Origin of the sequence: Sphingobacterium sp. UBA7038 (assembly GCF_002494055.1) — a bacterium.
In the GTDB taxonomy this organism is placed as follows: Bacteria; Bacteroidota; Bacteroidia; order Sphingobacteriales; family Sphingobacteriaceae; genus Sphingobacterium; species Sphingobacterium multivorum.
In genome coordinates, this window is record NZ_DLAV01000016.1 from 173015 (window position 1) to 338036 (window position 165022).

Annotated in this window: 165 protein-coding genes, 4 tRNA genes and 2 pseudogenes (1 of these 171 only partly in view); 94 read left to right on the top strand and 77 right to left on the bottom strand. The window is 40.0% G+C overall.

Going from position 1 to position 165022, the window contains the following annotated elements:
- The 9 genes from B3H30_RS11355 to B3H30_RS11395 all read left to right on the top strand — a co-directional run.
- Positions 1-1211 carry the 3' portion of an aldehyde dehydrogenase family protein gene (locus tag B3H30_RS11355; RefSeq protein WP_236560200.1) on the top strand. 169 nt of this gene lie to the left of the window's left edge, so 1211 of the gene's 1380 nt are visible here — the last part of the coding sequence; the start codon falls outside the window, past its left edge; it ends in the stop codon at positions 1209-1211.
- Between the two features lie 267 nt (positions 1212-1478).
- On the top strand, positions 1479-1784 hold the full coding sequence (locus B3H30_RS11360) for an NUDIX domain-containing protein (protein ID WP_286834089.1): 306 nt from the start codon (positions 1479-1481) through the stop codon (positions 1782-1784).
- Positions 1785-1993: 209 nt separating this feature from the next.
- On the top strand, positions 1994-2695 hold the full coding sequence (locus B3H30_RS11365) for an HAD family hydrolase (protein ID WP_115048702.1): 702 nt from the start codon (positions 1994-1996) through the stop codon (positions 2693-2695).
- Between the two features lie 112 nt (positions 2696-2807).
- Positions 2808-4535, top strand: a complete 1728-nt coding sequence (locus B3H30_RS11370) for an amidohydrolase (protein ID WP_070564095.1) — start codon at positions 2808-2810, stop codon at positions 4533-4535.
- Positions 4536-4933: 398 nt separating this feature from the next.
- Positions 4934-5656, top strand: coding sequence for a hypothetical protein (locus tag B3H30_RS11375; RefSeq protein ID WP_286751899.1), 723 nt, complete (start codon positions 4934-4936; stop codon positions 5654-5656).
- A gap of 9 nt (positions 5657-5665) precedes the next feature.
- Complete coding sequence (locus tag B3H30_RS11380) at positions 5666-6397, top strand: hypothetical protein (RefSeq protein ID WP_254667679.1); 732 nt, start codon at positions 5666-5668, stop codon at positions 6395-6397.
- 162 nt (positions 6398-6559) lie between these two features.
- Complete coding sequence (locus tag B3H30_RS11385) at positions 6560-7762, top strand: S41 family peptidase (RefSeq protein WP_070564540.1); 1203 nt, start codon at positions 6560-6562, stop codon at positions 7760-7762.
- 80 nt (positions 7763-7842) lie between these two features.
- Positions 7843-8838: a hypothetical protein gene (locus B3H30_RS11390; RefSeq protein WP_070564098.1), complete on the top strand. Its 996-nt coding sequence runs from the start codon at positions 7843-7845 to the stop codon at positions 8836-8838.
- Between the two features lie 177 nt (positions 8839-9015).
- Positions 9016-9483 carry a GNAT family N-acetyltransferase gene (locus B3H30_RS11395; protein ID WP_070564101.1) on the top strand — a complete coding sequence of 156 codons (468 nt, stop codon included), beginning with the start codon at positions 9016-9018 and terminating at the stop codon, positions 9481-9483.
- A gap of 113 nt (positions 9484-9596) precedes the next feature.
- Here the strand turns inward: B3H30_RS11395 and B3H30_RS11400 are convergent, their stop codons facing one another.
- Both B3H30_RS11400 and B3H30_RS11405 read right to left on the bottom strand, forming a co-directional pair.
- Positions 9597-10007: a hypothetical protein gene (locus B3H30_RS11400; RefSeq protein ID WP_286710291.1), complete on the bottom strand. Its 411-nt coding sequence runs from the start codon at positions 10005-10007 to the stop codon at positions 9597-9599.
- A 30-nt stretch (positions 10008-10037) separates the two neighbouring features.
- Complete coding sequence (locus B3H30_RS11405; protein ID WP_070564107.1) at positions 10038-10322, bottom strand: hypothetical protein; 285 nt, start codon at positions 10320-10322, stop codon at positions 10038-10040.
- 242 nt (positions 10323-10564) lie between these two features.
- On the opposite strand from B3H30_RS11405, the gene B3H30_RS11410 reads away from it, so the two are divergent.
- Positions 10565-11722: a TlpA disulfide reductase family protein gene (locus B3H30_RS11410; protein WP_070564110.1), complete on the top strand. Its 1158-nt coding sequence runs from the start codon at positions 10565-10567 to the stop codon at positions 11720-11722.
- A 110-nt stretch (positions 11723-11832) separates the two neighbouring features.
- Here the strand turns inward: B3H30_RS11410 and B3H30_RS11415 are convergent, their stop codons facing one another.
- Positions 11833-12330 carry a GNAT family N-acetyltransferase gene (locus B3H30_RS11415; RefSeq protein ID WP_070564113.1) on the bottom strand — a complete coding sequence of 166 codons (498 nt, stop codon included), beginning with the start codon at positions 12328-12330 and terminating at the stop codon, positions 11833-11835.
- A 77-nt stretch (positions 12331-12407) separates the two neighbouring features.
- Here B3H30_RS11415 and B3H30_RS11420 point away from each other — a divergent pair, with 77 nt between their 5' ends.
- On the top strand, positions 12408-12551 hold the full coding sequence (locus tag B3H30_RS11420) for a hypothetical protein (protein WP_159332943.1): 144 nt from the start codon (positions 12408-12410) through the stop codon (positions 12549-12551).
- A gap of 229 nt (positions 12552-12780) precedes the next feature.
- On the opposite strand, the gene B3H30_RS11425 is transcribed toward B3H30_RS11420, so the two are convergent.
- The 3 genes from B3H30_RS11425 to B3H30_RS11435 all read right to left on the bottom strand — a co-directional run bounded on the left by B3H30_RS11425 (position 12781) and on the right by B3H30_RS11435 (position 14115).
- Positions 12781-13326: a hypothetical protein gene (locus tag B3H30_RS11425; RefSeq protein ID WP_070564115.1), complete on the bottom strand. Its 546-nt coding sequence runs from the start codon at positions 13324-13326 to the stop codon at positions 12781-12783.
- A gap of 2 nt (positions 13327-13328) precedes the next feature.
- The gene (locus B3H30_RS11430; protein WP_070564118.1) at positions 13329-13541 is read right to left on the bottom strand and encodes a hypothetical protein; all 213 of its coding nucleotides are present in this window, start codon (positions 13539-13541) and stop codon (positions 13329-13331) included.
- Positions 13542-14027: 486 nt separating this feature from the next.
- A tRNA-Ser gene (locus B3H30_RS11435) sits at positions 14028-14115 on the bottom strand.
- Between the two features lie 114 nt (positions 14116-14229).
- On the opposite strand from B3H30_RS11435, the gene B3H30_RS11440 reads away from it, so the two are divergent.
- Both B3H30_RS11440 and B3H30_RS11445 read left to right on the top strand, forming a co-directional pair.
- Positions 14230-14730 (top strand): 3-oxoacyl-ACP synthase, encoded by a 501-nt coding sequence (locus B3H30_RS11440; RefSeq protein WP_286710290.1) that lies wholly within the window; start codon positions 14230-14232, stop codon positions 14728-14730.
- Between the two features lie 74 nt (positions 14731-14804).
- Positions 14805-15317: a BON domain-containing protein gene (locus B3H30_RS11445; protein WP_175441969.1), complete on the top strand. Its 513-nt coding sequence runs from the start codon at positions 14805-14807 to the stop codon at positions 15315-15317.
- Between the two features lie 76 nt (positions 15318-15393).
- Here B3H30_RS11445 and B3H30_RS11450 read toward each other — a convergent pair whose 3' ends face one another.
- The 6 genes from B3H30_RS11450 to B3H30_RS11475 form a co-directional block, all read right to left on the bottom strand.
- On the bottom strand, positions 15394-16119 hold the full coding sequence (locus B3H30_RS11450; RefSeq protein WP_112374130.1) for a tRNA threonylcarbamoyladenosine dehydratase: 726 nt from the start codon (positions 16117-16119) through the stop codon (positions 15394-15396).
- A 78-nt stretch (positions 16120-16197) separates the two neighbouring features.
- Complete coding sequence (locus B3H30_RS11455; RefSeq protein ID WP_070564127.1) at positions 16198-16863, bottom strand: TatD family hydrolase; 666 nt, start codon at positions 16861-16863, stop codon at positions 16198-16200.
- 61 nt (positions 16864-16924) lie between these two features.
- Complete coding sequence (locus B3H30_RS11460) at positions 16925-18211, bottom strand: anthranilate synthase component I family protein (protein WP_070564130.1); 1287 nt, start codon at positions 18209-18211, stop codon at positions 16925-16927.
- Positions 18212-18214: 3 nt separating this feature from the next.
- Positions 18215-19492 (bottom strand): adenylosuccinate synthase, encoded by a 1278-nt coding sequence (locus B3H30_RS11465; RefSeq protein ID WP_070564133.1) that lies wholly within the window; start codon positions 19490-19492, stop codon positions 18215-18217.
- A 127-nt stretch (positions 19493-19619) separates the two neighbouring features.
- Entirely contained in the window at positions 19620-20111 is a 492-nt protein-coding gene (locus B3H30_RS11470; protein ID WP_046673375.1) for a Fur family transcriptional regulator, read from the bottom strand.
- A gap of 110 nt (positions 20112-20221) precedes the next feature.
- The gene (locus B3H30_RS11475) at positions 20222-22441 is read right to left on the bottom strand and encodes a RelA/SpoT family protein (protein WP_070564136.1); all 2220 of its coding nucleotides are present in this window, start codon (positions 22439-22441) and stop codon (positions 20222-20224) included.
- A 151-nt stretch (positions 22442-22592) separates the two neighbouring features.
- Here B3H30_RS11475 and B3H30_RS11480 point away from each other — a divergent pair, with 151 nt between their 5' ends.
- The 3 genes from B3H30_RS11480 (at position 22593) to bshB1 (ending at position 24635) form a co-directional block, all read left to right on the top strand.
- A complete protein-coding gene (locus tag B3H30_RS11480; protein ID WP_070564139.1) occupies positions 22593-23225 on the top strand; it encodes a DUF4294 domain-containing protein in 633 nt (210 codons plus the stop codon).
- 19 nt (positions 23226-23244) lie between these two features.
- Positions 23245-23736, top strand: a complete 492-nt coding sequence (locus tag B3H30_RS11485) for a glutathione peroxidase (protein ID WP_070564142.1) — start codon at positions 23245-23247, stop codon at positions 23734-23736.
- 167 nt (positions 23737-23903) lie between these two features.
- Positions 23904-24635 (top strand): bacillithiol biosynthesis deacetylase BshB1, encoded by a 732-nt coding sequence (bshB1, locus tag B3H30_RS11490; RefSeq protein ID WP_046673378.1) that lies wholly within the window; start codon positions 23904-23906, stop codon positions 24633-24635.
- Positions 24636-24921: 286 nt separating this feature from the next.
- Here the strand turns inward: bshB1 and B3H30_RS11495 are convergent, their stop codons facing one another.
- From B3H30_RS11495 to B3H30_RS11510, 4 genes are read right to left on the bottom strand one after another with little or no spacing between them, the layout of a single operon-like run.
- Entirely contained in the window at positions 24922-25731 is an 810-nt protein-coding gene (locus B3H30_RS11495) for a phosphate ABC transporter ATP-binding protein (protein ID WP_046673379.1), read from the bottom strand.
- Positions 25689-26540, bottom strand: a complete 852-nt coding sequence (locus B3H30_RS11500) for a PstA family ABC transporter permease (RefSeq protein WP_046673380.1) — start codon at positions 26538-26540, stop codon at positions 25689-25691. The genes B3H30_RS11495 and B3H30_RS11500 overlap by 43 nt, the downstream gene beginning before the upstream one ends.
- On the bottom strand, positions 26533-27429 hold the full coding sequence (gene pstC, locus B3H30_RS11505; protein WP_070564149.1) for a phosphate ABC transporter permease subunit PstC: 897 nt from the start codon (positions 27427-27429) through the stop codon (positions 26533-26535). Before pstC ends, B3H30_RS11500 begins: the two co-directional genes overlap by 8 nt.
- A 1-nt stretch (position 27430) precedes the next feature.
- Positions 27431-28348 (bottom strand): PstS family phosphate ABC transporter substrate-binding protein, encoded by a 918-nt coding sequence (locus B3H30_RS11510; RefSeq protein ID WP_236560197.1) that lies wholly within the window; start codon positions 28346-28348, stop codon positions 27431-27433.
- 198 nt (positions 28349-28546) lie between these two features.
- Here B3H30_RS11510 and B3H30_RS11515 point away from each other — a divergent pair, with 198 nt between their 5' ends.
- The 9 genes from B3H30_RS11515 (at position 28547) to B3H30_RS11555 (ending at position 37463) form a co-directional block, all read left to right on the top strand.
- Positions 28547-30652, top strand: a complete 2106-nt coding sequence (locus B3H30_RS11515; protein WP_070564155.1) for a HEPN domain-containing protein — start codon at positions 28547-28549, stop codon at positions 30650-30652.
- Between the two features lie 12 nt (positions 30653-30664).
- Entirely contained in the window at positions 30665-31423 is a 759-nt protein-coding gene (gene cobA, locus B3H30_RS11520) for a uroporphyrinogen-III C-methyltransferase (RefSeq protein ID WP_070564158.1), read from the top strand.
- A 2-nt stretch (positions 31424-31425) separates the two neighbouring features.
- On the top strand, positions 31426-32004 hold the full coding sequence (locus B3H30_RS11525; protein ID WP_070564161.1) for a precorrin-2 dehydrogenase/sirohydrochlorin ferrochelatase family protein: 579 nt from the start codon (positions 31426-31428) through the stop codon (positions 32002-32004).
- Positions 31994-32695, top strand: a complete 702-nt coding sequence (locus B3H30_RS11530) for a phosphoadenylyl-sulfate reductase (protein ID WP_070564164.1) — start codon at positions 31994-31996, stop codon at positions 32693-32695. Before B3H30_RS11525 ends, B3H30_RS11530 begins: the two co-directional genes overlap by 11 nt.
- A gap of 54 nt (positions 32696-32749) precedes the next feature.
- Complete coding sequence (gene cysD / locus B3H30_RS11535; RefSeq protein WP_070564167.1) at positions 32750-33640, top strand: sulfate adenylyltransferase subunit CysD; 891 nt, start codon at positions 32750-32752, stop codon at positions 33638-33640.
- 29 nt (positions 33641-33669) lie between these two features.
- Complete coding sequence (locus B3H30_RS11540; RefSeq protein WP_070564170.1) at positions 33670-34914, top strand: sulfate adenylyltransferase subunit 1; 1245 nt, start codon at positions 33670-33672, stop codon at positions 34912-34914.
- A 526-nt stretch (positions 34915-35440) separates the two neighbouring features.
- Positions 35441-36772: an NADP-specific glutamate dehydrogenase gene (gdhA, locus tag B3H30_RS11545; protein WP_070564173.1), complete on the top strand. Its 1332-nt coding sequence runs from the start codon at positions 35441-35443 to the stop codon at positions 36770-36772.
- Positions 36773-36874: 102 nt separating this feature from the next.
- Complete coding sequence (locus B3H30_RS11550; RefSeq protein WP_070564176.1) at positions 36875-37120, top strand: hypothetical protein; 246 nt, start codon at positions 36875-36877, stop codon at positions 37118-37120.
- Positions 37121-37127: 7 nt separating this feature from the next.
- Positions 37128-37463, top strand: a complete 336-nt coding sequence (locus tag B3H30_RS11555; RefSeq protein ID WP_254667680.1) for a hypothetical protein — start codon at positions 37128-37130, stop codon at positions 37461-37463.
- Positions 37464-37491: 28 nt separating this feature from the next.
- Here B3H30_RS11555 and B3H30_RS11560 read toward each other — a convergent pair whose 3' ends face one another.
- The 3 genes from B3H30_RS11560 to B3H30_RS11570 all read right to left on the bottom strand — a co-directional run bounded on the left by B3H30_RS11560 (position 37492) and on the right by B3H30_RS11570 (position 41373).
- On the bottom strand, positions 37492-38148 hold the full coding sequence (locus tag B3H30_RS11560; protein ID WP_070564179.1) for an MgtC/SapB family protein: 657 nt from the start codon (positions 38146-38148) through the stop codon (positions 37492-37494).
- Between the two features lie 63 nt (positions 38149-38211).
- A complete protein-coding gene (locus B3H30_RS11565; protein WP_070564182.1) occupies positions 38212-40581 on the bottom strand; it encodes an endonuclease MutS2 in 2370 nt (789 codons plus the stop codon).
- Positions 40582-40602: 21 nt separating this feature from the next.
- Positions 40603-41373: a DUF4296 domain-containing protein gene (locus B3H30_RS11570; RefSeq protein WP_070564184.1), complete on the bottom strand. Its 771-nt coding sequence runs from the start codon at positions 41371-41373 to the stop codon at positions 40603-40605.
- Between the two features lie 73 nt (positions 41374-41446).
- On the opposite strand from B3H30_RS11570, the gene B3H30_RS11575 reads away from it, so the two are divergent.
- The 10 genes from B3H30_RS11575 to B3H30_RS11620 all read left to right on the top strand — a co-directional run bounded on the left by B3H30_RS11575 (position 41447) and on the right by B3H30_RS11620 (position 49383).
- Positions 41447-42139 carry a YggS family pyridoxal phosphate-dependent enzyme gene (locus B3H30_RS11575; protein WP_070564188.1) on the top strand — a complete coding sequence of 231 codons (693 nt, stop codon included), beginning with the start codon at positions 41447-41449 and terminating at the stop codon, positions 42137-42139.
- Positions 42132-42584, top strand: coding sequence for a GNAT family N-acetyltransferase (locus B3H30_RS11580; protein ID WP_070564191.1), 453 nt, complete (start codon positions 42132-42134; stop codon positions 42582-42584). The genes B3H30_RS11575 and B3H30_RS11580 overlap by 8 nt, the downstream gene beginning before the upstream one ends.
- Before the next feature lie 21 nt (positions 42585-42605).
- Positions 42606-43397 carry a DUF3298 and DUF4163 domain-containing protein gene (locus B3H30_RS11585; RefSeq protein WP_070564193.1) on the top strand — a complete coding sequence of 264 codons (792 nt, stop codon included), beginning with the start codon at positions 42606-42608 and terminating at the stop codon, positions 43395-43397.
- A 23-nt stretch (positions 43398-43420) separates the two neighbouring features.
- Positions 43421-44683, top strand: a complete 1263-nt coding sequence (locus tag B3H30_RS11590) for an aspartate kinase (protein WP_286834098.1) — start codon at positions 43421-43423, stop codon at positions 44681-44683.
- Positions 44684-45871, top strand: a complete 1188-nt coding sequence (locus tag B3H30_RS11595) for a THUMP-like domain-containing protein (protein ID WP_070564197.1) — start codon at positions 44684-44686, stop codon at positions 45869-45871. It abuts the gene before it with no gap.
- A 46-nt stretch (positions 45872-45917) separates the two neighbouring features.
- Positions 45918-46907 carry an LLM class flavin-dependent oxidoreductase gene (locus tag B3H30_RS11600; RefSeq protein WP_286710288.1) on the top strand — a complete coding sequence of 330 codons (990 nt, stop codon included), beginning with the start codon at positions 45918-45920 and terminating at the stop codon, positions 46905-46907.
- Between the two features lie 58 nt (positions 46908-46965).
- A complete protein-coding gene (locus B3H30_RS11605; protein ID WP_286834102.1) occupies positions 46966-47778 on the top strand; it encodes a hypothetical protein in 813 nt (270 codons plus the stop codon).
- A gap of 10 nt (positions 47779-47788) precedes the next feature.
- Entirely contained in the window at positions 47789-48445 is a 657-nt protein-coding gene (locus B3H30_RS11610) for a DUF1345 domain-containing protein (protein ID WP_070564549.1), read from the top strand.
- Between the two features lie 43 nt (positions 48446-48488).
- Entirely contained in the window at positions 48489-48872 is a 384-nt protein-coding gene (locus tag B3H30_RS11615) for a hypothetical protein (RefSeq protein ID WP_070564207.1), read from the top strand.
- A gap of 91 nt (positions 48873-48963) precedes the next feature.
- Positions 48964-49383 carry a c-type cytochrome gene (locus tag B3H30_RS11620; RefSeq protein WP_070564210.1) on the top strand — a complete coding sequence of 140 codons (420 nt, stop codon included), beginning with the start codon at positions 48964-48966 and terminating at the stop codon, positions 49381-49383.
- Positions 49384-49588: 205 nt separating this feature from the next.
- On the opposite strand, the gene B3H30_RS11625 is transcribed toward B3H30_RS11620, so the two are convergent.
- Positions 49589-49668 (bottom strand) — tRNA-Leu (locus B3H30_RS11625).
- A gap of 182 nt (positions 49669-49850) precedes the next feature.
- Here B3H30_RS11625 and B3H30_RS11630 point away from each other — a divergent pair.
- On the top strand, positions 49851-50804 hold the full coding sequence (locus B3H30_RS11630; RefSeq protein ID WP_070564213.1) for an aldo/keto reductase: 954 nt from the start codon (positions 49851-49853) through the stop codon (positions 50802-50804).
- A gap of 192 nt (positions 50805-50996) precedes the next feature.
- Here the strand turns inward: B3H30_RS11630 and coaD are convergent, their stop codons facing one another.
- Genes coaD through B3H30_RS11645 form a run of 3 tightly spaced genes read right to left on the bottom strand, consistent with a single transcriptional unit; the run spans position 50997 to position 52802 of the window.
- Positions 50997-51473, bottom strand: a complete 477-nt coding sequence (gene coaD, locus B3H30_RS11635) for a pantetheine-phosphate adenylyltransferase (RefSeq protein WP_070564216.1) — start codon at positions 51471-51473, stop codon at positions 50997-50999.
- A gap of 1 nt (position 51474) precedes the next feature.
- Complete coding sequence (gene rsmD / locus B3H30_RS11640; protein ID WP_070564219.1) at positions 51475-52014, bottom strand: 16S rRNA (guanine(966)-N(2))-methyltransferase RsmD; 540 nt, start codon at positions 52012-52014, stop codon at positions 51475-51477.
- Positions 52005-52802: a DUF3822 family protein gene (locus tag B3H30_RS11645; RefSeq protein ID WP_070564222.1), complete on the bottom strand. Its 798-nt coding sequence runs from the start codon at positions 52800-52802 to the stop codon at positions 52005-52007. Before B3H30_RS11645 ends, rsmD begins: the two co-directional genes overlap by 10 nt.
- 85 nt (positions 52803-52887) lie before the next feature.
- Between B3H30_RS11645 and B3H30_RS11650 the strand changes: the two genes are divergently transcribed.
- The 3 genes from B3H30_RS11650 (at position 52888) to B3H30_RS11660 (ending at position 57436) form a co-directional block, all read left to right on the top strand.
- Entirely contained in the window at positions 52888-54312 is a 1425-nt protein-coding gene (locus B3H30_RS11650; protein ID WP_070564226.1) for an ATP-dependent DNA helicase, read from the top strand.
- Between the two features lie 87 nt (positions 54313-54399).
- Positions 54400-56886 carry a S9 family peptidase gene (locus tag B3H30_RS11655; RefSeq protein ID WP_070564229.1) on the top strand — a complete coding sequence of 829 codons (2487 nt, stop codon included), beginning with the start codon at positions 54400-54402 and terminating at the stop codon, positions 56884-56886.
- A gap of 7 nt (positions 56887-56893) precedes the next feature.
- Positions 56894-57436 (top strand): hypothetical protein, encoded by a 543-nt coding sequence (locus B3H30_RS11660; protein WP_070564232.1) that lies wholly within the window; start codon positions 56894-56896, stop codon positions 57434-57436.
- 20 nt (positions 57437-57456) lie between these two features.
- On the opposite strand, the gene ruvB is transcribed toward B3H30_RS11660, so the two are convergent.
- The 5 genes from ruvB to pdxH all read right to left on the bottom strand — a co-directional run bounded on the left by ruvB (position 57457) and on the right by pdxH (position 61940).
- Entirely contained in the window at positions 57457-58479 is a 1023-nt protein-coding gene (gene ruvB, locus B3H30_RS11665) for a Holliday junction branch migration DNA helicase RuvB (RefSeq protein ID WP_070564235.1), read from the bottom strand.
- A 12-nt stretch (positions 58480-58491) separates the two neighbouring features.
- Entirely contained in the window at positions 58492-59229 is a 738-nt protein-coding gene (locus tag B3H30_RS11670) for a polyprenol monophosphomannose synthase (RefSeq protein WP_070564553.1), read from the bottom strand.
- A 364-nt stretch (positions 59230-59593) separates the two neighbouring features.
- Positions 59594-60790, bottom strand: coding sequence for an NADH-quinone oxidoreductase subunit D (locus tag B3H30_RS11675; RefSeq protein WP_070564238.1), 1197 nt, complete (start codon positions 60788-60790; stop codon positions 59594-59596).
- 5 nt (positions 60791-60795) lie between these two features.
- Positions 60796-61284: an NADH-quinone oxidoreductase subunit C gene (locus B3H30_RS11680; protein ID WP_070564240.1), complete on the bottom strand. Its 489-nt coding sequence runs from the start codon at positions 61282-61284 to the stop codon at positions 60796-60798.
- 2 nt (positions 61285-61286) lie between these two features.
- Positions 61287-61940 carry a pyridoxamine 5'-phosphate oxidase gene (gene pdxH, locus B3H30_RS11685; protein WP_070564556.1) on the bottom strand — a complete coding sequence of 218 codons (654 nt, stop codon included), beginning with the start codon at positions 61938-61940 and terminating at the stop codon, positions 61287-61289.
- Between the two features lie 152 nt (positions 61941-62092).
- On the opposite strand from pdxH, the gene B3H30_RS11690 reads away from it, so the two are divergent.
- From B3H30_RS11690 to B3H30_RS11700, 3 genes are all read left to right on the top strand, one after another.
- Positions 62093-62656 carry a YqgE/AlgH family protein gene (locus B3H30_RS11690; RefSeq protein ID WP_070564243.1) on the top strand — a complete coding sequence of 188 codons (564 nt, stop codon included), beginning with the start codon at positions 62093-62095 and terminating at the stop codon, positions 62654-62656.
- 168 nt (positions 62657-62824) lie between these two features.
- A complete protein-coding gene (gene htpG / locus B3H30_RS11695; protein WP_070564247.1) occupies positions 62825-64714 on the top strand; it encodes a molecular chaperone HtpG in 1890 nt (629 codons plus the stop codon).
- A 247-nt stretch (positions 64715-64961) separates the two neighbouring features.
- Positions 64962-65035: transfer RNA gene (locus B3H30_RS11700), tRNA-His, on the top strand.
- Positions 65036-65155: 120 nt separating this feature from the next.
- Here B3H30_RS11700 and B3H30_RS11705 read toward each other — a convergent pair.
- Positions 65156-66313 carry a glycoside hydrolase family 130 protein gene (locus B3H30_RS11705; RefSeq protein ID WP_070564250.1) on the bottom strand — a complete coding sequence of 386 codons (1158 nt, stop codon included), beginning with the start codon at positions 66311-66313 and terminating at the stop codon, positions 65156-65158.
- A gap of 302 nt (positions 66314-66615) precedes the next feature.
- Between B3H30_RS11705 and B3H30_RS11710 the strand changes: the two genes are divergently transcribed.
- The 3 genes from B3H30_RS11710 to B3H30_RS11720 all read left to right on the top strand — a co-directional run bounded on the left by B3H30_RS11710 (position 66616) and on the right by B3H30_RS11720 (position 69202).
- A complete protein-coding gene (locus tag B3H30_RS11710; RefSeq protein WP_083295861.1) occupies positions 66616-67368 on the top strand; it encodes a DeoR/GlpR family DNA-binding transcription regulator in 753 nt (250 codons plus the stop codon).
- Positions 67369-67379: 11 nt separating this feature from the next.
- A complete protein-coding gene (gene rpiA, locus B3H30_RS11715; RefSeq protein WP_070564256.1) occupies positions 67380-68111 on the top strand; it encodes a ribose 5-phosphate isomerase A in 732 nt (243 codons plus the stop codon).
- 62 nt (positions 68112-68173) lie between these two features.
- Positions 68174-69202, top strand: coding sequence for a Gfo/Idh/MocA family protein (locus B3H30_RS11720; RefSeq protein WP_070564259.1), 1029 nt, complete (start codon positions 68174-68176; stop codon positions 69200-69202).
- A 57-nt stretch (positions 69203-69259) separates the two neighbouring features.
- Here B3H30_RS11720 and B3H30_RS11725 read toward each other — a convergent pair whose 3' ends face one another.
- Complete coding sequence (locus B3H30_RS11725; RefSeq protein ID WP_070564262.1) at positions 69260-70153, bottom strand: cation diffusion facilitator family transporter; 894 nt, start codon at positions 70151-70153, stop codon at positions 69260-69262.
- A 93-nt stretch (positions 70154-70246) separates the two neighbouring features.
- Positions 70247-70816 (bottom strand): TlpA family protein disulfide reductase, encoded by a 570-nt coding sequence (locus tag B3H30_RS11730; RefSeq protein WP_139144947.1) that lies wholly within the window; start codon positions 70814-70816, stop codon positions 70247-70249.
- Between the two features lie 279 nt (positions 70817-71095).
- Here B3H30_RS11730 and B3H30_RS11735 point away from each other — a divergent pair, with 279 nt between their 5' ends.
- On the top strand, positions 71096-72379 hold the full coding sequence (locus B3H30_RS11735) for a retropepsin-like aspartic protease (RefSeq protein ID WP_070564268.1): 1284 nt from the start codon (positions 71096-71098) through the stop codon (positions 72377-72379).
- A gap of 110 nt (positions 72380-72489) precedes the next feature.
- Here the strand turns inward: B3H30_RS11735 and B3H30_RS11740 are convergent, their stop codons facing one another.
- The 3 genes from B3H30_RS11740 to B3H30_RS11750 form a co-directional block, all read right to left on the bottom strand.
- The gene (locus B3H30_RS11740) at positions 72490-72711 is read right to left on the bottom strand and encodes a cation transporter (protein WP_070564271.1); all 222 of its coding nucleotides are present in this window, start codon (positions 72709-72711) and stop codon (positions 72490-72492) included.
- Positions 72712-72853: 142 nt separating this feature from the next.
- Positions 72854-75271: a heavy metal translocating P-type ATPase gene (locus B3H30_RS11745; RefSeq protein ID WP_286710287.1), complete on the bottom strand. Its 2418-nt coding sequence runs from the start codon at positions 75269-75271 to the stop codon at positions 72854-72856.
- Between the two features lie 146 nt (positions 75272-75417).
- A complete protein-coding gene (locus tag B3H30_RS11750) occupies positions 75418-75678 on the bottom strand; it encodes a hypothetical protein (RefSeq protein WP_139144941.1) in 261 nt (86 codons plus the stop codon).
- A 455-nt stretch (positions 75679-76133) separates the two neighbouring features.
- Between B3H30_RS11750 and B3H30_RS11755 the strand changes: the two genes are divergently transcribed.
- From B3H30_RS11755 to B3H30_RS11765, 3 genes and pseudogenes are all read left to right on the top strand, one after another.
- Complete coding sequence (locus B3H30_RS11755) at positions 76134-76277, top strand: hypothetical protein (RefSeq protein WP_159332940.1); 144 nt, start codon at positions 76134-76136, stop codon at positions 76275-76277.
- Positions 76278-76364: 87 nt separating this feature from the next.
- Positions 76365-76733: a hypothetical protein gene (locus B3H30_RS11760; protein ID WP_070564280.1), complete on the top strand. Its 369-nt coding sequence runs from the start codon at positions 76365-76367 to the stop codon at positions 76731-76733.
- Between the two features lie 12 nt (positions 76734-76745).
- Positions 76746-79877, top strand: a pseudogene (locus B3H30_RS11765) (lantibiotic dehydratase).
- Here the strand turns inward: B3H30_RS11765 and B3H30_RS11770 are convergent.
- Entirely contained in the window at positions 79833-80537 is a 705-nt protein-coding gene (locus B3H30_RS11770) for a LytR/AlgR family response regulator transcription factor (RefSeq protein WP_070564289.1), read from the bottom strand. The pseudogene B3H30_RS11765 and the gene B3H30_RS11770 sit on opposite strands and share 45 nt — an antisense overlap.
- A gap of 28 nt (positions 80538-80565) precedes the next feature.
- Positions 80566-81675, bottom strand: a complete 1110-nt coding sequence (locus B3H30_RS11775) for a sensor histidine kinase (RefSeq protein ID WP_070564291.1) — start codon at positions 81673-81675, stop codon at positions 80566-80568.
- A gap of 328 nt (positions 81676-82003) precedes the next feature.
- Here B3H30_RS11775 and B3H30_RS11780 point away from each other — a divergent pair, with 328 nt between their 5' ends.
- From B3H30_RS11780 to B3H30_RS11790, 3 genes are all read left to right on the top strand, one after another.
- Positions 82004-82456 carry a DinB family protein gene (locus B3H30_RS11780; protein ID WP_070564295.1) on the top strand — a complete coding sequence of 151 codons (453 nt, stop codon included), beginning with the start codon at positions 82004-82006 and terminating at the stop codon, positions 82454-82456.
- Between the two features lie 106 nt (positions 82457-82562).
- Positions 82563-83033 (top strand): OsmC family protein, encoded by a 471-nt coding sequence (locus tag B3H30_RS11785; protein WP_070564298.1) that lies wholly within the window; start codon positions 82563-82565, stop codon positions 83031-83033.
- A gap of 135 nt (positions 83034-83168) precedes the next feature.
- Positions 83169-84404: a TCR/Tet family MFS transporter gene (locus tag B3H30_RS11790; protein ID WP_349676170.1), complete on the top strand. Its 1236-nt coding sequence runs from the start codon at positions 83169-83171 to the stop codon at positions 84402-84404.
- Positions 84405-84480: 76 nt separating this feature from the next.
- On the opposite strand, the gene B3H30_RS11795 is transcribed toward B3H30_RS11790, so the two are convergent.
- The 4 genes from B3H30_RS11795 to B3H30_RS11810 all read right to left on the bottom strand — a co-directional run bounded on the left by B3H30_RS11795 (position 84481) and on the right by B3H30_RS11810 (position 88239).
- Positions 84481-85050 carry a Crp/Fnr family transcriptional regulator gene (locus tag B3H30_RS11795; RefSeq protein WP_070564302.1) on the bottom strand — a complete coding sequence of 190 codons (570 nt, stop codon included), beginning with the start codon at positions 85048-85050 and terminating at the stop codon, positions 84481-84483.
- A 70-nt stretch (positions 85051-85120) separates the two neighbouring features.
- The gene (locus B3H30_RS11800; protein ID WP_070564305.1) at positions 85121-85879 is read right to left on the bottom strand and encodes a siderophore-interacting protein; all 759 of its coding nucleotides are present in this window, start codon (positions 85877-85879) and stop codon (positions 85121-85123) included.
- A complete protein-coding gene (gene ribB, locus B3H30_RS11805) occupies positions 85860-86444 on the bottom strand; it encodes a 3,4-dihydroxy-2-butanone-4-phosphate synthase (protein ID WP_083295864.1) in 585 nt (194 codons plus the stop codon). Before ribB ends, B3H30_RS11800 begins: the two co-directional genes overlap by 20 nt.
- A 205-nt stretch (positions 86445-86649) precedes the next feature.
- Positions 86650-88239, bottom strand: a complete 1590-nt coding sequence (locus B3H30_RS11810; protein WP_070564308.1) for a Na+/H+ antiporter — start codon at positions 88237-88239, stop codon at positions 86650-86652.
- Positions 88240-88459: 220 nt separating this feature from the next.
- On the opposite strand from B3H30_RS11810, the gene B3H30_RS11815 reads away from it, so the two are divergent.
- Entirely contained in the window at positions 88460-89494 is a 1035-nt protein-coding gene (locus B3H30_RS11815) for an MFS transporter (protein WP_254667681.1), read from the top strand.
- Positions 89495-89529: 35 nt separating this feature from the next.
- Positions 89530-89691 carry a hypothetical protein gene (locus tag B3H30_RS11820; protein WP_236560192.1) on the top strand — a complete coding sequence of 54 codons (162 nt, stop codon included), beginning with the start codon at positions 89530-89532 and terminating at the stop codon, positions 89689-89691.
- 105 nt (positions 89692-89796) lie between these two features.
- Here B3H30_RS11820 and B3H30_RS11825 read toward each other — a convergent pair whose 3' ends face one another.
- A complete protein-coding gene (locus B3H30_RS11825) occupies positions 89797-90666 on the bottom strand; it encodes a pirin family protein (protein ID WP_286834112.1) in 870 nt (289 codons plus the stop codon).
- 244 nt (positions 90667-90910) lie between these two features.
- Here B3H30_RS11825 and B3H30_RS11830 point away from each other — a divergent pair, with 244 nt between their 5' ends.
- Positions 90911-91780: an alpha/beta hydrolase gene (locus tag B3H30_RS11830; RefSeq protein ID WP_159332938.1), complete on the top strand. Its 870-nt coding sequence runs from the start codon at positions 90911-90913 to the stop codon at positions 91778-91780.
- A 42-nt stretch (positions 91781-91822) separates the two neighbouring features.
- Here the strand turns inward: B3H30_RS11830 and B3H30_RS11835 are convergent, their stop codons facing one another.
- A complete protein-coding gene (locus B3H30_RS11835; RefSeq protein ID WP_254667682.1) occupies positions 91823-92749 on the bottom strand; it encodes an SRPBCC family protein in 927 nt (308 codons plus the stop codon).
- Between the two features lie 40 nt (positions 92750-92789).
- The gene (locus B3H30_RS11840; RefSeq protein WP_286775198.1) at positions 92790-93095 is read right to left on the bottom strand and encodes an EthD family reductase; all 306 of its coding nucleotides are present in this window, start codon (positions 93093-93095) and stop codon (positions 92790-92792) included.
- Between the two features lie 176 nt (positions 93096-93271).
- Between B3H30_RS11840 and B3H30_RS11845 the strand changes: the two genes are divergently transcribed.
- Entirely contained in the window at positions 93272-94261 is a 990-nt protein-coding gene (locus tag B3H30_RS11845; protein ID WP_112374766.1) for a GlxA family transcriptional regulator, read from the top strand.
- A 7-nt stretch (positions 94262-94268) separates the two neighbouring features.
- Entirely contained in the window at positions 94269-95069 is an 801-nt protein-coding gene (locus B3H30_RS11850; RefSeq protein WP_070564323.1) for a GNAT family N-acetyltransferase, read from the top strand.
- Between the two features lie 60 nt (positions 95070-95129).
- Here the strand turns inward: B3H30_RS11850 and B3H30_RS11855 are convergent, their stop codons facing one another.
- Positions 95130-96332, bottom strand: a complete 1203-nt coding sequence (locus B3H30_RS11855; RefSeq protein WP_070564326.1) for an MFS transporter — start codon at positions 96330-96332, stop codon at positions 95130-95132.
- Positions 96333-96502: 170 nt separating this feature from the next.
- Here B3H30_RS11855 and B3H30_RS11860 point away from each other — a divergent pair, with 170 nt between their 5' ends.
- Entirely contained in the window at positions 96503-98101 is a 1599-nt protein-coding gene (locus tag B3H30_RS11860) for a sulfatase family protein (RefSeq protein ID WP_070564330.1), read from the top strand.
- A 42-nt stretch (positions 98102-98143) separates the two neighbouring features.
- Here B3H30_RS11860 and B3H30_RS11865 read toward each other — a convergent pair whose 3' ends face one another.
- From B3H30_RS11865 to B3H30_RS24865, 6 genes are all read right to left on the bottom strand, one after another.
- Entirely contained in the window at positions 98144-98446 is a 303-nt protein-coding gene (locus B3H30_RS11865; RefSeq protein ID WP_286834113.1) for a hypothetical protein, read from the bottom strand.
- A gap of 96 nt (positions 98447-98542) precedes the next feature.
- On the bottom strand, positions 98543-98941 hold the full coding sequence (locus tag B3H30_RS11870; protein WP_286834115.1) for a nucleotide excision repair endonuclease: 399 nt from the start codon (positions 98939-98941) through the stop codon (positions 98543-98545).
- A 126-nt stretch (positions 98942-99067) separates the two neighbouring features.
- The gene (locus tag B3H30_RS11875; RefSeq protein WP_070564336.1) at positions 99068-101101 is read right to left on the bottom strand and encodes a heavy metal translocating P-type ATPase; all 2034 of its coding nucleotides are present in this window, start codon (positions 101099-101101) and stop codon (positions 99068-99070) included.
- A gap of 34 nt (positions 101102-101135) precedes the next feature.
- Positions 101136-102446, bottom strand: coding sequence for an efflux RND transporter periplasmic adaptor subunit (locus tag B3H30_RS11880; protein WP_070564339.1), 1311 nt, complete (start codon positions 102444-102446; stop codon positions 101136-101138).
- A 7-nt stretch (positions 102447-102453) separates the two neighbouring features.
- A complete protein-coding gene (locus tag B3H30_RS11885) occupies positions 102454-106776 on the bottom strand; it encodes a CusA/CzcA family heavy metal efflux RND transporter (protein WP_286710286.1) in 4323 nt (1440 codons plus the stop codon).
- A gap of 152 nt (positions 106777-106928) precedes the next feature.
- Positions 106929-107258, bottom strand: a complete 330-nt coding sequence (locus tag B3H30_RS24865) for a DUF6660 family protein (RefSeq protein WP_368072488.1) — start codon at positions 107256-107258, stop codon at positions 106929-106931.
- A gap of 502 nt (positions 107259-107760) precedes the next feature.
- Here B3H30_RS24865 and B3H30_RS11890 point away from each other — a divergent pair.
- Positions 107761-109365: a fimbrillin family protein gene (locus B3H30_RS11890; protein ID WP_139144942.1), complete on the top strand. Its 1605-nt coding sequence runs from the start codon at positions 107761-107763 to the stop codon at positions 109363-109365.
- A gap of 92 nt (positions 109366-109457) precedes the next feature.
- Positions 109458-109628: a hypothetical protein gene (locus B3H30_RS11895; RefSeq protein ID WP_175441970.1), complete on the top strand. Its 171-nt coding sequence runs from the start codon at positions 109458-109460 to the stop codon at positions 109626-109628.
- A gap of 96 nt (positions 109629-109724) precedes the next feature.
- On the opposite strand, the gene B3H30_RS11900 is transcribed toward B3H30_RS11895, so the two are convergent.
- The 7 genes and pseudogenes from B3H30_RS11900 to B3H30_RS11930 all read right to left on the bottom strand — a co-directional run bounded on the left by B3H30_RS11900 (position 109725) and on the right by B3H30_RS11930 (position 117313).
- The gene (locus B3H30_RS11900; protein WP_070564348.1) at positions 109725-110384 is read right to left on the bottom strand and encodes a DUF6266 family protein; all 660 of its coding nucleotides are present in this window, start codon (positions 110382-110384) and stop codon (positions 109725-109727) included.
- Between the two features lie 392 nt (positions 110385-110776).
- Positions 110777-111943 (bottom strand): alpha-hydroxy acid oxidase, encoded by a 1167-nt coding sequence (locus tag B3H30_RS11905; protein ID WP_286834117.1) that lies wholly within the window; start codon positions 111941-111943, stop codon positions 110777-110779.
- 99 nt (positions 111944-112042) lie between these two features.
- Positions 112043-112813 carry an SDR family NAD(P)-dependent oxidoreductase gene (locus B3H30_RS11910; RefSeq protein ID WP_070564353.1) on the bottom strand — a complete coding sequence of 257 codons (771 nt, stop codon included), beginning with the start codon at positions 112811-112813 and terminating at the stop codon, positions 112043-112045.
- 57 nt (positions 112814-112870) lie between these two features.
- A pseudogene (locus tag B3H30_RS11915) lies at positions 112871-114514 on the bottom strand (sodium:solute symporter).
- A gap of 9 nt (positions 114515-114523) precedes the next feature.
- Positions 114524-115744, bottom strand: coding sequence for an enolase C-terminal domain-like protein (locus tag B3H30_RS11920; protein WP_070564356.1), 1221 nt, complete (start codon positions 115742-115744; stop codon positions 114524-114526).
- A gap of 48 nt (positions 115745-115792) precedes the next feature.
- The gene (locus tag B3H30_RS11925; protein WP_070564359.1) at positions 115793-116839 is read right to left on the bottom strand and encodes an alpha-L-fucosidase; all 1047 of its coding nucleotides are present in this window, start codon (positions 116837-116839) and stop codon (positions 115793-115795) included.
- A gap of 45 nt (positions 116840-116884) precedes the next feature.
- On the bottom strand, positions 116885-117313 hold the full coding sequence (locus B3H30_RS11930) for an L-rhamnose mutarotase (protein ID WP_254667683.1): 429 nt from the start codon (positions 117311-117313) through the stop codon (positions 116885-116887).
- 186 nt (positions 117314-117499) lie between these two features.
- On the opposite strand from B3H30_RS11930, the gene B3H30_RS11935 reads away from it, so the two are divergent.
- Complete coding sequence (locus B3H30_RS11935) at positions 117500-118378, top strand: AraC family transcriptional regulator (RefSeq protein WP_070564362.1); 879 nt, start codon at positions 117500-117502, stop codon at positions 118376-118378.
- A gap of 23 nt (positions 118379-118401) precedes the next feature.
- Here the strand turns inward: B3H30_RS11935 and B3H30_RS11940 are convergent, their stop codons facing one another.
- A complete protein-coding gene (locus tag B3H30_RS11940) occupies positions 118402-119922 on the bottom strand; it encodes an FAD-dependent oxidoreductase (RefSeq protein WP_286834120.1) in 1521 nt (506 codons plus the stop codon).
- Positions 119923-120134: 212 nt separating this feature from the next.
- On the opposite strand from B3H30_RS11940, the gene B3H30_RS11945 reads away from it, so the two are divergent.
- Positions 120135-120908: an SDR family oxidoreductase gene (locus B3H30_RS11945; protein ID WP_070564368.1), complete on the top strand. Its 774-nt coding sequence runs from the start codon at positions 120135-120137 to the stop codon at positions 120906-120908.
- A 68-nt stretch (positions 120909-120976) separates the two neighbouring features.
- On the top strand, positions 120977-121468 hold the full coding sequence (locus B3H30_RS11950; RefSeq protein WP_070564371.1) for a low affinity iron permease family protein: 492 nt from the start codon (positions 120977-120979) through the stop codon (positions 121466-121468).
- A gap of 72 nt (positions 121469-121540) precedes the next feature.
- On the opposite strand, the gene B3H30_RS11955 is transcribed toward B3H30_RS11950, so the two are convergent.
- From B3H30_RS11955 to B3H30_RS11965, 3 genes are all read right to left on the bottom strand, one after another.
- Positions 121541-122533, bottom strand: coding sequence for an SDR family oxidoreductase (locus B3H30_RS11955; RefSeq protein WP_083295868.1), 993 nt, complete (start codon positions 122531-122533; stop codon positions 121541-121543).
- 84 nt (positions 122534-122617) lie between these two features.
- A complete protein-coding gene (locus B3H30_RS11960; protein ID WP_046676326.1) occupies positions 122618-122848 on the bottom strand; it encodes a hypothetical protein in 231 nt (76 codons plus the stop codon).
- A gap of 51 nt (positions 122849-122899) precedes the next feature.
- Positions 122900-123496 carry a ferritin-like domain-containing protein gene (locus tag B3H30_RS11965; RefSeq protein WP_070564375.1) on the bottom strand — a complete coding sequence of 199 codons (597 nt, stop codon included), beginning with the start codon at positions 123494-123496 and terminating at the stop codon, positions 122900-122902.
- Positions 123497-123758: 262 nt separating this feature from the next.
- Here B3H30_RS11965 and B3H30_RS11970 point away from each other — a divergent pair, with 262 nt between their 5' ends.
- Positions 123759-124148: a hypothetical protein gene (locus tag B3H30_RS11970; RefSeq protein WP_112374752.1), complete on the top strand. Its 390-nt coding sequence runs from the start codon at positions 123759-123761 to the stop codon at positions 124146-124148.
- Between the two features lie 63 nt (positions 124149-124211).
- Here the strand turns inward: B3H30_RS11970 and B3H30_RS11975 are convergent, their stop codons facing one another.
- Positions 124212-124865 (bottom strand): response regulator transcription factor, encoded by a 654-nt coding sequence (locus B3H30_RS11975; RefSeq protein ID WP_046676323.1) that lies wholly within the window; start codon positions 124863-124865, stop codon positions 124212-124214.
- Positions 124866-125327: 462 nt separating this feature from the next.
- Between B3H30_RS11975 and B3H30_RS11980 the strand changes: the two genes are divergently transcribed.
- Positions 125328-125936: a DUF4142 domain-containing protein gene (locus B3H30_RS11980; protein WP_070564381.1), complete on the top strand. Its 609-nt coding sequence runs from the start codon at positions 125328-125330 to the stop codon at positions 125934-125936.
- A gap of 76 nt (positions 125937-126012) precedes the next feature.
- Positions 126013-126513 (top strand): hypothetical protein, encoded by a 501-nt coding sequence (locus tag B3H30_RS11985; protein ID WP_070564384.1) that lies wholly within the window; start codon positions 126013-126015, stop codon positions 126511-126513.
- 6 nt (positions 126514-126519) lie between these two features.
- Here the strand turns inward: B3H30_RS11985 and B3H30_RS11990 are convergent, their stop codons facing one another.
- The 5 genes from B3H30_RS11990 to B3H30_RS12010 all read right to left on the bottom strand — a co-directional run bounded on the left by B3H30_RS11990 (position 126520) and on the right by B3H30_RS12010 (position 130542).
- Positions 126520-128661: a mechanosensitive ion channel family protein gene (locus B3H30_RS11990; protein ID WP_083295869.1), complete on the bottom strand. Its 2142-nt coding sequence runs from the start codon at positions 128659-128661 to the stop codon at positions 126520-126522.
- A gap of 31 nt (positions 128662-128692) precedes the next feature.
- Entirely contained in the window at positions 128693-128899 is a 207-nt protein-coding gene (locus tag B3H30_RS11995; protein WP_046676320.1) for a hypothetical protein, read from the bottom strand.
- A gap of 162 nt (positions 128900-129061) precedes the next feature.
- Positions 129062-129298: a hypothetical protein gene (locus B3H30_RS12000; protein WP_070564390.1), complete on the bottom strand. Its 237-nt coding sequence runs from the start codon at positions 129296-129298 to the stop codon at positions 129062-129064.
- Between the two features lie 25 nt (positions 129299-129323).
- The gene (locus B3H30_RS12005) at positions 129324-129995 is read right to left on the bottom strand and encodes a DUF6766 family protein (protein WP_070564393.1); all 672 of its coding nucleotides are present in this window, start codon (positions 129993-129995) and stop codon (positions 129324-129326) included.
- Between the two features lie 61 nt (positions 129996-130056).
- On the bottom strand, positions 130057-130542 hold the full coding sequence (locus tag B3H30_RS12010; protein ID WP_070564396.1) for a DUF421 domain-containing protein: 486 nt from the start codon (positions 130540-130542) through the stop codon (positions 130057-130059).
- A gap of 232 nt (positions 130543-130774) precedes the next feature.
- On the opposite strand from B3H30_RS12010, the gene B3H30_RS12015 reads away from it, so the two are divergent.
- Together B3H30_RS12015 and B3H30_RS12020 are read left to right on the top strand one after the other, a co-directional pair.
- A complete protein-coding gene (locus B3H30_RS12015; protein WP_070564399.1) occupies positions 130775-131518 on the top strand; it encodes a nucleotidyltransferase domain-containing protein in 744 nt (247 codons plus the stop codon).
- Between the two features lies 1 nt (position 131519).
- The gene (locus tag B3H30_RS12020; protein WP_070564402.1) at positions 131520-132254 is read left to right on the top strand and encodes a metallophosphoesterase family protein; all 735 of its coding nucleotides are present in this window, start codon (positions 131520-131522) and stop codon (positions 132252-132254) included.
- Between the two features lie 9 nt (positions 132255-132263).
- On the opposite strand, the gene B3H30_RS12025 is transcribed toward B3H30_RS12020, so the two are convergent.
- Entirely contained in the window at positions 132264-133751 is a 1488-nt protein-coding gene (locus B3H30_RS12025) for an MFS transporter (RefSeq protein WP_201639227.1), read from the bottom strand.
- Between the two features lie 226 nt (positions 133752-133977).
- Here B3H30_RS12025 and B3H30_RS12030 point away from each other — a divergent pair, with 226 nt between their 5' ends.
- The 5 genes from B3H30_RS12030 (at position 133978) to B3H30_RS12050 (ending at position 139935) form a co-directional block, all read left to right on the top strand.
- Positions 133978-134934, top strand: a complete 957-nt coding sequence (locus B3H30_RS12030) for a glycosyltransferase (RefSeq protein ID WP_070564408.1) — start codon at positions 133978-133980, stop codon at positions 134932-134934.
- Between the two features lie 98 nt (positions 134935-135032).
- Positions 135033-136790: a glycosyltransferase gene (locus tag B3H30_RS12035; protein WP_376746118.1), complete on the top strand. Its 1758-nt coding sequence runs from the start codon at positions 135033-135035 to the stop codon at positions 136788-136790.
- Complete coding sequence (locus B3H30_RS12040) at positions 136787-137371, top strand: D-glycero-alpha-D-manno-heptose-1,7-bisphosphate 7-phosphatase (RefSeq protein ID WP_070564412.1); 585 nt, start codon at positions 136787-136789, stop codon at positions 137369-137371. The genes B3H30_RS12035 and B3H30_RS12040 overlap by 4 nt, the downstream gene beginning before the upstream one ends.
- Positions 137349-138842: a PfkB family carbohydrate kinase gene (locus B3H30_RS12045; protein WP_070564416.1), complete on the top strand. Its 1494-nt coding sequence runs from the start codon at positions 137349-137351 to the stop codon at positions 138840-138842. Before B3H30_RS12040 ends, B3H30_RS12045 begins: the two co-directional genes overlap by 23 nt.
- 28 nt (positions 138843-138870) lie before the next feature.
- Complete coding sequence (locus B3H30_RS12050) at positions 138871-139935, top strand: glycosyltransferase family 9 protein (protein WP_175441971.1); 1065 nt, start codon at positions 138871-138873, stop codon at positions 139933-139935.
- Here B3H30_RS12050 and B3H30_RS12055 read toward each other — a convergent pair.
- Entirely contained in the window at positions 139889-140866 is a 978-nt protein-coding gene (locus tag B3H30_RS12055; protein ID WP_070564422.1) for a glycosyltransferase family 9 protein, read from the bottom strand. The genes B3H30_RS12050 and B3H30_RS12055 overlap by 47 nt on opposite strands.
- A 186-nt stretch (positions 140867-141052) precedes the next feature.
- Between B3H30_RS12055 and B3H30_RS12060 the strand changes: the two genes are divergently transcribed.
- Together B3H30_RS12060 and B3H30_RS12065 are read left to right on the top strand one after the other, a co-directional pair.
- The gene (locus B3H30_RS12060) at positions 141053-141607 is read left to right on the top strand and encodes a type 1 glutamine amidotransferase domain-containing protein (RefSeq protein ID WP_115048602.1); all 555 of its coding nucleotides are present in this window, start codon (positions 141053-141055) and stop codon (positions 141605-141607) included.
- Positions 141608-141695: 88 nt separating this feature from the next.
- Entirely contained in the window at positions 141696-141947 is a 252-nt protein-coding gene (locus tag B3H30_RS12065) for a Rho termination factor N-terminal domain-containing protein (protein WP_070564428.1), read from the top strand.
- Positions 141948-142054: 107 nt separating this feature from the next.
- Here the strand turns inward: B3H30_RS12065 and B3H30_RS12070 are convergent, their stop codons facing one another.
- Positions 142055-142258: a hypothetical protein gene (locus tag B3H30_RS12070; RefSeq protein WP_070564431.1), complete on the bottom strand. Its 204-nt coding sequence runs from the start codon at positions 142256-142258 to the stop codon at positions 142055-142057.
- Between the two features lie 30 nt (positions 142259-142288).
- On the bottom strand, positions 142289-142945 hold the full coding sequence (locus tag B3H30_RS12075) for a response regulator transcription factor (RefSeq protein ID WP_070564434.1): 657 nt from the start codon (positions 142943-142945) through the stop codon (positions 142289-142291).
- Positions 142946-143159: 214 nt separating this feature from the next.
- On the opposite strand from B3H30_RS12075, the gene B3H30_RS12080 reads away from it, so the two are divergent.
- Positions 143160-143375: a hypothetical protein gene (locus tag B3H30_RS12080; protein WP_070564437.1), complete on the top strand. Its 216-nt coding sequence runs from the start codon at positions 143160-143162 to the stop codon at positions 143373-143375.
- A 138-nt stretch (positions 143376-143513) separates the two neighbouring features.
- Here the strand turns inward: B3H30_RS12080 and B3H30_RS12085 are convergent, their stop codons facing one another.
- Entirely contained in the window at positions 143514-144074 is a 561-nt protein-coding gene (locus B3H30_RS12085) for a DUF4230 domain-containing protein (protein ID WP_046676305.1), read from the bottom strand.
- 202 nt (positions 144075-144276) lie between these two features.
- Between B3H30_RS12085 and B3H30_RS12090 the strand changes: the two genes are divergently transcribed.
- A tRNA-His gene (locus B3H30_RS12090) sits at positions 144277-144350 on the top strand.
- Positions 144351-144412: 62 nt separating this feature from the next.
- Here the strand turns inward: B3H30_RS12090 and B3H30_RS12095 are convergent.
- Positions 144413-145192, bottom strand: a complete 780-nt coding sequence (locus tag B3H30_RS12095; protein WP_083295870.1) for a class I SAM-dependent methyltransferase — start codon at positions 145190-145192, stop codon at positions 144413-144415.
- 172 nt (positions 145193-145364) lie between these two features.
- Here B3H30_RS12095 and B3H30_RS12100 point away from each other — a divergent pair, with 172 nt between their 5' ends.
- From B3H30_RS12100 to B3H30_RS12155, 12 genes are all read left to right on the top strand, one after another.
- A complete protein-coding gene (locus tag B3H30_RS12100) occupies positions 145365-146321 on the top strand; it encodes a bifunctional helix-turn-helix transcriptional regulator/GNAT family N-acetyltransferase (protein WP_070564440.1) in 957 nt (318 codons plus the stop codon).
- A 151-nt stretch (positions 146322-146472) separates the two neighbouring features.
- The gene (locus tag B3H30_RS12105; RefSeq protein ID WP_070564571.1) at positions 146473-147006 is read left to right on the top strand and encodes an RNA polymerase sigma factor; all 534 of its coding nucleotides are present in this window, start codon (positions 146473-146475) and stop codon (positions 147004-147006) included.
- On the top strand, positions 146987-147259 hold the full coding sequence (locus tag B3H30_RS12110; RefSeq protein ID WP_139144943.1) for a hypothetical protein: 273 nt from the start codon (positions 146987-146989) through the stop codon (positions 147257-147259). The genes B3H30_RS12105 and B3H30_RS12110 overlap by 20 nt, the downstream gene beginning before the upstream one ends.
- A gap of 12 nt (positions 147260-147271) precedes the next feature.
- Positions 147272-147955 (top strand): ATP-dependent Clp protease proteolytic subunit, encoded by a 684-nt coding sequence (locus tag B3H30_RS12115; RefSeq protein ID WP_070564446.1) that lies wholly within the window; start codon positions 147272-147274, stop codon positions 147953-147955.
- A 96-nt stretch (positions 147956-148051) separates the two neighbouring features.
- Positions 148052-148462 carry a VOC family protein gene (locus B3H30_RS12120; protein ID WP_070564449.1) on the top strand — a complete coding sequence of 137 codons (411 nt, stop codon included), beginning with the start codon at positions 148052-148054 and terminating at the stop codon, positions 148460-148462.
- A gap of 257 nt (positions 148463-148719) precedes the next feature.
- Positions 148720-149640 (top strand): DNA alkylation repair protein, encoded by a 921-nt coding sequence (locus B3H30_RS12125; protein ID WP_254667684.1) that lies wholly within the window; start codon positions 148720-148722, stop codon positions 149638-149640.
- 118 nt (positions 149641-149758) lie between these two features.
- Positions 149759-151300: a M20/M25/M40 family metallo-hydrolase gene (locus B3H30_RS12130; protein WP_070564572.1), complete on the top strand. Its 1542-nt coding sequence runs from the start codon at positions 149759-149761 to the stop codon at positions 151298-151300.
- 66 nt (positions 151301-151366) lie between these two features.
- Positions 151367-151783, top strand: coding sequence for a nuclear transport factor 2 family protein (locus B3H30_RS12135; protein ID WP_070564452.1), 417 nt, complete (start codon positions 151367-151369; stop codon positions 151781-151783).
- Positions 151784-152020: 237 nt separating this feature from the next.
- Positions 152021-153373 carry a DUF3472 domain-containing protein gene (locus B3H30_RS12140; protein ID WP_070564455.1) on the top strand — a complete coding sequence of 451 codons (1353 nt, stop codon included), beginning with the start codon at positions 152021-152023 and terminating at the stop codon, positions 153371-153373.
- Between the two features lie 235 nt (positions 153374-153608).
- The gene (locus tag B3H30_RS12145) at positions 153609-154796 is read left to right on the top strand and encodes a serine hydrolase domain-containing protein (RefSeq protein ID WP_070564458.1); all 1188 of its coding nucleotides are present in this window, start codon (positions 153609-153611) and stop codon (positions 154794-154796) included.
- 250 nt (positions 154797-155046) lie between these two features.
- Entirely contained in the window at positions 155047-156567 is a 1521-nt protein-coding gene (locus tag B3H30_RS12150) for a glycoside hydrolase (RefSeq protein WP_083295871.1), read from the top strand.
- A gap of 336 nt (positions 156568-156903) precedes the next feature.
- The gene (locus B3H30_RS12155; protein ID WP_083295872.1) at positions 156904-157623 is read left to right on the top strand and encodes a DUF3575 domain-containing protein; all 720 of its coding nucleotides are present in this window, start codon (positions 156904-156906) and stop codon (positions 157621-157623) included.
- 163 nt (positions 157624-157786) lie between these two features.
- Here B3H30_RS12155 and B3H30_RS12160 read toward each other — a convergent pair whose 3' ends face one another.
- Positions 157787-158242, bottom strand: a complete 456-nt coding sequence (locus B3H30_RS12160) for a helix-turn-helix transcriptional regulator (RefSeq protein WP_286834128.1) — start codon at positions 158240-158242, stop codon at positions 157787-157789.
- Positions 158220-158414, bottom strand: coding sequence for a hypothetical protein (locus tag B3H30_RS12165; RefSeq protein ID WP_286710281.1), 195 nt, complete (start codon positions 158412-158414; stop codon positions 158220-158222). The genes B3H30_RS12160 and B3H30_RS12165 overlap by 23 nt, the downstream gene beginning before the upstream one ends.
- Positions 158415-158720: 306 nt before the next feature.
- Here B3H30_RS12165 and B3H30_RS12170 point away from each other — a divergent pair, with 306 nt between their 5' ends.
- The 4 genes from B3H30_RS12170 (at position 158721) to B3H30_RS12185 (ending at position 162463) form a co-directional block, all read left to right on the top strand.
- Positions 158721-158909 (top strand): hypothetical protein, encoded by a 189-nt coding sequence (locus tag B3H30_RS12170; protein ID WP_070564463.1) that lies wholly within the window; start codon positions 158721-158723, stop codon positions 158907-158909.
- Between the two features lie 37 nt (positions 158910-158946).
- Complete coding sequence (locus B3H30_RS12175; protein ID WP_286710280.1) at positions 158947-160431, top strand: hypothetical protein; 1485 nt, start codon at positions 158947-158949, stop codon at positions 160429-160431.
- Positions 160432-160707: 276 nt separating this feature from the next.
- Complete coding sequence (locus tag B3H30_RS12180) at positions 160708-160944, top strand: hypothetical protein (RefSeq protein ID WP_070564469.1); 237 nt, start codon at positions 160708-160710, stop codon at positions 160942-160944.
- A gap of 673 nt (positions 160945-161617) precedes the next feature.
- Entirely contained in the window at positions 161618-162463 is an 846-nt protein-coding gene (locus B3H30_RS12185) for an alpha/beta hydrolase-fold protein (RefSeq protein ID WP_070564475.1), read from the top strand.
- 10 nt (positions 162464-162473) lie between these two features.
- Here B3H30_RS12185 and B3H30_RS12190 read toward each other — a convergent pair whose 3' ends face one another.
- Together B3H30_RS12190 and B3H30_RS12195 are read right to left on the bottom strand one after the other, a co-directional pair.
- On the bottom strand, positions 162474-163559 hold the full coding sequence (locus B3H30_RS12190) for a hypothetical protein (protein ID WP_139144944.1): 1086 nt from the start codon (positions 163557-163559) through the stop codon (positions 162474-162476).
- Between the two features lie 358 nt (positions 163560-163917).
- Complete coding sequence (locus B3H30_RS12195) at positions 163918-164418, bottom strand: RNA polymerase sigma factor (protein WP_046676293.1); 501 nt, start codon at positions 164416-164418, stop codon at positions 163918-163920.
- A 409-nt stretch (positions 164419-164827) separates the two neighbouring features.
- Between B3H30_RS12195 and B3H30_RS12200 the strand changes: the two genes are divergently transcribed.
- Entirely contained in the window at positions 164828-164980 is a 153-nt protein-coding gene (locus B3H30_RS12200; protein WP_115048587.1) for a lmo0937 family membrane protein, read from the top strand.
- The last annotated feature ends 42 nt before the right edge of the window (positions 164981-165022 follow it).

Genomic DNA, 165022 nt, shown 5'->3' on the forward strand with positions numbered 1-165022 from the left:
GGGAGCTGATCTTGGCGAATAAACAGGAACTTGCGGAGATCCTTACCAAGGAGACGGGCAAACCCATCACACAATCGCTTAATGAAATTAACGGAGCACAAAACCGTATTGAGCATCTTCGAAAAAATGCTGAAAGATGGCTTTCAGAAGAAATTATTGTAAATGAGGGGGCTACACTAGAACATATTCGCTATGAACCACTTGGTGTCATTGCCAATATTTCTGCATGGAATTTCCCTTATAATGTGGGCTTTAATATTTTTCTGTACGCCTTGGTTGCGGGCAATGCCGTGCTCTATAAACCTTCTGAATTTGCTACGCTGACCGGATTGCAGTTTGCAAAATACCTTTATGAAGCCGGTATACCTGATGATGTATTTCACTGTGTTGTTGGAGATGGGAGGATTGGCGAGCATATCTTATCATTGCCATTGGATGGCTATTTCTTTACTGGATCCTATAAAACTGGAGTACATATTGCTAGGGCCGTAGCGCATAAATTAGTTCCAGTCCAGCTTGAGCTAGGCGGAAAGGATCCACTATACGTAACAGAAGATGTGAAAGATATAAAACAGGCGGCAGTGTCGGCAGCTGAGGGCGCTTTCTACAACAATGGGCAGAGCTGTTGTGCTGTTGAACGTATCTATGTTTCAGAACAGATATACGATGAGTTTGTCGAGGCATTTATTGAGGAGGTAGCTTCCTATCAGGTTGGCGATCCATGCGCTGGAGACACATTTATCGGTCCTTTAACGAGGGCTGCTCAGCTGGACGTCCTTGAAGATCAAGTGAAAGATGCCCTTGAAAAGGGAGCAACACTACGGTTGGGCGGACATGTATTAGAAGGTAAGGGATATTATTATGCTCCCACAGTATTTGAGCACTGTAATCACAACATGCTACTTATGCGTGAAGAGACTTTTGGTCCGTTGATAGGTATACAAAAGGTAACTTCAGACGAAGAGGCAATTACGTTGATGCAGGATACGACCTATGGCCTTACTGCAGCGGTGTTTTCGTCCGATCAGGATAGAGCAATGAATATCCTTAGCAAAATGGATACAGGAACGGTATATTGGAACTGCTGTGATAGGGTAAGCCCTAATGTGCCTTGGTCCGGAAGACGAAATTCTGGCTTAGGTTCGACCTTATCGGCTCAAGGTATACGAGCATTTGTTCAGCCTAAAGCCTATCATTTAAGACCCGCATAATTTAATGTTTAATTCTATGGATATAGCCCATTATGCCGATCGTTCATTGGATAATGGGCTTTCCCTCAAAAATAAATTTCGGTACCCCATGAGAGTGAGTGCGTAAAGATTATGGGGTCCGCTTCATGGAAAAGTGATCGCCAAGGTGACTTATGCCGATGCAATAGATATGCAAGTCCTTACTGAGGAGAGATAGACTGAATGAATTCGCTAAAATACTTGAAGACTCTCGCAACATTTTCTATTTTTGTTACAAACAGAAAAGAAATGAGCACTGAAGTGACAGGTTTGAAGCGTGTAGCCACACTATGTATATTAAGAAATAAAGATAAGTTTCTATTGTTAAAGCGCCTTAAAGAACCCAATAAAGATATGTATGTTCCCGTTGGTGGGAAATTAGACCCATTTGAAAACCCGGATGATGAGGTAGTTCGTGAAGTCATGGAAGAAACAGGGATCCATATCACGTCAAAACAATTTTGTGGCATGTTAACCGAAACATCACCGATCAATTACAATTGGATCAGCTATGTATATGTATCCGATATCGAATATGTAGAGGCCCCCTATTGAAATGAGGGTGACCTCGAATGGATCGCTGCAGACGAACTGGAATCTATTCCGACCCCTTTAACCGATCTTTATATTTATGATTATGTGGCTAAGGGAAAACTGTTTGCTTTTAATGCCGTATATGATTCAGACCTAAACTTGACCGGGTTATGGGAACAATATAATGGCATCAAGATCAAGTAAACTACTTAAATTGAATTAAAATTAGAATGATTATCAATAAAACTGCCATTAAAGTCATCGCATTCGATGCAGATGATACATTATGGGTAAACGAACCATATTTTCAAAAAGCAGAACATGATTTTTGTGCGCTGTTAGAAAATTATCTTCCACAGCATGCAGTATCAAAAGAATTATTTGAAACAGAAATGAATAACCTGTCCCTCTATGGGTATGGTGTGAAAGGCTTTATTCTTTGTATGATAGAGACTGCCAGCCGTATTTCGGCAGGACAGTTATCGCTGAAGACAATAAACAAAATCATAGCGATTGGACAAGATTTATTAAAGATGCCGATTGAATTATTGGAAGGTGTTGAAGATACGTTGGTAAGGCTGAGTGCACATTATAAGCTAATCGTAGCCACAAAAGGCGACCTTTTGGATCAGGAAAGAAAGCTGAAAAATTCGGGTCTCCAAAAGTACTTCCATCATGTGGAAATTATGAGTAACAAGAAAAATGACGATTACTCAAAATTATTAAGAAAAATTGAATGCCCCGCTGAAAATTTTATCATGATCGGAAATTCAATCAACTCCGATGTTCTGCCTGTTTTGGCATTGGGGGGACAGGCAATACATGTCCCTTACCATGTGACTTGGACACATGAGCAAGCTTGTGATGACGTTAAACCAAGCAATTTCCTGCAGGTAGAAAGTCTAGATCAACTGTTACCGATTCTGCTTTAATCGAAAATGCGCATCTAGATGCGCATTTCTTCTACCGGCTGTTACCCAGCAAAGAGCTGCGAAACAATTAACTGTTTTCTGTTGTTATTCATCAGTACAGTTAACCTCTCACATGGCAATTATTACAAAATATCTATTTTTCCTTTTACCCTTTTTTATTTTAAGCTGTAAGAGCAGTCAGCAAAAAGGGGATACGTTCTATTTTGGTGGAAATATTATTACGATGGAAGATGATTTTCCCCAGGTAGATGCGTTAGTAGTAAAAGGCGGGAAAATTCTTTTCGTCGGTAGCCGGAAAGAAGCGGCCCCCTATGTAGGGGAAAACACGAAACAGATCGATTTAAAGGGAAAAACTTTACTGCCTGGCTTTATTGATGCCCATGGCCATATCACTTCAAGAGCAGGAATGGAACAGGCAATAGATTTATCGCCCATTCCATATGGTACCGTTAATTCAATACCAGATCTTCAAAAGACTATATTATCAGTTATTAAGCGAACAAAATTAGGCGCGTCTGTTCCTGTATTAGGAAATGGTTACGATGATGCTATCATGCGTGAGCATCGCCATCCGACTCGTCAGGAATTGGATGCGATCAGTACGACAAATCCTATTATTGTCATTCATGCTTCTGGTCATGCAAGTGTTGCCAATAGTGCGATGTTGAAGTTATTAGGTATTGCCGAAAATGTAAAAGACCCGGAGGGGGGACATTACGGCCGAAGCCCCGATAATCGACTAAACGGCAAACTAGAAGAAAATGCCTCTTTTGCCGCACTGGTGAAGTTGACGAATATGATTCCCAAGCCTCAACAGGCCAAAAATGAGCTATCTCAATCCCTAAAAGATTTTGTCAAAGCGCAAGACGAATGGCTTAGTTATGGGCAGACAACAATCTGTGACGGACGTTCGATGGGAGTGGGGGTTGGCCTGTTGAAGGAAGCAGCTTCGAAAAATCTTCTAAAGGCAGATGTGGTTTATTTTCCGGATTTTGAAGCAAACAAAGCCGAATGGAAATCCTTTAAACCCAATTACATGAAATACGAAAAGCGTTTGAAATTTGGTGGATTTAAATTTTCGGATGATGGTTCGCCTCAGGGGAAGACAGCTTGGTTGACAGAACCATACCTGGTTCCACCAGAAGGTCAACCGGCAGATTACAAAGGCTTTCCAATCTTTTCGGACCAGACCCTCTACAATGATTTAAAAACAGTGTTTTCAAATCATATTACGGCACAACTACATGTTAATGGCGATGCGGCTATTGATCAGGTACTTCGTGTGATCGGCAGATTGAAAGCCGAAGGAATTTATAAGCCTGAGCTTAGGGCAACCTTGATACATGTGCAGAACAGCCGCCCCGATCATATCGCCAAGATAAAAGATATCGGTGTTATTCCTTCCTATTTTTCATCCCATGTTTACTTATGGGGAGATTGGCACTATCAAAGTGTTTTTGGTCCCAAACGTGCGGCGTTTATTAGTCCAGCTCAGTCGGCAAAAAAAGCGGGAATACTGTTTACCATCCATCATGATAGCCCAGTAACACCTCCAGATCTATTGACCGGGGTGTATGCTGCAGTCAATCGGACGACACGTTCGGGAATGTTGTTGGGGCCAGATGAACGTATTGATGTCAGGGACGCGCTCAAAGCAATTACCATCAACGCTGCCTATCAGTATCAGGAAGAAAAAGATAAAGGGTCTCTTAAAAAAGGAAAACTAGCTGATTTGGTTATTTTGGATCAAAATCCATTAACAATTAATCCCCAAAAATTACGGGACATCAAAGTAATTGAAACAATCAAAGAAGGGAATACCGTCTTTAAGCGAAATTGATCAATCTGTCAATCCCATAATAAAACAGCATTGTAAACTCATTTTGATTCGCGATTGTTTGGAAAAACCCACTATTGTACTGTTAGTTGCCACTCTGCTGGACTAGTGACGATGAGTCGAAGTCATCGTTTTCAAGAGGATCAAATGTTGGGATAAAACAGGAGAGTTGTATAGTAATACAACAGCGTCAAGTCTTCATCCTTTAAAGAAATAGCGAATAATAAATCGCCACATGCAAATATTAAATGGTCTTAAACTTTTGCGGCTTGTGGCCTATTTTTACACGATGATCGATTCATGATGTCACTTTTGAACAAACAATAGATCTATTTCATCATGCAACGCAGGGAGGGTTATCTTAGATGGAATCCTGTTTTTACTAAAATCCAGAAATAATTATGAAATCGCTATTGATATTTCTTTTTTCGATAAACCTTGTTTACGGTCAATCTACACCAAATTTGACAGTAGGTTATGGAGATCGCTATGATAGCCTTCCCAAATTAGTAATCAAAGCAGCTACACCAGAAGACTATCATAAAGCATTTAGCTCCAACATTATCAATAAAACTCCTGCTGTTGAACGGAAAAGCTTTGTGATTCCTACAGGCAAAGGCAAGCTAAAGTTCAGGAAATATAGTTTTTCAGCCGGTTATGGTGATGGATTTAAGGGTTGGGCGTATAAAGGCTATCTTCCCAAACTGAAAATGCATATTCTCGTAAGCAATCATGTTGCTGAATCATTAGGTTTTAGCGATTTAGTTTTACTCGATAGCATCAACGGTAGTCAACATACAATTGCTTCAGTCGGCGACGGTGCAGTTGAAATACCAATTCCATCTCCAAACGGAGATTTTCTTGCTTATTATTATAATGAGGTCTATGCTGCGAATAGTTGCTTTATAGGGGTACTTGCTGTCCGCAAAGAAAAGGCTCCTTTCCGGATCAAACTTTCCGAATACAACAGTTTTGAAACGGACAATTGGGCGGTGGAAAACATCAGATGGATCGATAGCATGACGATTATCATAAAAGCATATACGCTTAAAAAAGTTGCCAATGAAAATATGAAGCAGTTTGCGTACTACACTGCCCGGTTAAGCAAAGAAAATACAAACTAAGGTATAGAGATGAACATACAACAAAATATCATCATGCTAACTGTTGCTGCAATTTGCTCTTGTAACAATCCTAGCGTACCCCTACAAAAACGGGATGTTAAGCAATCAGAACATCCTATTGACGGAGAAGTAGTGATATCCAGGCAGCAGATAGATACGGTCCCCGCCTCGCATACCACGAATGAGGTTAAGACAACAACATCCATAAAGTTCAATGAATTTGTCGTTTCGATTCAAGGTATGGCCATTTTTGATCCAGAAAGGATGGATCGACTACAACGTGATACCGTAGAAATCGAAGCAGAAGTCGGGGAAAGCATCGAGGGAACTTATATTTCTATTTTAAGTGATCAGGTCCGTGACTTGAAGGTGGAACAACGCTATGAAACCAGCGTAACTATTATGAATGAAGGTCCCCATTGTGATCTTACCGAATGGAAACATTTTAACTCAGACTGGAAGCCTTTAAAACAAAATGGGAATGGCCTTTTTCTAAGTGAAGAATATACTGATCAGGATCATCGGACCTTTCCCAGCGTATCTATGGACGAATTGAAACAAAAAGTAAAAGAGCAGTGTGGTGAAGAATGGTTTAAACTTTTGACTAAAGTAAAATCGCTATCTGAATATCCATCAGCAGTCGGTATAAGCCGTTATTTCTTACGGATCGCATGTCGTCTTAAAGATAACGGTAAAAAAGTTACCAAATTAATCATTATCAAAACTCCAATGGGATGTTAACAGCTTAATTGCTGAATCACAACACCAGGATTTTCCAAGTTATAAATCTATACAAAGAGATTACGAAAAAAGTAATGCTTTCAAAAGATTCAGTATTTTAACACCGGTTTTATTATTTTTGCTATGGTTGGACCAATGAAATACCACTTCAAGAACACAACAATGAAATTAAGCCTATTGACTAAAGCAATTTTTACTATAGTATTCTTATTTTTAACAAAGAATAATATTTTCGCCCAAACCAAATACCAAAAGGATTTTTATGAGTTTTGGTCTGATATCAATAAACATTATGCTTATTTAGAAAGGCAAAATATCGACTGGAATAAAGTCAAAGAAATTTATTCTTCACAAGTAGAAAAAGTTACAAATGACAACGAGTTTATTCAGTTGCTTGAAAATACGTTGAATGAGCTGTACAATGGACATTCGTCGTTAAGCACAAATCTTAATACATCAAACAGGATAATTCCATCATGGTCCGACCTACGTGTCGAAAAAAATGGAAACAAATATTTAATAAAAGACTTAAGAAAAGGTTTTGGTGCAGATTTAGCTGGGTTAAAAATTGGTATGCAAGTAACTCTTTTCAACGGAAAAGCAATCGATGAACAGTTAAAAAGTTTCTTACCTCGATTTACAGATCATTACAGTCCAAAGATGTATCAGTATGCTTTAGATATGCTTTTTGCGGGAACTCATGATAAGAAACGCGTGATTACTGTCGTTGAAAACGGCGAACGTAAAACATTTGAACCGGTAAGCTATGGCAATCGGAATGAATTGTTGTATTATAAAATTATAAATGGAAACACAGCCTATATCAAAATCAATAATTCACTGGGAAATAACAACTTGATCGCTGAATTTGATACGGCGCTTGACAGTTTGATTTCTAATAAAAACCTTATTTTGGATTTAACTGAAACCCCTAGCGGTGGAAATTCAACGGTTGCGAGGGCCATTATGGGGCGGTTTGTCAATAAAGTTCTACCTTATCAAATTCACGAATTTGATGAGAAGGATTATGACACAAAACGACATTGGGTAGAGTATGTAAGCCCACGTAAGGAAATCTTCAAGGGTAATGTGTATGTTCTCGTGGGGCACTGGACAGGAAGTATGGGCGAAGGAATAGCTATAGGTTTTGACGCGCTTGATAGAGCGACAGTTATTGGCACACCTATGGCCGGGCTATTAGGCGCAATTTCAAACTTCCGTCTCACAGAAACAAAAATTGGATTCCAATTCCCAACGGAAAGATTGTATCATATCAACGGAATGCCAAGAGAGGATTTTATTCCCAAGATTTTGTGTGAAAATATCGAAGAAACATTAAAAAAAGCGAAGGAGATAGCTTGGTAGGTTAGATAGGAGATGATGGCTCAGTTTGCCTGAAAACTCATGGAGCAATGTTAGGATCAATGTGAACAACTAAAGAGTATATGTTTAGTAAAATTAATAAAACCTTTATCCTTCTTGTGCTTGTACTTGTTTCCAACTACAGCAAAGCACAAACCGGATATAAGAATTTAAATATACCTGCATCAGTTGAAGGATCTAACTTTTTTAATACGGATAAAAGGAATTGTATAACGCTTCCATTTGGGTATTCAAATATTTCAAAACAACTACCTGTCGATTCCGTAATGTCGGCTATGCAAGATCACCGTGGTTTAGGAAATCGCTATGCATTAAAATTTGATCAATCAATCAAAAACAATCTCGTAACGATACCCGAAGCATATGATGTTTCTTTTCCATTTGAGCAAGATATCGGCAAAGAATATAATCAGATTAAACTTGCCTCCAATTTCCTCCGTTATGGGGATTATTCGCTTCATTTTCTGGCCATTTATAACGCTGTCCGCTATAGTGAACCATTCATAAAAAAAATATATTTAATTTCAGTAAAGAATGGGAAGCCGGTTGATATAAGAAGAATTTATCTTCATCATGAGGGAGAAATGGGATTCACAGACTATACACTATTCTATATCGATAAAAATTTTATAATCTCATTGCGGGATTATGAATTTAATGAGAATCCCTTTAGGCAAAAACCTGTTTGTCAATTTCAGCTCTTAAGCAACGGAACATTTGTCAGATACTATGATCAGAATGGATTATATAAAACAGATGAAGAACAGGGCTCAATTAAAAATCACCATAAAGAAGGAAAATGGATCGAATTTAAAACAAATCGGTTTGTGGACTTACAAGAATATCCATCATTTACAGATTCGTATACGTACTTGGAAGCAAAGTATAAAGGAGGTCTTCCTGATGGCGAATGGAAATGTTATAAATTATTGCAGGAATATAATGAAGAAACGGGGGAACCAATAATCAACACAAGAAAAAGAGGACCGTTGATTTATACTGAACTATACAAAAATGGATTATTGGAAAAACGAGAGTTCCATATTCTTGATAAGTAGCCCCTCCGTTATAAGTGATAAATATGTAACTTGTAGAAAAGGTGAAAAAGGCTCCGAAGTTCCTTCTAATTAGAACTTAAAATATGAAAATAATACTACAGTTGCTATGCGATTTGTAGTTTGCCAGCAGTGGATATAGCCCGAAAAAGACGGAATAATAGACGCAGAATATTAATTATGGAAATAATCATCAGACAAGCAAAAGAAAGCGAAATCAATGTGTTAATTGAGTTTGAACAAGGGATCGTTGAAGCGGAACGACCTTTTGATAACACATTAAAGCCAGGCGAAATTCATTATTTTGATCTCCTCGAATTGATCAAGTCTAGGGAGGCTGAAGTCCTTGTCGCAGTTGTTGACGATCAACTTGTCGGATCAGGATATGCGAAATTATTGGATGCAAAACCTTATCAAAAGTATGAAAAGTATGCTTATCTTGGTTTTATGTACGTTAGGCCAGAATATCGAGGTCAGGGTATCAACAAGATGATTTTACACCGATTGATCGATTGGGCAAAAGAAAGAAATATCTCGGAAGTAAGACTTCAGGTTTATGAAGAAAATACCAGTGCAATAAAAGCCTATGCAAAGGCAGGATTTAAACCAAATCTTCTGGAAATGCGTATGGAAATCGATGACAGATAATAGTGAAAATCCAATGAGATAATATCTATAACAAGTAAAAAAGACTTCTTTTAAAACTTTAAAAGAAGTCTTTTTTTTATTGGTAAGGCATTACACACTCATTTTAAACCGATTTATTCGTTGTTATGCTCAATTTCGGCAATGATTTCTTTGGCAGATTTAATCACCTGATCATTCAGCTGAATAATCATATTTGCTTGAGATGCTGCATTGATAAGAATCCCTTTTACTTTTGGCGATGCGTTAATTGCTTTGTACATTAAATCAGGATTGATATTTGCATTGGGAACGGATACCAGCTCATCTGCGAGATTAAAAACCAATGAGTTATAGTAGGTTTGCCAATCGTCTTTTGATGGTACTACGGTTTGATAATATTCCAAAATTCCTGTTTTTAATTTTCGATCCTTAATGAGACCGATTTTTCCACTAGATCGAAATCCTTCATAATTTCCAGTATTTCTGATCTTAAAGATCGGATTAAGGTTCATCTTAATACGGTCATTTGGGTTGACTTTCACCAAGCTATCAATTTTTTGTTGGTTTAATTCCCCTTAAAATTTACATCCTTCCGCTGTGTTCGTTAGGTAGGAATTTTGCTTTTCTAAGTCGTGGACATCTTTTTCGAGATCGACTTTTAGGTCCTCCAAAAATTCTTTTACTTCTTGTTGTTCATGCCTATGCTCACTCCAACCGTGAAGCCATATCGAAAGTGATACTGCAAAAACGATAATGAAGATCTCAATGGATATTTCTTTCAATTTTTCGGTGAGACTATGCTTTGGCTCCTTTGCGGTTTTATAAATTTTCTTCGTGTGCTTAATGATCTCGTCTTGCATTTTACAGCTTTAAGTTAATATAAAGGTGATTTGTTAAATATTGGTGCTAATACGCAAAGATGCAAAAGTTTGGTAAAACACACAAATTAATAACTTATCTATTACCTCTTTTATGGCAGAAAACACCTGTCAAATTGTTTTATCGGGTATATACCATGGATTATACTAAATAGTGACTGGTTTAGAACAGAAAAATTCCGTATATTTAGGTTCGTAAATTAACTGAAAATAGACTTTATATTATGAGAATTCGGGCAGGATTGCTAGTAGTGGCTCTTACGCTTCCTTTCCTCGTTTGTGGGCAAAATCGCTATCAAATTAATGGCACAATACCCCCACTGCAGGATGGTGCTAAAGTATTTTTGATCTACGAAATAGAAGGTAAGTCTGTCGTGGATTCCACTTTTTCCAGAGGAGGAAATTTTTCATTTTCGGGAACCGTAGACTATCCTGTTTCATCATCGTTATATCTCAATAAAAATCCATATGTAAATAGACCAGCTCGCAACGAGCAAATGGATTTTTTTCGTTTTTACCTTGAGCCTGTGACTATGGAAATGCGAGCAAGCGACTCCTTGAAGAACATTGTAATTAGCGGGTCTCAAATTAATCTCGACCAAGATGCTTTAAAAAAAATGCGAAGCGTTGTAGATGATAAATTTACAGCACTTAATAAAGAATTTTATGCACTTTCAGCTAATCAACAGAGCGATCCTAAAGTACGGGAAGCTTTTATTGATCGGGAAAAGGGATTAATGGATGACCTGTATAGCGTTCATTTAGCATTTGCTCGCCAACATCCATCGTCTTACCTTAGTTTAATCAGTTTATCCTTTGTTGCTGGACAGGAGAAATTTATAGAAGAGGTTAAAGGGATATACAGCGGTTTAGCGGAGGAGCTCAGAAGCTACCCTTTGGCTAAAGAGATACCCATGCAATTAGAATCGTCGATCAGGACGAAAGTTGGACAGATTGCCCCCGATCTTGAACTACAAACGCAAATGGGTACGAGTCTAAAACTAACTGAATTCCGAGGAAAGTATCTATTAGTAGACTTTTGGGCTAGTTGGTGTGGACCATGCCGTGAGGAAAATCCAAATCTTGTAGCGCTTTACAATAAATACAAAGATTCGGGATTCGAGATCTTAGGAGTATCCCTGGACAAGGCGGCTCAACGCGAACAATGGATGAAAGCAATTGCAGATGATAAGCTCAGTTGGCCACAAGTATCTGATTTAAAAGGTTGGGATAGCCAAGCAGCAAAACGTTATGGCATAAATTCCATACCAGCAAGCTTCTTATTGGATCCCACAGGAAAAATTATATACCGCGACCTCAGGGGAAAAGATTTAGAAGAAAAGTTAAAGGCGATCTTTTCCGATAAAGACGATCATAAATAGTGCGTTTAGTAGTGTGTCCGATAAGCCGTATTAAGACTGGAGTATTCTTGTTAGGCCCGGAACGTAAATGCAAAATGTACTAAGAAGAAAGCTGGTAATAAATAGGCTGATCAAATCACTGATTCATCTAATCTGTAAATAAATTCCTCGATTTCGATTTGGCGTGCATTAGCAAAACCTCGGTCTGTACCAACCTTAACAAAACCACAATTTTCCAGTACTTTTTGAGAACCGATATTATCGAAAGCGACACGCCCATAAATCGGACGGCTTGTTTCAAATGAAAGAAGTTCTTTAAGCGCCTTTGTTGCAATTCCACGTCCCCAGAATTTCCGGTCAATCCAATAAGTGATCTCAGCATCACCATCAATAACAAACTTCGCAATACTTCCTACAATTGTCCCATCAACCAGAATCGTTTGATTGTTTATACTTGGCTCATTGAGAAATTTAGCATATTTCTCAAGGTAAGCTTCTTTGTCTGAAGAAGTACTTGAGGTAAATGCGGCGAGATAATTTGCTTCTTCATCAAGCTGAAACTGATAATGTGTTTCTAAATCCGTGTATACTGTCGGTCTAAGTGTAAGTTGAAAGTTGAGGGCATCCATGCTTTTTTAGTTCGGTTTATTCCCAAATATAGTAATAAATACACTATTGTTTAAACTCGCCTCAGGTATATGTGGATATGAAGCAAAAAACAAATTCTATCGTCTTCGAATTGGGCGTTTATATCTTTCCAACCTATATTGTCATTGACCGAGATGGCAAGATCATCTTTAGAGATTCATCCGAGGGTCTTGCCCGCATAAAAGATATTGTACTAAAATAATGATTATAATAGGCCAAAGTTATTATAATCGTTGTGGTAGTAATAATATCTATCGCTTAAAAAGATCAACCATTTGGAACTGCAGTAAGTATGAATATGAAAGTTTTCATCAAAGCCAACTTAAAGTCCAGCTGAGGAAAAGCCGAACAAAGGTAGAAGTTGGTCAGGTCAAGAGCCTTTAAATTTAGACTTCTCCTTTTATCGAAATTTAAGTGGGTATGATGTTCCTTCACTGAGCCCATACGGGGAGAGATGTAGATACCTCGATTCCTAAAGCATTATCTTGGTATTTAAACACAGTTTCAGGTACTATGTGGTTTTCGCTTATATCCACCCCCTTAACAGAGGAAAAGAGATTTAGATGTCTTTTCACAAGCGGCACGGTATGAATATATGAACGGGTTATTTTGTCAGGGTCGGAGTCGCAACTACTATTTTTCTTAGCCTTAGACCTCGCTTGGCATATGTACATATTATCGGTGTAAAAAAAGATCATTTCAATCTTATTTTCAGGATACAAGGCTTTAATGTCTTGTAGCATTTGAAGATGCACCTTATTAACGATATTGACCTCAACAGCAAAATCTTCGTCATGACTCAGCAGCCCCAACAGCTGTTCCTCAAATCTCCGATATCCATCTTTTAAACCTAGTTCAGCATAGCTTTGAACAAAGAGATTTGGGTCAAGTATCTTAATCCCTTCTGGGATGAAATACTGACCACAAGTACTTTTCCCAATGTAAGGGGGACCGGTTATCACATATATTGTCGCCATGATCAAATACTTTGAATCGTGCCATCGCGATGCTCTTCAACCATTTGCCCATCCTTGTTATAAACCAATGGCTGTTCGCGAGAAAATAAATAGGAACGAATGCTCTTTTGCAATTCTTGCCTCCATTGTATCTTTTCATCCGCAGACATAGTGAGCGGATCTTTTTTCATCTTTCCAGTTTTGACAAGTTCTTCTTCTTGAATTGTCCTTTTCATTTAAAACTTAATTAACATTAGCTTGTACGATTAATTAAATATAAACATATATTAATATATTATAAAAAAATATTAATATAAAAAACGCCAATAATTTGATGAATTGACTTTTGATTGGCAACAAGATCCATTAATAAAAATTGACTGGAGTTGTTTATTCTCTTTAGCAAGAAAGCCTACAAAGAATTATACAGTTCATAGGTAAAGCTATGTACCTATTTGAATAGTTTAAGGTAAAATTTAGACAACTAACAAAATGTAGAGCAATAATGTAAAACTTTCGAACTCATTAATCTAGCTCCGAATCTCGTATTCATAACGACTCTCCAGTCACCGGATTTGGCTCTTATTATACGTGGGATTTGGAAGAAGACACTCCCATTAAACATGAACTTCTTTGCTTTTATCTAAGTGCTGTTTTTGGTGCCGATTTAGTACTCAAAAAAGAAAAACCGTTTTTAACAGTGTTAAAAACGGTTTGTTTTGCGGAAAGGGAGGGATTCGAACCCTCGATACAGTCATCCCGTATACAGTCTTTCCAGGACTGCTCATTCGACCACTCTGACACCTTTCCGTGTTTCAGTGCACAAATGTAGTAATTTTTTAATTTATTGCAACCTTATTCGTATTATTTACCATCCAATTTATTATATTCTATTGAGCCTAAGCCTATTGTTTTTATTTTTTAATGAATAAAACTTATTCCTTATTTTTCGGAATGACAAATAATTATTTCGACATAAAAGGGGAGGTCCTTGACATAGCGCTAAAACGCACCAGGGAACGTATTACAATGATAGAATCTGCTTTGGAAACCGCACGGGATTCAAGTAATGACGATACAAAAAGTAGTGCTGGAGACAAATATGAGACGTCACGTGAAATGATCCAACAGGACATTAATCGCTACCAGAAACAACTCGTGGAAGCCAATAAAGATCTGCAGCAACTGATCAGTATAGAATCATTATCAAATGATGTAATTGATGTCGTCAGATTAGGAACACTTGTTCAAACCAATGTTGGACTATATTTGATCGCCACAAGTATCGGAGCTGTAAAAATAGGGACCAATAATATCTTCGTTATCTCGTCTGCATCTCCAATTGGACAACTACTTATCGGGAAAAAAATAGGTGATAGTTTTGTTTTTAATAACGTTAATCAAAAAGTTATTGCAATTTACTAGGTGATGAAAATACCGAAAAATTAAACAATATGCCGATGCATCTGTTCTTATTTAGTACAGAAACAAAGAATGACATGAAATTCAATAGTTTACTTTTAATCTTCTTGCTTGGTGCTGCACTATTTATTCACTCTTGTAGATCGCCCGAGTCGGACGAAAAACTAAGATCAAAAATCGAGACAGCGTTGGAAACTACTGCGGGAATCGGAGTCGATGTCGAAGAGGGGAATGTAACCTTGAATGGACAAATAGGTTCAGACTCTCTCAAGCAGGACATAGAAAACAAAACAAAGCTAGCCGGAGGAGAGGATATCAAATCCATTCACAACAATATTGTCGTAAATCTTCCAAAACCAGAAGATGCCCGTGAAAAATATCATGAAATTTTGGGCGGCGCGATAGATTCTACCTTAACACGAGATGTTAACCTTGTTCTGGAAGATTTTCCGACCATTACAGCACAGGTTAAAGAAGGGATTATAATTGCAACGGGTAATCTTGAAAAATCAAAAATAGATACACTCAAGAAACGATTGGAACATATCAAGCCCAAAGGTATTGATATAAAAGGGGTCACAAGCCGATAGCCTAAGAAAAAAAGAAGCTACCGTCAATTGGCAGGCAGCTTCTTTCATTTCTTCATATGTTTATTTAATACCTAAGTTAAGCATTTTCTATTAAATCTCGTATAGCAACAGAAGCTATTGCCCCACCAAAAGCCGCTGGTAGATAGGACATGGTGCCATAAGCGGACTTTTTAAAATTACTCCCATCGGTATACAATAATGAATCCTTGTTTGGAAGTTCGGTTGAAAATGCCACTTTCACTCCATCACGTATACCATGTTTGCGCAATTTCTTACGGATATGTTGGGCCAACTTACAATTATAAGATTTACCGATATCAGCAATTTTTATTTTTGTCGGATCCACTTTGCCACCGGCACCCATTGAACTTACAAATGGTATATTGGCTTCTAACGCCCTCCGAATGAAAAATAGTTTCGGTGTAATACTATCAATGGCTTCCACACAATAATCTGGCGCCAAATCTAATAAAGCGGGTATCTTTTCTGGAATGATAAAATCTTGTATTACGGTTAAATCCAATTCAGGATTAATGGCCAACAATCTTTCCCGCATAATTTCAGCTTTTGCTTCACCATGATTAGTTGCCAAGGCAGGCAATTGTCTATTACGGTTAGACGGATCCACTGTGTCTCCATCGATAATGGTCATTTTCCCAACTCCCGCTCGGCATATAAATTCCGCAGCAAAGGATCCAACACCACCTAATCCCAAAACCATCACATGTGAATTTGCCAATTTTTCAACCGCTGATCGACCTATCAATGCTTCGGTACGTGACAGCCAACTTAAATCTTTCATCTATCTAAATTTGTTTTTTTATATTTTCATGAAACCTTATAGCTATCCGACAACGTGAATAAACAGACTATGACGGCCTCACTTATTAAATACTTTCTTATAATTCTGGTATAAAGCCCGCTTTAGCTCCTCCAACTCGATCGATCTGATCCGAGCTACGTATTGATAAAGCGTAGTAATTTCTACGGTCGTATCTGTATCCGTTTCTAGAAACAATTGACTGAGTGAAATATTTTCCAAAAGCTCGTCTTGGCTTCCATTTAAACAATGTCCACCTATTGAAAGATAGTACCCCTGATCAATTAATTGCCGAGCTAGTGTCCAATTTTTCCGATAGCCATGGAAAACAACAGCTTCGTTAAAATTCACTTTTTTTAAACAACTGACAATCTCCTGAAAAGCTCGAACACAATGAATAATCAACGGTTTTCGATAAACTTGAGCCAGTTGAACCTGTCGATCAAAGACCTGCTGCTGCTGGATGAGGGGAATAGCAATATTTTTATCCAAACCGCATTCGCCTATCGCCAAAACTTGAACCTGTTTTAATCCTCCTTTCATTAAGGCTAAAGCAAGTTCAGAATTCCCGTCTATATACCATGGATGTAACCCTATGGAGCAATCTGTTTCAGTGATTTCTTCAGCATGATTCAATGCGATATTCTTCACCGAGAGAATCGCGCGCTCTTTGATCGGATAATTCCGATGAGTATGTAGATCGATATAAGGAACTTGTGGTACCAATGGGACAAAGGTCGAAAAAATACTTGAAGCAAAAAATATTCTCTACAAATTTAGTATAGTTTTATTCTTTCAACTTTGCATCTAGGGCTTCAAGGATGGCTGAAGCTTTCAAAAGGCATTCTTGATACTCCTGATCTGCAGCTGCCTGATTGGTGACCGCCCCTCCAGTATGAAAGGAAAGGTACCGTTTTTGTTTATTATACAGCAGTGAGCGGATGACTACATTAAAATCGAACTCATCATGTACAGTGTCAAAGTATCCGATAGACCCTGCATAGATACCTCTCTTTCGAGCTTCAAGCTGATCGCAAATTTGCATAGCTGCAATTTTAGGAGCACCTGTCATCGAACCTGCAGGAAAGGTATTTCTAAATACATCCACATTGGCGACTTTTGGGTCTTGCATGCAGGTAATGGTAGAAATCATTTGATGCACTTGTTCGAAGGATTGAATCTCAAAAAGGCGAGTAGCCTCAACTGTTCCAGGAAGAGCACTTCGTGTCAAGTCATTACGCACCAAATCAACGATCATCACATTTTCCGCAATCTCCTTTTTTGACCTCAACATATCAGCTATAATCTGTCGGTCCTCTTCCGGGCTTGTTCCTCTTCTAGCTGTCCCTTTAATCGGTTGAGAAATCAGCTTTCCCTGCCTTTTCGCTAAAAATCGCTCCGGAGAAGCACACATGATAAAATGATGTCCTACTCTGAAGAATGAACTAAATGGGGTAGGTGATAGGCTATTTAATTGATGATAAACTTCGAGCGGCGAGATGTCGACGTTCTCCGCATAAAATTCCTGACAAAGGTTAACTTCATAAATGTCTCCACGTTGAATATGCGCTTGCACATCTTCAAATGCTTTAACGTATTCACTTTTTGTCCAACGCGATTGTACTTGCACTACGATTGGAGCTGCTAAAGGAATCTTCGTATCGGAAATAGCTTGATAGATTTTAACTGGATCTTCAGCCTCTATATGCACTTGATTTGCCGTCCATCGGAGCGTAATCGCTGGCACGAAGAAATAAGTTTCCGGAAATTCGAGCTGATCCTTTCCCGTTGTCTGTAATTCCTCTATCTCATTCTTGAGGTCGTAGGATAGAAATCCAGGGATAAACTGAGATTGATGTAAATTCAAAAATGTATCGAGCTGATCAAATACATTTTCATTTGCACGGAAGGAGAATAATGCCTTGACAGCCAAAACTTGCTCATATCTTCCCCATTGATCGGACATCCCATTACTATTAAAGAAAGAAATTTCATCAAATTGCCCCGACCAATGCAGGGCTTTTTGATGAAATTTATCTTTAGAATCGAGAAGATCAAAACTTTCGATCCGCATAGTTTATTTTGATAAAGCTAATGTTTGTTTACGATCAGGACCTACCGATAGGATTGTGATAGGTACTTCAAGAGCTTTCTCTAAATAAGAAATGTAATTTTTTAATGCTTCAGGTATCTCCTGTTCAGACGTTATACCAGTCAAATCTTGTTTCCACCCATCAATTTCTTCCAAGATAGGTTCGGCTTGATGTGTGATGATTTCATAAGGCATATAATCAATCACTTCACCATTATATTTATAATGTGTACATGCATAGATTTTGTCGAAGGTATCCAAAACGTCGGCCTTCATCATAATCAAGTCTGTTACGCCATTAAGCATAATAGCATATTTCAAGGCAGGAATATCAATCCAACCTGTACGGCGAGCACGACCAGTAGTTGCTCCAAATTCATGACCTAATTGACGTAATTTTTCGCCAGTTTCATCGTGAAGTTCAGTAGGGAAGGGACCACCACCTACACGAGTCGCATAAGCTTTAAAGATACCATATACCTTGCCGATTTTATTTGGCGCAATACCTAGGCCTGTACAAGCTCCGGCTGTTGTGGTATTCGATGAAGTTACAAATGGATAAGAACCAAAATCAACATCCAACAGCGTACCTTGCGCACCCTCAGCCAACACACGTTTGCCTTCTTTCAGATATTGATTCACCAAATGCTCTGAATCCACATGTGGGATAGATTTAATGAATTCGATAGCATCTAAAAATGCCTTCTCTTTTTCACTGAAATCAGGTATCTCACCATAGTGCGAAAGAATGCTTAGGTGTTTTTCTTTCAACTTTTGGTAACGCTCTTGAAAATCCGGAAGTGTCGTATCACCTACACGTAAACCATTTCTACCGGTTTTATCCATGTAAGTTGGACCGATACCTTTCAAAGTGGATCCAATTTTTCCTGCACCCATTTTTGATTCTGAGGCAGCATCCAATAATTGGTGTGTAGGCAGAATAAGGTGTGCTTTTCGCGCTAAAACTAAATTGCCTTTACCCACCGGATCAAAACCAGCTGTCTTCAGGTTGTCTAACTCTCTTTTTAAGATAATCGGATCGATAACGACACCATTACCAATAAGATTTAGTGTACCTTCATTGAAGATACCAGATGGAATTGTGTTGAGTACGAATTTTTTGTTATCGAATTCCAACGTGTGTCCGGCGTTAGGGCCGCCTTGGAAACGAGCGATTAAATCGTATTTTGGACAAAATACGTCTACGATTTTACCTTTACCCTCGTCACCCCATTGTAAGCCCAAAAGCACATCAACTTGCATAGCTTTTAAAGTATAGTAATTAAAATGTTATTAATAAAAATAGACTCTATTTAAAAATAAAATGTTCAGGAATTTTCCCCTGAACATTCCTGAACAAATGTACTATTATATTTAAGAAAATATAAGATTAATTTGAAATAGCTTCGTGAGCGACGGTCTCTTCTTTTTTGTTCTTAAGTTGACAGTCTTGACATACACCATACAAATTGAGTGAGTGGTGCTTAATATCAAATTTTAAAAGATCTCCCATGAGACTCTGAATTTGGTTGATACGTGGATCACAGAATTCAACAACCTTATTACATTCAATACAGATCACGTGATCGTGTTGTTTGAACCCATATGACTTCTCAAATTGTGCCATGTTCCTTCCAAACTGGTGTTTTGTAACCAAGTCACAAGAGACCAAAAGTTCTAGAGTATTATAAACTGTAGCACGACTGACACGATATTTCTTGTTCTTCATATGGATATACAAAGACTCTACATCAAAGTGATCAGTACGTGAATAAATCTCTTCCAAAATCGCATAGCGCTCTGGTGTTTTTCTTAGATTTTTATTTTCTAAGTAGGCTTCAAAGATTTTTTTTACAGTTGCAAAATTTTCAGCTTGATTCATAGTAAAAATATTCTTGTACAAATTTACCAATTAAGATTGATATTTCCTCTATTAAAAATAGTGCTTAATAGTAGTCGCCTTAGCGTAATTTTCAATCCAATGGTTGGCTACTAATTTTCCGATTCATATCGATTGACACCTGTTATCCCCCTGACTTGCTTTAAATTTCTCATCAAACTTTCAAGCTGAGCAGTATCATTTACATACACCATAATATTACCATCAAAAATACCTTCGTTACTTGAAATTGATAAGGATCGAATATTAACAGCAAATTCTTGAGAAATAACAGTTGTAAGTTTATTTACTAATCCTACATCATCTATGCCAACGATATGTAAACCTGTCAAAAATGCAGAATCCTTTGTAGAAGCCCAGCGTGCTTTTAAAATTCTATAGCCATAATTTGCCATCAGCTTGGAGGCATTTGGACAGCTCGTACGGTGAATTTTTATACCATCATTAACTGTCAAAAAACCGAAGACATCATCACCAGGAATAGGATTACAACAGGGTGCTAGAGTATAATCAACCTTCTGCATATCATCACCGATCAAGATCGTGTCGAATTCCTTCTTATTTATCTTTTCAACTAGCCCACCTATATGGGTATTAAATTGATTTCCTGATGAAGAACTTACATTAATTTCAACCGCTTTCTCATGCGCAACATATTCTCTCAGTTGCCTGATATCAACAATACCCTTGGCAACATTATAGAAAAGGTCCTGCGAACTGGGATATTTTAAAAAGTTGGCAATTTTGTTAATATTATCCGTATTGTAAGTAACTTTTAGCGATTTCAACTTACGTTCCAAAATTTCTTTCCCATCTTCCGCTACTCTTCTCTTTTCTTCTTTTAGAGAAGATCTGATTTTGGATTTGGCTTTCGCAGTCACAACAAAATTCAACCAATCCTCTTTAGGTGACTGCTTGCTTGATGTAATAATCTCTACCTGATCCCCATTTTGCAAAATATGGCTTAAAGGAACAAGTTTGTGATTTACTTTGGCGCCAATACAACTTGCACCGATATCAGAGTGAATCTCAAAGGCAAAATCTAAAGCAGTGGCATTGTTGGGGAGTTGAATCAGTGTTCCTTTGGGGGTGAATATAAAAATCTCATCGGAGAAGAGATTCATCTTAAAATCATCCACAAAATCCATCGCATTCTGATCTGGACTGCTTAAGACGTCACGTACTTTTTTGATCCATTGATCCAAGCCAGAATCTGAATTTGATTCTTTGTACTTCCAATGTGCTGCAAATCCTTTTTCGGCAATTTCATTCATCCGTTTGGTTCGAATCTGAACTTCTACCCATTGCCCTTTAGGCCCCATCACCGTAGTGTGTAAGGACTCATAACCATTTCCTTTCGGAGAGGAGATCCAATCCCGAAGACGGTCGGGGTTAGGACGGTACAAATCAGTGACAATAGAATAAACTTTCCAACATTCTGTCTTTTCTTTCTCATCCACAGCATCTATTACAATACGTATAGCAAACAAATCATAAACCTCCTCAAAAGGAATCGATTTTTTTCGCATCTTATTCCAAATAGAATGGATTGATTTAGGTCGCCCAAATACGGACGCCTTAATACCCTGTTCCTCCAATATCTCTTTGATTGGACCAATAAAATCGCCTATAAATTTTTCACGCTCAGCTTTTTTCTCATTCAGTTTTCTAGCGATAAATTTATAGGTATCCGGATCAGTAAATTTCATCGAGAGATCTTCCAATTCGGATTTTATCGCATACAGCCCAAGACGATGTGCCAATGGCGCATAAAGGTAGCTTGTCTCTGAAGCAATTTTCAGCTGCTTATCCCTGGCCATAAATTCCATGGTGCGCATATTGTGGAGCCTATCTGCCAATTTAATGAGAATTACACGAACATCGTCGGCCAATGTGAGCAACATTTTCCTAAAGTTCTCCGCTTGCATAGAGCTGTTTGGATCGAAAATTCCTGAAATTTTGGTAAGCCCATCGATAATTCGGCGAACTTTCTTACCAAACATTTCTTCAATTTCATCCAGAGTAACATTGGTATCTTCAACTACATCATGGAGCAAGGCGCATACAATAGATGTCGTCCCTAAGCCAATCTCTTCAGCAGCAATTTGGGCAACAGCAATTGGGTGATAGATGTAAGGCTCCCCTGATTTACGTCGCATCTCTTTATGACTATCCAACGCCAAATCAAATGCCTTGCGGATCTCTTGCTTGTCCCCGCGTTGTAAAGTTGGTTTACAGGCGCGTAACAATGCTCGGTAACGTTTCCTTATCTCTTTGTTTTCTGCTTCAATATCAATCACATAATCTTTCATAAACGTTGCAGGTAAATGATGTTTTTTGAGTAAATTTGTGTAATTTAGTTATTGTATTCTTGAATACTAATTTTCAAGCTAACTATTTTGTAATAAATCTACCAAAATATTATAGCATTGACAAATTAAAAAGCGTTATATAATTGCCCAAATGAAGACAATATTATTTTGTTTGCTATTCCTCACAGCGACTCTGTCCGGATGGGCGCAGTCTCAATCACTCACTCTTCCTTTGTATGGAGAGGGGGCACAGGAGACCGTAAACAGTTATATGACAACAACCTTGGCAAACGGAGAGGTATTACCCTGGTTTCCGATTCCACAGGTCACTGTTGTGGCCAAAAGGACCTGGTCAAGTGAAGAAGCACGAAGAGAATATCTCCGCTTTAGAAGAAATGTCCTCAAGGTTCTTCCTTATGCAATCTATGCGCAAAAAAGATATGATCAACTTGACAGAGACCTAGCGCTGACTTCGGACAAGAAGGAACATAAAGCATTGGTTGAAAAATGTGAAAGTGACGTAAAACAGATGTTTGACCGAGAAATCAAAAATATGACTATTTCCCAAGGCAAAATACTCATTAAATTGATCGATCGTTATACGGGACATACCGGCTATGAAATGGTAAAGGAAATGAAGGGTGGGATTTCCGCTTTTTTTTATCAGGGAGTCGCGAAAATATTCGGTCACAACCTAAAGTCAACTTATGACCCAAAAGAAGACTTTGCCATTGAAAATATCATTAGGGAATTTGAGAAATCGAGACCCCAACCTGTCATGTGACCAATCAAACTAAAACCAGATGAAAACAGTATACGACTTTGACGCACTTCAGTTTAATGGTAAAAAAAAATCTCTCGCTGATTTTGAAGGTAAAGTTTTACTCATCGTCAATACTGCTAGTCAATGCCTCTTTACCAGACAATTTAAATCCCTCGAAAAACTCTACCAAAGATATAAAGACCAAGGTTTCGAAATCCTGGCATTTCCGGCAAATAATTTTCGTAACCAGGAACCATTAACCGGTGGTACACTAGAGACATTCTGCCGGATCAATCAACAGGTGAGTTTCCCTATTTTTAAGCGTAGCCATGTTATCGGCGAATACACAACACCCTTATACAGTTTTCTTTCAAGCAAAGATCAGAATGGACATATTAACAGTAAACCTTCCTGGAATTTTCACAAATACCTGATAAACAAAAAAGGAGAGGTCATTGATTTCTATTATCCGACTACTTCGCCATTATCAAGTAAAATTTGCCGCAATATCGAGCGTCTTTTACAAGAGTAACCCATAAACTGCTTACCTTTGCCGCGGCTTTCACAACGTCAATCTAATCGTATATCGACTCAGGAACAATAGTATATTGAAGCTGTCTATAGCATCTCAGTAAAATTGTTCGTTGATTAAATGGAATGATTTGTCATTGAAGAGCCAAATAAAAAGAGAGATATCATATGTTAAAATTAGATCTACTTATCATTGCTGTACATCCTGATGATGCTGAATTAGGCGCAGGTGGAGTAATGGCAAAATATGTTGCTGAAGGAAAAAAGGTTGGAATTGTTGATTTGACTCAAGGCGAGCTTGGCACACGCGGCACAGCAGAAACCAGGGCTCAGGAAGCAAAAGATGCTGCCGAAATCCTAGGACTGGCCGCTAGAGAGAACCTGGGCTTAAGAGATGGTTTTTTTGAAAATGCCGAAAGAGAGAAAATGGCAGTAATAAGAGCTATCCGCAAATATCAACCCGAAATTATTATTACAAATGCCATCACAGACCGCCACCCGGACCATGGAAGAGCGGGGCAGATGGTCAGTGAAGCTTGCTTTCTTGCTGGCTTGAGAAGAGTGGAAACTTTTGATCAGGACAATGTTCCTCAGGAGGCCCACCGCCCCCGATTGGTACTGCAATTTGTACAGGATTATTATATAAAACCAGATGTTGTTATCGATATAACAGATTATTACCATGTTAAAGAAAAATCCGTTTTAGCCTATAAAACTCAATTTTACACAGGAGAAAACGTAAATCCTGATGAACCACAAACCTACATTTCCAATCCGGATTTCATGGAATCAACTGCTGCCAGAGCCCGAGAATTTGGACGATATATCCAAGCGAAATATGCCGAAGGATTTACTTCCAAGAAGATACTTGGCGTTGATGATTTATTCCACCTGAAGTAGGAAATAGAGTCTATCTGATACCATGATAAAATAAATGCGGGAGTATTCCTATTTTACCCCTGAATACTCCCGCATAATTTCTTAAGCGAAGTTACGGACTGATTTGATGGAAACAATATCGGTCATATGCTTATTTTGCTAATGTTTATCCCAACAAAGCAATCGTCTTCACAATTATAGGGAAGATATCCCGCAGTAGAAATTAAGCCTTTGGCTTATTCTTTTTATCAGCCAATCCTTATTGCTTTCTCATAAACCTAATCCAGTGTCGATGTTTCTTAAGCTTCTAGGAAATAAATCCTTTTACATACTGTTTTGTGATTTCATTCTGCGGATTCAATAAAACCTGTTCCGTCGGTCCAAACTCAAGAATTTCTCCACCATAGACAAACAGAATATAGTCAGACACCCGTCTTGCCTGTCGTAAAATATGCGTTACCAATACGATGGTATAATCTTTCTTCAATTCAATTAGTAATTCCTCAATTTTAGCAGTTGAAAGCGGATCTAACGCTGATGTCGATTCATCTCCAAGTATAATCTCAGGTTCTACAGCCAAACCTCTTGCAAGACAAAGCCTTTGTTGCTGACCGATGGACAATCCGCTAGCCGAATGTCCGAGACGGTCCTTGACTTCGTCCCATAACGCCACATTTCGCAATTGCGTTTCCACAATTCTGTCCAACTCCTTTTTGCTTCGAGTACCATGTATGCGAGGACCGTAAGCCACATTATCATAGATCGACATTGGTAAAGGATAAGGTTTTTGGGATAAAAGTCCCATTTTCTTACGGATATGTGTTACTTCAGCATTTCTACCATAAATATCCTCACCATTAACAAGTACAGATCCCGTTATTTCAACCCCCTTGGTATCATCTACTAATCTATTGAGTGTCTTTAAAAGCGTCGTCTTTCCGCAACCTGAAGGACCAATAATCGAAGTTACACTATTGTTAGGAAGGGCGAGATTAATATTTTTAAGTATATGTCGGCCGTCAATATAGACATTAAGATCCTTGATTTCAATGTGGGGATTGCTCAAAGGACTTATTATCGACGATTTTTTTGTTTCGATTGAAGGATATGAGTGCATACTACAATAATTAAAATAATGATTGTTAAAACTAAAGCTGAAGCATAAGCGCGCCCCTGAACTTCAGGAATAGGACTACTTAGCTGAAAAAAAATGGACAATGGCAACGTTGCCGCTGGTTCATCAATATATTTTGGAAGATTGTCACTAAAACCTGTTGTCAATAAAACGCCCGCAACATCACCAATAGCACGCCCAAAAGCCAGCAAAATCGCGGTAAGAAGCCCTGATCGGATGCTTCTTAGCATGACCTTAGCCAATTCCCAGCGTGTGGTCCCAAGGGAAAGAGTGACATTCTTTAAATCGTCAGGAATTGTTTTTATCAATTCATCAACCGTGCGAACCACAATTGGAATGGTTAACAGTGTCACTGTAATAATTCCCCCCAATAACGATGCTCGAATACCTAAATAAACCATAATACCAAAACCAACCGCCCCATAAACAATAGAAGGAACACCATACAAGACATCAAACAACAATTTAGCAAGCTGTGTCACTTTTGATTTCGCCCCCAAATAAACGTTGAGGTACAACGAAATCGGAATACCTATAATTGCGGACAAGGCTGTCGCTACACCTGCTAGATAGAGGGAGCCCAAGATTGCGTTCAAAATCCCACCTTCTTTTCCAATATAAAATCCACCTTTTGGCAACTGGCTAACCATCTCCCAACTGAGATAAGGAAGCCCCTTATATAAGATAGTTCCTACGATAAAAAATAGGGAAGCAGTCACAGTTATCCCGGAGAGATGCATGAAACCTTTGGCTACCTTTTCACTCAATAGCCGTCTTTTCGTATTATCCATGCTGAGCTCCTTCCAGTCGTCTCAATATAAGACGAGATATTAAATTAAAAACAAATATGATCACAAACAGCAGCAACGCAGAGAACATTAACGCAGATTCATAAAGTGGAATTGACATCATTTCCCCGAAATTATTGGCTATTAATGCTGGAATTGGGTATCCGGCATCAAATACCGAAGTAGGGACTTTTGCAACATTGCCACAGACCATCAACACCGCTATTGTTTCACCAAATGCCCTCGATGTTGACAAAACAATTGCAGCAACAATGCCAGGTCTAGCCTTCTTCAGAATAACATGCTTAATGGTATCCCATTTTGTTGCACCTAAAGATAGCGAAGCCGCTTTTAGCTCATAAGGTATCGTTTGCAGCACCTCCACCATAATGGAAATCATAATGGGAAAGATCATCACTGCCAATACAATTCCACCGGCAAGCACTGAATAACCCGATGTAACAACCCCAAAGATGGGAGCGATATACAGCTGAATTAAAGGTACAATAAACAATACCCCCCAAACACCATACAGAACCGGCGGTATCGCTGCTAAAATATTGACCAACGGAAACATCATATTTTTTAAGGCATCCGAAGCATATTCAGTCAAATAAACCGCAGTCAGTATACAAAGCGGAATCGCAATAACAAGAGAAATCAAGGTAACAGCAAGCGTACCTGCAATAAAAGGCAAAAAGCCAAACGATCCTTTCATTGGTGACCAAACCTTGTCGGTCAACAGTTGAAAGATATTACTGTATTCAAATAACGGAATCGATTTTATAGTTAAACCAATCGCAATAATCACCACAACTGAAAGTGAAATCAGTAGCAGGAGCAAGGTGGATCGCTTGACCAGAGAATCTTTAACGAGACGAGTATTTAGCATGCTATAACTTATTAAGTTCTTCTTTTATCAATGTTTCATTTAGTGGGACATAACCATTCTCAAGGAGTTGCGATTGCGCCTGTTTTTGAAGCACAAAAGAAATAAATTCTTTCAAGAGAAGGGATTCGGTCTTATTGCGCGTTACAAAAGTTAGTTCTCTTGAGGGGGGAGCTGGGTATTTTCCTGTAGCGACGGCCTCTGTCAAATTAGATAGAGTGCCATAAAACTGCTCATCATCCTCAATGTGCCCATTTTTATTGAGATCCAAAGGAACAACCGCAATACGATCAAACACGTTATTGGTTTTCAGATTATAGACGTAGTTAATGTTATTGAATCCAATCCCGTGAGTATCATCTTTAATGGCCTGAGCAATCCCAGGGTCACCAAAAATGCCAATACCTTGCAGATCCTCCTGCTTATGACCAAAAAATTTAGCCCATGTTTCAGCTGCTCCGGCAGCATCCGAACGTACATAAACGTTGATAGGATCCGCCGTAAACTGAGGATCAATTTCTTTCCAGGTCTTAAACTTTCTATTTACAAAAATATTCAGCAATTCTTCGCGGCTCAGACCACGCTTCAAAATAGCGGAATAATTAGGGTTACCGGGATTAATCGTACAGATAACAGCGTCTTTAGCAACAATAACTGGAACAGCCCCTTTTTTTATTTCCTGCTCGTGTAGGTCTCTCGACACCATTCCAATATCAACCATACCTGTCAGAACATCGGCGATTCCTTTTCCAGCACCTCCCGCTGAAATATTGAAACGAACATTAGGGTGTATTTTTTTAAAATCTTCACTCCAAACTACAGCTAAAGGATAAAGGGCAAAGGCACCGGACAAAGAAATATTACCTTCAAAACCATGTTCCTTACTATAACCATTTTTGACTTTTGGCGCACAGGAAGTCATTTTAAATACGATTACATAGCTTAAAATCAAGATTATAAAAAACTTTCTCATCATTACACCTAAAAGTCTACAGGTTTTATATATTAAATTTTATAGGGCAAATATATATTAATTTGGTAGATATTATAAATATTAAAAAAATATTTTTACATTTGACATCGAGAAAAGAATACTAAATCAATAGATTTTATTTGTTATATGCAAAGCTTCCGCACAGAATTAGAAAATCCTATCGTGGAGAAGGAAATTATCGAACTTGAAAAAAAGATTCGATTGTTCCACGAGGGCAAAATTGCCGACGAAAAATTTAGATCGTTGCGTTTGGCTAGGGGGGTATATGGACAAAGACAACCTGGAGTTCAAATGGTTCGTATAAAGCTTCCGTTTGGAAAGGTTACGTTTAAGCAATTGAACAAAATTGCAGCAATATCAGACGAATACGCAAGCCGTAATCTGCACCTGACCACACGTCAAGATATACAGATTCATTACGTTAGTCTTGACCGTACACCAGAACTTTGGTCCAAATTGGCTGAAGACGATATTACATTACGCGAAGCTTGTGGAAATACAGTCCGTAATGTCACCGCTTCTCCAAGTTCGGGAATCGATCCAAAGGAGCCATTTGATGTTTCGCCATATGCTCAGGCGACCTTTGAATATTTTTTGCGCAATCCAGTATGTGCGGAAATGGGACGAAAATTCAAAATGTCATTTTCTGCCAGTGATGAAGACACTGCGTTTTCCTATATTCATGACCTTGGTTTTATTCCAAAACTAAAAATTGTTGATGGTGTGGAAGTTCGTGGTTTTAAAGTGTTATTGGGTGGGGGATTGGGATCTCAGCCTTTCTTAGCATCAGTGACAAGCGAGTTTTTACCAGAAGATGAATTGATCCCTTATATCGAAGCGACACTTCGTGTCTTTGATCGTTATGGTGAAAGAAATAACCGAAATAAAGCTCGATTCAAATACCTTATTCAGAAACTAGGGTTAGAGGAAGTGCTAAGTTTAATTGAAGCCGAGAAAATCGCCACGAAGGTGAAAAGCTATCCGATCGACCGAACCAAAATCGAACAGCCAATACCACCGGACGACAATCAGCTATCAACGATTAACCTAGATAGTGATCTAAATTATCAAGTTTGGAAGGGCACCAATACATTCGAACAAAAACAAAAAGGATATTACGGTGTCTATGTGCGGGTATCCACCGGTGATATAGGTACAGATAAAGCACGCGCGTTGGTTGCAGGTCTGAAGGATTTGGTCGCGGACGATATCCGTATCACACAAAACCAAAGCCTACTGCTAAAATACGCAACAGAAAAGTCACTGCCACATATTTATCAACTACTTAAATCGTTGGATCTAGCGCAGGTAGGTTTTGATAGTACTGCTGATGTAACAACTTGCCCTGGTACGGATACCTGTAATCTAGGCATTTCAAACAGTACTGAAATGGCGCGGGTTATCGAATCTTATATCGCCGAATTTCATCAGGATTTTGTCTTTAATCGGGATTTAAAAATCAAAATTTCGGGTTGTATGAATTCTTGTGGCCAACATGGTCTGGCACATATCGGCTTTCATGGTAGCTCGGTTAAAGCGGAGGGCAAATTGGTCCCTGCAGCCCAAGTTATGCTTGGTGGCGGGACAATTGGTAATGGTGAAGGACGTGTTGCCGAGCGTATTATTAAAGTGCCGACAAAAAGAGTCTTGCATGTTGTAGAATGGGTGCTGAATGATTATAAAAAAAATGCGGAAACAAATGAAAACTTCCATGCTTACTACGACAGACAAAGTAAAAATTACTTTTATAATCTTTTAAAGCCTCTATCGGATTTGACCAATCTTGCTGCGGACGAATTTGTCGACTGGGGACATGAAGGAACTTTCCAAACGGCAATCGGAGTTGGCGAGTGTGCAGGCGTGGTGATTGACTTGGTTGCTACGTTGATCTATGAGGCGGAAGAGAAATTACAATGGGCAAATGAAACATTTCGGGAATCCAAATTCTCGGATGCGATTTATCATGCTTATAATGCCTTTGTACAAGCAGCAAAAGCCCTACTATTGGATAAAGGGATTAGCGCCAGCACGCAAAATATTGTAATCAACGAATTCCAAACACATTTCGTGGAAACAGGTGAATATAGTTTTGACCAAACGTTTCCAGAATTAGTTCTACAGATTAGTAAAAATGAACCAACAGAGCATTTTGCAATCAACTACCTTCAGGAAGCAACGAAGTTTATCAATGAAGTCTATCAACGGAAAAATTTAAAACCAGTATTGGTATAGGAGGGAATAGGTATGTCAATAAAAGCAAAAGTAACATTGGTAGGAGCAGGCCCTGGTGATCCGGATCTGATCAGCCTAAAAGGCATCAAAGCAATAGAAAAAGCAGATGTCATTTTATACGACGCCTTGGTGAATGATGAACTACTGGATTATGCACAGGCTGAATGCATCAAGATATATGTTGGAAAACGAGCCGAACAACTCTCTACTTCACAGGATGAAATCAATCGCCTTTTGGTGGATTATGCCTTAAACTATGGCCATGTTGTACGTCTAAAAGGTGGTGATCCATTTGTTTTTGGCCGTGGTGGCGAAGAAATTGACTACGTACAGCAATATGGTATTGAAACTACCGTTGTGCCAGGTATTTCCTCCGCAATTGGACTTACCGGACTACAGCAACTTCCATTAACTTACCGGGGAATCAGTGAGAGCTTTTGGGTCATCACAGGCTCCAAATCGGACGGTTCACTTTCAACAGATCTTTATCTGGCGGCAGAATCCAAGGCCACTGTCGTTGTCTTGATGGGATACAGAAAATTGGCAGAGATCGTGGAAATCTACCGCCAAAGAAATCTTCATAATTTACCAATAGCCTTGATTCAAAATGGTTCATTGCCTAATGAAAAAGTTGTACTAGGTACTATCGATAATATTCTTGATGAATCAACAGAGAAAAGGGTCGGTGTCCCAGCGATTATTGTAATCGGCGAGGTCGTTGCCAAGCATCGTTCATTCCAACACATTAAAGAAAAAGCTTTAGCTTTATAGATATGAACCAGCTATTTCCAATATTCGTCAAATTGAATCAAATTGACACCTTACTTGTTGGAGGCGGGAAAGTTGCATTGGAAAAATTTCAAGCTTTAATTTCCAATGATGAGGGATTAAAACTGACCATTGTGACTCGGGAAATCATCCCGGAATTTAAGGAGCTATTACAAAATTACACACAAATTCAGCTCCACATGCGTCCGTTTAGACCAGACGACCTTACGGACAAACAACTTGTTATTGCAGCAACCAATAACATGGAGCTCAACGAACAGCTGCGTAATTTAACAGGGCAAAATAACATACTGTTTAATGCCGCGGACAAACCCGAATTATGCGACTTCTACCTGGGGTCCATCGTAAAGAAAGGCGACTTGAAAATAGCTATTTCCACCAATGGCAAATCACCGACGATTGCCAAAAGGGTGAAGGAACTATTAAATGACTTGTTACCGGAGGAAATTGACGAAACACTATCACTCATGAGTGCTTATCGAGAGCAGCTTCGAGGAGATTTTGAATACAAAGTAAAGCAGTTGAACGAGCATACCAAAAATATATTACGTTATGAACGTTAAGGAAATTAAAGAAATTATTGGCGAAAAAAAAGGAGTGGAGCTCTTACAAACAATAGCCTCACTATTTCCTAATGAGGTAGTTTTTTCAACCTCTTTCGGTATTGAGGATCAAGTAATCACGGAATGGATCGGTAAAAATAATATTAATATCGACATATTCACACTGGATACTGGAAGACTGTTCAAAGAAACCTATTCCCTGTGGAGCCGCACCTTGGAACGTTATCAGTTGCGTATTAAAACATATACTGCGGATACAACATTGTTGGAAGATTTTATCAGCAGAAAAGGTCCAAACTCCTTTTATGAGTCGGTTGAGAATCGGAAGGAATGTTGTAGGATAAGGAAAATTGAACCTTTACAACGCGCGATTAAAGGGAAAAAAATTTGGGTAACGGGCATCCGATCAGATCAATCCATCAATCGCCACGACATGGACTTTATCGAATACGATGAAACGAACCAAATCATCAAAATCCATCCTTTATTTGACTGGACTTTTGAGGAAGTTAAAAATTATTGTAAAGAGCAATATATCCCGTACAATGTGCTACACGACAAGGGTTTCCCAAGTATCGGTTGTCAACCTTGTACAAGAGCAATACAAGAAGGAGAGGACTTCCGCGCTGGTAGATGGTGGTGGGAAGATCAAAGTAAAAAAGAATGTGGTTTGCACGCCGTTAAATCATAAAATAGCGAAGTAGAAACCCAAATTCATTAAAATCAAATTTTATTATTTCAGAGAATGGACTATTTAGATCATTTAGAAGCGGAAGCAATATATATTTTAAGGGAGGTAGCCGGACAATTTGAAAAACCAGCGCTATTATTCTCTGGTGGTAAGGACTCCATTACACTTGTTCACCTAGCAAAAAAAGCATTTAGACCTGGTAAATTTCCTTTTCCACTAGTTCATATTGACACTGGTCACAATTTTCCCGAGACAATTACGTTCAGGGATTCATTGATTGAAGACATAGGAGAAAAACTTATCGTTGGTTATGTTCAAGACAGCATTGATCAAGGAAAAGTCGTTGAGCAAAAAGGAAAAAATGCAAGTCGGAACGCCTTGCAAACAGTTACCTTACTCGATACAATCGCAAAACATGGTTTTGATGCCTGTATCGGTGGCGCACGTCGGGACGAAGAAAAAGCGCGTGCTAAGGAAAGAATCTTCTCCGTGCGTGATGAATTTGGACAATGGGATCCGAAACGCCAAAGACCTGAGCTGTGGAGCATCTTTAATGGCAAAATAAACAAAGGCGAAAATGTACGGGTGTTTCCTATTTCAAACTGGACCGAGCTCGATGTTTGGAACTATATTAAACGTGAACAGATTGCATTGCCATCGATTTATTTCAGCCATGAACGGGATGTTATTACCCGCAATGGGCAACTGATGGCTGCTGCCTCATTCTTAAATATCGATGCAGATGATATCATAGAACGCAAATCTGTACGTTTCAGAACTGTAGGCGACATGACTTGTACAGCAGCTGTAGATTCAACAGCAACGGAGTTAGATGATATTATCGCCGAAATCAAGGCCTCAACGGTAAGTGAACGTGGCGCTAGAATGGACGATAAGGTATCGGAAGCAGCCATGGAAGAACGTAAAAAACAAGGATACTTTTAATTCAAATCAAATACCTGATATTGACAACAATGAATATATTGAAATTTATAACGGCCGGTTCTGTAGATGATGGTAAAAGTACCTTGATTGGCCGATTACTATATGATACAAACTCCATTTTGGACGACCAATTGGAAGCTATACAGCGTGCCAACCGGAAAAATGACGATGGGACGGTAGACTTGGCCATATTGACTGATGGACTTAAAGCTGAACGTGAACAAGGCATAACAATTGATGTAGCCTATAAATATTTCCAGACTGAACACCGAAAATATATTATAGCCGATGCTCCAGGACATATCCAATACACCAGAAACATGGTAACTGGAGCTTCCAATTCAGATCTCATAATCATTCTGGTTGATGCACGCAAAGGCGTAATAGAGCAAACAAAACGTCATTCTTTTATAGCCAAATTATTGGCCATGAAACAAGTCTTGGTCTGCATAAACAAGATGGATATGGTCGATTATAGCGCTTCTGTTTTCGAACAGATCAAGGCTGATTATTTAACTTTAGCTAACAATCTCGGACTTAAGGATATTGATTTCATACCTGTTTCAGCCTTAAAAGGAGACAATATTGTCCATAAGTCAGAAAGAATGAGCTGGTATGCAGGCGAATCTTTATTGGATTACCTGGAAAATGTAGAAATTCACGAACAGGAAGCAGCCAGTTGGAGGTTTCCCGTCCAATGGGTTGTAAGACCACAAACCGATGATTTACACGACTATAGAGGCTATGCAGGCCGAGTACTAGGAGAGGGGCTGACGGTTGGTGACCAGGTTATTGTTTATCCAGCAGAAACATATAGCACAATTCAAGCGATTGAATTAAACGGGCAACAACTTCAACGGGCTGAAAACGGACAATCTGTCATTGTACACCTCAGTGACGATGTCGACATTAGTCGCGGCGATACCATTGCAAGTGTAGAACAGCCGCCAAAGTTTGAGCGCAATATTCAAGCAAACTTATGTTGGTTCGACAATAAGCCTTTGGATACTGCGCAAATTTATCTTGTCCAAAGCCACAGTAAATTAACCAAGGTTAAGATTGTAGATGTGTTATACAAATTTGATATCAATACACAGGAAAAAATATATAATGATCCAATCAAACTAAATGATATTGGTCGAATAGCCATTAAGTCCGCTGAGAATCTAGTATTTGATCTACAGCAGGAAAATCCGGCAAATTCTCAAGCGATTGTTATTGATCCACGGACAAATCTAACCGTTGGTGCTTTAATGATTCAGGCAATCGATTAATATTTTTTTAAACGTAAATATTCAACCTAAATATTATTCAAGGAACTCAGGCATTGTTTGGGTTCCTTTTTTTTATGAAGTTGAACTTATACACCACAGAATCTATTTTAAAGAACCAAGCTTAAAGATCAACTGTATAGAGAGGGCACACTCGGATATTTAATATTTAACATAATATAAATTATAAATACCAAATATATAAAGAAAATAGGGTTCATCTACATTTATCAAATAGTCAGAAAAAAAAGCTAAACATTAAATATTCATCAATTGTAATGAGTATTCATAGCTATTTTATCAAAAACGAAAATGATTCTATCTTTTAGATTTAATTTCGAATAAAATACTGTTAAATGGTCATTATGCCTTCATTTCGCTATTGATTAGTCTGTTTTAAATAATTTTAAAAAAAATATGAAATTTCATTAAAAAAGACCAATAATTGTAAATAATTAACAAATATTGGTTTTTTATTAAAAATTATATAAATTAGTGCCAGCCAAAGGGAAATTTTACTAATTAAAACATGTCAAAAAACTTTAACGAGTTCATTTCAATCGTTGAGAAACGCAATCCAAATGAACCAGAATTCTTACAAGCTGTAAAAGAAGTTACTGAGGATTTATTTCCTTATATTACTGAAAATCATCCTGAATTTTTCGACCAAAAAATTCTTGAAAGACTTACTGAACCTGAACGTATTATATCTTTTCGCGTAACTTGGTTGGATGATAATCACCAAGTACAGGTAAATCGTGGTTATCGTGTTCAAATGAACAGTTCAATCGGTCCATATAAAGGTGGCCTTCGCTTCGCTCCTTCTGTCAACCAAAGTATTTTAAAATTCCTCGCTTTTGAACAAGTATTTAAAAATAGCTTAACAGGACTACCAATTGGTGGTGGTAAAGGAGGTTCTGATTTCGACCCTAAAGGTAAATCAGATAATGAAATTATGCGTTTTTGTCAAAGCTTTATGACAGAACTTTATCGTCATATTGGCGCAGATACAGATGTTCCTGCAGGAGATATCGGCGTTGGTGGACGCGAAATAGGCTTTTTATTCGGTCAATTTAAACGACTTCAAAACAATTTTACAGGCGTTCTAACGGGCAAAGGTGAATTATGGGGTGGATCATATATTCGTCCTGAAGCTACCGGCTATGGGCTCCTATATTTTGTTGACTGCATATTCAGATATCAAGGAAAATCTTTACAAGGTAAAGTAGCTACAGTATCTGGTGCTGGCAACGTAGCCTTTTACGCTGTTGAAAAGGCTGTTCAACTTGGCGCCAAAGTAATTACTGTATCAAATAGCTTGGGCACACTTTACGATCCTGATGGTTTTAATGCTGAAAAAATGGCATTTGGGGCTACTTTGGGAAGAAACCTCGATCAATATCCTGCTCGCTATCCAAACGCCAAATTCTTACCTGGTCAAAAGCCATGGCAATTTAAATGTGATATCGCTCTGCCATGTGCAACACAAAATGAATTAGAAGAATCGGATGCTAAAGCGCTTGTAGCAAATGGTTGTATCTGCGTAGCTGAGGGTGCAAATATGCCTTCTACTGCAGAAGCTATTAAAGTTTTTCTAGATGCAAAAATCAGTTTTGCACCTGGCAAAGCTGCGAATGCTGGTGGTGTTGCTGTCAGCGGCTTGGAAATGTCTCAAAACTCAATCCGTACACAATGGTGTACAGAAGAAGTTGACAATCGCTTAAAAACCATTATGGAAAGCATTCACGAAACTTGCTTGAAATATGGCCAAGACAGTGGATTCGTTAATTATCTGAAAGGTGCCAATATTGGTGGTTTTATAAAAGTCGCTAACGCGATGAAAGCACAAGGTATCGTATAACACGCCTTTTTCTAATCATATCATAATCCTGAGCGCTCAAATGCATTGCATTTGGGCGTTTTTTTATACTTTTATGCTAATTTTAAAAAACACAAAATTTAAATGAGATTAATAGCTGAACTCCCCCATCCCGATTGCAAGATTTCAATCTTTGGTATGAATCAAAAATTCATTATTAAATTTGAACAAGGAAACTTAGAACAATCTTATAAAATTGCAGAAATGGATATAATTGGCGGTGTAAATGGGGTCTTTGATTTACTTGACGAAGAATTTATGAAGAGTGTGATCGATCAATTCGCATTGATGCGCCAATCTTTTAATAGTGCTTATAGTAGATACGAATAAAAAATCCATGCTGAACTATATATATTTTGTGGCATTTTGGGCCTGTCAAATTATTTCATCTATCCTGTTTAAACTTGGCGGGATACATCCAAAGTATAAATGGACAACTTTAATTATAGGAAACATTATTCTTTTATCAGCAAGTTGGTTTCTTGTGCAGTTATTTAAGAACGTCTCTCAACCTATCGTAATAGCCTTATGTTCTGGTGGCACATTTCTGACTGTCCAATTGGCGATGGAGCTATATTTTAAAAGTTCATTGAGCTGGCAGCAGGTACTGGGTATGTTTGTCATCATTTCAGGTATGGTTTTGATTACTTTCGGAGGTAAAGAAACGACTTAAGCTACAATGAGGTTAGTTATAGATGTGTTTATTTGTTATAATAAAACTCATCTATAACTAATGAACCTGCCAATTGTTGGTTAAAACGATCTAAATCGGTCATTTTCCCAGAAATATCATACATTACTTCTAACTTACCACTAATCTTTTCAATAACACGCCTGGTAGCTTTAATCTTAAAATCCAATGCCAATTGTTCAAACTCATGTAAGTGATAAAACTCATTGGAACTAAACTTTACGTGTAGAGAACGGACTAGGTAGTAACGAGCCAAAAGAATTTCGATCCGCTGAAAAAGCGCGAGTATTACCACCATAAAAACAGCAAAGGAAATCGCATAAACCAGTTGCCCCAATCCGGCAAACATGCCAATACCAGCTGTCGTCCAAATAACGGCCGCTGTTGTGAGACCACTAACCGATAGTTTGCCTTTAAAGATCACACCAGCACCAATAAAGCCTATACCAGTCACAATATTTGCAGCAACGCGATCAGTACTATTGCCAATAAACAAACAGGAAACAATAGTAAACATCGCCGAACCGAAACAAATAAGCACTACCGTACGAAATCCAGCAGATTTATTCCTATACTCACGTTCAAAACCAATTAAACTCCCACACAGAATTGAAGTGAGAGCGTTTAACAAAGGCTCACTAGTCAAAAAGTTAATGATATTCTCCATACCGAACTTTACAGAAAGATGAAACACGGAGCTTCGAACATGCTCAGCTCCATGAAATTAAGACTATAGATAAGCGTAAGTTATACCATCGCCCCCACGATCTTGATGTTCGTCCTCAAAACGGCTTACATGACTATATTTACGAAGGTAATCGCGAATAAATTTGCGCAAAATACCATCACCTTTACCATGAATAATTTTTAAGGACGGATAACCTATCATGACGGCCCGATCCAAAACACGTTCTAATTCATGCAGTGCGTCTTCTGTGCGCATTCCTCTTAAATCAAGTTCTGGCTTGAAATCAGCTACACTGCCAGAAGATAATGATCTTGATAGACTTTTTGCAGACTTCTTCCCTTCCCGCCCTTCGAGTTTAATCACATTCTTTCGCTTTTGAACAGTGCGAAGTTCCCCCATGGCAAGAATAAGGTTGTTCTTTGCAATTTCGACAATCTGCGCTTCAGCACCATTATCTATAATCTGTACCCAATCCCCAATATTTAATATGGTAGATTCAGGCGTTTTTTCTTTGACGATTTGCTTCGCCGGTTTTTGCTCTTTGGGAAGAACAGCTTGAAGTGCCTGATCCAAATTGCTGCGCAACTCACGAGTTTTCTCTTTATCCGCTTTTGCAGATTTGATCTGCGCTACCGTATTTTCGATTAACTTATTCGAACTTTTAATAATCTGTTGCGCTTCCTCTTTCGCCTTTTTCAAAATTACGCGCTTATTTTCTTCCAAATAACTTTGTAATTCCAAATACTCCGATTTAATCGACTCCAGTTCCTTCTCGCGCTTATTAATAGCAACCTTTGTATCAAAAACCTCTTTCTTTTCTCGCTCAAGATTGATCAATAATGTATCTACCTTCTTTTGTTGAACACCAATTTTACTTTTAGCAGATTCCAAAATATCCTTACCTAATCCTATTTTCTGCGCGATTTCGAAAGCATAAGAGCTTCCTGGCTTACCAATTTGTAGGATATACATCGGTTTCATCTCGCGATTATCAAATAACATTGAAGCATTTTCCAGACCTGTCGTATTGCTGGCAAAAACTTTGAGATTTGAATAGTGGGTGGTCACAACTCCCCTGATTTGTTTTTTGTTAAGGGATTCCAATACAGCCTCAGCAATAGGTCCGCCAAACAAAGGGTCGGTACCGGTTCCAAACTCATCGATCAGTACCAAAGTACGTCCATTTGCAAATTCCGTAAAATATTTCATTTTGGACAGATGAGCACTGTATGTACTCAAATCACTTTCAATGGATTGATCATCGCCTATATCTGCAAATAGCTGCTTAAAAACACCGACTTTACTTGTCGGTTCCGCTGGTATTAATAAGCCCGATTGCACCATGATTTGCAAAAGACCAACCGTTTTCATACATACCGATTTTCCGCCGGCATTAGGACCCGATACAACAATAATACGTTGAATATGATCAATTTGAATGTTTAAAGGAACAACAGTATGATGCTGATTCAGCAATAGAAGCGGATGTCGACCATTGACCAAATTAATTTCAGCCTCCTTCGATAATTCAGGCATTTCTGCCTCAATATCCAAGGCAAAAAGTGCTTTCGCTCGCACAAAATCTACTTTGGTTAATAGGCTGTGATAGGAAAGCAAGAGCGGAATATGTGGCCGGACCTTGTCCGTTAGTTCGACTAAAATACGGATGACCTCACGCCTACGTTCAAACTCCAGGTCCCTAATTTTATTATTTAACTGAAATACTTCTTCAGGCTCTATATAAGCAGTTTGTCCCGTAGCGGACTCATCATGAATCAAACCTTTGAGCTTTCTTTTATTTTCCGCAAGAATAGGAATACAGAGCCTTCCATCCCGTATCGTCAGATTCCCATCCGCTGTCCATCCGCTGTCCTGTGCGCTCTTAAAGATACTATTGATACGTTTTAGGGCCTCCTGTTCTGCCCGTTGAATTTGTTGGGTTATTTCCAACAGTAATCGGGAAGCATTACTTTTAAGCTTTCCACGCTCGTCAATGACCATTTCGATATCGCGAATAATCCCCTTCTCGATCGGTAAATGCTCAAACAATACCTCTAAATTGGGATAGAGACCTTCCCGCTCATTAAAATAACGGATAATAGCGTAAACAGTCTTGAGGGATAGTAATACCCGAAAAAATTCATCCTCGAGTAAGAACGCGCCCTCGACTCGAGCTTTCTCGATAATGGATCTAAGCGGAAAGAAATTTTCAACAGGAAATGCGCCATCATTCATTAGAAGATCCTTAAACTCGCTGGTCTGTCTTAGAAATCGGTCGATTTGGTCAAACCGGGTTTGAGGTTGAATTTTTTCAACTAGCTCACGCCCAGACTCACTTAGGCATTTTTGTTTTATTTTATCTTTTATCTCGGAAAACCCGAGTTTATCAATTGCATTTATTGGATATACCATAGAAATTATATTCTTTGATGGTTAAAGTTCCGTCGGCGGCTTGATGTGACGCGGCGGCGTGAGAATTGGTCTTTTTTCCAATTCATTTGTTGGTAATTGTGGCTCCACATGGTTTTGTACCACAAGAGTATCCTTGACTGAAGTACCAGGTGTTTTCAGTTGGGAAACCGTATCTTTCTGTGGAGAAGGCGATTCAATTGGTAAATTTGAATTACCGACCGACAATTGGTTCATGAGATAGCCGTTCATGTTTATACCAGTCTTTGTTTGAAAGTTCGTATTAAACAAGGAAGAAGCTTCTCTAAAGTTGAATTTCGTCTTATTTGGCAAATAATGTATAAGTGCTGCAATTCGTTCCTGATAAGACTGTTGTGCACGCATAACGCGATTGGTGCTATCTTGAATACGCATATTCTGGATTGAATCGCGCGTTCGAATTGAATCTTGCTTTTTCCGTTCTATATCGGCGTAAACCTTATTTTCCTTCGTTAAATTATCCTCCACTTTTTTATAAATCGCAGACATCACTTCAGCATCCTTACCATAATAGTCTAAGTTCTTTCGAAAAGAAACCGAATCCAATCCATATTTATCAAAGGTCACTTGATACAAAGGCAACATTACTTTACGTGCGCTGTCAATGGGCAAAATATTAAGATAGGAGTCTGTCAGTTGAATTTCGGTCAATGCATCCACAAACTTACTTTGAGGGATAATATCTTTCCCCCCAGTTCCGATACAAGAACCAAATAAAAAAATCACTGCAAGTAGATTCAGTATTAATCGTAGCATTTCGTAGTTTTGTACAAATTTACAAAAAGCACCGACATTTGGCGCTTTTTACATCATCAAAACTATATCGGAAATGAGTATTGCTCGTAATTTAGAAGCGTTAAGATTGGAAACCGAGGCTGTTGGGGTACAACTTGTAGCAGTTTCAAAAACAAAATCCAATTCGGACATTATGGAAGCCTATGAGGCAGGACAGCGTATATTTGGTGAAAATCATGTTCAAGAATTAGTTGAAAAAGCAGCACTTTTACCTAAAGATATTCAGTGGCATATGATTGGTCACCTTCAAACTAATAAGGTTAAATATATTGCACCATTCATCAGCTTAATTGCGTCAGTTGATTCATTAAAATTATTAAAAGAGATTAACAAACATGCGCAGAAAGCGCAACGTACAATCGACTGTTTGTTACAAGTATATATTGCAGAAGAAGAAACAAAATTCGGTTTCGACCATGCTGAACTAATCGAACTTCTTCGCGACGACGAGTTTCTCGAATTAAAAAATATTCGGATCTGTGGCTTAATGGGCATCGCATCCAATACAGATAATGAAAAAGTCATTAAAGCCGAATTTTATGAGTTAAAAATGTTATTCGATGGAATTAAGGTAAGTTTCTACCGGAAGGAAGAGTATTTTAATATCCTATCCATGGGAATGTCTTCAGACTATAAGTTAGCGATTGAAGAAGGTTCGACAATGGTGCGGATTGGAAGCACAATATTTGGCAAAAGAGTAATCAAACACTTCAAAAACAATGATTAAAACAACGATACGAGAGGCAATTGAAAGTGATTGCACCCAAATGCTCGAGCTAATTAAAGAATTGGCTATTTTTGAAAAAGCACCGGACGAGGTCACCGTGTCGCTTGAAGAATTTAAAGATGCAGGATTTGGAAAGAATCCCGTTTGGGGTGCATTTGTTGCCGAAGTGGATGGCGAAATTGTCGGAATTTCATTATATTATGTCCGATATTCAACCTGGAAAGGTAGAAGACTCTATTTGGAAGATTTGATTGTTACCGAAAGAATGCGACGTTTAGGGATAGGCAAGCTGCTTTTTGATAAAACTTTAGCTTACGGCAAACAGTGTGGATTTCATGGCATGGTGTGGCAGGTCCTCGATTGGAATGAGCCAGCTATAAAGTTTTATGAAAAATATAAAGCAAACTTCGATGCCGAATGGATTAATGTGTCAATCACGTATTAAATAACGAGAATCATCAATTCAATGCGATTTTACTTTTTTTTAATAGTATTATTTATTAGCTGCGTTCTGTCCGCTTGCAGTGACCACAAAAAGGCCGCTATAGCGAAACAGCCCACAGACACACTTTCCTATAGTCAAAAAATCATCGATGAGCATAGCAATTATTTTCTAAAAGAAGATGATCGCTTGGACACAACTTATTTTCGCGCAAAATACCCGATTTTCCAAGAAAATAAAATCAATACCCTCATATCAAGTATTGTTCATCTTGAAGGCGACACAAGCATGGCAGATGCAGCACATCGCTTTATAAATTCATACAACGAATATGTGGAAGACAATAATGGCAAATCTACATCAACCTGGAGTCGGGATCTACAGATTGATGTGATCGTCAATACGCCTGTTTTCTTGGGTGTAAGAACCAAACAAGAGGAATATACTGGTGGAGCGCATGGGGACCATTTCACGCTGTACTCCAATTTTGATCGTCAATCTAACAGTGCAATTACAATCAATGATATCATTCAGGAAGAGAACAAAAATAAATTCGTTCAAATCGCCGAGCAATACTTCCGTAAGCAAGAAGGATTAAATGCTGATGATTCCCTAAATGGAAAGTACTTTTTTGAAGACGGTAAATTTTCTTTGGCCGATAACTTCACTTTTGAAAAAAACGACATCCTGTTTTACTACAACGTATACGAAATCAAATCTTATGCTGAAGGAAATACTGAATTACGTATTCCCTATACAACATTTAAACATCTGATTTCAGAAAAAGGATTACACTATATTAATAGTATCAACTAGCAATCAACTAAACTAATAAATAAATGCAGGTTTTTAAATTTGGGGGTGCATCAGTAAAAGATGCTGAAAGTGTCAGAAATTCGGCGCGGATTATTTCTAAATACAAAGGCGACGCCTTGTTAGTCGTCATATCCGCCATGGGAAAGACAACAAACCTTCTAGAGAAATTGACCAAAGAATATTTTAACAACACGGGGAACCAATTTCAGACACTTGAAGAGGCGAAAGCATTTCACTTTCAAATCCTTCAAGAATTATTCCCTGAAGCTGAACATCCTATATTTGATGAGATTTCCAACTGCTTTGTGGAGATCGAGTGGATTTTAGAGGAAGAACCTCAAGATTCATATGATTATCTTTTCGATCAAATTGTTTCGATGGGTGAACTTATCTCCACCAAGATTGTTGCAGCCTACGTTGCATTCATTGGTGAAAAGGTAAAATGGCTAGATGCACGAGATTATATATTTACGGACAACACCTATCGCGAAGCTGTCGTAGACTGGAACAAAACGGAAGAAAAAATCCGTGCCGAACTGCCAGCCATCCTAGACGAGTATATTGTAATTACGCAGGGATTTTTAGGTTCTACCTCTGAAAATTTCACAACCACTTTAGGCCGTGAAGGTTCCGATTACTCTGCGGCAATTTTTGCTTCTTGTCTAAATGCCGAAAATGTAACTATATGGAAAGACGTTCCAGGTGTACTTAATGCGGATCCGAAGTGGTTTGAGAAAACCGAGTTGATTCCTGAGCTATCTTATACCGATGCTATAGAGCTTACCTATTATGGGGCTACGGTTATTCACCCGAAAACAATCAAGCCGCTTCAGAATAAAAAGATCGCATTAAATGTGCGATCCTTTGTGGACCCTGACTCACCTGGAACAATGATAAAGAGTACAAACCAAACTTTACCTGTGCCCTCCTTCATCTTTAAGGTGAACCAGATTTTTATTTCCATCTCCCCGAGGGATTTCTCATTTATCGTTGAAGACAATCTGAGAGACATCTTCAACCTATTTCATGAACATCGTATTAAAATTAATATGATGCATAATACGGCGATCAACTTTACGGTTTCCGTCGATGATACTGGAAAAAATCTAGTCGACTTAATTAACGAACTGGAGCAAAAATTCAAAGTCAGGTATGAATCTGGGCTAGAACTCATTACAATCCGTTATTATAATCAAGAAACCAGTGATCGCGTTTTGGTTGATAAAGAAGTTATTAGCGAACTAAAGGATACCTATACTTGCCAACTTCTCGTTAAGAAAATATAAATGAACACATTAATCCTTCAAGAGGAGGCTCAACAGTTTTTAGAACGAAACAAACTGGAGTCTCCGACTAAAATCGCTTTAAAAAAATCTCCTTTTGAAGGAATATCATCTTCCGAGCTCGCGGCACAACTCGATGGTAGACAACGGGCGAGCGGCAAAATTCCACTATGGGCCGAAACAGCAGGGATTTACTTCCCCACCAAACTCAATCTCGAACAATGTTCTTCCGAGAAAACCGGATTATTTAAAAGTTCACTCATCGAAAACAACAGCCATTTAATTGATGCTACCAGTGGCTTCGGTGTTGATAGCTTTTACTTCTCTAAACGGGCAAAGCAAGTAACATCCTGCGAACTCAATCCCGAACTCGCTGCAATCACCCAACATAATGCAAAGATATTGAAATCAGAAAATCTTCAGATCATTGCGGCAAATGGAGTTGAATATATACTAAACGATCCAAAGAGAAGATTTGATTATATCTATTTGGATCCTTCAAGAAGAGTTCAAAACAAAAAAGTGTTTCTACTTGATGAATGTGAACCTAATTTGGTTGCCTTGCAAGATGAATTTTTCAAACATGCCAACAAAATAATAAGTAAGCTAGCTCCACTATTGGATATTTCTGCAGCAATACACATGCTGCAACATGTTAAGGACGTTTATGTCGTCTCTTTGCAAAATGACTGCAAAGAACTTATCTTCGTGCAGGAGAAAGGATACGAAGCTGAACCTTGCATCCACGCGGTCAGGTTATATCAAGAACAACAGCAGATTATATCTTTCACTTACGAAAATGAACGTGCAATTTCAAATGACTACAGTAGGCCGCTATCCTATTTATACGAACCGGATGTAGCTCTCTCCAAAGCCGGAGCATTTAAGACTATTGCCGAAGTATTCAACGTAAAAAAACTCCATAAAAACACCCATCTCTACACCTCCGATCAAAAGATCGAAAATTTTCCCGGTAAAACATTCATCATCAAACAGGTGGAATCATTTACAGATTTTAAGAAAAATAAAAGAGCATTGAATTCCGATATCATCGCCAAAAATTTTCCCTTGAAGACCGAAGAGATCAAAAAGAAATTTAAAATCAAAGACGCTAGTGATTCGTTCACATTTTTCACGACAACCGTGAATGATCAATTTAGTGTCATACATACACAACGTATTTTAGAATAGACATTTTCATTACAATTGTCGAATAACTTCTCCGTAATTTTAATGCATGGATAAAATAGCGTTATCAGCATTGGACTTGGCTCCGATCAAAAAAGGAGAAAATACAGCAAGCGCGTTGGCTCGCACCGTAAAAATGGCCCAACATGTAGAAAAATTAGATTTTGAAAGGATATGGGTTGCCGAACATCATAATATGGAATATATTGCCAGTTCAGCAACCTCACTCCTCATACAACATATCGCATCAAACACCAGTTCTATACGCGTGGGTTCTGGTGGGATCATGTTACCAAATCACGCTCCTTTAGTCATTGCAGAGCAATTTGGAACATTAGAAACCTTGTTTCCCGGGCGTATTGACCTCGGTTTGGGACGTGCACCGGGCACTGATCAATTGACCGCAATGGCTTTGCGCAGAAACAACTTGAATACAGCCTTTCAGTTTCCACAAGAGGTAAAAGACTTACAGCGCTACTTCAGTGGAGACAACTACGACGCAAAAGTACGTGCGTTTCCAGGAGAAGGGTTGGACATCCCACTCTATATCCTCGGGTCAAGTACCGATAGTGCCTATTTAGCTGCTAGCTTAGGTCTTCCATATGCTTTTGCAACGCATTTTGCTCCGGCACAGTTTGCTTCAGCAAGCATGATCTATCATCAAAATTTTGTTCCTTCTAATACCTTAGAAAAACCATATTTCATCTCTTGTGTCAATGTTATCGCTGCCGATAGTACGGAAGAAGCCAATTTCTTAGCAACAAGCTTCTATAATCTATTCGCTGGTATTGTGACAAATACCAGAAGACCACTTTCAGAACCTACTCAAGAGGTAATCTACAAAGGCATTCCCGCGATAGAGCAAGCTGTGCAAAGTATGGCTTCCTGTGCATTTATTGGCGATGGCCCTAAAATCCTTCCGGAAATAGAAAAATTCGTAAACGATCACAAAGTGGACGAGATCATGGCGACTTCCTATATCTTTGATGATGAAAAGTGTCTCCATTCATTATCATTGTTGAAAGAAATTCTTACGTAAGAATCCAAACTACTTTATATACGGTGAATTTTATATATTTAAGCAAAATTCACCGCATATGAATGTTTTTTTTTCCTTCAGCCTGATATTGGGTTTGCTCTCCCTGCAGGCATGTTCAAACCAGACAACAAAACAACAGCAAGATCGACCTGATGCAAAAATAGTATCAGACAGTTTAGCGGTATCGACTGTGGATGATACAACATCTTCTATTTACCAAAAAGCAGACCCTGCTAAAGGTCAGATTTTCCTTGTTCGTAGTTACCGTATCTGGGAGAAGGAAGACCCAACGGCTGTCTTAAATAAAGAATGGTATGATCTTTACGAAGAAAGTGGACAATATTACTTGGCAAAGGCGGATTATGTGATTAAAGATGGTTTTGACGAGTGTGCTCAGGTACCGTCTAAGAGTGTCGAATCACGCAGAAATTCATTGTTATTCTTGAAGTTAAGCGGACTTAAGCCTGGTCTCATTGAACATGTCAAAATAAATCAAGCCGAAATCTGGCCAAAAGAATCTGTCCAGTATACTTTTAAAAACCAAAAAGTTACCCTCAAAGCAGTGGGTGATATTAGATCAACTGAAGTGCAAACCGACGAAAACGGTCACGAGAAAGTATTTCATGAGGTTGCCAATTATAAACTCAACTATAGCGCAACCAATGGAGGTAAAGAAAAGACACTTTTCCAGGTAGATCAATATGACCATGTATTTATGAGGACATTATTTGTTGGAGATATTGACCGGGATGGCGCGCTGGATTTTATTTTTTCCAATCCAAGGGATTATGAGGAAGAGGCACTATTACTGCTGCTTTCCAATCATGGCAATCCATTGATTTTTGATGCAGAAGAACAGTTTGATTGTTAATAGAACTGAAATGGAAAAAATAAACTATTACCTACATCGAATGCAGTCCATTCATAGGGCAATGATTTCGGTCTGTATTTTTTTATTGATCTACTTCATCTCTCCCATTAAAACCATCCCCTTGCTCAATTTAATGTTGTGCTGGTTTGGTTTTTGTCTTTCCTACGTTTCTATATCTTGGTATACATTCTACACCACACCTATTTCTACCATTGCGCGCAAAGCACAGCAAGAAGATGGTAGCCGTCTCTTTGTATCCCTTTTTATTATTTTAGTGACCATAGGCTGTTTTATTTCAGTATTAATGATTATCATATCAAGTAAGGATAAACAGCTGAATGATGCTTACATTATCATTATTTGTATGCTGGCTATGTTGGCTTCATGGATATTGGTTCACACCATATACACCTTTCATTATGCGCGATTATACTACGAACATCACGCAAATGGAGCTGGACTGGAGTTTCCAGGAGATGACCATCCAGATTATTTAGATTTTGCTTATTTTTCATTTGTGATGGGCTGTACCTTTCAAGTATCTGATGTGGAAATATCGTCAAAAAAAATAAGAAGAGTAGCATTATTTCATGGCCTCCTCTCCTTTGCTTTAAATACGTTTGTCGTTGCATTGACCATTAACATCATTTCTGGATTGATCAATTGAGATTTTGGACAAAAAAGCTTATTTTAGCACAAAAATTACACACATGAAGTTGTTTAAGCCTTTAGTCTCGCCCCTTTTATTCGTTATCTTATTTATCTCGTGTAAAAAAAATGAAAATACAGGTGGTGCTGCGGACGCTTCCGGCAGCTTTATCGGTCGTGTTAAATACCAAGGCAATTCCATTGAAGTGGACCGGGATAATCGCCTGATACGGGTGCTTCGTGATGGTACCGATACTTATAAAATTGAGTTTTTCACAGGCATCCCAAATATTACAGGCGTTCGATTTGATAAAACCAATGATAGCACTTGGACTTCTACTGATACAACACTCTTAAAAGACGTGAAGATCGAAGGAAAGTTGCTGAAAATTAATTATCAATCCAATAGCCAATCTTGGGTTGTGGATAATGCAGTACGTAAATAATAATCAATCTAAATTGTCATATTAACTTCATTTTCTGTTTGAAAATTATCTCTTTCTCCCTATATTTAGGTAAGCATAAAGGAAAAGAGAAATGAAAAAAATAAATAAATTAGGTGCAATTGCATCTGTGTTTGCTATTGCCATTGCTTTGAGTGCATTTAGCTTCCAACAGGAAAAACCTAAAGAAGAACCAAAACCGACTAATCTCAAAGTTCTTCCCAAAAATATCTCCCACGATGAATTAATTTCCACTATGAAGGAATTTAATGTCGCATTGGGTGTAAAATGTGGTTTCTGTCATGCACCGTCGAAGGAAGATCCCAAAAAAATGGATTTTGCGAGTGATGATAACCACAAAAAAGAGATTGGACGAGCGATGATTAAGATGACCCAAAAGATAAACAAAAAGTATTTTAATCGAAGCTGGGATAGCTCGCCTGCCAAAGCTATTTCCTGTAAAACCTGTCATGGCGGAAAAGAAGAACCAGAAATGGTCTTAGCAAAAAACTAATCAAACCACATATTCATGTAACACCATAATACGCTGTATTGTGGTGTTTTTTATTTCTATTACATTTTAATGGAAAAAAGTTTTAGAACCAGAAGAATAAGACCATTCATTTTGGAAATGAATAAGGAACCGCGCGAAACTACGCTGAGCTAAGTATAAAAAATAGTCAGTAAATAAAAAAAGCTTCTCGATTGAGAAGCTTTAGTACCCGGAGCCGGAGTCGAACCGGCACGGTTTCCCACTGGTGTTTGAGACCAGCGCGTCTACCAATTCCGCCATCCGGGCATATCCGTTTGGGATGATGCAAAAGTAAGTAAAGTTTTTATTATTCCAAATCACTATACTGATCATTTTTAAAACTCATTGAAAATGAATGAGAAAATTTTAAAAAAACTTTTCATTTCCCTATAGAACGATTGAAAACGACCTTTTTTACGTATTTTTAATCAGAAAACAATCAAATGATTATGGAAAAAGTAAAACTCGGAAACAGTGAAATTGAATTCAAACCTCTTGTTTTCGGTGGAAATGTATTTGGCTGGACCGTCGATGAGAAACAATCTTTCGCCCTGTTAGATGCTTTTATCGATATGGGATTCAGTCTTATTGATACATCCAACAACTATTCACATTGGGTGCCGGGACACAGTGGGTCAGAATCAGAAACAATCATTGGCAAATGGATCAGCAAAAGAGATATTCGCGATAAAATTCAGATTGCAACAAAAGTCGGCGGACGTCGAATAGACAATAGTAAACCTAATCTTAAAAAAGAGTATATTATTAAATCTGTGGAAGATTCACTCCTGCGATTGAATGTAGACACAATCGATCTTTATCAATCTCATCACGATGATCTGACAACTGGAATCGATGAAACACTGGAGGCTTATCATAACCTGATACAGAATGGAAAAATAAAATGGATCGGTGCTTCCAACCTAAGTCCAGAACGGATTTCAGAATCCCTTCGTATAGCCGAAGACCACAATTTACCGTATTATATCGCTATTCAGCCCGAATATAACCTTTACGACCGGATGAAATACGAAGAGCAGTATGAACAATTGGCCCTCGATAATCATCTTGGCGTCATCAGCTATTATTCACTTGCCAGTGGTTTCCTGTCGGGTAAATACCGCTCTATTGATGACATCAAAGGTGCCAAGCGTTATGACGCATTAAAAGACAAGTTTAACACCCGCGGCCTGCGCATTTTAGATGTTTTGGCTGAGATAGCACATACACAACAAGCTAGCATGTCCGCTATAGCGTTAGCCTGGAGTTTACACAGGCCTTCAGTTACAGCGCCTATAGTGAGTGCAACTAGTATCCAGCAGCTCGAAGAACTTAGCAGAGCTGTAGAAATAAAGCTGACACCGGAAGAGTATTACCTCTTAAACCAAGCAAGCGATTACTAGACCAAAAGCACAAAAAAACAATCTAGTATATTGAAAATAAGAACATTAAAAATATACTAATCAAGTTACCAAATAATATTTGGCTATACCGTATAGGAGAAAGTGAGCTGTTCTAAAATAAAGAAAACAGATGATTTAGATAACGAATATAAACACCTGTTTTTCAATAACTTTTTCTCAGCCCGAGGCAACTTATCTTATTTTTTCATTCAGTAAGGATAAAATGGAAACAGGCACCATCGCACTGATATCTCCTCCATTAAACCACACGTCTCTAACAATGGATGAAGAAATATGAGCCTTTCCAGATCTACTCATTAAAAAATAACTTTCAACATCATTATTGAGCAACAAATTATTTTGAGCAACTGCATTTTCATATTCAAAATCATTGGTATTTCGGAGCCCACGCAATATAAAACCTGCTTTAACTTGCTTACAGAAATCTACTGTAAGACCTTTATATTTATGCACCTCAACCCTACTCACATCGTTAAAAACACGGCTAATTGAATCTACCCGTTCGTCATGATCTAACATTCCTTTTTTATTGGCATTATAGCCCACTGCAATAATAATTTTATCAAATAGCGGCATTGCTCTCTCAACAAGATCTTGATGAGCTAATGTAAAGGGGTCAAAAGAGCCCGGAAAAACAGCAATTTTCATATTAGATAGTCTTAGCGTAAAAAGAAAATGATGAATACCCGTATTTTCTAGTTTCTATAAAATTTGGATGATCTTCCATTTGTCTTGTTGACGGATGCTCAACAACAAGGAGCCCATGTTCATGCAGCAATTCCTGTTCAAAAATTAATTTTGGCAATTGTGGCAATTTAGGAATATCATAAGGTGGGTCTGCAAAAATAAAATCATAGGTATCCTTACAACTGGCAATAAACTTAAATACATCGGCTTTCCTTGTTTTAATTTGCTCCAGTTTCATCTTCCCGGCTGTTTCATTGATATATTGCACGCATTTGAAATGAAGATCTATTGCATCTACTGACTCCACATCTCGCGATGCGAGCTCAAAACTAATATTTCCTGTTCCTGCAAAAAGATCCAGACACTTTAAACTATCAAAATCCAGTCGGTTCTGTAAAATATTAAACAGCGCTTCCTTAGCGATATCCGTGGTTGGCCTCACAGGTAAATTGGTTGGTGGGTTCAGCCTTAAACCACCTAAACGACCTCCGATTATTCGCATAGTATAGAATCAAACAATACATTATATGGGGTCAAATTTGACTCGATCTCGCTATCCGCCAATACGACTTTTGTCTTCAAATCCAATATTTCGATATCACCCGCATAAGTAGAGATACGTTTATAATAGGATTCATTTGGAATTTCTCCTGAAAGGAGCACTTTATTGATGGAGTCCCCTAGATTGAATTGTGTTAAAATATTAAGGACATAGTAGCTGATATCATCAAGATTATGAATTTCAAAACTATTATAAAGCTGAAAAACCCCGTTTTTAAACAGATAAAAATCAACTGTATTTTCAGCTACAAAATGAAGCCCCAGCACACTCCCTCTAATAGATACACGCTCCTGGGCACGATCAAGCACAACCGCAAATTCGGGAAGTATAACAGCATCAGGAAACAACCGCTTCCACCTATTTAATAAAAGCCCATCAAACTGGTATACAGCAACTAAATTAAGATTATCTAAAGAATAGCTAAATGTATTTTCAAGATCAGTTGTACCTAAAAACTGTAGGTAATCGCTGATATTTTCGCTCAGAAAAAATTCTTTTGGAATAAACGTAAAAGTTTGATGTGGTATCACAACGCGGACAAATCGAAACGGAAGGCTCATAATCCGTGTGGCATCCAAAATTGGCTCCTCAGACGGATACTCGATCAAAATCGGTGCGATCGACTTTTTATCAACCACCGCCAAGACATCCTTCTGAAAGCCAGCCTTGACCAAAAGATTGTACTCCGGTAAATAATGAATATTAAATTGTTTTGAAATATAATTCATTCGCTGAATTGTAAAAATTAAAACTTCTTAGAGCAAAAATAGCTTTTTCTAGAGGATAAGACAAACCTTTTAAATAACTTTGAGGGTGTTCATCAAAAATCTGTTAATACAGCAATTCCCATGGCAAGCCACCGAACAGCAGTTGGAGGCTTTCGAATTATTGCAAGAATTTCTTCTCGCTTTTGACAAGCAATCCTGCTTTGTACTTAAAGGATACGCTGGTACGGGAAAAACAACATTAATTTCGGCGCTGGTTAAAGTGCTGCCTGCATTACGGAAAAAGGCTGTTCTGCTGGCACCAACAGGCAGGGCGGCAAAAGTGATCACCTATTATTCTGGTCGCAAAGCACTGACAATACACAAAAAAATATACCGAAAAAAATCTGCTGTATCATTTCAGCTGGATTTCACCTTGGCGGAGAACCTGCACGAAGACACTTTATTTATCATCGATGAAGCTTCAATGATATCCAACGCACCTGTGAATGCATTTTCGGCAAGCCTGTTGGACGACTTGATCCGTTATGTACAATCGGGGAAGAACTGTACCCTATTATTTGTTGGAGATACGGCTCAATTACCTCCTGTAGGACTCCTGGATAGTCCTGCCTTAAACCCAAGCTATCTCGAAAGTGAATTTCATCTTTGCGTTTATCCTTTTGAGCTAACCACGGTTGTCCGCCAATCCAAAGACTCCGGTATATTGTACAATGCAACCAAAATACGCGAAGAGATAACCTCGGCAGAAGAAGATCAAGACGACTTCCCTTTTCCAAAATTCATAACAAAAGGATTTAAAGATCTTTACAGAATGACAGGTGAACGGTTAATCGAAGGTATAAACTATGCATATGACAAATATGGACTCGAAAATACCATGATTATCTGCCGTTCAAATCGATCTGCAAATTTATACAACCAAAATATAAGGAACCGAATTTTGTTCCGGGACGAGGAACTGACGGGCGGAGATTATATTATGGTTGTAAAAAACAACTACTTCTGGTTACAGGAAAACAACATGGGCGATGGATTTATTGCAAATGGCGATATGGCCAAAGTACGAAAAGTAAGTAACATCCACGATCAGCATGGATTTCGATTTGCAGATGTCACACTTGAATTTGTAGACATTGACGAAATAGAACCCATCACCTGCCGCGTTATCTTAGATAGCCTCTATACAGACGGCCCCAATCTGCCCTATGAAAGCCAAAAAGCTCTCTACGAAGAGATTGCCTTGGATTATGCCGATATCATGGATAAGAAGGACAGGCTCGAAGCAATCAAAAAAGACCCCTATTATAATGCGCTTCAGATTAAATTTGCATTTGCAATTACCTGCCATAAAGCACAAGGTGGTCAATGGCCAATCGTGTTTGTTGACCAGGGCTATATAAACGATGATATGTTGGATCTTGAATTTTTAAGATGGTTATACACTGGGGTTACCCGAGCAACAAAGGAACTTTTTCTGGTCAATTTCAATGAAAACTTCTATCCATCATAGGATTATTACACGAATCATTCGCAAAAGAACCTAATAATAGATATTTTTACGTTCAGAACCATTATTATACAATTATCTATATTATTAATGCATAAGTACTACTTAATCTTAGCGGCGAGCTTATTGCCCTATGTTAGCGCTGCACAACAGGCGAAGGAAGCCCCTATAAAGTCAAATTATCAGCTGGCTGCAAAATTCTCCCCTGAAAAATTAAAGAAAATGATTTTTTCGACGAGCATCAAACCAAATTGGATCAATTTTTCCGATCGCTTTTGGTATGATTACGCAAGTCCGCAGGGAAGAAACTGGTACATTGTAAACCCTGCGCTGAAAAAGAAAGAACTTCTTTTCAATAACGACAACCTCGCCGCTCAAATTACTAAAATCGTTAAAAATCCTGTAGATGCCCAACATCTGGAATTACAGGGGCTTCGATTTACCAAAGATGAGAAAAAATTGAGGTTTCAGATTCAGAGTACCAAAGATACCGTAAAATCCAAAGATGAAATACAAAAGCTCAAGAATAAGTCCGATACCACCAAAAAGAAACTATTTTATCTGGAATATGACTTAGCAGCACAGTCTGTGGTAGAAATCAGCGACTCGACAAAGGTAAAACCGCCATTGGGTTGGGCGACATTCTCGCCTGACACCAATACAGTCTATTTTGCGAAAGATTACAACTTGTATTGGATGGACAAATCCAACTATCTTAAAGCGGTAAAGGATGAAAAAGACAGCACCATTGTTGAGCACCAGATAACAAAAGACGGGGTGCAATATTATGCTTGGGGCGGTGATGAATATAGCACAACTACGGGTGAGGAAAAAGATAAAGACAACGATACTAAACGCAAGCGGGTATGGATCAGCTGGTCTCCGGATGGACGTTATTTTACCTTGACCAGAAAGGACAACCGTTCTCTAAAGCCCTTATGGGTAATCAATAATGTTGGCTCATCCCGGCCGACACTTGAAACTTATAAATACCAAATGCCAGGCGAAGTCGATTCGACAGAAACTGAACTATATATCTTCGACGCGGCAGCAAAAACTCCACGCCGCATCAATATAGCTGCGTTTAAAAATCAGACCGTCTCTACCTGGACAAAAACCCCGGATAAAAATTCTTATAAAGAGGATTATTTTACCAACTATTGGCTGGGCAATAACGAAGAGTTTTACATTTCACGCTCTAGCCGCGACCTGAAACGAATTGATCTCCTAAAGGTCAATATAAATGGTACGGTAAACAATATTATCCAGGAGCGTTCCAATGTATATCTGGATGTTCAAAAACCATTCCTGATCGAAAACAAGAAGCAATTAGTTCATTGGTCGGAAAGAGATGGCTGGGGCCACTACTACCTCTACGACACAAATGGAAAATTGATTAATCAAATTACAAAAGGAGCTTTTCATACGGAGGAAATTACCGGCTTTGACCCTGCTTCCGGAACATTATACTTTACAGCATCGGGACGTGAGAAAAACGAAGACCCCTATTATCTACATCAGTACAGTGTAAATACAAATGGTTCCGGAATTAAATTATTGAATCCAGGAAACTTTGACCACCAAGTGGAAGTGAGCGAATCTTCCCGATATTTTGTCAATAATTCCTCCAGAGTAAACACGACTCCTGAATCCGTCTTATACAATAGCAATGGACAGAAAATAATGACACTGGAAAAAGCTGACCTATCCTTGCTATTTGCTGCCGGGTACAAATTTCCAGAACCTTTTAAAGTGAAAGCTGGGGATGGCACCACGGATCTCTATGGGGTCATGTACAAACCATTTGACTTTGACAGTACCAGAACTTATCCAATTGTGGAATATGTATACCCTGGGCCTCAAACCGAAGCTGTCAATAAATCCTTTGGAAGAAGCATGGACAGAATCGATAGGCTAGCGCAGTTTGGCTTTATCGTCATCACAGTTGGTAACCGTGGTGGACATCCTTCACGTTCGCAATGGTATCATACCTATGGATATGGCAATCTGCGCGATTATGGTTTGGAAGATAAAAAAGTAGCGGCGGAACAGCTCGCAGATCGTTATAAATACATCGACATTAACCGCGTTGGTATAACTGGTCACTCCGGCGGTGGTTTTATGTCTACAGCGGCGATGCTTGTTTACCCTGACTTCTTTAAAGTTGCGGTGTCTGGCGCCGGAAACCATGAAAATCAGATTTACAACCGCTGGTGGAGTGAGCGTCATCATGGGGTGACAGAAAAAGTATCGGCTAAAGGCGATACAACATTCTCCTACCAAATCAATAAAAATACAGAGCTCGCAAAAAACCTAAAAGGCAGACTACTTATCGCTACAGGAGACATTGACAACAATGTGCACCCGGCAAATTCAATTCGCATGGTAGACGCATTGATCAAGGCTAACAAAAGATTTGATTTCCTGCTATTACCTGGACAAAGACATGGCTTTGGCGATATGACGGAGTATTTCTTCTGGAAAATGGGCGATTACTTTAGCCAATATCTATTGGGTGATTCCAAGATGAACGAAGTTGACATGACTGAAATGAATCGAGAAAAGCCACAAAAATAACGGTTACATGACCTACAATGAAAAATTAGCATTTTTATCCGTTACCTTGAGATCTTTCGAGGTAACGGATTTTTCTTTGGAGATGCTCCAAGGAATAACCCTGGCTGATCTGCTGAACATCTCCTTAGAGAAGGATAAAAAGGTTGCCTTTCGCGCCGCATGGGTATTTGAAACCATCGTTTTAAAGAATACAGCGTTGCTAAAATCTGTTCTCCCGCAATTTTTGAACAATTTAAAAAAACAAAAAAACTGGAGTTGTCTTAGAAGCTATACTAAAATTCTATTATTTTTAACGTCTAAAAAAAATAAAGAATATACACTTCAAAATGAGATAGAAGAAGAAATTATCGAGCATTCCTTCCAATGGATGATCGAACCTGCATGTCCTGTCGCTGTATTGGTCAACTGCCTGGACATCTTAAATAACCTACGAAAAAAGTACCCTTGGATACATGAGGAGTTACAGGCTCAGATAAGCTATTTTCAACGAACAAAACCGAGTCCAGCCCTAATGAGCCGGACCAATAAAATTATTCAGCAGAAAAGTTAAAGTATCGTTTCTATTCGCGATTAAAACAATGTATTTCCTTTCGAGTGATTGACACGGCCCAAATGCTTATAAGCAGCCTCTGTACATTCGCGACCCCGCGAGGTCCGCATAATGTATCCTTCTTGAATCAGAAAGGGTTCGTAGACTTCCTCAATCGTACCTTCATCCTCCCCAACTGCTGTGGCTACAGTTTTTAAACCGACAGGTCCACCTTTAAATTTGTCTATAATAGTCGTTAAGATTTTGTTGTCCATCTCGTCTAAACCATTTTCATCCACATTAAGCGCGTGCAAAGCATATTTCGCTATTTCTTTATCGATGCTTCCGTTACCCTTTATCTGTGCAAAATCCCGTGTACGGCGCAGTAAAGCATTGGCTATCCGGGGTGTACCTCTGCTCCTTCGTGCAATCTCATAGGCACCTTCATCAGAAATCGGTGTGTTTAAGATATGTGCCGAACGCAACACGATAGTTGTCAGGAGTTTCGCATCATAATATTGTAGGCGGGAATTAATTCCAAAGCGTGCACGCAAAGGGGCTGTCAAAAGTCCTGATCGCGTTGTTGCCCCGATTAGGGTAAACGGATTAAGGGAGATCTGCACAGACCGTGCATTCGGTCCTGTTTCCAGCATAATGTCGATTTTAAAATCTTCCATTGCCGAATAGAGATATTCTTCTACTAAAGGGCTTAAACGGTGGATCTCATCGATAAACAAGACATCCCCTTCTTCGAGATTTGTCAATAATCCTGCAAGATCACCCGGTTTATCCAATACAGGTCCCGAAGTAATTTTAATGCCAACACCCATCTCATTAGCAATGATATGGGATAAGGTCGTCTTTCCTAAGCCTGGGGGGCCATGTAGCAAAACGTGATCCAGCGCCTCGCCTCTCAGCCTGGCTGCCTTCACAAAAATATTGAGGTTCTCTAATATTTTAGCCTGACCTGTAAAATCTTCAAAAGCCTGAGGCCGCAATGCCCGTTCAATATCACGATCTGTGTTGCTCAGACGCCCTGGATTTGGATCTAAATTCTCGTTCATTGTAGCGATCTTTTAATTTCTCTTGTACCGCTTTCCGATACTTCCTAATTTCAATTGGATAACTCCAAAAAAAGCTTCCTTAAAGATACTTGTGCTCATCTTTGATGTGCCTTCGGTCCGATCTGTGAATATAATGGGTACTTCGACTACATCAAAGCCATATTTTATGGCGGTGAATTTCATTTCAATCTGGAAAGCATACCCTACAAACTTAATCTTTTCGAGTGGGATTGTCCTCAGGACTTCCCTGGTGAAACAAACAAATCCTGCGGTAGCATCCTGGATATTTATTCCTGTTATAAAACGAACATATACTGAAGCAAAATAGGACATCAACACACGGCTCATCGGCCAATTGACAACATTCACGCCCTTGATATAACGCGAACCTATGCTCATGTCTGCACCATCCGCACAAGCCTGCCGTAAACGAAGTAAATCCTCTGGATTGTGGCTGAAATCTGCATCCATTTCGAAAATATAGCGGTAATGTTCGCGGGATAGCGCCCATTTAAATCCATGGATATACGCTGTTCCTAAACCCAGCTTCCCGATTCGCTCTTCGATAAACAAACGGCCAGAAAATTCATTAACCTGTAAATTCTTGATGATTGTAGCCGTCCCATCGGGCGAACCATCGTCTACAATTAGAATATCAAATGCGTGTGATAAGGAAAAAACTTTGCGAATGATTTTTTCAATATTTTCCTTTTCATTATATGTTGGAATGATAACTAAACTATCCGTCACTTTTTTATATTTAAGACCAGTAAAGGTAATCATTTACGTTAAATTCTAGTACAGGAATTCGATGAAATCTACAGGATAATCAACAATACTCGCGAGAAAAGGCAGTAAACCCTTCAAGCTCAAACCAACACACCAGTATCATAAATACACAGCATCAATAGATTGCACGCTATAAAAAAGAGAAGCCCGTTACTTTGGGAGTAACGAGCTTTCATTAACCAATTATAAACTTAAATTATGAGACTGCAAATATGATGAAAATTGCTTTCAATTACAAATTTAATTGCGTTTTCATGCAACATTTTCAATACAATCTCTATTTTATTTTGCTAAATCGTTTATAAAACATGCACACTACCGCAGTCTAACGATCAACCTCTCCCAAAACGATATCAATCGATCCTAGGATCGCAATTAAATCAGCAATCAGCACCCCTTTTCCAAGTTCTGAAATCACGGAAAGGTTATTAAAGCTTGGGCCCCTTGACTTGACCCGCAACGGGATATCTGATTTATCTTTTGTGACAAAATAAAACCCTAATTCTCCTTTCGGATTTTCAGCACGGACATAGTAGTCCTGAGCTTTCAGATTCACTTTCTTCGGGACCAAAGCGCGCGGATCAAATTCGGCCGTACGTTTAAAGTCTTTCTGTAGTCGTTCAAGGCATTGTTCGACAATGCGAACCGATTCCTTGACCTCGTCCACCCTAACTTTATAACGATCCCAGCAATCACCGATTACCCCCATTTCACCTTTTCCCACAGGTATCTCGAAATCAATTTCTGGGTAGACAGAATAACCATCTATGCGTCTCAAATCCCATTTTATTCCCGAAGCACGCAGCATAGGTCCCGATACACCATAATTTATAGCAACATCAGCAGGAAGTACACCTATTTTAGCCGTACGGGAAATAAATATTTGGTTCTGTGTCAATATCTCATCCAGTTCGACCAATTTAGGTTTGAAATACGTGATAAATTCTGTACAGCGCTCTTCAAAGCCAACGGGCAAATCATAAAATAACCCGCCTACCCAGATATAGTTGTACAGCATCCTGGAACCTGAGGTCCATTCCAACATATTCATGATATGTTCACGATCCCGAAAACACCACAAAAATGGCGTTGTGGCACCGATATCAATACCATATGTACCAATAGCAATCAGGTGGGATGCTATTCGGTTGAGTTCACAGACCAAAACCCGAATGTACTCTATTCTTTTAGGTATTTTGCTGTCAAGGCCAAGCATACGTTCAACTCCCATAACGAAAGCATGGCTATTGTTCATCGAAGCCAAATAGTCCAAGCGATCAGTAAAAGGAATTGTTTTTGCATAATTCAACGATTCAGCATGCTTATCGAAACAACGATGCAGATAACCCAAATGTGGAACAACCTCTTTCACGATCTCTCCGTCTGTAATCAGTTGTAACCGAAGCACACCATGTGTCGAAGGGTGCTGAGGTCCCATATTCAACACCATTTCCTGACTTGAGATCTCTGTAAGGTGTTTTTCATAGCGCAGTAATGCCTCTTTATATTTTGGATTCGCCATTTCTATCAATTAATATGAATGCCATGATATTTCTCCGCTTCCTCATAATCCTTCCGTAAAGGATAGCCCTCCCAATCGTCAGGCAGCAAAATCCTTCTAAGGTCCGGATGTCCCTCAAAATAAATCCCCATCAGGTCAAATGCTTCGCGCTCATGCCAGTCTGCCGTGCGCCACACCGAAGTAAGCGAAGGAATCTCCGGTAGTTCATCCAGCGAACGATGACCAGACAACTCAACTTTTAAGACCAAACTGTGTTGATACGGCAAGGAATTTAAATGGTAGACAATGCTAAAATGCGTTTGATAATCCACTGCAGTAAGGTTGCTTAAAAAATCAAAATATAAGCCTTCTGTATCCCGGAGGAATAAACAAACGGCTACAATATCTGCTTTATCTATAAATAGTGCAGGCTGCAGCCCGTTGCGATCTTCTTTAAGAATAAGTTGAGTTCCAAATTTGGAAACAAGCATCGATTTAATTTCGTCAAATGTCATATTTATGGAGCTATACGCGTAATCTTCCAGGAATCCGACACCTTTTTATAGACTATGCGATCATGTAGCCGGCTTGCACGCCCCTGCCAAAACTCAAAATAAATCGGTTTCAACAGATAGCCACCCCAATGTGACGGTCTCGGTACAGAATCGCTTCCATTGTATTGGTTTTCGAGTGCTTCCACCCTGTTTTCCAAAAAACTACGGTTGGGGATTTCATGGCTCTGCGGGGATGCTAGTGCACCGATACGGCTTGCTTTTGGGCGCGATTGGAAATATTCATCGGAATCGGCCTCACTTACAAAATCAATAACACCTTCAATTCGGACCTGCCTTTGTAATTCAGGCCAAAAAAACAACATGGCAACATGCGGATTCGCTTTCATGTCTTCCCCTTTACGGCTTTCATAATTTGTAAAAAAGACCAGTCCTTCAGCTACAATGTCCTTCAATAAAACAACTCGCGAGGAAGGTAATTGATCGGATGACACCGTTGAAAGCACCATGGCATTAGGCTCGATTACCTCGCTGTGAATAGCCTCATCAAACCATTTTTTAAACTGGTGGACTGGATTACGATCCACATCCGATTCAGATAGGCTACCTAATACGTAATCCTGTCTGATTGCTGCAATATCTTTATGTTGAATGGACATAGAAACCTGTTTTATATCCCACAAACTTACTAAAATCATTGCTTTTTCTCTATAAAGTTAGTAGAAATTGACAAAATCTCAATTTTGGCACAAATCTCGCATAGATTAAATAAAAAAGATTAAATTCAATAAATAATTAAAATTCGCGCTATATGTTTACCGAACTAAACCCACAAAAAGGAAGTCTATTGATTTCCGAGCCATTTATGCTAGACCCTAGATTCCTCAGATCCGTGATATTGTTATGTGAATACAATAAAGAGGGTTCCCTCGGATTTGTCCTAAATAATCAAACCAATGTTCGCATAGGCCAATTATTGGAATCTATACCGAATTGCAATTTCCCCATCTACGTCGGTGGTCCTGTGGCTCAGGAAAGTCTTTTTTTTGTACATAGCCGTTTTGATTTACTGCTAAGTGGCGAGGAAGTGGCTCCTGGAATCTATTTTGGAGGCGATGAAGAAAAGCTTATTGAAGCCATACAAACCGATAGCATAAAACCTGACGAATTAAAATTCTTTATCGGATATTCTGGATGGTCTGCCGGTCAGTTGGACGGCGAAATCAAAGAAAATAGCTGGGCTGTACAAAACAAATACCACCAACAGCTCATTTTTGAAGGTAATGGCGAATTGCTATGGAAGGATGCCATCATTGGATTAGGTCCCAAATATGCACATGTCGCCAACTTCCCACAGAGCCCAGGTCTAAATTAGCGAAAGGGACTTACGCTATATGACAGTTTGCTTTACGAGTCCGTAAATCACCGAATGAGCCTATGACAAAATAGGCGGTTTTCTGCCATCATGTCCTGTAGGGACGATTTGGAACACTGATTGTATGTTTTAAACAAATCATAAAATTAAAATAGCGACATACAAATTATGAATCCAGAAAAAGGTAGTATTTCAATTCACACGGAGAATATATTTCCCGTAATCAAAAAGTTCTTATACTCTGATAATGAAATTTTCTTGCGTGAACTGGTATCTAATGCCGTTGATGCTTCTCAAAAAATCAAACGTCTGGCTTCTTTGGGTCAATACCAAGGGGAAACAGGAGAATTGATTGTAGACGTAAAATTTGATGAAGCGGCCAAGACCATCACTATTTCCGATAATGGTATTGGTATGACAGCCGATGAAATAAAAAAATACATCAACCAGATCGCTTTCTCAGGAGCAACAGAGTTCATGGAAAAATTCAAGGAGGCAAATGACGCAAATGAAATCATTGGTCGCTTTGGTTTAGGCTTCTATTCCGCATTTATGGTAGCCGATACCGTAGAAATCCAATCTTTATCCTATCAAGATGGCGCAGAACCGGCTCATTGGACTTGCGATGGTAGTACATCTTACGAAATTTCTACGGGCTCAAGAACCACACGTGGTACCGACGTCATCTTACATATTAATGAAGAATCAACAGAATTTTTAAGCCAGGCACGACTACAGGACATTTTAGATAAGTATGCTAAATTTCTTCCTGTTTCAATCCGTTTTGGCACCAAAACAAATTCTGAACAGGACGGTGAAGACGAAGAAGGAAAACCAAAATACAAATCTGTAGAGGTAGATAATATCATCAATAATACCAATCCAGCCTGGACAAAATCACCGTCTGAATTAAAAGACGAAGATTATCTAGCCTTCTACCGCGAACTCTATCCATATTCAATGGATGAACCTTTGTTTTGGATACACCTCAATGTTGATTACCCATTCAACCTGACAGGTATCCTCTACTTCCCTAAAGTTAAAAATGAACTGGAAATCCAGCGTAATAAAATTAAACTCTATTCTCGACAAGTGTTTATCACCGACGAGGTGAAAGATATTGTTCCTGAATTCTTGATGTTACTTCATGGGGTAATTGATTCACCGGACATTCCGTTAAACGTATCCCGTTCATTTTTACAGGCAGACAGTAACGTAAAAAAAATCAACAGTTATATCACCAAAAAGGTGGCTGACAAATTGAACGAAATATTTAAGACCGACCGTAAGGGATTTGAAGAGAAATGGACGGATATCGGTTTATTTATCAAATACGGTATGCTTAGCGATGAGAAATTTGCTGAAAAAGCAAATGACTTCTGTTTAGTAAAAAACACAGGTAACCAAAGCTTCACCATTAAAGAGTATTACGAAAAGGTCAAAGATATCCAGGTAGATAAAGATGGTAACATTGTCTACTTATATACACATGACGCCGCTCAACAAGATGGCTTTATCCAAACAGCATTAAACAAAGGTTATGATGTTTTGATGCTTGATGGGCCATTGGATACACACTTTGCAGCTTATTTAGAGCAAAAGGGCGGCGATAAGGTACAGCTGAAACGTGTAGATGCTGACGTTATCGATAAGTTGATCCAAAAAGATGAAAAGGTTGAATTGGCCCTTTCAGAAGAAGAATCCAAAAAAGCGCTGGAGGTTTTCGAAAAAGCAATTTCGCGCCAAGATATGAAAGTTGAAGTTGACGCGTTAAATGAAAGTGACCTGCCTGTATCGGTAACAATTGATGAATTTATGCGTCGAATGAAAGATATGGCCAAGACAGGTGGTGGCATGAATTTTTATGGTTCATTGCCCGATAATTATAAGGTAACAGTCAATGGGAACCATCCGCTGATCAAAAGAATTTTATCGTCATCAGACGAAGAAGGTTCAAAACTGGCAAAACAAGCTTTTGATTTAGCACTCTTATCCAGAGGTTTATTGTCTGGAGCAGATCTGACATCTTTTGTGAAGAGAAGTGTAGAAATGATTTAAGGGTATTCCTTCTAATAAAAAAGGCGGTCTCTTTAATAGTAACCGCCTTTTTTATTAAAAATTGGACACAAATGACAAATTTGGAGCAGCCAAATGCATGGCATTATCGAAATGCAACCCTTTAGATGTTTTTTATTAAAATTTAATAAACTAATCTTCACCCAGTTGGCTTTAAACGCTGTTTTTTTTCAGTCAAATATTTGGAGGGAATAGGGTTTAATCGTACTTTTGTATCATCAAAATCACGGTAGGTATAGCTCAGTTGGTTAGAGCACTAGATTGTGGTTCTAGGGGTCGTCGGTTCGAGCCCGATTACTTACCCAAAAAGGCAGATCAAATGATCTGCCTTTTTTAATTTGATAAGTTCTCAGCCAACTAAACAAATGCTCCTTGACCAGCTACCCATCATCCGAACAAGCTTCAAAGGCAACTTCTTCCCTTTTACAGTTCAGGCACAGGATCCATAAGCCCTGGATGGCGCGGATCATAAATAGCCACAGCAACTTTAGAGTCCGCACAACCATAATATAAAAACCATTTTTGTTTAAAAAAGACCAATCCTTCGATAAAAACCGTTCCATCTATATATTGTCCACTTTTTTCGAAAGATTCCATGGGGCGTAAAAACGGAACATCCATTCGAGCCAATACGCTTGTCGGATCTCGTGGACTAAATAAAACCTGTCCAGCGGAATAGGTATTTTTATTAAAACGCACATCCCCTTTCTCAGCATGATTCTTACCATTGTATAGCAATACAATTCCTTTATCAGTCAAAACTGCTGGAGGACCGCACTCTGTCAACGAACTATCAAAGTAACCATCCCTCGGCGAAATGAAGGCTTTCAGTGTACCTCTATTATCTGTTACGGGTTCCCAGTCAATCAAATTATCGGATGTGGCGCCATAAACACCATGTTCTCCCCAGTACAACCAATATTTCCCATTGATTTTAGCTATAACCTGTTTGTTACCTTTCAATGTAGTCACAATAGAAGCCGATTTATGCGGTTCATTGACTAGAGTGCGCCTATTTCTCGAGTTCTTAAAAATAGGACCGTATTTAGTCCAGTGTTTCAGATCAGTGGATATTGCTACACCAAGCCGCGGTACCTTTCGGTTCCATTGGGTATAAAATAGCACAAAACGCCCATCCTCAGTCTGTGCTATCCGAGGATCTTCTGTCCCGCCAGGCCACTCGTTATCTTGCTGCTCATCAGGCCCCGGATAGAATATAGGCGTTTTCAGTCGTTCAAAATGAATACCGTCAGCACTAGCTGCTAACCCCAATCGGGAGGTCCGGTGGCCAATAGCTTTTCCTGTCCGATCTTCTGCACGATAAATGACATAGATACTATTTCCCCTTACTACTGCAGCAGGATTAAAAGTGTCGTTGTCCTCCCATCGAATTTCTTTCTTCAGCATTGGATCATAAAATACGGAACTCGTATCGGGCTCAATAATTGGATTGACACCTTTGGGCCGTTCAAAGCCTCCTAATACCCATTGTTCTTTTTTAAGCTTTCCAGCAGGCTGCACGCTGCAGCCGCATAAAAAGACGAACAGAATAGAGCCTGCAATTTTTACGATAATATTCATATTTTAATTGATTTCTATGGTTTTACATGTAGTAGCAAACAACAGCCTGTAAAAGTGAAAATTATAAATTGGTTACCACTGAAGAGCGATCGAAACTATTATTGATCATTCACAAATATAATGCTAATAGAAAAAAGTACCGCAAAAACAAGTTCAACAAAATTGAATTGGGATCAAAACTAAAAAACACAAATAAACAATTCAACGATAAATAACTCGAAATATTGCAATATATCGCAATACTAAAACGATTATAATGGCAAATATTGCAGCATATAGCACAAAAACACTACATTTATAGCATGATATCCAAAGAAGAACGTCACGATTTTATATTAGTTAAAATCAAAAAGGAAAGGAAATTAGTTATGACAGAGTTAGCGGCCGAACTTGGTGTCTCTGAGCATACCGTCCGACGTGATCTTAAAGAACTATCTGACGCTGGCTTGCTCCGCGCTATTCGAGGGGGAGCCACTTTACGGTCAAACTTACCATTCGATATATACGACCGAAATAACCTTGATGTTATGGAGAAACAAGCCATAGCAGAAAAATCGATCACACTATTGAAAGATCATCAAGTCGTCTTTTTTGACGGTGGCACAACAACACAGGCAATTGCTGGCAACATTCCAGATAGCCTAAACCTTACTGTGGTCACACATAGTCTCCCAATAGCCAATATACTTGCAAACCTCCCAAACATCAGCTTGATTTTCGCGGGTGGCGCTTTCTGCAAATCATCTCTTACGATGCAGGGACAGCAAACTATTTCTACCTTTGAAGAAATATATGCGGATGTCAGCTTCATAGGTGTATGTAGCCTGGACCCCTATCGTGGACTTACGGCAAGAACTCGCGAAGAAACAGCTATCAAAAGAGTACTATGTAAAAATTCAATGAACATTGTTGCTGCCACAACGAGCAATAAGCTCGATACCCTGGCATCTTTTCTAACATGCCGCGCATCTGATATCAGTTATTTAATTACAGAAAAGGATCCTTCTGATCGCATTTTGCAGCCTTATGTCGAACAAGGTATTACAATTTTATAAGTTTACCATTTATGAACAATCTCAAACAGGAAGCCGCCAAAGCTGCTCTTCAACTTTTAGAACCTGATCAATTCATTGGACTAGGTGTTGGATCAACAATAGCTTATTTCATTGAATTAATTGCCAGTAGGGTCAGTTTTAAATCCAGCCTGAAATTTACATCGCCTTCTTTGGAAACCAAAATACTGCTCCAAGAAAATGGTCTTATTTGTATTGATAACAGTACCATAGCAACGCTGGATTATTATTTTGACAGCTGTGATCAGGTGGACATTCATTTAAATGCGTTCAAAAGTGGCGGCGGCGTACATACAGGTGAAAAGATTATGGCGAATATGGCAAAGCAATTTATTCTCTTGGTCGATGGCGCAAAGATGGTCGATAAACTGACCACAAAATATCCGCTATGTGTTGAAATTATTCCCGACGCCTGGCTATCGGTACTTAAAGAACTAAAATCAAGCTATTCTTCAGCGATATCAAACATTGTATTACGAAAATCTGAACAAAAATCGGGGCCTCTACTATCTGAGAGAGGTAATTTCCTGGCAGACATTTATTTTTCTAAACTGCCTGATATTTTTGATTTGAATAAACAAATCAAACTCATTACAGGCGTTGTAGAACATTCACTTTTTTATCAACTGTGTTCGGTATGTCTTCGAGCAACAGAAGATGGCGTAACACATCACTTTGCAAACCGCATTGTAGAATCGAACACGGACAAAAAAAGCACGCAATAGCATTAAATTTTATATTGAAGTCCAACAAGTAGCAAAACTGCGCTAAAATATTTTAAATCAACATGAAACACACTCAAATTAACACAGGAATACTAAGTTTTGGCATGTCAGGACGTGTTTTTCACGCGCCATTTATACATACCAATCCACATTTCAATCTCAGCGCTGTTGTAGAACGGTCGAAAAAAAACGCACATGAATTTTATCCGGCAATAAAAAGCTACGATAATATAACTGAATTACTAGCGGATGAAAGCATCGAACTGGTCATTGTGAACACACCAAACTATACCCATTTCCAATATGCAAAAGACGCCCTAGAGGCAGGAAAACACGTTTTGATAGAAAAACCTGCCGTTGATGATTCTACACAATTCGATACGCTTCTTGCCATCAGCAAAAAACAAGGAAAAGACTTATTTTTCTATCAAAACAGACGATATGATAGTCACTTTTTAGACATTAAAAAAGTGATCGAAAGTGGAGAATTAGGAAAGCTGATTGAAGTGCATTTCAGATTTGATCGCTATAAAATGGAATTGGGACAAAAATACTTTAAGGAAGATACGCAGTATATTTCCAATGGTATCACTTATGACCTAGGTCCGCACCTTATTGATCAGGCAATCTCACTTTTTGGAAAACCGGTTAAATTTACCAAGACAACATCCATCAACAGACCCGATTCTAAAGTTGCAGATTATTTTCACTATCATCTTTATTATCCAGCTGGACTGAACGTGTATTTAACAGGCAGTTTACTTGTCGCCTCTCCGCAGCCCGCCTTTGTCTTACATGGTACAAAAGGGAGTTTTATCAAGAATATGACGGATGTGCAAGAACAGCAATTGCTAGATGGTATGTTGCCCGACGATCCATCTTATGGCCTTGAGCCAGCCGGCCTCGAGGGAAAACTTGTTACGATAGACGTATCAAATCAAAAACATGAGTCTTTAGTAACGCCACATACAGGAGATTACAATCAGCTGTTTGAAGCCATTTATGAAAGCTTAAGAAATAATATCGATTACCCTATTAAAGCGGATCAGATTAAATGGCAGATTCAATTGCTTGAAGCTGAAAACACCTAAGTTTTTAAACAATCAAATGGCAGCACGGTTCAAGAAAAATAATAGGTGCTGCCATTTTTAATTTGATTCCCAAAGGCATTCGTTCGGTTCAATATGGATCATCACATGACCAAGATCAGGAATATGCGCAACCAAGTGGTCTTTGAGTTTATGCGCCAGCTCATGCCCTTCTCTTACCGTAATTTCACTATCGACAATAGCGTGCAGATCGACGTGATATTTAGCCCCCGATTTGCGGACAAAACATTTTTCCGTGGCTTTTATCCCATCTACTTTTAATGCTTCTTGCCGGATATTGTCAATGACCTCATTGTATACATTTTCATCCATGATCTCGCCAAGCGCCGGTCTGAAAATATGGTAACAGTTATAAAGTATAAATCCAGCGGCAAATAATGCCGCGTAGTCATCCGCATTTTCATATCCCTTTCCGAGCAACAATGCAATAGATATCCCAATGAAAGCTGCAACTGACGTTATCGCATCGCTTCGATGATGCCAAGCGTCTGCACGAAGTGAAGAACTATTAGTTTCTTTACTTTTCTTCATAACGATCCTATAAGAAATCTCTTTCCACACAATGATCCCACCCAGAACAAATAAGGTCCAAGGCTTTGGCAGGTCATGTGGCGTTCCTATATTCTCAATACTTTCATAAGCGATTATGGTTGCAGAAACAATAAGAAAACCAACGACAATAAATGTAATGAGTGGTTCTACCCGACCATGGCCATAAGGGTGATTGTCGTCGGCAGGTCGTTGCGCATATTTTAAACCGAGGAGCACTAGAAATGAAGAGAAAATATCTGCCGTTGACTCAATTGCATCCGCTATCAGCGCATAAGAGTTTCCAAAGAAACCAGCTAACCATTTTAATAATGCCAGTGATGCATTACCTACAATACTAAAATAAGTCGTTCTGACTGCAGTCTGCTCTTGAAGTTCGGACATAGCTATAAATTAACTTGACACCGCGAAAATAATGTTTTTCTTTTCAAATTCTATTCTCCAGCTATATAAAATAGTGATCACAACCTTCGAGCTTTAGCTACCGCTCGCGATATCCTCCAATGCTTTTTTTATCTCAGGGGCCCCATAGTCACGGCTTCCTTCCAGACGCTCTACGATCTTACCCGCTTTATCCAAGATAACCGTTGTTGGTATGGACTGTCCTAAGAATTCTGCAGGAATTTCACCCGCTGCTATGTAAAGTGGTAGATCATACTTGTTTTCGGCCATGAATGCTGAAGACTTTTCTATGTCGCCATCAACATCTACCATGAGAAAAACGATATCTTTATTATCTTTAAGCGATTGCCTAAGCTGGTCAATAGAAGGTAGTTCATGAATACATGGGGGACACCAGGTCGCCCAGAAATTAATAAACACGACCTTACCTTTTAAAGCACTTAATTGAAGAACCTTACCCTCTTTATCCTTAAAAGATAACTCCTGCGTTGTGGTTGCAGTGTCAGCAATAGCTTCAGCAGGTCCCTCTACCTTTTCGGCCTTGGCCTCATTTTTAGTGCCTGTGTTTCCACAGCCAAAAAATAAACTGGTCGATAAAGCCGCAAGACCAAAAAAAATAATTCCTTTATTATACCTAATATTCATCGTCTTCTGTTTCATTAAATTATGCTATTTACAAATATATTACTGTCCACCAATCGCGGAGACCTCGCCTATCCAATCCTTCTGGGAGAAATTTCTCAAAACATTAGCTAATTTAACCTTAATTATTCAAGACCACAAGTATTACACACAACTCCACAACATAAACCATTGATCAATAACAAAATAAGCAACAATAAAATTAAAAAATTAACAAGAACTTTTCCGACATTTAAGAGCGTGAACATATCGTTGACCAAAAGACAATTAATTGAATACACCATGAATCTCCCAGCAAATCATTTCAAAAAATGCGTATCAATATGTTTCCTGTTATTCATCACCATCCAGCTTAATTTCGGACAATCCTCCTCAACTAAATTCAACAGGCTATATCAGCTAATAGCATCAAAAGATTTCTTCACTGCCCGCGACCTGTTTAGGGTAAATAAACCTTTCTTAAACGCCAATGAGCAAGTTTTTATTTTGGCAATACTCGATAACGCCTTTAACAAACCCATCGCTTCAAACAAAAAAATAGCACTATTGAGCGCAGCAACAGAAGAATTACCCGACACACTGCGACTAAAATTATGGCGTGTTCAGGAAGATAATTTTGTCAAACTGAAAGATTACGCGGGGGCAAAACAGACAACCCAGAAAATCCTACTCGACTTCGATCCTTTGCTGTCAACAGATACAAGAGCGGATCTCAGAAACAATCTAAAAATCTGGTCAGCACTTGAACATGTGCGGCCACAGCTTATAGAAATCAACGCCGATACCCGTCTTAAAATGACGAAAGATAAAGCCGGGTTGAAGAATCTAACACTAACAGTCAACGGCGATACGGCAAGTTTTATATTTGATACCGGAGCAAACCTATCGACAGTCACAGAGTCCGTGGCCAAACGTCTTCATATGGATCTTATCCGTGCAGATATTGATGTAGACGCCATTACCGGTGTTTTTATCAAAGCCGATTTGGCCGTTTGTAAACAATTAAAACTTGGTAGCATCAACATTTCAAACGCAATATTCCTGGTTTTCCCAGACAGCGCACTTTGTATCCCGCAAATTGGCTATCAGATCAATGGTATAATAGGCTTCCCTGTTATTGAAGCACTGCAAGAAGTACAGCTTACACAGGACGATTTTTTCATTGTACCCAAGAGACCTACAGTTTCATGGAAAGCATCGAATCTTGCAATAGATGGGTTATCACCGCTTATTGCCATTGATGGAAAGCACTATACTTTTGATACAGGAGCTGAAAAAACAATCCTTTATGCACCATTTTACGAAACCTACAAACAACATATCGAAAAACAGGATATACCGACCAAGGTCGCCATGGGAGGCGCAGGCGGTCAAGTTGAATATGACGGATTTGTTATACAACATACATTCCATATTAGCGATAAACCGATCGCTCTTAAAAATATAAGCCTATTAAAATCTAAGATTAAGAATGAAACCGTGTATGCAAATATAGGACAAGATATTATTCGCCAATTTTCTATAATGATACTAAATTTTAAAGATATGTTTATCCAATTTAATTAACAGAAAGCTAAGCTCGGTTTAGTCTCATCACAATACCCCATAAAAAACCCCTAAAGGTTGGAGAAAACTTTTAGGGTGTTTTTATGGGGTTCTATAGATTTATTGAACAATTAGGCGGAGCAGGCCGTCGCATTAAAGCCCTTCTTTTTGATAATTTCAATGATTTCTTCCTCCGAAACGCCTTCAGCTTTTACAGTCAGAATTTTGTCTGCATTTGTGGTGTCAACATTCCATTCATAGATACCGTCTACACTATCCAGATCAGCGCTTACTTTGGACACGCATCCCCCACAAGTAAGGTTTGTTTTAAATTGGAATTCTTTGCTTTCCATGTTATTTAATTTTAATGTTATTAATCTATTTAATTATCTATACAAATATCCCTTTAATTCGATGGGTTGTACTTACAGTTTTTCTATTTTGTTTTGCAATATTTACCGTTTAAGATGAGGTCTAGACCTCAACCATAGTTAGCTATTTTTTCCAGCGAAGTCGCAAGCTATTACTGACAACACTTACACTACTCAATGCCATTGCAGCTCCAGCTATCATCGGGTTTAAAAGGAAACCATTGAATGGATACAGAATACCTGCAGCGAGGGGAATCCCAATTAAATTATAAATAAACGCCCAGAACAAATTTTGTTTAATCGTCGCGACCGTTTGTTTCGAAAGTCGAATGGCCTGCGGTATCTTCGTCAAATCAGATGAAATAATTGTCATTTTTGCTACATCCATTGCAATATCACTTCCCTTCCCCATTGCAATACTGACATCGGCCGTTGCTAAGGCTGTACTGTCATTAATACCGTCCCCAACCATAGCGACCACCTGCCCTCTTTGCTGCAATTCTTTAACAAAATCAGCTTTGTGCTCTGGCAATACTTCCGCTTTGTAATGCTGAAGACCTGTTTCCGCGGCAATGGCCCTAGCCGTAGCCTCGTTGTCACCAGTCAGCATATATAGCTCAATGCCCATGGCCTGCATCTCCTTGATGGCACGTACAGAAGTTTCCTTAATCCGGTCCGCAATGGCTATTACCGCTAACGCAGTATGACTGTTGGCAAACCATATCACTGTTTTGGATTGATTTTCCCACTGGGTGCCATGTTCCATCAAATCCGTCGGAATTGTAATCCCATTCTCATCCAACAACCTGCGATTACCTACAGAGTACGTTTCGATTCCATCACTGCCTTTAACACCTTTCCCAGTAATACTTTCGATAAAGGATACTGGAGTAGCTTTTACATCTTTAAAATACCCGACTACAGCTTCTGCCAATGGATGCTCTGACTGTTTCTCCAGGCTCAACAAGATACCTTTCAAACTATCCTCATCATTTTTCCAATAAAGGTCAGTGACCACAGGCTTTCCTTCCGTAATGGTGCCGGTTTTATCCAAAACAACTGTATTTACCTTTTTGGCCAGCTCCAGACTTTTCGCATCTTTAATTAAAATACCCTGCTCAGCTCCCTTACCCACTCCAACCATGATTGCTGTGGGAGTTGCTAAACCTAGTGCGCAAGGACAAGCAATAACCAAAACCGTTACTGCCGCCATTAAACCCTGTACCAGATGGTTTTCTCCACCTAAAGTAAACCACAGTAGAAAAGTTAAAATAGCAATACCAATGACAATAGGAACGAATACAGCAGCAATTCGATCGACCAGTTTTTGCACAGGGGCCTTGCTTCCTTGTGCATCCTGTACCATTTTAATGATTTGGGCAAGCATTGTTTCCCGGCCAACTTTTGTAGCTTTGAACTGAAAACTGCCCTTCTGGTTGATCGTCCCTGCAAATACCTGCTCATTGCCCATTTTTAAAACAGGGACCGGCTCTCCGCTTAACATACTTTCGTCAACATAGGAATTTCCGCTGATAACAACCCCATCAACGGCGATCTTCTCCCCTGGTTTCACCAGAATAATATCGCCAGTATTAACGGCTTCTATAGCGACCTGACGCTCTGTTCCATCCGATTGAATGACCATCACCGTCTTAGGCTGCAGGCCCATTAGCTTTTTATTGGCGGATGAGGTGTTACCTTTAGCCTTCTCTTCCAGTAGCTTACCCAATAAAATAAAAGCAATGACGACTGAGGCGGCCTCAAAATACACATGTGCATGCAAGCCACGCTGATGCCAAAATTCAGCAAAGAGCATATTAAACACACTAAAGATGTAGGCTATTCCCGTGCTTAACGCAACAAGCGTATCCATATTGGCGGAACGATGTTTTGCCTGTTTCCACGCGTTGACAAAAAAGTCCTTGCCCAGCCAAAGAACTACTGGCGTGGAAAACAGCCACATAATAGGATTTGCGTACGGCATATCCATAAAGAACATACCTATCACGACCACGGGAAGCGAAAGTATTACTGCCCATCGAGTTTTGATTTTAAGCTTACGGAATTTCTCGGCGTGAATAGCCTCCAACGTTTTCTGCTGAGTAGATTCATCTTCGATTAATAAATCATAGCCACCAGCCTGAACCGCTTTCTGGATTTTTAAATGATCCGTAATATTAGGCAAATACTCCACCGTAAGGTTTCCTGTTGCAAAATTTACAGACGCATTGACAACCCCTTGTTCATATTTCGCCATACTTTCAGCGCTACTGGCGCAGGAGGCACAAGTCATCCCAAGAACTGGAAATGTTTTGGTTAATGTAGAAACACCATAACCAAGATCTTTGATCGTTTTTACACTGCTAACGACGGCTTCACTATCCTTCGGTACGATAGCAGCTCTGTGGTTATTCAATTCCACCCGATAGCTCGCTAGGCCTTTAACTTGGGCTAGTCCTTTTTCGACAATTGATGCACAATGTTCGCTTTCAACATCTTCTAAAGGTAGATAAACCGTATCCTTATAAATATCTGTCGCCATAACTTATTGTTTAATTTTACACAACAAATTTGGCCACAAATAAGATTAAAGTCATTACACAATTAAGGAATTGATTTGTAAAATTTACTCGATAATAAAATACGAAAGGTCAAGCTCAATGGAAAAATCATATGGAGAACTCTTCTTTAGCTTTCAATTTTCTCAACAAAACCATAGATAATGTAATCACCCCGTTCTTCGAGTTTAATCTTTTCCATTCCACTCCAGCCGGATGCACTGGTATCTTCATCGATAAAATTTTGAATTCTGTCAAATGCGACACCGATCTTTGTTTTCCCATCTCCATAGATTTGATATCTCGCAGAGGTCTGCCAGCTTACTTTTTTTCTAAATAACCGTAAACCTTCTCTTTTCAAAAAACCATACATTTCATTAGATAAATTCATATTCTCATTTGTTTTACGCGCCCACACTACTCACCTATTTTTTTGGTAGATGCTTTTTTGGTTTAAGGAATTACCTCAAGCCCTCTCGTTGGTTTATCTATTTAAGCTACATGGCTTTAATGGCTAAAGAAATGGTTTTTTGATGCTAAAATAGACGAATCTAAGATAACGAACCAGATGGAATACTACAATGAAGCTACTGCTGTTTCATCGTACTCAAATGCTATTTCGTCGAATTTTCCAGAAACACACAATAGCACTTCTTTCAATGTCCATGATGATCTGGCAGGCTTTGCAAACAAAGTCTACTACATCGCGAACATAAATAGCAACAGACACTATTTTTTTCGTCGAATAGATTCTTTAGTTCGTCTGATTCATTTTCAATTCTGTCGATATTTTTCGTTGTTCTTTTCCATAGCGAGCACATTTGTTTACAATTTAAACGTATAACTATGGAAAACATTGAAAATTTTTTAGCAGAGGATTTTGTACTGGATGTACAAACTGTCTGCGCGGTAGAACCGATCTCATTTTTTGATTTTGATGATATGGAACTGGTAACTATTAAGACAGTTACATCTTCAAAAGTAATATAAAAGAGGATAACGCTGTGAAGGCGTTCTGGTAGGCGCCTTTACAGCAATCGTCTTCATTGCCTAATAAATAAAAAAAGAATCAAGTATATGACTTCACCCAAGCTTAAATGTATTCTCATTGAGGATGAACCCCTGGCGACAAAAAAAATAGTTGAATACATTCACATGTTTCCAGATCTTCAATTGATTAAGATGGTTGAAGACATTGAAAATCCAGCATTATTTAGCCATGATCTAAAATCTGCAGACATCCTATTCCTCGATCTCATTGTTAGCGGCGGTAATATTAATACACTAGCCGAATTGATCGCTGATATTCCAATCCTGATCATCACCTCCGCCGTGTCACGTTGGCAATATCCAGAATTTATCAAAAACAGGAAGCATTTTGCGCTGCAAAAACCAATTTCGCCCCAGATGTTTCAGTCTTGTATAAAACAAGTCATGCAATACTAGTCCAACTAATTCATGTCATTATTCCACTTATCCGATTATTTTCTTCTGCGCACGCCGCTACTTCCAGCTGCATCTGCCGTTGATCTTTTAACGATAACTGAGCGACATGAAATAGAAGAGAAACTTCGTCATTTGTTTCAAAATGAGCAATTAAAAGAAGCCTTATTTCTGGCAAGCCCGGCCTTCTCGGCGGAAGTTCAAAAATGGCTTGAATACAAGAAAGAAAGCAGCTCAAAAATGATCGCTTCACTACTCAAATATGCGATTAGGATGAGCACCAGAAGTACGCCTTTCGGTTTATTCGCAGGGGTATCTTTTGGGAACATTGCCGTCTCCGAAAAAAAGGTATCGTTAATCAGGTCAAATGCAAATCAAGCTGTTTTAAAACTGGATACCACCATTTTGACAAAAATTATTGAACAGATATCAAAAGACAAAAGAATTTACAGTCAACTCTATTATCGTCTCAATCCCACCTTATACTTAGATGGTAAATATTACAAATATTATCAAAAAGTGACAAATGGGAAGAAAGGACAGCATATCCTGAAACGTATAAGGCTTACTCCAATTTTGGATCGAGTCATCCAATACTTTGAACACAATAAGAAAACTAGTCATTATCAATCATTAATCGATCTGCTGCAAGGTCTTGGAGCATCGATAACGCATGCGGCCCTATTCGTCAATAACCTCATCAGCCTTGGAATCATATCCTCTGAATTACAGCCCAATGTCATTGGCCGAGGTTATCTGGACAGCCTGATAACGACGCTTGAAAGAGTGGATAAGGAGGGAAATTATTTAAATCCTTTATTAACGATAAGAAAATGGCTTCATAGTTCTCAATCTGTCATTGAGATCCGAACCGCCATCCTTAAATTATTGCAGCCTTTGGCTCCAGACCTCGATATGACCAATTCGTTACAGGGGGACCTTCTCATAGGGATGGACGAAAACAATTTATCAGATACCGCATTAGATCACATAAGAGATCAATTTCAGGATTTACTACCACTTTGCAACCAGGCTAAGTTAACAGATTTTGATCGGTTTAGAGCTGCGTTCTCTGTTAAATATGAAGATAGAATGGTTCCGCTAACGACAGCTCTAGACCCCGATATTGGGATTGGTTACGGACGTCAAGAAGGTGTTTACAATATAACGGATGAAATACTCGGGGAAGTTAACAACATCACCCCGGCGGGCGAAAAAAAATATGGCGACCACCATTATCAAGATCTGGTCATTGAAAAATTTGTAGAAAGTGTAAAAAATCAATTCACCGAAATTCAGCTGACCAGCAAAGATCTAGATCATATCGCTAAACAACGTAAACAAACTGTCAATACGATCCCTTCTTCATGCTATGCCATCGGCAATCTCCTTAGAAGTTCATGTCAGGAAAACTTATTCTTCAATCTGGTTACCATTGGTGGTTCGTCATCAGGAAACTTAATTTCCAGATTTGCACATCTGGATGAAAAATTGAATAACAAGTTGAAGGAATCTGCCGACACAGAGCAACAGCAGTTTCCAAATGCCATACTTGCCGAGATTTGTCATTACCCAGACAATAATGCTGGAAATATCATTTATAGACCTGCGCTGCGAAAAGCAACAATTTGTCTAAGCCCGACAATCGATAAAGAACAAGAGCAAATTGATGTTAATGACTTATACCTGTTCATCAAAGACCAGCGCCTAATCTTGTGGTCCAGGAAATTCAATAAAATGGTTATACCCCGTTTAACTACCGCCCACAATTTTGAACAGGGTATGAATATATATAAGTTTCTCGCAGATTTTCAGTTCCAAAATAATAGGTTGGATCTTTCCTGGAATTGGGGGATTATGAAGGAGCAGCCGAGACTCCCAAGAATAAGCTACAAAAATATTATCTTGTCTAGAGCACAATGGCGAATTCAAAAAATAGCGAAATACCCCAGTACCCCTCAGGCTTTCATAAAAAATATACAAGCGGAGCTAGCAATTCCTGCAATGGTCATCATCAGCAGTGGCGATAATGAATTGTTGATAAATTTAGACAATCCTTTTTGCATAGAAATCGTATTGGATCATATGTGCAAAAGAGAGATCATATTAACCGAATATATCCTGAATGACTATTCATCAGTAGCCTGCGATAAAGATGGACATATTTTTGCCAACGAAATCATTATTCCAATAGAATCACAGCAGGAGACTTTCACAAATGAATCAGCCCCTCAAGAAAGTAACCTAAAAAGATGCTTCCCCTTGGGCAGTGAATGGCTTTACGCCAAGATCTATTGTGGTTTACATGTTGCAGACACCTTGTTAAAGGAAATTTTCCCCCTAATCGTAGCGACACTTAATCAACAAGATGTCCTAAAAAAATGGTTTTTTATACGCTACAACGATCCATCGCCCCACATTCGATTTAGAGTTGAGCTTTCAGATCCAAGCCAGTATTATTTCGTTATATCCACGCTTAATACCCTATTGGAACAGTTTATTAAAGATGGATAGATATCAACGCTATCCTTTGACACTTATACACGGGAGATTGAACGATATACACCATTTTGTATGGAACTTAGTGAGGAGCTATTCTATCAACAGAGCGAAACGGTACTGAAGGTTATCCAACAAAGTACTTCAATCAATGATCGATGGCGCCTGGCTTTCGAAAATATTGAGTCGCTATTAGAAGCTGCAAAATTTACACTGATCGAGAAAAGAGATTTCTGCCTACAGATGAATACCCTTTATCAGCAAGAATTTGATAATAATAAAAACCTTTGGATTCATCTCAACAATAAGTTTAAAGAGAAAAAAGACTGGTTCGAAAAACCTTTAGACAACCCTGAAGAATCGAAAAAGAAACTAAATGCACTTCAATACAGCATATTTAACACCTTACGGAGTCATACCGATCAAGATGAATTCAAGTCAGCCCGAACATCGTTACTATCAAGCTACATTCATATGTTCATTAACCGATTGTTCATGTCCGATCAACGCTTACATGAACTTGCTGTTTACCATTTTATGGTTGGCTATTATAAAATGCAAATTGGGAAACAGAAAAAACGTATAACCTATGAACCCGATAAATTATATAAGTCCCATCTTCGCGAAGAGCTGATTACGATATTGTAAACCAATACCGAGTTCTGTCCCATTTTTCAGAATGACTTTACTTGCCTCAACACCCTTGATCTGTTTGATATTGACAATATAGGATCGATGCATACGAGCATACATATCCCAAGGCAGTTCTGCTTCCATATCTTTCATTGTCGACAGCAAAGTCTGCATACCTTCTAACGTATAAATTTGAATGTAATCCCCCCAGGCTTTTAGATAGAAAATATCTGCAGGATCTATAAAAATAGTTTTGTTCCGATCCTTTATCTTAATCGCTTTTCTTTCACCCTGTGCCCCTCTTCGAGAAAACAAGATTGCCTTTTGAACTTTTTCAATTGCCTTGATCAATCGCTCTTCCGTCAGGAGTGGCTTTAAGATATAATCGATTACTTCCAATTCAAACCCATCAACAGCATACTCATAATGCCCAGTTATAAAAACAACAAATGGTGGATGAGCAAGTCCTTTGAGAAAGGTAATTCCATCCATTTCAGGCATATCTATATCTGACAAAATGAGATCTACCTCTTGCTGCCTTAAAACGTCAATTGCTTGCAATGGGTTTTCAAATACACCCAATATTTCGATCAGGCCTAATTTGGAAACTAATTTCTCCAGGCGACCTCTCGCAATAGGCTCATCTTCAATAAGGATAGTTTTAATTCTATTCATAAGTACTTCGCAACCCGCTGCTTTGGTGCTACGGTTCTGTTTCCGAATGTAAATTTACAACAAGATTAACACTAAATACACCCTCATGCGACTTTATTTTCAAATTATGATGATGAGGATAATGAAGTTCCAGTCGCTTTTTTACATTTTCTATCCCTAATCCGCCGATATAATTTTCTGGTTTTGAAAGTTCCCTATATGCATTAGCCACGTGCATATACACCTTGTCATCCTTCACCTTAATGTCTATGGATATCCATCCCGCCGAAGAACTTAGCCGAGGTCCGTGTTTGAATGCATTTTCTACAAACGGAAAAAAGATCAAAGGAACCATCATGCAGCTTTCGTCTTCAGCCGCCAAATTTAGATTGATCTGCACGGTCTCGCTATAGCGTAACTTTTCCAATTCAACATAATCCTTTAGCAATTGAAATTCGCGACTAATTTCTATCCTGGGTTGATTACTTTCATGCAGTAAATACACCATCATACTGCTTAAACGCATCATACTTTCGCCGCCTCTTTCATCATGATCGGATACCAGCACATAGATGCTATAAAGTGTGTTAAGTAAAAAATGTGGATTAATCTGGTATTTTAGAAAAGCAAGTTCCAACTGGACATTGTTCAACTCAAGTGCTGAATTTTTCAATTCGAGTTTCATTTTTGAATTTCGGACAGACATAAACACCTGTACAATTTTTACGGTCAAAGGCAGGGCCACCAGAAAAATAAAATCCAACAAATAATCGCTAATGGAAGAAAGGCGAAAAGCACCGAAGATTCCTTGACTTAGTATTATTTCAAGATAGCTTGACAGGCGAACATCTGGTGTTAGATATTTCAATGTTAATAGGGCTGCAAAATAACTTAGAAACGACCACCAGGCATAAATAAACAATAACCACAATATACACAACACAAACTTTCCAGGAATAAACCAGCGCGGAATGATGACATACGCTGTTACATAAAATATGGTCAACAAAGAAAATACGTCCTTTACAAACAAAATCCAGGAATTATCAATATCTATCCGCTGATAGGAAATGAATTGCATTCCCAAAACCAAAAACCAAAAACACAAATGAAGAATAATACGTTTTCCCGTATTGTAATTTTGGAAAAACCTGTTCATAGATAGCATAATTTTCGATAATATCAGTCTAATATAATGATATCCTTTAGTCTGTGGTAGTCTGACTTGCTATGCGAGAACGCAAAAAGACATTTCTGCGACAAAAAACAACAACCTATAACGCTAACAATCTGAATATATCTCAATTAAGATCTGAACAAACCAAAAAATAGAATTACGTAGAAAAGAATAAAATTGTAACAAATATATTGCTTTAAATTTTCAACCATAAATTGTCCATAAAATGAACGATTGATGGGGTTGGCAAAAAATTTATTGCGATCTTCCGTATATTTAATTTTATAGAACCCACATAAACAACAATTAGATGTCAACTACTTTTATGCAGCTTTGGTTATATAATAACTGGGCCAATACAGCACTCCTGGATAAATTGAAAAGTGAAGGCGAAAATGTACCTCATTCTTGCATACGGCTCTTTAGCCATATTGTCAATGCTCAGATTATTTGGTTAAGTCGATTAACTGTTGAAAAACCACCTGTTGGTGTTTGGGATGAGCACAGTATCATCGATTGCCAAAGGTATCACGATTTAGCTTCTGAAGGATTTAGGCAGCAAATTCGGCGCAGAAATGATACGGAGGATGAAATTGTCAATTATACAAACACACAGCATCAGGCTTTCCATAACAAGGCCAACGACATTCTGTTACACGTCTTTAATCATGGCACCTATCACAGGGCGCAAATAGCAAGCGAAATGCGAAAAAATGGCATTGAACCTGTCAACACAGATTATATCACTTTTGTTCGCACATAACAGTACTGTCATCAGACGCCGCCGTGGTCTGATGACAAACGAAGTAGTTGCAGTTGGCGGACTAGACGTTCTATAATATCGGAGAAGACCTTAAATTTGAAACAAAATGAGTTACAAACATATCTTTAAAGCGTCCTTGGCTTGGAATCATCCTGAACAGCCTAGTGTTGTAGGTTCAAAAATTTATACAAAAAGCCATCACATCGCGATCGAGGGGAAAGCTGACCTGCAAGTTTCCGCAGCAAAAGCATTCAAGGGTGACCCTGCATTGTACAATCCGGAAGATTTGCTGCTGAGCAGCCTGATTTCTTGCCACATGATGTCCTATTTATACGTCTGCTCGAAAAATAGCATCGAGATTTTATCCTATAAGGACAATGCTATCGCTACCCTGGAAACGGATGGAGATGGAAGTGGTCGTTTTACAGAAGTTATATTACACCCCGAGGTTCTCATCACAGATGAATCCCAGATAGAACTTGCTTTATCCTTACATACCCAAGCAAATAAACTGTGTTTTATTGCGAATTCATGTAATTTCACGGTGCTGCACCATCCCAAATGTCAAGCGATTTAACCAGAAATGGGCACGCTATCGAAATAAAAAAGCTCCCTCTTTTCGATTTGTTAACGCTATCGAAAATGCGACACTCACCACAAATTAGTAATTAAATAACAAACAAGTTTTTAAGGATTTCATTACTTTTAAATCATGATGGAAAATTCCAAGAAAAAAGCAGCAATCGGATTCATATTTATTACACTACTAATCGATATTACGGGTTGGGGAATCGTTATTCCTGTCGTCCCTAAACTTATCGAGGAATTGATTCATAGCGATGTCAGTGAAGCGGCAAAATATGGCGGTTGGCTCGGCTTTGCCTATGCTTTCACGCAATTCATCTGTTCTCCCGTCGTTGGTAACCTCAGCGATAAATATGGCAGAAGGCCAATTATATTGATCTCACTTTTTGGCTTTGCGGTAGACTACATCTTTCTTGCCCTCGCACCAACTATAGGTTGGCTATTCTTAGGACGCGTTATCGCCGGATTGACAGGTGCTAGTTTTACAACGGCAAGTGCTTATATCGCCGATATATCTACGGATGAAGATCGGGCAAAGAACTTTGGCTTGATAGGCGCTGCATTTGGTCTAGGCTTTATCATCGGCCCAGTTATTGGCGGTCTGCTCGGTCACTATGGTGCCAGGGTTCCCTTTTATGCGGCCGCAGGACTGTGTATGCTAAACTTTCTATATGGCTATTTTATCTTACCTGAGAGCTTAGATAAAGAAAAACGTAGAGCTTTTGAATGGAAACGCGCAAATCCAATTGGATCCTTTAAGTTTCTTGGAAAACATCCAGAAATATCCGGATTAATCGTTGCCTTAATTTTAATATATATCGCAGGCCACGCAGTTCAAAGTAACTGGAACTTCTTCACCATGTATAAATTCGACTGGACAGAAAGAATGGTGGGTATCTCATTAGGTGTTATTGGATTATTGATTGGATTGGTTCAGGGCGTTTTAATTCGATGGACAACGCCCAAACTTGGTGAACAAAAAAGCATTTTCTATGGATTGACCCTGTATGCTATTGGACTACTGTTATTCTCGTTTGCAAGCGAAGGATGGATGATGTTCGTCTTCCTTATCCCCTATTGCTTGGGTGGTATTTGTGGACCAGCTCTTCAGTCTGTTATTACAAAAAATGTTCCTTCAAACGAACAGGGTGAACTTCAAGGTGCACTAACAAGCTTAATGAGTGCAACATCGATTATTGGTCCACCAATGATGACAAACCTATTTTATTATTTCACCCATGACAAAGCACCATTTAAATTTTCTGGCGCGCCGTTTTTCTTAGCATTTATCCTGATGACGATTAGTGTGATCATTGTCTATAATGCTTCTCGCAAAAAGAGAAATCAGCAAATAAATCTTTAAACCTGATTGATCAGTCTGCACTATTTTCATCTATCTTCCTCTAAAACTCAACTGGCCTANNTAGGCCAGTTGAGTTTTAGAGCTTTGACTTTAAACGGCTCAATGTCTCCTGTGAAATATTCAGATAGGAAGCAACTATTCTATTGGATAGCCTTCTGACAACCATTGGATTTTCATCCAACAATAAACGATATTTTTCAAGGGCATCTTGCATTAAAAATGACATCAGACGCTTTGTATTTGTTACATAGGCAATTTCCAAATAGAGACGGTAGAACTTCTCCCACTGTGGAATAAGGTCCAACAAATGATAAAAATCCTTATGACTTATATAGTAGATTTCAGTAGGTTCCAAAGCCTGAATGAATTCTTCGGACTCTTCTCCTGTAATAAAACTGACTAATGCGGTTGCAAACTGATTCTCAAAGGCAAAGTAGCGTGTTGCTTCTTGTCCAGACTCATTAATAAAAAAAATACGTAAACACCCCTTGGTCACGAAAAATGAGCGTTGGCTTATTTCACCATTGGCCAACAAAAACTCATTTTTCTTTAGCTTTAAAGGCTTAAAATATGAGCGTATTAGATGTAATTCATCTTCTGTTACCGTAATTTTACTCGTGATATAGGATATCAATAGCTCATCCATTTTAATTGCTGTTCTAAATTAATTTCCAGCAAAACTAATAAAATTGGATTAACAGTAACTAATTCAAGAACTAGATCGGCTCATTTAAATTCATAAGTTCACTTTCTGCATGCCCCACTCTCCAGTATGCGCAGGCATATAGGTCTTGTGAAGTTCTCCCTTTTTCCTCCCGAAAGTAATGACGTAATTCTTTCACAATGGCATACTCCGCAGCAATAAAGATATAACTCGTTTGATCATCCGCCCTAAAGTCGGCTTTTTTAACATATTCAGCGAGATTACTCCCTTGTTCTGGTGTCTGATTATAACACCATTGTATGAGTGCACTGCAGGCTGAGGACAATACAAGCTCGTCTTCTTTTGCCGGAATCTCAATAATTACTTTTGCTCTAGCCGTCGCTGGAAGCTCTTCTAATATTGCAGCAATAACCGGTAAAGCTGTTGTGTCTCCAACCAGCAGGTAACAGTCTACCTGGGGAACCAATTTTCTTTTGCTCTCCTTCATGCCAATTTCCAATTGATCGCCCTTTTCCGCCTTGATTGCCCATGCAGATGCAGGACCGCTATCACCATGAACAACAAAATCGATATGCAATTCTCTGTTAGAAAGATCTATTTTACGATTGGTGTAAGTTCTGACGACTACTTCTTGCGCATTGTGCTGTAACGGAACGAAAAGCTTGTTATTTGAACCCGAACTGACTTCGGCCAATAACCCGAGCTGCTCATCGGTTAAATCAAATATTACCCTGATAAGATGTGGTGTAAGGTACTCTTTTCGGCCAACGCGGAATAACGATCTTATTTTTTTAGTGTTTGTCTGATTCATATACTGTTTTTCGATGATTACTATTTAGCTTTCTATAGGTAACAATATCCTCAATAGATAATACGGTAAGATTATGTTTCAGTCCGAATGCTGAGACCTCATTCAAACGCGCCATTGTCCCATCCTCATTCATCAATTCACATAAGACAGCCATCGGTTCTAAACCCGCCATAAGCATCAAATCGATACTGCCTTCTGTATGACCATCGCGACCCAATACTCCGTTCGCGTGCGCCCGCAAGGGAAAGATATGACCTGGGCGAACAAGGTCCCCCGGTTTGGCATCCTGCGCACAGGCCGCTCTTATTGTGGCAATTCGATCGGAAGCCGAGAGCCCCGTAGTTGCCCCTATCTTTGCATCGATAGATACTGTAAATGGCGTTTGGTAAGGACTTGAATTAGCTGACACCATATAAGGTAAGTCTAATTCATTCGCTTTCTCATGGGTGAGACAAAGACAGACAACACCACTACAATACCGGATCATTTGTACCATATCCGGTATGCTCATGTTTTGGGCAGAGAAAATAAGATCCCCCTCATTCTCTCGATCTTCATTATCGATAAGAAGAACCCCTTTACCGGCCTGTAAATCCTTTAATGCCTTTCTACTCTTGCTATGGGATCATCCCCAAACATTGTTAACAAATTTTTCATATCATTCTATATTATCCTGCCTCTTTCCGAATAACTGAGGCTGGCTTATTTGATGACAAAGATCTATCCATGAAAAACAATAAACATTGACTTAAGTCAAAAACAGCAAACACCTACAATTTCATTTCTTGATAAATATTTGCTGTCCATAAATCAAGTTCAAATTCCTTTTTCCTAACATCTTCCAAGGGATAAATCCCCTTTTGATAGCTTCTCACAAGTTCTTTTCGCTGCACTTGAATCATAGATAGTTCGATGTCAAAATAGCATGCTCGCCACTCATCCCTACAGATAATGTCTTTGATAGATCTCTTCATGTCGTTAGGTTCTTCCCTTTGATTTTGCAACTTTACTTGCATCTTTTGTACGACTTCTTGCACTAATGGTCTGTCGATTTCCAGACTTTCCAAATAGCTTAACGAACGCTCAATCAATAAATCGTTTAGTTCTTTCCCCTTATCCTGTTTGTTCGGCTTGGGAGTAATACGCTTAATAAGTTGAGGCAAACTAATTCCTTGAATAACTAACGTGAAAATAATGACAACAAAGGAAAGAAAGAGAACGGTATTTCGCTGTGCAATGAGCGAACCATTGTTTGCATATAAAGGCAATGCAAATGCGGTAGCAAGTGAAACAACCCCGCGCATACCCGACCAAGACAAAATAATATACTCCTTTCGAAATCGCCATTGAAAAGCTGCATCCTCTTTATCTTCCCGACAAGAAAACAGCGGAAAAAAGTGGGTCACAATTAAGCGTATCAGAATTAACAGACAGAAGATCAAGAAGCCGTACAAAGTCAGAACGATTATTTCTGAACGAGGTATTGCTTCAACAATGTGGGGAAGCTGCATGCCTAAAATCAAAAAAACGAGTCCATTTAGAATAAAAATAATGACATCCCAAAAATGGCTCATCTGTAAACGGCTTGCTGAGCTAAATAAGGAAAAGGAATTCCAGGAGATATACATACCTAAACTGACGACAGCCAGGACCCCTGAAGCGGCTAAATGTTCAGCAAGGCTATATGTCGCAAATGGTAACAACAACACAGCAAAGGTTTCGACATTACTATTGCCATGGAGAAAGCGATGTAATTTTACAAACCCATAACCGATCGACAAACCTATTGCCACTCCACTTATTCCCATTATCACAAACTGTAATCCAGCATTCCAAAATGAAAAACCACCACTTACCAATGCTATAATCGCACACTTAAATGCAATTAATGCGGATGCATCATTAAGCAGACTTTCCCCCTCAAGAAGCGTGATTAATTTTCTCGATAGGGGAAGATCCTTCGCAATGCTCGTCGCTGCTATCGCGTCCGGTGGCGAAATAATTGCCCCTAACGCAAAGGAAATCGCCCAGTTAAATCCTGGAATGATCGAATGAACAACAACTGCAATAACAGTCGTTGTAATCAATACCAGTCCGACTGCCAATAAAGAAATCTTAGAAAATTGCCGTTTGAAATCCGGAATAGATGTATTCCAGGCTGCATCAAACAAAATTGGCGGCAAAACTATATTAAAAATTATATCGGGATTAATCGCCAATACCGGAAAGCACTGTGCCAAACTCAATATAAGTCCCACGATAACCAATAAAATGGGGAGTGCTAGTTTTAAACGGCTCCTAACTGATGTGATCACAATTAAAATAATAGAAATCCAAATAATATGCTCGAGTTCTGTCATTTGATAAAAAATTTAAGTCCCAAAACTAATCGCCTCGCAACTGAAAAACCATGACTTAAGTCAAAAAACAGCAACACAATAGCTAATCCAGTACATAATTATCGAACTTCTGGATCAATTTAGGTTAATCAAACTTCAATTCTTCAATTCATGGATCGAATTCTTCAATTCCTCCATTACTGATCGCTGTAAATTTGCAGCCAAGGAAATAAAATTCAAAATGATACATACAACAGACATAACAAATCAAAACATAGAGTTTCACGTAGACTCAAAGCGGCATACACCTGTACTTACGAAGCCCCTTTTATGGCTTATTACCTTGACAACGGGAATAGTGGTCGGCAACAACTATTATAATCAGCCGCTTTTGGGATTGATGGCAAAAGACTTTCACGTTAGTGAAGCTGCAATTAGCATGATTGCTATGCTCACACAGATCGGTTTTGCAACCGGGCTGCTCTTTATCGTCCCTTTGGGAGATATGATAAAAAGAAAGAAATTAATATTAACCATATTTCTGCTGATCGTAGTCTCCTTATTGGCTATGGTCTTAGCTCCCACCCTCGAGTTGCTCTATATCGCAAGCTTTATGGTTGGATTCAGCTCTGTCGTTCCTCAAATGCTCGTTCCCCTCACGGCCGATCTAGCTGCTCCCGAAAAACGCAATTCATCAATCGGAATGGTCATGAGTGGCTTACTATTGGGTATTCTGCTTTCCCGTGTCGCAGCTGGATTTATTGGCGATATCTGGGGATGGCAAGCAATCTATTATATAGCTATAGCATTAATGGTTTTATTCATGTTATTATTAGCTTTCGCACTACCTGATGTAAAACCGACATTTCAAGGTACTTATCTCCAATTAATGCACTCCTTGGTCCATCTGACAAAAACTCAACCGGTATTACGGCTATCTGCACTCAGAGGGGCTTTAGGCTTTGCTGGATTCAGTGCTTTTTGGATTACATTAGTATTTCATTTACAGGAAGCTCCTTTCTACGCAGGCTCTGCCGTAGCGGGATCCTTCGGATTAATAGGGGCTGTTGGCGCGCTGGCAGCATCAGTCGGCCGGATTGCAACGCGTGTTTCTACGTATACCATTATTCTTGGTTCCATATTTATCCTGCTATTGAGCTGGATTTTATTCTACATCGGAGGGAATAGCTATATCGGATTAATAACAGGTGTAATCTTAATCGACCTGGGTTTACAATCCATGCATATCAGCAATCAATCTGCTTTTTTTCCTTAAATCTAGGGGCAACCAACCGACTAAATACAGTCTATATGTTTAGTTACTTTGCCGGTGGATCATTGGGTAGTTACTTGGCTTCCCTGGCTTGGAAATACTTTCAATGGAATGGCGTGGTATTGACCGGCTTTTGTTGTACACTACTGGTCCTCATCGTGCATGTCGGCTATGATAGACGACCAAAAAACTTTTCTTAGTCGTTGAGCACGACAATCCCAAGAAATGCAAGTTAACGGACATTTTGATTTCCATACATGGCCTACATATTAAGGATATAAGCCATGTATGGAAATTTATTTCATTTATTCAAGTACGCCAAACTTGCCAGCTTGAAAATCTTCAAAGGCTTGGTAAATCTCCGCCTGTGTATTCATTACAAATGGGCCATAACTCACGATAGGTTCATCAATGGGTTCACCACTTAACACAAGTAAAACTGCATTCTTATTTGCCCTTATCGAAATCTCTTCACCATCATGACCAAATAAGACAAAGCTATGCTCCTTAGCAAGTTCACCGTTGACTACAACCTCGCCATTCACAACGAGCATCGCTGTATTATGATTTTGTGGAACCAAAAAGTTCGTTTCATGCTGTTCTTCCAATTTGATGTCAAACAGATTGACAGGGGTATAGGTGCTCGCTGGTCCAACCATATCCTGAAATTTCCCCGCGATGACATTGACTACCCCTGCCGCATCGGGCAACACGACTTTCCCCATCTGATCGGCAGTAATTGCCTGATAGTGCGCCGCTGTTGATTTATCTTTCGCTGGTAAATTAACCCAGAGCTGAACCATTTCAAATAATCCGCGTTTCTTTGAAAATTCCTCTTCATGGTACTCTTTATGCAATATGCCAGCGCCGGCAGTCATCCATTGTACATCACCCGGACGAATAACACCGCTATTCCCCGAACTGTCATGATGGGCTACACTACCTTTGTAGGCGATAGTCACGGTTTCAAATCCTTTATGCGGATGTACATCCACGCCTCTAATATGATCCGAAGGTCCAAAATCAAATGCTGCATTGAAATCCAGTAAAAGAAATGGACTCATCCTCTTTTGGGAAATCCCATTCCCTGGTATCATATTAAATACACGAAATCCATCTCCTACCATGCCAGGTTGAGCTGGACGTTGGAAAATTCTTTCAATTGATTTTTTCATGTTATAATCTCCTTTTTTATCGTTCTTGATGAATTTAAGTTGAAGCCTAAATGATCACTTCATTTTAAATTGCTATCTCAAAGGTACGACAAGAAGAAGTCTGCTTCCAACAACCTAGATTAAGGCGTAAACTTAACCTAGATTAAGTTTATAAGAAAGATACCGCTAAAACTAGGAATTCCCACATTTTCTGGATGCCACAGAAATGTGTAACTTAAATAAAAATCATAGACCAAGTATATTTATGCACGTAAACAATACCACCGCATTAACAAAATTCTATCGTCACATTTGGTCACGTCCAATGCTATTACTCCTGCTATTCATCTTTTCATACCTCGTAGTACATGCGCAAGCCAATAGTAAGGCTAAAGTGAAACCAAACTGGAATGAGATCCTTGAGGAACAACTATTTCCAAGCAAAAAGCTCCAAGATTCAACCTTCCATTTTCAGGGCAAATATGAAGAAAAATTTATCACAACAGCAGATCATGTTAAACTCCATGGGATCTTGTTTAAGGCAGACAAGAGCAAAGGACTAATTTTCTATTTGCATGGCAGTAATGGGGCGGTAGACACTTGGGGTAAAATTGCGAATATCTATACTGATAACGGCTATGATCTTTTTATGTTAGACTACCGAGGTTACGGAAAAAGTGAAGGTAAAGTAACCAATGAAGAACTACTTTATAGTGATCTGCAAATAGTCTATGATAACCTGAAACAACATTATCCGGAAGATCATATCATCATAATTGGTCAATCGATGGGTACAGCACTGGCTTCAACTATTGCTTCGCATAACGCCCCAAAAATACTTATTCTTCAGGCACCTTACTATAGTTTTGAAGATTGGACGCAACATATCGCTCCTGAGCTCGATACAAGCGGGCTCCCCTTTCATTTCGACAATGCTTCGGCATTACAAAAAGTAAAATGTAGAACGATCATCTTCCACGGAGACCAGGATAAAGCCGTCTATTTTGACTCTTCCATTAAACTGAGTAGATTCTTTAAAAAACAGGATAAATTGATTCGGTTGGCAAAGGAGGGACATAATGATTTTTCTAAAAATAAAGACTATCTGCATGCGATTGCCAAGCTATTGCGATAGTCTCATTTTATACCAAAAATACACTATGCCCCTTCCCGAATTTTATACATTAAATTCGGGATAAGGAAAACCCTTTCCTTTTTCACAGAAAAATTTTAAACTCCTGAAAAATAGTGCCCAATCAAAACTACAGGAAGCGAATTCCGCACTATAATTTGTCCAGCCATCATGGTGAAACAGCAGCATACATCCCTTTTGCTGAGGTTCAAGTTCAAAGGTCAGTGTCGTTCCAATCCATTCCTCAAATGCCTTGACACAGCGCCACTCGACCCTGGAATAAGGCTTCAGCGCAATAACTTCCATATTTTTAAAATAGCTGGGACCAAATCCAAAGCGCAGGATCGCACCAATCTCTGGCTTTGCCTTCGTATCTGGTGTCCACCAGCCTGCTAGTCCTTCCGCCGTTGTAAGCGCCTTGTAAACAGTCTCTACCGGAGTTTCAATTAACAATCTATGGTAGATACTTTTTGTCCCAGGATCATGTGGTATGCGATTCTCTTCCATAGCGTCCAGCGCTATTTCCTCCTTTGGAGTAGGCTGTCCCATCCCCGTTAAAATCAATTGTCTTAGGCTGTCCGCTATGTAATATGTCCAGGCATCATGACATACCTTGTAACATTCCATCTGGGAATTAAGCCCACGATGGGTGAAATGTAATGTAGTTGTACCTACATCTTCAACAATATCGAAGATAATGGAACTATTAGTCCATTCCCGTTCATCCTGGGTAAATTTAAAATAGTTTTCGAGGACCCGCCAGGCTACTTTACGATCTGTTTCCATCGTTTCTATTCGTATTCGACAACGATGTACATCCTGATAATGATATATAAACTCATCATGCAAAGCAGCAGTTGGCCCTTTAATATTTTGAGACCACCATCCACGGACATTATTGATTGCTTCAAATACGCGTTGAGCACCTGCATCAACGGTAATACTCATTTTAAAATCTTCCTTTTTCATCATTCTTCGTATTTTTAACCATTAACTCATACTTCTTATCTTCCTATACCTCAATCGAATCAAATATGTAAATCTGAACATCATGATCATGAGGTGCCAAGATTCTTCGGTCAACTGCACACGCCTTTCCTTCTTCAGACGCAAATGCTATTTTAATCGCTGCTATACTTTCAAAATATAAAGTTCCAATACAATACACATCGTTGTGTCCAGTCGTGGACATAATTCCACCTTTGGCCACTTCATAACGAATAAGTCCAGGAAGCGTTTTTGCCAAGGGAATATGGGTCTCAAAATAGTGTTTGTCAAAAAACTCCCTATTCGTAGGGGTCTTATATATTGCGATCATTCGTACCATCCTGTCGTATTAATTTAAATTTATAGATCAAATATAGTGGAGTTCAAAACACAAAAAGGGGTGTAAAATAGACATTCTCAGCGGTTGATTTAGACAAGTCGTTTCGGTATATTTGAATAGTATCAAATAAGCGTACTATCGTTTATTCAATCTTATAAACTTTCAACATGAAACACCTAACGATCTTAGTTCCAAACAGTCAGACAGGCCCTAATACCATATCGTGCATTATTGGAACATACCATGTATTCACCGAAGCGAACCGCTATTACGATCAACTGAACAGGGAGCCTATATTTATTATAGAATTAGCAGGAGTTTCTAAACAGAGTAACTTTGTCAATGGATTATTAACGGTCATGCCACAGAAAGATATCACTGCAATTCAAAAAACAGACCTCATTATTGTACCCGCTGTCATTTCCAATTTTACTGCAATAGAAGCTGGGAATAGCGTTCTTTCAGAATGGATATTACACCATCATGCCAAAGGAGCAAATGTAGCAAGCATGTGTACCGGTGCATATCTGCTCGCATCCACGGGACTTTTAGATAACAAAAGCTGCTCTATCCATTGGAAATCAGCAGCAAACTTCCATAAGCTCTTCCCCAAAGTCAACTTAAAAACTGAACAAATTATTACCGATGAGCAGGGAATCTATACCAATGGTGGCGGTTATTCCTTCCTCAACCTCCTCCTTTACCTGGTTGAAAAGTTTTACGACAGACAGACAGCGATTTATTGCTCCAAAATATTTCAAATTGATATTGCCAGACAAACGCAATCCGATTTTATGATCTTTAATGGTCAAAAGTCACATGGCGATGAAATGGTCATGCGTGCACAGGACTATCTCGAGAATAACTTCTCAGAAAAAATCTCCATGGAGAAGTTATCTGAAAAATTCACCGTCGGACGCCGGAATTTCGACCGTAGATTTATTAAAGCGACAGGTAATACACCTGTGGAATATCTTCAACGGATAAAAGTGGAATCGGCAAAAAAGGAATTGGAAAGCTCGCGGAAAACGGTAAATGAAGTAATGTACGCTATTGGGTATACTGACGTAAAGGCTTTTCGTGAAATATTCCGCCGGTTTACGGGACTATCCCCCCTTGAATATAAAAACAAGTACAATAAAACCGCAATAAAATAGAGGCTACATGAATTTTGATCCTATTCAGTTTTCCGATCTTCCCATAATTACAACGCTAAGTCCGGAAGGATGGGGCAATATCACGATCAAAATACAACACTATATAGAAAGCCCTTTTTGTTTTCCCATAAAACTCCTGGTCGATCAGAAAATTGTCGCCATAGGTACGACCATTATCCATAGTAACGTAGCCTGGTTGGGACATATTATCGTTTCTGCCGATGAAAGAGGAAAAGGCTATGGGAAACACATCACCCAAGAACTTATTCGTATAGCAAATAGCAAAAAATGCAAGAGCATCCAACTCATTGCAACGGATATGGGCGCACCAGTTTACACAAAACTCGGCTTTAAGGAATCTTCTTCCTATCTTTTCTTTGAGGATATACAGATCACTCAGCTTGAAGAACCGGACCACAGCATACAGCACTATCAATCCCGTTATAGCGAGCAACTTTTGGCACTCGACCAGAAAACTGCTGCCGAAAATAGACGGTTCGAAATAGAACCACATTTCACGGCTGGCTTTGTCTATGTGGAGAACGAAACTGTCCGCGGCTATTATCTTCCCACTTTGGGAGAAGGTCTTATTGTCGCCAATAAACAATCCGCCGGAATGGCTTTGTTAAAACTCTATTTAAGGCAAAATTCCAAAATTGTACTACCTCAAGAGAATACAACCACAGTTTCCTTCCTATTGAACCAACGAAATCCTATAAAACGCCGGGCCAAGCGCATGTACCTGGGGGAAAATATCGATGTTCAATTTAAGTCTATCTTCAATAGAATTGGTGGAAATATTGGTTAACATCAATTCTATTCGCTATTTTCTTAGGACCGACAACAAATTTCAAGACGACATGAAGGGTTATGAAAGTTGACCAACGGCATCCTCAAGAACTTCTTTGTTATCCATAGTCGGCTGCTTTTTGCTTCGTTGGATGTAACATAAAGAAATGACTATCCCTAATGCCGCCATTACCGCACCAACCAAAGCTGGAGAAGTGTAACCATAGCCTTGATTAATAGGCACACCACCTAAAAAAGCACCCAACGCATTCGCAATATTAAAACATGCAGGCCCCAGAGAAGCAACCAACATTTCAGCATCACTCTTTACCGAATTAAGCAATAATAGGGTTAACGAAGGTACAAGCGCAAAAGTAGTGACTCCGGTTAAAAAAGTCATCACCAAGGATATCCCAACGTTGTCGGACAGGCCATAAATAGCCAGCATACATAAAATCTGAACCACCAATACGGCTACGACCACCTTTGTTGGCGAAAAAGTATCCGTCAACTTCCCGCCGATCAAATTCCCCACAAACATACCCAATCCAGCCAACACCATAATATACGGCAGGTATTTATCAGCAATCCCAGACACTTCAGTCATCAGCGGAGCAATATAACTTATCCAGGCAAACAACGCCCCTTGGGCCACTGAAAATAATAAAACCATAAACCAGACATTCACATTGCGAAAAATGCCAAAGTCCTTCCAGGGATTATTTTTAGGTGCTGCTTTCATTTTAGGCATCCACAACTTTAAGGCTAACATGGTCAAAATACCGACGACAACAATCAATAAGAAAGTATAACGCCATGAAAAATGATGCCCTATATAGGTACCCAATGGAACCCCAAATAAATTGGCAACGGTCAATCCCGAATACATCGTCGCTACCGCCTGCGCTTCTTTCCCAGGATCGGCCAATCGACTAGCAATGACAGACCCTACACCGAAGAAAGCACCATGCGGCAATCCTGAAATAAAACGCGACACCAGCAAAAGACCGTAGTCTGGAGCAATCACAGATAATCCATTAAACAGGGTAAATAATCCCATGAGGGTAATCAGGGTTTTAAGGGGCGACAACCGATTCATAGCAACTACCAATAGTGGAGCACCAATAACAACACCCAAAGCATAAGCGGTAATGAGATAACCAGCTTCCGGAATTGAAACTTGCAGGCTTTGGGCAACGTCCGGTAACATCCCCATCATACTAAATTCGGTAATACCTATCCCTAATCCCCCTAGTGCAAGTGCTGATAAACTCTTCTTCATATATAAGTAAAATTATCAATACTGCAAATTTCTATTAGAATAATAAAATAAACAAATCATTTAAATAGTAAAAGGTATCATTAAACTAATAGCATCATCTTTGTCTCAATGAAAACAGCTATATTAGCTTGTGGTAAAAACGATCGTCGCAACACATACAAACCTTAACCATGAAATTGCATCATTATATTCTTACGTTCACCTTGTACGCATGTGTACCTTTTTGGGCATTGGCACAAAAAGAGCAGACAAAAAAGCATCCAAATATTGTATATATCATGAGTGATGACCATGGTTATCAAGCGATCAGCGCTTATGGTTACGGATTAAATGAAACACCCAATATTGACAGATTAGCAAAGGAAGGTGCCATTTTCACACGTGCGACCGTGACAAATTCATTATGTGCGCCCAGTCGGGCTGTACTTTTAACGGGAAAGCACAGTTATATGAATGGGAAAATTGATAATGAGGCAAAATTCGACTGGAATCAGGACAACTTTGCCAAGATTCTTCAAAAAAATGGGTACCAAACAGCATTAATTGGTAAAATCCACATGGATGGATTGCCACAAGGATTCAACTACTCCGCGGTACTTATCGACCAGGGCGAATATTATAATCCTAACTTCATTATCAATGGTGTGAAACAACAAATGCCAGGCTATGTATCGGATCTCACCACCGATATGACCTTAGATTGGATCGCTAAAAGAGATACTAGTAAACCATTCTGTGTGCTTTATCATCAAAAAGCGCCACACCGAGAATGGCTACCTGCTTTACGGCATATTCAACAATATACATCAAAAACCTATAAAGAACCGGACAATCTATTCGACACCTACGAAGGAAGAGGAACCGCCGCAAAAACCGCGGAAATGAATATCCTTAAACACATGAACTGGGCTGGTGACAATAAGATACCGCCTACGCTAATGGATGAATTGGGACTAAAAGAATATCTATCTTGGGATAAAGCTGCCTTTAATGGAAACTTAGGAAGAATGACCGCAGCACAACGTGCAACATGGGATTCAATATACAACCCAATTATGGCAGATTTTAAGATAAAATATCCCAGCATGTCCAAAGAAGACCTGATGCGCTGGCGATATCAACGCTATATGCAAGATTACCTGGGTACCGTTGCAGCGGTAGACGATGGTGTTGGACGCCTATTGGAATTTCTGAAAGATAATAGACTTGACGAAAATACCATTGTCATTTATACCTCAGACCAAGGATTCTATCTAGGTGAACATGGTTGGTTTGATAAACGTTTTATGTATGAGGAATCGCTTCGAACTCCCTTATTGATCCGCTATCCAGCAGAAATTAAAGCTGGCCAATCCTCAAAAGCACTTGTCCAGAATCTCGATTTTGCCCCAACAATCCTAGATTATGCAGGACTTGCAATCCCGAAAGATATGCAGGGAAAATCTTTTCGTGGCCTACTCAATGGAAAAGAAAAGCAATGGCGCGATGCCGTATATTACACCTATTATGAGTATCCTTCCATTCACATGGTAAAACGACATTATGGAATTCGTACCGAAAGGTACAAACTGATCCATTTCTATTATGACAAAGATGAGTGGGAATTATACGATCTAGAAAAAGATCCACAGGAAATGCAGAATGTATACCATGTACAAGGATACCACAACGTACGTGAAGAAATGCATCATAAACTGGACGAAGCGCGAGCCTACTATAAAGATTCCGATGAGAACGACAAAAAGTTTTTACCAAAGGTGAAACACTGATTTACTGGTGTATCAAGCCAGTAAATCAGTGTTGTTAAAAATTTAAACAGGGTTGAGTTTGAAATAGCGTCTCAAAATACGTCTAACATCTCTGTTCTCGGCCTTGAAGACGATGGCTTCTCGCTTTTTCTTTTCGCTAGAAACACGCTTATTGCAGTAGCCAAATCCTTTATACCGACCGTCCAACAAGTAAACAAGGCCCTTTTCATTGGGATTACGCCCTAAAAATTCCAAAAATATTTCGCCCAGCGGAAGCTCCGAAGAGACGACAAATTCCTGCACTCTTCGATTATAGTCTTCTGGAAGCTCCTGCGCAATACAAGCCCCCTTGCAGGTCTTCAACATATACTGAAAACAATGTTTCGTATACGTCTGTAACTTGTTTATTTTTTGACACAGCTGATAAGCTTCCACTATATGAAATAATTGCTCCCGCCCCTCCTAGTAACTCGAAAAAGTCATTAACTCTTCACGTTCGGGATCAAGTGTCTCAACCTGCAAGACTTGATAACCTGACGGATTCACAGCCAGATAAAGGCCAAATCCATAGTAAGTTCGACGCTGCGCTCGATTGTAGTAGGGTTGGTGTTTTTTGATCAGGTCAGATTCATACAATAACGCAAGTAATTCATGACCGGTCAGTTCAAATCCAACTCTGCAGGCTGCTCCTTGGATTTTACGTTCCTTAAAATCTGTACTTCTAAAATGCTGCAATAACCTATTTCTAATATCGATACTCTTGCCCACATAAATTAGCGCATCATGCTTATCATAAATATAATATACGCCAACTGCTGAAGGTACTCCTTCAAGCAATCCGGCAATTTGCTCTTTCGTCATTACATAAAAATCACGCCCAAATATACTAATATATTTAGTGTTTTAGATGATGGCTAATAAAAATAGGCATACACCCACCCTTCATTTCATCCAATGAAAAGGGCGGGTGCAACTTGATGCTAAATGTCAAAATTTCATTTTCTGAATTCTTATGGCATTCAATATCGCAATCAACGATACGCCAACATCGGCAAAGACTGCCTCCCACATCGTTGCCAATCCCCCAGCGCCAAGAATCAACACGATCCCCTTAACTATGAAGGCAAGGCCTATATTCTGATAAACGACTTTTTTCGTCTCTTTTCCAATGCGAATCGCCATTGGAATTTTCGAAGGTTTATCATCTTGTATCACGACATCTGCCGTCTCGATCGTCGCATCACTGCCCAGTCCCCCCATCGCTATTCCAACATCGCTCAGTGCGACAACCGGAGCATCATTAACGCCATCCCCCACAAAAGCAACAGATTCGTTTAGTCCCTTTATTTCCCTGACTTTATTCACTTTATCTTCCGGCAGCAGATCGCCATAGGCCTGATCTATTCCAAGTTCCTTGGCAACATAGGCGACAACAGTCGTCTTGTCCCCGCTCAGCATTGTGGCTTTTACACCGAGTTTATGCAGTAGCTGTATGGTAAGCGCAGCATCCGCTTTGATGCTATCAGCAATGGTCATGAATCCTACAAATTTACCATCTAAAGCGATCGCGATGGTCGTATATACGATACTATTGGGATCGATATCATAGACTACATTAAATTTGTCCAGCAATTTAAAGTTGCCCACCAGCAACACTTTGCCATCAGCCATAGCTTTTAGTCCATGTCCAGGGATTTCTTCTATGGTATTGAGATCGACAGACTCATCGATCGGACCGACATATTCTCTAATCGCTGTTGCAACTGGATGGCTACTGTGGCTCTCTATTTTATTGACGAGCTTTAAAATCCTTGCTTCGTCGTAACCGGCCTGTAGCTTAATTTCCTGCACTTTAAAAACGCCGGCAGTCATTGTTCCGGTTTTATCCATCACGACATGGCGGATAGCTGCCATCGCATCCAAAAAATTACTGCCTTTAAAAAGTATACCATTTCTACTTGCAGCACCAATTCCACCAAAATACCCCAAAGGAATTGAAATGACGAGTGCACAGGGGCAAGAGATCACTAAAAACACGAGAGCCCTATACAACCATTCGCTAAATACATATTGATCCACAAACAAGTAAGGCAGGAGACAAATTCCAATGGCCAAAAACACGACAATTGGGGTATAAATCTTAGCAAATTTGCGAATAAACAGCTCTGTGGGTGCTTTTTGAGCCGTTGCGTTCTGTACGAGCTCGAGGATTTTGCTCAACTTGCTGTCCTGATATGCTGTTGTCACTTGAATTAGGCTCACGGTGTTCATATTAATCATTCCAGCCAGTACAACATCACCCTTCATCTTTGTATCTGGCTTGCTCTCGCCAGTCAGCGCAGCTGTATTAAATGCACCTTGCTCAGACAACAATTCACCATCAAGCCCAAGCTTTTCACCAGGTTTCAGCTGAATTATTGCTCCAATACCTGCATCGGCAGCTTTGATCACTTTGCTCTTTCCATTCTCCAAAATGGTCACCTCATCCGGACGCTGATCCAGTAGAGCCTTAATATTACTTTTAGCCCTACTTACCGCCAAGGTCTGAAACACCTCTCCTACGGCGTAAAACAACATTACCGCTACAGCCTCGGGGTATTCTTTGATCCCAAAAGCGCCTATGGTAGCAATACTCATTAACAAAAACTCCGAAAAGATTTCCCCTTTGGCTATACTCTTTAAAGCATCCCTGATAACAGGAAACCCAACCGGTAGATAAGCTAATATGTACCAGCCTGTACGGACCCAATCCTTAAACCAGGATTGTGCAATCCAATTATCCATGGCTATAGCAGCAATGAGTAAGATAAAAGAAATTAGCGCAGGTAGAAATAACTGCATCTGACTGGCCCCTGCCGTCGAGTGATCGTGACCGTCCTCATCATGGCTATGGTCATGACCTTGGCTGGAAGCCGGAGCTTTCCCAATAAGATCCTCAGCTCCAGCCTCATTATATATTTTTTCTGTCTGTGTACAACAAAGCTGCCTGCCTTGTGCATCATAACGATGTTTATGTTCCATCACTTGCTTTGATTATGTTAACAAATACGGTCAATTAATGTTCGTGCCCACCTGTATTGCTCATTTTGGCATTGATAAAAAAAGCACCCTTCACAACAATTTTTGTTCCAGCAGGCACTTCTGTAACCGGGGTAATCGCAGTATATCCCAAAGCAGATACGCCTTTTTGAATCTCAATTTTTTCAAAATTGATGTTTTTAGCCTGTTCTTCTCCATGCTGCCCGGCTTCTTGCTCATTTTTATGTGCATGTTTTGCTTCACCTTCATCGTGCGCATGCCCGTGATCGTCATGCCCCTCCTCATGCTCTTCCGGTTTCTTGTTGGTCTCCACAAAAATATAATACTTGCCGTCAGCCTCCACGATTGCGTCATTCGGAACAGCCGGAGTCCGCACATTTTTGACACCGATCATACCCGTAATGTTCATCCCATCAATCAACCCCACTTTGCTGCCCACAACCGTACTGTGTACAGCGATGGTCTTGCTGTCATTTTCAAATGAAGATCCAATTGTAAAAACTTTAGCGGTATAGGTCTTATCCGGATTGTTGGTCAGCTGAAAGTTGATGAGCTGTCCGACTTTAACCAAAGGTAGATCCTTTTCAAATACCTGCAGATCCAAATGCAACAGACTATTGTCAACAATCTCGATCACCGGAGAAGAGACATCCACATAACTCCCTATTTTCGCAAAAACATTACTAACTGTTCCATTGATAGGGCTTGTTACGGCCAGTGAAGTTCGCATATTAGACAGATTCACGCTATTGGGGTTAATACCCATCAATTGGATCTGTTGTTGCAAAGAAGCCTTTCGGGCCCTTAAACTGTTGAAGTCTGCTGTTGCGGCCTGCAGATTTTTCCGTGCGCCTGCATTGCCTTCATTGAGTTCCTGTTGCCTTGCCATTTCTTGTTCGGCCAAGGTAATCTTACTTGCCAGGGATACATATTCCTCCTGCAATTGTACAAACTGGGGGTTGGTAATCGTAGCGATCACCTGCCCCTTACGCACATTGTCCCCCAGCTGCACATTCAATGTCTTTACAACACCACCATAAAGCGCCGTCGCATTCGCTTTATTGTTATTGGGTACACTCAAAAGTCCATTAGCCTTAATGGTAGCTGTTAGTTCCTTCTCTTCAATCCCTCCAAAAACGATTCCCACAGCCTTTATTTGTGCAGCACTCAATGCCGCCACCGTAACCGGCCCTTCCTCATGCTCCGCTTCGGCTTTGGGTACTTCCTTTTCTTCCGGTTGACCTTTACGCTCCGACTCATTAGAACCGCAACCGTAAAAAACAGTAACGGCTACACATACGATAAATATCTTTATGAAAACTTTCATTGTTGCCTTATTTGTTATTGAAGTAATTATATTGAATTGCTGATTGATTATACTGATTGAGGACTTCTAAATAATTCTGGCGAATGCCAATGGCCTGACTTAAAAATTGGCTTAATTCAGCAAAATTGATCTCCCCTGTTCTATAACCCAAACTAGCTGCTTTAATAATTGCATCAGCTTGTTTTAACCCCGAAGACTCATAAAATTGCAGCAATGCACTATTCTTGTCAATTTCAGCAAGTGCATTTCCTTTATTTGTCTGGAATACCTGCGTATCATATTCCAACTTACGCTGTTGAACTTCCATTTCAGCGTTGGCAACCTTCACTTTACTTTTATAGGCGCCCAAGCTAAAGACCGGGAAGGATGCGGAGACCGAGAATCCCGATAATGGATCTTTGGCTCCCCAAACACGTTGGGAGAAAAATCGACCCGAGAACTCAGGCTTATTGGTATTTTTCTGAACACTGATGTTTGATGAAGCGATATTTACATTTTGCTGCTGTAAAACCAGTAAAGGATGCGCCGTTTCATCTGATGGACTTGCGTCCACGACAATCTTCTCCAAGGATTGATCCAATGGGAGCATCCACTCATTACGGTCTAACAACATCATCAATTGCTGTTGCTGAATAATGATATCCTTTTTGTTTTGAACAAGTTGTGCCTGCAGCTCTTTCAGCTTTGCTTCAGCCGCAATCTTATCCAGCGCAGCTACGTCACCTGTTCTAAAGCGAAGTTCAGTTGCTTTGAACATGGCGGTATAGATACTATCCAACTCCATATACAGTTTTTGGCGATCCTGAAGATACCAGAGCTGAAAATAGGCTGTCCTCACGTCTTTGGTAATCGCAGTTTTCAATACATCTGTATTTAGGTTCACATATTTTAGTTGTTCTTTAAAATACGCCTTACGCGCAGTGTAGAGTCCAGGCCAGGCAATACTTTGCGTTATACCAATTTTCAATAAGCCGGCCTTATCCGTAGGACGGTAATCTTCATTTTCTGCAAAAATCCCGGTCTTGGGAATTTCAGTCGCCGTCTTAACATTGAAACCAGCGCCCACGATTTCAGCCTGGTTGATCTGAAACTGACGATTGTTCTTCAGCGCAGTTTCTACAGCTTCTGTGACAGAAATGCGCTCCTGTCCAAACACCTGAGATCCCAAAGCCATAAATAGGAAAGCAAGTATTGTGACGATGGTCTTAGCACCTCTACTTCGTTTCATATTCAATTTAGAATTAAAAATTATATACAATAAGGGTAGCACAAACAAGGTCAGGAAAGTTGCCGTTACCAATCCGCCAATAACAACCGTTGCCAAAGGTTTCTGAACTTCAGCGCCGGCACTTGTACTTATTGCCATCGGTAAAAAGCCCAGTGAAGCCACGGTCGCAGTCATGAGTACTGGACGCAGACGAGTCAACGTACCTTCTTTAACGCGTTGAAAAATATCATCGACACCCTCTTTTTTCAACTGATTGAATGTCCCAATTAAAACGATACCATTGAGTACGGCTACGCCAAACAAGGCAATAAAACCGATACCGGCACTAATACTGAAAGGCATGCCGCGCAACATCAACGCAAATACACCCCCGATAGCACTCATTGGAATTGCAGTAAAAATAAGCGTCGCCTGCTTAAAGGAATGAAACGTGAAATACAACAGCATAAAAATAAGCAATAAGGAAACTGGCACAGCAATCAACAAGCGTGAGCTCGCCTTCTGTAAATTCTCAAACTGCCCCCCATAGGTGAAATAATACCCTGCAGGAAGTTTTACATTTGCAGCCAATTGTTGTTGGATATCTTTTACGACGGTTTGAACATCACGCCCGGCCACATTAAATCCAATCACAATTCTTCGTTTACCCGCTTCGCGGCTGATCTGGGCCGGCCCCAATTTATAATCAATGGCAGCGACCTGAGAAAGCGGAATCTGCGTACCCGTATCTGTAGGAATCATCAGATTACGCACATCATCAATGCTGTTTCGATGCGTTGTATCTAACCGGACGACCAAATCAAAGCGACGTTCATTTTCATAGATCTGTCCCGTGCTTCGACCGGCAAAAGCAGTACTCACCACGTCATTGACGTCCTGAATCGTCAAGCCATAATTTGCAATACGGGTGCGGTCATAAACGATATTGATTTGTGGGAGGCCGGATACACGCTCCACTTGTGGCGAAGTCGCCCCTTGAACGGATTGAATCTGCGCGGCAACCACATTGGCGTAAGCGGCCAGCGAATCGATGTTTTCACCGAAGATCTTTACAGCAACATCCTGACGGATACCCGTCATTAGTTCATTAAAACGCATTTGAATAGGTTGGTTTTTTTCGAAGAAGACACCCGGAATTACTTCTAGTTTCTCCAGAATAGCGCTCCCCAGTTCTTCATAAGAACGGCCCGACTTCCACTCTTTTTGAGGCTTCAATACCACCATAATATCTGTCGCTTCCGGTGGCATAGGGTCTGTTGGTACCTCAGCAGCTCCTGTTTTACCGACAACCATCTTCACCTCATCGAACTCTTTGATAATCCGGGATGCCTGCATCGAGGTTTCGATACTTTGCGAAAGTGAGCTTCCCTGGGGAAGTATGCAATGGAATGCATAATCACCTTCCTGCAATTGTGGAATAAATTCGCCTCCCATATTCTTAAAAAAGAAGGCCGACAAAGCAAAAATGGCAACGGTTAAACTCACGATTAGGTATTTAAACCGAATGGCTTTTTGTAATAAAGGCTCATAAATACGTTGCAGTCCCGCAATCATCCGGTCGCTCAACGTTTTCTTGTCGCTGTGTTTTTTCGGTAGGAACAGAGCGCACATCATGGGGATATAGGTTAACGAGAGAATCAATGCGCCGAAAATAGCAAACCCAACTGTTTGTGCCATTGGACGAAACATTTTCCCTTCAACACCCACTAATGTTAAAATTGGAATATAGACAATAAGAATAATAATCTCACCAAAGGCTGCACTGGTACGAATCTTTGAAGCAGACTCAAATACCTCATGGTCCATTTCGGCCTGGGTCAATTTCTCGGTAGACTTTCGTAAGCCTAAATGGTGTAGTGTAGCTTCCACCACAATGACGGCTCCGTCTACAATCAAACCGAAATCTATCGCGCCCAAACTCATTAAATTGGCGCTTACGCCGAAGACGTTCATCAGTCCAAGTGCAAACAGCAGCGCCAGTGGAATCGCCGACGCAACGATAAGACCTGCACGCAAGTTCCCAAGAAATAAGACCAGGACAAAAATGACGATCAGGGCACCTTCAATCAGATTTTTTTCAACGGTACTTATCGCACGCCCAACGAGGTCTGTCCGATCCAAATAAGGCTCTATAACCACATCGTCAGGTAGCGACTTTTGAATAGTCGGTAGTTTTTCTTTCACGCGGTTGACCACCTCTTTGCTGTTTTCACCCTTTAGCATCATGACGACACCTCCCACAGCATCAACCTCACCATTGTATGTCAAGGCACCATAGCGCACAGCATGACCAAAACGTACATCCGCAACATCTTTAACATAAATCGGTATTGCTCCAGATTTTCGGATGGCAATATTTCTGACATCTTCCAAGGAGGTCGCCAGCCCAATTCCCCGAATAAAGTAGGCATTCGGTTTTTTATCAATATAGGCACCACCTGTATTTTGATTGTTTTTCTCCAGGGCAGTAAATAGCTCTGGAATGGTGATATTCATCGCCTTAAGTCTATTCGGATCAACAGCTACTTCATATTGTTTGAGCTCACCACCGAAACTATTGACCTCGGCAATTCCAGATGTGCCATAGAGCTGACGGGCAACAATCCAATCTTGCATGGTGCGCAAATCTTTTGCGTTGTATTTCTTTTCGCTTCCCTTTTTGGGATGTATAATATATTGATATACTTCTCCCAGTCCAGTACTCACTGGAGCCAGCTCAGGTTTACCAATACCTTGTGGAATCTGATCCACCGCTTCTTTTAAACGCTCACCAATCAGCTGACGGGCAAAATAGATATCTACATCATCGTCAAAAACAACAGTAATGACAGAAAGTCCAAAGCGCGAAATACTCCTGATCTCCTCAATTTTGGGTACAGTTGCAATACTTTGTTCAATTGGAAAAGTAACCAATTGTTCCACTTCCTGCCCGGCAAGCGTTGGACAAGAGGTAAAGATCTGTACTTGATTATTGGTAATATCGGGAACGGCATCGATTGGCAGTTTCGTTGCACTCCATGCCCCCCATATGATAAGCAACAAGGTCATTAAACCGATAATGATCTTGTTCTTAATGCTAAATTTTATAATATGATCTAACACAATTATACGTGATTAATGCTTAAATAATAGCTCGTTAGAATAGCTCATCTTTTGTCGTAATACCATACAACAAGCGTATTCCGAGCACAAAGCTGAATAAAGAACAGCATAGCATGCTCTATCAGATTTGTTTCTAGAATTTTTACGAAAAATTAAGCATTAACCTTTGGCGGCTGCCAGATGCTCCCAAAATAACTGGAAACAATCGCTGTATTGAGGACAGGATTACGATTATCAAAATAAATTGAAACCGGGACACCATCTATTTGCGGAAATTGATACGCATAAGCCGTTATATTTCCACTACAACAATTGCAATAGCAGAAAATCGAACAAGCATCGGACGCGTCATCATTATGTTTATGAGTTTGGTTTAATTGTCTTTCCATAGCAGTCTGCTCGCAGCGATTGGTAGAATCACTGCAGGGAACAAAAGAAAGTCCCATAATATATGCTATCAATATGAAAACAATTAACCTCATGAATGCACAAATTTAAAAAAATAAATTAAAATCTCCGCTTAGTCTCAGAAATCTATTGCGATCATCACATCCTATTCTTCCTAAAAAACAATGGAACAGTTGCCCTCTATCGAACGCTTTTCTTAACCTTAAATCCACACAAAACCGCATAACCCAACAAAGAACAATCACTCGATACTAATATTAATTACAAGTAAATTATTATTCAAATAAAACGAATTGTAATTAACAGAAAAACAGCATAAAACATGTTTAAACAGCTTTAAAGCAGCAAATAATTGTATTGTAGATATTTCTCTACAAGAAAAATAAGATAATACAAATACGTCATATTAAGTAAAATGCTATTTATATAATTGCATCGATAAAAAATAATAGCAACAAAAAAAGCAATCGTATACCACATTTCAAACATAAACAGGCATACACCTGCAAAAACAGTACAACAAATAAATCAATAACTAAATCAAAAAATCAATAACAAAACAAAATGTCAATTAACATGAATCTAATCCCCCATCACCGACTGACTAACCTGTTCATGCTGGGTTGCAGTGCTTTCGCACTTAGTCTCTACTCCTGTAACAAAAGTGGAGAAAACACCGCATTGACAGGAGAAACTGTCGTTAAAGTCAATCTTTCGGGTGTAGAAGCTTACACTGAAACGGACAACAATGCTGTTCAAAAGCAAGCATCTGCAAAAGCTTCACGCACATCAATCGATGCACCTGATGTACAGGAAATGACAGTACCGCTTGAAAACGGTGGTTCTGTCGACGTGGTCCTAACAAACAATTCAGCGATCACAAAAAGCCTCGTCGCTTCGTCCACCCCCAAACTAGCGGCTGTCCAGACACAAGAGAAGCCATTGGACAAAAACGTTAAATATAAAGTTGTTGTCTATGACAACCAAGGCGCTTACGTAACGGAAAAGATTTATAGCTATGGTGAGGAAGCTACTGCTGCAGGTATCGTTCTTGACGCTGGAAAATCTTACACGTTCATTGCCTATTCGATCAATAGTACCACAGCATTACCGGGTATCAACAATCAAAATACACTGTCCACTGCCAGCTTAGACAATATAAGTGGTGATTTGATGTATTACACGGGCACATTAACGTTAAAAAGTGGTGTAAATAACTTAAATGTTGTATTAAAACACCGGTTTAGCCAAATCACCACAACATTGACCATGGATCCAAGTATGACCGGAGCTATTACTCAAATCGGGACTGCCGTATTAAAACCTAGTCATGGTAGTGCAAATTTGAAATTCTCAGACCAAACACTAACCTACAATGGCTTGAACAACGCAGGCGTGACCACGCAATTCCCGGCTTTAGGAAATGGCCTGCGTACCGTGATCAGTAACCCCTCTTTATTAATCCACCCGGCAACCAGCAATGGAACACTGATGCTCGGTAGTCTAACACTGGATGATGAGACTAAAACAAACATCACCATTCCAAATGTTAAGATCAATCCCGGACAGAAATACGATCTGAAACTCAATTTCAGAACCTGCACACAAAATGTAACCAGCAATGGCCTGGACTGGAGTTATCCGGCAACTACATCGGGAGGTAAAACGGGTATTATGAAAGATGGAAAATTCTATGCCAATGGAACGACAATCGATAGAAATTTCACTGCCCCAGCGGCAGACTATGGCTTTGTTTTCGACATTACCGAACTGGACAATGCATTTAACATGGAAGTAAATGGTGTCAAATTGGCGAAACAAGAAATTCAATTTGAAGTGGGTGCCTCTTCTGCTCAAAACATCCAGTTTGTTGATGGAAGCAAATACGCAGGCAACAATATTGAAACTGGTAAAAGAATTGATCAGGTCTACAACATGAAAGGTACAAGTGCAGCCCCATTGATCAAGCTTGTCATCAGCAGAACTGGCCAGGTTACCATGTTTGGTAGCAAAACATCCGGCGGTCCTCTATATGAACTTAAACTCGTTAATGGCAACAGCTTCAACACATTCCCTTGGAGTGCAACACAAAGCAACACCGTAAAAGTGACCCAACTTGTTGATGGACGTACAATTATCAAAGGTGTAGGTGCTGGAAAGAAGAAAATCCCTTGTCAGTAGTCACTATTAGTCAATAAATAGATCAATAATCTTAAAAATTAAATACACGCTAAGCATAACAATAGAAATTCAGCAAGGATAAAAAAGGTATTATGGAAAAGAAATTAGCATACATCGCCCCTCAAATTAGCGTAGCCACGATCGAGCTTGAACAAGGTATCGCCGCCGGTTCGGCATACGCCAGACCAGAAGACGCCAACAGCGGTAAAGTGAGCGAACAATGGGAAGTAGGTTCAACAGACAATAGAAATATCGACTGGTAAACTATTTCCAATGTGGATAAAAAGGGGCTAGCCGAATGTGGATAGCCCTTTTTTATGCTATATTATAATACACGATCGTGTCAGCACTATGTATACTCAAATCGTTATTGAACCCAAATGCAGACTGTCTGTATTACCTCCACCGTAACTCTCGATAAAAAAGATATACACCTGATAGGTCACTTCCTTTCTATGTTTTGGCATTTCAATATGTTGTTTGCCAGATAGTAAGCTACCTTTGAAGTCGTTCATGACAAGTGAATATCCGTTCCCGTTATCCGCTACATTATACAGGACCAAGAAGGAATCGTAAGTTCTGGTATTGAACTTTTCCTCCAGATAGGCGTCATATTCCCAGGTAACCTGAAGTACTTGGTTTTCTTTGTCAAAATCCATTGTGTAGGAAGTGATGGGATTGGGGCTTCCTTTGGCAATCATAAATTTCTGCCAGTCAATCAAAAAACCATTTTCTTCCTGGATAAGCGCTTCTTTCAAATTATAAGACATCGCGACATCGTATGCCCGTTTAGGATAGCTGTACGCTTTATACCCCATATTGATGATCGGTTTTAACTGGCTAATATGTGACCTCACCATTTTGAAGCGTTTTCTACTGAGCAGTTGCTCAGGACTGGGCTCCCGTTTTTTAACACGAGGGAGAGATCGTACATAATTTCCTGTTTTAGTCGACACAAATACAACAGAACCTGCTTTCCCGGAAACAGTTCCATTAACACCATTTTTAACGATTGCCATAATTGCTTGATAATGTTATAGATATTAAAGATAAACATTATCAAGGAAACATACTCATACCAAATTAGGTGAAAAAACAATTTTTATTCAATATTTGGACAGTAATTAGTCATTGTTTATTCAGTCTCCACTGAGCAAGCACTGAACAAGCACTGAACGAGCACTGAACAAGCACTGTTAAAATCGCGAATTTGGCCACCGATTGATCTCCGTTTGCTATATCGAAAACTTAATCATATTACATCAAAGCCAACTAGCTTTTATGTCAAACTATAAAACAAAAAATGTCTCCTACATTTGCTTCATACAAACATAAGAGACATTCTCTTCTTTCTATGGTGAGCCTGATTCCCACCTCAACGCTGGATCGAAAACTCGAGCTGCTACAATGGTTACAGGACAGCTTGTAGACGTTGCGGCAAATCTTCAATCTTTGAAAGACTCAATTGCTTCATAACCTGATACAAATGTGTCTTGAACATATTGATTGTATGTTCCCCACCTTCATTGCCCAATGTCCCAACGCCATACATAAATGGTCTTCCCATAAAATTGAAATCTGATCCAACCGCATGGGCGCGGGCTAGGTCAACTCCCGATCGAATACCACCATCTAACATGATTTTTATCTTATTTTTATATTCTGGGTTGCTCGCCAAATGAATCAATGAATTGATCGAAGATTCACTTGCGTCGAGCTGTCGTCCACCATGATTTGAGACAATGACTCCATCCACGCCCAATGCGATAGAAGCCTGCATATCTTCGTCGGTGGCAATCCCTTTAAGCACCAATGGCCCTTTCCAAAGATCGCGAATAGCTTTAATTTTCTCAACATCTACCTTACCGGTAAATGTTCTATTCATAAACTGTCCCAGCTGAGCTAAATCAAGACCTTTTTCCATATAAGGCTTCAATGTTGCAAAAGAAGGAATTCCATGTCTTAATGTTTCTATCCCCCAAGTCGGGCAGGCAAAAGTTTGCAAGATATTGGCGATACTCATTTTAGGTGGCATAGACAATCCGCTTTTTATCTCGCGATAACGAAGTCCAAAAGCAGGAACATCGACCAAAACTACCAATACGGGACATTCAACAGCCTGTAGACGTCGAATAATATCATCGCGCAACCTGTTTTCTGTCGGATGATAGAGCTGGAACCACGCTTTCCCATCAGATACCTCGGCAATACGTTCAATACTACTTGTTGATACAGTACTCAAAATATAAGGAACATCATTTTTTGCAGCTGCTTTTGCAAGAATCTCTGGCGCATTCGGCCACATCAATCCCTGAAGTCCAATAGGCGAAACCCCAAACGGCGCACTGTAACGGCGACCGAATAGTTCGACCGAAAGGTCTATTTCTTCACTCGCAAGCAGATATTGAGGCTTCAACAGAATATTATCAAAATCGTTTTCATTTCTGGCAAGGTTCAATTCTTCATTGGCTCCTCCGGTCAAATAATCAAATGCAAATTTGGGAATCCTTTTCTTCGCTTTAATCTTTAGATCTTCAACAGAAGGATAACGGGTATTATATATAAATTTCTGGCTCATGATTGATGTATTATTTATAAGCAGTCTACAACTGCGCGCCAAACTTAGATAAATTGCTTTTCAAATGCAAGCTAATTATAGTTAATATAAAAAAATCTGTCACACATTTCTGCGGTAGCCCAACTCGGCACCTCCACTTACAGGTAGATTTACCCCTGTAATAAAGCGCGCTTGGTTTGACAGCAGAAACACACAGGCATCAGCAATGACATCACCGTCAGGACAGTATCCAAGCAAATGAATATCCTTCAAAAAATCAAAAACCTGTGTCGGCTGTGGTTGCTCCAGTGTCCATTTGTTGAGCATGGGTGTCATAACAGCTGCAGGCATAACCGAATTGACACGTATGCCGACAGACGCATAGTCTATGGCCATCGATTTTGTCAACGCATTGATAGCCCCTTTTGTGGCAGCATATGCCGCATGGTTCCCCTGGCCTATTTCCCCTACCAAGCTACTCGTATTTAGAATACAACCGGCAGATTCCTTTAAATGGGGGTAGCCATACCGTGTAGTCAAAAGAACACTTTTCATGTTGGTATCCAGTAACCTTATCCATTCATCGTCCGTCGTTTCATGCAAAGGTTTTGATGGACTTGCCAAGCCAGCATTGTTATGGATTGCATCAAGCCGCCCAAAAACAGCAACGGTCTTTTGGATAGCTGATTCAACTTCCCTGGCCTGCGTGACATCCGCACAGATGCCCATATGTGGTGCCCCGATCAGTTCAGCTGTTTCATCCACAGATGCTTGATCGAGACCAACAAAGGCAACCTTTGCCCCCGCTTTGACATAGGCTTTTACACATTCCAAACCGATACCAGCACTTCCTCCGGTAACCAATATGATTTTATCTTCTAAGATTTTCACGTTCTATTATTCTTGTATTTAGCATCAAGTTCCAAAGCATTGGAACAAATTAAAAAATCAGTTGAAAATTACATATAAAATCACGACAATAGCGAGTAGCAATGTCGACAAAATGCGGTAACTCCCGATACCCGACCAGGCTTTACCCCAAAGTGGGTCCATGGGATTCTTCCAGTACAAATCCCGACTTTGCGCAGTGTGCTGTACGGGATACTTATAAGATAATAATACCTGAAGTACCATACAGATCAAAAACAGATAAAAAGCCATCATCATAAATGGAGTCTGGCCTATCCACGAGTCAGGCAGCAGCTTGTTCAGTAAAAATACGGCAACCCCCAAAACAGAACCTATCCACAAGGTAAGTTTTGCAGCTATTGCCGATGCCCCTTTCCAAAACACACCTAAAAGAAATACGCAGGTTATTGGTGGCGCAATGTGTGCTATCACATCATTTATGCCGTAGAAAATACTCTCATAGCGATCCAATAGTGGTAAAAGAGCCAAGGAAAATCCCATGGCAATAACTGCAGCAATTTTCCCAATACGAATCAACTGACCATCGGAAGCGGCAGGTTTCCGCTGTCTAAAGATATCGTAACTCACCATGGTCGATATCGAATTTAGCGCACCCGATATCTAGCTCATTAAACCCGACAGGAGCGCTGCGACCAAAACACCGATCAATCCGGAAGGCAAAAGTTGAGTAATCATAAGTGTATAGATACCTTTTGAATTGACCTGCCCTTGATGGTCCACGCCGAGACTGCTTAAATCCAATTGACCTGTTCTAAACAAGGTATACGCAAATAGGCCTGGAAGCACAAAAATAAAAACAGGCAAGATTTTTAGAAAACCACAGAAAAGAGCACCCACACGTCCATGGTTTTCATCTTTCGCCCCTAAAACACGCTGAACAATGGTCTGATCGGCACACCAGTACCAAATACCCAAAATCGGATAGCCAAACAAAACGGCATACCAAGGCATTCCACTTCCATCGTTACTCCCACGAAGCATGGAAAGACGATCAAGGGCATTGTCCTGTTCCAGTACAGCTTTCATTGGCGTCCAACCGCCCATCTTGTCAAAAGCCGCAAAACTGATAATGAAAGCCCCCGCAAGCAACACAATTGTCTGGATAGATTCCGTCACCACAACAGCACGCAATCCGCCCAAAATCGTATATATTCCAGTTATCACACAGATTACTGTAATACTTAAATACATATTAAATCCAAAAAGTGTGCGCAGCACAATCCCTCCGGCCAACATCGAAAAAGCGATATGAATAACAATTGCCGATAGTATAGAGATAAACGTAAGCCAATCTCTGCTGGCACGATCATAGCGCCGTTCCAGAAAGTCGGGCAAGGTGGCAACACCCGACTTGAGGTAAAATGGCACAAAAAAAAGCGCCAGTAAGATTAAAGTAAAGGCCGCCATCCATTCAAAGTTACCATTAAGCAACCCGGTATCGAATCCGCTCTGTGCCAAACTGACCAGATGGATTGTTGAAATATTGGTTGCAAAAAGCGCTAGTCCAATGGCTGGCCAACGAAGTGTCTTTCCAGCCAAAAAATACCCCTCTGCACTTGTTTCCTTGACTTTCTTAAATCGCACCGATCCTGCCAATACGCCGACAACTAAAATCAACAGTATATAAAAGATGGCGATACCTAAATCTAAATTTCCTAACATAATGTCAACTTATAACAAATCACAACTGCTTCCCACATCCATTGGGGTACGATAAACGCCATTCTCTATAGCCACTGGATGTACAAAATGAGACTTTAGATGCGGAATATGCTCCAAAAACAAAGCCTCATGCCCCAAGCTTATGTGGTTAAATAAAACCAGGTGCTGATGGAGCTGCCCCATATCCCCAACATGTGGTACAACAGGGATATTATATTTTCGACAAAGTAGACTCACGGATATAAACTCGCTTACGCCGCCAACGCGAACAGCATCGACCTGTACAAATCCCGTCGCACCCATTTGAAGATAATTTTTAAACAAAATGCGGTTCGGCACATGCTCACCCATGGCAACTTTTATCGGCGCAATGTGTTCGGCCAAGCGTTTATGACCAACAATGTCGTCCGGGTGTGTCGGCTCCTCTACCCAAAACGGGCTCATCTCTTTAAGCTCTTGACAGATGGATAGCGCCTGCGGCAGCGTCCATTGCTGATTCGCGTCGAGCATTACTTTAGCTTCATCACCAGCAACCTCACGCACGATATGCGCACGACGAATATCCCGCAAGGGATCTTCACTGCCCACTTTGAGTTTCATTGCGGAGAAGCCGTTTTCTAAAGCACGCTTACAATTCTCCCGTACCTTTTCATCAGAATAGTTAAACCAGCCTACTGACGTATCATAGCCCACATAGCCCTTTTCAATAATCCCCATTCTTTTATGACCTGTAGCCATATTTGACTCCAGTAAGCTGATGGCCTCCGCCTTTGTCAACTCATCTTCCAAATAGGAAAGATCCAGCGTATTGACAATCTCTGCGGCGCTGAGCTCGGTTAACAATTTCCAAAGTGGAACTCCTCTCGTTTTAGCCCAAAGATCAAAACAGGCATTTGTTACCGAAGCTAAGGCCAAATGAACAACCCCTTTATGTGGACCCAACCAACGATACTGCTGTTCATTGCTCAACCTATTAAACAATTGACCAAAATCTGCCATAAGATCCTCAATTGGAATCCCTTTCAGTCGTTCGGCATAAAAAGCTGCGGCACGACAGACCAGCTCGTTCCCTGCACCCAGTGTAAAAGCCAGACCTGTCCCAACGCGCCCCTTATCATCGGCCAATCGGGTCACTGCATAAGAATAGATCGGATCTTTGTGTATCGCATCACTGCCTGCACCTGTAGCCAAAGGAAATCTTCGATCCTGAATATCAAACGTCTTTATCATAAAATCTTAACGTGCTTATTTTTAGTATTTAGGTTAATCTATTTTGAATTATAACTTTAATTTCTCTTTTAATTTGCGTAAAATGTCAACATCCGAATCCTTTATGCGCCCCATTCGATTGGGACCAACGTTTAAGATCAGGATATTGTCTTGCGCAGTTGCGGTCTGATAAATCCCCGCAAGCTCTTCCAAAGACTTATACTTCTTGTCTGTCGTGTTATAGAACCAGCGTTCTCCAAGTACCACTGTTGTCTCAAAAGGCATATAGTAAGTGTTCCCCTGTGCCATAAAAAGCTTAGGGTCAGGATCGACCGGAAGATATGGGTCGCCTAGCCTAAAGTCACTTGGAAAATAACGTATTGGGTAATAATTCTGCTGGTCTTTCGGCAAAACAATGTGTTTGTCCGTATTCTCAGGCGATCCGATGCTCCAGTTTATACCAATTTGACATCCAGGAACCTTTTTCTTGATTAAATTATAGATCTCCTGCGTGGGCCATCGATAATTCTCTTTTTCCCAGCCTCCATCCAGCCAAAGCTCAACGATATCCGTATACTTTTTGGTCATATCCACCAGCTCATTGAGCTGGTTCAACATATATTGATTATAGGCTGCATCTGCAGACCTGTCTTTAACATTGGGGTTCTGCTTTCGGTCCCATAAAGAATAATACAAGCCGAGGCGCATTCCCTGTTTGGCGCATTCTTTAGCCAGCTCCAGTACAACATTTGTTGCGTTCGAAGAGTTCGCTACATCATAATCCGTATACTTGCTATCCCATAAACAAAAACCCTCGTGGTGTTTCGTTACCAAAATCATGTACTTCATCCCGGCTTCCTTTGCTGTCGAAACCCATTGTTTAACCTCAATTGCTGATGGAGCATATGTGCTGGCGGGTTTAGATCCGTCTGTCCACTCCTGATCATGAAATGTATTCATGCCAAAATGAACGAACATGCCATATTTTTGGTCAATCTGCGCCCGCTGATATGCATTGGGCCGTACCGATGGAACAGGTACAATAGCCTTTGTTTGAGCACCGACATGTATACCTAAAACAGCGAGTGCCAAACTAAATAATATTTTTTTTCTCATGGTTACATTCTATTGGTTATTACTGCGTTTATTAATTTTCTTTCTTTAGTCCGTATGGAATACCTCCGTCATACCAGACCAAATCTCCCCTTTCTCCTGTGCATCGGATAAGGGTTGCTGACAAGGATCCGTTTCCTTCCACCAGCGCTGTGTCTCTGGATCGGAAGCCATTTTTTGCATATCAAGCTTGATATTTTGTCCTGCATATTCAAAATAGCTGAAAAGAAAAAATTGACCATCTATCTCCTTCAAAAAAATAGAATAATTGCGGATATGACATGCCTTGATCTTTCGAAGTACTGAGGGCCAAACTTTGGCATGAAGCTTTTTATAATACGCTACTTTCTCGGCTTTCAATCCTGTTATGGATGCATAGCGAGTCACGGAGCGACTGCTCTCTGTAGACCGGAAGGCTGTTGTACAGAGTACGACCAAGACGATCACAAGGATGTAAGGATACAATTTAGGATACACAAGTTCTGCGTTATTGTATAATTATACGTAGTTGTATAGTACTACTAAATTACGCGCTTAGCAGGACGGAGACTACTGCTAGATTGCTCATTTCTCCCACTATATTAACAATTTTACACATGTTTACTTATTTTTAAGGCAAAATAGGCTATATTGCCTGTTCTTAATTTAAAAATAACCAAACACATGAAACCTGTTTTCGCCAAAATTTTGGAAGGTGCAGCTATCACAACTTTTGCGACCAAAGATGTGCAACGCCCATTCTTCTCAACCGAATTTCATTTTCATAGCGCCTGCCAGATGACCTATATTGTGGAAAGTGAGGGAAAGCGGATTATTGGCGACAATGTGAGTAACTTTGTTTCCGATGAACTTACTTTTGTAGGACCTGATCTGCCACATGTCTGGCACAATAACACTATAAATTGCGCAGGCTCTACTATTGCGGAGACAAGAACTTCCCGTTCTTTAGCCTTGTATATAGAACCTAAATTAATGATCCAACTTTTAGGGCATTTCTTTCAAACACACAAAGTCGAAACCTTCTTTTCAGTCTCCAAACGCGGTCTCCTATTCCGTGGCGCAACAAAGGAACAATTGAAGGTAAAGCTAAAAAAGATCGTACAGCTGGATTATGGCTTTGAAAAAACTATTTTGTTACTAGAGATTATCGAATTGATGTTATCGACAGATGAATTTGATTACATTTCCAGCGCTGGATACACCCACAACTATAGCCCTATTGACAATAGTAAAATTGACAGCATCTTTAAATTCGTATTTAACAACTATACCGGAGAAATTCAATTGGATCAAGTTGCGCAGCTCGCTAATATGTCAAAACACTCCTTTTGCCGTTATTTCAAATCCCGTACGCAGAAAACCTTCGTCCAATTTGTCAATGAGGTTCGCATCAGTGAATCCTGTAGATTGATTGTCGAAAACAAGCATCAAATCACACACATTGCTTATGCCTGTGGCTTCAACAGCCTTTCAAACTTCAATAAAATTTTCAAATCAATTAAAGGGATCACGCCAAGCCAATATAAGTCCCAGATATGTTAGAAAAGCGTCAAAACAAAGTTGCACTAATCAAAATTGACACGACCAAGATCTACACTAGCAGGACCATTCAAAAGCTTTCCATTCATTCCGAACCGTGAACCATGACAAGGACAGTCCCAGGACATTTCGGATGGGTTCCAGCTTACTGTACACCCCATATGCGGACAGACTGAGTTTACAGCATGCAACTCCCCTTCCATATCCCGACAAATAGCCAGTTTTCTGTCCCTATAGTGAACAATTTTACCTTCCGCTGGCTGTAAGCTTTCGACCTCCTTCAGCGTTTCAGCCGAAAATTTGTCCATGATAAAATGTTTTGCAGCATTGACACCTTCCGATAATACCTGCTGTGCGCTCGCACCAGGTTTGATGCGGCTTGGTGACAGCAGTTCAGCCAGCGGATTCTCCTTTCCTTCCAATAAGTCAGGGATCACAAGTGACGCCATTGATCCAAATGTCATTCCATTACCGCCATAACCGGTGGCTATATACACATTATTTTCATTTGGCATACTGCCGATAAAGGGTAAGCCATCGGCTGAATCATAATATTGCGACGACCAACTTGCAGTAAGTTCATCATAGTCGAAATGCTGATCAACCCAAAGTTTTAGGTCGGCAAAATGTTGCTCTGTTTGTTGGTCGTCGCCAGTTTTATGATCAAAACCACCCACGATAAGGTAATGTTCTTTATCAGATCGATGATACCTAAAATAGTGGTAGGGATCATACAGATCCGCAGCTTGTCCCAATGCTTCAGGTTCCCCATGAAGCTTTAACGTCAGGACGTAACTTCGATAAGGTGCCAGTAAAAAATTGAATCTGTTTTTGCCTGGTGGCACATGGGTAGCCCAAATGATATTCTTTGCCGTATAAACCTCTTTTCCACTCAGCTTCAATTTGACCCTTCCATCTTCATTGCTATAGGCTTCAATTCCTCGACCCGTCAATATTTCGCCGCCCTCACGACGATAGGCTTCGATCATGCCCGCAATATATCTAATGGGATGAAATTGTGCTTGTCCCTCAATGCATATTGCTTTTTCGAAAGGTATATCAAAAGGTATGGTTTCGACATAATGGGTAGGTAATCCCAATTGCTGATGGGCCGCGTAAATTTGCTCGAGCTGCTCGTTCTGTCCAGATTCTGCGCTAAAGAGAAAAAAGTCACATGTCGAATACGCACACTGTATGGAATATTTGGAAATGTTATCTTTTATATAATCTAAGACCTCAAGCGTCGCATTCAGAAGCAGTTGAGCGGGATCCTTTCCAAAATTTTCAATAATCTCATTGTAAGAAGCGTCATAAAAGTTATTGATATGGGCGGTGGTTCCTCCGGTTGTGCCAAACCCTGGATTCTCCTTGTCCAACAGTAGGCATTTTATGCCTCTATTCTGAAGTTCCTTGGCCAATGTTACACCAGTTATACCCGCCCCCACAACAATGGTATGGAAATCTAAAATGGCAGGGTCAGTCGAAAAATTTTCAATGTCAACATCCTGCCAAAAGCTCTTGTTCGTTCCGTCACGCTTCATAGTCATTATATTAAATTCAAAGAATCAGTCTTTGCTTTATTGCAAATACAACACGTCCAAGATAAGAACCATGCTATTCCACTTTCGTTTTAGCGGTTAAATACGTAAAAAAAAGAAGAAGTACGTCTTCCTTTGCGCCCCCAAACCAATGTATAAAATAGGCTGTTCCTTCATGAAATAACGAAGTGCTTCATTGCACCTTTAACACGATATACATTATGAAAATAAATGCGAAGGATTACGTCAACTCCATTTTACCGAGTTGGGTAAAAAATAAGAAAATAATTATTACTGGCGGCACCACCGGGATTGGCCGGGCGACCGCCCTACTTTTAGCCGCGATGGGTAACGATATTTTAATTTGCGGCCATCATCAAAACCAGTTGGACGATACGCTCCGTGATTTTAATCAATTGGAATGCACAGGTAAGATGGAAGGGATTGTAGTAGATCTGGCGACCGAAGAAGGCATACACATGCTCTTCAGGACATTTGACGAACAATATGATCGTTTGGATATTCTCATCAATAATGCGGCTATAGCCTTTCAGTCGGTTAAGGACGGAAGTTATTCGGATCAGGCCTACCTCCTTCGCACGAATGTGCTGGCCTATTTGGCTTGTACCCAAGCCGCGTTGTTACGGATGGAACCCCGCGGAACAGGACATATCCTCAATGTCGGATCAATGAGTGCAGATGTACGCGAAGCGCAGAGTTCTATCTATGTCTGCTCGAAAGGAGGTATTCAAGCATTTACAGAATCGTTACGGAAGGAAGCCAATCCCAAGGGTATCCAGGTGTCGCTTGTTGAACCTGGATCAGTTGGAACAGATATGCAACCTTTTTCACCGGAGGAGCAGCAGGAAAAAATTGATCATTTAGAAATGCTCTATGCCGAAGATATCGCGCGTACCATAGCTTATATCCTATCTCAACCACTACGCACTTCCATCGTGCATACACAGGTTAAACCTTTGAGACAAATCATATAAGTCATCTTCGATTTTATCAACAAGAAAACAAATCCACTTAGTTGAACGTCCTTAAAAAAATTTGTGTCATGAGAAAAAAGAAAAACTTGTTTGAACGATTCTCAAACTGGGCAACGCATGCCACCGGTAGTTCAGCCGCATTTATTATCGCAACTTCGACGGTGATCATCTGGGCCGTGAGCGGCCCCATATTCAATTATTCTGAAACCTGGCAACTGGTCATCAATACAGGTACGACCATTGTTACTTTTCTAATGGTATTTCTCATTCAAAAATCCCAAAACAAGGATTCCAAAGCAATCCACCTGAAACTCAATGAACTGATAGCGTCCCATGAAGGCACCAGCAACCGAATGGTCAATCTGGAAGACTTAAGTGAAGAGGAATTGGATCAGCTCGCTAAGTTTTATGCGCACGTGGCGAAGCTCGCTCTGGAAGAAAGGGATCTCACCTGCACACACTCTATAGATGCCGCAAAGGAAAACCATGATTATAAAGTAAAGGTTCAAAAAGAAAAACACAACCGCTCAGCAGACAAAAATCCGAACACGACGGACTAGTATTCAGCTTATTGATGACAAAAAAAATCCCCTTGAAGGGGATTTTTTTTGTCATGCTGTAATCGCTAATTTTTAGGGCTGTCCACCGCCGCCCGCGGCCCCATAAATTTGTCCGTTCGCATAACTTGCGTCTGCCGCAGCCAATTGCACATAGATTGAAGCAAGTTCGGCGGGTTGCCCCGGACGTCCCATGGGGGTATCACCTCCGAAATTCACCAGCTTTTCCTGCGTAGCACCACCACTCACCTGTAGTGCAGTCCAAATTGGACCGGGAGCCACGCCATTGACCCGTATGCCCTTTGGACCAAGCTGCTTGGCCAATGACCGAATATAGTTGGTGGTCGCAGCTTTTGTCTGTGCGTAGTCATACAAATCTTCCGAGGGGTCTGCGGCCTGTACCGATGTTGTACCGATAATTACAGCTCCAGGTTTAAAATGAGGCAAGGCTGCCTTAATAAGCCAGAAAGGTGCATAAATATTGGTTTTCATCGTGGCATCAAATTCCGCAGTGGTGATATCCAATATCGATGGTTTTGTCTGCTGCCGCGCCGCGTTGCTGACCAAAATATCCAGACCGCCGAGTTGAAGTACGGCGTCCTCAATCAGCCGAATACAAAACTCTTCTTTACGGAGATCTCCCGGAATAGCGACTGCCTTTCGGCCCGCCGCTTTTATCAAAGCGATGACTTCCTTCGCATCTTTCTCTTCCTCGGGCAAATAGTTGATGGCAACGTCGGCCCCTTCTCGTGCGTAAGCGATAGCTGCTGCACGTCCCATTCCCGAATCGCCCCCGGTGATCAATGCTTTGCGCCCTTGGAGCCTTCCTGATCCTTTATAACTATCCTCGCCATGATCCGGCCGGGGCTCCATTTCACTGCAGAGTCCAGGCCAGGGTTGAGACTGGCTCTTGAACGGCGGTTTTGGGTATTCTTTAACCGGATTGACCGGTCTGTCTTGGGTTTGGCCCGCTGAGCGATCGGGACTTCCAATGATACTCAATGCCAAGATTCCAGAACCAATTTTACCGATAGCAGCTCTTCTTCCCATATTATCTGAATACTTCATAGCTTTTTTCGTTTTTGGAAAAGGCCCAATGAAATTGAGCCTCTTATATTTATTCTACAGATGTGTTTTTACAAAAAATGCACGTTAATCATGTCCTTCAGTTTTCACAATCTTGTTATAGATGCCCAATAGAAGGAACGGTGCAGCCCATTGGCCTACAAATAGGGCGTTTTTATCGTTCGACATGCATTTTAATGCGGCAGATACACCCATCGCCAGCAATGCTGCGCCTAAAAATACGGTGGATGGTAGTTTAGAAGTTTGATCTTCTATCTTTTTGGTGATTTCACCTTCGTTTCCTGTATTTAATGCCATAACTTAAATTTTTGATTTTTTAATAGTGTTCACGCTAGGTCTATTGTACACTTATTCAGCTTTTGAATTGAGATTTGTATCGGCCAGCGCGCTAAGATCTTCATCACATTTCTTTTCTTCACCCAGTGTTTCAAGTAGTAATTTTAAGGCATCCTTATGTGTTAACACTTTCGCAAAAGCCGCCAATGTGCCATACGTGGCAATTTCGTAATGCTCCACCTTTTGGGCGGCAGCAATAATTGCTGCATCGCGGACAGATCCAGCTTCTGTTTCTTTCATAAGGCTTTCCGCCTCTTCAAGTAGCCCCGCCATAGCTTCGCATTTTTCGGCTTTTGCTTTCACTCCGATAAGCTCAAAACATTGCTCTAGGCGATCCACATGTGTTTCCGTTTCTGCCAGATGTTTAGAAATAGCAGATTTTAATTGTTCTGAACTTGCATTTTTCTCCATCTTAGGAAGTGCTTTCGTCAGCGCTTTTTCTGCCCAATAAATATCCTTTAATCCATCCTCAAATAATTCGGCTAGATCCTTCGCTGCCCCCGCTTCGGCAGGTACTTTTTTTCCTTCTGAATTAGCGTTTGAAGTTGCTGTGTTACCTGATTTTGTGTTTGTTTTACTTTTTTCTGCTGTTGCTGTTGTTGTTGCCATAATACTAAGTTTTTATGCTCAAACGAGCGGTTCGTCAAATAAACAGCTCTCAAACTCTTTTCGTTCGCCAGAACTGTGTAAATCCTGCAAATCACGCATATACCACATTTTATAAGTAAAAACACGTTTTTCAAAAATTTAAATGATAGCGAACAACAACGCTATAATTAACGTACAAATCATATGACAATGCGTACTAACACAGTTAACGATCTGGCAACAACAGTGGTTCATCAACAAACGATTATAAATTAAACGCAGTATGAATAAAAAATGTACAGTTCAGGATGTCCGTCCAGGTATGGCCATCCTCGCTTTAGCGATTGTAGCGCAATCAGGCCCCCAAAATCTACCGAACGATATTCCGGAAGAGCATGAAGAAGAACTACCGGAAAATACACCGGATCAGGAACCCGAAATTGATCAGGAAGATTTGGAAACGGATGAAGAATTAGACTTCGCAGTTGATGCAGAAGAACCTGAAATACCCCGACAGGATGATTTCGGTTTCGATGAGGAAATTGGTTCAGCAGGTGAAGATGAATTTCCAGAAGAAGATGAAAGAGATGAAAACGAGGGTGCTAATGATGCGGAAGGGCTGCCTACGCAACCGGTGACAACACCTTCTGATTTAGATGCAACACCCCTATAACGTGGACAAAAAAACAGAAGAACCCCGCTCTTTTTCCAGTGTCGGGGTTCATTGCACCCTATCCTATCTCAATAACTTTTTCTGAAAACCAAAACGGACAAGTCCCGCCGTATTCTTCGAACCGGTTTTTTCAATTAATTGCTGCCGATGGCCCTCCACGGTCCTTTTGCTCAAAAAAATTTGATCAGCTATTTCCGCATTTGTATGTCCTTCCGCAATCAATTCCAATACAGACAGTTCGCGTTCAGAGATGTCGTATCGTGCCATTATTGCTGTACGATCAATATCCAACTGTGCATACTTTGATAAGTTTCGGATCAAATCAATACTTAATGCTGCACTGATATATTGTTGCCCACGTTTTACCTGCTGAATTCCGAATAAAATCTCTTCTACATTGGAATCTTTCGATAAATAGCCATCAGCGCCAAGATTTAAAACCTCCTGAACAATCTGGATATTGTCTTCCATAGATAAAACAATGATTTTTATGGCTGGATAATGTTTTTTTACTTCTTGTATAAACTGAATGCCATCCATTACCTCCATATGGATATCAGTCAGGATGATGTCCGGTTTGGCTCCCTTGAGAAATTCCAGGGCTTTTTGACCATTCTCCATCCCCGCAATTACAGTTATATCTTCTTGCGCCTCTAATATTAATTGGAAACCGGATCGTACTAACGTATGGTCATCTACCAAAAGCAACTGTGTCATAGCTATCTGTTTTCTTTCTTTCGTTTAGTGATTGATTTTTGAACGAAACAGCTTTCAAGCCAAAAATGTTTTAAAAAAATAGCTCTTGGCAAATGCATACATAACATCAACGGAAAGATTTTGACCGCCGCCGCATTCTTTTTTCTGGAAAGGCGTGAGAGATGTCTCTGCTAGAGCATATAAATAATTGAAGTCGCGCTATTCCTCCACGAGGGAATTAGTACGATATGTTTGCGTAAGCACCACAATTTTTGCTTTAAATACGCAAAATAGGCTCTTTTCAAACGCTACCTTCCTCGCCGCTGTTCACTTGAAAACACAACGAAAGAAGAACATATGTTTACATCCATCATTATTGGCATCGTCTTTATTTTCTTAGCATCCTATATCGTCATCAATTATAGAAGAAAGGGAAATAATACGCGAAACAGAAAAAATCGTTAACATTTAAATAATAGTATCATGAAAATCATTTTAAAAACCCTGGGAATATTACTAGCCACCCTCGCCTGTATAGTTGTCGTTCAGGCGCAAGACAGTAATCCCGCTCAGCCACAGTCTGGAGATCTGGACTTTGCCAGCAAAGCCACGGCCAGCAACAATTTCGAACTTCAGGCGGCAAGCATTGCTCTTGCTAAATCGCAAAACCCAACGATCAAACAATATGCACAGATGATCACTGATGACCATACCGCTGCAGGAAATGAACTATCGACCATTGTAAAAAATAAAAATTGGCAGCTGCGTACGAGTGACGATCAAAATTATAAAGCCATGATCGACCAACTCAATAAGGCCGACACAGCCAATTTTGACCGCGTTTACACTGATCTGATGGTTAAGAGCCATCGAGATGCAATTTCACTTTTCAAAGATGCAAGCGCAGGCACAGCAATTACAGATGCTGACCTGAAGAAATTTGCCACCGATAAAATTCCGGCGTTCGAAAAGCACCTTGATCAGCTTAAAAATTGGCAACCTTCAGATCCTTCGATAAGTGACATGCCCATTACACCAAATGCGCCATCCCCAGCAATCAAGAATAAGGTACCAAAACCGACATTAAAATAACAACATATTTTTTCCAATCATTCACTCCGGAGGACAAAGCCATTACGGCTCTGTCCTTCGCTATTTCTTACATCACATGGAACAGACATTCGACTACATACACGAACTCCTTAATAGACAAATGGCGCTACGTGCCAAAATTGAAGAAAGCCCTATTGCAGGCGAAATAAAAATGAGCTATGGACGGGATTTTTATCAGGAAGAAGTGCGCTCCACGGGGCTAGCGATGATTCGCGACGGCTGGGATATGGAGGGCGAACAACTGATCCTCGATTTTGTGCATGAACACTATCCAATGCGGGTTAAAGATGAACTTACCTGGATTAATAAAATGATGCATTACCTAGCGGCTGTTACCGACACCTTTATCGATAATCTACATGCCGAGGGCTACCGTTTTTTACAGGGAAATGTAGACATGCCCAATGAACACGCGATATTCTACCCAGTCCATGAACTAGATGCATTCGGAAAATTATCCCAAGAACTCGGAATGAATACCATCGTAGATCTGAAAATATCAAATCAATTAGAACAGTTGCAAGGTTGGATCTATTATCGTTCGGGAAGTAACTAATTTTGTTTAAGCCGAGGTAACTTTTGAATCATGAAATACGGCTTCGGCTTTAACTTGCTCAAGAAACTTACTCCTAAACCATTCAATCTGTTGCACGTTCTGTAAACCTACCTGAATTGATACAACATAGGCATCCGCCGTAATATCCTTTGTTAAAATTTTCATGGGCAGGCTTCTGTCGATCTCCTTAAAGCTAGTAATGGTATCTTCCAACCACTTTTTCCACTCTTCGATGCTGCGTGCCGTAACGATGGTCAACTGAAGATTCAGACGGATATCCGATTCTTCAAACGTCCAGTTGACCAGGCGACCGGAAAGGAGATCTCCATTTGGTATAATAACTTGGGCCCCTTGGTCTGTTAATAAGGTGCTCGATCGGATACCCACCTGCATGACCTGCCCTTTTTTATCAGCAAGTTCCACATAATCCCCCACTTTAAACGGACGTTCAAATACCAAAATCACACCTGAAACAAAATTGTTGATAATATTCTGCAGGCCTAAACCTATCCCCACACTTAATGCACCGACAATGACGGTCAGCTTGTCAACTCCCAACCCCAGAATACGTATTCCTATGAGGAAGCCAACAATAAAAATGACAACACGTACGAGTGGTAATAAGGCTGTTCGGCGCTGATTTTTTTTCGCGTCGGGCTGATCAAGAAGGTCTTTTAAATTTTTTTGTATCCAATTTGCTGTCCATATGACTGCAAATGCTAAAACCACATCGCCATACGTATAATTAACACCACCAATGGTGTGGGTATTATTTAACAAGCGATCCCCAAGTCGACGAATTTCACTTGTGATATGCAAGGTGTTGGCCCAGATAATAATGACCAATATACCCGCAAATAGGCCAATAATACGACGGAGTGCGGCAAGTATCTTCTGCTTATCAAAGCGATTTATAAAACGGTCTTCTTTCGAATTTTCATAAGAGTTGAGTAAATCATGAGACAGCATGTCGCGGAATGCATGCAGGGAGAATGCTTGCAATAGCCCTACAGCTCCAGCGATACTGCATGTACGGGCCAGATTTAGAAAACCAAACAGATTAAATATAATGGCGGCCATACTGATAATTAGCAGTAACCATCGTGAAAAGGGGCGCAGATAATCAAAAGGTATTTTTCCGTCGACCTTCCGCCCGAGGTGCCAAAGCAGGCAAATACCCGATAAATTGATCAACATGACAATAATTCGCAACATCCAACCTGTATCCAGCACTAGATTGCTGGCAAGTACCAATAGATAATAAAAAAATACATACTGCATCATCTTCAGATGCTGATTGGATAACTCCGAGCGAATCAAAAGATATAGAAAGCCGAAAATAAGCAGATAGCTCAATTCGAGCACGATCACGGGGATTCTAAGGGAAGTCAGTGGCAGGAGAATAAGGAAAAAGATCGCAAACTTGAGGACAGGAATCCACCACGGTTGATTGCGATGTAAGGGCAATGTCTCTTCGGCCCCTATGGCACGTCTGCGCATCTGATAAAGCCAATAAAAATAAATAAGGCTCAGTAGGATAAGGAGGAAACGACCATCCCAGGCACTATCGTAGTAACGCTGCGATAGTCCATCCTGCTCCAGGTTCTTTTGTATTATACTTTTCCAGTGATACCAAAAGGTTCCTTCTTGCGCTGCCTGAGTCACATTCTGCTGCTGCTCGGCCTTGTCGCCAAGGTCTTGCATGTCCAACAGGAGCGATTCAATATCACGTTCTAGTGTTGCGGCACTATCTTGCACCGCCCGCCATGAGTTGGCCGTGGAGTCCTGGGGCACCGTTTGCTTGCGCAACACCGTAACTTTTCCCTGTAGATCATGCACAGCGGGTTTAACCAGGCTGATATACTGCTGTACTTGACTGGGCACGAGCCGACCATCATCCGGCCGCTGCCAGGCGACTCCTCGCTTTACACTGTCCAATCCAGTATAATAACGATCAACCTGCTCACGCCATTGTTCCAAAAAGTTTCTAGCCGAGGCCAGTGGATTACTCGGCAACGAATCAAGAATACTGACCGAATCCGTCGATCGCTCAACGGAATCGGCCTTTTGTGCGTGCACCGTATAAAAAAATAGGCTAAGCTGGATGACCAAGCTTAGCCTTAGCATGGCGCAAATTATTGGGCCCATAATCTTTTACGTTTTAAATTTGTCTTTATGTTTAATCGGGTTTAGCCGGAGAAGGCTGCCGCTGCAAAGAATCGGTGCTGTCCCGGCCAAGCGAGTCATTTATACCAACACCAACCTGCCCATCATCGGGTGTATTGGAGGAATCATAGCTACCGTTTGCCTGATTGCCTTTATTGCTGCTATTGCCGCATCCCCATAGTCCAAGGATTGCCAATATCAATAAACTAATCTTTTTCATATGTTTTGAGTTTAAGTATGAAATTATTCGAAAAGTGAACAGTGCAAAAAAAACAATGGTTCTCTTTAGTTCGCATTTAAGTAAAAATATCTCCCTATCGTAGAAGTACGCAACAGGTCAAACGTCGACAAACGCGTGTTCATGTTACTCAATGCTGCCTGTTCAATCCTCAGCTTTAGTTCGATCCAAATTGTCCAATGGTACAGCTTCCTGTGCGGTCCCAGCCTTATTTTTAGTCGTATCTTTTCCACGGCTACGGTGAATATTGTCTAATGGTAGACCATTCTGGTTGACTGTTGTATCTACTTTCTGTTCCTTTTCGCTACTTTTGGTTCTATTATCGCAAGATGTTGCTGCCACAGCTGCGAATGCGATGGCCAAATACAAATATTTAATCATAGTTTTTAACTTTTATTATTATTCGTTACCCCTTCCCCGTTTCGCTATGTGGAGCATCAACGGGCTTTGATTCAGGTGATCCTTTTTGACGTAGGAAAATGGTGAATACAACAATGGCCAAAACAGACAAAAATTCACTTTGCCAGTTCTGGAAAGTTTCAAACCAAAATTGAGGCATAATGAGGTACGTCCATGCGTCATCTACCGGTAAACCTTCAAGCCGCTGTTCGGTGTTGTGCTGTCTCCAGCTTCCATAAAAGTGCATAACCCAACTCCCCAAAAAAAGTAGCGCAAAGCAAATGAATAGCGATGAACTATATAATTTCAACAGCCAGCCACCTTTTCTAACAGGATAAGGGGTATTCGGGCCGGGCTGCGGTTCACGGTCTACCTCTACTTTTTCCCCTATTTTTTTTGATTCAGCAGAGCCCCATTGGCGTAATCCCACCGTCAGAATCACATACATCGCCATCTGCAGAAATTCACTCTCAAAATTTTCAAAAGTTGCGGATGTAAAATGTCCTGTGCCCAAATAATTAACGATATCCAGCGGTGCCTGATTGGCCTCCAGCAACTCTTCATTATGTACTTTCCAACCCGTAAAACATTGCATGCCTAGGGAAAAGACAAAAAGCGCTGCAAACACCAGGCTTAGGCCATTACGATAAAAAAAAGAATAATTTTTCTTGTTTTCCATAGCAAGATTTATTTTATTATTAAGTACATATAACTTCAATAAAAACTTAACTATTAAGTATTCATGCCTTTTCCTTGAGTATAAAACTTATTCGCCCATTCGGCTCCATCAAAGCCATATCCACTTCATCGAGGTGCTTACTATTTGTCTCTAACCGCAAGCTCGTCAGTAGATCAGTACGGCTTACCCCCAACCGGTCCATTTTATCCCATTGGATTTTACCGTTCTTGTATAAAACAGCGGGCTTACCTTTTACCATATTACCCAAATAGGGAAGCCTGGCCGATACCTGGGCTAGGATTTTATTGACAATAATCATCACGAAGCCGGCAAACACGGTTGACAGGAATGGCGAAGCGCCAACTATTCCCCGCGCTAATACCGCACCTAGCATAATAATGATGACGAAATCTACTCCAGACTTTCGGCCGAGAATTCGAATTCCGCCCAATCGAACCAAAAAAAGTGCGATGATAAACATCATAAACGCACGCGCCCCCATTTGTATCATCGTCAGGTCTTCACCAGAGCCAAAAAAACTGTCCATATTTTTATACCGTTTAGATCGTTGTTATACGCCCATCTTCATCATGAAGCAATGTGCTCTTTATTTATTTCAAAATAGCCTACTTTATCTCAGAACATCGGTAGGAGCCTTCCCTGTTCCCTCATTTTTCAAATTGAGTACTTTTACCTATTCAACAGGCGGATAATACGTTTTCATCGACAGTCAACAAACTACTGCATTTAATTGACTGTCTTTAAGAAAAGCAAACGATATGATTCATTTAGATAATCCACCTGAAGATTGTCTCGCCTTCTTTCAGGATACATTGCGGCTGCTCCAGGATAGCGGAGCTCAATTTATGGTGGGCGGTGGTTTAGCCATGTTTCACTACACGGGGATCATACGGCCTATTAAGGATATGGATATCTTTTGCAAAAGCAGCGAATACCCAAAAATTCTTAAACATCTTGCCGCTAATGGTTATGAGACCGAATTGACAGATGTGCGATGGCTCGCCAAGATTTACAAAGACCCCTATTTCATTGATATTATTTTCGATAGTGTTAATCACAATTGCACTGTTGAGCAGGATTGGTTTGACAGAGCACCTGAAGGTACTCTTTTTGATGCTGATGTACGTTATGTACCAGCAGAAGAGCTAGTATGGTGTAAGCTATATGTACAAAACAGAGAGCGGCATGACAGCGCTGATATTAACCATATTTGGCTAAAATATGGAAAAAGTTTGGACTGGAACCATTTACTAATGCGAATGGATCAACATTGGCACCTCTTGTTGGCTCAAATGCTCATCTTTCAGTTTACTTATCCGCATGACTATCGCGATATTCTCCCAAAAGACTTATTTGATGAGCTCATTAAACGCGCAGCGGATCAATATGAATTGCCTCCTTGTTTGGAGAAAGTTTGTCTGGGACCCTTGATAGATCAAACGCAATATGAAATTGATATTAAAGAATGGGATTATAAGTCATACACAATAAAAACTGTCTAATATGAACAAGAAGACAACCATAGCCGCATTGGGCGATATACATATGAATGCAAACCAGCACGGAAAATGGAAAACCAAATTTGAGGAGATTTCGGAAAAGGCTAAAGTCCTTTTACTTTGCGGTGATCTAACGGATACGGGGGATGAAGAAGAAGCAGAATTACTTGTTGCTGAACTCCAATCCATTAAGGTTCCAGTCATCGCCGTACTGGGAAATCACGACTATGAGAAAGGACGACAAAAGCAGATCCGCCAAATTTTGACAGACAGTAAAATTACGGTCTTGGATGGTGAAGCTATCGTGATCGAAAATATTGGTTTTGCTGGCGTAAAGGGCTTTGGCGGTGGTTTTGACCGTTATATGTTATCCATGTTTGGTGAAGATGCCATGAAAAGTTTTGTGCAGGAAGCTGTAAACGAATCGTTGCTTTTAGATCGAGCTTTGGCGCGCCTCGAACAAGAACATGCAGACATAAAAAAAGTTGCCTTAATGCATTACGCGCCCATTGCTGAAACCGTTTTAGGTGAGCCCGAGCAAATTTATCCTTTTTTAGGGTCAACGCATTTAATGGAACCTTTGCAACGGCGTAAAGTAAGTGCTGCCTTCCACGGGCATGCGCATGCCGGAAAATTCAAGGCCCTGTCCCCTTCTGGAATACCGATTTACAATGTGGCAGTGCCCGTTTTAATGGCCCAGCATGGAAGTGAAGCCGGCTTTGCATTCATTGATATTTAGCATTATTTTTTACTCGTCCGAAATTGCGTTATCTGATGCATTGGTTTTTCGTTTAACAATCTGCTTGAGTTGGGTATGAAGCGTGATAATATTCCCCACAAGTAGGCTTTCTTTCAATCCGGCACGAAAACGTTTTTTCATAATACGTTTGACAAGCTGTGGACTTACTTCGCCATTTTCCTGTACCTTTCCAAGCCAACGAAGCGATATAAATGCCAGAAGTGCGGCAATAAGGAATAGAAAATTCCATTCATGCAGATAGATCAGTTTGGCGATAGTCTGGAGGTTGGGACTTTTCCAGGAGATGCTAATCTGAAGCTCGCGAGTTGCAAAATAATCAACTAACAATCCTCCTAAAATAGGTCCCAAGGCTGTAAAAAACGAAGCGACCATATTTTTTACAGTGATATAGACAATTGCATCTGTCTTGGGAGCGAGTTTCAGGCCAATGTTTGTGAGGGCGAGATTAATGCCTCCAGTGGAGATTCCCGTCATGATATGCAGAAATAGGAGTAAAAGTAAATTGGGCAATGCACGCGAATAGATTCCGACAAATATCCATAATAAAATGCAACAAATGTAAATGGGTGCTGTGAGGTAGATAATACTTTTGTTACTATAACGATCCGAAAGGTTTCCCCATAAGCGTAGGCCCAGGACACTAGCTATCTGACTGAAAACAGTAAGCAGGATGACTATTTTCATCGAAAGCCCCAATGTTTTTAACATAAAGACCGTAAAAAAGGGTATCGCTAAATTAATCGCCAACAACCAAGCCGCATTGAAGATCAATAAATTTTTAAAATTTTTATTTTTAAGCGGCTGTAGCAACAAACTTCCCAAATGTCCCCCAGACATCTGTTGTTTGGGCTCTTTGGCCTGTACCAAAAAAAAGGCACCAACTGCTCCTATAGCCCCTGCGATTAAAAAGTATATGCCGTAGAGCTTTGGTAGTTGCATAACGGCATGATTGGTATAATAGTCAACTAACGCTGCGACAATGATGCTAACTGTAATATTCGTCAATTGCATGATGCCCGTGCGCTTGGAAAAATAAGTACCCAAACGTTCCTCAGGAACGAGGTCTTTAATCCAGGAATTCCAGCCTGCGCCACCTATCGCGCTGAGAAGGTAATGGATGAACATAAAACTGAGCAAGGTCGTAAAAGAGAAATCGACTTCCCGCCACATTAAAAGCCCAACCAGGACCAAAGGCATTTTTGCAAGAAATACAGCGAATACGGTTATTACTTTCCGATTCGGGTAAATCTGCATGACGAGAATGGTCAACAGCTGGGCAAGATTACATAAGGTTGGAAAGGCCGCCAACAGTCCCAGCTGAAAGTTACTTGCTCCCATCAACAAACCTGCTCCGACCAAAATAACACCGCTGCTCAAACAGACAACAACCTCTGAACATACACCGTCTATGATGACCATTCGGAGGCTTTTGTCAATATCTTGTGTTTCGAGATGATGTACCGGTCTGAGATCCATAGCCTTTTCTCATGTAACAGCTGCTCCAGGATGTTAGTTCCCTTAAAATGAATTAATGAGCTTAATACGTTCGGCGAAGTACTTCCAACATACAATTGGGTATTAGTCCATCCAACCAAGTCGTTACCACAGCCGTTCATTAAGCAAAGGTTAAAAGCGCGTTTCCTTCTGCGAAATTGAATCGCTAAAAACGGCGTTTTTCCATTGTTGAAATTAAAAATTGTTTATGACACACAAACCACGCGTATTAACATGGCATATCCATGGATCGTACTTGTATTATTTATCCCAAGGTGACTATATCTTATATATTCCATATACGCCCGAAAGAGGACCTCGCTATGGCGGACGGGGAACAACCTTCCCTTTTGGCGACAATGTGATTGAAGTTCCTGCCGGCGAAGTGCGTAATCTCGACCTAGATCTTATCCTTTTTCAATGCGATGAAAATTACTTGGAAGATCAATATCTGATCCTGTCTGAAGTGCAGCAACAGTTACCTCGTATCTATATTGAACACGACCCGCCATGGCAGCATCCCTGTGATGAAGTTCATCCAGTCACCAATCCAGCCGTTACACTGGTGCATGTGACACACTTCAACCAGTTAATGTGGAAGGCAAATATTCCGGATGTACGTGTCATCACACATGGTGTAGATACACACGATGTCGCTTACAATGGTCGATTGGAAAAAGGGATTGTCGTTATCAACAACCTTCCCTCCCGTGGACGCATGCTAGGTAGCGATATTTTCAAGTATGTACAAAAGCAGGTACCATTAGATCTCATCGGAATGGGTAACGAACCCTATGGGCTTCGTGAAGTGCTCCATCCGCGCCTACCCGAATTTATTAAAGACTATCGTTTCTTTTTCAATCCAATACGGTACACAAGTTTGGGCTTAGCAATCTGCGAAGCTATGATGGTGGGTCTTCCCATCGTTGGATTGGCTACCACAGAGCTTTCTACCATTATTGAAAATGAAAAAACAGGCTATATCGGCTTAGAGATCGAAGAGCTCATCGCTAAAATGAAAATGCTGCTGAATAATCCCCAACATGCACAGCAGCTCAGTGTAAACGCACAGCAGAAAGCAAAAGAGCTTTTCGACATAGTTCGATTTGGACAACAATGGGAGAATTTAATTAATGAAAAAATTCATCAATATATACTATCATGAAAAAAAGAATAGCTTTTATTAGTGATCATGCCTCACCCTTAGCGACCCTCGGAGGTAAAGACAGCGGCGGCCAAAACGTTTATGTTGCCGAGGTTGCCATGCAGCTCGCTTTGATGGGTAATCAAATAGACATCTATACGCGATGTGAGCATCCAAGCCGAGAAGGGGTCGTCCTCTGGAAACCAAATATAAGGGTCATTCATATTGTCGCAGGCCCCAAAGATATACTCCCAAAGGAAGAGCTTTATGGACATATCGATGAATTTACCGCCCATACAATCGAATTTATGACCGCTAACCAGCTGAGCTACCAGTTGGTACATGCGCATTTTTGGCTGTCGGGTATGGTGGCCATGGAAATCAAGAAACAACTGCATATCCCCTTTGTTATTACTTTTCATGCCCTAGGTGCGGTGCGCCGCTTACACCAGGGGGGCTCAGACAAATTTCCGAAAATTCGTGAAAAAATTGAGAAAGATATCATTTGGGCAGCCGAACGCGTCATTGCCGAATGCCCAAACGATCTGAAGGACTTGATTCAACATTATCAGGCGCCACAGGATAAAATAGAAATTATTCCCTGTGGTTTTAATCCGGCTGATTTTCATCCAACAGACCGCACCGAAGCAAAGGAAAAGCTTGGACTTGATTCCGCGTACACCTACATTTTGCAACTTGGTCGCATGGTGAAACGAAAGGGAATAGACAATGTGATCGAAGCCTTTTCCCATGCGCACCATGCGCTGCCCGAATTGCGGCTATTGGTCGTTGGTGGAAATCTGGCGACAGCGGAAGACCGCGCAGAATTTGATCGTCTGCATCATCTGTGTATCGAGTTAAAAGTGGAAGATAAGGTCATTTTCACGGGACAACAGCGTCGTGATCTGCTTAGGTACTATTATGCTGCAAGTGAGCTTTTTATCACCACGCCGTGGTATGAACCATTCGGGATTACTCCGCTGGAATCCATGGCCTGTGGTACGCCCGTAATTGGTGCCGATGTGGGCGGTATATCGTTTACGGTAAGGCATGAAGAAACCGGCCTTTTGGTAGCGGCACAACAGCCACAACAATTGTCTGCTGCGATTGTTGACCTGATAAATAACGACCGTAAACGATTGAAATTTTCTGTTAATTCTCTACGCCATGTTAAATCCTTTACGTGGAAAGTGGTCAGCGAAAGTATTGCGCAGCTTTATGCACAATGTTTGCCTCAGGATGCCGAAAAAGAAACAATTACGCAGATCAGGCAAAGCTTTTTGGGTTCCTCAAAGACTTTCGAAAAAGCGGCAGAATCTTTGGCGCTTGGCATAGCCAGGCTGTCGTCCAAAATGGTCTCTGTATTGCATGAAGGTAAAAAAATCATGATCTGCGGCAATGGTGGTAGTGCCGCGGAGAGCCAGCATTTCGCTGCCGAGCTCGTGGGTCGATTTGAAATACCACAGCGTCCCGGCTATCCGGTGATCTCGCTTAACGCTGATGTGGCGGTTCTCACCGCATGGGCAAACGACTTTGGCTACGAAAGCGTATTTGCAAGACAGGTACAGGCACTTGGGCAACCAGGAGATATGCTGATCTGTTTAAGTACAAGTGGCAACTCGCCCAATATCCTAAACGCATTGAAAGAAGCCAGTAAAGCTGGGGTGATTTGTGCAAATTTGCTGGGAAAAGATGGTGGCGAGGCCACGCAATTCGGAGATCATAATCTCATAGTTCCTTCCGATCACACGGCCCGTATTCAGGAAGTACAGCTACATATTATTCACCAGCTCTGCGCACTGGTGGAACAGCGGATGGCAAATCTGAGTAGGAAAAATGAACACTTCGTTATACATAATAAATTGATCGCATCATGATGGAGAGCGCTGTATTTCTGGATAAGGATGGAACGCTGATTAAGGATGTTCCCTACAACGTTGATCCCGCACGCATCGTTTGTTATTCCGACATTTTTGAGCCTCTAAGAGGGTTACAAAAAAGGGGCTATAAGCTCATTGTTATCAGCAATCAGTCGGGTATTGCCCGACGTTATTTTACAGCTGAAGATTTGGATATCGCTTTTTCAGCATTGCACGAACTACTCCGCTACGAGCACATCCAATTAGACGGTATCTACTATTGTCCACATGGCGATGTCATGGACGAACCGCAATGCTCCTGCCGTAAGCCTTTACCCGGAATGCTCTATCGGGCTGCCAAGGAGCTGAACATAGATTTAAAAAAATCCTGGATGATCGGCGATATCCTAAGTGATGTCGGCGCCGGCCGTGCGGCAGGCTGCAGGACCATATTGGTAGACCGAAGCCAGGAAGAAAGGAAACAGGAGCGAATTTCTGATCCTAAATATACACCAGATTTCATCGTAGATGATTTTTACGGATTGGCGCAACTTATCAACTCAGAAAAAGTAGATTATGAAAGATATAGCATTAAATAAACTTGTCGAAAATGGTTTTGACAATCCAAGGGTCCTTGTTTTGGGAGACTGTATGCTGGATATTTATCTAGATGGGGAATGCAAGCGGCTTGCTCCCGATGTCGCCGTACCCGTGCTCGATGTCCAATCCGTAGAACATTGCCTTGGCGGAGCCGGGAATGTGATCACGAACCTCAGCAATATGGGGGCCGTCGTGTCGGTCGTTAGTCTGTTGGGCGACGATAGCAGTGGACAGACAATAGCACGCAGTGTGCAGCGACAGGGAATTGACACGGGTGGCCTGCTCTATAATAAAAATTGTCAGACACTAACAAAAACACGATTACGTAGAGATGGACACTGTCTGCTTCGTTATGATATTGGTCAGAAGTATCATTTTAGTGCAGCGCTGGCCAACCAATATCTGACAGCGGTAAAAAAAGCCCTTCAACATGTCGACATTGTTTTTATTGCAGATTATGGAAAAGGTAACATCACGGATGAGCTCATTGTGCTGCTCGCCGAAGAACAGCAGGTTGAGCCCAAAATTATTGCCATAGACAGCAAAGATTACGACAAGTATGCATGCCTAAATCCCGACTTAATTAAGCCCAATTATGACGAAGCAAGAAAAATCCTGAGCCAGGAAGAAGAGGACGACCGCCTAACACAAGCATCGAAATGGCCCGAAAGCCTAGCTGCCTTGTCTCAGGCGAACTGGGTGGCACTTACCCTTGATAAGGATGGTGTTATCCTCTTTAAAAAAGGTGGTTCAGCAAAGCACTACCGGGTTCCTGCTTTAAAAGAAGGTAATTTCTCCGGCGCTGGCGACACCTTTCTGACCGTGCTTTGCTTGGCTTACTATAATAAACTTGATGCGGATATTGCGATGGCACTGAGTATAAAGGCAGCACAGATCGGTATACAAAAAAATGGTACAGCACATTGTAGCTGCACGGAATTAGCCCAGCGCCTTACGAACAAAGATGATAAATTAATTACCGACCTGAATCATCTTGAAGCACTATGCGATGGACTTCGGAAAGAAAATAAACTCGTATTCACCAACGGTTGTTTCGATATTTTCCATGCCGGCCATGCCCATTACCTCGGTGCAGCTAAGGCACAGGGTGATATTTTGATTGTCGGCATCAATACAGACGAGAGCATCAGACGTTTAAAAGGAGCAACAAGACCTGTCAATTCGCTTGACGATCGAATTGAAGTATTGCGGGCGCTTGGAGCTGTAGATTATATTGTACCGTTTGGTGATGAATTATCGGACAACCCTATCCCGATCATCGAAAAGGTTAAACCGCATATCTTTGTAAAAGGTGAAGCATACCAAAATAAAGAACTGGCCGAACAAGGGCTACTGCAAATACTAGGGACACAACTCGTATTTATTCCGCATGTCCATCAGCAGTCGACTACTAAAATCATTCAGCGGGTGCAGGAAAAGGACAATCAACTGTTAAAGAAAATCAGCTAAAATGGGGACTTGGAAAGATTGTAAAAACATGTTGATCATTCGCTTAGACAATATGGGCGATCTGATCATGAGTAATGCAGCGCTTCAGGAAATTAAATCAGCGAATGGAAATTGTAAAATCACATTACTTGCGTCAGAAATGGCTGTTCCCATTATCCCCTACCTAGGCACTGTCGATGACTATATACAATACGATGCCCCTTGGATGAAATTGAGCTCGCATGACACGGTTGCTTCGACTGAAGCATTGATTGCTGCAATCAAAAAGCGGGAGTTTGATAGCTGTATTATTTTCAATGTATACAGCCAAAATCCAATGGCTTCGATCATGTTGGCATATCTAGCGGAAATCCCCCTGCGAGCGGCTTATATGCGCGAGAATCCCTATACGTTGCTTACCCATTGGATACCAGACAAAGAACCCCTGTTTGAGATACAGCACCAAATAGCACGTGATCTCGAACTGGTCAGACTACTTGGCATCAGCCGGTCGATCAATCGATTACCGAGCCTAATTGTACCCCGAGGTCAATTATCGAATTTAATTCCTTTACGTGGGGGGAAACAGATTATTGTCAATTGTGATGTTTCGGAGCAAAAAAGACGAATTCCCCGTGCTGTCGCACAACAATTGACGCGGCAGCTACTTGATTCAGCATTTCAGGTCATACTTGTTGGCAAGGAATACAACGATTACCTGAGATCATGTTTTTCAGAACTCGTAAGGGAAAATCTGATTAACCTTATTGGAAAGACGACAATTGATGATCTCCTACTCCTCGTAGCACATGCAGATGCTGTGCTCACGGTCAACACGGGCGTTGCTCATATTGCCTGCGCGCTACAAAAACCCACGTTGGTCCTTTACGCTCAAACAAACCCGCAGCATATCCCATGGTCGCAGGATACTGACTTTATCCTTTACCCCGTCGACCCTGCTCTGCGCTCCAAAAATACGATTAACAGCTTTGTCGATAAGCAGAATGGATCATCTAGAATGACACCGTTAAGTGTTGAAAATATCATGGATAAATTGAATTCATTACTTAAGCATTCCTCCCAAAAACAGACAGCGCCGGAAGGACCCGTCTGATCTCGCGTACAATATGCTCTATGGCGATAGGTTTGGTCAGATCAAAAGTGGTATGCAGTGCTGTGTTGAGTGGCCCCCAACGCTCGGGCTCACCATCTAGACTTATGACCACACTTTTTGCTTCTAAAGCAGCGGCAATATGGGATATTCCTGTGCAGTTGCATACAAGTAAAGTCGATTCCTTCAAAAGACAGCCAAGCGTACCCAAATCAAGTCTGGAACAGAGGTTAAGCACAGGTCCTTCAAGTATGCGCTGCAGTTCATTGACCAAAGATTCTTCAGCACTTACCCCAGTCAGGACAATCTGATATCCCATTTGCTGCATTAAGTTCGCAAGAAATCCGAAGTTTTCAATAGGCCAGCGTCGTTTGGCGTCCCGACTGCCCACATGGATAATAACGAAAGGATAGTTTATTTCAGCTTTTATTTTCCTATAGGCCTCCCAATCCTCGGGAAATAAGGGGAAATACATTGTACGGTTTGGAATTTTTAAACCTAGAAATTCCATAAGAGCTAGGTGCCTGTTCACCTCGTGAAGCTTTCCTGGATAAGTCATCCAGTCGGGGTTGTCAATTGAAGCTGTTGGTTGAAATCCTACCAGTCGCTTTGCCGCAAAATTCTGTAAAAAATCATTCACCACAGTTCCATCTCCCTGCATCTGAATCAGAAGGTCAAATTTTTCCGCTTGCATCTGCTTGACGAATCGTTCAAGATTGTCGGGATTATATGCAATTTCGGGAAGCTGCGGATGCCCGGGAAAATCCACATATTCATCGATGCAATCAAAGCGTTCCATCAATACACGCATATGAGGCAAACCAATAAAGTACAGTCTGGCATCGGGATAATGCGACTTCAATGCCCTTATGGCGGGAATAGAGGACAGTAGATCGCCCAGCTGAAGGGCTCGAAAAATAGCTATCTTAAACATACCATCGATTTTAAGGATAGACAACCCCCAAGGAAATACGGTTTGATTTATTCCTTTTTATCAATCAAAGCGTTTTTCCTATGCTAAATCATATTATTTCAAACCTTCATCATATTATTTCAAACCTTCGCGGATTTAGATCCGTTCTCTTGAAACATAGAAAAAACATAAACAAAATTTAGTTATATGGAGAATTTAAAAAATAAGCGGATAGCGATATTAGTAACAGATGGATTTGAAGAAATAGAATTGACTAGCCCAAAGGAAGCCTTGGAAAATGCAGGCGCCAAAACAGACATTATATCACCGGCTGAAGGAACAGTGCGGGCAAAAAATGGAGATGAATGGTCAAATGACTATCCTGTCGATGTTGCTCTGCAGGAGGCAGAAGAGAATCGATATGACGGATTGCTGCTACCAGGCGGGGTCATCAATCCTGATAAATTGAGGACGAATAAAACGGCTATTGCATTGATCAATGCTTTCTGGGAACGGGATAAACCGATCGCAGCCATTTGCCATGGACCTCAATTACTGATTAACGCGGATCTGGTGCGTGATAAAAAAATAACGTCCGTTGAAGCCATTCAAATGGACCTGATTAATGCAGGCGCATTATGGGAAGACAGCGAAGTGGTGATTGACGACAAACTTATTACAAGTCGTACGCCCGACGATCTGCCCGCTTTTAATAAAGCCATCATTAAAGCGTTTGCGACAGAAAAAAAGAACAAAGCGTAGTAGTACAGTTTCAATAACGTATAAAATCGGCCAACCTTTAGATCTTGTAACATGTTCAGCATATAAATAACACATAAAACAGTATATTATGAATACAACAAAAAGTTCAAGCCATACGACTGCCAAAGGGCAATCGCAAAGCAGCAACGCTAACAAAGAAAAAAAATCAGCGACAACAACAGGAAAAAGTGCTTCAGCGTCTAAAGGATCGCAAAACGGAAGTTCTGATAAAACCAAAGCTGAACTCTTGGAAATGGCAAAGAAAATGGAGATCACCGGGCGTCACGATATGACGAAAGATGAACTTGCTAAAGCCATTGAGAAGCAGGGCAAAAAATAGAAATGTCATTCACGGACAAGTGCTGATTAGTCCTGAAAATAGATACAGATTTTCAGCTAGAAACTAAGCTTAACAGAAAGACCCGCAATTTTAAATGCGGGTCTTTCTTATTTCTTCCTTTCTTTTGGCCTATCTGTAGGATCATTGGGCATCTCGTTCAACTGATCCACCTGCGGGTCTACTCCGGCCTCGGCATCGCCCTGATCCTTATCGCCTACATCTCGCAGTGTCTCTCCATTTACACCTAACTTGACCTTTTTCTTTTTTTCCATTTCGGTTCCGACGACGCGGTTTTCATTTTTTGTTGCCATATTCCTCTATTTTTTGTTTTTATTGTTTAATCAATGTAAGAGCATGTGATGAAAACCGAAGCTGACAAGACCAGCTGTATTTTTTGTATTCGTTTTCTCGATCAGTTTCTGTCGGTGCCCTTCCACCGTACGTTTGCTCAAAAAAATACGCTCTGCAATTTCGCCGTTGGTGTATCCCTGTGCGATGAGTTCCAATACATGCAATTCGCGTTCTGAAATATCATATTTTAACAAAACACGATTTAGGTCTGGAGCCCTGTCCGCAAAGTTTTTATAATCGTTAAGGCAGGAAACACTTAAGGAACCACTGATATATTTTTCTCCTTTGGCAACCTGCCGTATACCAAAAAGTACCTCATCACAACTACTATCTTTCACTAAATAGCCATCTGCTCCTGCACGCAATACATCTGCGGCAATGTGTTTGTCATTTTCCATCGTCAAGGCAAGGATTTTTATATCGGGGTATTTCTGTTTAACGAAATCAATGAGAGCTATCCCGCCCATTTCACCCATATTAATATCCGTAAGGATCATATCTGGTCGCTGATCGACATTCAACACATCCAAAGCTGCTTCAGCACTTTCAACATCAGCCAAAACAGTAATGTCATCTTGCGTTTCTAAAATCAGCCGAAAACCACTTCTTACCAAATGATGGTCGTCAACAAGCACTATCTGAATCATAGCTATCTGTTTAATGAACTTATGTACTTCTAGGAACAGCACCCAATTGTAAAAAGTTTTTTACAATTGAATTTATCTAAAAAATAAAGAAAATAAGATTGATTTTCTTTTTCTATCATAATAGCAAATATAGAAAGCGAAACGCTTTTGACCTGAGCTTTGTTCTCCTACTAAGTGCATGCAGGTGACATGCCATCATTAAACGATAGATAATATGAAAAACTCAACAAAATTAATTGCCGTCAGTCTATTATGCTTAGCAGCCTATGGATGTAACGGCGCTAAAACTGATGATCAAAAATCACAGGAACTGATGCGTGATTCCGTTCCCAACGATACCACGACGATACAATATCGCGACACCACATCTTCCGAATCCCGTGGAGAAATCCCGCCGACACCACAGCCGGATACAACGACAAAAAAATAAAACGAATGTAACTTGGCTAATGTTCTTGGCTTGATAATAGCATAATTATGAAGTCCTCCCGTCGTGAGATGGCTGGAGATTAGATTTATTGTAGAGAGCTAGACAATGTAAACATTGTCTAGCTTTTTTATTTGGGCACTATTCGAAGGTCAGATTGATTTTCGAAAATCCCAATCCCTGTAAGAGCGGTTTAAAAACGGTGGTTGCATTGGCCTTGGTCTGCTGCAGGATATCCGATTTCTTTACATCATCAGCAACAGCTTTTTCCGCAGCTTTATAAGCTTCATCCACGAGCTCTGCTTCGCGCAAGAAAGCCATTTTCGTATCATAGACTTTGGACGCCTCGTGGTCGATCTTGATGTAACAAATTTCTGGAGCCGGCAATTTGATGGAGACCGAATCCCCCAAAACCGTGATATCTTCCGGACTAAGTTTCGTCAAATTCACACAGCCTACAGCATCTGCTTTCACGATGAGTAATACACTTGCATCCGGTAAAAAAGTATTCACGTTTTTGTGCTCTACAACATCACTGTAACGGTATTTGACCAATTCCAGTTTTCCCATGGCTTCAATACGGTCCACCAACAGCTGATGTTTACTTTCCACTGTCGGTCCGCTGTTATATTTATGATACACAAACCAGGCGCCAACTGCCAAAATGGCTACGATAATTAAAAATTTTAAAAATTTTCCCATAAACTATACTATACAAATTAAAGACCAAGCTGCTTTTTTAGACATTTAACCTGAAAATATTACCTCAATATTATTCTTCAGGGTCACTAAATGGGCATACTTGAAAATTATACCTTTTGATAGACAATTGTTTAGTTAAAAAGTTTAAAAAACATTTGGAACATATGAGCTATAATACTACTTTTGTGACATCAAAATCACGGTAGGTATAGCTCAGTTGGTTAGAGCACTAGATTGTGGTTCTAGGGGTCGTCGGTTCGAGCCCGATTACTTACCCAAAAGGCAGATCAAATGATCTGCCTTTTTTGTTTCTAGTCCCGTCTGTTTGCTCCCGTCTGTTAGCGCCACATAAACCCGCCAATACGGAAAAAGCGGAGCAACTTGTTGATCACGGTTAAAGCAGGTTTTTTAATCTTCCATTTTAATCCATCGAATCCTGTGGGAGCCGCATTGAAATCTTTCACTGTCGCCGCCCCTGTTTTCATATGGATCGGCGCTTCATCCCTTCGAAGTTTCTCCACCACCAGGATGCTATCGTAGTAGTGTAGAGACCCTACCGAACGCGTAAATCCGTTGACCTTCAATCCACGTTGCTCAGAATGGTAAGCATTGATGTAATCAATAAAATTTTTACTATACTCTATAAAAGTACCATTCCTTTTATGGCCACCACCATAAAATACCTGATAAGATGTATGTAAATCTTCACAAAGGTATACGCCATTGTCTTTCACATGATCAAAAAGCTCCTCAAATGTCACAATCTGTTGTTTCATCGTATGGCCACCATCATCAATCAATATATCGATCGGCGGAATAGACTCTTTTACCTGACGCAGAAACTTTCGGTCGGACTGCGAACCAATAAAGATCTCGACATTTTCTTCTTCGAGTTCCTTACAGTGCGGATTGATGTCAATACCATATATTTTAGCACGATCGCCAAAATAGTTCTTCCACATCTGCAGACTTCCACCCTGAAAAACCCCAACTTCCAACACCACGATCTCTTTGCCTTTGAAACGACTAAAATGTCTGTCGTATATATCGAAATAATGCATCCATTTATTGATTAGCTTCGCATTATTATTTCGGAAATAAGTTTCTAACTCGTTCATGTCCTTCGGTCTATTTTAAGGGGTTCTGGTTTTTTATGTGTTGAATTTATTGAAATATAACGAAATAAGCAACGATATATTTTTCTCCAGTCTAATTTTAAAATTCAATTTTAAAACATTCAAATAATTTTCCTACATTTACATAACTAGTTATATAATTACTTATAATACGATGGAATTATTTGAAAAAACAGGAAAAATAGCCTTAGGTAGCAGATTGCGTTACATGGCTTCCAACATCACAGAAGAAGCCGCCCGGATACACGAGCTTTATCAGATTGAATTTGCACCCAAATGGTTTCCCGTATTCTTTATTTTATCGGAAGGTGATTCCAAGACAATTACTGATATAGCAACAGAGATTGGCCACTCCCAGCCGTCGGTCACTAAAATCGTTAAAGAAATGATCGAAGCGGGCCTACTTGAAGATAACCTTCGCTCTATGGATAAACGGAGAAATATGGTTGGATTGAGTAATAAAGGAAAAATGCTATGGGAAAGAATGAAAATTCAATGTATCGATATCGATCGTGCCATTGATGGGATTATCCAGGAAGCTACGCACAATCTATGGGAAGCTTTAGCGGAATGGGAATTTCTCCTTGAACAAAAATCCTTATTGAAACGGGTGCAAGAGCAAAAGAAAATGCGTGAAAGTAAGGATATCAACATTGTACCGTACAATCCAGCCTACCGCTTAGCATTTAAGTCCTTGAATGAGGAATGGATTTCCACCTATTTTGAATTGGAAGAGGCGGACCATAAAGCACTTGACAACCCTGAGGAGTATATTTTGGCAAAAGGCGGCAAAATTATGGTTGCTCTTTATAATGACAAGCCCGTAGGTGTATGTTCACTTATCAAAATGAATCATCCCGATTTTGACTATGAATTGGCAAAAATGGTGGTTTCTCCAACAGTGCAGGGCAAAAATATAGGCTATCTTTTGGGAAAAGCAATTATTGAAGAAGCAAAGACTCTAGGGGCTTCAAAACTGTTTCTCGAGAGCAACACCATTTTAAAACCTGCGATCAATCTCTATCACAAGTTAGGTTTTCAAAAAATCAATGGCTTTCCAAGTACTTATCAACGCTGTAATATCCAGATGGAACTGGATTTAAAAAAATAACCCTGCGCAGTAGAAACATACACTGGAATAGTCAACTCAGATAAGCGAATGAATGCTTCCTTTTTTTGGGGAAGCATTTTTGTTTAATTAATTTTCAAATAAAAGGTGATACTTTTCGCTAAATTGGTACATGTCTATAAATGATATTGCTATGCAACAATTGATCAATTCAAATCGAACAATAGACCGGCAGGTGCTCTTTATGAACTTGTATAAAAGTACATTTCCTATCGTGGCTAAGTATATCAGTCGCATGGGCGGTAATTTAGATGAAGCCAAAGATGTATTTCAGGACGCTTTACTGGTGTATTATGAAAAGATACATTTAAAAGAAACACCACTAAACAACGCTATTGGTTATTTGGTCGGAACAGCCAAAAATCTATGGCTTAAACGGTATGGTCAATCCAGCCCAAACCTCTCCCTAGATCAAGTGGATATTGCTTTGACAACCGAAGAGTCTCCTTCTAGCGCAAGGCTGTTTCGCTTTTTGGAGATTGCCGGGCGCAAATGTTTAGAACTTTTGAAAAGCTTCTATTATGATCAAATGTCCCTGCAAGAAATTGCAGATGAATATGGCTATTCGGGCGTAAGGAGCGCCACTGTACAGAAATTCAAATGCCTGGAGAAAGTTAGAGAATCCGTTAAAGAAAAATCCCTGGTTTATGATGACTTCATGGAATGAGACCCAGCAGATAGAAGCATATATCTTTGGAATGGCTGAACCAGAAGAAGCGTTGCTTTTTGAAGCGCAATTGGTATTGGACGAAGAATTGGCAGACAAGGTTATTGCGCAACAAAAAGCTTATGAAGCTATTCAGCAATTTGGGCGCAAACAATTAAAAACTGAAATTGAAGCCATAACGCAAGCATTATTTACATATCCTGAACATGTCTCTTTTAGAAAAAAAATACTAAAGTTATTTCGCAAATCCTAAATTCTTAACATCATGACGATTGACAAAAATGAGTTCCGCAAATTTGCGGTAGGGCACTGCTATGTCCAAAAAGATCTGGTGGATCATTACATTTCCGGTATCGAGCAATCCCGCATGCCGCTTGCCATGACTCCATATATCACCGAAGAACGCGAATTGCGCGTATCACAGATGGACGTATTTTCCAGATTGATGATTGACCGTATTATCTTTATGGGTGCTGCCGTAGAATCCAACATCGCCAATATCGTACAAGCCCAGCTGCTATTTCTTCAATCTGTTGATCCCAAAAAAGATATACAACTGTATATCAACTCTCCTGGCGGCGAAGTTTATGCTGGATTAGGTATTTATGATACGATGCAATTGATCAGTCCTGATGTTGCAACAATCTGCACCGGTATGGCACTCTCTTTTGGCGCGATATTACTCTGTGGCGGCGCCGCCGGCAAGCGTAGCGCCCTGCAGCACGCACGGGTGATGTTGCATCAACCGCTGGGCGGTGTTCAAGGGCAGGCATCTGACATTGAAATTACAGCCAATCAAGTGTTGAAAATAAAGAAGGAGCTGTACGATATTATTGCCAAACATAGTGGACAAAGCTATCAACGTGTACATGATGTTAGCGACCGGGATCACTGGATGGTTGCTTCAGAAGCAAAAGAATTTGGAATTATTGACGACGTACTGACCTAGCGATGATCATTAAATTTATGAACAATTTCAAACGGACTATTGACAGACTATTGTCAATAGTCCGTTTAATTTTGTTATCAATAAATTTAGATCATCATGAAATTAACATCCATTCGACTGATTGCAAATGACATCCAGCAATCCGTCACATTCTATGAAGAAATCCTGGGCCTCACCGCGCAATGGTTTACACCAGATTTCGCTGAAGTTTCCACCAGTTCGATTACCATAGCTATTGGAAGTACGCGTACGATGCAAATGTTTAGCGACAGCCCCACTGTCTTTGGCAACACGGCCCCCATTATTATTGAATTTTTAGTGGAAAATGTAGATCATGAATATATTCGGATCAAAAATAGTGCTTCAAAAATCGTTCAGGAGCCGACAACAATGCCTTGGGGCAATCGCTCATTGCTTTTTTGTGACCCCGATGGTAACCTGCTTAACTTTTTCACGCCACTGAGCCCTGAGGCCATCAAGAAATTTGGTTTAGACGCTACTAACTAGTCTGCTCATCTGACAAGATACTAACATCGAATATAGTATCTTGTCTTCATTAATTGACATTTAACAGCTATTCAGCTCATGTCCCTCATTAAAGATATATATACATGGGAATTCTATCAGTTTATTGCTGATCAGTTCCACCTCGTTGATAACAATTTTAACAGAGAACAGTTTATCAAACGTGTTTTTGCAGGCAGTTTTCATGAAATGGAATGGAAACAGCGCACAAAACATAGCACAGCGGTCTGCATGAATTTATGCCGAACTCCTTTCCTGAAGCAGCGGCCTTACTAAGACAAGTTGTGGGACATCTCCTAAAAACGAAGCATCCGGGAGGACTTGAATATGTTATTTTTCCAGACTATATCGAAACTTACGGCATCGAAGATTTTGAAACAGCTGTACAGTCATTTGAAATCGTCACGAGATTTATCAGCTGCGAATTTGCCGTTCGCCCATTTATTATCAACTATGGATCTCGAATGATCGCGGAAATGGAAAGGTGGTCCAAAAGTCCACATGCTCAGGTACGACGCCTTGCAAGCGAAGGATCTCGACCTCGACTCCCTTGGGCGATGGCAATTCCATCGTTGAAAAATGATCCTACTCCTATCCTGTCCATCCTACAAAACCTCCATAATGATTCATCCGAGAGCGTCAGAAGAAGTGTAGCCAACAATCTCAACGATATCGCTAAGGATCATCCCCATCTTGTCTTGGGTATTGCCCAGCAATGGAAAGGTATCAGTAAAAATACAGATGCTATCATCAAACATGGCTGCCGTACCTTACTCAAACAAGGGCATCCAGCAATTCTAAGCTTTTATGGACTGGATTGTAGCGATTTCGATGTTACCAATCTCAGTATTCATACACCGGCTGTTAAAGTAGGTGAACATCTTATTTTTTCTTTTGAAATCGAGAATGGAAGCAGCACCGCTAAATCACTACGTCTGGAGTATGGGTTATATTATCAAAAATCAAATGGCCAGCTATCTCGAAAGGTTTTTAAAATTAGTGAACGAATTTATCAGGGAGCTGAGATAAACCGTATCGAGCGAAAGCAATCTTTTAAATTGATTACCACCCGGAAATTCTATGCAGGGAAGCATAAAATCTCCATTATTGTCAATGGGCGAGAAAGGGTCCAACAGGAATTTGAGCTATTGCACATTTAATGGGACATAAGAAACAAACGAAGGGCTTTCGTGTTCTACTAGAAACAATAGAATATGCGCTGGATGACTTTTTCCAAGGTATATGTGGTAGGTGGTTTATATTAATATGAAGTCTGTTATGAAGAAAATTCTCTTAATCTTTTTTGTCTTACTTATTCTATTTATCATTGGGCTTTTCATTAGAACGCTGACTTATCCGTTTACGCGAGTCAAAAAATCGGAGGTGGCGCCAATGCCGCCAGCGGTCAATGACAGCATTGTTGCCCGATTTGCCGGCGGTATCAAAATAGCCACCATCTCTATTGGCGACTCGATATTATTTAATCATGCTCCTTTTGAAGAACTTAATAATTATATCAGGTACAACTTTCCACTGATCTATCGCTCGCTGGAAACCTATACAATCAATGGTCATGCGCTGGTCTTTCGACTCAAGGGAAGCGACAAGAGCTTGCATCCGCTACTCTTTCTTTCCCATACGGATGTCGTCCCTCCTGGTTCAGCTGCCATAAAAAACAACGATTCATCACTATTTCAGCCTAGCGACCAGGCGATACCACCTGTAAGCGAAATCGCCGAAGAGTGGGACTATGCACCTTTTTCGGGAGCAGTAGCCAACGGCCGCATTTATGGACGTGGAAGCTTAGACATGAAAGGAATGCTTTTCTCCTTACTTGAAGCGACAGAACAGCTGGTTCGAGAACAGGTACAGCCCAAGCGGGATATCTACCTCGCTTTTGGTTTTGATGAAGAAGTTGGGGGCGTACGTGGCGCAGCCAAAATAGCAGACTACTTCAAAGAAAAGGGCCTTAAATTCGAAGCCGTTTATGACGAGGGTGGACTCATTCTGGAAAAGGGCTCGGTCGAGGGGATCAGCTCGGATGTAGCATTGATCGGTTGCGCGGAGAAGGGATTTTTATCCCTGAAAATAAAGGTTAAAGGTCTTGGTGGGCACTCTTCGATGCCCCCAACAACGAGTGCAATTGGTCAAGCGGCAGTCATCATGCAGCGCTTAGAAAATCACCAGATGAAAGCACAGATCAACCCCATTATCCAAAACTTCTTTCAACAGGTTGGTGGCAGCATGCCTTTTGCCTCCCGATTTGCGATCGCTAACCGCTGGCTTCTTGAACCTTTACTTCTGGCTCAACTAACGAAAAACCATTCGACTAATGCTCTCGTGCGAACAACTACGGCACTGACAATGATGAAAGGCAGCGATGCCCCCAATGTCCTTTCACCTGAAGTTGAATTTGTTGTCAATTTTAGACTGCTACCCGAAAACACCCTACAGGAAGTTCGGGATCATGTCGAGCAGGCTACAAGCGGGTTTGATGTTGAGATCGAACAGGTCGACAATGCCCGAGAAGCATCCAAAGTTTCACCAACAGACGCTAAAGCCTACAAAATGATGGAAATTGCTATCCGCAGACTATACCCCGATCTTATTATTACGCCCTACCTGACGGTGGGCGGAACCGACGCCATCAAATATCAGCATCTCAGTGATCATATCTATCGTTTTATGCCCATTAAAATTAATCACGCCGAACAGCAGAGTATGCATAGTACCAATGAATACATCAGCATTGAAAACTACCTGAAGATGATAGACTATTTTTATTACATGATGCGTCACTACGACGATGAAAAGATTTAACCATGGACAATCTTCGCAATTACATTCACACACTGGTTGATTTTTTAACAAACACAGATAAGAAATATGAAAACAGACAATAACGCACTCTTGGAATTCGAAAAATTTATGGCTATCCGATTGAAATCCTCAACAGATTTTGTGGAGGGCCATTTTGACTCTCTTAAAGACATTTCTGTCTCGAATGAGCCGGCAACAATTTTTCCGCCCAATGGAATATACATCTCTGGGGTATCCGAGGTCAATGATTTTAATCAAAAAGGAGCTTCCAATTTCCTTCCGGGTGCAGAAAACAAATTTGAAGTGATCCATCAATATGCCTGTGATTCGCTAGCTTACTGGACGGGTATACAACGTTCGACAGTCAACGTAAAAGGGCGAGATTCAGCAGTGATTTTCAATCTCAGAATCACCGAAATCTTCAGAAAAGAGCAAGGCAATTGGAAGCTTTTGCATCGACATGCCGATAAACTGGCCGAATAATCGAGATGGCTTAGCAAATCGTCAGATAAAACGGCTGTGTGCAGCAAACCACTGGAGACTATTTAAGCTATTGTGCATTGCAGCATTTACCTAATGATAGTTCATTAAATAAACAATGGTGACTATCTAACGTATCCCTTTTGTTACAAAAGCAATTCACACAAACGATTGCATTGAATAATTTTCGTTTAATTTAATTGTATTTATAAAATTAGAGTCAACAATTAAATTTAACTTATGAGATATCCCAAATTTACACTACTGCTTTGCGCGGTATTGGCAAGCTTTCTGTCTTGCAAAAAAAGCGAGGTGCAAACCAATTTAGAAGAGAAATTATCGCTCCGCGCTGCATCCCCTGGAGCAAGCGGATACGAAGTTCCCTTAGGTGGTAATGCCTTTGTTACTTCAGCACCTTCCGGTGCAGTTGAAGTCATCAATAGCAATGGCTTGGCAAACTGGACCAATGCCAATAGTGTGATCAGTACCTATGCAAAGGTCCCCCAAGCAGGCGCTTTACGTGTTAAAATAAGGGCTAAAGTATTACCGTCCGGCGATAGCAGTACGGTGAAGTTAACGATCAACGGTGTAAGTAAACAAATCAAACTTAAGGGTGGAACCCTTAAGGATTACACTGTTGGTACCTATTCGCTAAATGCGGCGGGTTATATAAAAATGGATCTTCAAGGTGTATCCAAGTCAGGTGGTTACTTTGCCGATGTATCCCATTTGATTTTAGATAGTTCGGCAACGAATGGCACAGTAATTTATAGTGACAATAATGTAGATAATACCTACTATTGGTCGCGACGGGGTCCATCCTGCCATTTGAGTTATACCATTCCAACAAATCAGCAAGTTTCCTATTATTATAGCGAGGTGAAAGTCCCCGCAGGAGAAGATAAAATAGGATCTTACTTTATGGCAAATGGCTTCGGCCAAGGATATTTCGGAATGCAGGTCAATTCAGCGACAGAGCGCAGAATATTATTTTCTGTTTGGAGTCCATATAGCACCGATAACCCATCACAAATACCTGCAGAGGACCGCATTACATTAAATAGAAAAGGTGCAAATACCACGACAGGAGAGTTCGGTGGCGAAGGTTCTGGCGGACAAAGCTACCTCAAGTTTAATTGGACTGCCGCTACTACCTATAAATTTTTATTAAAGGGAGAACCTGATAATAATGGAAGTACTGATTTTACAGCATGGTTTAATGATCCTTCGACCAATACTTGGATACTCATTGCAAGTTGGAAACGTCCCAAAACAAATACTTATTTAACAGGATTTCATAGCTTCCTCGAAAATTTCAACGCCGACAACGGCTTTCTGGGACGTTCGGCAGAATATAGTAATCAATGGGTTCGAACATCTGCTGGAACTTGGCTGAAAGTCGTGGAAAGTACCTTTACGGTTGATGCAACCTATTCCAATAACCAGCGGATAGACGCCATTGGCGGAATAACCGGGAATAGCTTCTTCCTGAAAAATGGCGGTTTTTTCAATACTGTCGTAAATCCCGGAACGAAATTTACACAAGCAGGTACTGGCACAGCACCTTCAATAAATCTAACAACACTGCCGTAATACGCATGTTTACAGCAAATTATTAGTAGTTTATATTCCATGTAAAGGGGCGATACGTTCAAATGAAGTATTGCCCTTTTAAAAACTTAACCTTGTGATATTTACATAACAATTCGTACCTTTCACTAACACTTTAATAAAATTAGCTAATCCCCCGCCTAGGGCAGGTTGTAAACCCAATGGCTTTTCCGAATACCGACGATAGATTCCAGCATCAAGAACAATAAACTTGTTTATGAATATACTATCCAAACCCTTATTTATCCTATTGAGCACCCTGTTGCTAATTAGTAGCCTTTCATCAAACGGACAGTATCTTTCACCCATCAATACTGACCATAAACTTAAAAACCAACTCGATACAATTGTAAACTGTTCCGTTGTTGATTATCTTTCCAACAACAATACATTTAGTGTGTCTATTGGGATTTATATTAAAGGGCACAAAACAACCTACACCTACAGTAGAGAAAAGTTACCAAACGCCGATAACTATTACAACATTGGATCTGTGGCGAAAACCTTTGTCGGCGCTCTACTTGCGCAAGCGGTCCTTGATAAGAAAATCAACCTCGATGATGATATCCGTAAATACTTGCCAGGAGGTTATTCCAATTTACAATACCGCGGCCATGGAATCCGCGTTAAGCATCTAGCAAATCATACTTCTGCCCTTCCAAAGACTTTCAGATCGCTACCTACCAAAGTTGTCGATAGTTTAAGGGGGCTCACTATTCCGGAACAGGTAGACTATCTTGGAAAGTACAGTCGTGACGACCTATTGGATGATCTGAGGAAAGTCAAGCCCGACACCGTCCCAGGTACAAAGTTCAGTTACAATAGCACGGCTGTGATGGTACTTATTGCGCTATTGGAAAGTAGCTATAAAGATTCCTATGAACATCTTATCAGCGCATATATGAAGGGAAACCTCGGTATGCATTATACAACGCCCTATTTAGATGAGTCACAAATAAACGACGTTGTACAGGGCCATGACAATAAAGGTCAGCCTGTTCCATTTGCGAATCTGAGCGGGTTTTACTTTGGTCCCACAATGAATTCAACGATCAATGATATGTTGATCTACATCGAAGCCAACCTCAAACTAAACGATAGAGCCCTTGGTCTAACACATCAACTGACTTATGGAAAAGACGATGGATTTGGTATGGGGCTCGGTTGGATGATCAATCGTGACGAACGTGGGGTTCGCTATTTCTATCACGATGGAAATACTAAAATAGGCTACAATACCTTATGTGTGCTGTATCCCACAGATGATTATGGTATCGTTATTATGGTCAACGACACCATTGATCAACGCAAGGTCAGTGAACTTGAAAATGACATTAGACATCAGTTATTACTGTATGATCGGCGACAGGTTCAGCCTTCATCTTCAGCAGAAAAGAAGGATTAAAATTAAGTTATCATTAAAAAAATATGTATTTATTTTTAATTCAATAAAAAATAAAATTAAAATAAGAGAAGTAATAATAAATTCTCCCAAAATATTATTAATTTTCGGAAACTAACCAATGTGGAAATCGGTGAATGTTTATTTTTTTAACTAAAGAAAGGAGGCAAACAAAACAACGACAATGAGAACCGCTTGAAAAACCAAGCACATTTAAATTAATGATTCATTCACAAATCTTAAAAACTAAGTTATGTTAAAATTAACCAGTCGCTGGAACAGACTTTATGCTGTTTTGGCCGTAGTTTCCACATTTTCTATTTTTAGTTGCCAAAAAGCTTCATTAACTCCTGAGAGTCCAGAAGCACAACTGAACAAAAAAGCTGCTGTATCCGCACAGGCAGGAGCTACAATTGCAACATTAAATTGGGATCAAACCTATCAAAAGATTGATGGATTTGGTGCATTCGGAGGCCGGATTGTTCCATTCTTTGAATCCGCAAAAAGAGATAGTATTCTGGATTATTTATGGGGAGGCAGTGGATTGAAACTGAATATCCTTCGTGGAAAAGTACTTCATACCTATCCTTTTAATCAACAGACCAAGGTCGTTACCATTAAACCGGCAGGAGTTTCGATTGACGTAGACCCCAATAGTGCGACTTATCAGAATTTGACAGCAGATGAAAAAGAACAGCTTGGACAGGTCTGGATCATCAAGAAAGCAAAAGAAAGATTCCAAGTTCCCTTCGTTATGGCAAGTACCTGGACTCCGCCCTTATACATGAAGACCAATACGAGCAGTATTTCCGCGAAATGGTTTAATGGACTTAATTTTAATACTTCTTCAACAGCTTTCGCGCGCTACCTGACTGGATTTGTAAAATCATTTCAAAATGAAGGAATTACAATCAATGCTATCTCTCCTTCAAATGAGCCTGAAAATGTCTTTTCAGACTGGGATGCTTCTTATTGGGACGCTTCGCATTTGGGACAATTTATTACCAACAATCTCCGTCCAGAATTAAACGGCGCTGGTCTACAATCCACCAAGATTATATCTTCCGAAAATGCGGCCTGGGGAACTGCCGATAATTTCCTCTCAGGCATGGACAGAAGCAATGTCGACATCCTTGCGGGGCACGGCTACGTTGAAATAAGTGGCATCATCACTGGTCAACGTGGGTTTAACCAGAGTCCGTCCATGTGGAATTTTAGTATTGGTGGTAAACCAATGTGGGTAACAGAAGCGTCCGATGATGGCGGCAATTATGACAGTGGCATTGAAGGCGGCTTGAAACTGGCCGTTAATATGCACAAACTACTGGCGGATTGTAATGCCAATGCCTATGTGTTTTGGCTAAGGATGCTGGCATTTCAAAATAATGAGGCGCTTATTTGCACAAAGAGTGATGGTTCTTTGGAGTTTCCAAAAACGTATGATGTGATGGGACATTATTCCAGGTTTATCAAAGCAGGTTATATGCGTATCAATGTAGCGGTTCAAAATGGAAATGGCTTATTGATTTCGGCTTACAAAGATCCTCAATCGGGTAAGTTTGCCTTAGTTGTCACCAACACGGGTACTGCAGCTGTTCCATTGGATATCAACCTCACAGGTTTTGCAAGCGGTGCGCTGAACAATTACCAAACCACGGCAAGCAGTTCTGGCCATTGGGGTAATGTCGGAGCTGTAACACCAAACAGCTCAGGTGTCTATTCCTTAACAATACCTGCTAAAAGTATAAGCACTTTAGAAGGCAACAAACTTTAATTTGTTCATCATACTGAGGGAGTTGTCCTCCCTCAGTGTATTGTTCAAAACACATATTCTAGTTCTAAATTTTGTGCCATTGCCTATTTCCCTTTATCTTGAAAACTTAACTTTCCATAGCATCTGAAGATATGCCTTCGAAAGCATAAAAATTTGAACGACTTCTAAAAATAAGAATTTAAAGAACAAAATCCAGCTGGCTTTCGTTCTTTAAAAAATCAATTCTAAATCATTAGGAAATATAATGTTTAAAAAACAAATTGAAGAACGCACCTGTTCTTTCCGAACTAAAATATATTCCAATATCTTTGCTACCTATATTTTGGAAAAACTACTATGAAATTGCGCTACCTTACGATGCTTACTCTTGGGATATGTACTATCTCTGGATTAAAAGCACAAGAAAAATCAAATCTTATCAAACTAAATCTTTGGCCCCTATCTGTCGGAAATATTGCATTGGAGTATGAAAGATCGCTCAATGAGCACCTATCGATCAATGGAACGATAAGTTATCGTCCAAAAACCAACTTACCCTTTAAATCCCTATGGGAATCTGTTTTTGATGATGATAATAATATTTTGGGTGAAGCTAAATTAGGCGCTTTTTCCATTACCCCCGAAGTACGTTTCTACCTCGGGAATAAAGAAGTGTTAAAAGGATTCTATATCGCGCCCTTTGTCAAATACGCCAATTACAGTGTACACACAAAGATTACCGTCGATGAATCAAATTATCACCGTGAAGTACCTCTATCGGGCAGCTTAGATGCTTTTACCGGTGGGGTAGCTGTCGGTAACCAATGGAAACTTGGACAAAACATCTATTTAGACTGGCGCATTGTCGGTCCCGGTTATGGCTTCAACAATGGAAAGTTCGAAGGGAAAACTCCATTAAATGCAGACGAACAACGCGAAGTAAGGAGACAACTGGATGAATTTGATAGTAAACTCATGAAAATCAAAAAAGAAGTAAATGCCGATGGCGTAACACTAAGCACTAGCGGACCGTTTGCCGGTATTCGCACCGCATTATCCATAGGCTACCGGTTTTAATTACAAGATCCTACGTTCCTCGTATCATCTTTTCCCATAAGCGCACAATATTGGTGCGCTTTTATCCATAGCAATCGCTAAGGATCCTTTATGCAGTTTTCATTCCAGTTTCGGGAAGAAATAGATCAACTATTTAAGGAATAACATCCCTATCGCTAGTTTATCAAATTAGATTATGCTCACGGGCATACTTAAGCATTTGTCCAATGGTTTGACATTCTGCTTTTGCCATCATCTTCCTGCGATGTGCAACAACTGTGTGTGGGCTCAAAAAGGTTTTTGAAGCTGTCTCAGCGACGCTATAACCCTCCGAGAAATATTGTAATACTTCGATCTCTCTCGGTGTAAATGTTTTGATTTTTTTATTAGATGTGGATAAAATGCGTTCAAATTTGCTACATATATATATATCTTTTTTCTTTATCGCATCAAAGCAGGACAGTACTTCACTTAATTCACAAGATTTACTTAGCACAGCTTCCGGACGGTACTGAAGAATACTCGATATCACAGCAGGAGCTGTTGCTCCAGTCAAAAAGATGATCTTTGCATCCCCATTTATACGTCTGATCTCGGTCAACAACGAAAGTCCATTTTCATTTGGAAGATAGTAATCCAAAAAAAACAAACAGATCCTGCTTTCCAAAAGCACGTAAAAATTGAAGGAATTCAGACCCCTGACTAAAGGACTGGACTAATTCTATTCCACATTCCCGCTTCAACAAGAGTGCAAAGGAAAAAGCAACTATTTTCTGGTCATCTAAGATAACAGCATGGCTAGTAGTCTTCATAAATATGGCTGGTTTAATTAACCTAGTAAGACAAATATAATCATTTAAAACAACCATAATAACTTGTTTTACAAGCATGTAGATATTCAGCTACACGCCTAACATATTCCTGTTATATCCTGTTTGAAATATAGCATAAACATGCTATATCCCTCTTAGAACTTACCAAGTAAGGCCATAAAGTACGTCTTTTACAACAGAATTTAAGCATGCCATATCATCATACACTAATTCACTAGCTCTCGAAATAAGCCATTAGGCTAGCGAAAGAACTATAGAATATTTAAACTTATAAAATACATTGTTATGAACAAGAAACTTTTTAAATCTGCAACTGGTAAACTACCCTACCAGGTACCTCAGATTAAAATGACTGTCGTTTTATTAGAAAATGGCATAGCGGCAGGTTCAAATGCCCACACTTCTGGAGATGTAAAGCAGACATGGGAAAACGAAGAATCACAGACTCAAAGTAAAAGTGACGGATGGTGGTAGCGCTCCCATTGAGATCAATTAATCAAAAAAACGAAAAATGAAAAATCAATTTATTCACTTCCTCCCCTTATTCATTATACTTTTCGCGTCATGTAGCAAAAATGAAAGCAAAACGGCTGTCGAGACAGATGGGAATGTTAGGATAAAAATGAGTGGGGTCTCTTTCGCTGACGAAGATACCGATCTCCAATCAAAATTATCGACCAACAAACTTTTAAATAATACACTTTCGAACATCCGGGAGTCCATTGTTCCTTTTAACAGTGAACTTTCGGTACTGGCCACTTTGACAGCGGAGCCCGCTACTTCATCAAACGCATTGCGTGCATCTACAGGGCTTAAAATGGCCACAACACCTGTTTCACTGAGTACTGGGGCCAAATATACTATTGCGGTCTACAATGCTACAGGAAATTATGTTAAAGATACAGGAATATTAACATATTCGACTAGTGGTACAAATTGGAATCTATCGCTTCCCGCAGGGTCTTATACCTTTGTTGCTATCGCCGTTGCAAATGGTCAGACTTTTCCTTCAATCAATTTTAATCAAGCGTTGGCGAACATTACGTTTAATGTAACTGGTGCAGATACAGACATCTTATGGAAAAAAATGCCGGTCACTGTAATCGCTAACCAAACACTGGCCGTCGATCTCATCTTAAGTCACCTATTTACGCAAGTACAGGCTACGCTAGAAAGTACTTCCGCCAACGTAGTTGGCAATATCACCTCCATGACTAGTAGTACAATCTCTCCAAATTATGAAACGGCTTCGGTTAAACTGGCTGATGGGATTTTCACCCAAGGTGGTTCATCGACGGCACGTAACGTCGCTTTTAGTGGTACAGGGCTCGCATGGACGAGTAATGCAACACTGCTTATTACCGAAGGAACGACAGTTGGTAAAGTGAATTTTGGAACAGTATCCCTAAACTCTACACAAAATGGCGCACGCTCGGGAACAATAGATTTATCGAATTTAAGCTTACAAAAAGGTGTAAAATATAGTTTAAAGCTTCGCTTGGTACCCAAAGGAGCAATCGACGTACCTACTTCGAACTACTATTGGAGTTCGGCTAACTTGACGGGCACTGCGCCGATCACAATCGCATCAGCTCAATATATAAAAGGAGGTGTTTATGGAGGAAATGGATCTGCAACATACTGTGAAGGCGCTTTAGGCACTGGTTGGCGAACAGCTACACAAACGGAATATCAGTCATTGATTAATATGGGTGTCGTTAGAGGTAGTTATAATGGTCAAACAGGCTGGTTCCTCGGGACATCTACTATACCAACCACAAATAAAGATAATTATATGTTCCTCCCTGACAACAATTTTGTGCGTTCTTCTTCGGGAAGCAACAACATTCCGACTGGAGCGGTAGGCGTCTACTGGGCAAGCGCGTCCGTTCAAGGTAACTCCAAACCAGCATTGATATTAACAACAACTGGCGTTTCAATCGTAGACGTACATCAAAATAATCAAATCGGTATACGCTGTGTAAAAAGCAAATAAAAGACCGTTTATTATCCAATAAAAAAGCAATGGAGCAAGACCTGAGCTATTGACCTCATCTTGCTCCATTGTTTTCTTTAAATCATGATTTTATGCAGTTATTCGATCCCGGATTCTGGTAGTTTCAACAATCAAATCAACTTAGTCTTCTATCCGCTATTTAGAACGGTCACTGGGAGGTGTTTTCCAGAATTTTAATAAAATGTCCCTAATTTTATTTTTAATATCATTTTCTCCAAATACTCTTGCTACCTTTGTTCTTCAAATTAAATTAACATGCCAAAAGAGACAAGAACAGGGCTTTATCAGGGAATCATCGAAAAAGATGACAACGGGAATTACTTTTGTGGTCCCTACCTACTGGATTATCAGACCGTAGAAACTTACTATAAATTGGGCGATCGCGTTAGTATCAAAACCATTATCAAAAATACAAGCCGCAAGAGTATGGAAGCTTATCCGCAAAAATCAGTTAAATTTTCCTATGCGTCAGAGGATCATGGAAATGATTAAAACCCATTTAGATTGAACAATATAAATAACAAGGCCAGTTCTACAGAAATGGCCTTGTTATTTTCAAGATTGTTTTTGACGCGAGGCGAAAAACAAAGCCTCTGATTTTTGGTAAATCAAGAGGCTTCAACATAATCAAATGGATCGATTACTTTATAAAATAGGTATATTTTTTTTCAGCATAAAGAATGTACATTCAATAACTTATCTAAATGATGCATCTAAAATTCATTTTCCATAAAAGCTATTCTAAATTCACATTCTTTTTGAGCGATTCAACCCGTCGTCGCTACCATTTAGTGTAAGTGTCATTACTGATTTACGCTTCAAATATAAAAAACTAGTTTAATAGCTTCCGAGCGGAGATAATTGCATGTGTCTAATTTTCGTTGAAATAGCGATTCAGTACGATGAAATTAAAGAGCGGAGTAAGGCGATATATCTCGATAATAAAATTATATTTGCAAAAAAAACAATTAACCCAGCAATGAATAATAAATGTCTTAATTGCAATTGTGCGATAGAAACTATTTTTTTGCGGCTATTGTGGACAAAAAGCTGCAATGCACAGAACACGATATTAATGCCGTAATCAATACCATTGGATTACGCAATCGAAATTATATTGGAATTAATATATAAGTATACACGAATCACTAGCCAATAAGGTCTTATGCTACAAAAACGATCAAGTTTTTTTCTACAATTTGGTATTCTATTAAATTTAATTACATGTAATTTTTGTTTTGCACAAAGACACAAATACGATAATAGACGAATAGATAGTGCAACATTTGTTGAAACTAGAACAATATTAAGCCAGTTAAGCACGGATCAATATGAGAAAAGGATATTCACCAATGAGTTCGTTACAATACCTTACCGGCTTCTCTTACCAAAAAATTTCAATTCAAAAAGAAAATATCCTGTTGTCATTACATTTCATAATTCATCTAGAATGGGTAGTGACAATGAAAACCAATTAGAGCATTTGGCAAGAACCTGGATTAGAGAAGATATTTATACAAGGTTCAACTGTTTCGTTGTTGCCCCACAGTTTGAAAAGCGTTCATCAATCTACGAATTGAATAAGAATGGTATACTTGAGGCAAGACCTTCAAGAGATGCACGGCAAATTTTAGAATTGATAGAAAATATTGAAGACGAGTTTAAAAATATCGATAAAAATCGAATTTATCTCGTCGGTTATTCTATGGGAGCGTCAACAGCACAAAACCTCATGAGCCTGGCCCCAGAAAAATTCGCAGCAATGATTTCTATCGCCGCTGTACCAGATCTATCTAATATCAACACACTTGTTCATAAAAACATTTGGCTTATCCATGGTGAAAAAGATATAGAGAATTCTTATATTGGAAGCGAAGTTTTGTACAAAAAGCTGCACGGAAATCGTAAACTCAATTTCACAACTTTTAAAAATTTACAGCATAATAATATTGTCATTCCGTTTCTACTAACGGACGAGCTCCAAAAATGGTTATTCACTAAGCATAATTAACTTAATTGGACTAGTACCGAGTCTTCAGGGCAATAGGTTGTAATTCCTCATTCGGTATCTGAGGAACATATACGGTCTGTCCTCCCCTTTCGTCGATCAACAAGGCCAATAAACTACTGATGTCGTCGATCGTGTCCAATCCTATAGGGCTGTCTACTATAGCTATATCCCGATCCGAAAGAATCTTTACGGCCTGATGGAAGCTTTCTTGAACCACTAAGATATCCCCGCGGCCATCTTGGCAGGCGCGATAGATTTCTTGAAGATCAGTGATCACTAAGCCCTTGCCCACAGCTGCTTCCAATTCTTTAAAGTAGTCCTCATTTTTTCGTACAAGCTCCTGTTTCATAAAATTCCAAGCACGGCTCTCCAACTGATGTGTTTCAATGTTGTTATAATCAATAGGCAGGTATCCGTAATAGACCGAGGGGCGATCTGCAACCTGTAAGAGCTTGCTATAGTTATCTTCTGTACAGAAAACGAGCGTGCCAATCCTCTCTTCACCAATAAATCGTAAAAGCGCTTTATCAACCCGATTAAGATATTCCCTGAGAAGATCATCAAGATGTTTGGCATCACTGCTCTTATCCGGAAATGTGTTATGGAATTGATTTTCGGGAATCGGGAACTCTTCGCTACTGATATCCTCAACAATACGACCATTGGTGGCTCGAAAAAGGTGGACACCGCTTTGCGAAAGGAGCATCACAAGATAACTGGTTTGACGGCCAATCTCCTTCACCAACGGGCGTACTGCAAATGTATTGCTGATATGGACTCCTTCTTGGTTTGTCTCCCAAGAGGACTTGAAAACTTCACTGATGGTATCAGAAACGAAAATATGAAGACTTTCAAGATTATAATTGATATCGAGCTCTTGATCTATTTTTTCCAATTTTTCGATCAGACCAGCAATATCTTTCTGATCATGTTTATCCAACAACCTATCAATCGCTTCTCTTTTAAAATTTTTGATTTTTATGCGGTCACTGAGATTATCAGGATGTGTGCGATGGGTATTGACAGAGATGGTGACACATAATTTATCCTGAACCCGAATAAGGGTTTGCAAAAGTTGTTTTTCGAACATTATCATAAAGAAATCCGTTAAGAAATAAATACAGTTATATGTAACAACAATTGCAGGAAGCTTCTTGTTTGAATAAAATTGAAGTGAAACAGTTTCCGAGAACTTATTTTCAAAAAACAATACATCCCCTTGACAGTTATGCTAGGTAAAAAAGCATCTACATGAAAAATATTTTTATCGCGGAGTGACAGGTTGTGTCGATCTCCAACACTCCTGTAGATACGATAAAACTGCTATTGAAGAAGTTGATTTTGATATTCTGATTGACTTTACCACAGCGTTTATCGCAAAGCAAAATGTCCTCTTTCGAGGAATAAAAGCTAGACAATTGAAGCCTAGCTTTTATTTATAGTCGTCGAAACAGTTAATTTAAGCGATAAACTTTGAGCTGTTTTTGCAGCTTTTTACGTACCATGTGAATTCTGGTCTTTATAGTGCCTTCTGGCATATTAAAATAGGAAGCGATTTCATGGTATTTATAACCATCTAAAAATAGACGGAAAATTTCATAATTTTCGGGCGTAAGACTGGTCATCGCTTTTTCGATGTCTTCGGCCATAAACTTATTGATCCCTTTATTGAGTTCAGACGTGTTGGTACTTTCTAAGGCAATATAATTATCCTGAATTTCCGTCACGCGCTTGGCTTTTCTATACTTATTAATATACGTATGCTTCATAATCACATATAGCCAGCTCATTAACTTCGGATGCTGCACAAAGTTGTCTATGGACTTCAATGCCCTTATCCAGGTTTCTTGGATCAAATCTTCCTTTTCATCCGGATCAGCTGTAAATTTAGCAGCAAAATGATTAAGCAAACTTCTTTTTTCGTTGATGAGTACATTTAAATTGTAGTTGTTCATAACTTATCCTCTTTCTTTTTTCAACTGATTGTTTAAAATGGTTTTACATGAACAGAGGTAACAAGAAGGATGCTAGATTTGAAGCTCCATTTGCGCCAAAAAATAAATAGCAGCGTTGAGGGTAGAAATACGTTTTCCTATTTTATAAAGCTAATTAAGCAAAGTTTAATAGCTTTTTGACATTTATTTTAAATAATGATCAAAAAATAAGCAACTAATAAAAAAAGATAATAAGGTATTTATTTACTGCTGAAATGTTAGAAATACGTTTATTCTGCGTTTTAGCATTTTATATTCAGATGAACATTGTATATAGTTGTTGAGAAAACTGAACACGCAATTGATCGAAATACGATATCAAAGCAAACTATCACTATTCGAAAGCTGTTCTAAATAAAAAAATCAAATTATGGGAAATCTATTGTACATCATCGCCGTTATATTGGTCATCATTTGGGCGATAAGCTTTTTTGGAGGTTACGCTACGGGAAATATCATCCACGTGTTATTGGTCATTGCCATTATTGTCGTTTTATTACGTGTAATTCGTGGTGCTGCTTAAACTGAACTCAAAAGATGAAACAAGAGGCTGTCTCAAAAAGGC

Excerpts from the sequence above, each read along its gene's own strand:
- B3H30_RS11360 (WP_286834089.1), top strand. The coding sequence starts at position 1,479 with ATGAGCACTGAAGTGACAGGTTTGAAGCGTGTAGCCACACTATGTATA.
- B3H30_RS11365 (WP_115048702.1), top strand. The coding sequence starts at position 1,994 with ATGATTATCAATAAAACTGCCATTAAAGTCATCGCATTCGATGCAGAT.
- B3H30_RS11370 (WP_070564095.1), top strand. The coding sequence starts at position 2,808 with ATGGCAATTATTACAAAATATCTATTTTTCCTTTTACCCTTTTTTATT.
- B3H30_RS11375 (WP_286751899.1), top strand. The coding sequence starts at position 4,934 with ATGAAATCGCTATTGATATTTCTTTTTTCGATAAACCTTGTTTACGGT.
- B3H30_RS11380 (WP_254667679.1), top strand. The coding sequence starts at position 5,666 with ATGAACATACAACAAAATATCATCATGCTAACTGTTGCTGCAATTTGC.
- B3H30_RS11385 (WP_070564540.1), top strand. The coding sequence starts at position 6,560 with ATGAAATTAAGCCTATTGACTAAAGCAATTTTTACTATAGTATTCTTA.
- B3H30_RS11390 (WP_070564098.1), top strand. The coding sequence starts at position 7,843 with ATGTTTAGTAAAATTAATAAAACCTTTATCCTTCTTGTGCTTGTACTT.
- B3H30_RS11395 (WP_070564101.1), top strand. The coding sequence starts at position 9,016 with ATGGAAATAATCATCAGACAAGCAAAAGAAAGCGAAATCAATGTGTTA.
- B3H30_RS11405 (WP_070564107.1), bottom strand. The coding sequence starts at position 10,322 with ATGCAAGACGAGATCATTAAGCACACGAAGAAAATTTATAAAACCGCA.
- B3H30_RS11410 (WP_070564110.1), top strand. The coding sequence starts at position 10,565 with ATGAGAATTCGGGCAGGATTGCTAGTAGTGGCTCTTACGCTTCCTTTC.
- B3H30_RS11415 (WP_070564113.1), bottom strand. The coding sequence starts at position 12,330 with ATGGATGCCCTCAACTTTCAACTTACACTTAGACCGACAGTATACACG.
- B3H30_RS11420 (WP_159332943.1), top strand. The coding sequence starts at position 12,408 with ATGAAGCAAAAAACAAATTCTATCGTCTTCGAATTGGGCGTTTATATC.
- B3H30_RS11425 (WP_070564115.1), bottom strand. The coding sequence starts at position 13,326 with ATGGCGACAATATATGTGATAACCGGTCCCCCTTACATTGGGAAAAGT.
- B3H30_RS11430 (WP_070564118.1), bottom strand. The coding sequence starts at position 13,541 with ATGAAAAGGACAATTCAAGAAGAAGAACTTGTCAAAACTGGAAAGATG.
- B3H30_RS11440 (WP_286710290.1), top strand. The coding sequence starts at position 14,230 with ATGAATAAAACTTATTCCTTATTTTTCGGAATGACAAATAATTATTTC.
- B3H30_RS11445 (WP_175441969.1), top strand. The coding sequence starts at position 14,805 with ATGAAATTCAATAGTTTACTTTTAATCTTCTTGCTTGGTGCTGCACTA.
- B3H30_RS11450 (WP_112374130.1), bottom strand. The coding sequence starts at position 16,119 with ATGAAAGATTTAAGTTGGCTGTCACGTACCGAAGCATTGATAGGTCGA.
- B3H30_RS11460 (WP_070564130.1), bottom strand. The coding sequence starts at position 18,211 with ATGCGGATCGAAAGTTTTGATCTTCTCGATTCTAAAGATAAATTTCAT.
- B3H30_RS11465 (WP_070564133.1), bottom strand. The coding sequence starts at position 19,492 with ATGCAAGTTGATGTGCTTTTGGGCTTACAATGGGGTGACGAGGGTAAA.
- B3H30_RS11470 (WP_046673375.1), bottom strand. The coding sequence starts at position 20,111 with ATGAATCAAGCTGAAAATTTTGCAACTGTAAAAAAAATCTTTGAAGCC.
- B3H30_RS11475 (WP_070564136.1), bottom strand. The coding sequence starts at position 22,441 with ATGAAAGATTATGTGATTGATATTGAAGCAGAAAACAAAGAGATAAGG.
- B3H30_RS11480 (WP_070564139.1), top strand. The coding sequence starts at position 22,593 with ATGAAGACAATATTATTTTGTTTGCTATTCCTCACAGCGACTCTGTCC.
- B3H30_RS11485 (WP_070564142.1), top strand. The coding sequence starts at position 23,245 with ATGAAAACAGTATACGACTTTGACGCACTTCAGTTTAATGGTAAAAAA.
- bshB1 (WP_046673378.1), top strand. The coding sequence starts at position 23,904 with ATGTTAAAATTAGATCTACTTATCATTGCTGTACATCCTGATGATGCT.
- B3H30_RS11495 (WP_046673379.1), bottom strand. The coding sequence starts at position 25,731 with ATGCACTCATATCCTTCAATCGAAACAAAAAAATCGTCGATAATAAGT.
- B3H30_RS11500 (WP_046673380.1), bottom strand. The coding sequence starts at position 26,540 with ATGGATAATACGAAAAGACGGCTATTGAGTGAAAAGGTAGCCAAAGGT.
- pstC (WP_070564149.1), bottom strand. The coding sequence starts at position 27,429 with ATGCTAAATACTCGTCTCGTTAAAGATTCTCTGGTCAAGCGATCCACC.
- B3H30_RS11510 (WP_236560197.1), bottom strand. The coding sequence starts at position 28,348 with ATGACTTCCTGTGCGCCAAAAGTCAAAAATGGTTATAGTAAGGAACAT.
- B3H30_RS11515 (WP_070564155.1), top strand. The coding sequence starts at position 28,547 with ATGCAAAGCTTCCGCACAGAATTAGAAAATCCTATCGTGGAGAAGGAA.
- cobA (WP_070564158.1), top strand. The coding sequence starts at position 30,665 with ATGTCAATAAAAGCAAAAGTAACATTGGTAGGAGCAGGCCCTGGTGAT.
- B3H30_RS11525 (WP_070564161.1), top strand. The coding sequence starts at position 31,426 with ATGAACCAGCTATTTCCAATATTCGTCAAATTGAATCAAATTGACACC.
- B3H30_RS11530 (WP_070564164.1), top strand. The coding sequence starts at position 31,994 with ATGAACGTTAAGGAAATTAAAGAAATTATTGGCGAAAAAAAAGGAGTG.
- cysD (WP_070564167.1), top strand. The coding sequence starts at position 32,750 with ATGGACTATTTAGATCATTTAGAAGCGGAAGCAATATATATTTTAAGG.
- B3H30_RS11540 (WP_070564170.1), top strand. The coding sequence starts at position 33,670 with ATGAATATATTGAAATTTATAACGGCCGGTTCTGTAGATGATGGTAAA.
- gdhA (WP_070564173.1), top strand. The coding sequence starts at position 35,441 with ATGTCAAAAAACTTTAACGAGTTCATTTCAATCGTTGAGAAACGCAAT.
- B3H30_RS11550 (WP_070564176.1), top strand. The coding sequence starts at position 36,875 with ATGAGATTAATAGCTGAACTCCCCCATCCCGATTGCAAGATTTCAATC.
- B3H30_RS11555 (WP_254667680.1), top strand. The coding sequence starts at position 37,128 with ATGCTGAACTATATATATTTTGTGGCATTTTGGGCCTGTCAAATTATT.
- B3H30_RS11560 (WP_070564179.1), bottom strand. The coding sequence starts at position 38,148 with ATGGAGAATATCATTAACTTTTTGACTAGTGAGCCTTTGTTAAACGCT.
- B3H30_RS11565 (WP_070564182.1), bottom strand. The coding sequence starts at position 40,581 with ATGGTATATCCAATAAATGCAATTGATAAACTCGGGTTTTCCGAGATA.
- B3H30_RS11570 (WP_070564184.1), bottom strand. The coding sequence starts at position 41,373 with ATGCTACGATTAATACTGAATCTACTTGCAGTGATTTTTTTATTTGGT.
- B3H30_RS11575 (WP_070564188.1), top strand. The coding sequence starts at position 41,447 with ATGAGTATTGCTCGTAATTTAGAAGCGTTAAGATTGGAAACCGAGGCT.
- B3H30_RS11580 (WP_070564191.1), top strand. The coding sequence starts at position 42,132 with ATGATTAAAACAACGATACGAGAGGCAATTGAAAGTGATTGCACCCAA.
- B3H30_RS11585 (WP_070564193.1), top strand. The coding sequence starts at position 42,606 with ATGCGATTTTACTTTTTTTTAATAGTATTATTTATTAGCTGCGTTCTG.
- B3H30_RS11590 (WP_286834098.1), top strand. The coding sequence starts at position 43,421 with ATGCAGGTTTTTAAATTTGGGGGTGCATCAGTAAAAGATGCTGAAAGT.
- B3H30_RS11595 (WP_070564197.1), top strand. The coding sequence starts at position 44,684 with ATGAACACATTAATCCTTCAAGAGGAGGCTCAACAGTTTTTAGAACGA.
- B3H30_RS11600 (WP_286710288.1), top strand. The coding sequence starts at position 45,918 with ATGGATAAAATAGCGTTATCAGCATTGGACTTGGCTCCGATCAAAAAA.
- B3H30_RS11605 (WP_286834102.1), top strand. The coding sequence starts at position 46,966 with ATGAATGTTTTTTTTTCCTTCAGCCTGATATTGGGTTTGCTCTCCCTG.
- B3H30_RS11610 (WP_070564549.1), top strand. The coding sequence starts at position 47,789 with ATGGAAAAAATAAACTATTACCTACATCGAATGCAGTCCATTCATAGG.
- B3H30_RS11615 (WP_070564207.1), top strand. The coding sequence starts at position 48,489 with ATGAAGTTGTTTAAGCCTTTAGTCTCGCCCCTTTTATTCGTTATCTTA.
- B3H30_RS11620 (WP_070564210.1), top strand. The coding sequence starts at position 48,964 with ATGAAAAAAATAAATAAATTAGGTGCAATTGCATCTGTGTTTGCTATT.
- B3H30_RS11630 (WP_070564213.1), top strand. The coding sequence starts at position 49,851 with ATGGAAAAAGTAAAACTCGGAAACAGTGAAATTGAATTCAAACCTCTT.
- coaD (WP_070564216.1), bottom strand. The coding sequence starts at position 51,473 with ATGAAAATTGCTGTTTTTCCGGGCTCTTTTGACCCCTTTACATTAGCT.
- rsmD (WP_070564219.1), bottom strand. The coding sequence starts at position 52,014 with ATGCGAATAATCGGAGGTCGTTTAGGTGGTTTAAGGCTGAACCCACCA.
- B3H30_RS11645 (WP_070564222.1), bottom strand. The coding sequence starts at position 52,802 with ATGAATTATATTTCAAAACAATTTAATATTCATTATTTACCGGAGTAC.
- B3H30_RS11655 (WP_070564229.1), top strand. The coding sequence starts at position 54,400 with ATGCATAAGTACTACTTAATCTTAGCGGCGAGCTTATTGCCCTATGTT.
- B3H30_RS11660 (WP_070564232.1), top strand. The coding sequence starts at position 56,894 with ATGACCTACAATGAAAAATTAGCATTTTTATCCGTTACCTTGAGATCT.
- ruvB (WP_070564235.1), bottom strand. The coding sequence starts at position 58,479 with ATGAACGAGAATTTAGATCCAAATCCAGGGCGTCTGAGCAACACAGAT.
- B3H30_RS11675 (WP_070564238.1), bottom strand. The coding sequence starts at position 60,790 with ATGGCGAATCCAAAATATAAAGAGGCATTACTGCGCTATGAAAAACAC.
- B3H30_RS11680 (WP_070564240.1), bottom strand. The coding sequence starts at position 61,284 with ATGACATTTGACGAAATTAAATCGATGCTTGTTTCCAAATTTGGAACT.
- pdxH (WP_070564556.1), bottom strand. The coding sequence starts at position 61,940 with ATGTCCATTCAACATAAAGATATTGCAGCAATCAGACAGGATTACGTA.
- B3H30_RS11690 (WP_070564243.1), top strand. The coding sequence starts at position 62,093 with ATGTTTACCGAACTAAACCCACAAAAAGGAAGTCTATTGATTTCCGAG.
- htpG (WP_070564247.1), top strand. The coding sequence starts at position 62,825 with ATGAATCCAGAAAAAGGTAGTATTTCAATTCACACGGAGAATATATTT.
- B3H30_RS11705 (WP_070564250.1), bottom strand. The coding sequence starts at position 66,313 with ATGAATATTATCGTAAAAATTGCAGGCTCTATTCTGTTCGTCTTTTTA.
- B3H30_RS11710 (WP_083295861.1), top strand. The coding sequence starts at position 66,616 with ATGATATCCAAAGAAGAACGTCACGATTTTATATTAGTTAAAATCAAA.
- rpiA (WP_070564256.1), top strand. The coding sequence starts at position 67,380 with ATGAACAATCTCAAACAGGAAGCCGCCAAAGCTGCTCTTCAACTTTTA.
- B3H30_RS11720 (WP_070564259.1), top strand. The coding sequence starts at position 68,174 with ATGAAACACACTCAAATTAACACAGGAATACTAAGTTTTGGCATGTCA.
- B3H30_RS11725 (WP_070564262.1), bottom strand. The coding sequence starts at position 70,153 with ATGTCCGAACTTCAAGAGCAGACTGCAGTCAGAACGACTTATTTTAGT.
- B3H30_RS11730 (WP_139144947.1), bottom strand. The coding sequence starts at position 70,816 with ATGAATATTAGGTATAATAAAGGAATTATTTTTTTTGGTCTTGCGGCT.
- B3H30_RS11735 (WP_070564268.1), top strand. The coding sequence starts at position 71,096 with ATGAATCTCCCAGCAAATCATTTCAAAAAATGCGTATCAATATGTTTC.
- B3H30_RS11740 (WP_070564271.1), bottom strand. The coding sequence starts at position 72,711 with ATGGAAAGCAAAGAATTCCAATTTAAAACAAACCTTACTTGTGGGGGA.
- B3H30_RS11745 (WP_286710287.1), bottom strand. The coding sequence starts at position 75,271 with ATGGCGACAGATATTTATAAGGATACGGTTTATCTACCTTTAGAAGAT.
- B3H30_RS11750 (WP_139144941.1), bottom strand. The coding sequence starts at position 75,678 with ATGAATTTATCTAATGAAATGTATGGTTTTTTGAAAAGAGAAGGTTTA.
- B3H30_RS11755 (WP_159332940.1), top strand. The coding sequence starts at position 76,134 with ATGGAAAACATTGAAAATTTTTTAGCAGAGGATTTTGTACTGGATGTA.
- B3H30_RS11760 (WP_070564280.1), top strand. The coding sequence starts at position 76,365 with ATGACTTCACCCAAGCTTAAATGTATTCTCATTGAGGATGAACCCCTG.
- B3H30_RS11770 (WP_070564289.1), bottom strand. The coding sequence starts at position 80,537 with ATGAATAGAATTAAAACTATCCTTATTGAAGATGAGCCTATTGCGAGA.
- B3H30_RS11775 (WP_070564291.1), bottom strand. The coding sequence starts at position 81,675 with ATGAACAGGTTTTTCCAAAATTACAATACGGGAAAACGTATTATTCTT.
- B3H30_RS11780 (WP_070564295.1), top strand. The coding sequence starts at position 82,004 with ATGTCAACTACTTTTATGCAGCTTTGGTTATATAATAACTGGGCCAAT.
- B3H30_RS11785 (WP_070564298.1), top strand. The coding sequence starts at position 82,563 with ATGAGTTACAAACATATCTTTAAAGCGTCCTTGGCTTGGAATCATCCT.
- B3H30_RS11790 (WP_349676170.1), top strand. The coding sequence starts at position 83,169 with ATGATGGAAAATTCCAAGAAAAAAGCAGCAATCGGATTCATATTTATT.
- B3H30_RS11795 (WP_070564302.1), bottom strand. The coding sequence starts at position 85,050 with ATGGATGAGCTATTGATATCCTATATCACGAGTAAAATTACGGTAACA.
- B3H30_RS11800 (WP_070564305.1), bottom strand. The coding sequence starts at position 85,879 with ATGAATCAGACAAACACTAAAAAAATAAGATCGTTATTCCGCGTTGGC.
- B3H30_RS11810 (WP_070564308.1), bottom strand. The coding sequence starts at position 88,239 with ATGACAGAACTCGAGCATATTATTTGGATTTCTATTATTTTAATTGTG.
- B3H30_RS11815 (WP_254667681.1), top strand. The coding sequence starts at position 88,460 with ATGATACATACAACAGACATAACAAATCAAAACATAGAGTTTCACGTA.
- B3H30_RS11820 (WP_236560192.1), top strand. The coding sequence starts at position 89,530 with ATGTTTAGTTACTTTGCCGGTGGATCATTGGGTAGTTACTTGGCTTCC.
- B3H30_RS11825 (WP_286834112.1), bottom strand. The coding sequence starts at position 90,666 with ATGAAAAAATCAATTGAAAGAATTTTCCAACGTCCAGCTCAACCTGGC.
- B3H30_RS11830 (WP_159332938.1), top strand. The coding sequence starts at position 90,911 with ATGCACGTAAACAATACCACCGCATTAACAAAATTCTATCGTCACATT.
- B3H30_RS11835 (WP_254667682.1), bottom strand. The coding sequence starts at position 92,749 with ATGATGAAAAAGGAAGATTTTAAAATGAGTATTACCGTTGATGCAGGT.
- B3H30_RS11840 (WP_286775198.1), bottom strand. The coding sequence starts at position 93,095 with ATGATCGCAATATATAAGACCCCTACGAATAGGGAGTTTTTTGACAAA.
- B3H30_RS11845 (WP_112374766.1), top strand. The coding sequence starts at position 93,272 with ATGAAACACCTAACGATCTTAGTTCCAAACAGTCAGACAGGCCCTAAT.
- B3H30_RS11850 (WP_070564323.1), top strand. The coding sequence starts at position 94,269 with ATGAATTTTGATCCTATTCAGTTTTCCGATCTTCCCATAATTACAACG.
- B3H30_RS11855 (WP_070564326.1), bottom strand. The coding sequence starts at position 96,332 with ATGAAGAAGAGTTTATCAGCACTTGCACTAGGGGGATTAGGGATAGGT.
- B3H30_RS11860 (WP_070564330.1), top strand. The coding sequence starts at position 96,503 with ATGAAATTGCATCATTATATTCTTACGTTCACCTTGTACGCATGTGTA.
- B3H30_RS11865 (WP_286834113.1), bottom strand. The coding sequence starts at position 98,446 with ATGTTGAAGACCTGCAAGGGGGCTTGTATTGCGCAGGAGCTTCCAGAA.
- B3H30_RS11870 (WP_286834115.1), bottom strand. The coding sequence starts at position 98,941 with ATGACGAAAGAGCAAATTGCCGGATTGCTTGAAGGAGTACCTTCAGCA.
- B3H30_RS11875 (WP_070564336.1), bottom strand. The coding sequence starts at position 101,101 with ATGGAACATAAACATCGTTATGATGCACAAGGCAGGCAGCTTTGTTGT.
- B3H30_RS11880 (WP_070564339.1), bottom strand. The coding sequence starts at position 102,446 with ATGAAAGTTTTCATAAAGATATTTATCGTATGTGTAGCCGTTACTGTT.
- B3H30_RS24865 (WP_368072488.1), bottom strand. The coding sequence starts at position 107,258 with ATGAGGTTAATTGTTTTCATATTGATAGCATATATTATGGGACTTTCT.
- B3H30_RS11890 (WP_139144942.1), top strand. The coding sequence starts at position 107,761 with ATGAATCTAATCCCCCATCACCGACTGACTAACCTGTTCATGCTGGGT.
- B3H30_RS11895 (WP_175441970.1), top strand. The coding sequence starts at position 109,458 with ATGGAAAAGAAATTAGCATACATCGCCCCTCAAATTAGCGTAGCCACG.
- B3H30_RS11900 (WP_070564348.1), bottom strand. The coding sequence starts at position 110,384 with ATGGCAATCGTTAAAAATGGTGTTAATGGAACTGTTTCCGGGAAAGCA.
- B3H30_RS11905 (WP_286834117.1), bottom strand. The coding sequence starts at position 111,943 with ATGAGCCAGAAATTTATATATAATACCCGTTATCCTTCTGTTGAAGAT.
- B3H30_RS11920 (WP_070564356.1), bottom strand. The coding sequence starts at position 115,744 with ATGATAAAGACGTTTGATATTCAGGATCGAAGATTTCCTTTGGCTACA.
- B3H30_RS11925 (WP_070564359.1), bottom strand. The coding sequence starts at position 116,839 with ATGAGAAAAAAAATATTATTTAGTTTGGCACTCGCTGTTTTAGGTATA.
- B3H30_RS11935 (WP_070564362.1), top strand. The coding sequence starts at position 117,500 with ATGAAACCTGTTTTCGCCAAAATTTTGGAAGGTGCAGCTATCACAACT.
- B3H30_RS11940 (WP_286834120.1), bottom strand. The coding sequence starts at position 119,922 with ATGACTATGAAGCGTGACGGAACGAACAAGAGCTTTTGGCAGGATGTT.
- B3H30_RS11945 (WP_070564368.1), top strand. The coding sequence starts at position 120,135 with ATGAAAATAAATGCGAAGGATTACGTCAACTCCATTTTACCGAGTTGG.
- B3H30_RS11950 (WP_070564371.1), top strand. The coding sequence starts at position 120,977 with ATGAGAAAAAAGAAAAACTTGTTTGAACGATTCTCAAACTGGGCAACG.
- B3H30_RS11955 (WP_083295868.1), bottom strand. The coding sequence starts at position 122,533 with ATGAAGTATTCAGATAATATGGGAAGAAGAGCTGCTATCGGTAAAATT.
- B3H30_RS11960 (WP_046676326.1), bottom strand. The coding sequence starts at position 122,848 with ATGGCATTAAATACAGGAAACGAAGGTGAAATCACCAAAAAGATAGAA.
- B3H30_RS11965 (WP_070564375.1), bottom strand. The coding sequence starts at position 123,496 with ATGGCAACAACAACAGCAACAGCAGAAAAAAGTAAAACAAACACAAAA.
- B3H30_RS11970 (WP_112374752.1), top strand. The coding sequence starts at position 123,759 with ATGAATAAAAAATGTACAGTTCAGGATGTCCGTCCAGGTATGGCCATC.
- B3H30_RS11975 (WP_046676323.1), bottom strand. The coding sequence starts at position 124,865 with ATGACACAGTTGCTTTTGGTAGATGACCATACGTTAGTACGATCCGGT.
- B3H30_RS11980 (WP_070564381.1), top strand. The coding sequence starts at position 125,328 with ATGAAAATCATTTTAAAAACCCTGGGAATATTACTAGCCACCCTCGCC.
- B3H30_RS11985 (WP_070564384.1), top strand. The coding sequence starts at position 126,013 with ATGGAACAGACATTCGACTACATACACGAACTCCTTAATAGACAAATG.
- B3H30_RS11990 (WP_083295869.1), bottom strand. The coding sequence starts at position 128,661 with ATGGGCCCAATAATTTGCGCCATGCTAAGGCTAAGCTTGGTCATCCAG.
- B3H30_RS11995 (WP_046676320.1), bottom strand. The coding sequence starts at position 128,899 with ATGAAAAAGATTAGTTTATTGATATTGGCAATCCTTGGACTATGGGGA.
- B3H30_RS12000 (WP_070564390.1), bottom strand. The coding sequence starts at position 129,298 with ATGATTAAATATTTGTATTTGGCCATCGCATTCGCAGCTGTGGCAGCA.
- B3H30_RS12005 (WP_070564393.1), bottom strand. The coding sequence starts at position 129,995 with ATGGAAAACAAGAAAAATTATTCTTTTTTTTATCGTAATGGCCTAAGC.
- B3H30_RS12010 (WP_070564396.1), bottom strand. The coding sequence starts at position 130,542 with ATGGACAGTTTTTTTGGCTCTGGTGAAGACCTGACGATGATACAAATG.
- B3H30_RS12015 (WP_070564399.1), top strand. The coding sequence starts at position 130,775 with ATGATTCATTTAGATAATCCACCTGAAGATTGTCTCGCCTTCTTTCAG.
- B3H30_RS12020 (WP_070564402.1), top strand. The coding sequence starts at position 131,520 with ATGAACAAGAAGACAACCATAGCCGCATTGGGCGATATACATATGAAT.
- B3H30_RS12025 (WP_201639227.1), bottom strand. The coding sequence starts at position 133,751 with ATGGATCTCAGACCGGTACATCATCTCGAAACACAAGATATTGACAAA.
- B3H30_RS12030 (WP_070564408.1), top strand. The coding sequence starts at position 133,978 with ATGACACACAAACCACGCGTATTAACATGGCATATCCATGGATCGTAC.
- B3H30_RS12035 (WP_376746118.1), top strand. The coding sequence starts at position 135,033 with ATGCAGCTCGCTTTGATGGGTAATCAAATAGACATCTATACGCGATGT.
- B3H30_RS12040 (WP_070564412.1), top strand. The coding sequence starts at position 136,787 with ATGATGGAGAGCGCTGTATTTCTGGATAAGGATGGAACGCTGATTAAG.
- B3H30_RS12045 (WP_070564416.1), top strand. The coding sequence starts at position 137,349 with ATGAAAGATATAGCATTAAATAAACTTGTCGAAAATGGTTTTGACAAT.
- B3H30_RS12050 (WP_175441971.1), top strand. The coding sequence starts at position 138,871 with ATGTTGATCATTCGCTTAGACAATATGGGCGATCTGATCATGAGTAAT.
- B3H30_RS12055 (WP_070564422.1), bottom strand. The coding sequence starts at position 140,866 with ATGTTTAAGATAGCTATTTTTCGAGCCCTTCAGCTGGGCGATCTACTG.
- B3H30_RS12060 (WP_115048602.1), top strand. The coding sequence starts at position 141,053 with ATGGAGAATTTAAAAAATAAGCGGATAGCGATATTAGTAACAGATGGA.
- B3H30_RS12065 (WP_070564428.1), top strand. The coding sequence starts at position 141,696 with ATGAATACAACAAAAAGTTCAAGCCATACGACTGCCAAAGGGCAATCG.
- B3H30_RS12070 (WP_070564431.1), bottom strand. The coding sequence starts at position 142,258 with ATGGCAACAAAAAATGAAAACCGCGTCGTCGGAACCGAAATGGAAAAA.
- B3H30_RS12075 (WP_070564434.1), bottom strand. The coding sequence starts at position 142,945 with ATGATTCAGATAGTGCTTGTTGACGACCATCATTTGGTAAGAAGTGGT.
- B3H30_RS12080 (WP_070564437.1), top strand. The coding sequence starts at position 143,160 with ATGAAAAACTCAACAAAATTAATTGCCGTCAGTCTATTATGCTTAGCA.
- B3H30_RS12085 (WP_046676305.1), bottom strand. The coding sequence starts at position 144,074 with ATGGGAAAATTTTTAAAATTTTTAATTATCGTAGCCATTTTGGCAGTT.
- B3H30_RS12095 (WP_083295870.1), bottom strand. The coding sequence starts at position 145,192 with ATGAACGAGTTAGAAACTTATTTCCGAAATAATAATGCGAAGCTAATC.
- B3H30_RS12100 (WP_070564440.1), top strand. The coding sequence starts at position 145,365 with ATGGAATTATTTGAAAAAACAGGAAAAATAGCCTTAGGTAGCAGATTG.
- B3H30_RS12105 (WP_070564571.1), top strand. The coding sequence starts at position 146,473 with ATGCAACAATTGATCAATTCAAATCGAACAATAGACCGGCAGGTGCTC.
- B3H30_RS12110 (WP_139144943.1), top strand. The coding sequence starts at position 146,987 with ATGATGACTTCATGGAATGAGACCCAGCAGATAGAAGCATATATCTTT.
- B3H30_RS12115 (WP_070564446.1), top strand. The coding sequence starts at position 147,272 with ATGACGATTGACAAAAATGAGTTCCGCAAATTTGCGGTAGGGCACTGC.
- B3H30_RS12120 (WP_070564449.1), top strand. The coding sequence starts at position 148,052 with ATGAAATTAACATCCATTCGACTGATTGCAAATGACATCCAGCAATCC.
- B3H30_RS12125 (WP_254667684.1), top strand. The coding sequence starts at position 148,720 with ATGCCGAACTCCTTTCCTGAAGCAGCGGCCTTACTAAGACAAGTTGTG.
- B3H30_RS12130 (WP_070564572.1), top strand. The coding sequence starts at position 149,759 with ATGAAGAAAATTCTCTTAATCTTTTTTGTCTTACTTATTCTATTTATC.
- B3H30_RS12135 (WP_070564452.1), top strand. The coding sequence starts at position 151,367 with ATGAAAACAGACAATAACGCACTCTTGGAATTCGAAAAATTTATGGCT.
- B3H30_RS12140 (WP_070564455.1), top strand. The coding sequence starts at position 152,021 with ATGAGATATCCCAAATTTACACTACTGCTTTGCGCGGTATTGGCAAGC.
- B3H30_RS12145 (WP_070564458.1), top strand. The coding sequence starts at position 153,609 with ATGAATATACTATCCAAACCCTTATTTATCCTATTGAGCACCCTGTTG.
- B3H30_RS12150 (WP_083295871.1), top strand. The coding sequence starts at position 155,047 with ATGTTAAAATTAACCAGTCGCTGGAACAGACTTTATGCTGTTTTGGCC.
- B3H30_RS12155 (WP_083295872.1), top strand. The coding sequence starts at position 156,904 with ATGAAATTGCGCTACCTTACGATGCTTACTCTTGGGATATGTACTATC.
- B3H30_RS12165 (WP_286710281.1), bottom strand. The coding sequence starts at position 158,414 with ATGAAGACTACTAGCCATGCTGTTATCTTAGATGACCAGAAAATAGTT.
- B3H30_RS12170 (WP_070564463.1), top strand. The coding sequence starts at position 158,721 with ATGAACAAGAAACTTTTTAAATCTGCAACTGGTAAACTACCCTACCAG.
- B3H30_RS12175 (WP_286710280.1), top strand. The coding sequence starts at position 158,947 with ATGAAAAATCAATTTATTCACTTCCTCCCCTTATTCATTATACTTTTC.
- B3H30_RS12180 (WP_070564469.1), top strand. The coding sequence starts at position 160,708 with ATGCCAAAAGAGACAAGAACAGGGCTTTATCAGGGAATCATCGAAAAA.
- B3H30_RS12185 (WP_070564475.1), top strand. The coding sequence starts at position 161,618 with ATGCTACAAAAACGATCAAGTTTTTTTCTACAATTTGGTATTCTATTA.
- B3H30_RS12190 (WP_139144944.1), bottom strand. The coding sequence starts at position 163,559 with ATGATAATGTTCGAAAAACAACTTTTGCAAACCCTTATTCGGGTTCAG.
- B3H30_RS12195 (WP_046676293.1), bottom strand. The coding sequence starts at position 164,418 with ATGAACAACTACAATTTAAATGTACTCATCAACGAAAAAAGAAGTTTG.
- B3H30_RS12200 (WP_115048587.1), top strand. The coding sequence starts at position 164,828 with ATGGGAAATCTATTGTACATCATCGCCGTTATATTGGTCATCATTTGG.